A 203,909-nucleotide genomic window follows, 5' to 3' on the forward strand; every position below is an offset into this window, starting at 1 on the left:
AAGTTGACATCTATGGGCTTGCGCCTCGCCTGAGGAAAGCGAGAGAGAACAACACGTTTTTTGTATGGCCCCCAATCTAACAGCGCGTCAGAAAAAAACATTAAAATAATGAATGAATAGCCATTCATTATATGCTATACTCATATCAAATAATGGCTTTAGGGGGAAAGGGGTTTGTTTCATGGGGACATTTTTACTGATTAACTGGATTGCCTTCCTGCTCGTCGCAGGTTATGCAGGTTATTTGTTTGTGACACTCGTCAAAAGTCGGTATGACGCGATTCGCAGGGGGAAAAAAGCGGAATGGTCGCTGACGAACAAAGAACGGCTCAACGCTGTTCTCGTTAACGTCTTTGGACAAAAGAAACTGTTGAAGGATAAGAAAAGTGGCACGATTCATGTCATGATGTTTTATGGATTTTTACTTGTTCAATTCGGGGCAATTGATTTTATTTGGAAAGGGCTTGCAGTCGGACAACGTTTTCCGCATATTCCGCTCGGACCACTTTATCCGATCTTTACATTTTTCCAAGAAATCGTCATGCTCGTCATTTTGGTTGCGGTCGTTTGGGGATTCTACCGTCGCTATGTCGAAAAATTGGTTCGATTAAAACGAAACTTCATGGCGGGTCTCGCCTTGATCTTCATCGGTGGATTGATGGTCGCCGTTTTGTTCGGAAACGGGTTTTTCCTCGTCTACGAAAATCATTCGACGTTCGGGGAACCGGTGGCGTCAGCGATTGCCTTCTTATTCAGCTGGGTACCGCAGCAAGTGGCGTTTGGATTATTCGTCTTCTTCTGGTGGGCACACTTACTGTTCTTGCTGAGCTTCATGGTCTACATTCCGCAAGGCAAACACGCGCACTTGATTGCCGGAACAGCCAACGTCTGGCTCGGACGAACATCAAAGGTCGGACGGATCACACCGATTGATTTGTCCGTTATGGAAGAAGCAGAGGATGACGAAGCGGAGTTCAGCTTTGGTGTTAACCGGATCGAAGATTTTAATCAAAAGCAATTAGTTGATCTGTATGCCTGCGTTGAATGTGGGCGCTGTACGAATATGTGTCCGGCGAGTGGAACAGGGAAGATGTTATCACCGATGGACTTGATCGTTAAACTGCGTGATCACCTGAATATGAAAACGGCAGCCATCACACAAAAATCACCGTGGGGACCGGCGTTTGCTTTTGAAGGGTCACAGGGAAATCAGATTGCTTCGCTTGCCGCGGCGGGTCAAATGGATGTTGTACCGGATTCATTGATCGGCAACGTCATCACGGAAGAAGAAATTTGGGCGTGTACGACGTGCCGGAACTGTGAAGACCAATGTCCGGTCATGAACGAACACGTCGATAAAATCATCGATCTTCGTCGTCACCTCGTGATGATGGAAGGAAAGATGGATCCAGAGATGCAACGGACGATGGCCAACATCGAACGCCAAGGGAATCCATGGGGGATGAACCGGAAGGAACGTGAGAACTGGCGCAAGACGCGGGAAGAACTTGTTGTTCCGACAGCGAAGGAAAAGAAAAAAGCCGGCGAAGCGTTCGAATACCTCTTCTGGGTCGGAGCGATGGGCTCGTATGACAGCCGCAGCCAAAAAATCGCGATGGCGTTTGCACGAATCTTAAATGAAGCGGACATCTCGTTTGCGATTCTCGGCAACGATGAGAAAAACTCAGGCGATACACCACGCCGGATCGGGAACGAAGTCTTGTTCCAAGAACTCGCGGAAGCGAACATCAAATCGTTTGAGAAATACGACGTCAAAAAAATCGTCACGATTGATCCGCATGCCTACAATACGTTTAAAAACGAATACCCTGATTTTGGTCTCAGTCCGGACGTCGAAGTGTATCACCATACGGAACTGCTCGCCCGATTGATTGACGATCAACGGATTAAACCGACGCATGAAGTCAAGGAACGCGTTGTCTATCATGATTCGTGTTACCTCGGTCGTTACAACGACATTTATGACGCACCACGCTATATCTTAGAGAAGATTCCAGGCATCACGCTTGTCGAAACGGAACGTAACCGGGAAAAAGGAATGTGTTGCGGAGCCGGCGGCGGTATGATGTGGCAGGAAGAGAAGGTCGGAGCACGGGTCAACGTCGCCCGGACGGAACAACTGTTGACAGTTCAACCATCTGTCATCGGATCGGCTTGTCCGTACTGTCTGACGATGCTCAGCGATGGGACGAAAGCAAAAGAAGTCGACGAGCAAGTCGCAACATACGACGTCGTTGAACTATTAGAACGTTCGATCGTCGGAACACCGGCCAAAGAAACCGTCACGATGTAAGCAAACGTTTTAAACAATCAACAAAAGCAGAATCTCAAACGTATCCTTTCGTCATGAGGGTACGTTTTTCGTTTTTTCGAATAAGCATAACGTTGTTCTGTACGGTTTAAAAGTGCTATGATAAAAATATTATCTAATGGAGTGGGAGGTGAGGATCTTTGGGAAGGCGTTGCTTAAAATCGGTCAGGTCGCGGAGGCCACCGGCTTATCAAAACGGACAATCGACTACTATACATCGCTCGGTTTACTGACAACAGAGCGGACAGCATCCGGCTATCGTTTGTATACGGAAGATGTCATTCAGCATATTCAAAAGATTGAGTATTTAAAAACACAGCGTCTGTCCTTGCAAGAGATTCTTGCTTTCTTCACCGAGCGTGAAATGAAAACGAGTGACGTCATTTATCAGGAAGTAAAGCAGCTTCAAGAAACCGTCAACGGACTTGAACAACGTTTAATGTCAGCTACGGATTTTGAGAAACAGGAGATTCGGTTGGAATTGTCGCGGCGTTTAACGTTGATTGCTTCCTTGATTGCACAGCTGTAACTAAAAAATGGAGGTGACCCCTGTTTAGGGGATTTTGGATACTATATTATTTATCAATTTATTTTTAGTGGTGTTATTGATCGTGTTGACCGCGTTTTTCGTCGGATCGGAATTTGCCGTCGTTAAGGTACGGATGTCGCGTCTGGATCAAATGGTTCAGGAAGGAAACAAAAGTGCCATCTTAGCGAAAAAGATTGCCGGTGACCTGGATTATTACTTGTCTGCCTGTCAGCTTGGGATCACGGTAACGGCACTTGGTCTTGGTGCACTAGGTGAACCGACTGTCGAAAAAATCCTGCACCCTGTGTTTGATGAGTTCGGTATTTCAGCATCTGTTTCGACACTCTTGTCGTTTGGGATTGCCTTTGTTTCCGTGACGTTTTTACACGTCGTCATCGGGGAACTGGCACCGAAGACACTGGCGATTCAGTATGCGGAGAAGATGACCTTATTGTTTGCCCGTCCACTGTATATTTTCGGGAAAATCATGTACCCGTTCATTTGGTTACTTAATGGCTCTGCCCGACTGTTCCTTGGATTATTTGGGGTCAAACCGGCTGGACACGAACAAGCCCACTCAGAAGATGAGTTGAAAATCATCATGGCACAAAGTTTCCAAAGCGGTGAAATTAATCAGACGGAACTTGCACTCATGCAGAACGTGTTTGCGTTTGACGAGCATGTCGTTAAAGATTTGATGGTTCCACGGATGCGGATGGCGACGATTTCAGAACGGTTGTCAAAAGATGAACTGATGGAAATCTTCATGGACAATCCGTTTACGCGTTATCCGGTCACGGAAGAAAATGATAAAGACCGGATTCTTGGTTACATCAACGTCAAAGAAATGTTGACGGACTTCGCCAACGGGAATAACCATCCGGTCACACATTACGTGAAGGATTTACCAGTCGTATCGGAAGTCACATCACTTCAAGATACGTTACGGAAGATGAAAAAGACCCGGTCACATATCGTGCTGGTCGTTGACGAATATGGTGGAACAGCCGGAATCGTCGCGATGGAAGACTTACTCGAAGAAATCGTCGGTGAGATTCGTGACGAGTTTGACACGGATGAGGTCGAAGAGGTTCAAGAGTTGCCGAACAATGAATACTTGGTTGCGGGAACGGTATTGCTCGAAGATCTTGAAGCCCGGTTCGGTTTGACGTTTACGAACGATGAAGACGTTGATACGATCGGTGGTTGGATTCAAATGCATAATATCGATCTTCAACCAGGCGAACACATTGATACGGAAGCTTTTTCTGTTGAAGTAATGGAAATGGAAAACTATCAAATCAATCAAATTAAATTGTGGTTACATCCGCTCGAACGAGCGGAATGACAAACAGCGTCTTTCGTCTTATGCGAAAGACGTTTTTTTGTATAAGACGTCAGTTGAAAACTAAAAATCGATCAGAGTGTGCAAAGAATCAAAACAGGAGTAGGGAAATGGAGGGGCGAGCGGGAAAGAGTAAAGAGTAAAGAGTAAAGAGGCAAAAGATGATTTTTTAGACGAGAAGGGAGAAATCCAGTGCTTGAGCAGATCCCGTTTTTACTCAGCCGGTTAGGTATGTTAGCCTTATTGGCCTTTTTATTGTCCCAGTGGCGAACGTCACGCCACCTGTTCCAAACGTCTTCACGGCGTGCCCATCGTCTGATTTTATTGAGTCTGTTTGTCCTGTCCGGGATTCTGATGAACTATGCAGGCATCGGGATTTCATCCGATCAAACGATTGACCCGTTACTCGGCTTAGCCGTCGCACCGGATCAGTGGATCGTCGATACACGGTTGACGATCATCGTCACGAGTGGTCTGCTTGGCGGTCCGGTCATCGGTGGTTTGACGGGACTGCTTGTTGGGTTTCACCGATTTTGGCTCGGTTCGTTCGGCGCAGAGTCCGGTTGGATCATCGCGATCGGTACAGGACTGTTAAGTGGATTATACAGCCGTCAGTGGCGGGTCAAGGATGGCTATTCCTTGTTGCAACCGATTGGAATCGTCTTGAGTGCCGTTCTGCTCGATATTGGAGTGGCCTTGATACTTGCGACGAATCAAGCACTCGTGTTGGAGCTGACGCGTCAAGCGGTCTTTCCGATGCTCTTTGCCAATGTGGTCGGAGTCAGTGTCTTCATCGCGATCTTACGGACACAATTACGACTGGAGCAAGAACTATTCATTCGCGAATCGGCCCGTTCCTACCGTTTGCTAGACGCAATCCGTCCGTTGCGTAAAAGCGGGATGACGGTCGATGTCGCCCGTCAGATCGGAGCGACAATTCTGACGGAAACGAAAATCAATCGTGTCGTCTTGCTTGGAGCGGAGGGAATTCTGGCTGATGTCCGGACGGGGCAGGATACAGCGGATTTATTTCAGCATCAGACCATCCTCGACTGGGTCGAGGAAGGACAAATCTATCGGTCAGAAGACAAGTTGACCCATCAAGTCGTATCGTTTCATCCGTTACACATCGAAGGTAAAAAAGCCGGTATCGTCTGCTGGTTTCCGGCCGATTTATTTGACGATACGATGGAACGGACGATGGAACAGTTGGTCGACTTACTTGCCCGCGAACTCATCACCTATCAAGAGGAACAATCGGCACAGTTTCCGAGTGCAACGATCAAGCCGATCCTCAGTACGAACTACCTCCTTGGAATCATCGATGAGATTCATCAGACGGCTGATCCCGGTACACCGGTCAAACATCAACTGGGAGCGCTTCGCCAACTATTGATGACGGCCCGACGCCTCGACGCCTATCCCTTACGAGAAGAGCTGCTGACGCTCAAATCGTATCTATCCTTGGAAGGAATTCGGCGTCATCATCCATTGACACCTGCGGCCGTCACGATTGATTTGGATATCGAGACGGCCGTCGAGGAACATTTCGTGTTCCCGTTGTTTGTAACACAACTGGTCGATAATGCGTTACGGCACGCCTTTCCACAAAGTGGTCCGCATCATCGGATCGATGTCCGGGCCTTTCAACAGGGATTGCATTGGGTGGTAGAAGTCTCGGACAATGGGACCGGGATGCCACTTAAATTTTTGAAGCGATGGGAGCAGGACAAACGGACGGAAACAAGCAACTTATTTTTGTTGCGGCGGGCACTGCATCGGCGTTATGGAACTGCGGCACGCTGTATGATTCATTCACGACCGGGTAACGGGACACGGCTAGAGATATTCCTTCCCGTCGCCACCGATTGGTCCTGACAATCATTCGATTCTGCCCGGTAGAATCGAATGATTGTTTTTTTTTAGCCGATCCTGGGTAAAAATGAAAGCAAGAGCAGATTGACACAGGAGGATAAAGCGCATGATTACAACAAAAGAAGTCGGTCCTTCCGGCGAGCAACCGATCATCGCGTTTACATTGATGAATCGTAGCGGACACAGCGTAGAGCTACTCAATTTAGGCGGAAAAATCACGGCAATCCGTGTTCCGGATCAACAGGGAACGGTCGAAAATGTCGTCTTGGCCTTTGATGATATCGAAGAATATTTAGAAGATCCGCATCATTTAGGGGCAACGATTGGCCGGGTCGGTGGTCGGATCGCCAACGGAGCATTTGCGCTCGAAGGGATGAATTATATCCTCGAACAAAACGAAGGCGATCATCATCTGCATGGTGGCAGCGTCAACTGGTCGAACCGCTTTTTTGATTATGAAATCGACGGTGACACACTTCACCTGTTGCTGACGAGTCCGGACGGAGAAAACGGCTATCCCGGACAACTCAATGTCCGGCTGACGATCGACTGGACCGATGATGATGCGTTGATCTTGACGTATCACGCGACGACGACGGCTTCGACTCCGTTCAGCCCGACGAACCACACGTATTTTAATTTGACGGGAAATGCAAAAACGACGATTGAACAACACCGTCTACGGATGGATGCGCCTTTTTACATTCCGTTAGACGATGAATCGGTTCCGACGGGTGAGATTCTATCCGTCAACGAGACGGTCTTTGATTTCCGGACAGCTCGGTCGTTATACGAAGTAACACATGCAAGTGATGAAGCGTTACGACAAGCCGGTAGTGGTGTCGATCATCCCTTTTTATTAAAAGAAGGCGGAGAAATCGTTTTAGAAGAACCGGTCAGTGGCCGAATGTTGCGTGTCGAGACCGATCAACCGGGTGTCGTCGTCTATACCGGCAATCATTTAGCCGGTGACTTTACGATTGCCGGGCGTCGTGCGACACCGTATCTCGGGATTTGCCTCGAAACACAAGGTTTACCGGACGCCATCAACCAACCGGATTTTCCGTCTGTCGTCTTACGGGCAGGCGAAGTCTATGAAAAACGGACGACCTTCCAATTTAGTCAGATCCAGTAACGTTTTTTGCTAACAACCTAAGCGAGTATGGTAGGATAAAGCGAGAAGAATCTAACGGAGGCATAGGAAAATGACTAAAATAGCATGGGTGACCGATAGTATGGCCTATTTCAAAAAGGAAGAGGCAGAAGCAATCGGCGTCAATGTCGTACCGATTCAAATCATGCTCGGTGAGACAGCATACAACGAAGATACGATTACTGTCGAACGGTTATTCCGAGCGCTTGAGGCAGACAAGAAGTTAGTCGCCAAGACCTCACAACCGATTTTTGGGGAATTCGTCGGGACGTATGAACGCTTAAAAGAAGAAGGATACGACTGTGCGATTGCCGTTCACTGTACGAATGGCCTGTCGAGCACGGTCCAAAGTTCGGCATCGGCAGCGGAAGCAGCGAGCTTCTCAGTCCATATCATCGATTCGCATACGGCGTTTGAAAACCAACAGGAATTCATTCGTTACGGGATGGCGCTGGAAGCAGAAGGCAAGTCGGTCGAAGAGATCACGGCTGCTTTACATGCGTTGGCGAAAAAAACGCACTTTTATATGATCGTCGGGAACATGGAGACGATGCGCCGGGGTGGGCGTGTATCATCCGGAGATTTGTTCCTTGCGAACCTGCTCAGCATCAAACCGATCATCACGACGGATGAATCAGGAAAAATCGTCCCGTTCAAAAAGGCACGATCACTGAAAAAAGCCTACATCGAAATCATCAAACAGGTGGAAGAAGCGATGCGTCAGCATACGTTTTATAAAAACCGGATTTATGTCGCGACGACGATGGCACCAGAGATGGCAGCGGATTTGCGTGCACAAGTCGCAGCGAAGTTTCCGGAACTGACCGTCCTCGACGGAACGTTTGGTCCAGCGATTGGAACACATGCCGGAGCAGAAACGGTCGGCTTGTTCTGGCTGAATGACTAAAAAATAAGAACGAACAAGAACCAGGATTTGTTCCCATGTGTCGGGGCAAGTCCTGGTTCTTTTTAGATGTTCAATGAAACAATGATTCCTAAAAATGCGGCACTGATACCAAGAAGATAGCTGAGTCCAAGGTAAAGGGCCAACGTTTTTCTGTTTTGATTCTGAACGAGTTGCAGTGTCTCGAGTTTAAAAGTCGAAAACGTCGTAAAGGAGCCGAGAAAACCCGTTCCGAGCAATAACGTCCATGTCGAATCAAGATGCGAACCGATGACGAGACCGAGTAAAAAAGAACCGAGGGTGTTGATGACGAATGTCGCCAGCGGAAAATCTTTTTTCCAAATCGTTTTGGTCCACTGGCTGATGGCAAATCGGCTGATAGCGCCAAAAAAGGCACCGGTCGCAAGAGCAACAAGATTCATGAGGCGTCCTCCTTCTGAAACAGACGTAACCGTCTTGTCCCAAGGGCGTAGCCGAGATAAGACATCAACAATCCACCGAACAAACTGATGACGATATACACAAAGGCGTAACCATAAAAACCGGCCCGTAACAGTTCAACGGATTCGACACTGAACGTTGAAAAGGTTGTAAAGGAACCGACAAAACCGGTTCCGAGTGCTGTCATCGCGTATTGATGAAGCAACGCCGTCTTAAATAAAAAGTGCGTCGCATATCCTAAGACGAAACAGCCGATCAGGTTAATGCTTAACGTCGCCCATGGAAATGTTCCGACTGCAAAATGAGTGATGAGAAGGCTGAGACCATAACGGGCAGAAGCACCAAGGATACCAGCCAGCCCGACTAATACATATAACATCTGAAGCCGCCTTTCTGTCCATTTTGTATTCACCATACGCTTTTCAGAAATCAAGCGTCAAGCCATGAAAATTTTCATGGAGACTAAACGTCATTTCAAAATTGGACGATAAGAAAGTGTACGAATCCAACCGAAGGAGTTTTGCAGATGGTCTCACCCCTTGAACGACTGAGTACGAAAATTCTTTCTCGTCTCATTGCATCATTAATTACAATCGCACATCCCTTGATTTTTATTTTTGTTCAATTGGACTATGTCCCCATGAGTGTATTTTATCAATTTTTGGTCGGAGGTCTGTTACTTACGGTCGCTTTGCTGGGTGGAAATCGGTTTTTGGGCGATCAGCTCAGCGGAAAATATATTCAAATCGTATTGACCTATCTTGTACTGGCACTTGTCCTTGTGACCGTGCCAACTCAAAGTATTTGGACGATTGCTTATCTGTATTTAACGATTTCAGTCATCTACCTCATTCCCCATTTAGTCGTAGTGGCAGGTTTGCTCGGATTGCTGGAGCTGATCCTCTTTACAGTGTTTGGAACTATTACGTTTTCGAATCTGTTTGATATGATCGTCGCATTCGTCATCTATTTGATGGTCTTTTCGGCAGCCACGTTTGTTGCTGTCTTCGGACGAAATGTCATGCGGGAAGTGAAACGCCAACAAGAAAAAGCAGAGCATTACGCAGCAAGCTCTGAGCTGACGCTTGAGCAATCAGCCGCTACAGCAACCGATGTCACGACGTTCACGGAAGGAATGAGTGAAACCGTCGATACGGCGAAAGTGTCATTTGAGAAAATTGATCAGGCGATGCAGATGTTAGCCGCTAACTCGTCGGAAAATGCCCAATCCGTCCGTCAGATTAAACGGATGAACACGGATAACGTCGCGTTGATGACGGATGTCGCGACAGCCGTCAATCGGGCGCTTGCCCTCAGTTCATCATCGAAAGTCACGGCGGAGCAAAGTCAGGCTACCATCAGCGAAGCCGGAGAGTCGTTGCAGCAATTAACCGAAAGCATGGATGAATCGGTCACCGCCTTTGGACATCTCGCCGGACGCTTCAAAGAGATCGTCAGCATCACCTCGAGCATCAATGCGATTGCGACACAAACCAATCTATTGAGCTTAAATGCCTCAATCGAAGCGGCACGTGCCGGTGAGTTCGGGAAAGGGTTCACCGTCGTCGCCCAGGAAATCCGGAATTTGTCCGCGCAGACGGCAGCCGCCTCGACGGAAATCAATCAGATCATCGAGCGGGTTGATCGTGATGTCATGCAGACCGGTAATTCGATTGATGCCAGCACCAACTTACTGCGGGAGCAGGAAGCGCGGATGCAACGGAGTCAAACCGCCTTGCAGACGATTGCGACAGACTCCAATGATTCCGTTCAGGCGATCAGCGGTGCGCAGCAACAATTCGCGACGATTACAAATAGTCTTTCGAATATCGCACAGGCGACCGAACAACTCGACGCCTTCATGGATCTGTTACTCACGAGCAGTGATCAACTATCGGGACTGACACGGTCACAAGTCGAACAAATTGGTGATTTACAGCAAGCGATTCATACACTAAACGAAACCGCATTAACCCTTCAACAGACGGCCCATGCCTGACACCTGTGTACCGATTCTTAAGAGTCGGTGCACTTTTTTCGTTTGTCACAAGTCTTGATGGGGAACAACTAAGAGGTACAACAATCAGAGGAGGAAATGACATGAAAGCAGCCTATATTGAACAGTACGGTGGATCGGAACAATTTAAAGTGGGGGAACTGGACCGTCCGATTGTCGGAGCCGATGACGTGTTGATTGCGGTGCATGCAGCAAGTGTCAATCCGGTTGATTGGAAGTTGCGTGAAGGATACTTAAAAGAGATGCTCAGTTACGATATGCCGCTCGTCATCGGTTGGGACGTGTCCGGTGTCATCGAAGAAGTCGGAGAGAACGTGACAGACTTGAAGGTCGGCGACGAAGTCTTCAGTCGGCCGGACATCGCCCGCCAAGGCACATACGCCGAATATGTAGCGGTAGATGCTCATCTTGTCGTCAAGAAACCGGAAGCCCTGACGTTTGAAGAGGCAGCATCACTACCGCTCGTCGCCCACACGGCATGGCAGGTCATGTTTGAAGTGATGGATGCAAAAGCGGGAGATAAAATCTTTATCGGAGCAGGTTCAGGCGGTGTCGGAACAGTTGCAATTCAGCTCGCGAAAGCACACGGCTTACACGTCATCACGTCGACGAGTACGAAAAACGTCGATTGGGTCAAAGCACTCGGAGCAGACGAAGTCATCGACTATAAACAGCAAGACCCGGCAGAAACTGTCCATGATCTTGATTTTGTGTTTGATACGATAGGCGGCGATGGACAAGCGAAGCTGTACCAGATGCTCAAGCCAAACGGGATGCTTGTCTCGATCTCAACACCACCGGACGAGGAACAGGCGAAACAGGCGGATGCCCGTGTCGCCTATGTCTTCATGCAACCGACAGGCGAGCGGCTTCAACATATCGCCCAAGCAGTGGAACGGGGAGAGTTGAAACCAGTTGTCGATCGGATTTTTGATTTGGATCAAATCAAAGAAGCACATGACTACGGAGAAGAAGGTCATGCTAAAGGGAAAATTGTCATTAAAGTGAAGTAAGCGCATAAAAAGCCGGTTCCCTTAGGAGGAAGCCGGCTTTTCCTATGTTGTCTAACAGATTTGTTTTGATTCGAGCAAGCGGTCGAGTAACTGTAACGTGTCCGGTTGATTAATCAGCATCTGTTGCAAGTGCGGCCGTTCTTCCTGTAAGAATTCCCGGTAGAGACGTGCCGCCTCGGTATGCGTTGCCGGGACGAGGACGTTATAAATCGCTTCAAGACGTAGACGTGGAGATTCCGGTAAATAGTCAGGAACCGTTTTTAAACCGAGTTGCGCCCGGTCAGGAACATACCGGTGCAAAAGGACTTTGGCAAATTTGATCAGCGCGCTCCGCAACATTTCGACTGCCCATAGCGCGTTCCCGCGTCCGGCTGCTTTTTGGTACTGAAACAGGAACCAGACCGCATCGATCGCTTCATTCTCCGCTTCTTTTGTCGTAAGTGTCAAAGACGACATGTCGATGTAGGTCTCGAGTTGTCCTTTTGGATCATATAAGACACGAATCGTATCGGAATGATTCAACGATTCGCGGGTCACCGTAAACAGGTCGACATGCAAGAGATCATCGTACACGACGATCAGTTGCGGTGCGACAATGAAGATGTCGTCTTTCCAAATGATCGGACGATAAACAGACAGATGCGTCAGCCGACGGGTTAGAAATTTCGCCATCCGCTCTTCGGATACTAAACAGTAAAGGTCGATATCCGAATAGACATCTTCTTCACCGCGTCCAAATGAACCTTTCAAAAAAATCGCTTCGACAGCCGGATCTTGTCTTAAACGTGCTACTAACTGTTCAATCGCATGAAGTTGATGCATGGGGCTCGCTCCCTTATATAGTCTATTCCGTCAGTATACGTGAAATAAGGGATATTATTCCATAAAAAAGAGCGATTCCATTAAAATGAATCGCTTGTACTAGAAGTAAGTGTTGGTGTCGTATCTTGAAGCATGTCTTTCTGCGCCAAATGTTCTACGTGTTTTTCGCCCCAGGCGTTGATGGCGTTCAGAACAGGAATCAACGTTTTTCCGTAATCCGTCAGCGAGTATTCAACTCGCGGCGGGACGACCTGATAGATTTCCCGGTGAACGATATCGTTCAGCTCGAGTTCCCGGAGCTGGGCTGTCAGCATTTTTTGCGTGATGTTCGGGAGATTCCGTTTCAGTTCACTGAAGCGGAGCGTCCCGTGGGTAATCAGTTCGAGCAAAATCGACGGTTTCCATTTCCCGGTCAGGATTTCGAGCGCCGTCTCGACGCGGCAGCTTGGTGTCTCTTCCATCGGTAGACCTCCTTCATGGTATCGTTTAGGATACTATACCACCTTTTAGTGCCTACTTCCGTTCCGGTCGCTCCTGATGGATAATGAACACACGAAGCGAACCCATGAGGAGGAAACAAAATGAATATCGATCCAAACATTACACTCGGACCGGTCAGCTTACGAATTACCAATCTGGAACAATCGATTACGTTCTACCGGGATGCACTGGGATTAAACGTTTTAAAACAAGACGAACAGAAGGCAACACTTGGAGCCAAGACAACGCCGCTCGTTGTGCTCGAACAACATAGTACGGCGAAACTACTCCCGAAAAATTCGGTGGCGGGACTGTATCATTTCGCGATTTTATTGCCGAACCGAAAAGAGCTCGGATTCGTCATCCGCAACTTGATCGCCCAAGGGATTGAACTTGGACAAGGGGATCATCTCGTCAGCGAAGCGTTTTATTTATCGGATCCGGACGGAAACGGGATTGAAATTTATACCGACCGTCCGCGTGAGACGTGGACGTATGAAGCGAACGGTGACGTCAAGATGACGACGGATCCGGTTGACTGGAAAAGTATGCTCGTCGAAGCAGGCGAAGAAGACTGGTACGGTATGCCGGTGGAGACCGTCATGGGGCACGTCCATTTTCACGTCAAGTCACTGGAAGCAGCCCGTAAGTTTTATGTCGAGACGCTTGGTTTTGATGTTGCCGCAGACGCGTCACGCATGCGGGCATTGTTCCTGGCTGCCGGCGGCTATCATCACCATATCGGGACAAACGTCTGGGCAGGGGTGGATGCACCGAAAACACCGGGCGATGCAGTTGGCTTAAAATACTGGACGTTAATTTATCCGGACGCGGCTTCGCGTGAAACGGCAGTCGCAGCACTCGATCAATCACCGTATGAAGTCAACCGCCAAGAGGATGCGATTTACGTGACAGATGATGCCGGAATCACTGCCCGTTTAATGGCTCAAGCCTGATGACTCCATAGAAAAAAGCGATTTCGATGACGAAATCGCTTTTTTGACGTCTCTTAATTTTGACCGGACAAAGCTGACGGTGCATTGCCATCATAACGGCTGATCAATTCATAAGGACGGACTTTATAAAGGGCATGCGGGAAGTAATGCGGATCCATCGCATCAAGCGTCCGCAACTGGAAGTGTTCCCGTTTGATATAGGAATCGATGTTGTCGCGGGTAAGAGGGAAAAAGCCGACTTCCGCCGTTTCGCCTTCTTGAGGACGGAGTTCGCCGCCTGTATACGTACCGCGGAATGCAACACAGAGAACGTGACTCGAGATGTTTTGATAAATGCCTGTGATACCGTCAATCGTTACGTCAGCACCGGTCTCTTCTTTGACTTCGCGTTTGACGGCGTCAAGAATCGACTCATGATTTTCGACCTGGCCGCCCGGCATCTCGTACGTATCTCCGCGATGTAGATTGCGGACGAGCAAGACTTCCCCGGCTTCATTCGTAATATAGGCGGTGACGCTGACGATGGCACGCGGCGGGGCATAGACACCTGTCGCGGTCAAAAAGTCTTCCGTTGATTTAATATAAAGGTTTTTTCCGAGACGGGCGCGTTTTTTCATCGCTTCGCGGCGCAGTGTACTGCCACGGACGTCCCGGTCGACTTGTTCGTAATGTTCACGATCACGATATTCCCAGATCGCAATGACTTCATCTTCTGCTTCGTTCACCCAGCGACCGACAAGACGGGCACCGTGGCTGATTTGTAAAGGGTAGAGATACGTGTGAAAGAACTCGGTAAATTCCTGCAGTCGTTCCGGGCGAATCGTATAGGTCTTCCGGCGATGTAACATGGAAATTCCTCCTCTATCGTTTCAGCAGTTATGTTCTTAGACTACCTTCTCGTACTCCAAACGAAATTCCTTCTTTTCCCCTGAATCCGTTCACGAAAAAACGACTCCGCTTAGAGCAAAGTTGTTTGAGAAGATGCCGTTGGACGTCACGAAAGAACAGACGATCCAATCGAAGTGTTCGGTGACGAGACTACCTACTATAATTCCAATTAGTACAGCCGTTTCTAAGCCTGATGGTACATGAAAATCGAAAGCACTTTTTGGGCGGATGACCAAAAGATAAGAACTAGTTAAGAAAAGAAAAGGGCTCAACTACAGAAAAATCGGGCATACTTTAGTATAGAGAGAAAAAGAGGGAAGTGAGAAGGTAATGGATATTATGGCGTTGATTCGGTTGGCGGGCGGAATTATGTTTACCCCTTTATCGGATGATGTGTTGATGATGGGGCATGTCGCATTACGAATACGAGAAGGCATTCATCCGATTTTGATTTGGTTGACAGCATGGCCGGTCTTTTTCATTGCCTTTGCCTGGTTTTATCTGCTGGCCCGTTTTTTCCGTGAGATTCCGATCGTGAAACGTTTGATGAAATCAAAATTTTTAGAGCAGGCAGAGTCGATTTTGGAGCGCCGTGGTTTATGGGCGATTGGTTTATCGTTCTTTTTACCGGGTGTCCGTCATCCGATTCATTACGTCGCAGGATTACTTGGTTATCCGTTACCCCGTTATTTAGCGATGACATTCGCTGCGGCAGGTCTCTATACCGGTTTATGGACCTTTTTGATTGTTCGGATCGGAGAAGCTGTCACATGGTCGGAACTAGGGATATGGTTAAGTGAAAATCCAAGTATGGTACTTGTTATTATGGCGGCTTTATTGGCGATCATCATTTCAGGTGTCGTGCACGCAAAACGTCGCAATCGCCTAAAAAAAGAAGAGAAGTACATCACGGAATAACTTTATCGGATCCTGGTGAAACACCGCATTCGATGAAGTATTTTCTACATAAAAATGTCCCCCTCAGAAGTCGTTTCTGAGGGGGACATTTGTGATGATCCATTCTTATGCGTTTTGACGTTTACGTGCAAGCACGATTCCAGCTGCTCCGAGAGCAAGACCGAAGAGTGCGATTGCGCCAGTCGTTGCTGCTGTATTGTTGTCGCTCATGCCGCCGTTACCTGTGTTCGGCATTGATTCTGGTGTACCGTCCATGAACTTCTCTGGTGATTGTTTAACGATCGCTTCACCAAGGTTCGCACCGACGCCGTACATGTAAGCGTAAGACTCACGGAACGTATCAGCAGATCCTTTGTAGTCGCCTTCGACATACTGCATGAACGTATCTTGGACATATGTCTCATGACCAGAAACTGCTTCTTGTGCCGCTTTTGTCGGAAGGTTTTCTTCCGTTGCTGCGCCAAGGAAGGCACCGAAGTCATTTGAGAACATTTTGAGCATTTCTTGTGCGTCACCCATCAATTTCTTGTCGTCGTTGATCGCTGCTGTGACAAGGTTTGCTTGTGCTTCGATATGGTTTTTCGTCCAGACTTGCTCGAACTGATCCGCACCCGCTTGACCGTAAACGGATTTCATGGCCGCTTTGAAGTCCGCTGTGTGCATATCTTCCGCCCAGTTCGCTGCATCGTAGTCTTTCGCTTGATCGACGCCAGCCGTCATGCTGATGTTCGCAAGAGCGACGTGTTCAGCGGCGAGGCTGTTGAGTGTTGACCGGAGGTCAGCTGCTTTTGTGTCGGCTTTCGTGTTGTCAAACTTCTCAGGCATCTGTGTTGTGATTGCGACTGAGAGGGCTTTTGAGATATCATACATGCGGCTGTAGCCTTCGCGGAACGTGTTGTACGATCCTTCGTAGTCACCGGCTGCATATTGTTGGAATGTTTTGTAGACGTCTGCTTCATGCGTACGGAGGACTTCTTCCGCTGCTGCCTTCGGCAATTTACCTTCTGTTGCTGTATCTAAGAAACTCGAGAGGTCTTGGACGAACTCTTCCGTTTCCGCTTTTGACGCGTTGATGCCGTCTTGGTCGTCTGCTTTGACGGCCTTGACGAGATCTGTCGTGTATTTGTTATGGTCGACGAAGATTTTCTCGAACTGTTTCGCGCCTTCTTCACCGTAGACCGATGCGATCGCTGGTGTCATGTCGAGTGCGTTCTGTTTAAGTGCTGCTTCATAATACTTAGCATCTTTTGATCCGTCATATTGTTTTTTCATGTCCATGACGGCGAGCACGAAGTGCTCAGAAAGTAACTGGTCGAGTGTCGCACGAAGGTCAGCGGCTTTTGTGTTGACTGTGACGTTTTTCGCGCCGTCCTCATGTTTCATTTCATCTCCGCCACCAGAAGCGAATGCTGCCGTTCCTGGTAATACGAGTGCTGCTGCCATGGCTGTTGCTGCGAATTTTTTAGTATGTTTCATCTTGATATCATCCTCTCAAATTTGGGTGTATCTAACATGTATTTGGTAGTTGTTGTCTGTATCGTTCTGAACAGCATACGCCCCCGGATTCTAATTGGATTTAAAAAAGCTTAAAAAATATGAAATGATTTCAAAATCATTAAGTCGACTTGTAGGGAAAGTAAGTATTTTCCTATATAAGAGTGAAAAAACGATGTGGATTTTAATGGTGAAGTTACTTAATTAATACGTAGAGATATCACCAGATTGGCAAAAAATCGCCACAGTCCGAAGAATTTACAGATCTTGAAACCGCTTATACTTAATTGGTGTTCACGAGGTGGACATATTTTTGGGGGACAAAAGGGGGGATACGATGACAGAACGGAATCAAACTTCGAAAAAACAACGGAGTTGGTACCAGTCGATGTGGCGGTGGCATTTCTATGCAGGCATTATTTTTGCACCCATTTTTATCATACTTGCCGTCACGGGGTCGATTTACTTATTTAAACCACAAATTGAAGACAGGCTTTACAGCGAAATGGTATTTACAGAAGAGTCCGGAGAACGGGTTTCTTTAGAAAAACAAGTTCGGGCAGTCAACAAGAAGTATCCGGAAGCGACGGTCTCATCCATCGGACAATTCAAAGAAACCGATCGAACGACACGGATCGGTACGATGTTTGGTGAAGAAGCCGGATTTGTTTATGTCGATCCGTATACAGGGGAAGTCACCGGGAAACGGCTTGGTGAAGGTCCGCTTGGATTCATCAAGACAATCCATGGGGAATTGTTTGCCGGTAAAGTCGGGAACTTGCTCGTCGAACTTGCGGCAAGCTGGGCGATCATTCTATTGATTACCGGTACCTATCTGTTTTGGCCGCGTGGTGAACGAGGAAGTTTCAAACGGGTATTGTTCCCGTCCTTTCAAAAGAAAGACGGGAAACGGAACTTTTGGAAAGGACTTCATGGGTCGGTCGCGATCTGGTCGACGCTTGGACTTGTTCTGATCATTGGTTCCGGACTTGCCTGGTCGGGTGTCGCAGGAGAGTGGATCAATACAATCGCGACGAAAACGAATTCCAATTTCCCGCAATACGCGTATGGACCGGATGAGACTTTGACGTCGCAAGTAGTCACGAAAGACATCGCGGCGGATATTCCGTGGGCGACACAAAATGATGTCGTCCCAACTTCAGGTCCGGCTAAACCGATCCCGATAACCGTGTCAGAAGTGGACCGGGCAGCGACACAACGCGGCATCGTCAAGCCGTATCAAATCACACTCCCGCAAGGAGAACGGGGTGTCTATACGATCTCCTCCTTACATAGTAATCCGATGCAGGAGAAAACAATGCACTTTGATCAATATTCGGGTACAATCCTGTCGAGCGTGGCGTTTGCCGATTATGGATTGCTTGCGAAAATGATTTCGATGGGGATTGGTTTCCATGAAGGAAAACTGTTTGGTTTGTTGAATCAACTCGTTGGACTGGTGCTTTGTCTCGGTTTAATTTTCATCGTCTTCAGCTCAATTGTCTTATGGTGGAAACGCCGTAACGGAGCTGGCAAATTAACAGCACCGAAACGGACCGTCGACCGACGTGTTCAAAAAATCGTTGCCGGTTTGATTTTATTGATCAGTCTGACGATGCCGCTGGCCGCTCTATCGGTCATCATCATCATCGTGCTCGACTTCTTAATTTTTAATCGACGCCGTCATGACAAGGAGGAGCTTGCAGCATGAAACGACTGTTTATGACGAGTGTAGTAGTGAGTAGTGTTGTTTTCCTTGCCGGTTGCCAGTTTGAAACAAAAGCAGCATCTCCGATGATGAAGGTCGGACTTTATGCGCCAGAGAAAATTGCAGCCGATACGCGCACGACGGTCGCGGTTGAAGTTGAAAATCCGCAGGACATTGAGATCGTCCACGTGCAAGTCACGCCAATTGGAAGTGACGATACGGAGACGTTTGAAGCAGAAAACAAAGACGGTCATTATGTAAGTAGTATTCCGTTCAAAAAAGCAGGTGTGTATGTCGTCAACGGGATGGTCCATGTCGGCGATCAGGTCTATACGCCCAAGTCGCTGATTCAAGTCGGTGACGTCTCAGAAGCAGAACTGGAACAAGCACAAGCATACTATCACTCACAAGCACCAAAAACATCTGGTGGTCAGCATCATCATTAATCGCAAAACACCTCTTCCTGACGTGCGTCGGCAAGAGGTGTTTTTGGTAGGGTTCGCCCAAATATTTTCCTTATAAAAATATTTTAAATAAAAAATGTAAAAATCTAAAACTATTTGTGAACTGCTTACGTTATCTCTGTGTAGTCCAAAAAATCAAAGGGGTGTTCACAAGATGAAGATGAAAAAATCGTATCTCGCCGTTCCACTCAGTGCCGCATTATTGGTTCCAGCAGCAGGCGTCAGTGCCCATGGTCATGAAGATCACAGTAAGATGTCCCACAGTTCGGGTAAGGTTTCCCTTGATGTCTCGTCGCCGGCGTCGGATCTGCGAGCGACGCTTGATCAGCTTTTATCTGAACACGCGTATTTAGCGGTCGTCACGATGCAAAAAGGAATTGACGGAAAAGAAGATTTCGATCAGGCAGCAGGTGCCTTGAGTCAAAATACAGATGATCTTTCGGCCGCGGTCGGATCCGTTTACGGGGATGAAGCGGGCGAAGCGTTCAAGGAAATCTGGTCGAGCCATATCGGTTACTTCGTCGATTATGTCAAAGCGACGGGTGCCAAAGATGAGGACGCGAAACAAAAAGCCTTAAAAGAACTCGACGAATACCGCGTCGAACAAGCGGCCTTCCTCGACAAGGCAACAGAAGGCCGTCTGAAAGCAGCGGACTTAGAAGGTGGATTGAAAGTCCATATCACGCAACTGCTGACATCGTTTGACAGCTATGTCGCGGGCGACTATGACGCCACGTACAGCAACCTGCGTATCGCCATCGAGCATATGTATATGGTGGGTGAAGGATTGTCCGGTGCCATCGTCGATCAATACTCGGATAAATTCAAAAATACGAAAGTCGATACACCGGCAGCAGATCTCCGTGCCGGACTGAACCGAAACTTTTCAGAACACGCAGCGCTTGCGATTCTGACGATGCAAAAAGGAATTGACGGTGCGAAGGACTTTGACGCAGCGGCCGGTGCCTTGAACGAAAATACAGACGATCTGTCCGCTTCGATCGGGTCGGTGTACGGTAGCGAAGCCGCACAAGAGTTCAAGAAGATCTGGTCGAGCCACATCGGCTACTTCGTCGATTATGTCAAAGCAACAGGCGCGAAAGACGAGGAAGCACGCGACATGGCCGTTCAGGAACTGGATGAGTACCGCGTCGAACAAGCCGCCTTCCTCGATGCCGCAACGGAAGGACGCCTGAAGTCGAAAGACTTGGAAGAAGGACTCAAGGTCCACATCGATCAACTGTTACTGGCGTTCAACAGCTACAATGAAAAAGATTACGACAAAACGTACCCGGCGATCCGTGAAGCCTACGGTCACATGTACGGAGTCGGTGAAGGGACAGCGACAGCGATCGTCGATCAGTTCCCGGATAAATTCCAAGGCAGCCCGGCCGGAATGCCGAACACCGGTCTTGGTGGAGCAGCTGAAGCACAATCTTCAGCGGGAATCCTCTGGTCATTACTCGGAATCGCAGCCGCTTCGATCCTCGGATTCTTCGGACTTCGCGGACGTCGCTCACAACAATAATCGGACAACCGAACCCGCTGGAAACAGCGGGTCTTTTTCTACACATTTTGCTGAAATCAGGAGGAGATTGGCATGAAATGGTCCCTTGTATTCATCCTTGTTTTGTTATTCGTCCATCCCTTTTCAGTCGGAGCCCATACGACGCTGAAACAATCCAATCCGAAAGAAGGAGCGGTCCTGACCGAAAATCTGGAACGGATCCGCCTGACGTTTGATGCACCGATTGAAAAAACAAGCACACTCGAACTGAAAACGGCTCAAGGAGAAATCGTTACCCTGGAAAAACCGTTAATTATCGGCAACGAATTGAGTGCTGTCTTGAAACAGGAACTAGAAACTGGCACATATCGGATTGGCTGGAAATTGATTTCAGAAGACGGTCACCCGGTCGAAGGGACGATCCAATTTGAGATGACCCCGGAAACAGCGGTCACTGCGGAACCAAAAGTGGTCGAAGAAGCAGCAACAACAGTTGACACCGAACAGGCGAGCATTGTCCCGACGGAATCAGCGGAATCCTTTACACCGGGTGTGGTCCCGACTGTTTTACCGTGGTTGGTCGCAGGACTTGTACTGGCGATCATCGTGACGACGTTATTACTCCGCCGTCGTAAACGGTCATGATCGAAATCGTCAGCGAACTGCTCGTTTATCTGGGTGGGGCGTTTTGGGCGGGACGACTCGTTCTACTGTTTATCGCACCGGATAAAAAACCATCACTGGGTGCACTGGATGGACTGGCATTATTCGCATTGATCAGCATCGTCATCGGAACCAGTTTGCCGCTCGGACGGGTGTTCGTCTACTTCCGTCACGAACTGGACTTGCCGGTGCGAGACGCCTTACGGGCCAGTCTGTTTGACGTCCGGATTGGTCATTCTTTTTTGATTGTGTATTTTTCAGTACTGATGGCAACCATCATCTTATGTATAAAACGACTTGTCTTCACCAAACGGTGGCTGCTTGTTGGCTTGACGATTCCATTGTTTCTTGGAATTACGGGAACCAGTCATGCGGCAGCCAAACACGGCGTGCCGGGTCTGATGTTGCAAGCCGGTCATTTTAGTCTGATGGCGCTTTGGATTGGAGTGGTGTTCGTCGTCGGATGGGGTGCCCGGGATTTTAAAAACTGGTCTTCGTTTTTACGCTGGTTCAGTCCATTGGCGCAGGTGCTGTTTGTCGGTGTTGTCGTGACGGGCTTCTTTTTGATGCGTCCGAGTATACCAATCAGCGAATACCGAAATGTATGGAATCTGCCGTATGGGCAAGCGTTATTGCTGAAACACCTCTTGCTCATCCCGTTGCTCGGTTATGCCTTTATCAACGGAACGCTCGTCAAGCGACGTTTTCAGAAAACAGAACCGTTTGATCCGCGGCTGGGTCTGCGCTTCGAAAGTGTCATGATTTTTGGCGTATTTTTGGCCAGTGCGACACTCAGTAATTTAGAGCAGCCGGTCTTACCATTAATTGAAGCGGAAACGTTGTTGTGGTCAAACGGGCTTGTCCTTGCTCTTGGAATCAGTTCCGTCTTTCTGTTGGTGTTCACGTATCAAAAGCGATTGCCGCTGGTGCTCGGCTGCCTGTTCAGTCTGCTCGGTGTCAGCCTGCTCTACATCGGACTTGTTTATACGCTCTAAAACAGCCACTTTCTCGACTGACGGAGAATGGTGGCTGTGTTGTGTCATTTTGTTGTGGTCGCGCACCCGGTCGCTTTGGCGAGCAGTTTCGAGTAGGCACGGGCACCTTTGATGTTCAAGTGGACGCCGTCCTGTTCGAAGTACGACGGATGTTTGACGGCAACGGCATGCCAATCAATGAGCGACACCCGTTTGCGTTCAGCTGCTTGCTTCAGCATTGTGTTGACCTCTTGTTCCCACGGACGCGGCACCCGTGTCGTCACCAGGTACACCTGATCGGCATTGGCGAACCGGTCGAGTAATTCCTCTAACTGTTCGGGACGGAAACTGCCGTTTGTCCCGAGATGCAGGATGACTTGATGGTCGGTTTGATTGTACGCCGCATACTTCGTAATGAGCGGAATGGCGTCCCGAAGCTGGCGACCAAGCTTTGCATCAATCGTCACTTGTTGAAGCGTACTGCCGAGATAGTCCTCGACCCCGAGCAGAACCGAGTCACCGATGGCGAGCGTGGGGCGGCACATCGACCGTGTACGTTTCTCAGACACCGGGTTCGTCGGCTTTTTGACAAGTGCCGGTTTTGAATGCGGCGCCGCGACCTTCGGAATCGATTGTTGAGCCGGTTCATCCGACACGGCAAGAATCGATAAATTCCCGATGAAGCTGAGGAGAAGCAGACTGGCAAGGGAAACGGAAATCCACTTCGTCCGGGAAAACTGCCGGAAGGTCCGCGGGTGAATCTGAAATTGCCGGATGTATCCGAGGAGACCAAGCTGGCGGACCGGACGTTCGACGAATTGATAGGACAGTTCCGTCACGACGACCAGGATTAAGAGAATCCCGAGACTCCGGAGCCAGGAAAATGTTCCGATTTGTTCAATGGGCGTCATCAAGGTGATCAGTGGGAAATGCCATAAATAGAGTCCATACGACCGTTTACCGATGGCAATTAGCCACTGGGCTGCGAACAACCGGCTCCAAAAAGACGCCGGATGAGCAAGGACAGCAATCAGTAACGCCGCAAGGACAGCGACGAACACAAATCCGCCATAATACAGAAAACGACCGTACTCACTTGTCGCGAGCATCAGCAAAACAAGCACTGGGACAATCACGGCACCGGTCACGTTCAATAAGCGGACACCCCGTGACGGAATCTCTTTCTTAAACCGTTCCGGTCGCCAAGCAAAGGCAAGCAGACTGCCGATCAACAAGGCAAATAACCGGGTATCGGTCCCGTAGTAAACACGGCTTGGATCCGTACCCGGTGTAAACAGAATCGCCATCAGGAGTGCAGACAGTAGGGCAAGGAGTCCGATTCCCCGGAGCAACAGCCGTTTCGATGCGAACCCAAAACTGAGCACGATCGGGAATATGAAGTAAAACTGTTCTTCGATCGCAAGCGACCACAGGTTTTGAATCGGCGACGGTTTGCCGAACGATTCGAAATAAGAGACGTCATGGACGATATACCACCAGTTCGTCGTATACAACAGGGCAGCCACGCTATCCTGACGAAGCGAATGCAACAAGTCCCGTTCAAACAATGTGACATAACTGAGGACCAGAACAAGCAGGACGAACAGAGGCGGGAACAAGCGGCGGAACCGGTGCACCCAAAACCGTTTTAAGTCGATGCGACCGGTCTGTTGCCACTCACTGAGCAACAAGCCGGTAATCAAGTAACCCGACAGGACAAAAAACACATCGACGCCGAGGAATCCGCCGGTCAGCATGGGTACTGACAGATGGTACAAAATGACAGCAATGACAGCGAACGCGCGCAGACCATCGAGTCCGGGCATATATGTGGTCGAACGGTTTGATGATTTCATAAGTAAAAAAACTCCTTCATGACTGTGCCTAAAGAATGACATTCTCTAGTGTATCGAATTCCATTTCAAAAGGAGTGTCGAACCAGTAACAACCAAAAAGGATGAACTCATTTTTTTTGAGTCCATCCTGTACCGTCATCAATGTTTAAAAGCATCCGGCAAGACAATCGAGACGATAAACCGGTTTTGTTCCGACGTTAGTTGCATCGTCCCGTTGTGCCGGGCAACGATTTGTTCAATGATCGACAGACCAATGCCGGATCCACCATTGAACCGTGACATGTCGGACGTGACGAAAGGGGTTGCCAGTTCCGTGAGTTGATGAGGCGTCAAGGTCTCCGGGATGGCATTGGAGCAACGGAAGGTCAAGTGACCGCTTTCTTGGAGCACTTCAAACGACAAATCACCCGTTCCGTGAAGCGTCGCATTGCGCACAAGATTTTCGATTAAGCGCCGCAACAAGTTTGGATCAGCCTGAACAGTCAGATGAGCCGGTCCCGCGTATTGATAGGTCGTTTCCGGATGTTGTTCAGCGACCTGATGCAGGAGCGTCACGAAATCAAGTGACGTCACGTGCACCGGATAATCTTTATTCGACAGTTTCGCGAGCATGAACAGCTCTTCGATTCGTGAGGCAAGCGTCTCCGATTGCCGGCTGACGATTGCCAACACATCGGTCCGTTCCTGATCGGATAATGTCGTGTGGTGTTCAGACAACCACTGAACGAATCCTTGAATCGATGTCAACGGAGTCCGTAAGTCATGCGACAGACTGGTGATCAGGCGGAGTTGTTCCGTAAAACGTTCCCGCTCGTTTCGTCTGAGGACATCCAGTTCGTCGCCGACCCGTTCAATCGAATGGGCAAAGGCTTTAAACTCACGCGGACCTTTGACCGGACTCAGCGGACTGACGGCGTAGTCCGGTTCGACGAGCCGTTCGAGCCGTGTCTCGAGTTGGCGGAATAGACCGGCAATCCAGCGGGTCATGCCAAATAAAAATAAGATGAACAAGACCAATTGTAAAATGAAAAACGCCGTTGAATTACCGACCTGGTATTGATTCAGACGGGGCGTGACCGTTTCGATGGAAAGAAAATAACCGGGTGCACGTTCACCCAGGTTAATCGCCTGCATGTGGTGTAACGTCCGCACTTCCGATTCGTCAGACGGCTCCCGTTCATCCGGCGTTTGCACAGCTAATAATCGACTCGGGGTCATCGTCCGCGGAAAGTCGGGTGAGGCGTCGACCCGCGTCCCGTTGGACCGATAGACGGCCCACTCATAATCACCGTTCGGAGTCTGACCGGATTCGTACCGTTTGATATCGCGTTCGACCCGCTGCGTGATGTCCTGTTCCGTCGGATAATAATAACGGGGAACGTTTTTTGTTCCGAGCGGGAGTTGGCTTGCGATCAACCAGGCCAATACTGTACTCAGAAATGCTGCGGCCAACAACAGGACCGTCATCCAGGAGGTCAGTTTGAAGCGGAAACGTCTCATGGTTCGACCTTATAGCCGACGCCCCAAACGGTTTGGATGTGACGCGGCTCTTTCGGCACGTCCTCGATTTTTTCCCGTAATTTATGAATCAGGACCATGACGGCATTAGTCGCAGAACCGAGCGCTTCCTCCTGCCAAATCCGTTCGTACAATTCATCAGCTGAAAAAACGCGACGCGGATGATTCAATAAAAGCGCCAGGCAGTCAAACTCCCGGCGTGTCAATGCTAAGGGAGTCGTTTCTTTTAAGATGACCCGCTCTTCCTGACGTAAGGTGAAGGGACCGACTTGCAGGCTGCTTGCCGATAGCGGCACTTGATACTGGGCAACCCGGCGGAGCATCGCCTTGATCCGGGCGATGACTTCGAGCGGATTAAACGGTTTCCCGATGTAGTCATCGGCACCGAACGTCAACCCTTGGATTTTATCGAGATCCTCCTGTTTTGCCGTCAGCATCAGGACCGGGAAGGTATAGTTCGCTTGCCGGACGGCTTGGACGGTCGAAAAGCCGTCCCGGACCGGCATCATGACATCAAGGACCATCAGGTCGATCGACTGTTGCTGAACAAGCTCAAGGGCCTCTTCGCCGTTTGCGGCTTCGAGATCAGATAATTTTCGTTTTGGAGATACAGTCGCAACAATTGCCGGATATCGGCTTCATCATCGACGATTAAAATCGTGGGCACGGCAGTTCCTCCTTTTGGACACCTTCGAAGACATAGGCAGGCGGCATGTTTTGCAGTGTGTAGGAATAACTGTGCTCAAAGAAATACCGGCGGAATGTCTTGAAATGGAGTTTGGTATATTGAAAGGCGATGAAATGACCGCCTGGTTGCAACAGGGTCTGGAAGGTTTCGAGTAACTCATGGCGTAACGGCAGCGGGAACGATGCGAACGGTAAACCGCTGACCAGAACACCGGCCTGATGATGCCAGTCTTTGGGACAGTTTTGGATGTCGCCGATAAATAGTTCGACGTTCGTCTCATCAGCTAACAGCTTCACCAAGACTTCTTGAAACACCGGATTTTGTTCACAAATCAATAAAGTCGTTTCCGGGTGCCGCGCGCGCAATAAGGCTTGGGTAATCGCGCCGTCACCGGCACCGACTTCGACGATGACGGCTGGTCGATCAGCGACCGCCCGCTGCGCCATCATGTTCGCTAACCGGGAACTGCTTGGGGCAATCGCGCCAATCGTTTTCGGTGATTGGATGGCTTCTTTCAAAAAATCAAACATGCGAAACCTACTTTCTTCTTGAAGTATACCATCGATGATACAGGGCATATCTTTCACAAACAGGAGAGTTTTCTTAAGTTTGTCTTAAGAAAAGATCGATGCCTGATTTTCGGCGACATGCAGGGTGGTAAACTCGGTATACTGAGGAAAAGAAGGGGAGGGCATAAGATGAATACCTTACCGGAAACGGATTATTATGCAGCACTCGTCCGCCGCGACAGCTCGTACGAAGGGACGTTTTTTGTCGGGGTCAAGACGACGGGAATCTTTTGCCGGCCGACGTGCCCCGCACGGAAACCGAAGCAGGAGAACTGCGAATTTTTTGAGACGGCAAAAGAGGCGTTACTTGCCTCCTACCGTCCGTGTTTACGCTGTAAACCACTGGCTTATCCCGGTGACAGTGACGTCATCAGCCGATTGATTGCCGCCGTCGAGGCGAATCCGGAGAAACGGTTCAAAGATGCCGACTTCCGTGAACTGGGACTCGATGCCTCGACCGCCCGGCGTCAGTTCAAAAAACGGTTCGGGATGACGTTCGTCGAATATGCCCGGTCCCGTCGAATGGGACTGGCGATGAAAGAAATCCGGAAAGGGCAACCGGTCATCGAGGCCCAACTGGCGAGCGGCTACGAATCGAGCAGCGGCTTTCGGGATGCGTTTGCCCGCATCATGGGCGAGACACCGAAACGGTGGGATGGAACTTACCTTCAGGCGAAGTGGCTCGATACGCCACTCGGACCGATGCTTGCGATTGCCGATGAACAAGGACTGCACTTACTGGAGTTCGTGGACCGCCGGGGGCTGGAACGGGAAGTCGAACGCCTGCGGCTCGCAGCCCGCGCCGTCATCATTCCCGGTGAAACACCGGTGTTTGAGCAGGTGACGGCTGAACTGGAGGCGTACTTTGCGGGAACGCTTGACCGGTTCGAGGTCCCGCTCGTCCTGTACGGGACGCCGTTTCAGAGACAGGTCTGGGAACAGTTGCAACAAATTCCTGCGGGTGAGACGATTTCCTATCAGGAACTCGCCGTCCGCGTCGGGAATCCGGCAGCCGTCCGTGCTGTCGCCCGGGCAAACGGCGCCAACCAACTGGCACTGATCATTCCGTGTCACCGGGTCATCCGCTTGACGGGCGATCTCGGTGGATATGCCGGCGGCTTGGCACGAAAAGCGGCCTTATTAAAATTAGAACGGACGAAGAGAGGATTGAATCATGTATGAGTTTGATTAAAGATGTGTTTACACCAGACTGGTTGAATCGATTGGGGGAAGCGGTGCAGGCGCCGGACTTTAGAGACATCGTTCAACAAGGTGACTGGGAGGAGCTGGCGTTTAAGCAACGGGTCCGCCGGATTGCGACAGAACTCAACCGTTATTTACCGGCTGACTTTGAGCAAGCGGCAACGCACCTCGAAACGATTGCCCCGGAATTTCCGGGACTGCCGGGCATCGTTTTTCCGGACTACATCGAAGTTTATGCGCCGAGTGATGCCTGGGACCGGGCAATGTTAGCACTGGAACGGTTGACTCGGCACTCGACGTCGGAGTTTGCCGTCCGGCGGTTTCTGCTCGAAGATCAAGAGCGGTTTTTAGAGGTGGCGACGCGGTGGAGTCAGTCGAGTGACGAGCACGTCCGGCGCTTGGCATCAGAAGGAACCCGTCCGCGCCTACCGTGGGGACAACGGATTCCGGCGTTGATTGCTGATCCACGCCCGGTCCTGCCGATTTTAGATGACTTGTTGCAGGACGAGGCGCTTTACGTCCGCAAAAGTGTCGCCAATCAGTTAAACGATATCGCGAAGACCCATCCGGAACTCGTCATCGAACGGTTGGAACAACTCGGGACCCATCCGCATACGGACTGGATTTTACGGCATGCCTCACGGACACTCCTGAAACAAGGACATCCGGAAGTCTTGAAGGCGTTTGGTCTCGTCACGCGGGGGACGGTGACGGTCGACGAACTGACAGTGACACCCACATTGCCGATTGGCGGGGAACTGACGTTTACATTTACCCTCGCGACAACCGAACCGCAAATCCTCAGAATCGAATATGCGATCGACTATGTCAAACAGCGGGGGACGAGTCAAAAAGTTTTTCGGATCAGCGAACGGCAGGTCCGTGACAAGGAGACCTTTACGAAACGGCAGTCATTCCGGAATTTGACGACGCGGGTCCACTATTCGGGTACGCACCAATTAACGATTTTAATTAACGGAGAAGCCTATGCGACGGCGACATTTGTCGTTACGGAGGAGGAAACATGATGACCGGTCGACATCCTGACTTTACGACGTCCCGCTTGTATATTGAGGCAGCAGATACGACGGACGGTTGTGTCTGGACATTACAGACACGGGACAAACAACAGATTGCAACGATTCAGTTCAGCGGTCGGCAACTCAGCTATGACGCAATCGATCCGACCGACCGAGCCGGATACATCCAAGAAGCGTTGACGGTCATCCTTGCGTATCTCGCCCGGACGTTGTTATTGCCGTTCGTGACGGGACAGGACGGAGAAGCAGAGGTTTGGCTCCGAAATGGCTTTTATGCTGACGGATTGGTCTTTCGTCGTGACTTGACGCATTAAAGAACGCAAAAAAAGAATCGTCTTTTCTCCACTCGCTTTTCTCAGGCGGAACGCAAGCCGAGGTCGTCCGAGGATGACCGGGTCTCGAAGCACGCTTCCTTTTCCTGTAGAAGTCGAGTGGAGTCGACGATTCTTTTGAGTAGGAAAAAATAAAACCGTCTGTTCAGAAAACAAGCTTCTGAACAGACGGTTTTTCGTGTTTGGATTACGGTTCTGACATGCCGTTTGCGAGCAACAACAAAAAAGTGATGACCGATAACGACAGCAAAAAGGCAATGTTCGCAAGTAGGCTGAACCATTTGACGTAGTTATTGCTTGAGCGGAGACCAAGCACCAGCGAAACGATATACCCGAGTCCGACCAAGATGTTGAGACCGATCGGCACCCACAGGCTCAGATTCGGGAAAAACCGTCCACTCAGTAAATAGGACGTCAACATGTTAAACAGCAGCAAACCGAGCGTCAAGAAAACCGGAAAATACGTTTGCTTGGACCGCATCATCGTTCGACCAGATTCGTTGACCAGTTGAAGTGTCGGCAAATCGTCTCGGCACTTTCGCCGGCTGAACGGCCCTCGGTATCGAGCCGTAAATAATTCAGATACGGCAACTCTCCCGGGAGTGAGTGCGTCCGGTACTGTTCAGCGGTTTCAAGCAAGTTGGCTTCCGACGCAACGATGTCCCGTTTCGTGAACTTATGGAGTAAGCGGTTTTCCGTCTGATTCCGGGCAAGACGGGTGGACAGTTCAGCTTCCAGTTCAACGATGAAGACTTCGGCACCGGCCTCTTCAAACAATTGAACGGTCTCTTCGATGAATTCGATGCCGCCGTCTTCGACGCCAAACAGGCACAAAAATGTAAAGATCACTCCTTCGAGATCACTGACGGCCATTTCCTTGAACATCTCCCGCCGGATCAAGTCCTTCAGCTTATGATGTGCCGGTTTTGTAAAGTCAAAGTACGGATGCAACAAGTCGATCGTCTGATGGTTGTGGAATAATTTCATGCCCGTTTTTTGTTCGAGTTCCTGACCAATCGTCATTTTGCCGACAGCTTGCGGACCGAGTAGCATGACAAACTTCATCCCTGACACCTCTTCCTTTTTTTGTTAATACTAGCACAGAAAAACAGAGTGTTCATATTAGAACATTTGTTCGTTAAATGATATAATGACAGTAGGAAATGTTGTCGTTTTAGGACCGAATGGAGGTCATTGACTATATGGAACATTGGAAGTCGGTACAGGGCTATGAAGGCATGTATCAAGTCTCGACATCAGGAAATGTCCGGTCGCTCGACCGGATCATCGAGACGAGTCGTGGTGTTAAACAACGGCGGCAAGGTGTTGTATTGCGCCCACGGATCAATCAAGAAGGTTACCGAAAAGTGACGTTGTACAAACAAGGACGCGGGGAACGGTTTTATGTCGCCGAGCTCGTCGTCAAAGCGTTTCTCGATTCGGAGGCCACGCATGACCGGATTATTCGGGCGGACGGTGATCGCGTAAACGATCAGATTGATAATCTGACCGTTAAACCGTCAACGACTCAGGCGTATGCGTCGCTCCTCGACGAATTCGACCTGTTATTGACGCAACACATCGAATTGTCGCCGCGGCAGATCCGGGACATTCGGCGTCGCTATCAAACCGGGCTTTCGATTCGCCGGTTGGCGTTGACCTATCAGGTGACGGAAAATCGGATTCGCAACATCATCGATAAGAAGGAAGCCCAGTATATTAGTTGAATAATCAGTAAAGAGCAAACTCTAAATTGGAGTTTGCTCTTTATTGTATACACTGAGTGCAAATTAAATTTTAGACTTTCTATAGCCTGCACTACGAGCTGCACTCTCTGTGCAAAAAGTTTCTTCAGGTTCTGTCTTTTCATAAAATCTTTGATTTGGAAGGTGATAAATTTTTTCACCAGAACTAGAGACGTTTCCACGTATATTCAGGCATGCTGTAGCATCAGCTTTCGCTTTGGCATCAGCTTTCGCTTTGGCATCATCTTCATCTGCTTTCTCTTTGGCATCAGCTTTCGCTTTGGCGTCAGCTTTCGCTTTGGCGTCAGCTTTCGCTTTAGCGTCCGCTTTCGCTTTGGTGTCAGCATCATCTTTTGATTTAGATTCCGTATCAGCTTTTTCCTTATCATCTGCGTCTACTTTTTTTTCGATGCTAGACTTTGAACTTTCATTTTTGTACTCATTGTCTTTATCAGAATCAGTCCCTATGAAAGCTCCGCAAGCCCCTAACAAAATTAAAATAATAAAGATTAAGCATCCACACCCGCAACATCCACGTTTCTTCTTTTTCTCGTCTTTTGATGTAGTTTCATCCATTACATGAAAATCTCCTTAAATTTAAAATAATATCCAAAATATTATAAGGGATTTCATATTTGTAAGTAAATACAATTATTTTCAAAATAAAATCATTTTTCATTAGGATTATAAATCATATTTAGTTTAATCATTATGTCCGACAATCGTCCGGTTGAGGGACTCGATTTGTTCGCCGATGATATGACCATGCGACTTTAGTTCACGTTGTCGTTCGCTGTTCGCTTGAATATTGGTTTCAAGAGCCTGACTGTAGGTAGTCAATTCCAGCAAAATCGTCTGAATCAGCTGGAAATGTTCCCGGATTCGCGGTTGCAACGAATGGACCAGTGTCCGGTCCGTCTCGACCTGAACGAGTGAGGCTTCAATCAGTTGAGCATTATGCAGAACGGAAACCATCTGTCGAGTGCTTTGTTCAAGCTGTTTGTGGGTCGTCTCGATTTGTGTCGTCATCTGCAAGACATCTTGTTCGATCTGCCCGATGCTGGCCGTCAAATCGCGATTGGCTTGATTGATCTGATCGATGCTCCGTTTGATATCGAGCGCAAGCGATTCGACTTCTTTGGCGACGATGACGAAACCGCGGCCTTCTTCGCCGGCGCGGGTTGCTTCGATCAAGGCGTTGAGCGATAAGCGTCGTGTCGCTTCCGCTACTTGTTGGATGTAACGGATCGATGCGTTCATTTGCTGATTGCGTACCGTTGCGTCTTCAAGCGAGTGTGACGTCTTCGACGACAAAGTTTGCAGCAACGTCGTATCTTGTTGCAACGACTCAAGGATTTGATGACTGGACGTTGCTGCGTCATTAAAGGTGATGACCCGTTGGTGACTGGTCTGAATCGATTGATCCATCGTCGCGAGTGCATCGATCGAGGTCGTAAGGGATCGGCTCGATTCTTCGACAATCTGCTCCATCTGAGTCGACTGGTCCGTCAAAGACGTCGCCACCTGATGAACGGCAAGGACGGATGCATCAATCGAGTCGAGCTGTGCGGAAAAACCGGGTTGCGTCGCTTCGAGTCGTTCGCTCGCAATCGCGATTTCTTGCGTTAAGGTTCCGACTTGCTGCATCAGTTGATTGTATTGATGGGTCAGTTGCTGTAATTCAAAGGTCGTCGAGTGGATCTGGATCGGTTGATAGGTTCGTCTCGCATAGGCCTCCTCGATTTTTAACGAGAGGACGGACAAGGGCGCCAGTTGTTTTTTGATACGGGCGCGGATCAACAGGCTGACGAAACACAGGACGATGATTCCGAGCACACCGAGTTTCAAGGCGAGTGCCTTAGCAGGCGCGACCAATCGTGCTTGATCGACCGATAAAAACAACACATCATTGACTTCTGGAATCGACATGGCGAGAACGAATCGATCGTTACTCGTAAACGTCATCACGCGTGTTTTCTTCAATTGTTGCGTGACGTCTTTTTTCTGTTTCGTCGTCAACGCTAACGGCTGGATGGCTACGTTTTTTGTCGCTAACGACTGGATGGCCGCATCATAGTCGTCGCGTGCCATATCTGCGAGTTGCTGATTCTTCAAACGTTTGATGGCGCGTGTCCGCTCCTGTTCGTCTTCCGGATAGGCTAAGTAGATCGAACGGATATTGGCATCAAGCATCGTCATCTCCCGTTCGAGCCGTTCACTGACGGACTTCGTCGAGGTCCGGTATAACTCTTCGACACTTAGTGCGCTGATCACTAAGAGCCCCGCCGCGACGATCGGGATCAACCAGTTATTCAATTGTTGGGCGAGCAGTCTTTTTTTCTCTGTAGGTTGCTTCATCAGTCTCATCTCCTCCATTCTTCCTATCGGAAAGTGAAGGGGTAGATTGTATGAAGAAACCGTAGTGTTCTTGTAAAGGTTTGCTACACAAAAAAAGACATCCGAGGATGTCTGGTGTCAGCTTGCATGTGGTAAGTAAGACGAGACGAAACTTGTTGTCATCATCTGTAACACCTGCCGGGTTTCTTCTTTTGGCTCGGACGTGACATAGATGATCAAAGCGGCAACGACGATGACAAAAACTACAATGGCGAGAATAATAAAGAACGGCATCTTACTCTTACGTTTTTCTTCTTTCATGTCCATTATAATAATCCCCCTTATCCAAAATAGGCAAAGCCTGTATGGAATGTTTCCCTCATCAAAAAAATGGAAACCTCTGGCATGGTCAAAACAGGAAGTAAACGATCCGATAAAGAACTATACAGAGTAGGGAGTTTGTCAGACGAAGGGATGTCCGTATATCATGTTGAGTCAGTTTAATCAGTTTCTGTTGAATTTTTCATTGTTGATTACATCACTCTTGTTTGCCTTTTTACCGCTCCGGCACATCAAACGGATTTCACCGACGTCTCCGATTCGGATTCGGCTGATTGTTGGAGTGATTGCCGGTTTGATCAGTGTATTACTTGTCCTGAACAGCGTCACCTATGACGGGGCAAAAGTTGATTTACGACTCGTCGCCCTCGTGACCGCCTTTTATTACGGAGGGTGGGTCAGTGGTGGTATCACGATGGTCGCAATCATTGGGGCACGTTTCATCATCACACCACCGGGCGCTTATGAAGGGTTGATTTTAACGGCTCTGATTTGTAGCGCTTTACTCGTCACGGCGAGCGTTTACCGTCGCTTTGCGTCCCATACGCTCAAAGACTATTTGATTTTGATTGTGATTGGGATCGGTTATAGCCTACCGGCACTCTATTTATTAACAGAAACATTCACTCGGTTTCTCGAAATTTCACTCGTCTATATCATCTTCATTCTTCTTGGAGGCTATGTCACGTATCGTTTCCTACAGGAGCTACGGAAACATTTCCAGTTCGTTCAGATGCAACAGGAGCTTGCCTTGACGGACGGTCTGACGAATCTTGCGAACCGGCGTAAACTCGACGAGACCCTTGCGTCTTATGACAAAGATGGTTTTGCCTTTTCCGTCTTGATCGTCGACATCGACTTTTTTAAGTCGGTCAATGATACATATGGCCATGACGGGGGTGACGTCGTCTTACGTCAATTGAGTCATCTGCTCGAACACTGTTGTCCGGATCAGGCGATGGTCGGTCGTTACGGTGGAGAAGAGTTTGTCTTGTTATTGCCGGATATTACGCTCAAAGAAGCCGTCCGGCTCGGTGAAACGATTCGCTCGGCGTGTGCGGATCAACATTTCGTCTTCAGCACGTATCCGGCATTCCATGTCACGTTATCGATCGGGGCGGCCTCGTCGGATCAAGGCGAGACATCGTTTGAAGTCGTCCAAAAGGCAGATCAGTCCCTTTATCAAGCGAAACAGACGGGACGGAACAAGGTGGTCGGCTACAGCGAAGAATAATCCAACACAAACAGGCGGGCTCCTCGGAGTCCGCCTGTTTGTGTTGAGTCTATCAATTATTCGCCGACCATCCCATCCTGGTCATTGTCCCGCATGTGGGAGTACAGCCAATGGTCATCCGTAATCGGCATGCGGAAACCGGCGTCTTTTGCCTCTTGGATCGTGACTTGTCCGTTGCCGTTGGTGTCGACGGTCGAGACATCCCCCTCGCCGCTATTGACGTTTGGCTCAGTCTTCGGCTCGACTGCTTGTTTAGGTGTGCTGTCCTTTTCTTCTGTCAAACCGAGTGCCGCATTCACTTCATCCGGATTCACGTTGTCGAAGTCATCGGCGATGACGTTCCCTTTTAACGTATACGTATAGTGATAGTGCGACGGGATTTGTGTTTTCGTGTCGGGATAGGTGATGACAGCTTCAAAATCCGTCACGTCACCGGCTTGGCGAATACTGTTCTCCATGTAGGCTTGATCCCCGTGCCGGTTGAGCGTACTGTCTTGCGGGGTGATGTTATAGGCGTTCGAGACACCGCCAAGTGAATCGGCGATGATGTGTCCCTCGTCTAACTGAGCATCTTCAACACCCGGGACTTTTGCTTCGTCCGAATAGTAACGGCCGGATGGCGTCATTTTCTCTGAATCATGTTGTAAGGTGATTTCTTTGGCGACGACTTTGACGAGTTGGGCGTGTTCGTTCGTAAACGCCCAATACTTCCGGTCACCGAATCCGATATCAACGACGACGTTTGGCTCCCGGTTTCCCGACAGATCACCCCCGTCGACATTGATCTGTTTGTAACCGGAGAACAGGGCTTTATTAGAAAAAGGAGCTGTTGGTTCTGCGGATTTTGTGTCAGCCTTCTTTGAGGGAGCGGAGTCTTCCGGGTCCGTTTCTTTTTGAACAGGTTCAGCCTTTTCGGGTGCTTCCTTCTGGACAGTCTGTTGCTCGACTTTCGGCTCTTGCGAAGCTGATTCTTCCGTCGCGCATCCCGTTAACAGAAGAGCGGCCAGTGGTAAAGTGAAGTATGTAAGTGTGTGTTTCATTATTCGACTCCTTTTCCGTGACATACTCGTTCATTCTAGGAATCTTTGCGTTCGAATACAAGGTGATTTTAAATAATTAACCAAATTAAATATATGATGGGAGCCATTTCAACAAAAATACGACTTTTTAGAGTACCGTGGCAAAAGAAATAGTGCGTACACCAAAAAACACGCCACAAAAACGTGGCGTGTCCGAACAGATATCGTCCGGTGTTGGATTCATATAAGGCAGAAGTGTCTTTAAGATGAAACCAATTGCGGGAAAATCTGATGTCGTTCAAAGTCGGCTAAGATGCTTGGGGCAATCTGCTTACGGATCATCGATTCGTCAGCCCACAGATACGCGTCATGTTCGTCGGACAGTTCGACAGTGCCGGTCGCAGTTGTACAGAAGTAGACCAGCAGGATGACTTGGCGGTCAGGATGGGTCAACAGGCTCGAAGCGTAAGCAATGCGGTCGACGATGACCGTCAAACCTGTTTCTTCCTCGATTTCCCGAATCAGACTGTCTTCCGGCTGCTCACCGAAATCAATTTTCCCGCCCGGACATTCCCATGTCCCGCCACCGGAATCGGCGGCAGCACGCTGGACGATCAATATCCGGTTGTCGTATCGAACGATGCCTTTCACAGCGGTTACGATCGTCATCATGTCATCTCCTCCTTTTGTCTGAGAAGGACAGCTTCAGGTCCTTCCTGTTGCACGAGCTGACCATTCTGGAGATGAATGCCAGCTCGTTCCGGTAAGCCGTAGCCGAATCGACTCATTGTTGTCTCAAACGCCTGCAACAAGTTTGTCTCTTCTTGCCACGTATCATAATGGACGGAAATCACAGCGTCCACTAGACTCAGCCCTTCAAGGACTAACGCCTTGCCCTCGCGTTGATCAATTGCAGGAATCCGGCATTCGCTCGGTGTCAGTAAGGCACCGGCAGAAAATCCGACGACCGGGACGCCTTGCTGAAACCGTTCTTGAATGATAGCTCCGATTGGCGTGTGCACGATGAATTGTTGATACCGTTCCGTCTCGCCACCCGAGATGATGATGCCGGCACAGGCACTCAGCTGCTCGAGTTGGTCGGCTGTTGGACTTGCGGACAACGGCAAGTGGAAAAATGCTGTTGCGCCACAAGCTGTTAACGCTTCCGTATAGATTGGCGCATAGTCCGACCAGGACGAACCGGAACGCGGTACATATAGTAACGCGACGGGACCTGTCCCGTTCAAACACGAGACAAACGTTTTACACAAACCGGGCGTAAACGGGGGACAGCCGCCAAATAAAAAGAGGTGTTGATTGACCATGACTGCTGCCTCCTTGCTAAAAAATGCAGAGTATAAAATAGTGAGTAAGAAATTAATTACAATCTCAATACTTTCAGAAGGAATAATCTGTTCTGGAAAGGTTACATTCAAATTATACAAAAAGCCGTTTATTATAAAATTCAAGAAAACTATCTTTTCTTGCTTTTGACAAAGGATACGCCACCTTTTATTTTTAAGTCTTTATGTTTCATAGAAACTCCAGTATCCAAAATTACTATAGAGGATCCCTTTCCGGTTAAAGTCTCACGCCTTACTTTTAGTTGATTATCAATTTTTAGTTTTTAGAATCGTCTATTAAATGGGTACATAATTCTTTAAACATCTTTTGATTCTTCATAACTGTTAATATATAAAGATTTTCCATATCAGCAGGTAAATTTTTCGAAATGACAGCATCGAATTCTTTGAAAGTAGGAAGTTTGATCTCAAAAAACTGGTTGAAATCTATTCCTGTAAATTGATAGTCTTCTAAGAACTGATCAGTAACAGAATTATAGTAGTCATCAGTAGAATCTTTTACATAACTAAAACGATAATTGAGAATTTTCATGACATCAATGATCCATTTGTGCTGTTCCTTAGAGATATCATGATCAATCAAAAAATCGTTAAAAGGCATTTCATCAATATTTACCATCTGTTTTAATAAAGTGATTTGATATTTAAGTAGTTCTAGTTCTTTCTGCATCGTTAACACTCCTTTGGTTATATTGATTTCACTTTAATAACTATTGATTAAAGTACAAAGAAAAGAATGGCTTCAGCAATAACATCTGAGGTAGAGGGAAAAATTTCACATTTGTCTATCATCATATCCATTTTAAGTATTTTTTTGTAATTACATTATTGTAAGATAAAATAATTATGATGAGGTTTCCTAAATTCATTAGATTAATCAAAGTTGATGAAAAAGCAATCGCCGATTGGAAATAAGTCCATCAGCAAAACCTGATCATTTTTTGAGATAGGTAGAAAACGGAAAATGAATTATACTGGAAATAACAGGAGTGAACGAGGAAGGACAGATGAAAATGAGCGACAATCACATCCATCAATTCCGTTACCGGGAGTCCGGCATGGGAGAAGAACAACTATTTACATGGACGGCCGCGACTCAGGAATTACGACTAGAGGAGGGGACAGGAGAAGAAACGACCGTTCTCTTGTCCCAACGGCAACAGCAAGAGCTGACACGACGTTTAGAGAAAACCGGCGTTATCGACTGGCAACCGGAATATACGACGGAATGGCTGATTCTCGACGGGACCTATTGGGAAATCAGCTGGACTGGATCAGAGGGAGACGGATCGTCTCAGGGCAGTAACACCTATCCGGACGGCTGGGAACTGCTTCGGGATTGGCTGTACCGTCAGTTTGAAAAGGAGGAGTTTGGATGAAGAAGTGGTGGATCGGGTTAGCTGTCTTAGCCGGCTATTGTATTCCATTCGTCTACCTGGCGTTGCTCGAAGACTTCAAGACAGGGACATTACTTGGTTATCTACTGTTACTTGTCGGATTCACGGTTCTTGCTTTCACCGGTCAGCGATGGGGTCATCTGCTGTTTGTGATGGCCGGCAATGTTCTGTCTTACTTCATCTCTGTTTATTTTGCAGGTCAAACAGATGCCTATGGCTTTGACGGCTACTTCAAGCCGTTGACGGCGGAACAACTGATTTTGCTCGTCAGTCTCTTGATGCTCATTCCACAATTGATTGCGATAGTGGTGGCGATGTCACTGGAAGCGAAAAAACGGATGAAGGAACAGATAAAAGAATAAAGGGAGGTAGAGCCGAATGAATAAAATCAGTGAAGCACTTTTAGAAGCTATCATCGACATCTTAGGGACAGGACAACAACTGGATTTGACGGAGATTTATCGACGTGTTCGAGAGCGGAGTGATTTGGATCTTTCGCGTTTTTCGACGGAAGCAGGACTAGATGCACGAATCCGTAAATTAATTTATCTTCATGCGAGTGAGTGTGAATTATATGAAGGAACGCAGGATTTGTTCTACAGTGAGACAGGCAAAGGGACAGGGCGCTGGGGATTACGGAAATGAAAAAACACGCCACTACAAGTGACGTGTTTCAAGACATTAGACTAACCCTAAAATCTCAACCTCGACCAAAGCACCTTTCGGTAACTCTTTGACGGCGATACAAGACCGAGCCGGGAAGTGGTTATGCGGAGCAAAGTAATCCGAGTAGATATCATTAAACGCAGCGAAATGATCCATGCTCGTTAAGTAACAGGTCGTCTTCACTACACGGTCCGGTGTCAGACCAGCTTCTTTTAAGATGGCATCGACGTTTTTCATGACCTGTTCCGTCTGTTCCGTAATGCCACCGACGACCATTTCACCTGTTGCCGGATTGATCGGGATTTGACCGGATGCGTATAACGTACCCTTAGCAATGAAACCTTGTGAATAAGGACCAATCGCAGCCGGGGCGTTAGTTGTTTCGATTTTCTGGAATGAACTCATGAAAACTCCTCCTCTAATCTAAAATAAATCGTATGTAGAACGTGCTATCTACCTTGAACTATAGGATATTTTTTACAACACCATCACCATACTTACAAGGAGTGAATCCAATGCCTCTTTATCATAAATTAGTCCGGGATCAGATTCCAACTATCATTGCTCGGAACGGAAAAAATGCAACGTTCCGGACCCTTAACGAGGAAGAATTCTTAGTCGAAGCGAAACGGAAATTGCATGAAGAAGTAGCGGAATACGAAGCAGCAACGACGACCGAAGAAGCGGTCGAAGAACTTGCTGATTTATTGGAACTGATTCACACGTTGGCTCGGACGCACGGAACGACACCGGAACAACTGGAAGCAATCCGGCTTAAGAAACACGATAAGCGGGGCGGCTTTGATGACAAGCTGTATCTGATTGAGGTCGAAGATTGATTCCGGCAGCAAAACTGACGACACACGATTTGTATGCGTCGTTGGTCGATGCCATTGACCAAGCCGATGAAGTCTATATCGTCGCCGCCTTCGCGCAACGTTCTGGTGTCGAACTGTTGTTACCGGCGTTACGTCGCGCCGTCGAACGGGGCGCTGATGTGCATTTTTTGATTGGCGACTACTTACATATTACGGACCCGGAGGCGTTGGCAGAATTATTGAAACTGGATGGTCTGTCGATCCGGTTTTATCGCTCCGGTGGACGAGCGTTTCATCCGAAAGCCTATCTGTTCCGCAACGCAGAGACCGGTCTGTCGATTGTCGGCTCATCGAATATCTCTAAAAGCGCGTTCCGGACCGGTGTCGAGTGGAATCTCCATTTGCCGCAAGCCGTCGCACCGTATATTTTAGATGATGCGATTGAGGCATTCATGGATCTTTATTTAAGTGAAGCAGCTCAAGACCTGAATTTGATGGTCCTCGAAGCGTACCGGCAAGAACATGACGCACGGCAATATGTCGCAGAACCGGAAGTTGACTATGCGGAGCAACAGCTCGTCACGTCCGAGGAGATTTTGCCGCACCGGGTGCAGGAGGAAGCATTACGGGCACTCCAGGAAACGATGGAAGAAGGACGGACGCGTGCTCTGACTGTGCTTGCGACGGGTCTTGGGAAAACGTATCTCAGTGCATTTTTTGCGCGTGACTTTAAGCGGATACTGTTCCTCGCACATCAACGTGAGTTGCTGGAACAAGCGGAACGTTCGTTTCAAAAGGTCGAGCCCAATTGGCAGACGGCTTTTTATATCGGATCAGACCGCACGAACGATGAACAGACGGACGTGCTGTTTGGCTCAGTCCAGACGTTATCCCAAAATCGGCATCTCGACCGGTTTGCAAAAGACCATTTTGATTTGATCATCATCGATGAGTTTCACCACGCAGCAGCTAAAAGTTATCAAAAAGTGCTTGCGCATTTCGAACCCCAGTTTTTGCTGGGACTGACAGCGACGCCGGACCGGATGGACGGATCGGACGTCTATGCACTGTGCGACAATCACGTTGCGTTTCAAATGCACTTCACGTCAGCGATCAACGAAGGATTTCTGACTCCATTCCATTATTACGGGATTCATGACGTCATCGACTATTCGCAACTGCGGCGAATGGGACGGAAATATGATGCGATGGAACTGGAACAGGCGCAGATTGATCGGGCAGTCTCAGAAAACATCTATGCCGCCTGGTCGAAGCACCGGCAGACGAAGACGATCGGCTTTTGTTCGTCAATCCGCCAAGCCGAATACTTGGCACAAACGTTCCGGGAAATGGGACACCAAGCGATTGCCTTGACCGGACAGACCGTCAATCGACGGGAACAGATTCAGGAGTTTGAACAGGGAACGTTAGAGATCGTCTTTACGGTCGATTTGTTTAATGAAGGAATCGACATTCCAAAAGTTGATACGTTACTGTTTTGTCGTCCGACGGAATCGATTGCAATCTACACGCAACAAATCGGACGAGGCTTACGTTTAGCGAATGAGAAATCACATTGTGTCATCATCGATTTGATCGGCAATTACAAAAATGTCGAGACGAAGTTGATGTTGCTTGGAATAGTAAAAGACAAACTCAAGCGTGGCGATACGGAGCCGATTACCCCACCAAAGGGATGCATCATCGAGTTTGATACACAAGCATTGAATATCATTCATCGGATGCGTCAACCGAATCAGCGGAAACTACGTTTGATTGAGAGTTATGAACAATTAAAGCTTGATCTCGGGCGTCGTCCGACTTACGTTGAGGTTGGTCAACTTACAGCCGTGCCGACTGGCTATAAACAAGAGTGGGGCTCGTACATTGGTTTCCTGAAGGAACAAGGTGAATTGAGGGATGAAGAAGTAGAGACTTACGATGCTAACCGTGAATTGATTGAACAGGTCGAAAAAACGGTTATGAACCGGAGTTACAAGATGGTCGTGTTGCTGTCGATGCTCGAGCGCGGAGAAGAACGTTGGATGGAGCCGATTACGGCTGAAGAAGTAGCTCCGTTCTTTTATGAGTATTTGCATACGGAGAAGTATCGGAAGCTGAAAGATGCGCAAACAGTCGAACTAAAAGGACCGTTTGATGCTACTAAAGTAGAAAAACTGTTAAAAAAAATGCCGTTTCCAAAGATGGGAAAGCCGTTTGAGTTTGATGGTGACGCGTTATCAATCGAAGAGCAGACCTCGGGACGAGAACTATTTAACTTCATAAAAGACATTATTCATTCTCGACTTCACTTGTACTTTTCAAATTAATTGATTATATAAGTTTTAAGCTTAGGATGAAAAGAAGCAAGGGGGAAGAGTGTGATTGGCTACATATAAGTATTGTGCAGTACTAGAGAAAATGGAAGAAGATGAGGTGTTTTATACAGGGAGAATCGTAAAATAACACTGACATAAGACGAACAGAGATATAACTAATAGGTTCATAAATCAAATAAGAACTACAATTAGAAGAAAATAGTAACTGATTAATCTATAATGATAGTAGAAGAACATTTTTTAATAGAGCTACTATTGGTTGCTCATGGAATGGAGAGAAATACACATGTCAGTATTGAATCAACAGCTATTTAGCGCAGCGGATAGCCTGCGTAGCAAGATGGATGCCTCAGAATACAAAAACTACTTACTCGGATTGATTTTTTATAAATACTTATCAGACAGAGTCTTAGAAAGAGTAGTGACGCTAGCGGATAAGTCTTTTGAGGATTATGATACTCAAGCAAAACAAACGTTACTTTATATCGAATTACTCTCTGACGAGGATATTAAAGATGATTTGATAGAAACGCTTGTCGATATGCTGGGCTATGAAATTGCACCTGCTTACCTATTTAATGTACTAGCAGATCAAGCGCAACAAAATACGTTTCAATTGAATGATTTAGCGAAAGCGTTCAATGATCTTTCGACGAAGTATATTCAATTCAACGGCTTATTTGATGATGTCGACTTGCAGTCAAAGAAACTCGGATCCGATGAACAACAACGGAACATTACGATTACGGAAGTATTAAAGAAATTGAACCATGTCGAGTTACTCGGTCAAAGCAGAGATGTGATTGGTGATGCGTATGAGTACTTAATCAGTCAATTCGCTTCTGAAGCAGGTAAAAAAGCGGGAGAATTCTATACGCCGCATGAAGTATCAGACATGATGGCACGGATAGTGACGATTGATCATGAAGATAAAAAGTTATTCAGTGTATTCGATCCAACAATGGGATCAGGCTCCTTAATGTTGAATGTAAGGAATTACTTAAACCATCCAGAGACAGTCAAATATCATGGACAAGAGTTGAATACCACAACGTTTAACTTAGCGAAAATGAATTTGATCTTACATAGTGTTAAAAGTGAAGATATGCGTCTACGTAATGGGGACACGTTGAATAAGGATTGGCCAACAGATGAGCCCTATACATTTGATGCTGTATTGATGAATCCTCCGTATTCTGCTGAGTGGTCAGCAGATGCAACATTCCTCGATGATTCGCGCTTTAATCGATACGGAAGATTAGCACCAAGAACAAAAGCAGACTTTTCTTTCTTATTGCATGGTTTTTACCATTTAAAAGATACAGGAACCATGGCAATCGTCTTACCACATGGTATTCTGTTTCGTGGAGCTGCTGAAGGGGTTATTCGTAAAAAGTTATTAGAAGATGGTAGTATCGATGCAGTCATTGGGTTACCAGGAAATATGTTCTTCGGAACCTCTATTCCGACAACAGTTGTCATCTTGAAGAAGAACCGTGAGACAAGGGATGTACTTTTCATCGATACGAGTAAAGACTTTATCAAAGGAAAAAATCAAAATAAACTTTCAATCGCACATATTGATCGAATTGTTGAAACGTATAAAAAGCGAGAGACTGTAGAAAAATATTCTTATGTCGCAAGTTTTGAAGAAGTCCAAGAGAATGACTTTAACCTTAATATTCCGCGATATGTCGATACATTTGAAGAGGAAGAACAAATTGATTTGGCATCGATCGGTCAAGAACTAAAAGTAGTTCATGAAAAGAAAGCTAAATTGGAAACGAATCTTTTTGAGATGATTTCATCGCTTCAATATGATGAAAAAGAAGAAGAATGGATTCAAGGAGCGCTAGAGGTGTTTAATCTTGAGAAATAATTATCCTGAAATCAGATTGTCCGGCTACGACACTGAATGGTCTTTGAAAAAACTAGGAGATATTACGGATGTAAAAGATAGCTCACGAATTTCCAACACATTGTGGATATCTAATGGAGTTCCGTATCTCCGATCAAGTGATCTTTCTAACGATAATATCAAAGGAGAACTTTTCCTTTCCAAAAGAACTTATCAAGAATACAGTACCAAAACAGGCGCCCCGTCGCGAGGAGATTTATTATTTACAAGTGGTGGAAAAATTGGAGTAACTTATTACAAAGAGGATGACAGTGATGTATATGTACAAGGTGGTAGCATTTTGTATGCAAAAACTTCAGAATCAGAACACCTGGATGGAAGATTTTTGAAATCCTATTTTGATACTTCGATTTTGAAGAAGTATATTGAAAATGCTTCAACGGGGTTAACTATTAAACACTTTACTTTAAAGCCAGCAAAAGATACTCCTATTACCATTCCCGATTTAGAAGAACAAATTAAAATCGGCTTATTCTTTAAAAAATTAGACGATGTGATCTCTCTTCATCAGAAAGAACTCGATGCTTTTAAACAAACCAAAAAAGGTTTCTTGCATAAGATGTTTCCGAAAGATGAAGAAACTATTCCGGAGATTCGTTTCCCAGAATTTAAGGGAGATTGGAAACTTACTACTCTTGGAGAAATCGCAGAAATTGTTCGTGGTGCTAGTCCTAGACCAATTCAAAATCCGAAATGGTTTGATGATACATCGGAAGTAGGATGGCTCAGAATCGCGGATGTAACAGAACAGAATGGTCGCATTCATCGCTTAGAACAGAGGTTATCAGTTGATGGACAAAGTAAAACAAGAGTATTAACTAAGCCACATTTAATGCTAAGTATTGCTGCTACTGTAGGAAAACCAGTTATCAATTATGTTAGTACAGGGGTACACGATGGATTTTTAATTTTTAAAAATCCTCAATTTGATATTGAATTTATGTTTCAGTGGTTAGAAATGTTTAGGTTAAAATGGTCAAAATACGGTCAGCCAGGAAGTCAAGTAAACCTAAATTCTGAATTAGTACGTAACCAAATTCTTTATTTGCCAGATATAAAAGAGCAAATCAAAATCAGTAGATTTTTTGAACAAATTGATCAAGTTATTTCTTTGAAAGAAAAAGAACTTGAAGTATTAAAGAAAACAAGGCAAGGTTTCCTTCAAAAGATGTTTGTCTAATCAATTAAGTAAGAAAAGAGGAATCTCGGTGAAGTTGACGTATGATGATGAACTGACTGTTGAACGACGATTAATTGAGGTTCTTGGCGAAGGGCATAACCAATGGAACTATCGTCCAGACTTAAAATCAGAAGCGGATCTGTGGAACAATTTGCGTCACAAGATTACACAAAATAATTTAGCTGAGATTAAGGAATATCCAATCACGGACAAGGAGTTTGACACCATCAAGACGGAGCTCCTCTCGAAAACGCAGACACCATTCAACGCAGCACGCTGGTTAAAAGGAGAAAACGGTATTTCACGAATTACGATTGAGCGCGAAAACGCAGCACTCGGCTCGATGTCACTCATTCTCTATTCCAACCAAGATATTGGTGGCGGTATTTCGACGTATGAAGTCGTCCACCAAATTGCGAAACAGCGGTCGACGGAAGACGGACGTGATCGTCGTTTTGATGTCACGCTCTTGATTAACGGCTTACCAATTGTTCAAATCGAATTGAAGAAAGTCACGGCGAAAGACGGCGTCTTCCAAGCGCATCATCAAATCAAGAAATACGCAGAAGAGGGCTTGTTCCGGAACAATATTTTCTCGACGTTGCAGCTATTCGTCATCTCAAACGAACAGACGACACGTTACTTTGCCAATGCTTTACCGAAAGACATGCATCGGAAATTTATCTTCAGCTGGCGGACGACCAACAATCAGAAAGTCGACAATCTGTATGAGTTCGTCAAACAAGTCTTGAACATCCCCGATGCGCATCGTTTGATTGCGAACTACACAATCGTCAGTGAGGATCAAGATAACAAAGCCTTGATGGTACTCCATCCGTATCAGATTCATGCAATCGAAGCCCTGTTCACGGCAGCAATGCGTCATGAATCGGGCTTTGTCTGGCATGCGACAGGCTCCGGAAAGACGTTAACGAGTTTTGTATCGACGAAGTTATTGGCCCGTAAACCCGGTGTCGACCGGACGATAATGCTGATTGACCGAAAAGACCTGGATAATCAGACGACGAGTGAATTCACGAAGTTCGCTTCGGAGTTCAACACGGGGATCTCGACTGGGACAGGTTCCGCGAATAGCTTGATCATTGGCACATCGAGTTCGAAAAAATTTAGCGAGACCTTACTATCTGATACGAACTCTAACACCGTCATCATCACGACGCGTCAAAAGCTTGAGGCGGCACTACGTTATGCGCAAAAACAAGAAACTGAAAAAGGAACGCAACGGTTCCAGAAGTTGATTGGGCAGCATATCGTCTTTGTCGTCGATGAATGCCATCGTGCTTTGAGTGCGGAGGGAATGGAAGGCATCAAAGGCTTCTTCCCGAACTCGACCTGGTTTGGCTTCACCGGAACACCCATCTTCAACGAAAATAAGAAGCAGGGACAAGGACAATTGGCACGGACGACACGGGATCAATACGGTGAGGTTTTACATACGTATACGATCAAGAATGCACTTGAGGATGGATCCGTCCTCGGCTTCCAAGTCGAACACGAGGACACGATTGAGCCCGTTTCCCTCTACAACCATATCTTTTCGAATCTACGAGCAGACGCTAAGCATGCTGATCGGACCGACGAAGAAATTGGTACATTGATCGAAGAGATGGATGAGATGACGAAAGAGGCATATATCCCGAATGACTTGTATGAACGGGACGCGCATATCGAGAAGGTCTTGCAGAAGATGTTTCGCCCGGATAATGCCTACACGAAGTTTGACTTCAAGAACGGGCGACCACAAAAATCGGCCATCTTGACGACGAGTTCGATCGCGATGGCGAAGCGCTATTACCATGCCATCCAAGAGATGAAGCAGAATCCAAATTGGATAGAGGCACATTTTGCAGGGCATCCACTTCGAAAAGGACGTACGATCGATGATCCTGATTTCCCGCGGATTGCAATCACCTATTCGATGCAAGAGAACATTGAGAACGCAACGGAAGTCCAAGAAGAAATGCGCCAAGTCATTCGTGCTTACAACGACTACTATGGAACGGCTTGGTCAATCGAAGACATCGAGCGTTATAACGGCGATATCAATAATCGATTGGCACGGAAAAAAGCCGAGTTCAAGCAATTCGGAAAACAGATCGATCTCGTCATCGTCGTTGATCGATTGCTGACTGGCTTTGATGCGCCGACGATCCAGACATTGTTCGTCGACCGAAATCTCAGCTATGCGAACTTGATTCAAGCGTTCTCACGAACGAATCGAACCTATCCGGATAAGACAAAAGGATTAGTCGTCACATTCCGGCGTCCTGCGACGATGGAGGAGAACGTCCGCGCAGCGACGCGTCTCTACTCAAATGAAAATGAGGATTCAAGCCTGATCTATCCAACATACGATGAATCGAAGAAGCGATTTAAAAAAGGATACAAAGTACTAAAGGATATCGCCCTATCACCGGATGTCATCGATGAACATTCGCCGATTGACGAACGTGTAGAATTCGTTAAGGCGTATCAGGAATTCAATCGAGTATTCGAAGCGTTAGCCACATACGATGAATACAATGATGATATGGAGAGTTCCAAGGCATTAGTGGATCAAGTACAAGTACTTGAAGACTTTGCTGGTATCTATGAAACGGTAAAAGGATCTCTGATTGAAGATGAAGATGACAGTGATGAAGAACGAATTGATTATTCCGAAATCGAGTTTTATGCAGAGAATTCAATTAAGCTGTATGACATCGATTCGACCTATATTAATCAGTTATTAGGCACGTACTCTGCTAACAGTGAAGACATCCGCTCGGAGATTGAAAAGGCGCTACAAAAACTCGGGAAATCCGAAATCGTGAAGACGGTCTATCATACGATTCTAGACGCGATTGATAACGAAGTCGTCTCACCGGATGAAGATATCTTTGCCGTGAAGCGGCGCTACTTTAAACAAGCCTATCAAGAAAAAATTGAAACATTTGCTTTAGAATGGTGTGTAGATGAGCAAGAGCTATATACTTCAGCAGTCCAGTACCATATCGGTATGGAGAAGATTCCGAACGTGGGGCGGATTATTGAAAGTAAAGATTTTGCATCTTATAAAGAGACACATCCCGATGCGATTTTATTAAAATACGGACCAGGCATGAAACGTTCGTGGCGTACCGTGTTGGATGAAGAAATCATTCCACTTGATCAAGAACTGCGTTAACGAAAAATACCTTCCAAAGCTGATGTGAATCAGAAATGGAAGGTATTTTTTGTAGGGTATTTACTTAAACAAGTCGATTACATATTGTCGTTTCAATTGATCGTGTAAGAACTGATTTCGATAGGAACGTAAACACGTATAACAACTCGTATCCACATCACACGTGCAGTTTTGAATACTTGTTCGAACATGATCCATGATTTCTGATAGCTTATGACTAACTGCTTGAACGAATCCAGCTCCACCTGGAACGTCATCGTAGAGAATTAAATCGTATGTGCTAGTCGATGCTTCATAATGGATGACTCCCCCTAAGTTATCCTCATTAATTTGTAGGAGGAAACTTGCAGAACGAATCAAGGCAAATAGTAAAGAATAAGATTTATCTGCATCATAAAGAGGGGGACTACTCGAAAATCGGAACGACAATCGTAAGACATCCGTTGTAAAGTGATGACCGAGTGAAACTGGTGATTGATAAACGGTCATCCGATCATGCGAACGGCAGGTTCCGCCAAAAGGAGTTTTATGACTTTTTTTTCTCTCAGCTTGTGTACCACATGTCGAACAAATCAAGTACTGTTGGCCTTTATTGTCATTGACGACAGATAGCGTTCCATAGTGGGAATAGGTATAGTCGAGTTCATAGCGATTCCCTTCCAAGTGAATAGGTTCTGGTGTCTCACGCTCTCCATACTCTGCAAAGAAAACACGCGAACCAAATGATTTTTCTGGTCGTCGCTCCGTGCTAAGAGGTTTCGCTTTCCCGTAAAAGCCGAACTTCGGAATGGCATAATATCTAACTTGAAGCAACTCTCCACATTTTTCGCAGTCCGTCTCTCGTTCATTGTTAACGCCATACTTACCTACATAACTATATTTATTGCAGTGACGACAATATGTATAGTGATGTACTGGTAATTGCTTTCCTTCAATCAACTTTACACCTGTCGATTCGATTAGCATCCCATTAGCGACTACTTTACTACCTGGTGCATATTCTGAAATTGCTAGTTTTAAATCGCGCTGTAGCCGAAGTTTTGAACGATATTTTGGATCGAGCAGTTTCATTTCGACCGTATCGATAGGAAATCCGTACTTGGGTAAAAAACCTTTTGAAGAGAGATAACCGATTAATTGCTCTTCTTTGAGTGTCGTTATCATTCTTCCGTAAGAGTCAACTCCTTTACCTTGTTCATATTGTTCTTTGGAGATTGTACTAAGACTTTTAATATCTATTTCGTACTGTGAGGAAGCAGTTCGGAAGGCTTCCTCCTGACTGTCAACGATATCAATCCAATCCCAAGTGTCGATTCCTAGATGTTTTTGAAGAGCAACTGGAACGATAGAGAAAAGTTGTTGTTTCAATAATGCCGGATGTGTTTTTAACCACTCGATGAACGCTTCGTGTCCTTTATCACCCGATTCTTCTAATCGGTAAAAGCGTTCACAATTACCATAAAAGTGTGATTGCTCTTTAAAGAATAAAGATAGCGCGGTCGCATGAATATGACGACGAATGATTTTTTCGTTATCGATTGAGAAAATAGGAGCTTTGACGTCACCAGAAATCATGCTTTTCGGATTCTCGAAATAGGTCAAATCATGCGATTTCTTTTGAGCAAATGTTAAGGCAAATGCGGCGGCAGACGAACTTCGTCCGGCGCGACCAGCACGCTGGATATAGTTACTTGTCTTCGGAGGTACGTTTCGCATGAAGACGGATTCTAGACTCCCGACATCAATCCCCATCTCGAAGGTCGTCGAACAAGAAAGAACGTTGATTTCTTTTTTGATGAATTTATTCTGATAATCTTGTCCGAGACGATTTGACAGTTGAGCCGTGTGCTCTTTAACGACCATATCGATTGGCAATAACTTCTGATACATTTCTCGATAGTCTTTACCTTGATCAAATAATTCAATGTTAGTCTTTTTTAGATGTCCTTTACAATTGCGTGTTTTACAAATCCCAGCATCATGTGAATGAACTACTTTACAAAGTGTACAGACATAAATATAGTCTGGAATGTATGCTTTGAACTGATTTGCTTGTAAAAGCCAACGTTCAGACTGATTTTTTTCGGAGTCATAATGATCAAAAACATGACGAATTGGTGAGCGAGAACCAACAAGAACTTTGTTAAATAAATCTGTAAGTCTATCTTTAATTTTTTCAGATGTATAAGGAATATTATATCTATCATAATAACGTTCGAACCATTGGAAAAAGATGTTTGTTCGTTCAGGTACAAAGTTCTTTACATATTTCTTTGGAAAGCCACCTGTTGAGACGATGCCATAAGCTTGATCTTTCGGTGCAAGTAAAACATGTTTTCGGTCTAAGTCTTTTGAAATTCCAACGATGGCTTGAACACGTAAATAATAAAAAATAGTCATTAAGAAAGACCAGGTATGTTCAGGCTTAATTTCCATCTGTTTTGAGATGATAGCTTCAAGCTGTAGTTTATATTTAGATTCTAAAGGTAAATCAAATGCAATCATTCCGAGATTCTCTAATGAAAAATCATCATCACTTAAAATAAATTCTCGGAAGAGTCGAAGTTTAATTTCTTGATCGACTGTCAAATCATCAAAAAGATGGATTGAACGTGCACCATTTAAATGAAGTACAAGATTTTTCCATTCTTCAATAGTGATAGTAGTGGTTGAACCTTTAATTGCACGTGTGAAATAAGAACGCCATAGAGTATTACGGTACGTTCTGTCTAGAAAAGGAGCAAAAAAAGCAGCATCCTGTCGAGAATCGGAAAAAATAATCAAGTTCTGAGTTTCATATGTTTCTTTGTGTTCTTCTATCACGATAGGTTCATCACTGTCGAACCAATCATCTTCGATAGCATTGTTAGCTTGTTTAGTGGATGTTATTGGATTCCCATAGACAAGTTCTTGATACAATTGGGCTGCGAGTGCTGAAGTTACACCATCTGCTCCGGTATAAAAACGACGAATCGCATCAGTACGATTAGAAGGAAGACCACATGACATACAGGACGCAGAATGTTCAGAGATATCAATCGTTGAAATCTGACGAAGAGGAACATCACATTCGCAAGGTAAATAAGTTTCAGAAGCAAACCTTGTTTTACCACAAGATGGACACCAATCCTTTTGAGAAATGGCTGCAGTCGGTTCGTCTTCTAAATCAGAAGACATCTCATCAGTCGATTGAAAACAAAACATCATGTTCAAGACTTTTCCGTTCGAGCTTTGGGGTGCGAGTAGACCGGCATGAGGAGAATGTCCAAAGCAGTGTACTTCTCCACAACGTCGACAGACACCCATCTCATAAATAGGATGACCAGATTCGGATTTATACTTTGGGAATAGATGGAGCTTTTCTTGTGGATGAAATTCAAGATAAGCACCTTCGAGAGCTCGGAAAAAAGTATGATATTTAGCTGGTAGCAGTTTTGGACGTATTTCATCCTGTACTAACGTTGAGATATCGATTAATGCAATCAGGCGTTCGATTGCTTCTTGTTGAATCAATTCGGGAAAGATTTCATCAGCTAAATCAGTCAGTAGATGGACATCACTTAGTTTTTTACGCAAGCTGTGTAGACGTCTGTCATGTGCGAGCAAATCATAAATCATTTCTTTAGGTGAACCAGAATAGTCTTTTAGGTAACCATAACGATTTAAATCAGGTGAACGATTTTCGTTATAACACGCCTGTAATTCAAGATAAACGTTCGAATCAGGAAGCTCGATTGCTGCATAGAGTTCGTCATAGTCAATTCGTTCGGACACAACAAGTTGTCCCGTTTCTAAAGAGAAGGACTGTCCAAAAAGTTTGCTGGCAAAAGACATGACTTCTCGCTTAGCTTCCTCCGATGACCCAAGCGTCGCGGAAGTTGCGATGAACTGTAAAGGCGATTCATGCTCCACTTCGGTCTTTAATCGTCGAAGCAGCATAGCGACTTCAGCGCCTGTCGCACCATCGTACGTATGTGCCTCATCCAGAACGACGAAACGCCAATCTTTCTTAAATCGTCCTGAAAAAAGGGTGTTATCTTCTGGACGCATCATCAAGTACTCCAACATTGCATAGTTCGTAATCAAGATGTGTGGTGGATTACGACGTATTTCTTCACGTGACAATCGTTCATTCGGAAGTGGATTTTTTTTATACTGTGCCTTGTAAGATTGAAGAGCGTTTATTTTCTTTTCTTCTGTTTCACCAGTAAATCGACCAAATGTGATTTCTGGCGTATCTTTTAACAGTTCACGAAGACGATCAAGTTGGTCATTAGCAAGTGCGTTCATCGGATACAGCAGAAGCGCACGGACACCGTCTGTCAGAACGTTTGCTTCGTTCTGTTCGAGAAGGTGATTGAAAATCGGTAACATGAAACTCTCTGTCTTACCAGAACCAGTACCAGTAGCGACGACGAAAGATTTATTCGTCTTAGCCAAACGAATCGCACTTTCTTGATGACGATATAAACGAAACGTATCCCCGCCAGGCAAGAAACGTGCGATATCTGGATGAACGATATTCTCTTGAATTAGCTCTGTGATTGTTTTACCAGGTTTGTAAGGGAGCGTTGCTTCTAAATAGGGACCCTTTAAAAACTGATTGTTAAGACGAAGACTTTGTTTGAACTGTTCGTGTAGGGTTTGATTATTAATCTTAAAAAATGATGTCAAGTAATCCATGTATCGATTTTGGAGACGGGCAGTGGCATTTATCGGGTGAATACTCATGTTCGTTCCTCCCAAGCGGTTACAAGATGATAGCTGTCGTGACTCAAGTCTTTAATAGATACAGCTGGAAGCTCTCTTAGCTTTTGATTGATTCGTTGTTTGGCACGTGTGTTTAGACGAGGTGAGAGTCCTAAAGCCAATAGTTTTGTTCGTAAAGTAATATAAAAGAGTGTGGGAAATTGATTCATGTTGACACTTATCGGAAACTCTCGTTCATTGATTAATTTCTGTACCTTGAGCGGAAGCTTGTCCGCCTTAATCCATTTTTTAATTTGAGAGTTTGCCCATTGGAGCTCACTCTCAATATGCAGTTTATATGAGAAGACTTCGTTCGGATCTTGATAAAAACGATCATCAAGATAAGGATTGCAGCTATCAATGATGTTGAAATCAAGAGGATGTAGAATTTCAGGGTTAAATCGTTTAAATTGCTGACGTAGTGCATGTCGGTCAGATAAATTCAGTTGAGAAAATGTCCTTAAGTGACCAAACGCCTCATCAATGAGCCTTGTCGTTTCAGTTTTTGTATAGAATGATTGTTGGTGTTTTAATGGCCATAAATAAATACTGAATGCATCGACCCAATGCTCCCATGAAACATAATTCGTATCGATTGTAGCGATTGTTAATTCTGCTAGCTTTGGAGATTCTATAATTCGTTTTAATAGGAACGGTTGGATGTCGGTGAGCTGTTGAAAATAGGCTGTTCCATACGTATTCAATTTATGGATGAAAGATGCCCAATTTGTTTCGTCTAATGAATGAACTAACAAGATTAGTTTTTCGGTGGATAACGCTCTTTGCAGTTTCGGGAAGGTGATGACATCGTCATTGTCCCCGAACCAATCTGTCTCATCCTTGATTCCATTGACGATGACGTCGTGGTCAGAAAAGGGACTCAGGCAGAGATGATTAGAATCTCGAGGTAAAATAAAGATTTCTTCATTTTCGATTAAGCTATATGGATGAAAAACTTTGAATTTAATATCATATTCAAGTCGATGTTCCAGATGGACAGTGAATGATTCATCCATGTGGAGTAAAGGATGAAGCTCATCTGTAAAATGACAAATGAATTCGGATTGATTATTAATAACGAGTGTGATGCTGCCAGACTCGAAACGTTTTAGTACATGATGGCAAATGTTAAGGGAGATGATATTCGTATAATGATTACGTTTAATCGAAATTGGTATCTGTTCAGATTTTTTTGAGTTACTAACAAATAAATAAGCATGAAGAATTTCTTGTGATGGATAAAGTCTAGTGATTCGGATTAAGATATCATCTACTTCTTCTGGCGTATATACTTTACCGATCCCATTTTTAGAGAGGATTTCATATTCGAAAAATACTTTATTGAAGTCGACACTATAAAGAGGGTGATCAGCAATTGTGAAGGTCAAAGGTGTAGATGCCTTTAAGTAATTATTCGATATATCAATATTCTGTTCTTTTGAACTAAATGTCTTTGTCGAAATACGAATTTTTTGAAGATGTCGTGATGAAAAACGAATATGATTTTGATAACGTCGATAAAAAAAATCTCGTGGGAAAAGTACGAAATTTAAATTGTAAGTATGATCCTTATATTGATCTTTTAGACGTAAGGTAACTCGTTGTAGTAAATTCCGATTAAGATTTAATTTTTGCAAATCCAAAATTAAATCTTCTCCTTGTTGCATCAAGCCGTCTGAAAACTGTTCGAAGGTAAAGATTAAATCATTGACCTGTAAGGACCAACTTAATAAATCCTGAAAACTTTCGAGATCATGGAATCGCAATTTTGGAAATTCTGCATAATGATTTTCGGCCGAGTAAAAAAGTGGTGGTGTATCTAAAGTGACTTCTACTTTTGATGTTGTGACGAATTGTTTTTTGATGAAACCCTCTTCTGATTGGAAGTAAAGTTCGGTATCACTTTGAATCGAAAAACGTTTATACTCAAAACCACCCCAATACTTATGAGAAACAGGTCGATAGGATTCGTTCGTTGAAAAATTCGATGGTTTGACGATAACCACTTCTGTTCCAGCTTCAACGTAGTTTCCTCGTAACAAATCATAGTGACTTGTCTCTAACTTTTGCTTGAAGTAATAAGGATAAGTTGATGGTAATTCGTAGACTTCTTCCTCTGAGTCAATCATCAGTGTTAGTATTTTTTGACTTGGAGAATAATCAATTTCGGTATCAACAGGGTGAAAACGAACTGAATGCTCAGTAGCTTCACGTTGACAAGGAATCGTTTGATTTCCAATCATCCAATAAGCACGACGAGCATTTTCCCGTTCAACGATAGGCAGCTTAAGACGTGGACGGTGACGCACTTCGTCCCAAAAAATAAATTGTCGCCGAGAATGTTTTTTTCGTTCTACCTGAGCAATTTTTTGAATTGCCTTTAAATTTTTATGCATATAGGGTGGAAAAGAGCTAATCGTTCGCTTTTCCATGAAAAATTCTTTTAAGCGAAAAAGAGGTTCTGGATTCCGTAAACTTTGTTCGATATAAAGGAGGATTGGTTTTTTTAATTGATCTGACCATTGCCATTCTCCGTTCATGACTTGACGAATGGCACTGGGTAACTGTCTTCGCTGTTCAATCACTTGGCTAATAAAATAATTATATATATTTTCCAAAGCATAAATTGAAGTGACACCTGAATGGATTAAAGCCGTTAGATAGTAGCGTCGATGATTATCCACAGATCGATAGATTGAGTTTCGGAGTAGAGCGATATCCATCTCTTCTTTCCAATCATTCACGAAATTGCCGTTTACTGAATAAAAATTGGCAAATAATGTCCAAAATCCTGAATCTTCTTGATCTAGCGCGATAGTCGATGTAGCAAGTAAACAAGTGAAGGGGTAATGACTCCAAAGCCTGTTTACAATACGACGGCTTGAATCATGCCATCTACTTTGAAATTGTTTATTCATCCATTTCTGAAGTGCCACGATGTCTTCACTTTTTAAAGGAAGTTCATGCGCGAACTGGAGGTCATGCTCCTGCCAGTAAGAAGACCACTCCGCCTCCTTCTGAGAAACGTGAAATTCCATGATGAAATCCTCCTTCTCAATAAACTACATAATGTATATATATTTTCTATAAATATCTAAAAAGACCTCTTTATTTTCCATCCATAATTAAAAAACTGTTCACACTTAATATACCATTATAATTTAAATAATGTAATATTAAGGTATTTTAGAATGTGGATTTTCTAAAATAATTAAGTAGTAAAAAGCATTGACCTAAAGTTAGAAAATCATTTATTGGGAATTAATTGATAAAGTAATATTGAGTTGTAAATATCTTTGCTTTTGTAATGAAATCGAATTTCTAAAAAACTAAAAATATGTAAAGAAGAAGGTAGAAAGAAAAATGATGAAAAAATGGATTTCATATTTACTTTTAATAGTTCTATTAATCGGTTCTATTCTTGTGGAGAAAGTTGAAGCAGCGGTTGATGTAACGAAGCCTATTTTTGAAAGTCTGTCGATAGATAAAAAGGACGTGAAGGTCGGGGAAGAAGTGACGATAACGGTCAAGGCGAGTGATGCCGATAGTGGGATCAAGCGCATCATGATATTTTATAAGGTGCCCCAAACTGATAAATCGGAACTCTTAAACATGAGTTACGATAGTGAGAAGAAAGTCTATGTTGCGCGTCTTATGATGACGGAAGATAAACCGTCAGGTGTGTGGAAGCCAAGCTCTTTATACATCGAGGATAACGCTGGGAATGAAGCGTGGTTTTATTCCTCGAAGGATGTATTCGATGAATCGGGCGACTTTACGTTGTCTGGCACTTCTACCGATGTAACAAAGCCCGTTTTTGAAAGTCTGTCGGTAGATAAAAAGGACGTGAAGGTCGGGGAAGAAGTGACGATAACGGTCAAGGCGAGTGATGCCGATAGTGGGATCAAGCGTATCATGATATTTTATAAAGTGCCCCAGACTGATAAGTCGGAACTCTTAAACATGAGTTACGATAGTGAGAAGAAAGTCTATGTTGCGCGTCTTATGATGACGGAAGATAAACCGTCAGGTGTTTGGAAACCAAGCTCTTTATACATCGAGGATAACGCTGGGAATGAAGCGTGGTTTTATTCCTCGAAGGGAGTATTCGATGAATCGGGCGACTTTACGTTGTCAGGCACTTCTGCCGATGTAACAAAGCCCGTTTTTGAAAGCCTATCAGTAGATAAAAAGGACGTGAAGGTCGGGGAAGAAGTGACGATAACGGTCAAGGCGAGTGATGCTGAGAGTGGGATCAAGCGCATTATGATATTTTATAAGGTGCCCCAGACTGATAAATCGGAACTCTTAAACATGAGTTACGATAGTGAGAAGAAAGTCTATGTTGCGCGTCTTATGATGACGGAAGATAAACCGTCAGGTGTGTGGAAGCCAAGCTCTTTATATATCGAGGATAACGCTGAGAATGAAGCGTGGTTTTATTCCTCGAAGGGCGCGTTTAACAATTTAGGTGAGTTCAATCTAAATGATTATCAAAACGACAAAATACCGCCTGTATTCAAGTCAATATCACTCAGCCAATCGTTTCTTGACCAAGCACAGCCCCTAGAAATAAAAGTTAGTGCAGTGGATGACACGAAAGTAAAAGGTGTCAAGGTAACATATCAACATAGTCCTTCTCAGAAGGAGAAAATCGTTATGCTCTCCCCTTCGACAGAGCTAAATGAGTACCAAACGTCTCTTCAACTGACTGAAGACTTAGATGCTGGTGAATGGAAGATAAGCTCGGTTGAAGTGGAAGACATAAACGGGAATAAAACACTTGTTACCGAAGGATTAAATAGCTATACGTTTATCGTATTCGAACGAATCAAACCGCTGGGTAAAACATTTTATACTGAAAACAAATCTTTAACTTACAAAACGATTTCTGGGGATCTTTATATTGGACCGAAAGCTATTGTGACATTAAGCGGAACTACTATTAATGGAAACATTTACGTACTCGGGGCGATGCGGGTAACTGGTGGGGTACGTGTCAACGGGACAATTTATGCTAATAGCTTTAGCTATGGCTCAGGCTCACTTTATCAAGGCGGGGTTGTCATGAGTGGGAGCAATAACGTATCGAGTATGACGGCAAGTAATGACCCCTTTAATAAAAAGTTACCATTTGAAATCTATAATGAGCCGCTCGTCGAAACAGATGGGAAAGTCACTTTTTCTGGTGCTACTGTTCCCGTTGTTGATGTAACAGTGGAAGGTGAGAAATTAAATATTAATTCCGATGGAACATTCCGTGTCAAAGACTATCCAATTGGAACAAAGCGTCAATTGAATTTTGTATTCCGAGACATTTTCGGAAATACTTGGACTAAATCGTATAATGTCTTAGATCGTTCGAAGCCTGTTGTTACGTCTTCATTATCTAGTGGAATCTATGCTGAAGGAGAAAAGATTGTCTTAAGTGCAACGAAAGGTGCAAAAATCCACTATACGACAGATGGTACGCCGCCTACGGCTTCGAGTCCGGTATTCGTTGGTTCAATTCCGGTTAAGGATGATATGCAGGTTCGATATGTTGCGATTGACGCACTGGGAATCCATTCAGATATTGGGATGCAACAATTTTATGTTTACAGTATAGAGGCTTTCTTAGAGGACGTAAGCATACTTAAAGGAAGTGGTACTCCTGGAATGAGTATCAACGTGTTGAAAGATGGAACAACAAGCATCTCGGAAACTGTAATCAATGATTCAAAGCGATTTGAATTAAAACTAGACCAACAAAAAATTGGGACACGATTAACTGTAGTTGCTGAACTAAAGGGGCTAAGAAATAAAGAATATAGTTTCATTGTCGAAGATCATACACCACCCGCAATACCAGTGGTCGATCATGTGACGAATCGTTCAACCACTGTCACAGGTCAAGCTGAACATGGTGCTATGATTACGATGCTCATCGGGGAAACGAAAGTTGAGTTTATGACAGATGCATTGGGTCGCTTCTCACATCCGGTTTCGCAACTTTCGGCAGGGACGATGATTAGTTTCCATGCAAGCGATGCTTCGAATAATCAAAGTGAAGAAGTAGAGCAGCGAGTGAGTGATGTCATCAAACCAATTCTTTCAGGTGTGACGAATCAGACGATTGCCTTGGGACAAGTCTTTAATCCACTATACAAAGTCACTGCGAATGATGAAACGGACGGTAACTTAACAAGTAAAATCAAAACGACAGGAACCGTCGATTCAAAACGATCAGGTGTGTATACGATTACCTATGCTGTCGTTGACCGTGCAGGAAATCTGACAAAAGTAAATCGTCTGATTACGGTAAGAGATACGGTTAAACCAACGATTAGTGGAGTAAGTAACGTCACTATTGGATTAAATCAAAAATTTGATGTAAGAAAAAATGTATCCGCTAAAGATAATGTAGATGGAACACTAACAAAAGCGATTAAGATTACCGGCAGTATTAATGTCAATAAAGTCGGAACCTATAATCTAACTTATAGTGTCAGTGATAAAGCAGGTAATAAAACCACAATCATCCGTAAAGTCACGGTGAAAGATTTGACGAAACCGGTACTCAGTGGTGTCGCGGCTAAAACAGTCAAATACAAAACGTCCTTTAATCCTATGGCAGGAGTAAGTGCCAAGGATAACTTGGACGGGTTATTGACGAAAAAAATTAAAGTGAGTGGAACCGTCAACACGAAAAAGAAAGGTTCTTATTATCTGACTTATCGTGTAGAAGATAAGGCAGGAAATTTAACGATGGTGAAACGTAAGATTACCGTTAAATGAATGTAGACAAAGAAAAAAACACCTTTCCAAAGTCGCTTGAGTACTCAACTCAGTCGACAGAAGAAAGGTGTTTTTGTGATTGTTACGCATACTCAATCAATGCTGGTTTAATCTCCATCTCTTCAAGGGTTGTCCATAGTGATTCCATCGCACGATCTGCGTCTTGATAGAAATGACGACCACGGACACGCCAGAAGTTCCAGCCAGCCCGCTCCAAGACTTTTTGTCGGAACATGTCTGCTTCATACACATCTGGTCCGTGCCAACGTTCACCATCACATTCGACAGCAAGTCGGTTGTGTTCCCCTTCGACGACAAGGTCGATTCGGTAGCCATTGACTTGGACTTGAGGCGTGACGAGGTATCCGCGAGCGACCAGACGACGGTAGACGGCTTCTTCGAATGGTGAGTCAAAGCGATGTTTGACGCTCTCGAAGGAAGCTTGGTCACCAAGTGGATTTTGACAATAGCCGAGCAACTTATAACGCATACAGTTGCTATTGCCGATATCGTTTAAGGAGACCGAATGGAACAGAATCATTTGATCGCGGGCCCGGCTCGCTGCGACATTAAAGCGTTGACTATCGGTTTCTTTTGTCATCGCCATGAAGCGTTTGTTCGGAGCGACGACCATTGAAAGTAGCATGACGTCGCGCTCGTCTCCCTGGAAAGTGTAGGCATCCCCAAAACGGACTTGATGTTGCATCAACGTCTCGATTCCGATTTCGGCCGTCGCAATCCGTTCAATCTGATTAGCCTGGGCGTTACCGAGTAAGGAGACGACACCAAACGTCCGATTTTGATAAAGCGGATCTTGCATCATTCGTTTCAGTTCAGCGACGATGGCACGTGCTTCCGGTAAGTTCACCTTGTCCATCGTCGTCTCGTCGACATATCCATCACGAACAAAATGATTTTTGACGGCCGGATTTAGTCGTTCAGCACGTTGAGGCAAGCGGAGCGGGACGATTGTTCCGTCATAGACGTGGGCATTGCTGAAGCCAATGATTTCCGGCACACAGCGGAAGTGTTCCCGTAAGCCGACTTTCGTACTGAACTTGACGGAGGCTAGGGAATAGAGACTACTTGTTCCATCGAATAAAGTCATCGTCGAGTCATCTCCGAAATACGTTTTCCGTTTTTCTTCGACATTGTCCCGGTTATCGAAACTCGTTGGACTGATCTGTCGGTCATCCCCGACGATGATCGCTTTTCGAGCCCGCGACAGGAGCGAAATCGCATCCATCGTACTTTGTGAACTTTCATCAAAAATGATGACGTCAAAGAGATCGCTCGCTGCCTTGAAGGATTCAAGGACACGGTTGACCGGCATAATCCAGACCGGAATCGCGTCTTGGGCCTGCATCATTTGTTTGGCGGCTTCTTTCCGGTAACGTGGTGCATGTTTACCCGTTCCTTTTCCGACTTTTCGAATCAAGGTCGCCCAACTGTTGAGCTGTTCTTGTTTCGAAGGCGTCATCCGTTTGAGCTGTTCTTTCCAAGCGAGCGTCGCACAGAGACGAGCGACGGTCTGTCCTTCTTCTTGCTCAAGACGATGGAGCTGCTCGCGTTCGTCTGCATCACTCAAAGCTTCAAGTCGACTCTTGACGTAAGCGAGGTGCCACGCATCGCGGAGTTCGAGTGCATGAAACGTCGGAGCACTGTTCGTTCGTAATGCCGTGAGCCAGTTCGGGGCAGCTTGTTCTAGAGTCTTACTGAGTGCTTGTAGGCGACTCGCTCGGTGCTCATTCGTTTCCAAGAGTCGTAGTTCTTCATAAATCGCTGTATAGCGAGTAGCATTCCAATCACGAATCGCTTGCTGCAGCTGAATGGTGATGGGGTGGGTGAGTTCTGCTACGTCGAGTAAAGATAACCAGGTTTGTTGCTGCTCATGCAGTTCATCCAAACGTTTCAGTTCAAAGAGTGCCTCTAGGGCATTGGTTTGAAGTCCAAGCCACTCTGATTCATACGTGAAGTCATGATTTTCATAACTTTCGTGTAATGGACGGAGGACTTGCGTAAAGTGTTGCATGATACTGTCAAGTTGGCGGAAAACATCCAGCGCTTTTCGGTACGTCGTTAAAGGACCAATCGGGATTTCAATGGAATGATGTTCAAAGCGATGCTTAAACGTCCGTTCGAGTTTCCGAAGTGATTCCGTATACGTCAAATGTTGCAAGAGTAACGTAACATCTGCGGCATTAGCCATCTTCTTCCCGTCAATCGTCACTTCATCTAAAAGAAGGGCGTATTTTTTTCGTTTTGTCCATTTAAAGAACATCCCATCGACCTTGTTTGCTTCAAACAGTGGCAAGAGTTCCGTTGCGAGTACAGATAAATCTTGATCCGTTGTCGGAAGAGCGAAATCATGCAACGAAACGGACCGCTCGAGCTGCTCAATCTCAAGAAGTGTTTGTTCGAACGTCAATCGATCTTGCTCGAGCTCATCGAAATCAGAAGGATGCGCCAGCCAATGACGATATAAGGCAAGCGCCCAGTATTCAAGCTTTGTATATTGCCGAACGGATTGCTGGAGCCAGTCGCGCAGTTGATGTTTGGTCTCATCAGACGCAGATTTCATCCATGCAACTGATAAAGCAGTCGGTTCGATCAGTTGGAGTGCTGTTACTTCGGCGACGAGTTCTTCGAAGGTCAGGGGTTCCGCAAACGCCGTCCGTGTTGGTCGACGACCGAGAATCTTGAGTTCGGCAAGTGCTTCTTGATCCTGCATCAATTCATACAGTTCCTGAATATCGACGGCACTCATCGGTGCTTCTTCAGACAAAAGCGGCGTCGGAATCTGTGTCAAAATCGTGGATTGACTCATCCATTTTGCCCACTTGAGTGGCGTCTTCGTTTCTTGACCAATCGTAAGACCGTCGTGTTCGATAATGGCTTGATCAAGCATCATCCGACGCGTCGACGCAATTTCGCGACGGATCGTTTCAAGATGATTCCGAATCGTTGTGGCACTTGCTTCTAGTTCTTCAGCTGACGTCTTATTCAAATAGCTTGAGATACCATGTAAAGATGTTTCCGTTTGTTTAATCGTCTTGGAATCAGCGCCTAAAACAGAGACCGCCAGTTCACGGATTTCAGCAGGCAATTTATCGCGGAGGACCGTTAAGGCATGTTCTTTTTCACTTGTGACAAGCACACGTTTCCCGTGAGCGAGAAGATGCGAAATCAAGTTGGAAATCGTGTGGCTCTTTCCGGTACCCGGTGGTCCCTGAACGACGACACCTGCGTTGTTACTTAACTGCTGAAGAATTCGTTTTTGTTCCTCATTGTAAGGAAGCGGGAATAAAATCTCTTCACCGACAGCCTGCCACTCGGTACGATCTTGTTGATCAAGGGCAGCAATTGCTACATCGTCTGAAGTAAAGAACTGTTCGAGCGCAGGCGACAACGGTAAGTCTTGCTCGATCGCTTCCGCAAGATGTTCATGCTCTTCGACCCAACTGTGATTGGATTTCGGACGCCGATAAAGGCGGACACCTGGCATAACGTAAACATCAGCTTCTTGTGCATAAGCATGGTCCGCATGTAACAGCCGAAGTACTTGTTCGCTTCGTTCTTGGAGTTGCGTTTCGTCCCAAGGGTTAAAGTCGAAGGCGTGATCTTCCTTAAAATCGAGTTCGTATTCCGAAAGCTCTGCTTTCATCCAGACACTGTCCCAGTTCAACATATCCAACTCAAGTTTCGGAAGAGTCGGTGTCGTTTCAATACGGAACACACTTTTTTCAGTATCAAACTCAATGATAGCGGGTCGGACAAAAAGTGGTCGTTGAATAGATTGTGTCGGCCAGTGCAGGTGACCGAAGGACCAAACGATTTCATGGGTATCATTATCAGTCGTCTGGAACTGATACATCCGGTACATCAAATCATAGAGTGATTGTGCCTTTTCATGCTGACGTTTTTTCTCTTTCCAGTCACGAACAGCTAATTCGTAGGTTGTCCAAAGTGACGTTAATTCTTCTGGAAGAGAAGCCTTTGGTGTAACGTCGTCATCGGTCGTCACAGTCCATTCGCTTAATTTACTCGGGAGGGCAGGACGATCGATCGTGAAGGCAGGATGAAACTTTACTTCGACAATGGTTTGCTGACTGTCATCGCTTGTTGAAGTGACGTTCGGAAAGCGCATCGTCGTCTCATCTAAAATCGTTGTATACGTTTTGGTATCGCGTTGTGTTTTTAAACCAAGCTTCTTGACGGAAGCCATGAATTGAAAAAGGTTGATTGCTTTTGAACGGGTAGTGCTCATTACTAGGTAGCTCCTTATATGTAAATTTAAAAGTTAGGAAATTAGAGGTGGTTTATTGAAAAACGAGGCACTTAATTCCTAGTTTTTAGGACAGTATTAGTATACAAGGAAACAGGATGAAGAGAATAGTAGGGAGTAGAAAAAAGACTTTCCGAATTGGTCTTCGGAAAGTCAATCTAGAGGGATAGTGATTGCATTATTGGTAGAAGAATCGACAAGATTACCTGTAGCAGGATTGGTCGGTAAACCAATCAGAAAATCAAAGGAATCGAGAGTATCTGCAGATTCTTCCATGAAAACATAGTAGCTACCTCGATCTTTCGTACCTGAGCGAAGAAGTGGAAGGTCCGTGTTTGGATCGTAGCTTCGATTTAACGTAAACTTTCCGACGGGATTATACTCATTTGTTCCATTGTTAATAAAGGTACTAGCAAAAGAATAGTAGTAGTCTTGTGAGGTATCATTTTGAACGGTCACAGATACTTTCAACACAGAGATAGGTTCGGCATCAAACATGAATTTCTTCACAAATGGTTCATAGGCAGTGACTTCGCCAACTTCAATTTGATTGATTTCATAAAAGAAGTTTGGAGCAAGTTCGATTTTTTCATTAACATTTTGAAGATTTACCGGGGTATAGGAAGCGTAATACTTTTTAGTTTGATCATAGACCTTTTCTTCTGGGGCTTCTGCTACATCATCTGAAGTTTCTTGTACAGATTCATCTTCTGGCTCTTCTATGATAGGCTCTTCGACAGGTTCTTCAGAAATTGGTTCGTTTTCAGTGTCGGCATCAGTATCGGTAGAAGCGGGAGCTGCTGTTGATTCTGAATTCGTTGTGGGAGGAGCAGATGAAATGACTTCGTACGAAAGTAAGATAAATAAAATACCAAAGGGTAATGCGTACTTCCAGATACGGGGCATTGCCTGAAAGGACTGATACTTTAATAAAAACAGTCCGCTAACAAAAATGCTAAGGATACCAAGACAGAGTACGATATAGAACATATTTTCAAAATGAAACAGAGTCGCAAATGCGGTTAGTAAGTATAGAAGAAACAAAATGGCTGCAGGAATGACAATCTGAGGTGAGAGGCGGCGTTTCGAATATTTATAGAGACAGTAAAAAATCCATAAAAACAAAGAGAAAACCGTTAAAAATAAGAGCGGCAGCAGTATGATTTCGAATTGACCGTTTTGACGATAGAGGATGTAACCATTCAGGATAGAAGTCAGAAACAAAATGCTACTTAACCAGAGTAGAAGCGTCGCGTCAGTTAATTTTTCAGGAGGTCTCTCACCTTTGACGACTTGCAGGCGATAAATGATAGCGGCAACGAGGATGGCTAAAGATATGGAGTGCAAAATCTGAACTAGGTACTGCATGCTAATCTCCTTTCTATACGGAAAACAGCGAAGAACCATTAGTAATATTTCCCCGTATTTTACTAAAAACAATCAACTTACATATATTAAATTAAAATAGGAAGGGAAATTTATATTGAATTATTTATTTTTGTAGTTTATTGAAATCTAGTTGCTAAAGTCTAATGAATCTTTTTGAGTAATGGTATTTTACAATTTTTCAGTTTACTGTTCAGCGCGGTAATAAAAAAAGAAACGGATCAATTGACCCATTCCCGATATGAAAAGAAAATTACCTAATTGGAAGAAGAAACATGTCATCTTTCATTAAGAAAGTCATTTCGCTAATGCTTTTACTTTCACAAGGAGGTCGTCAGAATAAGCTCCTTTGGAGAGGGAATTGATTAACTCCAGAAATGATGCAGCTGCTTGTTGGAAAGCGCGAATAAACTCCGCTGTCTTATAGACGACTTCATCTTGATCGATTCTCAGTGACAAGCTGTGACTCGAGTGCTTTTTGAACGTAACCTATATGGGCGTGTTGGGATAATAGAAGGTGGCATAATCTTTTTTCAGGTAGCAATCTAGGGCTTCTGTATAGTACTGCCAAAGAGGTGCAAGTTCATCTGAAGCATCCATACCTTGCATTGATCCGTTTCGGTCGTTCGAGAAAGCAATGATACCTTCTAGATTCAAAAATCCGTCTTCGAGCCAATTTTCTTTTTTGTTTACATAAGATTGAATCCGTTCACGTTCCTCAATACTGAGATGATATTGTTCATTTTCTAAAAAAATAAGAGTTTGAATGTTCAAGCAGTATCCTCCTTTTAATTAGTAAGTGCAATCAATCTTGATATGGTCCTCCTTTTTGATTATAAAAGACATTGCATGAAATAATAGGTAAAATATTCCTTGAGTCGGATTAAAGAGAGGGTGGATACCTGTATATGTCCAAGGATATAGATTTGAAAACTTCTGCAACAGTGAATCGCCTTGAAGTCTGCATGGGCGAGTCTAAGTCCATTCAGACAAGTCGAGAAGAACAGGAACAGATTTTAGAGCGTCTTCAATCGCGAGAAAAACGGACGGGTTATCAGGAAATTCAGATTGATTTCCCGGGGAATCAATCATTGAATCTATCGGATATCGGATTTTGTTTTTTAGCGCTCGATTCCTATCCGCGACTAACGGTACAAGAGCAGTTGAAATTTTTTAAGCAACTCTATCAGAGTGAGAATTCGATTGAGGAGTTGCTTGAACGGCTCCATTTGACGGAACGTGCCCGGACAAAAGGAAAAGATTTAACCTACTCGGAACAAAAACGACTTGTACTTGGTCGTCTCCTATTACAAAATCCGAGTGTTTTCGTAATGGAAGAGCCGATTCAAAATGTCGATTGGCAGACCAAACAATTGATCCTTCGCTTCGTACAAGAAGCAGAACAAGAAGGGAAATCGATAATTCTTCTGACGGAAAGTTTAGAGAATGCGATGTTACTGTCACGGTCTGTGTACCAATGGCGAAACGGAAAACTGCAGTTTGTGGAATCAGAAACTACAGTTGAATCAGAGGAAGAAACAGCCGTTCCAACCGATATCTCTCCGGGACAACAGACACTTCGAAAAATTGCGACGAAAGTCGATAAAAATATCGTATTACTGGATATAGCGGAGCTAGATTATTTGGAGAGTGTTGCTGGCACGGTTCAAGTGAATAGCGATCACAAGCAGTATCCAGGTCTGTATACCTTGCAAGAATATGAGCAACGGTTGCAAGCCTATCCTTTCTTTCGGTGTCATCGCTCTTACTTGGTTAATCTCGAAAAAGTAGCAGAAGTGATGATGTGGACACGAAACAGTTATAGTCTGCTGTTGAAAAATGGCAAGGAAGTACCGTTATCGAAAAACCGGGTTGCCCTCTTAAAAGAGATATTGGGTCTTCAATGACGTTCCGTTAAGTGGTTGCCAGACGCCTGTCGACGGATCGGATGCTCCTGTCAGCTACTTTTTAAGGTATTCACGTTCTCTAGGTTCTATGCTGAGCGTAGAACAGATGAAGGGAGTTTATAGGATGCCGATTATTGAAGTGGATCAGATTACGAAAGAGTTTTCAGGTCAGGTTGCCTTAAACAAGATTAGTTTTTCGATACAGCAAGGGGAAGTGTTTGGGTTAGTTGGACCGAGTGGAGCTGGCAAGACAACATTACTTCAATTACTGACAGGGCAAGTCAAAGCCGACACAGGTCAGGCCAAAGTGCTCGGACATACGACGAATCGGTTGCGGGGAGAACAGTTACAAGAAATCGGAATCATGACAGACAATAGCGGTCTGTATGATCGTTTAAGTATTTACGATAATCTTAAGCTCTATTGCCGGTTATATGGTTGTTCTTTAAAACGGATCGAAGAAGTTCTCATGATTGTCCATCTCGGTGCAGAACAAAAGAAGAAAGTGCAGCATTTATCGAAAGGGATGCGCCAACGCGTGTTGTTGGCTCGGGCCTTGTTACATGAACCTTTGCTTCTTTTTTTAGATGAACCGACATCGGCTCTTGATCCGATGAATACCTACTATATTCATCAAGGATTACGCACGTTAAATCAAAAGGGAACGACTATTTTTTTGACTACACACGATATGCGGGAAGCAGAGGCGCTCTGTCACCGGGTAGCATTTTTACATGAAGGGAAGTTGCCGTTAATGGGTTCACCAACTGAGTTACGTGAACGGTTTTCTGACGCAACCGTAACAGTACGTTTGACAGGGAGGGAACCAATGATTTTGCAAAATGGACCGGAGGATGCCAAAAAGATGTATGACTACTTTTGTTCAAATCAAATCGTTACGATTCATTCAAACGAACCGACACTGGACGAAATCTTTATTCATGTCACGGGGAGGGGACTCGTATGAATCTGTCCATCCAGCGAACACTTGCGATCTTTTTGAAGGATGTCAAAGATGTGACTCGGAATCTCTTTGTCACGACCACATTATTGGTTCCGATTCTGTTAGCCATTGCCTACCGAAATCTTGGTGACATCACACTTGAGATTCATTACACCGTGATCAATCTGACGTTTTCTTCTGTCACAGCGTTTGTTCAGTGCACACTGATTGCAGAAGAAAAAGAAAAAAATACGTTACGGACACTCATGTTGTCGCCTGCGACTACAAGTGAAATCTTACTCGGGAAAAGTCTTTTGAGTTTGTTGATCACACTCATAACAATTCTGCTGTGCATTCAAATTACAGGATACGTTCCGGAACACGTTGGACTGTTTGCTCTTGCGATAATTGGATCCTGTTTGTTTTATCTCGCACTCGGAACAGTACTTGGTTTAATCACAAAATCAGTCATGGAAGCATCGGTTGTTGTCCTCCCGATCATGTTTTTATTTGGTTTTGGTACGATGCTTGAGACATTGGCATCAAATAACACCTATTTGAAGCTGCTTGAATATCTACCGAACTTACAACTGTTACGATTCGCTGAGCTTTTGGAACAACAAAAGTTCACATCACTCGGACTGCCACTTTTAGTGATCGGAATCTGGAGTATACTAGGTGCTTTGCTGGCCGTGATGGTCTATCGGAAACAACTGAATAGTCGATAAAATGAAGTCGAGTAATTAATCAAGTCCTCTTCATTCTCAGGTGTATCTATCAAAGACTAACGAAAAAGCGATTCCATCATTTGGAGTCGCCTTTTTAATGGAAATATTGCAGATAGTTAATCTTCTAGTTGAATGACGATTCGCGTGAACTTCAGAAAGTCGTTGAGATGTTGATCTAAAATCGCTTGAAGGATGTCTAAATTAAGTGATTGATAATCATGAACGGCAATATTACGAAAACCGACCATGTTCATGAGACTAGTTGAGAGTGATGAGTCGATGAGGTGTGCTTCCTCAAGTAGCTGGAAGCCATCACGGCTTGATTTGGGTAATCCGAGTTTTCGTGTTCGTACCAGATGCATAGCGATATCGATACTTGCTTCACATGCTCGTTGAATGTTTAAAATGATACTATCTTGTTTTGTATAATCTTTTATATTACCTGGTTCATTCTCGTAGACATCGTGTATTCTTCGCAGGCATCGTTCAATCGTTGTTATTTTGTTCAACAACACATCATTCATACTAAAAAACACTCCCTTGATCTTTGATGGCTTGCACGATTGGAGCACGTTCTTCGGCAAATGCTGCGTACATACTATATGCTCGTATTTGTTGTCGCGTCAGTTCATTTTGATTTTGACAGTCGATGACCTGACCCTCTGTGAAAATCTGCATTGTAAAAATCGTATCGATTTGTTTGATATCCACAAGATCAACTTCACGTCCAGCTATCCTTGCCAATTTACCTGCTAAGAGAAAACGATCGTATGCTGAAAGTATTTGATCACTCAAATAAGCGATATCTAAATCGCTGTCCTCTGTCATATTGTCTGTAGCACCGGAGCCAAACAAGATAATGAAATGAGCATTGACATGTGCATTAATCGTTTGAACGAGTTGTTGTTTCAACGTCATTGATATCATGAATGTTCGCTCCTTTGAGTCCTTTTGATATCATTGTACCATGAAGAAAACAGACTAAAAATGAACTCCCTGAGGTCTCGGGGAGTTCATTGTTTTAAGCCGTTACTTCACTCACTTCATGATTCAACTGCCACTGCACACCAAACGGATCTTCGACGATGCCATAGGCTTCACTCCAAAACGTTTTTTGGATCGGCATGATGACGTTGCCATCTTGCGCCAACTTATCGAATGTCTCATGAATGAGTGGAACGTCTGACAGATGCAGAGCAAGCGTGACATTTTGTCCGATCGCCACCGGATCATGCGGCATCGCGTCGGAAAACATGACACGTGTCCCATGAACAATCAATTGCGAATGCAGGACAAGCGACTGGACGTCTTTTTCAAACGGTTGACCGTCCGGACCGTTGCCGGGACCAAACTCCATGATCTCGGGAATGTCTTGCCCAAAGACTTTGGCATAATAATGGATGGCCTCGCGGGTATTGCCGTTGAAGACCAGATAGGGGGTAATCGGCATGATAATGCTCCTCTCCATTTGAACACGGCTGACTGATGCTTATAGTATACCAAACGTTTGTTCTTATTTAAAGGGCTTTCCGATTAAAAATGAAAGCGATATCATTTATTTTTTAAAATCCAAAAAAATTCGCAAATAATGGTTGCGTCTTTCCAGATTCCGACCTATAATAAATTTATCGAAAGCGCTTTCGGTGAAATGGAGTGGTTATATGGGTACAATTTATGATTTAGCGAAAATAACCGGTTTTTCGATCACGACGGTCTCAAAAGCCTTAAATAATTATTCCGACGTCAGTGAGAAGACAAAAGCGAAAATCGTTCAGGCGGCAGCCGATATGGGCTACTTACCGAACGCACACGCCCAGTCGCTCTCGACGAAACGCTCATGGACGATTGGGGTCATGTTCTCGGAAGCAAACGAAGTCGGGATGATGCATCCATTCTTCAACGCGATTATCGAAAGTTTCCGGAAAGCAACGGAGCAGCAAGGCTATGACTTGATCTTCGTTTCGCGGAATCTCCGCAATCGGGACATGAGTTACCTCGAGCATTTCCAGCATCGGGCGGTCGACGGCATCGTCGTCATCTGTTCTGATCAAATGGACAAGCACGTCCAGGAACTGATTCAAAGTTCGATTCCAATCGTTGTCGTCGACATGGACAGCACCGATTGTAGTGTCGTCTTCTCGGATAACTTATCCGGCGGGACACTCGCCGTCAACCATCTCTACGAACTGGGACATCGTTTGATTGCCCACATCGCAGGTGATATGACGATTGATGCGGGACTGGCACGAATCGAAGGGTACAAACAAGCGATGGATCGACTCGCGTTACCGATTCCGGACGGCTATCTGATCAACGGCGGATTTTTCTCGGTCGAAGAAGGAAAACAGGCGATGCAGACGTTGCTTGCCTTACCGAAACGTCCGACCGCTGTCTTCGTCGCCGGTGACCAAATGGCAATCGGGGCGATGGAAGCGATTCATGAAGCGGGTCTTCAGGTACCGCACGACATTTCTGTCGTCGGTTACGATGATATCGACATGTCGAAATACGTGACACCAAAGCTGACGACGGTCCGGCAAGATACGGAACGAATCGGGCAGCATGCAGCAGAACTGTTAATTGAACAAATCGTCAACAAACGACGTGTCATGACGACGGATATCATTCCAGTCGACTTGATCGTCCGTCAGTCGACAGGACCCGTAAAACCATAATCCTTTTCGGAATCGCTCTCGCAGGTTGTCTTCGAGAAAACGCGAGAGCGGTTTCGAAATCCATACTATTTTTTTGTACGTTTCCGAAAGGGCTTTCGGAACTTTTTTCAGACCATTTACGAAAGCGCTTTCGATATTTTTGAATAATAAATGAGACCGCTTACTTAGGGGACTACCAAAACAAGACAAGGATGGGATGACATGAAGAAGAAATTAGTCAGCGTATTAACAGTCGGCGCGTTAACAGCAAGCGTTTTAGCAGGATGTTCAGGTGGCGAAGAGGAAAAAACGAGCGGCGGCAAGGAAGTCCTGAAAATCTGGTCGTTCACGGATGAGTTAAAAGAGCCAATCAAAAAGTTCGAAGAGAAAAACGGCGTCAAAGTCGAATTGACGATCGTCCCGATCGCTGACTACCCGACGAAATTGAAGCCGGCACTTGAGAGTGGCGTCGGCGCACCGGATATCTTCACAGGTGAGATCGCCTTCTTGAAACAATGGGTCGACGCTGGCTATTGGGCGAACCTGTCGGAAAAACCGTTTAACGCAGGCGACGTCAAAGACGACTATATCCCGTACGTCTATGACATGGGGAAAGACAAAGATGGTAACGTCCGTGCCCTTTCATGGCAAACGACACCGGGTGGCGTCTACTACAAACGGAGCATTGCGAAAAAAGTTCTCGGCACAGATGATCCAAAAGAAATCGGTGCGATGATGAACTCGATGGACGGCGTCTTCGAAGTCGCTGAGAAGATGAAAGGCAAAGGCTACAAAATGTTCCCGGATGAAGGATCAATCCGTTGGTTCGCACAAGGCAATGAGCCACAAGCTTGGGTCAACGACAAACAGGAACTCGTCGTGACAGAAGACAAGAAAAACTACATGGATTACGCAAAAGAACTCCGAACAAAACAATACACAGCACTTGCACCGGAGTGGTCACCATCATGGTTCGCCGGGATGGACAAGCCGGTCAAAGTCAAAGAAAACGGCAAAGAAACCGAAACAGAAATCTTCTCGTATGTCCTTCCGACATGGGGCTTACACAGTGTCTTAAAAGAAAATGCGAAGAAATCAGCCGGTGACTGGGCTGTCACAAGCGGACCGAGCCCATACTTCTGGGGCGGTACATGGTTAGGTGTCTACAAAGATTCGAAGAAACAAAAACTTGCGTATGATTTCGTCAAGATGATGACGCAAGACGAAGAATTCCTGACAGACTGGGCGAAAGAAACAGGCGACGTCCTCGCTTACAAACCAGTTACCGACAAAATCAAAACCGACTTCAAAGATGAGTTCCTCGGCGGACAGAACAACTACGAGTTCTTCCTCGATCAAGCAGACAAGATCACACCGGGAATCGTGACGAAGTACGACCAGCAGCTTGATACGTTATACGGTGCGTCAGTCATGGAATATGTCCAAGGCAAAAAGTCGAAAGACGAAGCACTTGCTGAATTCTACAAAAAAGTCAAAAATGCGTATCCGGACGTAAAAGTACCGGAATAAGGAGTCTAGGTGGGGCGATCCTCGCTTCACCTTTTCTTATTTAAGAAAGGGGTTTGACCTGTGAAAAAACTTGATCGCCATGGTTATCTGTTCATCGCACCGTTTTGGATCGTCTTCTTGATCTTCAGCATCTATCCGGTCGCCTTGACGTTCTATTACAGTTTCACCAACTACACAGGCGCAGAAGGCGAACAACTCGTCGGACTCGCGAACTATACGCGTTTGCTCGGAGATACGTACTTCATTGAAGCATTCTTCAATACGATCAAGATTTGGGGACTGAACTTCATCCTGCAAATCGGTGGAGCTTTGATGCTCGCCTTATTGTTCTCAGATTTACAGCTCAAGATGAAAGGACTCGCATTTTTCCGCGCGACGTTCTACTTACCGAACTTGATCACGATCAGCTCGGTTGCCTTATTGTTCGGGATTTTGCTCGACTGGCAGCACGGTTCACTCAACATGATGTTGCTGAAAATCGGCATTATTTCTGAACCAATCAACTGGTTGACGCAACCGGTCACAGCACAGATTTCTGTCTCCCTCATCCTGACCTGGATGTGGCTCGGTCACTCGTTCATCGTCGTCATGGCCGGCGTATCCGGAATATCGAAGGATTATTTCGAAGCGGCACTGATTGACGGTGCAACACGTTGGCAAATCTTCTCGCGGATCACGTTGCCGCTCTTAAAACCAATCTTGCTCTACATCATGATCACGTCACTGATCGGTGGACTCCAATTGTTCGATTTACCGATGTTGATCACGGATGGTGTCGGTGCGCCGGATGGTGCTCTGAACACGATGGTGCTTTATCTCTACAACCAAGCCTTTAAATACAACAACTATGGCTACGCCGCTGCTGTCGCATACGGATTGTTTGCCATCACGCTCGTCTTTTCAATCATCGTCTTCAAAGGGATGTTCCGAAAAGAACGTTCAGCGAAAGGAGCCTGACCGATGGAACGAAATGCAGAAGCACGTCGGATCGTGCCACAAACGGAAGATCAACCGGAGCGTTCAGAACGTCCGCTGAAGGTGACACCACCTCCGAAACAGAAAAAAGCGTGGTTCGGGAAAAGTCTCATCTACGTCGGACTGATTGCCTTGACGATCGCCTGTATCATTCCGTTTTTGATGATGATCATCAACGCGACCCGCTCGAACGAAGAAGTGTTATCCGGTTTCTCATTGATTCCAGGGAACTCGCTCGCTGAAAACTATGCCGCCTTAAGCTCATACGTCAACATCTGGTCCGGCTTCAAGAACAGTCTGATCATCGCCGTCCTCGTCACCGTCCTATCGGGTTACTTCTCGGCGATGACAGCATTCGGATTTGCTTTCTACCAGTTCAAAGGAAAAAACGTCCTGTTCGTCTTCATGCTCGTCATGATGATGATTCCGGGACAACTCGGATTGATCGGATTCTACGAACTCAGTAAGAATCTTGGTCTGCTCGACAGCTTCATCCCGTTGATCGTTCCGGCGATTGCCAGTCCGTTCACGGTGTTCTTCGTCCGTCAGTACCTGCAGACGGTCATGCACCCAAGTTTGCTGGAAGCGGCACGGATGGATGGCGCCAGTGAATGGCGCATCTTCCATACGATTGCTTTACCGATGATGATGCCGGCGATCGCCACGATGTCGATCTTTACGTTCATCGGTTCATGGAACAACTACATCATGCCGCTCGTCCTGCTTTTCTCACCGGAAAAGTATACGTTACCGGTCTTGATGGGCTTCTTAAAAGGATCACAAGTCGCCGAAAACCTCGGCTCGCTTTATCTTGGAATCGCGATTTCCGTCGTACCGATCATGATCGCCTTCTTGTTCCTCTCGAAATACATCGTCAGCAGCATCTCCGCTGGTGCCGTCAAAGAATAAACTGTTAAAGGGGCTTACACCTATGAAATTTACACCGAACTTCGTCTTCGGGACGGCGACGTCCTCGTACCAAATCGAAGGCGCACACGACGAGGGTGGTCGTACGCCGTCAATCTGGGATACGTTCTGCGATACGGACGGAAAAGTTTTTGAAAAACACAACGGGGATGTCGCCTGCGACCATTACCACCGTTTTGAAGAAGACATTCAGCACATTAAAAAGTTAGGCGTCGACACGTACCGTTTCTCGATTGCCTGGCCACGGATCTTCCCGAGTAAAGGACAATTCAATCCGGAAGGGATGGCCTTCTATAAGACACTCGCCACACGTCTCCAGGAAGAAGGCATCAAACCGGCCGTCACGCTCTACCACTGGGATCTCCCGATGTGGGCCCATGAAGAAGGCGGTTGGGTCAACCGTGACTCGGTCGACTGGTTCCTCGACTTCGCTCGTGTCTGCTTTAAAGAGCTCGACGGCATCGTCGACTCATGGATCACGCACAACGAACCATGGTGTGCCGGCTTCTTGAGTTACCACCTCGGTCAGCACGCACCGGGACATACGGACATGAACGAAGCCGTTCGGGCCGTTCACCATATGCTGTTGTCACACGGTAAAGCCGTTGAACTGCTGAAAGGGGAATTCAAGTCCAAGACGCCGATCGGCATCACGCTGAACTTGGCACCAAAATACGCGAAGACGGATTCCGTCAACGATCAGATCGCGATGAACAATGCCGACGGGTACGCGAATCGCTGGTTCCTTGATCCGATCTTCAAAGGACAGTATCCGGTCGACATGATGAACCTGTTCTCGAAATACGTCCATACGTATGATTTCATCCAGGCGGGAGACCTCGCGACGATTTCGGTCGCCTGTGATTTCTTCGGGATCAACTTCTACAGCCGGAACTTGGTTGAGTTCAGTGCTGCGAGTGATTTCTTACACAAAGATGCCTACTCGGACTACGACAAAACCGGCATGGGCTGGGATATCGCTCCAAGTGAGTTCAAAGACTTGATCCGTCGCCTGCGGGCTGAGTATACGGACTTGCCGATTTTCATCACGGAAAACGGTGCCGCCTTTGACGACCAGCTCGTCGACGGCAAAATTCACGATCAAAACCGGATCGATTACGTTGCGCAGCATCTGCAAGCCGTGTCTGATCTGAATGAGGAAGGCATGAACATCGCCGGTTATTACCTCTGGTCGTTACTCGACAACTTCGAGTGGAGCTTTGGGTACGACAAACGATTCGGGATCATCTATGTCGATTTCGATACACAGGAACGAATCTGGAAAGACAGCGCGCATTGGTATGCGAATGTCATCCAGACGCATAAGGCAGCACTTCCGCAAGAAGCGTAACGTCGTCGAACAGGCAAGGTCGAATTCATCGCCCTTGCCTGTTGTTCATTCAAAGGAGGAATTACAGATGAAGAAATGGCTCGCAGTTGCCCTCGGAACAGGACTTGTCCTGTCCTATGCCGGGACCGGTCATGCTGAGAAAGCAGACAAAAAAGACAAGACGAAATGGAAGATGGTCTGGTCCGATGAATTCACGAAACAACAGCTTGACCGGACGAAGTGGACGTATGATACCGGGAACTGGATTGTAGATGAAAATGGAAGCGCTATCACACCGGGTTGGGGCAATAATGAAAAACAATATTATACGACCAAAAAAGACAATTCCTTTATCCGTGACGGCAAACTGGTCATCCGGGCGAAAGAAGAAAAAACGACCGACTCGCTCGGTTCGTACGACTATACATCAGCTAAATTGAAAACCAAAGGCTTATTCAGCAAGACATACGGCCGTTATGAAATCAAAGCAAAACTGCCGACCGGCAAAGGTTTATGGCCGGCATTCTGGATGTTGCCGGAGCAGGACAAGTACGGGGCATGGGCCTCGTCCGGTGAGATTGATGTCATGGAAGCATGGGGCAGTCAACCGGACAAAGTCGCCGGAACAATTCACTACGGCGAGAACTGGCCAAACAATAAATATACCGGCAAGGACTATCACTTCCCGGACGGCGGACGGATTGACCAATGGCATACGTATGCCGTCGAGTGGGAGCCGGGCGAACTCCGCTGGTACGTGGACGGCAACCTCTATCAAACGCAAAACGACTGGTACAGCAAAGGCAAAAACACGGCAACGAACTACAGTTATCCGGCACCTTTCGACCAAAACTTTTATCTTGTGATGAACCTCGCGGTCGGCGGCTGGTTTGACGGCGAAGTCGACGAAACGACGAAGTTCCCGGCTGAGATGGAAGTCGATTATGTCCGGGTCTATGATTTGAAGAACCGTGACTACCGCGAACCGGTCGAGCCGGTTTATGAAGATGTGACGTTACCGGACGGGGCAAAACAACCTTTAGAAGACGGCAATCTCGTGTATGACCAAGCGTACGAAAAAGCAATTAAGACGATCACAGACGGCGCGCAGACACTTGACCCGACATACTGGAACTATGTGACGTTGCCTGACTTCGGCGGCAAGGGATCGGTCGACGTGACAGAGCAGGACGGAACCCGTTTCGCCAGCGTCACGATCGACCAACCGGGGGCTCAAAACTATGCCCACCAGTTGATTCAAAAGATTTCCCTCGCCCAAGGCGGACGGTACGAAGTCAGCTTTGACGCCAGCAGTGAAGAAGCACGGACGATCGTTGCCAAAGTCGGCGGCGGGGCAGAACGGGGCTACACCAAATATTCGAATGAAGAAGTCATCGATTTGACGCCAACCGTCAAACGACATACGTTCACATTCGATATGGCAGCAGAAACGGATCTCGCGGCACGACTCGAATTCAATTTAGGTCTGGCGCAAGCCGGCGTTAAAATCGGGAACGTCCGTGTCGAACAGGTTCCACGCGGCGAAATCGATGAAACGGCAACCAAACCGGCTTTACCGGACGGCAATCAGATCTACAACGGCACGTTTGACCAGGGCGCAATGGATCGCCTGACGTACTGGCAGTTTGATGCCGGTCAGACAAAAGGAACCGGATCGGTCGACTCGGTGACACGTGACTTTACATTCAAAACAAAAGCACAGATGAAAAAGGGACAACCGGCAACGCTGACGCAACGTGGTGTCCAGTTGCAGGAAAACCATCAGTATGTGCTTCGCTTCAAGGCGGACAGCAAGCGGATCAAACAGATTCAAGTCAAGGCAACAAATGCGGACGGAACAACAGCGTACTTGCCGACGCGTGACGTACCGTTGACAAAACAGACAACGACCGTTGACATTCCGTTCACGATGACACAAGCGACGGATTTGAACAGTCAACTCCAGTTCAACTTCGGATTGGCAAAAGGTGAAGTGACACTGGATGACGTCGAGTTGATCGATGTCACACCGGTTGAAGTCGACCGTTCACCGCTAAAAAACGGTTCGTTTTCGGACGGACTGAACTTCTGGAGTTCGTACGTCCATTATGATGCGCAAGCTGTCGTCTCAACGGTCAATGACGCCGCGAAACTCGCCATCGCATCAGAAGGACAGGAACCATGGAGCGTTCTGCTGGAGCAAGGCAACTTACAACTCGTCAAAGGGCAGACATATCAGCTGACGTTTAAGGCATCGTCAACGGTCGCGCGACCACTCGAAGTCACCGTCGAGAATGCGGCATATACGCGTTACTTCAGTCAGATCGTCGAACTTGGCACAGAAGCGAAAACGTATCAGTTTGACTTTACGCTCGGACAAGACGATACGGCCGGGTTGAAGTTCTTACTCGGTAAGGCAGCCGGTTCCCCGTTTGCGGCGCATGACGTAACGATTGATGATGTGAAGCTAGAAGTGAAATAACACGACTCAAATTGTTTTATACAAAACGTCCAGAATGACTTCCTCGCTTGTCGAAGGGGAAGAGACTTCTGGACGTTTTTATTATTCATGTAAAAAAAGGAATTTAAATCCAATTCGAAGAAAGGGTATACCATGCAATTTTAGAGGAGGAACACCATCATGGTTCGTTCGACGAAACAGTATGTGGCTTTGTTTGCCGTGCTTTTGCTCGCGACGATCAGTATGAATGCCTGGCCGGCGAGCATCCATCCCGACGGTACAATCGGCCTGCTTCAAATCACCGCATCGCTTGTCTGGTTGGTCTTTTTGACGGCTTCCGTTGTTCTTGTTCGGGAAGAAAAGACGCTTTTGTTTGTCTTCTACTATCTAAGCTTCGGGTTTGTTGCCGGCACCGTGGTCTATTTAGTCACGTTTTTTGAGCGGTATTGGTTAGGAGAACTTTGGTTTGATATCGTATCAAGCATTCAATTCCCGTTTTATTATCTGTTCACCGTCCCGCTGTTTGGGTTTAATGCATGGTTTAACGTCTCATACGGACAGTTTGCAATGTTTGCCGGGTTTGCCTACATCCTGCTAGCGATTGGTATAAGCGTCCGGTATAAAAAGCTCGAAGCAAAGCGACTGCGGTACTGACAAGTGGATTTTCCTAAACCATCGTTTTCTTCTGACAGCGCGCCTTGGCGCGCTTTTTCATGCCGAAGAGGTGTATGAAGTTTAAGAACGAAGCGGAATGAGCTGATGGTGGAGAACCGATTCAATCAAGGCGACAGTCTCGAACGTCGCTGCGTAATCGACTGTTTCGTGCTCCGTATGTTCGTGTCTATAGCCGACCGACAGATTGACGGAAGGAATTCCGAAGCCGGCAAATACGTTCGTGTCGCTTGATCCGCCGTTTGTCGTCGTCTGCCAATCGGGCATTCCGGCGAGACGTCCGGCTTCCTCGAACAGCTGACCAAACTCTTGTGTGCAGAACGGTATTTGATTTCGGCAGGCCGTGACAATATCCCGTGTTCCGCGGCGGTCGACGACGATGGCGGCATCCACATCATGGAGGAACTCAGGATCAATTCCTTCCGCGCCGCGGCATCCGATTTCTTCCTGAACGGTAAAAGCGAGTTTCAGGGTTCCAGAAAAGTTTGTATTTTGGACACGATCGAGTACTTCAAGGATTGCTGTGATTCCGGCACGATCGTCAGCTCCAAGGATGCCGCTGGAACTGCGGAGTGTCGTGCCGTCCTCGAGAATGACCCGACCTTCCTCGATCAGTTCGATCGTATCCATATGAGCGGACAGCAGGATGGTCGGACCGACGCCACATGTAATGGTCGCCAGGACATTTCCCCGTTTGTCGGTATAGAGGAAATCAGTCTGTGGTTTCAGTTCATTCCGAAGACGCATCGCGACCAATCGTTCCCGTCGGCTGACGCCGGGTACATCGAGCCAGGTCATCAAACGCTGTTTGAATCGTTCCAGTCGTAAAGTCTTGAGGTAGTGTTGATCTGCGGTCAACCGGTAGAGACGTTCCGCAAACAGCAAGAGGGAGGCGAACCCACTTCTGCGATAGTTCAGTTGCAATGTCAGATGAATCAGTTGCATCGTCATCTGTTGCGGCAAGGCAAGCTCGAGAAGTTGCCATTGCTCCAAAGAGGGTGCTTGCTGGAGGGTGATTGAAGCTTGACCGCGGGCATGTCCGTCACAACAAGACAATGTCGGGATATCGAGGGCGTTCAGCCAACGGACGATTCCCCGGATGTATGGATCAAAAGATTGATAAGGTAAGTCATTCGTCAATGGATTTACAATCGCTTCTCGCCCGGGCAGATCCTGAAAAGGAACCTGCTGGATCCATTCGATCAGCCGGAGATCGCTCCAGTCATTAGTTGGATATTGTAAAATGGATTTAGTCAGACGGGACACATGCGTTTTGCTGAACCGGTCGTCCTGGCTCAGACCGTGTCGCGCTAAAAGAATCGTTGCGTTTGTCATAAAAAAACAGCTCCTTGTCAGATAAGTTGTTTTCAGTGTAGCAAGGGAGCCGTGACAGGCTGTCACACGTCAAAAACGAAGGAGGCGGAAAAAATGGAACTATCAGGATACCTAGAAGAGGGGCGGATCAACCGGGAGCTACCGAGAGGAACTGTCGAGGAGCGGGCAATCCATCGTCAAGCAAGACTCGACTTATATGTGCGTCAGGCAGAGTTTTATAAGTTATCGGATACACCGGACTATTACCAAGCAAAACGGTGGTTGCTGGAAGCCATTAAAATCGAAAAACATCATCCAATCGCGAACTATCGATTGGGTTATATCTTGTATCGTGAACGTGAATATGAACAAGCCGCCTATCATTTAAAAACGGCACTTGATGGTACACGGACGGACGTTTTAAGTGACACACAACTGATTTTAGCGAATACGTTTCTCGTCAATTGTGGCGTGGCGATTACGCGGGAAGCGTTGCGGAAGCTTGAAGATTTGGAACTTCAAATCGAGGGCGACATCGATCAAGAACGGATCGACTGTTATCGGGCCGAGATGGTCGTTCAGGATGAGTACGTACTGGACCGGATCTATTACCGGAAAATCACGGCAGGGCATGAAACGATTATCAACGAAGAAACGTTTCACGAGACGCAACCGGGTAAAACGGAACTATTGCTGAAAAGTTCAGATGCCGGAAAAACGTTACATATTGCCGGGCGACCAAGTGATTTGCTGAATCAACATATGTTTTTGACAATCGTGTTATTAAATCAAGCAACATTTCAAACGTATCCGGTCTTGCAGAGTGCTTTGTCCGAGCTGAGTGGACAAGACATCACGTACGATCATATGCGGCAGTTGATTCGAAGAATCCGCGATCGTTTTACCCTGCTGGATCTGATTGAGGCGACACCAATAATCGTCCCGGGTTCTGCACGTCCTGTCCAAGGATTTCGGATTCACCCGAACTGGTCGGTGACAATTCTTTGTCGGGCAGATGATTTCATTCATCCGCTTCAAAAGGAGAGAAGCGATGTTTAGTCCAGTCAGTGAACGTGAGGAAAAAAGCGGGAAACGAAAAGCAAAGTCCCGGAAGACAATTCGATTACGCGATTCGGGTGCTTTTGCATTAGGATTATGGTTGACGCTTTTGATCCTCTTGGTAACCCCGTTAATCTTGATGTTTGTCGTCATGTATTTGGCGGGAACACAATAATTTAATTGGGTGTTCAAGAAAGGTCTGTCGCGAAGCGATGGATCTTTTTTGGGGGTTCATAAAAACTTTCTGACAAATCATCCCTGTAAAAATCAAAAAATAAAAACACGTTCTAATAAAGTCCTTTATAATCAAATTATCACTAAAATTTGGAATTTTAGAATTGAGGAGGAATTGACATGAATAAAGCAGTAAAACTCATCATGACAGGTGTACTTAGTCTCTCATTGATCAGTGTGACATCGGGAGAAAGCCATGCAGCGACTAAAGCAAAAGCCTTTAAAAACTGTACGGAGATGCAGAAAACCTACAAAGGTGGAGTTTCTAAGAAAGCTGGACTCAAAAATCGGACCGGCTACGACAAAAACGGTAAAGCCATCTACAAAGAGACGAAATATAAAGCATATGTCAGCTTAGCGACGTATAACCTCAATACAAAAAGTGACCGTGACAAAGACGGCATCGCCTGCGAACGTTAAAAAAGACCCACTTCCCTTTTGGAAAGTGGGTCTTCGTCTGTTTAGTTGAAGTTTTTCTTGAGGAAGTCTGTGACTTCGTCCGGTGTTTTAGCGTTGGCACTGTGCAAGTGACCCAGTTTCTCGTTGTTTTGGAAGACAAGCAGGCTCGGAATCCCCATGACGACGTTGTCCGATGCGATTTCCGGGAACTCGTCTTTGTCGATCGTATAGATCGGAAGTTCGCTGAAGTGTGCTTCGACATCCGGCATGAAATAATCCATTCGTTTGCAGTCCGGGCACCAATCGGCTTCGAACTTGATGATGACCGGTGTCTCGCTTGCGATGAGTTCTTTAAATGTATCTTCACTCTTAATGTAGTTACTCATGTGTTAGTTCCCCCTGTTGATGTGTATAGTTTTAGTGTACTGATTCTAAGGGCAAGATGCACGAATTATGATCGAACGATACCCATTTTTCGCAAAAATGTTGCGGAGTGAAACACCGTTCAGTATGCGCAAATTGCACAAGAAGCGCCATGCAACAACAAAAGATGAATTGCCTTTAGGAAACACTATTGGTCTTTTGTTAATTAACTAGTTTCAAGCAAAATGATTTCTATAGACCCACTTGATTTCGACCTGTTACGATGAGGTTTGCTAATCGACAGAGCGAGTGGGGGCGACTACAAATGGATCAACAAAAATACGATAATTTAAAGCTTGGCGAGCGCGGTGCCATCATCAGCATCGTTGCCTATATTGTGTTATCGATCATTAAATTGATTGTCGGCTACACAGCGGATTCCGCTGCCTTACGGGCAGATGGCTTGAACAATACGACAGATATCATCGCGTCGATCGCCGTCTTGGTCGGGTTACGGATCTCAAGACGTCCGGCAGATGATGACCATAAATACGGACACTGGAAAAGTGAGACGATTGCCTCGATGGTCGCTTCCTTCATTATGATGGCAGTCGGGCTGCAGGTGTTGATCGATACGATTTCGACATTATTCGAAGGAAAACAGGAGTCACCGGATATCGTCGCGGCGTATGTCGGGATGGGTTCCGCCATCGTGATGTACTTCGTTTATCGTTACAACCGGAACTTGTCACGGAAAATCGACAGCAAGGCGGTCATGGCAGCCGCCAAGGACAACTTATCCGATGCTTGGGTCAGTATCGGGACGACAGTCGGAATCATCGGTTCCCAGTTCGGGATGCCGTGGCTCGATGTCGTGACGGCGATCATCGTCGGCTTCTTGATCTGTAAGACCGCGTGGGATATTTTCTCAGAAGCGTCCCATGAGCTGTCGGACGGGTTTGATGAACACAAACTCAAGATGTACGAAGATGTGATTTATGATCTCGACGGCGTCAAAGGGATCAAGTCAATCAAAGGCCGAAATTATGGCAACAATGAAGTCGTTGATGTTGTGATTCTCGTCAACTCCCAGTTAAACGTCCATCAAGCACACGATATCGCGACGAAGGTCGAGGATACGTTGACCGATGAGTACGGCGTCTACGACATTCATGTCCATATCGAGCCGGAATGAAGCAGATAAAAGGAACGATCGTTTTCTGACGATCGTTCCTTTTTGTTAATTAAGGGGTTTATATCCGATGACTGCAACGGTATGGAATTGCCTTGAGACGAGACCTTCAACAAATGTAACATCGGAAAATCCATACTTTTTTGCCGCAGGAAGGAGTTCAACTTGGACTAAGTCCCTCACACCGGTCCAAATGACGTCATTTTTACCATCGCAGAACGTGATGACGAAATGACCACCCGGTTTTAACACTTTATAGAGATCTGCTAAAGTGCCGGAAATGTTTTCCCAAAAATAAAGCGTGTGTATGGTAAATACCTTATCAAATTGTTCGTTTTGAAAAGCTAATTTGTTTAAATCCCCATACAGAATATCGACCCGGTTTGAACGGATCGCTTCTTTGTTTCTTTTTTGTACAGAACGGAGCATGGCGGAAGAAGAATCGACACCAACAATTTGTTTCGCTGCTGTTTGATGTACAAGTCGTTCGATGGCATAGCCTGCCCCGCAACCTAATTCTAAAATGATATCATCTTTTTGGACGTTCAGCAGATTTATAGTCCACTCAGTCTCAGGTTGATGTTGTCTCACCATTTTTTCCCCGATGTATGTGCCAAACCGTCCTGTAGGATGTGCATATTGCTGATCAATGAAACGTTTAATGGTTGCAATGATGGTGATCCGCTCCTTCCGCTTAAAGATTCCGTTCGATTGTTAATGCCAGTGCGCCAAATTGTTTCTCTGATTCTCTTGAGTATATCGTATAGGTTGCCTTTAACAAGTCATTCATCGTCCAACCGATACAATCGATTTGTTCGAGAGAGACGTTTTCGTAAAGCGATTGAAAATCGTTGAATGCTTGCCGTTCAAGGACTCTGACAATCACTTGTTCATCGGTTGAGAGGTTCGTGAACTCAATCAAATCATCAACTTGGACAGCTTGCCGCTTTTCATCATTCAAACGGATTTCAATCACTTTTTTTCCGGCAACGATTGACTGAAACGGTTCTTCGTATAATCCCATCTTATGTAGCATTTCAGTTTCTCCTTCCTGACAATTTCCTTGATTTTGCAGATCCTTCATTATACTTGAAACGACCAATCGCCCGATGATGAATATGTGCATTTTCACACGAATTATTAATTGACATTCTGAACTAATCGGCGTAATTTAATTTATATAGATAATCGTTCTATATGGAACGATTCAAAATGGAACATGGAGGTGGAAGGATGGAAACGGAACAACGCGAGCCGGTGCGTTCGACGGCAATGATGCAATCTTTTTGGAATGTCCAGCGGCATCTCGTTCGGGCAGCCCATCAGACGGCACAGGAAAATGGACTGAGTTTACCGCAATTTCACAGCTTGATGACGATGGCGCCAAGACGTCCGATTACTCAAAAGGAACTTGCTGCGTATACGCATTTACCGAAAAGCACGCTCAGTCAATCGATTGAAGGGCTTGTTCAGTCAGGTTGGGTGATCCGGGAAACGAATCCGGACAACCGGCGCGAGGTCGTCCTGAATTTGAGTGATCACGGACGACAGTTCGTTGATGCAATCAAGCGGCAGGAGGCGGGGATGCAACAACGGCTCGAACAGGTTCTCGATCAGATTGATCCTGCTGCCTTTGAACAGATGCTCAAGACGCACGAACAAATTGCAGACGGATTAAAAGACATCTTGTCACCAGGAAACGGAGGCTGTGCAGATGATTAAGTTACTCAAAAATCTGACGACCTATAAATGGGCCGTCTTTGCTGTCTTGATTCTGGTCTTCGCCCAATCGATGTCCGATTTATATTTACCGACCTTGATGGCGGACATCATCGATAAAGGGGTTGTGACGGGCGATACGGCGTACATTTGGAAAATCGGTGCCGTCATGCTCGGGATTACCGGACTTGGTGCACTCGCAGCGATTGCCGCCAGTTATTATTCCTCCAAAGCCGCGATGGGACTTGGACGCGACATCCGCCGAAAAGTCTTTAACCACGTCGAACGGTTTACGTTACAAGAGTTTGATCAAGTCGGAACGGCTTCCTTGATTACGCGGACGACGAACGATATCACGCAAGTTCAGCAAGTCGTCATCATGATGCTGCGGATGGTCGTCAGTGCCCCGATCATGTTTGTCGGCGGATTGATCATGGCCGTCTCAAAAGACGCCAAGCTGTCACTCGTCATCGTCGCCGCGATGCCGGTTTTGGTCGTGTCGATTCTGTTGATCCTCTGGAAAGGGGTTCCGCTATTTGGACAAGTCCAAAAACGACTCGACCGTCTGAATCTCGTCTTACGGGAAAACCTGACCGGAATTCGGGTCATCCGGGCTTTTAATCGTGAATCGGAAGAAAAGATTCGGTTAACGAAAGCGAATGCCGATTTGACGGACGTCTCGATTAAAGTCAATAAAATCATGGCCTTTTTGATGCCGGTCATGATGCTCGTCATGAACTTGACGGTTGTTGGTGTCATTTGGTTCGGGGGGGTCCGGATCAATAATGGCGGGATGCAGATCGGGGATTTGATGGCCTTTATTCAATATGTCATGCAAATCATGTTTGCCCTCGTCATGGCATCTGTCATGTTTGTTATGATTCCCCGGGCAGCGGTCTCCGCGAAACGGATCAATGAAGTGCTCGAGATGGAACCGACGATGGTCGACGCTGGAACGGCTTCCGCTGACCATGAACGCGGCACATTGGTCTTTGATCATGTGACATTCAGTTATCCGGGGGCAGAAACTCCGGTCTTATCGGACATCAGCTTTACAGCGCGTCCGGGTGAAATCACGGCCGTGATTGGCGGGACCGGCTCTGGGAAATCAACGCTCGTCAATCTGATTCCCCGGTTTTATGACGTGACGAACGGCAGTATTCAGGTCAACGGTGTCGACAGCCAAGCTGTCCCGCAAGAAGAATTACGCTCAAAAATCGGCTTTGTGCCGCAAAAAGCGTTGTTGTTCACGGGAACGATCGCTGACAACATCCGCTTCGGCAAAGAGGACGCGACAGACGAAGAAATCCAGCATGCAGCGCGTGTCGCCCAAGCGACGGATTTTATTGAACGAATGCCGAATCAGTATGATTCAATCATCGAACAAGGAGGATCCAACGTCTCCGGTGGTCAAAAACAACGTCTGTCGATCGCCCGGGCACTCGTCCGTAAACCCGATATCTATGTCTTTGACGACAGTTTCTCAGCGCTTGATTTTAAAACGGACGCGACGTTACGCAAAGCCTTGAAGCAGGAAACGGGCGAGGCCACCGTCTTGATCGTTGCGCAACGTGTCAGTACGGTCATGGATGCCGATCAAATCATTGTCCTTGAAGAAGGACGCATTGCCGGAATCGGTACGCATGACGAGTTATATGAAACAAATGAGGTTTATCAAGAAATCGTCAAATCCCAACTATCAGAGGAGGAAATCGCATGAGTACAAGTACAACAAAACGTCCTGTCGGCGGTCCTCCAGGTGGACCGGGTGGTGGTCCCGGTGGCGGGAACATGATGATGATGGGCGAAAAACCAAAAAACTTCAAAGCGACATTCCGCCGGTTGCTTGGTTATCTGAAACCACGCCGGACGGCATTAATTGCCGTCTTCATCGCCGCGATTCTCAGTACGGTCTTCATGATTGCTGGACCGAAAATCATGGGAACGGCGATTACGGAACTGTTTGAAGGGGCCTATGCCAAGTTCCAGGGAGTACCTGGTGCGGAAATCGACTTTACGAAAATCGGACAGATTTTGTTAGTGCTCGCCGGACTGTACGTCATCAGCAGTCTGTTCAGCTACATCCAGCAATACATCATGTCGAGTGTCGCCCAAAAAACGGTCTATGATTTGCGTGAAGACGTCAATCAGAAGCTCGAGCGGTTACCACTCAAGTATTATGACGGCCGTCCGAACGGGGAGACGCTCAGTCGGGTCACGAATGACATCGATACGATCGGCAGTACGTTGCAACAAAGTGTGACGTCGTTCATCACCTCAATCGTGACGATTGTCGGGATTTTGATCATGATGCTGACGATCAGTCCATTGCTAACATTGATTTCACTCGTCTCCTTGCCACTTTCGATTTTTGCGATTCGTCCGATTTTAAAACGGTCACAAAAATACTTTGCCGATCAACAACGGACCCTCGGACAATTAAACGGACACGTCGAAGAGATGTATACCGGTCATCCCGTCGTCAAAGCGTTTGGGCATGAGCGAAGAGCGGTTGAACAGTTTGATGCCGTCAACGACGAGTTATATGAAGCGGGACGAAAAGCCCAGTTCATCTCCGGGATCATCATGCCGATGATGATGTTCATCGGGAATATCAGTTATGTCTTGATCAGTGTCGTCGGTGGGATTCTCGTCACCCAGCGCAGCATTTCGATTGGTGACATTCAAGCGTTCATCACCTATACACGCCAGTTCACGCAACCGATCACCCAGACGGCGAACATTGCGAACATCGTCCAGTCGACGGTCGCGGCAGCAGAACGTGTTTTTGAACTGTTGGATGAAGAAGAGGAAGTCAAAGAAGTGACGACGCATCAGTTGGCGAAAGCTGACGGAGCAGTTGCGTTTGAACACGTCGACTTTGGTTACGGCGAGCAACTGTTGATCGAAGATATGAATATCGATGTCCAACCGGGTCAAACGGTTGCAATCGTCGGTCCGACCGGTGCCGGGAAAACAACGTTGATCAACCTGTTGATGCGGTTTTATGAACTCAATCGCGGTGTCATCCGCATCGACGGGATCGATACGCGGAAGATGTCACGGGAAGATTTACGGACAACGTTCGGGATGGTGTTGCAAGATACGTGGCTCTTTAACGGAACGATTCGTGACAATCTTGCCTACGGGAAAATCGGCGCGACGGAAGATGAAATCATCGAAGCGGCAAAAACCGCTCATGCCGATCACTTCATCCGGACGTTACCGGACGGATACGATACGGTCTTAAATGAAGAAGCGTCGAACATCTCACAAGGACAAAAACAGTTGTTAACGATTGGCCGGGCAGTTCTCGCCGACCCGCCAATCATGATTCTCGATGAAGCGACGTCAAGCGTCGATACGCGGACGGAAATCTTCATTCAAAAAGCGATGAAACGGTTGATGGAAGGACGGACAAGTTTCGTCATCGCCCACCGTCTGTCGACGATTAAAGATGCCGATTTGATTTTGGTCATGGACCAAGGACGTGTCATTGAACAAGGAACACATGAAGCGTTGCTTGAAGCAAACGGCTTTTATGCCGATCTCTACAACAGTCAGTTCTCGGAAAAAGAAGTGGTCTAAAGTAAGCTCAAACTTCTGATTCGTCACGAAATCATGACGCTGAAACACTAAAAAAGAATAGTTTGTTGTAAATGGATGGTTCTGACTAGAATCATCCATTTTTTTTAATACTATTCACAAACTACTACTTTCAGGTTGAAATTGGTTTAGCAATTCCTTTAGTCGGGGAAATTAAAGAAGTGTCGGAAATATATTAATTCATTTTAGAGATGAAGGAGCGTGGCAGGATGAACAACTTTTGGAACACGACGTCATTTGACGTCAACGGGATCCTTGGGACTCTCGGTAACATTTTAGGAGCACTTATCGTATTCCTGATCGGATGGCTGATTGCGAAACTGATCGCAAACGGCATTCAAAAAGCATTGGAAAAATCGGGTGTCGTCAACAAGTTGTCACCACAAAAAGAAGGTACGCCACCACAAAAGAAAAAGTGGACACCGGAAAAAATTATCGGGACTGTCATCTTCTGGCTCTTGATGGTGTTTGTCTTAATCTTAGTCTTCAACATCTTGAACCTTAACATCATTGCAGGACCACTCGCGGCTACGATGAGCACCTTGCTCGCGGCAATCCCGAACATCTTGCAAGCAGCCTTGATTCTTCTTCTTGCGTATGTCATCGCGGTTGTTCTCCGCATGGTCATCGTCAAAGGTGGAACGAAGTTGATGTCGAATGAAAAAGTTCGTTCGAACAAAATGCTTCAAGGTCAGACGGATCTATCGAACTATCCGAAGATTGCAGGCGAAATCGTCTTCTATCTTGTCTTGTTACTGTTCTTACCAGGTGTACTTGGTGCTCTTAACATCGAAAGTGTTTCGGAACCGTTCAGTCAATTGTTGTCATCGTTCCTTGGGTTCATCCCACGTCTGATCGCTGCAGCAGCCATCTTCTTCGTCGGATTCCTCGTTGCGAAAATCGTTCGCGATATCGTCACGAACTTCCTGCATGCAGTCGGTACAGACAAATTTGCTTCGCGCTTCAACATTGGTACAAACGAACCAAAAGACACAAAATCACTTTCTTCAATCCTTGGTACAGTCGTCTTCATCTTGATCTTAATTCCGATCACGATTTCGGCACTTGATCAGCTCAACATCAAAGGAATCACAGGACCAGCCATCAACATGTTGAATGATGTCCTTGGTATGATTCCAAACATCATCATCGGTGTTGTCTTGATCCTTGTGGGTCTCTATATCGGTCGTTTTGTTAAAAAATTCGTTGCCGACCTCTTATCGCGCCTCGGTTTCAACAACTTGACGCGTCACTTGAAAGTCGGTAGCTGGGATGCAAACAATGCATCGACATCACCATCATCAATCGTTGGATCACTTGTTGAGATCGTCATCGTCGTCTTGTTCGTCGTCGAAGCCTTCAACTTGATTGGTCTTGAGTTCATGGTTGACCTGGGTCGCGCAGTTCTTGCTTTCCTTCCGAGTGTCTTGACTGCGATCATTATCTTGGCCATCGGTATCATCATCAGTAACTTGGTGAAACGTACGATGGACAGCCTGTTCGCCAACTCAGATTTAAAAGTTCTGTCGAGCGTCGCAAAATACGCCATTCTTGCTCTTGCGGTCTTCATGGCACTTGATCAACTTGGTGTGGCAGCTACAATCGTCAACTCAGCGTTCATCTTGATCCTCGGTGCGGTTGCTCTTGCTTTCGGACTTGCATTTGGTTTAGGTGGTCGTGATAACGCATCACGTTACCTCGATCGTTTACAGAAAAAAGCCGAAAACGCAGACATCGACACATCGAACCTGCCGTCAAACAACACACCGTCTGCTTCAACGAAGCCAAGCTTAAAAGAAGCAGCAAAAGGTGCAGCATCTAAAGCAGCAGATGATGTAACACCTGATCAAGCACCAAAAGCTTCTAAACCATCATCTTCAACGAATGTGAACCCGACACATGGTACGCCAAAGGGTGCACTTCCTGAAAATGATTTAGCACAACAGGACGATTACCCAATCGATCCGGACACGAACAGTGGTCCGAACTTAGATCACCCAAATGATCGTCCGTAATAAAAATAAAACTCCTTCGCCAATCGGTGGAGGAGTTTTTTAGTGCGTTAACGCATATTTACATATCCGTGTTGTAGTGAAATAACAAAGTTGGCTTGACCAATTTGTGAAAAAATACAGAAACTTATGCTTATAAAAGCTGACATCGTTTGTTATGATAAAAAGGTCAATTAATAAAATGATTTGAATATTCAGAAAAAAAGAGAGAGTTCGGAGGGTGTTTTATGAGTTTGCTTCGTAAGAAAGACGTCAGTGTCATGATGGATCAAAAAAGTCATTCCAAACTGGCACGGCATTTATCGGGTTTTGATCTTGTCTTACTCGGGATTGGTGCCATTATCGGGACAGGAATCTTTGTCCTAACAGGAACAGGGGCGCTGTATGCAGGACCTGCTTTACCGGTTGCCTTTATTATTTCTGCTATTGTCTGTGCATTAGCTGCTCTCTGTTATGCGGAATTTTCATCGATGATTCCTGTATCGGGTAGTGTCTATACCTACACGTATGCGACGATCGGAGAACTCGTTGCCTGGATCATCGGTTGGTGTCTCATATTAGAATATGGTTTAGCGTCGAGTGCGGTCGCCACAGGGTGGTCCGGTTACTTCCAATCCTTGTTATCCGGATTCGGTGTCAATCTTCCGACCGCAATAACGGCAGCACCAGGGGCTGTACCCGGAAGCGAAACATTCTTCAATTTACCGGCGTTCTTGATTTTGATGGTCATCACGTTCTTATTATCGTTAGGTATCAAAGAAACAAAACGTGTCAACAATATCATGGTTCTTGTCAAAGTGGCCGTCGTCATCTTGTTCATCGTCGTCGGCATCTGGTACGTCGAGCCAGGCAACTACACACCGTTCGCTCCGTTCGGTATCAGTGGTGTCTTGCAGGCGTCAGCGATTGCCTTCTTCGCTTACCTCGGTTTTGATGCTGTTACATCAGCAGCAGAAGAGGTCAAAGATCCAGGCCGTAACTTACCGATTGGGATCTTAGGATCACTTGCAATCGTTACTGTTTTATACGTCATCGTATCCGCTATCATGGTCGGAATCGTCCCGTTCAAACAATTTGAAGGTGTCGATAGCCCGGTTTCTTTAGCATTAAAAGTCGCTGGTCAGGACTGGGTCGCAGGTTTCGTCGACTTAGGTGCCATCGTCGGTATGACGACAGTTATCCTCGTCATGACATTTGGTCTTGTTCGTCTCTTGTTCGCCATGAGCCGTGATGGATTATTGCCGAAAATCTTCTCGGACGTTAATGAAAAATCACACACGCCTGTCAAAGCGACGTGGATTCTCGGAACGACGGCCGGTTTGATCGCTGGATTCGTCCCGCTCGGTACACTGGCAGAATTGATTAATATCGGAACACTCGCAGCGTTTGCTCTGATTTCAATTGCCGTCGTCATCTTACGGAAAACACGTCCGGATTTGAAACGGGCGTTCAAAGTTCCACTCGTACCGTTTTTACCGATTCTTTCAGTGCTTTCGTGTATCATGTTGATGTTGAACTTACAGACGTTCACATGGATTGCGTTCTTTATCTGGACTGGAATCGGACTTGCTGTCTACTTCTTGTATGGAAGAACACGCTCGAAACTACATCAATAAGACGCAGCCATTCAGAAGTTTTTCTGAATGGCTTTTTGTTTGACTGTCAGCAGGAATGGCGAGGTGAAAAGGCGAACGATTATAAAGAAAGGGGCGATCCGAGATGATTCATATTAAACGGGCACCTGATACAGAAACGGCATTTTCAGTGATGCAAGAGGGATTCAGCGATTACATGATTCCATTAGGTCTTTCACGTGAGGTGTTTCAAGAACGAATTCTGGAACGCGACGGCAATCAACTCGAACATTCGTTTATTGCCTACCACGGCGAACGACCGGTCGCCATTTGGTTGAATGGATTAAAAAACATCAAAAAACAAACTGTCATGCGCTGTGGTGGATTGGCCGTCGATCCCCAGTACCGACGGCTTGGGATTGCGAAAGCCTTATATGACGCGCAATTGAGTTATGCCAAATCGATTCACATCAACCGACTGACACTTGAGGTCATTCAAGGTAATCAGCCGGCCATTTCCCTCTACCAAAAATTCGGCTACCAAACAGTCGACGAACTCGGCTATTTTCTTCGGGAAGAACCCGACCAGACGGAGCCGCTTATCGAGATTGATGCTGTTGCATTTGAACGCCGTTACATACAGCAAGGGGAATACATCTGGCAACAGGATCAGACGGTGATGAAGCAGGCGCAAGCGCAGTATTATGAACTTGACGGTGCGTTCATTGCGACCGCCAATGAGTCGATTTTTGCGATTGTGACGGAAGAGGAAGACGTAGCGCGGGTCGCGACGGAAGCGACACGTCGTTTGACGGGAACTCGTTATCAGTTGCAGTCGACCAATCAACAAGTGTGGGAAGACTTACGGCAAGCCGGCTGGCAGCAGCGGGAATTGAAGCAATTCGTCATGAGTCAAACCATCTGATACAAAAAAGCCATGATGTGTGGAAGTCCCACGGAGGGAACGCCACACATCACGGCTTTTTGTCAGGTCCATAAACTGATCATGACGATAATAGCAAAAATCACAAACAGGATTCCGGTGCCACCAAGCATGATCAGCATGATTTTGTTCATCATAAGATTCCTCAATTCTCTAAAAACTGTTACTTCACGAAATAACCTAATGAACCTTGATACTTTTTCATTTCACTAACACCGTTTTTATAACGTTTACTGCTTGGATCCTGGGAAATATAATCGTGAGAACGTTCGTCAATCCACTTTGTGTTACTTAATGTAAAGTCATTAAAAATATAGCCGAACCCGTAACCTCCATTATCATAAACAGGTACTTGTACTAAATTACCGTTCATTTTAGGCTTCATTCCATATGAAGTTAATGTATTACTTTGTTTCACTAATTTTTTATTCAGAATCGTATACGTTTTTAAGTTAAGGAAAGAATATGTGTCCCTATCTGTAAGTGAAAAAACAGTAGAATAACCGGTTTTGTTTTTTAGTACAGCACTTGTTTTAGAATCACTAGTACTGAAAGCATACGGGTTTGATTTTGTATATGTGTACGTATAACTGCTTGCTTTCCCATTTAGGTAAAGTGTGAATTTACCACTACATAACTCATCTTTTCCTTTAATCCACCAAATATCATTTGAAGTAGCTTTATGACAACTCGCCTTCGGTGAGCGAACTGATACTGTGTACTTTTTTATCGATTGATCGTAAATCGTGAAATCTTGCGTGATTTTTTTTGAATAAGAGGCAGCTTCAGAGTAAGAAGGATGGACAGTAATTAATAATAGTAAAAAAATTAATAAAATTATTTTTTTCATAAGACATCTCCCTTTTTTGTTGTTAATTCCATTTTATAACATTTGGAAGGATGTCAGTTAAAAAGATAAAAAAATAAAACCAAAAACGCCTTTCTTTCGTTTACTGAAGAAGGCGTATGGTCATTCACTTTATAGCGACGCAGGTCAACTTTGGTTTAGATAGTCTTCAATCATCACACGATGCGATCCGACGATATTGTCCGGTAATTCCGTTAGCGGGACATAGGTCAACGCAAAACTTTCTTCGCTGATCCGTAACGTACCGGACGTTTCAGTTGTCACGTAAGCGAGGGTCACGCTTTGAAAGACATCACCGTTTGCAAGCGTCGTGACGTAATTTTTTCCGGAATAGACACCAAGCAACGTCAGCTGTTCAGCGACGAGACCTGTCTCTTCCAACAGCTCACGACGGGCCGTTTCTTCGGTGGACTCGGCCCATTCCATCAGACCACCGGGCAGTCCGAACCGTGCCTGCGATTCATTCCGTTGTTCGAGCAGGATGTGCCCATCAGTGATGACAAGCACGACGGCACCGACCAAGATCAACGGGGTTTGTCCGACTTGATCCCGCAGCGTCTTGACGTAATTCATCGGGAGACCTCCTGATGGAACGGACAACCGGTCGGAACGCTTGGTTCTTCCACCGGAGCAGTACCCGTAAAGAAGTTGGGTCGTTTGATGTCCAGATCAAAGTCTTTATGAAACAGGTGTGTCGCGGCACCGCTCATCGGCGGTACAAGCCAGGACCAGTCGCCGGTGACATCCCGTTCACACGCGGCTTCATTTTTTTCAAATCGAGCAAACTGTTTGGCAGCCGTATGGTGATCGACGATTGTCACGCCGGCTTGTTCAAACGAATCGAGAACGGCGAGATTCAGTTCAACGAGGGCGCGGTCTTTCCATAAGGAACGTTCCCGTGACGTATTGAGCCCCAGTTGTCTTGCGACGAGCGGCAAGAGGTCATAACGATCGGTATCCGCTAAATTACGGGCGCCGATTTCCGTTCCCATATACCAGCCGTTAAACGGCGCACACGGATAGGAGATACCACCGATTTCGAGCCGCATATCGGAAATCATCGGCACAGCGTACCATTTGATGGTTTGATCGCCAAATAAGTCGTAGTCAGGATGGGTGATCGTCACTTCGAGCACCAGATCGTCCGGAAGCGGATGCAGACTGACTTGACCATCGAGCTCGATCAACAACGGCAACACATCAAAGGCGGTTCCTTGACCGGACCAGCCGAGTGATTGACATTGTTTGGTGAAGGCAAGCGAACTTGGATCACCAATGATGCCGTCCGGCGTGTCGTAACCGGCGTAACGAATCAGTTGATGGTTCAAGACGCGGACGCGGTCCGGATGAAAAATCGTGATCGTCGAACGGACACGACCATCATTCGTCGCATACTCGATATGCTCAAATAAGGCATCGCGAATCGTCTCGATGGTTAAAGCATCCCGTGCGTCGATGACGTGGAGCTGGTCCCAAAAGAGGCGGCCGATACAGCGATTACTGTTGCGCCAAGCGAGTTTTGCTCCGTATGCTAACTCTTGGGACGTTTGTTCATATGTCCCTGTCCGTGAAACTTCTTCACGGACTTCATGCAGGCGATTGCTTTCCTGCGGGTATTGTTCTATATAGTCAGTTAAGAAGCGTTCGGCTTCGGCAAGTAAAGTAGGCACGGCGTAGAATCCTTTCTTTTTTCCAACACGACGATTGTTCTTGTTTCAGTGTACCGCCTGCTTCAGCTTTCTGCCAATTGATAATCGTTAAACGCTTACTTATGAGTTCGAAAGACCGTAAAAGTTTAAAAGTAGTGTCGAAAGGGGGATAGAGAAAGGAATCATTCGAAAGTGAGGAAAAATGTATGTCATTAATAAAACCTGTATTCGCCCGTTTTTTCGGAGAAGCCTTCTTTGATAAGTCGGCCCAACTCGCCTATTATCTGATGTTGTCCTTATTCCCATTTTTATTATTTGTGGTTGGTCTTGTCTCGTTTTTACCGTTTACGTCAGGAGACGTCCTCGATTTGATCCGTCCGTTTGCTCCGGCAGAAACATACGATTTGATTCGAAAAAATGTCGTCGGCATCTTTGACGATGGCGGACTGAAGCTTGCCTCAATCAGTTTCCTGGCAGCCTTTTGGCTCGCCTCGATGTCGGTCCAGTCGCTTGTTCGTTCATTAAACGATGCGTTAGAAGTGACACGGAAAGTCCCGTTTTGGAGAGGCTTATTACAGGATTTTGGATTTACGATTGGTATGATGATCATCTTACCGACGTCTCTTCTTGTTCCAGTCGCGGAAAAGTTGACGAGACGCTTCATCAACCATTTTACGATCGTCGCTGATTTCGTGATGGACTATTCATGGATTTGGTTTTTATTCCGTTGGGGACTCGGGTCGTTATTCCTGTTGATGTTCTTCATCTTGTTGTACCGGATGCTGCCGAGTGTCCGACTGACAACTCGTCAAGTATTGCCGGGTGCCTTATTTGCAACGATTGCCTGGCAGGCGGTATCGGAATTCTTCTCCTACTACGCAGAATTCGGCAGTTATGACCGTCTGTACGGACAACTTGCCGGGATCATCGTTTTGATGACATGGTTTTACCTCTCGTCGGTCGTCTTGATGCTCGGCGGCTTGATGAATGCCGAACGGATGCGTCAAAAGAAGGAAGCCAAAGTTTTAAAACCCGAAAAAATCAAACAAGAGACTGTCCGTTAAGGGCAGTCTTTTGTTTGATGTTGAATTGTTTTTTGATAAAAGAACAGACCAATCAATCCGGCCGTAAACAAAGCGAGCAGAAATAAAGAAAGTTGTTCATGGTGTGTCGTTTTCAAGAAAACACTCGTGGCGATGGCTGCATAAAAACTCCCCAAACTCTTTTTGACAAAGTGTGTACTGAAGAGGTTGAGAAAGGAAGCGCCGAGCGGTGAGCCGATCAGTGCTCCGATAATTAACACAACTCCTAAACCAAGCGGAGCCTGCGTCCCCGAGATGAAGTAACTGGTGAGCCCGCCGAGGACAATTAACGTAGCCGCGGCGATGCTTGTTCCGATGGCTTGTTTGAGCGGGAAACGCACCCATCCCATCAGAAGCGGGGTGAGTAAAAAGCCACCGCTGACGCCCATCAAAGACGACAGAATTCCAGCGGCTCCGCCGATTGCTACCAATTTATAAAACGAAGCGTGCGGAACAGGCGTCTCGCGAATAATTTTTTTTGCCGGTTTTAAGAATTGAATCGCAAATAGAAGCAACAGGACGATGTACAGCGTGGAAATGACGATGTCTGCACCGCTGTGTTGTTCCATCCAAAAGACGATAGGCGTAACGGCAGCGGATCCGATGATCCCTGCCAACCCAATCGTACCCGCATCCCGAAGATGAAAGTTGTTCTGGCGGAGGTGGGCAAAGGTGCCGGTCACCGTCGAACCAAGCGTCAACAGTAAACTTAAGACGATTGCTGTGCTGGGGGCGTACCCTAAGATCAATAAAAGAGGGGTAAGAATGATGCCTCCACCGATTCCGAAAAAGCCGGAAAGAATGCCGATTGCGGCGCCGAGTAAAAGAAAAAGTAATAGTTCCAATAGGTGTTCCTTCTTTCTGTGAAGTGATACAGATGACTCTACGGGGAAAGTCATGATTAGGAAAATGAATTATACTGATGCTAAGGATCAGAAAAATAAATGAGGTGAAGGTATGAACTTTAATGAATTAAAGACATTTGTCACGTTAGTTGAAACAAAACACTTTACGAAAACAGCTGAACGGCTGTATATTTCACAGCCGACGGTTAGTCTTCATTTAAAGCATCTCGAAGAACATTTCAGGCAAAGCCTGATTCATCGGCATACATTTAACAAGACGATTGAAATCTCAGAAGCCGGACGGATTGTGTACCGACATGCCAAAGAAATCCTGCACCAGACGGTACGGTTGGAACAAGAAATGGATGATTTAGAAGGAGTCACCCGAGGGACGTTAAGAATCGCCGCGACGCATACCATCTATGAGGCGATGTTAGAACAGATGATCCACGACTTTCTTGTCGCTTATCCGGATGTGTCAGTTGATGCCCGGGTGATGAACCAAGAACAAGTCGAGCAGGCATTACTCCATCACGAAATCGATTTAGGGATGGTGGAAGGACCGCATCATTCCCAGCAAATCGAGGCGATTCCTTTTGCGACCGACCGATTACGGATCATTGGTCACGAAAGCCTTGTTTTGGAGCAGGCGACGTGGATTTACCGGGAAGAAGGGTCAGCTGCCCGGTTCGCACTGGAAACATGGTTAGTCACGCAGGCGATTGTCCCAAGACGGATCATTACCGTGTATTCCAATCGGCTGATTAAACAATTGATTACGAACGGGACGGGGATCTCGATTCTCTCGGAACGTTTGGCGGGTACTTTACTCGATTCGGATAGATTTAAGACACATGATGATTCCCGAATTGATCAACGGATGTTTCAATTCATTACGTTAAAAGGGGAGACGACCCGTCTGTCCTACAAGTGGATGAAGGAACACTCCGGATTAGATTAAAAACTTTTTCGTTGACTTATACCCCTGTAGGTATTATTGTATGGAATGTAGCCAATGGATCTGACGCAGGTCACACGAAAAAAGGAGCGTGTTCTTCACATGGAAAAAACATACGAGAATAAAATCATTCACCGGATGAACCGGATTGAAGGGCAACTGCACGCCATCACCCGGATGATGAGAGAAGAAGCATCCTGCAAAGATGTTGTCACTCAACTGAGTGCGACACGCAGTGCGATTGATCGTGTCATTGGACTGGTCGTGAGTGAAAATCTCATCGACTGTGTCACGAACGATGACACGGCAGACAATCATGAACAAGCGGTAGCAGAAGCGGTTCAACTGTTATTGAAGAGCAGATAAAAAATTTTTAAAATAAAATATACCCCTTAGGGTAAAATGGATGGAGGAATTATTTAGATGTCAGAGATTAAAAAAACAACGATTGTATTATTCAGTGGAGATTACGATAAGGTCATGGCAGCGTATATCATTGCTAATGGTGCAGCCGCATACGACCATGAAGTGACGATTTTCCATACGTTCTGGGGATTAAACGCGATGCGCAAGGACGAACCGATCCAGCCCGATAAAACGTTGCTTGAAAAAATGTTCGGGAAATTCATGCCGCGTGGAGCAGACAAGATGCCGCTCTCGAAGATGAACTTTGGTGGTGCCGGTCAGAAGATGATCAAAAATGTCATGAAAAAACACAACGCGATGCCGCTTCCCGATCTAATTGAACTGGCGAAAGAGCAAGACGTAAAACTGGTCGCTTGTACGATGACGATGGACTTGCTCGGATTAAAACAAGAAGAACTGCATGACGGAATCGAATATGCCGGCGTCGCCGCATATCTTGCTGATGCCGAAGACGGAAACGTCAACCTGTTCATCTAATCTCGAGGAGGGATGATGTAAGTGGATATCTTGAACATTGTATTTCTAATCATCGTTGCGTTTCTAGCTTATCGGATGTTCGCCCCAACAAAAGGTGTCAACAAATGGTCGACGTCGGACTTAAAACAGAAGTTAGGTGACCGCAACCGATTTTATTTGGATGTCCGGACACCGGGCGAATTCAAAGGAAATCACATTAAAGGCTTTAAGAATATTCCGCTTCAAGTATTGCCGTCACAACTCGACAAGATTCCGAAAGACAAAGAAGTCATCGTCATCTGTCAGAGCGGCATGCGCAGTAAACAGGCGGTCAAACAATTAAAAAAAGCGGGTTATGCCCACATCACAGAAGTGTCAGGCGGAATGAACGCTTGGCGTAAAAACTAGGAGGAGGAATCACAGATGAAACGATTCACAGCAAAAGAAGTACAGGAAAAGCTTGAAAACGGGGAACAACTCAATATCATTGATGTCCGCGAAGTGGATGAAGTCAAAGAAGGCAAGATTCCGGAAGCGATTCATATTCCACTTGGTCTCGTCGAGTTTAAAATGAACGAACTCGATAAGAAAAAACAATATGTCATGGTCTGCCGTTCTGGTGCGCGCAGTGGCCAGGCAACGAATTATCTCGAAGGACAAGGCTTTGATGTCATCAACATGGATGGTGGAATGATGTCGTACGAAGGTAAAACCAACTAAAAAATTTAACTTTCAATATACCCCTACAGGTAAAAGGAGCGAATACTTTTGCAGACAATCAAAACAGATATCGTACTCGACGCACGTGGCTTAGCTTGCCCGATGCCAATCGTCCGGACAAAAAAGACGATGAAGACGCTTGAACCGGGTCAAGTCGTGGAAGTCCAGGCAACTGACAAAGGATCAACAGCCGATCTTCGTGCCTGGGCCAACAGTACCGGGAATCAATATCTTGGAACAATCGAAGAAGGAGACGTCTTGCGGCATTACGTCCGCAAATCTTCCGGTGACGAGCAAGAAGCACCGGCATTTAAATCGATTGTTACGAACGAGACCGTTGAAACGGTTCGCAACAATCCGGATACGCTCATCTTGGACGTCCGGGAAACTGCTGAATATGCGTTCTCCCATATCCCGAATGCAGTCAACATTCCGCTCGGAGAACTGGAGACGCGAATCGGAGAACTCGACACATCGAAAACGATTTATGTCGTTTGCCGGACCGGCAGTCGGAGTGATTTAGCCTGCCAACAGCTGGATGCGAAAGGATTCAACGTTCAAAACGTGATCCCTGGTATGAGTGACTGGACGTACGAGACAAATCAAACCGTTTAATCCGTAAATTACGATCAGGAGGAATCAAGCAGATGACACACGCAATGACAACAAAAGAAGTCACGCAAAAAATCATTCACCGGGAAAAAATGTTTATCTTGGATGTCCGAAATGAAGAGGCGTTTCAAGATTGGAAAATTGAAGGCGAACAGTTTTCATATCTCAATGTTCCGTATTTTGATTTACTCGACGGTGTCGAAGATATTTTAGATCAACTGCCGACTGACCAAGCTGTTCTTGTCGTCTGTGCAAAAGAAGGATCATCGATTTTTGTAGCAGAGTTATTGGAAGAAGCAGGACGGACCGTCTCGTATCTTTCAGGAGGTATGAAAGCTTGGAGCGAACACTTGGAGCCAATCTCACTCGGATCATTAAATGAAACCGGAGCAGATCGTGGAGAAGTCGTTCAATTCGTCCGGATCGGGAAAGGCTGTTTATCGTACATGATCATCTCAGAAGGCGAAGCTGTCCTCGTCGATGCCGCGCGGATGACCGATGTCTATCTCGATTACGCAAACGAACGTCAACTTACCATCACGCATGTCTTTGATACACATCTTCACGCCGATCACATTTCCGGCGGACGTGAGATTGCTGAAAAAACGGGAGCGACTTACTGGTTGCCACCAAAAGACGCGACAGACGTCACGTTTGAGTATGCGGCGCTCGAAGACGGAAGCCGCGTTCAAATAGGCGATACAAAAATCGATGTCCGGGCACTTTATTCCCCGGGACATACAATCGGCTCGACGTCGTTTATTGTCGACGAGCGTTATCTCTTAACGGGTGATATCTTGTTCATCGATTCGATTGGCCGTCCGGATTTAGCTGGTCTTGCAGAAGACTGGGTCGGCGACTTGCGGGAGTCGCTTTACAAGACGTATCGCGAACTCGCGAAAGACCTTGTCGTCTTACCGGCCCATTTCATGCTGATTGAAGAATTAAATGAAGACGGCAGTGTCGCAGAAAAACTTGATATTTTACTCGTAAACAATCACGGCTTGAACATCGAAGATGAAGAAACATTCCGGAAGATGGTGACCGAAAATCTGCCACCGCAACCAAATGCCTATCAAGAAATTCGCGAAACAAACATGGGGAAACAGACGCCTGATCTCGAAGCACAACGTGAAATGGAAGTTGGACCAAACCGTTGCGCCGTTCGTTAAACTAAAAAACAACTTACCTCAGGAGGAATCACAATCATGAAATCAGAACTCGTACTCGACGCCAAAGGGCTTGCCTGCCCAATGCCAATCGTCAAAACAAAAAAAGCCATCGCAGGACTTGAATCAGGACAGATTCTTGAAATCCATGCAACGGATAAAGGGGCAAAAAACGATTTACAAGCGTGGGCAAGATCAGGTGGTCATGAGCTTGTGAAACACGAAGAAGACGCCAGTGTTTTAAAATTCTGGATCCAAAAAGGATAATTCAAGTGGAAGGAGGGCTGGCGACAGTCCTCTTTTTTTAAAGGAGTGAATCAAATGGAACTCGGTTTTATCATAACAATTTTTTTGATTGGATTCGTCGGATCATATATTTCAGGAATGCTCGGAATTGGCGGCTCGATCATCAAATATCCGATGTTGTTATACATTCCGCCACTACTCGGATTTGCCGCATTTTCTGCCCATGAAGTCGCCGGAATCAGTGCCATTCAAGTCTTTTTTGCGACCATCGGTGGCGTATGGGCCTATCGAAAAGGTGGCTATCTCAATAAGTCACTGATTGTGAGTATGGGTGGTGCGATTTTGATTGGGAGTTTCCTTGGCGCCTATGGTTCAAACGTCTTAGCAGAAGATACCATCAACCTCGTCTACGGAATACTCGCTTTAACGGCAGCTGTCATGATGTTCGTACCGAAAAAAGGACTGGATGACATTCCACTGGATCAAGTCCGCTTTAATAAAGGCATTGCTGCCAGTACGGCGTTCGTCGTCGGAGTGGGGGCTGGAATCGTTGGTGCAGCGGGTGCTTTCTTACTCGTGCCCATCATGCTCGTCGTCTTGAAAATTCCGACCCGGATGACGATTGCTTCTTCGCTCGCCATCACGTTCATCTCGTCGATTGGCGCTACTGTCGGAAAGATTACGACGGGGCAAGTTGATTGGGGACCGGCAACGATCATGGTCGTCGCCAGCCTGATTGCGGCACCACTCGGCGCAATTGCCGGGAAAAAGATGAATACAAAAGTCCTGCAAATCATTCTTGCGGTTTTAATCTTAGCGACAGCGATCAAAATTTGGATTGATATCTTGTAAAAGAACATCAAAGGGCTGACTCAAAAAAGAATCACTCGTTCTTTCACGCCCTTTCCTCAGGCGAGACACAAGCCAGTTTTCCTGCCTCGTTCAGGCAGGAAAGCGGGTCTCGTTTGTCTCTGACAGCGCAAGTCGTCTTGCGCTTTTTGCTGTAGGAGTAGCGTAAAAAGAGTGATTCTTTTCTTTAGAGAGACTGACTTTTGAGTCAGGCTCTTTTTTTGAGGAGTTACAAACGACTCTTTTCAATGACGTCGACGAGTTGCTGTTCGACATCCTGTGCGACTTGTTTTAACTCGTCTTCTTCAACTAGACCAATCAGTGCCGTTGGACGCGGCATTCCGATCTTCGTTTGTCCGTTTTCCGTATACACAGCAAGCTTACACGGTAAAAAGTAACCGGCACGCCGTTCAGCCGACAGGACACGGTGGGCTTCTTTCGGATTGCAGACTTCAAGGATATGATACTGGTCGTCAAACGGTAACTCTTTTTCGGCAAACTTCTTCGCTAAATCAAACTCCCATAAGACGCCAAATGACACCTGACTGAGTTCTGCTTTTAAGCGTTCGATTGTTTCTTCTGTTGAGTAGTTAGACGTGACGGTATAATCAAACATAAATACCCCTCCTGGTTTTTTAGTGTCTTAGATGTATTTCCCTCTTTCAATAGGATGAATCGTATTTTTTGAATGTGCCAAACGAAGACGGACCGGGCGACAAACTGTGTGAAATCAAGGTACATTAGAAAAAAGACATCTGCCCGCGGGTGAACGTCGTAAGCTTAAAAAAGGAGGCGGAGGGAGATGAAGAAACGGATGTTGACGATTCTTTCGGTCGTAGCATTGATTGCGATTATGATTGGTGGCTACTTTATCTTTCAGCAGCAACAGGCAAAATCGAGCGGAAGCAAAGAGTTATCGTATACAAAAGAAGAAACGGCAATTCTTGCCGGAGGATGTTTCTGGTGCATGGAGCCGCCGTTTGAAGAGTTAAAAGGGGTCAAATCGGTCATTTCCGGTTACACCGGTGGAGATCTTGAAAATCCGACGTACAACCAGGTATCGGCGGAGACGACCGGTCATCGGGAAGCCGTCCTGATCACGTTTGATCCATCGGTCATCTCATACAAACAATTGCTCGATGTTTACTGGCGTCAAGTCGACCCGACAGATCCGAACGGTCAATTCGTTGACCAGGGCGAATCGTATACAACGGCGATTTTTTATACGGATGCGGAGCAAAAACGGATTGCAGAACAATCGAAGAAAGATTTGGCAGCAAGCGGCATCTTTGATCAAAAAATCGTCACGCCGTTGATTGAAGCAGGACCGTTTTATGAGGCGGAAGACTACCATCAAGATTATTACCTGAAAAGCGAAAAGAAGTATAAATTTTATCGTGCCGCTTCCGGACGGGACGAATTCATTAACAGATATTGGAACGATCAACCAAAACTTGATTTACCGAAATATACGAAGTTAACCGACGATCAGATTAAAGCAAAGCTGACGGATATTCAATATAAGGTCACCCAAGAAGATGGAACGGAACCAGCTTTTGATAATCCGTACCATGATTTGAAGGCCGACGGAATCTACGTTGATTTGATTTCTGGTGAGCCGTTATTTTCTTCAAACGATAAATTTGACTCGAAAACCGGATGGCCAAGCTTCATTCGACCGTTAGAAAAAGGAAATATCATTGAGAAAAGCGATTTTGCATTAGGGATGAAGCGGATGGAAGTCAGAAGCCGGCACGGGAATGCGCACCTCGGTCATGTCTTTAACGATGGGCCGGAACCAACCGGCTTACGTTATTGCATGAACTCGGCTGCTCTACGATTTATTCCAAAAGAGGAGTTAAAGAAAGAAGGGTACGAACAATATATTTCTGAATTTAAATAATCAACCAAACAAACAGACACTTTTCACTTTTGTGGAAGGTGTCTTTTCTTTCGAAACTGTAAGGTAAATCGTCTGAAAAATAACTATCCATTTTATCCAAATATTGTTTATACTATAAACAATGTATGATCATATCTTGAGGAGGAACGTTGTGAAAAAACTAACGATTTGGCTCATGCTGAGCTGTTTGATTCTGACACTTGGAATTGGACCTTCAGCGACAAAAACGGCAGCAGCAAGTGCATTGTCGGAAGCGGTACTATTGAAAGCGGGACAGGAAACCGTCCTTGAGACAGGAACAGCAGAAAAGAATACATACTGGTACAAGGTCGAACATCAAGCAGGAATCGAAAAAACAGCGACTCATTTTGAATTGTCGTTTGATACGGATCAGCCGATTGAAGTCACGGCCTATCCAAGTCAGGAAATGGCATCAAAAGATGAGACATTTGATCGTTACCGCGGATACGTGGAACCAAACGACAAAGACGTGACAAAACTTGCCGTCCCGTATGCATGGGACGGTCCATACTACGTCAAAGTCGACTATTATCCAGAAACTGAAGAAGGTAAAACGACAAAAGCGGCTCACGTCAAGTTGACGTATAACGATGTTACATTGCCTGTCGAATATGAGCCGATCAGCGATATGAGCTGCATGGCAGAAGAAGCACTCAAACAAACGACGGACGAAAAACCATTGCTTGCATTGATGCACGCGATTCAAAAACAAGTCTTAAGTCAGTCGGAAGAAGGACGAAGCTTGACGTCGTTGTACTATAAAGCATCGCCATACGTCGTCAAAACACTTTTATTCAATAAAGATAAGCGCACACAAACGTACGAAGATTTAAAAACGCTGAAACCGGCGATGACAGCACTCGTCAACGGAACAGCATACACGTTAACGAAAACGGATCAAACGGCCATCAATCGATTACATGCACTGACGCGTGACGCATCACCAGAAGTCATCGCAACCGAAATCAATCAAGTCGCGAAAAAAGCGAGTATCGAAACCATCAGTGGTTCTGATTTGAGTGAAGCCTTCAAACCGTTTGGCATCAGTGTCAAATCAGAGGCGAAAACACGTTTCATCGTTAAGTTGAAACCGGGTCAGACACAACGGACGATGAAAATCAACGGTACGCAAGCGGCAGATGTCGAGAAATTATCACTTGGTAGAACAGGTCAGTTTGTCATCGTCACAGAAGATCCGACGGTCAAAAACCAATCGGCAGCTGTGCTGAAACAATCATTGAAGAAATCAAGTGCCGTTGAATATGTCGAGGAAATCCAGACATACCGGGCAACGGGCGACATCAACTACAACTACCAATGGTCACTCAACCAAAAATCAAATGTCGAACAGTTCCCGAACGCCGGAATCGGCTTTGAGCAATTCGAGAAGTACCGTGCGGGTAAAACATTAGCACCAGTCACGATTGCAGTCATCGATACCGGGGTCGATTACCGCCTTAAAGACTTGCAAGGAAAAGTCGATATTGCCCAGGAAAAGAACTATGTCGATGTCAACGGTAACGGAAATGCGTTGGACGATCACGGTCACGGAACACATGTCTCAGGTGTCATCGCAGCAGCTCTTGAAAATGATTACGGCATTCGTGGAATTCACCAGTCAGCGAAGATCCTTCCGATCAAAGTCTTGAATGCCAACGGTGAAGGAGAGACTGATGCAATCGCACTCGGAATCAAATATGCAGTCGATCATGGTGCTAAAATCATCAATATGAGTCTTGGCGGCGGCGAGAGCCGGACGATGGCTTACATGATGAAATACGCAGCGGATCACGGCGTGACGGTCGTTGCGGCTTCAGGGAACGAATATGATATGTCTGTCGGTTTCCCAGCCAGCTCGGAGTATGCGATTTCTGTCGGCGCAACAAATCCGCTCGGCATGGTCGCCGACTATTCGAACTATGGCATTGGACTCGACGTCGTCGCACCAGGTTCGAAAATCGCAAGTCTTGTTCCGGACGGCAACACGGTCTACATGGACGGAACAAGTATGGCTTCCCCGCACGTTGCGGCAGTCGCGGGAATTCTCGCGTCACTTGATTCGAAGTTGACACCAAAACAAATCGAAACCATCTTACGGACAAGCGCAGAACCACTTGCCTTTGAAAATCCAAACGATTGGTACGATGAAGACGAAGATATGGAAGATGAGTACCCACCAGGATACGAGAAGGAAAGTACACCGGAATTCCCGGCATTCGTCAGTCCAGTATCCGGATACGGAAAAGTGAATATCACGCGTGCCATTTCACAATTACACTTAAACGGTAAAGTAAATCCGGTTTATGACAACCAACTTGTCGTCAGCGGTCAAGTCAAATCGGGTACAACAGTAGAAGTCTGGTCGACGAAGAAATTGACTGATACAAAAGATACGTCTAAACGACTAGCGAAGACAACAGCAAAATCCGGTAAATACAGTTTGACGATTCCCCGTCAGGAAAAAACAACGGTCTTGACGATCCGTTACGCAAACGGACTTGATGTCACGTCAGAACGGACGGAAGTCTTACCAGGAAAAGCGCCAGCTGCTCCGAAAGTCGATCGTGTCCTTGCCGGCGCGACAAAAGTGACGGGAACAGCGATCGTGAATGGTAAAATCATAGTCAAAGACGCAAAAAATAAGGTTGTTGGAACAGGAACAGTTGACAGTAAAGGGAAGTTTACCGTTAAAGTCGCAAAACAAGTAGCGAATGCACGTCTTGCGGTCACGGTCAAAGATATCGCGAACCGTTCGAGTAAAGCGACCGTCATCACGGTTCTTGCTCCACCAACGGCACCAAAAGTCAATCCGGTGACAGCCGGTGCGACAAAGGTAACCGGAACGGGTGAAAAGAAAGCACGTGTCTATGTCCAAAACGCAAAGAAAAAAATAATTGGTAAAGGAACGGTCACGTCAAAAGGGACGTTCACAGTCAAGATTGCCAAACAAAAAGCAGGAGCAAAGCTCTCTGTGTATGTTGAAAACAGCTTCAAACAAAAAAGTACGAGCACGGTAGTCGTCGTCAAAAAAGCTAAAAAATAAGTCTTCAAACAAGCCTTTTTCGGGTAAAACGAAAAAGGCTTGTTTTTTTTAGTTAATTATCTTACTTTTAAAGTATTTTTTTTGAAAATATGCTATTTTTAATTGATTAGACTAATTTTAAAGCAGGCATCATTCGAATCGAATGATGAGGAGGATATTTGATGACTAAATGGATTCGGAGACGGATCGGACGGCAACTGTTGGCAGTGTTTTATGTAGTATTGGTTTTGGTCTCGGTTACTTCTTTTTTCGTCTATGATTACATGGAAGAGCGGATCGAATTGTCACGAGGAGATCTAGAAGTCATCAGTGAACAAAATCGACGGGCGGATACGTTATGGGACAACTGGCAAACGGTCCAATTTGGTTTACGAGGATTCGTCATCTTTGGTAATCAGGAACGTTTTGATGAAATCCAGGAACTTCGAACCGAAATCAAAAGTGAGACGGATTGGTTTGTACGTAATGCCAAAACCGATGAAGAGGAAGAATTCGCCGCTCAAATGACGAATTTGTATGACTTGTACTACAGTGCGTTATTCCCACTGACTCAGTCATATGTCAATGAAAAAAAAGCGGGGACAATCCGGGAAGACTTTCTAGAAGGTGACAGCTTATTTTCGTTACCAATCGCCGAACGATTAGTCGAGCAGGGACAGCTCAAACAAACGGCAGATGGTTCAATCGACATCACACCTGACATCGAGAAGGCTTCTTCGGCACTGAATGAGTACCGGAATAATCTGCAACAACAACAAAACGATGCCGTCATGAAACTGCGGAGTGAAGTCGCCAAAACACAATGGATTTGGATTTCGAGTATTCTTGTGCTGGTCGCGTTCATTTTATTGTTTGTCCATCCGTTCTTGAAGCGAATGACCAAACAGTTGTTACGTTTGATCGACGATAACCAAAAACTCTCACGCAACGAACCGATTGAGATAGATTTTTCGGAACAGCGGACAGATGAGGTAGGTATGTTACGTTCGTCCTTTAATCAGATGGCGATCACGACGAACGCGCATTCAGAAGAGATGCAAGGAAAAAACGAAGAGTTGCAGGCGCAGAGCGAGGAACTACTCGCCCAGCAGGAAGAACTGCAATCGCAACAGGAAGAACTGGAAGAAGCCTATCAGGCAACTAAACAAAATGAAGAAAAGTTGAAGATGCGCAGTGAACTGACGGAAGCACTTGCTGTCCGGGAAACGGTCGAGTCCTATCCAGCAATCGTCCAAAAAATGTTGGATATTACGTCGTCTGAATATGGCGCGTTGTTATTGTATGACGACGGCACGTATATCGGGACAACGACGAATGGGATGAAGATTCAGCAGGTTCAAGCGTTGCTGGAAGATGATACGTCTGTATTAAGTCGCATGCGCTTGGGAACACAAGTCGTCCAATCTGAAAAACGTGTCTCGCGAACGGATGATACGCCGTATAGCTTCAGTACGTATGAGGTGGCACTGCCGATTTATGATCCGACAACGAACCAGTTGATGGCAGCGATTTATATGGTCCGTTATCAGTCACCGTATCAGTCTCAACAATTAGCCGATATGCGCGATTTCTCGCAACAGATGACGTTATCGCTACTCCGGACACGATCGTATGACGAGATGAAGCAGGAGAAGCAAAAAACAGAGCAAGTACTGGATTCGATTCGGGAAGCAATCATTTATCTCGAAGATGGAAATGATGAATTGTATGTCAACCGTCCCTTGTTTGAACTCGTGCCGGAACTCCAGTCAGAGTTCACGAAGGATCGTACCTTGTCGTCTGCAAGTTATGTGATTGAAGTGATGCGAAACATCGTGGATGACACGGATCGCTTTAACGACTACCTGACATTAATTCGTTCGGGTGACGTCTCACCGGATAAAGTCCAGTTTGATGTCCGGAACAACGCTGCTCATTTAGAAGTGTATGCAGAGCGGATTGATATCGAAGGAGGATGGAAAGGTGTCATCCTCGTGATTCGTGATATTACCCGGGAAACAGAGGCGGATCGATTAAAAACCGAGCTGGTTTCGACGGTCTCTCATGAACTACGCACACCGCTGTCTTCGATTTATGGATTTACGGAACTGATGTTGAATCGTGAGATCGATACGATGAAACAACGAAAGTATTTAGCGACGATTCATACGGAAACGGAACGGTTGTCGAATTTGGTGACCGATTTCTTGGATGTTCAGCGGATGCAGTCCGGAGGACAACTGTACCAAATGGCTCATCTTGATTTATATACGATCGTTCAACAAGTCGTTGGCTTATACGATGTATCGAATGGACAACATGAGATTCACGTGCAAATGTTAGGTACGGAACGCCCGACAATCATTGGCGACGAAGCGCGCATTAAACAATTGCTGAACAATTTAGTGAATAACGCAATCAAGTATTCACCAGACGGTGGATTGATTGAAGTCAGCATCGGTACCGATGAGAACGATGCAACGATTCGGATCACGGATCATGGCATCGGGATTCCGCATTATGCGTTCTCCCAACTGTTTGATAAGTTTTACCGGGTCGATAACTCCGATACACGACGTATCGGTGGGACAGGGCTTGGGTTATCCATCTGTAAGGAAATCGTCAAAGAACATGACGGTGTGATTCATGTCGAGTCAAAAGAAGGACAAGGCAGCACCTTCACCGTACAGTTACCGTTACACGTCATGGAAAATGCTTAATCCAAACAGGTATCGGCTTGCTACGGCAAACGGTATCTGTTTTTGCCGTTGGATGCTTGATTTCGGATGTGATCATCAAGGAAGCGAAAAGCAGGACATGTAAAGAATATTCAAATATAATGAAAAGATAGTAAAAAAACAGAGTGACTTGCCGATAAACATATAGGACAAACGAACTAGACAAAAAAAGGAGAGGGTGTGAACGGTGTATAAACTAATCTATGCAGTCATCGGTGGATGGATTCTGTCGCACACGTTGTGGTTAGGCATCGTTGGTACATCCTCCGACCTTTCAAAAATAGGAAACAGTCTTTTTATGATTGTTGGAACCCTTTTATCGATCGGCCTGTTGATTTTGGCGATTCGTCGTCATCCAAATCGTCCGTTTACACGGCGGTTATTTTTATTGCTGCTGTTCGGAAACATCTCACTGGCAATTGGAGAAATGGCTCAATTGATCCTGGATACCTTGCAATTAAAACGAGTCGGACCGTTTGACGGAATTGATTTGGTTTTCAGCATGCAAATTGGATTTTATTTGCTGGCGTTTTGTTATTTCTTAATCAGTCGCCGGGCACACGTCAATCTTCGGTTCTTTTTATTTGATGAGTTGATCATTTTGATTGTCACAGGGGCAATCTCTTGGCATTATCTCGTCACCCCGTACCTGGAGCAGGCAAGTTTATTCAGTTTCGAGACATTGTTATTGTTACGTTATCCCCTTGGAGATTTATTATTGCTCGGCGGGATGCTGATCTTATTTTTTGGGGTCATGAAGCGTGGGAATAGTATTCCTCTGTTGATGATTTTAATAGGATTTCATCTGCAGCTTTTCGCCGATCTGTTATATGTTGCGCTTTACCGAGCTGATTTTCCGGTTTCGGTCATGTGGCTTGATCCGATTTGGTTAGCCACGGTCTTGTTGATTGGAGGCGCAGCGATTTTATTTGATGTGGATGAACGGCCACTCGACTTGAAAATCAACCGCCAGATTCTTGATGGGATCCGCTTGGTCACACCCTACATCTTTTTATTGATTTTATTTGTGACGATGGCACGGCAAGCCGTCAGTTGGAATGGCTTGACGATTGGTCTGATGATTGCGATTCCGCTGTTGATTTCACGGCAAATCCGGATCGTGATGGAGAACCAACGGCTGCGTGAGAATCTTGAGGCGAAGGTCGATGAGCGGACGGCGGCGCTTGAACAAGCGCTTGAAGAGATGGAGCATATGGCCTACCATGATGCCTTGACCAATCTGCCAAATCGTTATTTGTTTGCACGTCTGTTTAAAGAAGAATTGCGCCGAGCAGAAATTCATCAACGGTTCGTCGGTTTGTATTTTATTGATATTGATCACTTTAAACAAGTAAACGATACGTACGGTCACCAAATCGGCGATCAGCTGATCATCGATATTGCAAATCGTCTAGAAAAAAGGTTACCCCATAATACGGTCATCTCCCGACAAGGTGGGGATGAGTTCGTTGTCTTGTTATTTGATGTCAAAGACGAGTCGGACATTGAAGACTGTGGACAACAGCTGATTGATTTGTTTGAACGTCCGTTTATTCTTCACGCGACACCGGTTTTCATGACGGCGAGTATCGGGGGAGCGATTTATCCGACACATGCAACGTCACGCAGTGCATTGATTGAACGTGCAGATATCGCGATGTACGAAGCAAAACGGCGTGGGAAAAATCAGTTTCATGTCGAAGTTTGAAGGGTGATGAAATGAAAGAGGAGCTGCGCCGTAAATAGGCATGCTCCTCTTTTTTTGAGATCATTTCATTTTCGCTAATAATTTTTCAAGCGACGACGGATCGGTCACTTGTTCGTTACACTGGTCGCTGTCGATACACATGTAGTTGCCGACTGCTCGGTAGTGGTCAGATTGATGGGTACGAGCAGAGACGAGTGTGACATCGCTGTATTGATGACAGATCGTACAAATCCCTTTTTGAATCGTAGGCAGATACGTACTTTCGATGCCGACCCATTCACCATCAAGCCGGTAGACAAAAAATTTCTTTTTATTGCCCGTGTCGTTCCAACTCACATACGTGGTTTTGAGGAAGTCGATGGACTGGATAGGTGGGATCCGTAATTTTTTAGTCTTTTTAAATAACTGCCGCAACTGCGATTCGCTGAGTGCCGGAAACGGTTGAACATACGATCGAAGCTGTTCGAGATAATGGATCAAATCGGATTCGGTCTGAACGGTACGAATGTGCATCAAAAGTTCTTCTTGATCAGGCGTCAGAACAGGAAGTAAATCAAAGATTTTTTGGGCGGCACTATAGATGACAGCATCCAGTACATCGGCGTCATGAACGGTGGTTAATTGGCGGGTCAACAAATCAACTTGCCCCCGAATGAAATTATAATGAAAAGGCTTGATGAAAGGTTCCATATCGAATCGCTCCTTTGTAGTCCTCTATTCACTAAAACACTTTTCTCAAAACAGTATTTTTTTGTTTTCGTCATCTGTCCTGCGGGAAATAAATACTTGAGGAGGTGTACAGTCATGCAACAGTTAACCGGACTCCGCATATTGAACTTGATCAGTTTTATATTTGTCCTCTTGGCACGTGTGGTCTGGTATGAAGCACCGGTGGGAGAACGTCTTGGCATCATGCCGGCACCGTTCATTGATGCGATTTTCGGTGTCGTGTATACAACTTTATTGATCTGGTGTATTCGACCGGTTAAAGCGTACCCGGCAGACCGTACATTGATTCTCGATATGAGCGGGTGGTTCATGCTGACGATGATTGGCTATGGTGCCAGCAGCATCATCGGTCCGCCATGGGAGCTTGTCTTGACGACGATTTCTTTTATTGCTTTATGCATCATTTATATGAAAATTCAACATCATCCGAACCGTTCCCCCTGGATGCGTTCACCGTTTTCGGTATTTCTTGCCTGGTCGAGTATTCAGATTTTAATTCTACCTTTTCGGATCTTACGGGACTTTCGATTTGACGATCTATTTGGACTGACGACGTCGGAATGGGTCACAGTGATGCTGATTCTTTTTGCGCTTGGAGCCGCATTTTTTATTTTCGTCCATACCGATTGGGTATTCGGACTCGTCATGATTTGGTATTACATCGGTCTGTTCTTTAATGGGCAGTTGACGGATTTTCAACAGGGCATCACGGTCTTCAGTGTCATCATTGTCACCGCAGCGGTGATTGTCGTCTTTCGAAAACGGGAGAAACTGTTTGCGAAAGAAAAAAGACCGGTTTCCCAAGAAAACAACAGTTAATGACGTTGCTTTTCAGTTTTTGGGGTATATCCCTTATAGAAGTATAAAAGGGGGAAATGACCAATGGGGAAAAAACAGTTGATCGGTACGTATGAAAATGAGACGGATTTGATTCGTCAGATTGAGGATTTACATTTCGCTGGTTATCTAGAGGAAGACCTATACGTCGTCTTACAAGATAAAACGGACATGGCGATGCTGCGCGGACAATCGGCCGCACAACTCGTTTCCGGGAAACGGACGTTGTTTGAACGGTTTACAGGAAAAGGTGTCACGGATGACGAGACACGTAACGCATTTCATTCGCTCGGGCTCAAAGAAGGCGAACTGGAACGACATGTCGCGAGTGTGAGAAGTGGTGCTTACGTGCTGCTTGCCGACGAAGAAGGGGCAAAACGTCCAGCGCCAGAACCAAAAAGTATTTTAGCGAGCGAACCGGAAGGCATCGAGGCAGAACGGAAGCTTGATCATGAGAACCGCGCGCTTGAAAATGAAAACGATCGGATGTTGTAATCGTGCCTGAGTGGAAAGGGTGAACAACGATGGATAGCCATTATCATACGATTTTAGTAGCGGTCGACGGATCAAAGACGGCGGATTTAGCTTTTGAAAAAGCCGTCCAGTTCGCGAAACTCGATCAAGCCAAGCTTGTCATCGCACATGTCATTGATATTCAGACCTTTGCGAACGTCCGGGCCAATCAACGGTTCATTGATCAAAATGTAACTGAGTATGCGCAGGAGTTACTCGATAAATATGAGAAACGGGCGAAGGAAGCCGGTTTGGAAGCGGTCGAACTCGTCATCGAAACAGGATCACCCAAAACGTTGATTCCGAAAGTCATCGCGCCACGGGTCGGAGCCGGATTGATCGTCTGTGGTGCCGTCGGGATGAACGCGATGGAACGGATCATGATCGGAAGTGTCTCTGAAAACATCTCCCGGTATGCGAAGTGTGACATCTATATCGTTCGTCCCAAAACACTCAAATAAAGGAAGATACAAAAAGCTGTTTCGATTTCATCGAAACAGCTTTTTTGTCTGCTGATCTAAGTCAGGTTAACAAATAATAAAAGATTCCGAGAATGATCAAGATGACGGGTAATAAGACCAAATACATCCAGGACATGCTTTTCGCCGTTTGACTATTGCTGTAGGTGTCCTCATTCCGACTCTGTCCGACCATCACTGTAAAAATAAGTCCAAGTACACAGATCACTAATGCAATCCAGAATAATGCGGTCATTTGTAGTCCTCCTTTACCTCTGATGATGCTCACTCTCATCATAACGAAAATTGGATTTAGATGTCAGGATAATTGTGACAGTTTGGAGTTGACGCTATCTGGTTTAGGGGCTAAACTACTTATATGAGTTTAGGGGGTAAACTAATTATGAAAGAGAATCTTCGAGAAGCCGTACTGTTGTTTGAAGAGGTGATGATTCACGGGACAGAACGGGTCCTGAAATCTGTTGACTCGCCGGTCTGGCGTCTCTACTCGCCGGAGCAACTCCATTTGTTGAAACTGGTCGATAAATACGGTCCGGTCGCGTCAGGTCGGATTGCCGTCATGCAAGGAGTGCATAAAAGTGCGATTTCGAATCGGTTAAAAAAACTGAACGAACATGGTTTAGTCGAAGTCGAACGTTCAGAAGATGATCATCGGACAAAACGAATCGTCTTGACGGAAGCCGGACGAGAAGTCGTCGAGGCTTCGAACCAGGCGATTTACAGTTATTTGGAGCAATTGATTGACGGCAAAGTCGATGATGAAGAAATCAAACAATTCATCGAAACGTTCCGGAAAGTCAAAGCGATTTTGAAGATTGAAGATTAATTCAGAAAAATAGAGACAGAAGAGGTGGAACAGGAATGCGACAAATCGTCAAATGGCGTTGGCCGATCGTAATCGTCTTGTTGCTTGCAACAGTCGGATTATTTTTAGCAGCACCGAACTTATCGAAACAAGCAGAAGAGGCTGGGGCAATCCAGTTAGCAAGTGATGCAGATTCACAACGGGCAGCCGATATTTTAAAAGCGGCTGGTGCAAGTGAAGAAACCATTTCACTCGTCATCCCCTTAAAAGAAGCGGTCACAAAAGAAGACCGGACAGAGATTGGTCAAATCGTCAAGGATTTAGAACAACTGGATGAGCCGGTCACAGGCGTCTTGGATCCATTTGAAAGCAAGGAAACAGAAGGCCAGCTGATCTCAAAAGATAAAAAAACGGTCCTCGTTCCGATCACAGTCGATGGTTCACAAGAAGAGATCACGACACTCGCTGAACAGATTCGGACCGATCTATTACCGGACGACCGGACGATTTATCTGACGGGTGAATCGCTCATCAATGCGGACGTCAATACGAGTTCACAAGAAGGGTTAAAACGAACGGAATTAATCACGGTTGGACTGATTTTTGGTCTGTTGCTGATTGTCTTCCGGTCAATCGTCACACCATTTGTTCCGTTATTCGCAGTCGGCGTGACGTATTTGATGAGTCAGTCGTTTGTCGCCTTTTTCGTCGATTGGTTCGGATTCCCCGTCTCGAACTTTACGCAAATTTTCCTTGTTGCGATTCTGTTTGGGATTGGGACTGATTACTGTATCTTACTCCTCAGTCGGTATAAAGAGGAATTAACAGCAGGACACGATGTGGAAACCGCAATCGTCAACACGTACCAAACGGCGGGGCGGACATTACTCATCAGTGGTCTAGCCGTTCTCGTCGGTTTCTCAGCGATTGGGTTTGCCGATTTCCCTATCTTTAAATCATCCGTCGCCGTTGCGGTCGGAATCGCTGTTCTCTTACTTGTTCTGTTCACACTCGTTCCATTCTTCATGGCGACGCTCAAAGAAAAGTTATTCTGGCCGTCGAAAAATGCCGCGAGTCATAAAGACAGCCGATTATGGGCACGGTATGGTGGATTGTCGATTCGCCGCCCGCTCCTTGCGATGGCAATCGTCGCCGTCATCACAATTCCGACACTGTTTACGTATGACGATGATCTGTCATTCAATACGGTCGATGAGATCGGTGCGAAGTATGAGACGGTCAAAGGGTTAAATGCAATTTCAGACGGCTTTGGTGCCGGCGAATCATTGCCGGTCAATATCATTCTAAAAGACGATCAGAAACTCGTGACGGAAGAAACGGTCCCGTATGCGGAGCAATTGAGCCGTGAACTTGTTAAACTCGACGGGGTCAAAGCCGTTCGTTCGATTTCACGTCCGACTGGTGACGTCATCGATGATCTGTATGTCGACCAACAACTGAAACAAGTCGCAGATGGTCTGACGGACGCGAAAGACGGACTCGGTGAAGTCGGTCAAGGACTTCAGACGGTCGAAGAAAACCTGAACACGATCAGTGGTCAGATTCCAGCAGGTGACCAAGCGACAGCAGGTGCCGCACAGTTGCAGCAAGCAGCAAACGGTCTCGGTCAAATCAATCAGCAGTTGGCACTTGTTGGTCAAGGTTTACAATCTGCCGAAAACATCCCTCAAACAGTTGGGACGTTGACAGCATTATCCGGTCAATTAACACAAATTCAAACGGGTATCGCGCAAGCGGCAACCGGAATTGAAACGCAAGGCGCACAAGCCGGTCAACTCGGGGGCGGATTATCACAACTCGCGGATGGAGTCGGTTCTGCCAACGAAGGACTCGGCAAGATTGAAGCCGGATTGACCGACGCCACCGATTTCCTCAAAGAGATGGGTGAATCCGAAACGATTCGTGGCACGGGGATGTTTATCCCGAAAGATACCCTGTCGAGCAAAGACTTTGAACCCGTCATCGAACGATATACGATTGATGACGAAACCGGATTGAAGTTCGAAGTCATCTTAAACGATGATCCGTATTCACCGGAAGCGATTGAAACGGTCGCTGCCATCAAGAAAACAACAGCCAGCACGTTAAAAGATACACCACTCGAGCAAGCGCAAGTGGCTTACGGTGGTATTTCAAGTATCAACAGTGATTTAAATGATACGTCAAAAGCCGACTTTACCCGGACGGTCGTCATCATGATCGTCAGCTTGTTCGTCATCCTTGCGGTCATGTTCCGTTCGTTGATCATGCCACTGTTTATGATCGGTTCCTTGTTATTGACGTACTATACGTCGGTCTCGATTGCTGAATTGATTTTCGTCAATGGACTTGGTTACGATGGGATCAGCTGGGCCGTTCCATTCTTCGGATTCGTCATGCTCGTTGCGCTTGGGATTGACTATTCCATCTTCCTCCTTGATCGCTTCCGAGAAGAGACGATCAACGGATTGGATACTAAAGAAGCCATGTATGTCTCGATGAAGAAAATGGGCTCGGTCATCATTACGGCGGCGATCATTCTGGCCGGAACGTTTGGTGCCATGATGCCATCCGGTGTTCTCAGTCTGGTCCAGATTGCGACCATCGTCATCACGGGTCTCCTGTTGTACGGATTGATTGTCTTACCACTTCTGATTCCAGCGATTACGGTTTCGTTTGGACCAGGTGTCTGGTGGCCATTCCGTCAAAAACAGAATAAGAAGTAAGTGAATGAAACTGATCCATCCGGACATCATCCGGATGGACTTTTTCGGTATACTGAACAAGGAGGCGATAACCATGCAACAATTTAAACAGTTAACCCATCGAATTTGGTACCAGACACCGGTCAGTGAGACGGATCGGCCCATCGTCGCGGTGATTGCGGGGGACGACCGGAGTCTCGTCATCGATGCCGGAAATTCGAGTCAACATGCTGCACTATTTTTAGACGAGATGAAAAAACAAGGGCTGAAACAACCGGACCTCGTTGCATTGACGCATTGGCACTGGGATCATATCTTCGGAATGAAACAGATGGCCGTGCCGACGATTGCGACAAAACGGACGGTTGAAGAGATGCAAAAGATGATGGATTACGAATGGTCGGATGAGGCACTTGAGGAACGGATTCAGCAAGGGATTGAAATTCCGTTTTGTGCCGATGCGATCAAATTGGAGTTCGGAGCAAACCGGGACATCGAGATCGTCTTGCCGACGATTCAATTCGAAGGGCAACTTCAAGTGGATCTTGGTGGTGTTCAGTGTCTCCTGCGGCAAGTTGAAAATGATCATTCGCCTGGGAGTGCGTTGATCTATATTCCACAAGAACGGGTCCTGTTTTTAGGGGATACGATGTATGCGGATATCTTTTCTGCCAAGTGGAACTATACGACTGACCAAACAACCGGGTTACTGGATGTCATCGCGGAATATGACGCCGACTATTACGTCTGGTCACATGGAGAAGCGATGCCAAAAAACGAATTTAAACAAGAAGTCAGCCTGTTGCGCCGGGTGATTGAGGTGACGAAGCAAGCTTCGGGACAGGTGTCCGACATGCGCCGGTTGTATCGTGAGATGGTCGGACGGGACTTGACGACGGATGAGGAAGAAACACTCGTATTTTTTGCAAACGGAGCTAAAAAATAATTCAAGCGAATCGGCAGGTTTTGTGCGGTCCAAACGAGAATTGCTTACTATATAGAAAAAATTGGATTTTAGTGAGGGAGTTCTAACGATGGAGCACAGACCGAAAGATCGGAATGAAGCAGCGAATCGTGTCTTTTTTGGAACAGGTAACATCTTTACGGTCATTTTAGTCATTGGATTTGCTTTGTATCTGTTGTATCAATTTTACGTTCGATGACGTGATCACCCTGTCCTTCAAGGGTGATTTTTTTCGTTTTAGGGGAGTGCAGGCGAACCAGATATTGGGTAATCCTTAACAGAGGACAAAAAGAAAACTCATTAGAAGGAGGCACCCCTATGAAACGCATCCAGATTGCCGACTTTGATCGTCGCATGCCACCACTTGAACTGCAGGAAATGGATGATTATTACGAAACGGTATTTGTCTTAAACTACGATGAACTGTATCCGTCAACACAAGTACGGACGATTCAGTTAGCTGATATTTATGTCAATCTTGTCATTACGCCAGAAGGTACCAAGCTCGTCTCGGCACTGTTCTTAAAACCGGTCGAAGTCTCGGACATCGTCTCGTGGATGCAACTGTATACGATTAGTTTTGCGACAGCTGATGCGTCCGGGTATTACGCGGAAGAGGCTGATGAAATTTTAGAAATCGTTTTATACCAGGGAAATCCGATTGTCATTGCGACGAGAGGAACGGACCGCTTGTATTATGAGACAGAAGGAGCGATTGAGATGCGGCGAGAATCCAGTGAAGTCATTGGAAAAAAACCATTACTGTATCTAAACGGAGAGGCCTGGTTTGGGGTTCCCCACCTTGAATTCAATTCAAGTCAGGATGAAATTCATGTCAACGGAACATTTTTGTTCGCAGACTACATGGATACGTACCAAGGCCGTGTCGGTTTTTTTCGTAAAGCAAATCCCGATTTACCGGTCGTCCTATTAGTTGGGGAAGCGATCATTGAAGTGGAATTGACTGAAAACCCAGATGGGAGCCGGGTCCTCGTCATCGAACAACCATATGATGAAGCATGATTGCAACTAAAAATAGATTCGAAAAATGATTTTGAACACAGGTGGCAACCAGACCATGTTTCCCTCACAAAAGTTCGTCAGGAAAAAGTCAGAGACAGAGAATCCGGACGGAATCATGAAATCCCTTACAAAATATGCGAGAATAAGAAAAGAGACATGAATGGAAGGGATGCGGGGCGAACATGGTCAAAGAGATGCCACGAAATTCAAAGTGGATGCGATCCTACAATCGAGCACTCGTGTTACGTTTGATTCGGATGCATCAACCGATTTCACGAGTCGAACTGGCACAACAAACAAAATTGACAAAACCAACCGTGTCGAATATCGTAGGCGAATTGATCGCGGATCAGCTCGTGACGGAACGTGAACTGGGTGTCTCGAACGGGGGACGAAAACCCATCTTACTCGAACTGGTTGCGACGGAACAATACGTCATCGGAATTGACGCGACGAGTCACCGATTCATTGGAGTTATTGCTGACCTCAGTGGTAATACGATTCATGAAGTGGAAGCGGTTGGTCAATTCGATACGAATGAAGAGATGATTGAAGCGGTCAGCCGACTGTGTGACGAACTGATTCAAGCGACGAATCAGGTCGGGACCATTCATGGAATCGGGATTTCCGTCCACGGAATGGTGAATCCGGAAACGGGAGTCATCTTATTTGCACCACGTTTTCATCTGCATGACGTGGCGTTAAAAAAACATCTGGAAGCCCATTTTTCCTACCCGGTCTTCATTGAAAATGATGTGCGGGCACTAGCTTCCTTTGAACTTTTGTTTGGCGAAGGCGTCGGCGTCGATCAATTTTTCTACCTATATGCAGGGGAAGGGATCGGGGGAGCATATGTCCTCGATGGAAAGCTGATTGACGGAGAAAATCATATCACGGGTGAAGTGGGGCATATGCGGCTTGATTTGGATGGACCAATCTGTTCGTGTGGAAATCGGGGATGTCTTGAAGCCTTGGCCGGTGAGAAGGCATTGCTGCGCGATTTTGAAGCGATCGACCCGCAAGTCAAGACGTTGACCGATCTTCGGCGACGTCTGACGGAAGGGGATTCCCATGCGAAAGCGGCTTACCACCGGGCAGGCGAATACATCGGCATCGGTGTCTTGAATACGATTCACTTGATTAATCCCAAACGTATTTTACTGGGGGGACCGACGTTTGAACTGGCCCCCTCGATCGTCGACCAGATTAAGGAGCGGGTCGCCCATACGGCATTGACGACGGCTTCACGTGAAACCGATGTCAAGATGGTTCCGTGGAGCGAAAAACAAGGGGCGCTCAGTGCGGCTGCCTTGGCGACGAATAGTATTTTCCAAACGATTTGATGCAAGCTTGTGAGGACACGGTGAAATCACCGAGTGCTCATAAGCTTTTTTGTCGTCCATTTGGCCTGAAAAAATATTTTTATGAAAACGTTTACAAAATGAAACGGCATGTGCTATAGTTTTCTTAAAGTTAGATAATAAATTTAATTTACTAAGTTTTCATCAACTAGTGGAGGTGGATGCAGACCGGCAGGGACCGGTTAAGCTGAAACAGAAAGAAGGGGGCGTCGCGCAGATGGAAACAGAGAATTTATGGGTTTCCTACCGTGAAGCTTTCGGGCGTTACGGAGCAATCCGTGGCTTTTATATGAACCGTTTGACAGGGCAGATGACGGAACAACAACCGGGAGATGAGCGGTCTGCGGATCAAGATGGCGTTCTCGTTCGTCCACGGCAAGATGGAGTCTTTCAATTTCGGATGTCGTCCGTACAAGGGGTACTGACGATTCGGTCTTCAGAGCTTCACCTTCGAAAAAATGAGAACGGATACATTGAATTACGGGTGTTGATGCAACAGATGCGAGCAGCCGGTTGTTTGACGCTCGGCGGTGAATTTTATCTGTTCGTCGCACGGGAAGTCGATACACTCGACTATCGCCTCCGACTGATCGCGCGGGTTTTGATTCAACTGCAACGGATGCCGATTGGTACGGAAATCATCGAACAATGGTGTCAACAGGCAATGAATGAAGGACATCAGCTTAAAAAATACGCTTGACCACTCACATACAAAGGGGATCACTCACATGAAATTCAAAAAATCAAAAGTTATCGCAGCCGCTTCAGTCTTAACATTATCAGCACTTCTCGCTGCGTGTGGCGGCGAAGATGAAAAACAAGCAACAACAAAAGACGGCAAAACAATCATTTCCTGGTGGGGTTGGGCACCTCAGCCGGAAGCTGGTAAGGAAGTCGTCGATGCGTTCAACAAATCGCAGGATAAATACGTCGTCGAGTTCAAACGGTACAGCGAAGACTATGAAAAACAACTTCAAGTCGCGATGTTGTCAGGTAAGGGACCAGACATCATCGGTCTAAAAGAACCAATGATTCAGCAATATAAAGACCGTGTCGTACCGGTTGATTCGTACATGGACAAAGCAGCCGGCAAAGGCTGGAAAGATAAATTCGTCGAGCTCGGAATCGAACAGACGACGATCGACGGCAAACAATATGCGGTCCCAATCGGATTTACAGGTCAAGCCTACTTGATGTACAACAAGACGATGCTCGACAAATACGGCGTAACGCCACCAAAAAACTACAAAGAAACAGTTGATGCCGTCAAAAAAATCAAAGCATCCGGTGATAAAGTCATCCCATTGATGTTAGGTGCAAAAGACGCCTGGATCGATATCGATGTCTACAACGTCTTAAGCCATCAGGTCGCACCAGGTTACATCCAAAAAGTCTTATCGGGTGAAGCAAAATGGACGGATGACGAGATGGTCAAGACAGCACAAGTCTGGCAAGACCTGTTCGAAGATAAAGTCTTCCAAGAAGGAGCACTTGGCCTTGCGACATACAATGACGGGATGAATCAATTCTTCGATAAAAAAGCAGCGATGTGGGTCATCGGTTCATGGGAAGCCCATTCGATGACAACAGCAGAGAAAAAAGACAAATGGAAAATCAAAGATGAGCTTGGATTCACACCACTTCCGAACTTAGCAGGTGGAACAGAACAACCAATCATCGCATCAATCGACATGGCGCTTGCCGTCAATAAAGAATCAAAACAACAAGAAGGTGCAGCAGAATTTGTTGCCTTCATGAGCCAAGGTGAAGGACAAGAAGTCTACATGGGCGAGTTCGAAATGGCACCGGGCATCAAGGAAGTCAAAATTGATTCAGATGCGGCCTTCACATCTGAAGGGGAAAAAGAGTCATACAAAATGCTGAACGAAACACTTTCTAAAGCTGTAGCAAGCCGTGGTATCCGTGATACAAAACTTAACGATATCCTCGGTAAGGAACTTCAAAATATCGCGACGGGTCAAAATCCGAAAGAAGCACTCCAACGTGTGCAGGATGCAGCCGATCAATCGAAAAAATAAGAACGATACAGTGAAGTGGTGCGCCCTGCGTGCCACTTCCTGATTTTTAAAGATCAAGAAAGTGGGGAAATCGTTATGCAGACAGAGCAACAAGAATTACCGATCAAACCAAAAGTCGAAACGCTGAAACCAGCACCACGTTCAAACGTTCCCAAAAAGAAAAGAAAAGGCAAAATGAAGCAAAACATGGTCGGTTGGGCGTTCGTCGCACCCATCGTCCTGTTTGTCGTCGCGTTTATCTACTACGGGATTTTCTATAACGCCTATAACTCCTTCTTCTCATGGGATGGGATTTCGTTTGATAAAGTCTTCGTCGGGTTTGAAAACTACGCGGAAATGTTCCGTGATCCGGATTTCTACCTCTCACTTAAAAATACGTTCATCTTCACGATATTAACCGTCACGATTCAAGCCTTTATCGGTCTTGTTCTCGCGTACTTCCTGCACACACAGGGACCGTTACGGACGGCGATGAAATCGGTCTTTTTCTTCCCGGTCGTCTTGAGTCCGGTTGTACTCGGTGCCGCTTTCTCACAAATTTACGACTTCCAATTTGGTTACATCAACGAGTTTCTCCGGGCAATTGGTCTCGGCAGCTTGGAACAAAACTGGCTCGGTGATCCGGATATCGCACTTTATTCGGTCATCGCCATCAACATCTTCCAGTGGACAGGTTCATCGATGGTCATGTATTACATGGCGATGCTGACGATTGAAAAAGAAATTTTTGAAGCCGCTAAAATCGATGGGGCCGGATTCTTCCGGACACTTTGGAGCATCGTCTTCCCGAACTTAAAAGGAACGACGTTCACGTTATCGATTCTCGGCGTCATCGGTGGTCTGAAGACGTTTGACCTGGTCTGGATCACGACAGCCGGCGGACCCGGTTCTTCAACAGAGTTCATCTCGACTTACCTGTTCCGTAAATCGATGCTGCAACAAGAAGTCGGCTTTTCAAGTGCCGTCGCCATCATCTTGCTTACAATCGCCTTGCTGATCACGTATATCCAGTTACGTGTTCAAAAGAAAATGGATAACTAAGGAGGAACGTCCCATGAATGTAGAATCTAAAAAAAGCCGCTGGATAATTAACCTCGTTCTCATGCTCGCTTCCATCGTCTGGCTGTTCCCGATCTTCGTCATGTTCAAGGAAAGCTTACGTGTCAACGGGTTTGAAAACTATATCGCGACGCTGCAAAATCCGAATTTCCCGACATTCGTCTTCAACAGTTTCTTCGTCGCCTTCTTCATGATCATCATCTCGATCACGATCCTGGCGTTTGCGGCATTTGCGTTCTCAAAACTCGAATTCGCCGGAAAACGTCTGTTGTTCAACATGATTTTAGCCGGCCTGATGTTACCGGTCGCTTCGATGATTGTTCCACTGTTCTTTACGTTACGGTCATTTGACGGACTCAATAATCATTGGGGCTTGATCGGAGCGGAAGTCGCCTTTTTCCTCCCGTTTGGCTTGATGCTGATCAAAGGATATTTTGATGAATTACCAAACGAATTAATGGAAGCGGCGTATATTGACGGTGCGACAATCTTGGAGGTCTTCTTCAAAGTCATGTTGCCGCTGGCTAAACCGGCTCTTGCGACAGCATTGATCTATGCTTTCCTCAACTCATGGAATGAGTATTTGATGGTCCTGACGTTCATGACGGATCCGGCCTATCAAACGGTCACGATGGCACCAAGCTTCTTCAAAGATGCACTCGGTGGTGACCCGGGGAAAATCTATGCGTCACTCGTCTTAATCAGTTTACCGACGATGGTCTTCTATATCTTCTTCCAACGTTTCTTCCAAAAAGGAATGACGGCAGGTGCAGTAAAATAATTTGTTTTGAGTGAGGGGGAGCACCATGTATTTAGGCGTTGATTATTACCCGGAACAAACTCCACGTGCGTTATGGGAGGAAGATTTCCGCTTGATGAAAGAACTCGGTGTCAACGTCGTCCGGCTGGCGGAATTTGCTTGGACGATGATGGAGCCGGAAGAAGGAGTCTATGATTTCCGGTTTTGGGACGAGATCATCGAACGCTTGAGTGCCGCCGATTTTGATATCGTCCTCGGGACGCCGACCGCGACACCACCGGCCTGGATGTGCCACAAGTATCCGGAGATTCTTCCGGCAGACGAGCATGGCGTGACCATCAGCTTTGGAGCACGTCGTCACTACACGGTTCACAGTGAGACGTACCAACGCTTTTCCGTTGCCATTACGACTGAAATGGCGAAGCGGTACGGGAAACATCCGCGTGTCATCGGTTGGCAGACGGACAATGAATACGGACATGAAAAGTCAGATCGTTCGTACAGTGACATCGACCGGGTCGCGTTCCAGATTTGGCTGAAAAACCGTTATGGGACGCTTGACGCGTTAAATGAAACATGGGGAACCGTCTTCTGGAGTCAGACGTACACGGCGTGGGAGCAAATCCCGGTGCCACGGAAAGTCTATCAGGAACATAACCCGTCGTTACTCGTCGACTTCGACCGCTTCTGTGCTGATGGTTATAACCATTACAACAAACTGCAAGTCGATGCACTCCGGGAACATATTCATCCGGACGCGTTCATTACGCATAACCTCGTTTACAGTGATATGGCCGTCAATCAACAACAGATGGCACAGGATCTCGATTACGTCGCTTTTGATAACTATCCGGTCTGGGGTGGTTTGCCGGAACCGAACCGTTTCGAGAAAATGGCGAGCGATCATGACCTTTGCCGCTCATCGAAACAAGGGAAAGGTTTTTGGGTGATGGAGCAACTCAGCGGCGCGCAAGGCTGGAGTAAAATCGGTTACCTGCCGCGTCCCGGCCATATCCGTTTGTGGACGTATCAAGCGGTCGCACGTGGTGCGGAAGCGATCGTCTATTTCCGCTTCCGGGCGGCGTTGTTTGGAACGGAAGAGTTTTGCCACGGCATCATCGATCACGATGGAAAACCGAAGCGTAAATTCAACGAAGTCAAACAAATTATGACCGAACTCAACACGTTTGGTGACGAGATTAATGCAAGCAGCTATCAAGCGGAAGTCGGTGTCTATTTCGACCAAGAAAATGTCTGGGCGTGGACGCATCAACCGCACAGTGACGCGTTTGATTTCCGGACGGAGTTCGTCCGGTTCTACGGAGGCGCTGTCCGTCGTCAAGCGTCGACGGATATCGTCTTCCCAGGTGACCGGCTCGATCAATACAAATTGATTATCGTTCCCCTGTACTTCTTGACGAATCCGACATTTGACCAAGCGCTGATTGATTACATGGAGCAGGGTGGACACGTCATCTTCACGTACCGTACCGGCGTCAAGGATCCGCATAACAATGTCTTGCCACTGACGTTGCCAGGGAAGTTCGCCCCATACGCAGGAATCGAAATCGATGAGTACGAATCGTTGCAGGCCGTGCAGGAAAATCGGGTGGAAGGCATTGGTGCCTCTGAAGGCCAAGCTTCACCGGCCCGTATCTGGTGTGATTTGATTACACCGACGACAGCTGAACCGCTTGCTGTCTATCGCGATACGTTTTATGACGGAGTCGCTGCCGTGACACGCAATGAATATAAAGGAACAATCACCTACATTGGTGCATCGATTGATGATGCGATGATCGATACGATCTACCGGCAAGCGTTTCTCGATGCCGGTGTTCAAACGTTTGAAGCACCGGATCAAGTCGAGGTCGTCCGCCGTCATGGTGAAACACGTGATTTCCTCTTCTTCATGAACCACGATACAAAAGCAAGCCGGGACGTTGTGCTCGATGCTGCCTATAAAGAGTTGAATACGAACGAGACATATAGTGGAACAGTGACGCTCGCCCCACTCGAGACGCTGATTCTGACAACGTAAGGAGGAGAACGACCATGGCCATTCTTGAACTGCCGAATCAGCGGTTCGTCCTCGAAGGACAACACGTCGCGCATGTCGTGACGATCGGACAGCAGGGGAAAGTGTTGCATACGTATTTTGGCGCCCGTCTGCCGTATCCATCCGACTATGAAGCCTTACCGAATCCGGTCCTTGCTCACAGCTCATTTGAGTCACCGGATGGTGTCGCGGTTTATGACTTCATTCCATTTGGTGAGATGGTCTACACAGAACCGACTTTAAAATCAGAGCGCCAGGACGGACAACGGGTCAGCCAGTTTACGTTTGAACGTGCCGAGACATCGGAGAACGGATTGGCGTTATGGTTATATGATGCGTTACAAGAACTCCGGGTCGGCATCAAATACGATCTGTACGAAGCTTACGATATGATCGGACGGTCGCTCGTGATTGAAAATACCGGAACACAATCGGTCCGGTTGACGACAGCCCAATCATTTGCGATGGGCATTCTGCAACGGCCGAACTTGAACTTACATCACTTCACCGGAACATGGACAGGCGAATTCCAAAAACAAGTGACGCCACTAACGCCGGGGCGTAAAACGATTGACAGCCGACGGGGTGTGACGAGTCACCAAGCAAATCCCTGGTTTGCTTTGGAGCAAGGTGCGACCGAATCGACCGGCGAAGTCATTTACGGACATTTCGCGTATTCGGGCAACTGGTCGATGCATTTTGAACAGGATGCGTTTGGATTCGTTCAACTGTCAGGTGGCATGAATGCGTTTGATTTCAGCTGGACGCTCGAAGCCGGACAACAACTTGTCACACCGGACTTTTATATCGGCTATGCCTATGACGGCTTTGCCGGGATGAGTGCCCGGGCCCACGATTTTCAGCGTGATCTCATCATGCCGAAATCAGATCGGAACAAAGTCCGGCCCGTTCTCTACAATTCCTGGGAAGCAACATATTTTGACGTGACGGAACACGGACAACGGGAGCTTGTTGATCAAGCTGCTGCAATCGGTTGTGAACTGTTCGTCGTTGATGACGGCTGGTTCGGCGAACGAAACTCCGATCAAGCCGGTCTTGGCGACTGGGTCGTCAATCCGGAGAAGTTTCCGAACGGATTAACACCGTTGATCGAGTATGTGAAACAACAAAATATGTCGTTTGGTCTGTGGGTCGAACCGGAGATGGTCAATCCGGATTCGAATCTTTACCGGACCCACCCCGACTGGATTTATCATAGTCCCGGTGCACGCCGGACGACCTCACGCAATCAGTTTGTCCTGAACCTCGGTTTACCGGAAGTCGAACAATTCGTGTTCGAGATGATGGATGAGTTGCTCGGGACTCATGCGATTGATTACATCAAATGGGACATGAACCGTGCCTTTTCAGAACCGGGCGTTCCGGGTGCTACACCGGCAGCACAACAAGAACTGTGGAAACGGCATGTCGATGCGTTGTACCGGATCTTTGACGGCTTACGGATACGTCATCCGGAAGTCGATTTTGAAGCCTGTGCCGGAGGTGGCGGACGGATTGATCTCGGGATTCTCAAACGGACGGAACAAGTCTGGACGAGTGACAACACGGATCCGATTGATCGACTGGCGATTCAACATGATTTCTCGTTTGCCTACAATGCGAAGATGATGAGTTGTTGGGTGACGGATGGTCCAAACTGGCTGAATGGACGGAACCTGCCGCTTGCGACACGCTTTGTCTCTTCCATGCAAGGGACGCTTGGCATCGGCGGCAACTTAAGCGAATGGACGACGGAAGAATTAACAGAAGCGGCCGAGTGGATTGCGACGTACAAGACGATTCGGGAAACCGTTCAATTCGGACGTCAACACCGGATTCAAGCGGACGATCAAGGCGCATCGATTATGCAATATACGGCGAGTGAACAAACGGTCATCCTGGCCGTTGCCCCGATGCGCAAGCATGGAATTGGACAATACAGCTTCCGATTAAGAGGACTTGAGGAAACAATGCTGTATCAGGTTGAAGGACGTACGCTCAGTGGTGCCTACTTGATGCAACAAGGAATTAGCATGACGTACACAAACGATTATGAAGCACGTTGCCTGCAGGTCCAACCGGTTCGTCGCGGCGTGACAACAAGACAGTCAAAGGAGCCGATCGTATGACAGACCAGACACTCGAACAGACTTTTGAACAACAATTCGGTCAACCGTCGACCCACCGCTTTTTTGCACCGGGCCGGATCAATTTGATCGGAGAACATACAGACTACAACGGTGGACATGTCTTTCCGTGTGCTTTGACGCTTGGAACGCATGCGGTTGCCCGCAAGCGGGACGATGCGGTGTTCCGGTTTTATTCGCTGAACTTTGAAAACGACGGCATCATCGAAGTCGCAGGTGATGACTTGACGCATCGATCTGCCGATGGCTGGGCCAACTATGCCAAAGGGATGATTCATGTCTTACGGGAAGCCGGTTACCGGATGGATACAGGATGCGACATCTTGATCAAAGGTGATATCCCGAATGGTGCCGGACTGTCTTCGTCCGCTTCGCTTGAACTGGTCATCGGTGTTTTGCTCGACAAACTGTACGATTTGAATGTCGACCGGATCGAACTCGTCAAATATGGTCAACAGGTCGAAAACCAGTACATCGGTGTCAACAGCGGCATCATGGATCAATTCGCAATCGGGATGGGCAAAGCGGGATCCGGTCTGTTGCTTGACTGCGAGACACTGGAGTATACGTATGCCCCGCTCGATTTATCGGGCTATACGATCATCATCATGAATACGAATAAACGGCGTGAACTGGCAGATTCGAAATACAACGAACGCCGCTCGGAATGTGAAGCAGCACTGGCTTACCTGCAACAGTACCGTCCGTATGCGTCACTCGGTCAATGGTCGATGGATGAATTCGAAACGGTTTCTTTTGAGGACGAACGATTGCAACGCCGGGCGCGTCACGCGATTTCTGAAAACGAGCGGACGTTGCAGGCACTTGATGCCCTAAAAGAAGAGAGACTAGAAGCATTCGGTCAACTGATGAATGCCTCACATCGTTCTTTGCGAGTGGATTACGAAGTGACGGGGAAAGAACTGGATACATTGGTCGAAGCGGCTTGGGTACAACCGGGAGTCCTTGGTGCCCGGATGACAGGTGCCGGTTTTGGCGGCTGTGCGATTGCCATCGTCGAAGACGAGACAGTCGAGACATTCATGACGGCAGTTGGTCGACAATATGAGGCAGCAATCGGTTACCCGGCATCGTTCTACACGGCAACGGTTGGTGATGGAGCACGAGAAATCGAACAGGAGGTCATCTAAATGGCAGTACTGGTAGTAGGTGGAGCAGGGTATATCGGATCGCATGCAGTCTATCAATTGATTGATGCCGGTCAGGACGTTGTCGTCATCGATCATTTAAAATCCGGTCACCGGGAAGCCGTTCATCCGGAAGCCCGTTTTTACGAAGGGGATATCCGGGATCGGGCCTTCCTTGATACGGTGTTTGAGACGGAAACAATCGATCAGGTCGTTCATTTCGCAGCCTTTTCGTTAGTCGGTGAATCGATGGAGCATCCGCTCGCCTACTTCGACAACAACGTTTACGGCACACAAGTGTTGCTCGAAGCGATGATGGCGCATGATGTCAAACAGATTGTCTTCTCATCGACCGCCGCGACCTACGGGGAGCAGGAACAGATGCCGATTCTTGAGACGGCAACGACGAATCCGACGAATGCCTACGGTGAAACAAAGTTGATGATGGAGAAGATGATGCGCTGGTGTGAGACGGCTTACGGTCTCCAGTATGTGGCGCTCCGGTACTTTAACGTTGCCGGGGCTCGTGCAACAGGTGAAATCGGAGAAGATCATACACCGGAAACGCATTTGGTTCCGCTCGTCCTCGAAGTCGCCAATGGTCAACGCCCGATGATTTCCATTTACGGCGACGATTATGCGACAGAAGACGGCACATGTATCCGCGACTATATCCATGTCGAGGATTTAATTGATGCCCATCTGCTTGCGCTGGAGTATTTAAAACAGGGCAATCCGAGTGATGTCTTTAATCTCGGTTCAAGCCGCGGTTTTTCAGTCCGGGAAATCATTGAAGCCGCACGCCGTGTGACGGGACATGCGATTCCGGAACAAGTCGTCGCACGACGCGCCGGAGACCCGAGTACCTTGATTGCCGGATCGGATAAGGCGAAAACAGTCTTAGGCTGGAAGCCAAGCCGGACGGACATCGAAACGATCATTCAAGATGCGTGGCGCTGGCATGAAAAACGTCCGCAAGGCTACAAGACACCAGTACGATAAAGAGAGAATGGATTTAGGGGAGTGAAGGCGATGAACGAACTCATCAAACAATTAGTAGAGCAGGCAATCCGTCACCAGTTGATTCAACCGGAAGACGCGGTGTATGCACGAAACCGATTATTGGCGTTGCTAAGCGAAGCAGCTTACACGGATCCGGGTACTGTCGACACCGCGTCGATTCCTGATCTTTTGGACGAGATGATTGAACAACAGATCACTGCCGGGAAACTTGCGCCGCGTCTGGATGAAAAAGAACGGTTGGCGGCAGAATTGATGGATGTGTTCGTCGATCGCCCGTCTCAGATCACTTCGACTTTCCGTCAGCTGTACGCTGAAAATCCGCAACAGGCGACTGACTATTTTTATCAGCTCAGTCAAGCGAATAATTACATTCAAACGAAACGTATCGCAAAAAATATCCAGTATCAAGCGGACACGGTCTATGGTGAAATCGATATTACGATCAATCTCTCAAAACCGGAAAAAGATCCGCGTGAAATTGCTGCGGCGCAAACAGAAACTGTCGAATCGACGTATCCAACCTGTCTCTTGTGTGTTGAAAACGTAGGGTATGCCGGACGGAGCAATCATCCGGCCCGTGCGAATCACCGGATTGTGCCACTGTCACTCGGCGGCGAATCTTGGGCGTTACAATATTCGCCGTACGTCTATTACAACGAACACAGCATCATCTTGTCGCAGGAGCACCGAGATATGGTGATCAACCGTCAAGCCTTTGCGCGGTTGCTTGAATTCGTTGCTCAGTTTCCGCATTATTTTGCCGGGTCGAATGCCGACCTGCCGATCGTTGGCGGATCAATTTTGACGCATGACCATTATCAAGGCGGTCGTTATGAATTTGCGATGGACCGGGCACAGGCGTTGCACCAGTTTGTTTTACCGGATCATCCGGACGTCATCGGCGAAACGCTGCACTGGCCGCTGACGGTCTTGCGCTTGAGCAGTCCCGATGCGTCATCCTTACTCGATGCAGCAGACGAGGTGTATCAGACTTGGTTGACGTACGAAGATGCCGAGCATGAGATTCTTGCGGCGACGGATAGTGTCCGCCATAACACGGTGACACCGATTGCCCGGATGCGCGGCGAACGATTTGAACTGGATCTCGTCTTGCGCAACAACCGGACGTCGACAGACCATCCGGACGGTATCTTCCATACCCATGCCGACATTCACCACATTAAACGCGAAAACATCGGTTTGATTGAAGTGATGGGACTCGCCGTTCTGCCGGCCCGTTTGCTCAGTGAACTCGAAGAAGTCGAGCAGTTCGTCGCGGGAACGGCCACTTCGACGGATCCTTCCCATCAAAAATGGGCTACAGAATTGAAAGCAGCATACAACGGACAAGACGTGACGGAGTATGTCCGACAAGCTGTCGCGGCGAAATTTGTCCGTGGTCTCGAAGACTGTGGTGTCTTTAAACAAACTCCGGACGGGCAGGCGGGACTTGACCGCTTCCTTGAAACGGTCAGCCGCCAAGTGGCAGGTGATCGGCGATGACGAAACAGACGCAGTTGATTCAGGAAACGGATCTCGTTCGTCATACGCTGACGCAACCGGGAATTGAAGTCGAGATTTGGAACTATGGTGGTATTATCAATGATCTCCGTGTTGCGGATCGGGACGGACGAACCGAGAGTGTGGTCTTAGGTTTTGATACATTAAAGGAATACCAAGAACACTCTCCGTACTTCGGGGCAATCGTCGGACGGGTCGCCGGACGTATCGGACAAGCGCAAATGGAAGTCGAAGGAACCGTCTATCCGCTCGCAGCAAATGATAGAACGCATCATCTGCACGGAGGAATCAAAGGTTTTGATCAAGCACTTTTTGAAATCGTCGAAGCCACAACGGATCGGCTCCATCTCCGGTTGTTCAGTCCGGACGGGACGGAAGGCTACCCTGGTAACGTCACACTCGACGCCGTCTATCAGCTTGACGGTCTCGCCTTGACGTTGACGATGGACGCCACGACGGATCAGGCGACACCGTTGAATCTGACGAATCATACGTATTGGAACCTGTCGGGGAACTTACAACGGGATATACTCGATCATCACTTGACGATCCCGAGTAAAACGTACTTACCTGTCGGACCGGATTTACTGCCAACCGGTCAGTTGCAGGACGTGACAGGAACACCTCTTGATTTTCAAACCGGGCGGTTGATTCGAAGCGGAGCAGAATCCGATCATCCAGAAACGGTAGCCGCTGGAAATGGATATGATCATCCGTTCCTCTTATCGGGACAGCCGATCCGACTGGAAGACTTGTCAAATGGCCGGTATGTAGAAGTGACGACGAATCAACCGGTCGTCATCCTCTATACGGGGACGCAACTCGAGACGAATTACGAGATTCGTGGTGTCGGTGCCCGTCCTTCACTCGGTCTGTGTCTTGAAACACAAGTCCATCCGAATGCGGTGAACGAACCAAACTTCCCGGACATTCTGATTCAGCCGGACAAGATCTACCACTGGGAAACGACGTATCGGTTTGGCGTAAAATCGGTGTAAAAAAAGAGAACGGATTCGATTTACATCGAGTTCGTTCTCTTTTGCTATGTTAGTGCGGTTGAGAAGAGGAAGTCTGTTCGATCGCGAGAAGTTGTCGCTTCATGTTGAGACCACCCCAGTATCCCGTCAAATCTCCTTTTTTTCCGATGATTCGATGACAAGGGACGACGATCAAGACACGATTTTTACTGATGGCGGTTCCGACGGCGCGCGTCGCACTCGGTCTGTAAATCCGTTGGGCAATATCTGAATAAGTCACCGTCACACCGTATGGAATATGACATAAGGCCTGCCAGACTTCCAACTGGAACGGTGTACCGATCAAATGAAGCGGGAGGGAAAACCGGGTGCGTGTCCCGTTTAAGTATTCGATGAGTTGTTCCTGGTACGGTTGCATGATCTGTGGATGCTCGATCAAGTCAGCCCGGGGAAATTGTTTTCGAACCCAGTCGTCAAATAAGTCCAATGGTTCATTTAACGCACCGACATAACAGAGTCCGGTGTCCGTTGCCGCAATCGGAAAGGATGTATCGCTCCAGTTCAGCCTCGTAAAGTAAACTTCCATCGTATGACCTCCTTCACACTAAAAATCCAGACAACAAACCGGCCGTTGCTCAAGAAAAGGAACGGTCCGGTTTGATCTTACGACTTCGTTAACACATCTTGTTGACGAGGCGGTAAATGAATCGCCTGCCCAATCAAGGATTCGACGGCTTCTATAAAGGCCTCATTCCGACTTGGATGCGGCATGACCGGAAAGCGGACGTCTTCTTCTTTCGCATGCAGTTCCAGGGTTTGAGAAAAGACGCCGGCCAGTTCGATGGATCCTTCTCCAATCATATGAATACCGAGAATGAGGCTCGTCGTCGCATCGGAAATGACTTTGATGAAACCGCTGCCTCCTTCAATCATCGTTGCCCCATTGGCATTAAGGGCAAATTGGCCGGTCCGGATCGAATGACCGGCGTCCGTTGCCGCTTGTTCCGTCAAGCCGATGGAGACGATTGGTGGAAGGGACCGGATGATGGTCGGGTAATAGGGTATTGTTGCATCGGCCAGTTGCCCGGCTAAATGTTCGGCTGTCCGTTTCGCCTCATGGATGGCCCGTGTCGCAATCGCAGGACCAGGCGTTACATCTCCGATGGCATAGATATGTGGACGGTTCGTCTGTCCGAATGGATCGACGGGAATCGTTCCGTCTTCTGCTAACGTCACACCAATCCGCTCGAGTCCCAGTTCCAACGTGTGTGGGACACGGGGCAACGATTGAAACAAAAAAGGAGCGGACCAGGTCGTTTCCTGTCCTTGTTTTACGACCGTAACGGTCACTTTGTCGTCTGCTTCGATGGCGGTCACGGTACCTGTGACCAATTGGATTTTTTGTTTTTTCAAGAGACGCCGCAGTTCTTTGTCGAGACTCGGATCCAACCCGAAGTCGTCAGCAATCAACGTGACCGACGTACCGAGGGCTTGAAAACTCATCGCTGCTTCGAGAGCGATATAGTCTTGTCCGATGATGACAAGGCGTTCAGGTAATTTGGTCAGTTGGTATAACTGTTCGGCATTCAATACAGAGGGATGGTCCTGTTCGATGCTGTGGCTTCCGGTCGCAATCACGACATCGTTAAACCGGTACGTATCAAACTGATGTCCGAGTTCCACACCAATCCGGTCGTCTGCTAAAAATGAAGACGCTCCTTGGATGATTTCAATCGAGTTTGCCTGGCAGAGCGCTTCCACTCCCGTTCGTAATTGACGGATGGTCCGTTCCCGGTACTCGACCAATTGACTGAAATCATGTGTCGGATTAAAAGAAAAACCAAGAGCCGTCATATGTTTCATCTGCAGTTTGACATCTGCGGCATGAGCGACGACCTTGGACGGGATACATCCTTTGTTCAAACAAAGTCCCCCGAGCTGTGCTTGCTCAATCAAGGTGACGTTGCGACCCAATTGACTGGCGCGGATCGCAGCGGTATAACCGGCTGGACCACCACCAAGAATCACTAAATCACGTTCTTGTGTCAGTTCACCTACGACCATTTAAATCAGCTCCATCAATAAAGTAGTGGGGTGTTCGATTAATCCGGCGAACCGATTCGTAAAAGCAACGGCCGTCGCGCCGTCAGCGACACGGTGATCGAACGACATCGATAGATTCATCATCGAGCGGATGACGATTTGGTCTTGGTCATCGACGCAGACCCGTTTTTTTGTTTTGTGGAATGCAATCAAAGCAGTTTCCGGATAATTGATGATTGGGGTCGCTCCCGTACTTCCAAGAGGACCGACATTACTCATCGTAAAGGTACTCGGTTTCAGATCCGCAGCGCGCAAGTCTCCCATCTTAGCGCGGGAAGACAGTTCCGCGACACGCGTATGCAACTGTTGCATCGTCAGCTTATCTGCATCTCGAACGACGGGAACAATCAGTCCGTCCGTCGTCTCGGTCGCGACACCGATATGATACTGTTGCTCGAGGATGATTTGTTCGTTGGCTTCATCCAGTTTTGCGTTAAAGACAGGGAAGTCTTGGAGTGCGACGATCAAGGCTTTGATGAAAAAGGCGTTGACACTGATCGGTTTACCGGCCGCCTTTAATTCTTCGCGCAAGGCGAGCAATCGAGTCATATCTACTTCTTCGAAATGCGTGACGTGCGGAATCGTAAAGAGGGATTGCGTCATTTTTTTCGCAATCTGTTTCCGGATTCCCCGGAACGGGATCGTCTCGACCGGTGTAGCAGAAGGAGAACATGTTTGTTCAACGACATCTGCCTCTTTGAGTGAGGAATTTGTATCGTGGAACCGCCGGACATCCTCCTCCGTGACGCGACCTGACGGATCGGAAGGCGGAACTTGTTCCAAATCAATCCCATGTTCGCGCGCGATTTTTCGAGTGTAAGGGGTAGCCAAGACACGTCGACTATTTGATGGAACAGATGGTGTTAGGACAGGCTGCTGTACTTCAATCCGTTCAGTCGTCTGTTGGATTACTTGTTCAACCGTCACCGTTTCGATGGCTTCGATCAACAATAAAACCGTACCAACGGAGACCGTCTGACCGACAGGGACGACGAGATCCGTGACGACACCGGACACCGGAGCCGGTAATTCAGCGACCATTTTATCGGTCGACACTTCGACGACAGGCTGATCGATCGTGACACGATCGCCGACCTGGACCAGATAGTTCGCGATTTCACCTTCCGTCATCCCTTCACCGACGTCATGCAACTTTACTTCAATCATCACGTTCACTCCTTAAAAATCAACCGTACGCTGGATCGCTTCAAGCACACGCGTCGGCGTCGGGATGTAATGGTCCTCCAGGGCGAATAATGGAACAGGCACGTCAAACCCGGTGACGCGGGCAACTGGTGCCCGTAAATATAAGAACGAGGTATCGTTGATCAGCGCAAGCAAATCGTTTCCAAGACCACCCATGGCTTGTGCTTCATGGACGATAACAGCCCGTCCGGTTTTTTGGACGGAGGCCGCAATCGTTGCACGATCAAGCGGATAGAGGGTCCGTAAATCAATCACTTCACAGGAGATGCCGCGGGTCGCAGCTTCCGTCGCGGCTTTTTGTGCGACTTGGACCATCGCGCCCCAAGCAATCAGCGTCACGTCTTGGCCTTCGGTGACACATTTCGCTTTACCGATTTCAATCGTATATGCTTCACTCGGAACCGGTTCCTTAAAGGCCCGGTAGCTTCGCATCGACTCGAGGAATAAGACCGGATCCGGATCTTCAATCGCCGCAATCAATAAACCCTTGGCGTCATACGGCGTGGAGGGGCAGACGACTTTCAGGCCTGGCATCGAAGTGAAGAGGGCTTCCGTGCTGTCGGAATGAATCTCCGGTGCCCGGATGCCGGCCCCATAAGGTGCCCGAATGACCATCGGCACGCCGTAACGCCCCAGCGTCCGCATCCGGATGCGGGAGACATGGGTCATGATTTGCTCGTAAGCAGGGTAGATGAAACCGAGAAATTGGATTTCGACGATCGGCTTAAACCCGTTGACCGCGAGACCGATCGACGTTCCGACGATTCCTGCTTCGCTCAGTGGCGTATCGATAATCCGGTCTTCACCGAACTCTTCCTGCAGACCGTCCGTCGCCCGGAAGACACCGCCGTTTTTCCCGACATCTTCACCTAGTACAAGCGTCGTCTCATCGTCCGTCAGTTTTGTCCGTAAGGCATCGGTGACAGCCTGGACAAGCGTCATCTCCGTTTGTCGATTGATTGGTGTCGCCATGTCAATTCCCCCTCGCTGTCAGGTAATCCGCTTTTTGACGGATTAAATCGTCCGGTAGTGTCGCAAACGTATGGTCAAACAAATCGTTGACGTCAGGAGGCGGAAAGGCTTCCATCGTCTTGACGGCCGTTTCGACCTCTTCTTGATGGCGGATTCGAATCGCTTCGATTTCCTGCTCGTCGTAGAAGCCTTGTTCTTTCATGAAATCTTCCAATCGGGTGAGGGGATCAATCCGGTCCCGGGAACGGTCTTGATCCCGGTATTTCGACGGATCATCTGCTGTCGTGTGGGCACCGAATCGCCACGTGACCGCTTCGATTAAGGTCGGACCACCGCCGGATCGAGCCCGTTCCAGTGCAGTCTGCATCGTGAAATAAACGGCGAAGACATCATTGCCGTCAATCCGAACGCTTGGCATACCATAAGCTAATGCTTTTTGAGCAATCGTTTCCGAATGCATTTGTTTTTGAATCGGGACGGAAATCGCATACCCGTTGTTTTGATTAAACAAGATGACCGGAGCCTGAAAGACGCTGGCGAAGTTCATCCCTTCATGAAAATCACCTTCCGACGTTGCCCCGTCGCCAAAATAGGCGACGGCGACTTGGGTCGTCCCTTTTCGTTTTTCCGCCCAGGCCGCACCGACCGCATGCGGGATTTGTGTGGCAATCGGAACAGCGGGTGGGAAGATATGCAGCTCATCGGTCGGGACACAGCCTTCGACGCGGCCATTCCAATACAAAAACGTCCGGACCATGTCGGCGCCAAACGTCAGCGTCGCCCCGTGATCCCGGTAGGTCGGGAAGACCCAGTCTTTGTCCTGCAGCGCATACGCACTGCCAACCTGTGCCGCTTCCTGTCCTTCGAACGGAGCATAGGTGCCGAGCCGTCCTTGACGTTGCAGATTGATTGCCTTCCGGTCAAACGTCCGGATCCGGTTCATATGTGTAAAAAGGGCGAGGCTTAGGTCCTTGGTCAGCAAATCGCGTTTCGATGTATCAATCACGTGTCCGGCATCATCGAGGATGCGGTAAATCGGAAATTGCTTTTGCATACGTGTCACCTCCCATTAGTCATTACGGATGTTCCATTTTGGTTTGATCGTATTCGTAAAGATGTTGTTATGACGGGCACGAATTTGAATCCGTTTGTTGCACATCCGGTTAGCCGCCTCGAGTGTCGTGATCGATTCCGCATGAGACTCGTGGAACACTTCGAGGACGGCATCGTAAATGTGTTTAGTTTTTAATAAGACGCGTTCATGATTCGCACCGTATAATTCGTCGGCAACTTGAATCAAACCACCGCCATTGACGATGTAATCGGGCGCATACAAAATACCGCGCTGTTTCAAGTCCGCTGCTAGGGAGTCATCTGCTAACTGATTATTGGCCGATCCGCAAATCGCTTTACATTGCAACTGTCCGATGTTCGTCGATTGGATGACACCACCATAGGCACAAGGGACAAAGATGTCGGCATCCGTCAGATGAATTTCATGAGCGGCAATGACACGAACCGTTCCAGGTGTTTTTTCCGCTTGCTCGACGAGAGAAGCGAGAACGGATTCGCTCAAATCGGACACGTACAGGTTGGCACCGGCAGACAATAACTGTTCCGCGACTTTATAGCCGACCTTTCCCAGTCCTTGGACAGCGTAACTGGCCCGGCTTAAATCATCCGATCCGTATAACGTTTCGACCGTTGCCCGTAATCCGTAAATGACGCCTTCCGCCGTCGGGATCGACGAATCCCCGCTGCCGCCAAAGGCTTCCGGAATGCCGACGATCCGTGCCGTTTCCCGACTGGCATGGACGAAGTCGTCCATCGTCGTTCCCATGTCCGTTCCGGTATAGAAACGACCGCCGAGCGAGTCGACGAATCGTCCAAAGGCCCGGAATAGTTCCGGCGTCTTATCGGTTGCGGGATCACCGATGATGACCGCCTTGCCGCCGCCAAAATCAACGTCAGCCGCTGCACATTTATACGTCATGCCACGCGACAGGCGTAAGACATCATCGAGTGCTTCATCGACGGTCGAATACGGCGCCATCCGGCAACCCCCGAGCGCGGGTCCGAGTGTCGTATCGTGAATGGCGATGATGGCTTGCAGACCGGACACGGGATCGTTGCAAAAAACGACCTGTTCGTGACCAGAGATTTTTTCCATGATGGAAGGCGAGGGATTCGTAGATGGGTTCAACATATGCATAAAAACATCCTCCTTTATATTTAGTAAGCGCTTTCATTTTAATTGTTAAAAAACACGTGGAATCAATTTTTCTTGAATCAATTGTTTATTTAAGATCATCTGTTTGACTTCACCAAGACCGATGACACGATCGCCGTGTCTGACTTCGACTTTTGCCAAGACGCGGCCGGGTGTAAGTTCGATGACGGTGGCTTCGATGCGGATATTTGATCCAAGTGTCGCCATTCCTAAATGTTTCAAGGAAACGGCACCACCGACTCCTTCTTCCTGTTCTTCAAGGTAAGGGAGGATGAGTTTTCGAGCCGCCCATTCCATATGATAGACCATCGAGACAGTTGAGTAAGCCGGATGGACAACCACACCTTCAAACTGAGCGAACATTTCTTCTGTTACGATCGCTTCGATGACAGCAGAATCTCCGAGCGATAAACCGTTTTTCACACCAATTCCCCCTTGCCTGTGACCACAGCTGGTCTTACCAAAAATAGTATAACACTTGTCACACGATATTTTATCAATCAGTTACGAAATGAGCAAACATTTTCAGTAATATTTTCCAAAAAGAAATATCAATTTTACGTTTTCTCTATAGGAAACGCCTTTGCTGGTGATTTTGATTTAAACAGCGTCAGAAAAAGTTGATTTGGGAGCTTTTAAAAAAATGGAGGATTGACAATAATGTGAACGTATCGTAGTTTTATGGTATAACCATTTTAAAACGAACGTTTATTTATTGTGTTACAAAAGCGCGAGGGGGTGCAATTTGTATAACAAGATTCTCGAAACGATGACGGCGGAAGTCAGGACAAGCTTACAGTTGGAACGCTTGCGCGAGACCGTACGTTATGTGACAGCGCATGTACCCTTCTACAGAACAAAGTTCGCGGACCGCGGACTCGATGTGGACTCCTTGGAGACGTTGACGGATCTGCAAAAATTGCCGTTCACCTGGAAACGTGATCTGCGTGAACACTATCCATTCGGTTTATTCGCTGTTCCTCCGCAGGCAGCAGCCCGGATTCATGCTTCCTCCGGTACGAGTGGAAAACCGACTGTCGTCGGTTATACCGAAGAAGATCTTGCGGACTGGTCGACTGCCGTGGCGCGTGGTCTGATTGCCATCGGGGCGGACAAAACCGACCTGTTGCACAATGCCTACGGGTACGGATTGTTCACAGGCGGACTGGGGTTGCACGCAGGAGCAGAACAGCTCGGAATGGCGGTCGTTCCTGTATCTGGAGGAAATACGGATCGGCAGATTACCTTGATTGAAGATTTTCAGCCACGCGGAATTTGCGGAACACCTTCTTATATGTTGCATCTCTCGGAACGTATGGAAGAAAAGGGTCTAAATCCGAAGACGAGCAGCCTGCAGTACGGGATTTTCGGAGCCGAGCCGTGGTCGGAAGAATTACGGCAAACCCTCGAAAATAAGTGGGGGATCCGGGCTTTTGACATCTACGGTCTCAGCGAAATCATGGGGCCCGGTGTCGCGATGGAGTGTCAGGAACAGGACGGATTGCATCTGATGGATGACATGATGATCATCCGTGGTGTCAATGTCTTTCCGTCTGAGATTGAGCGGGTCCTGCTTCAACAACCGGGTGTCACACCGCACTACCAAATTCACCGGATTCAACGGGCCGGTCTCGAAGCACTGGAATTGCACATCGAGCTCGAAGTGGGGACAGCTGCTGAAGATATTAAGCGGGTCATCTGCCATGCCATGAAAACAGAATGTCTGATTTCGGTTGATCTCGTTTGTCATCCGCCATACGGTCTTCCGCGATCGGAAGGAAAAGCTGTCCGGATTATCGACCGTCGCACAGTGTCTGAGAAGAAGTTTGTTTAAGCAGAGGAGGAACTGACATGTACGATGCAACGCATCTTTTTGAACCACCGGTCATGACCGAAGAAGAAAAATTGGAACGATTTAAAGAACGAATCGAAAACGGGGAAAAAATCGAAGCTGACGACTGGATGCCTGATTTTTATCGCGACACGCTGATCAAGTTGATTTCGATGCACGGCATCAGTGAAATCATGGGCGCTTTACCGGAAAAAGAATGGGTACCAAAAGCACCGTCGTTACGCCGGAAGCTCGGCATCATGGCAAAAGTCCAGGATGAGATGGGGCACGGCCAACTCCTGCTGCGGGTCGTCGAGGACTTGATGAAACCGTACGGAAAAACGCGGGCAGACTTGATGGACGATTTGTTTACGGGACGTCTCAAATTCCATAACGTCTTCCACATGCCGACCCGTTCATGGGCAGATGCCGGGACGATCGGCTGGCTCGTCGATGGAGCAGCAATCATTACCCAGACGAACATGCTCGGGGCTTCCTACGGACCATATGCACGGGCGTTGCAACGGATTTGTGCGGAAGAAGTGTTCCATGCCCAGCACGGCGAATCCATCATCATGGCACTGGCCGAAGGGACACCGGAACAAAAAGCGATGATTCAGGAATCACTTGACGAGTGGTGGGAATCTCTGTTGATGTTCTTCGGACCGGCGTCAAAAGAGACGACAGGGACGTCCAAACAAGACGTGACAATCGCTTATAAAATCCGGACGAAGACGAACGAAGAACTTCGTCAAAACTTCTTTACGAAATACGTGCCCCGGATCCGCTCGCTTGGTCTTGTCATTCCGGATCCGACATTACGGTTTGATGAGGAAACAGGACAATGGATTTACGCCCAGCCGGACTGGACGGAATTCAAGAAAATCATTCAAGGCGGCGGTCCCCGTTCGAAAGAACGACTCGCCTTACGTCAAACTTCGTATCAAAACAATGCGTGGGTGCGCGAGGCACTTGCTGAGACGATCGGCTGAAGGAGGAACCACCATGACGGAAACGTTTTATCAAGAGTTCGAGGTGTTCAGTAAACGGACGCCGAATGCTGCCTTTACACATCAGTTCAGTCTACTGGCACCGAATAAAGAGATGGCCTTAATGATGGCGCAGGAAAACTTCATGCGCCGCGAGCCGGTCGTCGATATCTGGGTCGTCAAGCGGGACGATATCCGGGGAATGACGCCGGACGAAAAACAAATGTTGCAACGGCTCGACAACAAGGATTACCGGACGACAAAAGGGTACGGCTACCTGAAGAAAAAATGGCGTCATTATGAGCAACAAATGCTCGACGAAAAAGAAATCATGTCCTGGCAAGGAGGCGATTCCAAATGACGGAACAGGAACGTTTAGCGTTGGCCTCACTGCTCTATCAATTGGCGGATGATGACTTTTTGTACGCGTACCGGGGATCGGAATGGTTAGGGCTCGCACCGCATATCGAAGAAGATGTCGCTTCGTCCTCGATCGCTCAGGATTCGATGGGACATGCAGCGATGTACTATCAGCTGCTCGAAGAAATCGGTGAAGGAAAGGCCGATGCTCTGGCTCACGTACGACTCGCGCATGAACGGAAAAATTCCGTTCTCGTCGAGCGGATCAACGGACCGGGATACTACATGGAGAACCCCGAATATGACTGGGCGTATGCCGTCGTGCGCAATTATTGTTATACACTCGCGAAAAAGGTGCGGATCGATTCGTTGAAAAAAAGTAGTTATGCGCCGCTCGCAGCACTCGCCGTAAAGGTCAACATGGAGTTGTACTATCATTTGTTACACTGGCAAACATGGTTTACCCAGCTGTATCAATCAACAGAAACTGCCCGTCAGAAAATGGATGCCGCGCTGGAACGTGTATTGGCTGACTTCGGTGATCTGTTTGATTACGGCGAAGCAACACAGCTGATTGACGAGATGCAGCTCATTGAAGATCAGGGAGTATTGCTTGATCGCTGGTATCAAGCCTTAACGCCGGTCCTCGTCGATTTGGATGTCACGTTGCCGGAAATGAACATGGCCTACAACGGACGAAACGGGGAGCATTCGCCTGATTTGAACGATGCCTTATCGACGCTCGGGGAAGTCTATCTGCTCGATCAGTCAGCGGTATGGTGAAGGAGGAACGGCAGATGACGACAAGATTGGAACAGGACATCCGGCAAGCACTTGATACAGTCAAGGATCCGGAAATTGATGCCGTCAGCATTCTCGATCTCGGGATGGTCGAAGCGACGGAATGGACGGAGACACCGTTCGGATACGATGTCCGGATTACGCTGCTCCCGACATTTTTAGGATGTCCGGCACTTGATATCATTCAAAAAAATACGGAATCCGCTTTGTTACAAGTCCCGCAGGTCAATACGGTCGACGTCGTCTTCCTGTTTGATCCGCCTTGGACATCGGACCGGATTACGGAACAAGGAATTGTCGGTCTGAAGTCCTTTGGAATCGCCCCGCCGCGCGTCGTTGACGGTCGTTGGGAAATCGACTGCCCATACTGCGGATCGACATTCGTCTCGATTGAAAATTTATTTGGTCCGACGGCTTGCCGAAGCATTTTATATTGTAAATCATGCAAAAATCCATTCGAGGCGATGAAACCCGTCTCTACTCTCATGTGAAGGAAGGTAATCATTATGGTAAAACTAATCGCGCTTTATACACATCCGGAGAACAAGGAACAGTTTGACGAGCATTACTTCAACGTCCATGGTCCACTGACAGCTAAAATTCCAGGATTGCAACAGATGACGGTCACGAAAATCGTCGGCTCACCGATGGGCGGAGACGGTAAATATTATCTGATGTGTGAAATGGTCTACGAAAGCCATGAAACGATGAAAGCCGGCATGCGTTCGCTTGAAGGAAAAGCGTCCGGTAAAGACTTGATGGGCTTTGCGGGTGATCTCGTAACATTGATGATCGGCGAAGAAGTCCATGCTGACACGACAGTACGTTAAGGCGGAAGTCGACGGTCGGGTCGGCCGGATTCGACTGAATCGGCCGGAACGTTACAATGCCCTGAACCGGGCGATGATTCGGGAAATCGTTGAAGCGATGGAACAATTCGATCAGGACGATGCGGTCGCTGTCATCGTCCTGAGTGGGGAAGGGAAGTCCTTTTCAGCCGGAGCCGACATCGATGAGATGGTCGACGCGACACCGATTTCGATGGAATTACTCGATCCGTTTGCCGATTGGGACCGGATCAGCCGGCTGCATAAACCGCTGATTGCGGCTGTCCATGGATTTGTACTCGGCGGCGGTTTTGAACTGGCACTGGCCTGCGACTTGATCTATGCGACACCCGAGACGCAGTTCGCGTTTCCAGAGGTCGGGCTCGGTGTCATGCCGGGCGCCGGCGGGACCCAACGATTGACGAAACGGATCGGGCGGACCCGGGCACTCGAGTGGTTGTGGACGGGAGACCGGATGCCGGCGTCGGAAGCCCATCATCTCGGAATCATCAACCGGATCGTGGAAGCGGACCAACTCGAAGCAGACGTTTTGGCGGTTGCCGGACGGATCGCGGCACAACCCGTGATGTCCGTGCGACTGATCAAAGATGCTGTCGATAAGGCGGGCGATCTGTCATTGCAAGACGGCATGGATCATGAACGAAGAAATTTCTACTTATTATTCGGTACGAGTGATCAGACGGAAGGCATGCAAGCCTTCCTCGACAAACGTCAACCGACATTCAAAGGAAACTAAAAGGAGTGGGAGCTATGTCAACGGTACATGAAAAAACAATCGAGATGAAACGTTCCGTTTATCATCTGGTCATCAACGGCGAGCAAGTCGAAGGGGCATCAGGGGAGACATTCAAGACCTATAATCCGGCAACGGGCGAAGTCATCGCGGAAGTCGCGAAAGCGTCAAAAGAAGATGCCGATCGTGCGGTACAGGCGGCACGGGAAGCGTTTGATCACGGGAAGTGGAAAATGTGGCCGGTCGGTCGCCGGTCGCAAGTCCTGAATAAAATTGCCGGCATCATGCGTTCACGATTCAATGAACTCGTAGAACTCGAGATTCTCGATACGGGAAAATCACTTGCTGCAGCACAAGGGCAAATCACGCAAGCGATTGAAGACTTTGAATTTTATGCCGGAGCGATCGTCGGTCACCGTGGTGCCGTCAATAACGTGCCAGGCCAGTTCCATAACTACACAGAAAAAGAACCGGTCGGCGTCTGCGCCCAAATCATTCCGTGGAACTATCCGTTGATGATGGCTGCCTGGAAAGTCGCACCAGCGATTGCGGTCGGCTGTTCGGTCGTCGTGAAACCGGCGACCCTGACACCCCTGACAGCAATCATCCTCGGCGAGATTTGCCTCGAAGCCGGTGTACCAGCGGGTGTCGTCAACGTCATTCCGGGCTCGGGCCGTGAAATCGGCAACCACTTGGTGGAACACCCGAATGTCGATAAAGTCGCCTTTACCGGTTCGACACCAGTCGGAAAAGACATCATGGGTCGGGCATCGGAAAGCTTAAAACGCGTCACACTGGAACTCGGCGGCAAATCACCGAATCTCGTGTTTGAGGATGCCGATATCACGGCAGCTGTCGACGGTTCGCTGTTTGGGATTTTCTACAACAGCGGTCAGTCGTGTGAAGCACGGTCCCGCCTGTACGTCCATGAAGATATTTACGAAACGTTCATGGAACAGTTCGTCGCGAAGACGAAACAACTCGTTCTCGGTAACCCGTTTGACAAAGGAACACATGTCGGGGCAATCATCGACCAACAACAGCTCGATGTCATTGATGGATACGTCCAGTCGGCGAAAGCAGACGGAGCAACGATTTTGACTGGGGGTCAAGTCGAGAAGGTGGCTGGTTTTGAAGAAGGTTTCTGGTATGCACCGACGATCATTGCGGATGTCACACACGAGATGAAAGTCGTTCAGGAAGAAATCTTCGGACCGGTCGTCGTCGTGATGAAGTTCAAGGATGAAAAAGAAGCCGTCCGTCTCGCAAACGATACGGAATTTGGACTCGGATCAGCGATTTGGACGAAGGACGGGGCACGGGCAACGCGGATTGCCAATCAAATCAAAGCCGGTATCGTCATGATCAACTGTCCGTTCTCTGCCTTCCCGGGAACACCATTTGGCGGATACAAACAATCTGGTTTCGGTCGTGAACTGTGTATCGAAACACTTGATTTATATACGGAAACGAAAAGTATTTTGTCGTATTACGGCAGTCGTCCACTTAATCCGTTCGGACTGTAAAACCAAGCGTGCGGACGTTCGTCCGGACGCTTTTTTAAAGGGGGAAATCAGATGATGGTTCAACAGATGGTTGTCGTAGGGTCGGGTGTTATGGGAAGAGGAATTGCGTACGTGGCAGCGGCCAGCGGATTTGATGTGACGTTAGTCGATGTCGAACAAAAGCTGTTGACGTCCGCGCAACAGGAATTAGAAACGATTGCCGATAAAGCCATCATCCGCGGGAAAATGACGACGGAAGAAGTCGAGCAGTTGTTCCGACGTTTGAGTTATGCAACGGATTTAAAGGAGTCTGTCAAAGAAGCGGATCTTGTGATTGAGGCCGTTCCGGAACGACTCGAGATCAAACGGACGGTGTTTGAGACACTTGACCGCTATGCGCCGGCCGGTTGTGTTTTTGCAACCAATACGTCGACGATGAGTCCGACGGAGATTGCTTCGTTTACCCGTCGACCGGAACGTATCATGGCGATGCACTTCTTTAATCCGGTTCACCGGATGCCGCTTGTCGAACTGGCCCGGGGTCTTGAAACGTCAGAAGAGACCGTGTCGATTTGTGAGGATGTCGCACGCCGTATGGGCAAAGAGACGGTCGTCATTCAAGAGTTTCCGGGGTTCGTCACGTCACGAATCAGTGCACTCGTCGGAAACGAAGCCTTTTATATGCTGCAAGAAGGACTCGGAACACCGGAAGAAATCGATAAGGCGATTAAGCTGGGGTTAAACTATCCGATGGGTCCGTTTGAACTTGGAGATTTGGTCGGACTCGACACCCGATTAAACAATTTACGGTATCTCCACGAAAAATTAGGCGAAAAATACCGTCCGGCACCACTGCTTGAACAATATGTCAAAGCAGGACGCCTTGGACGGAAAACCGGGCGCGGTGTCTATGAGTATTCCGACAGCGGGGTGAAGACACGATGAGACGTGTGGCCATCATTGATGCCGTCCGTACACCGATTGGCCGGTATAACGGAGCACTGAAAGACGTTCGGCCGGATGATTTAGGCGCCTGTGTCATTCAAGCACTCGTTGACCGGAATCCAAAGGTGGATCCGAGTCAAATCGAAGAAGTGATTTTTGGAAATGCCAATCAGGCAGGAGAAGACAATCGGAATGTCGCCCGGATGTCCGGTTTGCTTGCCGGTCTACCGGTCGAAGTCGCCGGGACGACCGTCAACCGGCTGTGTGGATCCGGACTCGATGCCGTCATCGCAGCAGCCCGGGCGATTGCGATGAACGAAGGAGAAATCTATATTGCCGGCGGGACAGAAAGCATGACCCGGGCACCGCTCGTCATGGGAAAGACGGAAACGGGTTTCGCCCGCGGGAATACAACGATCTATGACACGACGATCGGCTGGCGGTTCGTCAATGAAAAACTGGATGCTAAATACGGAACAGACTCAATGCCGGAGACGGCGGAACATGTGGCAGTCCGTTACGGGATTTCACGCGAAGTGCAGGATGATTTTGCCTTTTTAAGTCAGCAACGGGCTAAACAGGCGATGGAGACACATCGTTTTCAAACAGAACTTGTTCCGGTGCAGTATACGACACGTAAAGGACAGATCATCGAAGTGGATACGGATGAACATCCACGGCCCGGCACGAGCCGTGAAAAACTCGGAACACTCAAAAGTCTGTTTCCAAATGGCACGGTCACGGCGGGAAATGCTTCCGGTGTCAACGACGGGGCAGCCGCCTTATTGCTCATGAGTGAAGAAACGGCAGATCGTCTTGGATTGACGCCGCTCGCCTATTACCGGGCCAGTGCCGTCGCCGGCGTCGAACCCGCTGTCATGGGAATCGGACCGGTCGATGCGACCCGTAAAGCGTTGAACCGGGCAAAATTGACGGTCGAACAGCTGGATTTGATTGAATTGAACGAAGCCTTTGCAGCACAAAGTGTGGCCTGTATGCAAGAGCTTGGATTACCGCCGGAAAAAGTCAATGTCAACGGAGGGGCAATCGCGTTCGGCCATCCACTGGGCGCAAGCGGGGCACGGATTTTAACGACGCTTTTACACGAGATGTGCCGCACGAATCAGACATATGGTCTCGCGACGATGTGTGTCGGCGTTGGTCAGGGCATCGCTTTAGTTGTCGAACGGGAGGGACTCACATGATTCATTTGGAAAGATTGGACCACGTCGCGGTTATTCGGATTGACCGGCCGGAACGGATGAACTGCTTTGATTATCCGACGCTGGTCGAGCTGCAACAGCTTGTCACGACTGTCCGTCATGATCCGACTATTCGGGTCGTCCTCTTTACGGGAACGGGTAAGGCGTTCAGCGCCGGTGCTGACTTGAAGGAACGGATGACGTTAAACGAAACGGAAGTACGGCGCAACGTCGAGGCGATTCGTGACGTTTTCACCGACATCGCCAATTTGCCGCAACCGACGATTGCTGCCGTTAACGGTCATGCGCTCGGTGGTGGCTTCGAATGGATGCTCGCCTGCGATTTCCGGATTATCGTCAAAGGGGCACTGGTCGGATTGACAGAAACCAGTTTCGGTATCATTCCGGGTGCCGGCGGGACGCAACGGTTGCCGCGGTTGATTGGAGAGACACGGGCGAAGGAATTGATTTTCACGGCTAAGAAGATTGATGCGGAGACCGCAGAACGGTACGGGATCGTCTCGCGTGTCGTCTCGACGGTTGAAGAACTGATGGAAGTCTGTCTCGCCTTCGCTAACGAAATGTTGAAAAACGGACCGGTCGCGATCCGGCAGGCGAAACAGGCGATTGATCAAGGGCGGGATGGATCACTTGCGGAAGGACTAGTACTTGAGACCGCTGCGTATGAAGTCGTCATCCCGACGGAAGACCGACTGGAGGCCTTACAAGCCTTTGCCGAAAAGCGGACCCCACAGTTTCAAGGGAAATGAGGATGGTCGTCTTCTGAAATAACACGTATACTAACGGTAGACAAAAAAACGTTATATTAAAGAGAGAGTGAATGACATGAGTGCGAATACACAATCGATGATTTTTACCGTATACGGGGACTACATTCGACACTACGGTAATCAGATTTGGATCGGGAGTCTGATTCGTCTGCTGAAAGAGTTTGGTCATAATGAACAGGCCGTCCGGGTGGCTGTCTCACGGATGGTCAAACAAGGCTGGTTGACGTCACAAAAACAAGGAAATAAAAGTTTTTATTCGTTGACACCACGCGGGGTCGAGCGAATGGAAGAAGCCGCGCGACGGATTTATAAATCGACGCCTCACGTCTGGGACGGAAAGTGGCGGACGTTGATGTATACGATCCCGGAAGACAAACGACAAATTCGGGATGAGTTACGAAAAGAATTGTCCTGGAGCGGTTTTGGTAATTTATCAAACGGGGTCTGGATTTCCCCCAATCCGCTCGAAAAAGAAGCGGAACGTCTGATTGAGGCATACGGCATCACCGAGTATGTCGATTTTTTTGTCGGCGAATACCATGGTCCACAACAGGATCAATCCCTTGTCGAACGTGCTTTTCCGCTTGACGAACTCCAACAACGGTATGAGATGTTCATCGCCGAATACAGCCGGCGCTATATCGTCCATCAAAGCCGGATCCAGCTCGGTGAGATGGATGACGAACAATGTTTTGTGGAACGGACGACACTTGTCCACGAATACCGGAAGTTTTTGTTTAGTGATCCCGGACTGCCGCAGGAATTATTGCCGGACGCTTGGAGTGGTCAGCACGCTGCCTTATTGTTTGAGCAGTATTACCGATTACTCGCAAAACCGGCAAGTCGATTCTTTGAAACGATTTTTCAGGAAACGCATGACGTGTCACAAAAAAGCGCCGATTATGATGCATCGGAACATCCGTTATTTGCCGAGCGGTAATCAAAAAAATGCTCATCCCGAGGATTCGAGATGAGCATTTTCTGGATGAAAATTAGTCCTGTGCAAACTGTTTCCGGAAGGCATATCCTTTATCGACATAAGAATCAATCGATTCTTGAATCATCTCCAGATCTGCTGCCGTGAGTTCACGCACGACTTTACCGGGGGATCCGATGATCAACGAACGAGGCGGGAATTTTTTGCCGGATGGAATTAATGTGTTGGCGCCGATGATACATTCTTCTCCGATTTCAGCATGATCGAGAACAGTCGCACCCATCCCGACGATCGAGCGACGTCCGATCTTACAGCCATGAAGAATCGCATTATGTCCAACGGTCACTTCATCCTCAACGATGACCGGTGCTCCTTCGTAGAGATGGATGGTCGCATTGTCCTGAATGCTGCACCGTTGTCCGATCGTAATCGGACCTTCATCACCACGCAGGACGGCATTGAACCAAATCGTCGATTCTTCGCCGACGGTCACGTCACCAATCAAAAAAGCACCGGGAGCGACAAAAACATTTGCTGCTAAGCTTGGAGAAACATCGCGGTACGGAATATTCATCAGAACGCCTCTTTTCTAAAAATGAATTAAAATTCAGTCTTACTTAGTATACCATTCTTGGCAACGGAAACGGAGGGAGACCATGTCTCGTCTATGTACCAAATTACAGATCGATGTGCCGATCATTCAAGGTGGCATGGGAAACATCAGCCATGCCGAACTGACGGCAGCGGTCTCAAATGCCGGGGGACTCGGAACGATTGGATGCGGGACGATGACGCCTGCTGAAGTCAAACGATTGATTGAAGCGACACGCCGGTTGACGTCGCGTCCTTTTGCCTTGAATATCGCCATCCGGGTCTCGCCTCATGCGGAGCAGTTGATTGAGTTAGCGATTGAAGAACGGATTTCGGTCGTATCCCTGTCGGCCGGCAACCCAGCTCCTTTTTTGTCGAAGTTACGGGAGGCGGGAATCCAGACGATTGGTGTGGTCGCTTCCGTCAAACAGGCGATTAAAGCCGAACAGGCAGGAGTGGATGTGCTGGTAGCGGAAGGAGTCGAAGCCGCGGGTATCAATTCGCCGCTTGAGTTGACGACGATGACCTTGATTCCGCAAATCATGGATCATGTCACGATTCCCGTCCTTGCCGCCGGTGGCATCGGCGACGGGCGTGGTCTTGCTGCTGCCTGGATGCTCGGAGCAGAAGGGGTGCAACTCGGAACCCGGTTGATTGCGACACAAGAATCCCGTGTGCACGAGCATTATAAAAGACATCTTGTGCAGGCGGATGATCTCGAGACGCGGATCATTGGTCGTGAAGTCGGACAAGTCCGGCGGGTGTTGAACGGACCGTATGTCGCTGCGTTGCAGCCGACGTCACTCGCTGCCTTTCAAGAACAGACGAACGAATCATTTCATATCAAAGGAGCACTCGAGGGCGACGAGACAGAAGGATACGTCAACGCCGGTCTCGTTTCCGGTTTGATTGATGATGTTCCGACCGTTGCGGAACTGTTTAACCGAATGATGGACGACGCCTTTGGACGGATTGAACGGATGTATCGGACACTCCAGTAGCATGAATTCAAGAGAAGCAGACCTTACTTGGTCGGCTTCTTTTTTTATTTTTAGGACATTTGTCCTTTTCAAAGGATGACAGAATGGTGTCTACTCGTAACTAGAGAAAAAGGAGGATGAAGATGCAAGGAATCATTTTTGCGTTATTCAGCGGATTGTTCATCGCGCTGCAAGGCATCTTTAATGCCCGGCTTGGTGACGCGGTAGGTCCATGGTTATCCGTGACCATCGTCCACTTCGTTGGTTTAATCGGTTGTTTGTTGATTTATGGATTCGTCCGGGACCGAAAAATCGGCGGTTTTCGTACGTTGCCGCTTATTTATGCGAGCGGTGGATTACTCGGCGTCTTAGTCGTCGTCACGGAACTGACGTCGATTCAATTGCTTGGGATGACATGGGCGATGTCGCTGTTGCTCGTCGCACAGATTCTTTGTGCTTTTGTGATTGATTTGAACGGCTGGTTTGGGGTCATTAAAAAAAGCAGTAACAAAGGGCAATGGATGGGTGTCGGCTTGATGTTGGCCGGCGTTTTGATTTTTTCATTGGCCTGACGGGAACTTGTGAGGAGGAAATAGAATGGGATTAGGAATGTTTTGTGCCATCGTCGCCGGAATGATGATCAGTTTACAAACTGTCTTGAATGCACGGATGAGTCATGCCTTTGGTGCCTGGGCGACAACGACGTTAGTCTTCTTTGTCGGACTGCTCGGTTCGTTGCTTGCATTGGTCTTCTTTCGCGGAGGAACGCTTGCGGCAGTCCGTGAAGTCGAACCGCTTTATCTATTTGGCGGTTTCGTCGGAGTCGGGGTCGTGTTTTGTGTCATGCGGGGCATTCAACTGCTGGGTCCGTCAATCGCGATTTCCGTCGTCTTGATTTCGCAACTCAGTTTTGCGCTGTGTGTCGACGTCTTTGGCTGGTTCGGTTTACCGAAAGTCGACTTGTCGTTTGGACAGATCATCGGCTTGGCCGTCATGCTGAGCGGAATGTTCGTCTTGAAACGGTATCAAGTCGTGGATGAGGCGAAACAAACAGACGACGTCCAAGCGATTTCTTAAGAAAATCGTCAACAACTCAGAAGATGTATCAAAAAAAGAGATCATTTCTTTCACGCCACTTCTACTAGTAAAGTGCGTGAAAGGAATGATCTCTTTTTGAAGCTGAATCAGACGGTTACTTCTTCTTTCCAGGCAACATCGATAAAGGTATCGCGACCGGAAGCTTTCCGGTCTTTTTTGTAGTGCGCCGGATTTTTTTTGTGGAAGTCTTGATGATATTCTTCCGCCGGGTAAAAAGCATGCGCCGGTTCAATCCGTGTGACGATCGGTTGTTTGAAACGGTTTGTCGCGGCTAGCGCGTCGCGTGACGCGATGGCTGCAAGTCGCTGTTCTTCCGTATGGTAAAAAATTGCGGGAGCATACTGCGTGCCGCGGTCTTGGAATTGTCCGCCTGCATCGGTCGGATCCGTTTGCGGCCAGTACAGTTCCAGTAACCGTTCGTATGAAAACAGTGCCGGATCAAATGTAATCTCGACGACTTCCGAATGTCCAGTCGTTCCTGTTTTGACTTGCTCATATGTCGGGTTGTCGACATGTCCTCCTGTATAACCGGACACGATACTGTGAATACCCGGTAATTCCTCAAATGGTGTCACCATGCACCAGAAACATCCTCCTGCAAATGTTGCTTTTTCCATGTCATCTCTCCCTTTCCCTTGGTTCCTTGAACCGTAATGCTCTCATTTCTGACAGCGAGAAAACGAAAACGACTCCTTTGCTTGGTTGCAAAAGGAGTCGCCGCTTTTTATCAACCAAAGCTTTCGCTTTGCTGGTCGTAGCACCTTGCTGTACGCAGGTTGCTGGGACGTCATCGATCCAGATCTCTCGGTCCACTCTTGATAAGTGTTATATGAAGTTGATGTAAGTTCGTTATCATTGGGATGATAATACCATTCACAAAAGCGGAAAGTCAATCCTTATGTTTGTAAGGCGCGCAGAACCGTCGCACCTAACGTCTTTGCTCCAATCAGCAAGGCCTGCTCGTCGATTTCATACTTCGGATGGTGCTGCGGATAAATCGTTCGACCGTCCGTCTTCGCAGAACCGGTAAAGAAGTAACTGCCCGGGACCTGCTCGAGGTAATAGGCGAAATCGTCGGCGGCCATCATCGGTTTGACTTCACGGACTTGTCCTTCCGGTAAAAAGCTGGCCGCTTCCCGGACGAGCTTCGTTTCATTCGGATGATTCCAAAGAGACGGATAACCGGTCGTGAAATCGATGGAATACGTAGCGCCAATTCCGGCACACGTCGTCCGGGCGATCAGATCAACCTGCTGGCGCAACTGATGCCGGAGTTGCTCGTTGAACGTCCGGATTTCTCCGACGATCCGGGCTTCGCCGGTCACGATGTTCGGAGCCGTTCCCGCGTGAAACGAACCGATGGCGACAATCGCCGGTTCGAACGGGTCAACACGTCGGCTGACGAGGTGCTGAAGATTGCAGACAAGCTGTGCACCGGCGACGAGCGCGTCCTGCGTCCGGTGCGGGGCTTGGGCATGACCGCCTTGACCATGAACGACGATTTCAAATTCATCGATCGCACATAACGTATGACCGCTGTGATAACCGATTGTCCCAACCGGAAGATCGTTTTCGAGGTGGGTACCGAAAATCGCATCGACTCCGTCGAGACAGCCGTCTTCGATCATTTGAATGGCACCGCCCGGAAACACTTCTTCGGCGTGTTGATGGATAAAGACGACAGTTCCTGTTAATTCATCTTGAATGTCCTGAAAAGCAGCGGCGAGTCCAAGAACGATGGCGGTATGCCCGTCGTGTCCGCAGGCATGCATGACACCGGGATGGATTGAACGAAACGACAGTTCGGTTTCTTCCTGTAACGGCAACGCGTCAAAATCGGCCCGGACAGCAATCGTTTTTCCGGGACGTGTCCCTTTGAGTGTCGCGACGATGCCGCTCCCTCCGACTTGTTCGCGGTAGGGGATACCAAGTGCTTCATAATGTTCGATAATTTTAGTCGGTGTCCGGACTTCTTGGAACGATAATTCCGGGTGACGGTGAAAATCACGCCGTAAACGAATCATCTCGGCTTCGTATTGATCGAGAGCAGCAAATAAATTTTCTTGCATTGAAATCATCCTTTGCGGTATGTCTTTAGGAAAAACGGGTACAGATAGAGGTAATCAAATCAGAGGAGGAATCAACACATGGGTGAAATCATCGTCAATGCCGTTCTTACAGTCAAAGCAGGATTAGCGGATCAAGTCTTTCCCATTTTAAGTACGGTTTACAAAGCAACACAAAACGAGCCGGGCTGCTTACGCTATACGTTACATCAATCGATTGAAAATGAACATCAGTTCATGCTGTATGAAGTCTACCAAGATGAGGCTGCACTCGAAGCGCATATCGCATCGGACCACTATAAAGCATACCGCGAACAAATCGAGTTGTACCTTGAAGACCGTCAAGTGACGAAATACGTCGAGATGACGTTCTGAACTATAAGCGAAGAGGGCTGACTTTAAAGTCAGACCCTCTTTTTTGTTTGTGATTTTACATCGATTTAAAGCCAAGGAAATGTTCGCGCCAACGCGGCTCATAGATGGAATTGATTTGCAGTTGCGAGCCGCCGGCATGGATGAAATATTCATTGTCGAGCATGATACCGATGTGCGACGGACCATCGGTATACGTATTCTCGAAAAAGACGATATCCGAGCGTTTTCCACTGCTGATCGTCGTCCGACGGTTCGTAAAGAAGGCGCCGTACCAATAGCCGCTGACGTTTGTCCGTCCACCGTATTTCCCGGCTTGGTTCGTTGCGTAATGAATCAAACCAGAACAGTCAAAGCCACCGTTGGCTGACGTTTGTGATCCCCATGTATACGGTGTCCCTAAATGTTTGGCGGCTGCCTGAATCAACTTTTCACCGCGCGATGTATTTTTCTGTACAATCCGTGTGTCGCCTGTAACGGTAACCGCACTTACCGGTAGATAAACAGGTGACCAGCCGGACTGAATGACATAAAAGTTGCCGACCCGATACCGGGGATAGACGCGTTTTCCTTGTTCGATCAATCCAGCACTTTTCGGACTGACAGGTGTAGCAAAATAAGACGTCGTTGTTTTGACCGTATAGATTTTTTGACGGTTGATCGTTTGTTGGGTGTAGCGCATATCCGGCTTTGTCGTTCCGATATAGGGATTGATGACGTAACCGGTCGTCCCGTTCGGTAAGCGGACCTTCCAGAAATCATCGTCAATCGCCTTCAGCCCAACCAGCTTCGTCCCTTTACTTAAATAACCGGCAGGACGGCTGTACGCGACATCAGCCGAAAAGAGCGGCGTCTGATCAAAGTGCACATAAAAGACGGTTCCGACTTTCGGACTGGCGACCGGTTTGTTTAAGCCGAGTTTACTCGAGTCGACGAAACCAAACATCGTCCCGACTTTGACCCGGGTGTAGTAGCCGCTCTTGCCGTAAATCGACAGGGTGGTATTTTTTTTAAGCGTCCCGATTTTTCCCGTCAGACTGGCTTTTGGATGAACGACCAGTTTATCCTCGAGCACATAACGGGTTCCGGTGATATCATATAAATCCGGTTTTTTCGTCACGAGATCCGTTGTCTTGACGTAGCCATAGACCGATCCGACCTTGACCCGGGTGAACGAACCGCTTGTCCCGTAAATATCAATCTGTTCCGCCCGTTTCATCGAGCGGAGAACGGTTTTCGCTGTCGTGTCTTTGAAGATCGACGTGTTTTTACCCGCATACTGAAGTCCCGTCTTCGCAAAGACTTTTGTTTTCGCGAGGGCACTCGTCAAGACGAAGGCATACTGACCACGGAATAGAATCCGGCTGTAGGCCCCACTTGTGCCATAGACGGTTAATAACGTATTCGTTTGATGATTTTTCAAAATCGGACTGGAACTGCTTGCCGCCTGACGAATCGGTGTTGATGCCTGGACATAAAGGCGGTCTGTTTTGGCATACACTTGTAAAGGTGCCAATGCACTCGTCAAGACGAATGCATGCTGACCGCGGAATAAAATTCGGCTGTAGGCGCCACTCGTCCCGTAGACCGTCAGCAACGTGTTCGTCGGATGCTGTGCGAATATCGGGCTCGTACTGTTCGCAGCTTGACGGACCGGCGTCGGACTTTGCACGTAGAGGCGGGCAGTCTGCTCAAAAAATGCAAGATCCCCAAGGTGTGCCGTCAAGACAAAACCATACGTATCATTCAACCGGACACGCGTGTAGTTACCGGAGACGCCGTAGATGTCGATGCGTTGGTTTTGTGCCAGTGTGCCAAGTGGTTTTCCGGTTGCGGAAGCGGTCGGATAGATAGTTGTGAGGTGTTGGCTGTATTTTTTGCCGGTCACCGAGTACGAGGTGACTTTTGTTGTTCCGAGATGGGCTGTCAAAATGAAAGCATAACGATCGTTCAACTTGATCCGGGTAAACGTGCCGGACGTTCCGAATGTTTCGACGGGTTGATTGACGGCGTATTCTGCAAGAGCGGTTCCATTGGCATCAGCCGTCGGATAGACCATCGTTTTCTGTTGGACGAAGCGTTCCCCGGTCGCCGCATAGACAGGGGTTGCACTGAGATCAGCCGTCAAAACGAACTGATACACCGCGCCCTGTTTGATGCGTGTGAAAAGACCTTCTTGACCATATGTATCGACTGCTGTATTTTGAGCCAACGAATCGGTTGTCACCGTTTCTGAAGCAGCTGCTGTATAAAGTGGCGTCGATTTATTCGTATAGCGACTGTCGATTTTTGAGTAGGTTGGAGCAGCGGCCAATTGTTCGGCCTTAACGAAACGATAGACGCCGTCGAGCAGGATGCGTGTAAACAGACCTTCTGTCCCGAACGTCTCGACTTCCGTCGCAGCAGGTAAGGTACTGAGGGAATCAGGACTTTCCGGTGTTTCAAATACAGGGGTGACCGTTTGGGTGAACTGTTTGCCGGTCGCAACGTCCGTCTGTTCGTCGACGACTGCCGGAGCAACGTCACCTTCTGCAAGGCCGTTGACCGGAAATGAACTAAACAACATGACGGAAGCAGCCAGTGAGGTGAACCATTTTTTTGATAAAGGCATCGTATGTAAAACTCCATTTCTTGAAAAATTAATTTTGAACCAATTAAAACTAAGTTTACCATGTTCATTTTTCATGAAGTAGAAAGATATCAAAAAAAGTCAAATTCAGACTAAAAATTGGGAACAAAGGAAAAGGTGCTCTCCTGTTGTGGAGAAACACCTCTTTCATCATTTCGTATCGTCTTCATGGTCGACTTGCCATTCCCAATCGAGCATGCCGTAAATCAGTGAATCGCGCCAATGATCTTCCAAGTAGACAGTCTCACGCAATTGTCCTTCCTTTGTCATCCCGACTTTTTGAAGGACACGTTCTGAGGCAAGGTTTCGCGGATCACACGTCGCCGTAATGCGATGTAACTCTAATTTTTCGAAGCCGAATTCGAGTAAAAAGCTGGCGATGGACGTCGCATACCCATTACCCCATTCGTCAGGAGACAGGATATAACCAATCTCAGCACTTTTATGTTCGGCATCGGTGATGACAAGTTCGCCAGCACCGATGACATGGTCGTTTGAGAAGGTGACAGCAAAGACATAACGGCGTCTCGGATTTTCAAGCTCACTTTCGAGCGCATCATGGATGAACTGTTTACTATCACTTTCGGAGTTTGGTCCCCATGACTGATACTGGCTGACGATCGGTTGAGAAGCATAGGCATGGACGGCTTCTAAATCCTCTGGCGTGAAACGACGAATACGTAGTTGCTCGTTGATTTTATAGCGCATGATGGACTCCTCCTCTGTAGTTGACTCTCTCTATATATTGGCCATTCGGTCTGCTTTTCCTGTTTGACAGGCAAAATCAAGCGTGCTAAAGTCGGTGTATCGAATGAAATGAATAGTAATCCTCTAGGGTTCCGTTCGGCTGGACCAAGGGAGGAACGTAAGGGAAACCTTATGCAACGGAGGGATAAAAGCCCGGGAGTAAAGCGTTTTGGCGCTTGCTCCCGGGCTTTTTTGTTGGAGATATAAGGAGGAAATCATATGACTAAGTATTGGTTGATTATCGTTTTAGCGGCATTTTTTGAAGTCGGCTGGGTCATCGGATTAAAACACGCGGCAACACCACTCGAATGGGGTGCGACGATCATCAGTATCATCGTCAGTTTCACGGTCTTGATCAAAGTCAGTAATCATTTACCGGTCGGAACGGTGTACGCAGTGTTCGTCGGGCTTGGAACGGCTGGAACTGTCCTGACAGACATCCTGTTATTTGGCCAATCCGCGTCGATTGTCAAACTGATGCTGATTGTTGTTTTACTCGTCGGCGTCATCGGATTGAAGTTGGTCAGTGGGGAGGGTGAAACACAATGAGTTGGGTTTATTTGATTCTCGCAGGACTATTTGAGATGGTCGGTGTCGTCTTGATCAACACGTTTAATCAACAAAAAAATGCAAAAAATCTTCTGTTGATGTTCGCTGGTTTTGGATTCAGTTTTTTATTCCTGACTTTGGCGATGAACGAACTTCCGATGGGAACGGCATATGCAGTCTGGACCGGAATCGGTGCAGCAGGTGGCGCGGTTCTCAGTATGATTTTTTATAAGGAAGCAAAGGATTGGAAACGACTGGTCTGTATCGGTTTGATCATCAGTGCGACCATCGGTTTGAAACTGATCGGAGAATAAACATATCATTTAGATTACTTTTCTGATCGGAGCCGATTTAGTGGCATATTTTAGTGAAAAAAAGGAAATACTCCTTATAAGACAAGTGCGTCATTAAAATCGTGCATAAGGGGATGGATCGGTATGAAAACGAAACAGTATATTGGAACATTTTATAAAGAAGAAGAATTAATCTCGAAAATGGATGAGTTGCATCAGCAAGGTCATCGCGAAGAAGATTTTTATATCATCGTCAAAGAGAAATCGAATCTGCAACTCGTTCGGAGCCAAATGGACGCGGAGATCGCAACGACAAAACCATCATGGCTTGACCGGATTCGGGGCAATCAGGGACGCGATCAGGAAGTAGATGGTCTGTTTGGTTCACTGGATTTACCGGCCGATCAAGTCGAAGTCCATAAAACAGAAGTCGAAGGCGGCGGATTCGTGTTATTACTTGAAGTCCAGGACATCCAGTTCGATCCCCATCTGAATACGGACAATACCCATCCGGATGTCAAAGTCCGTTACGGCAGTTACGAAGAAACACGTACGTCAGAGGATGCCAATTCCAACGCACAGCTCGGATCAGGGAATCCGCTTGATGTCGACAAGGATTCAGAAGAAGAGCATGCAAAAATCGACTTACATCGAGCGGGTACAGATAAAATGCCGCAAGATGAACAAGCCATTAATCACGCAAAGCTTGATGGAGACCGCGAACCGAACATTGCGATGCGGCGTGATGATGATTTCAAACGTCCCGAGTGGGAAGAACAAAAAGCACGTCACGAGGACGAGAAGACAGATGACAAAGAGGATCTTCATCGTCCAACCCGTTCAGTGGATCGTTCAGATGATCTGGCAAAACAAGACCATGGAAATGATTTGGACCGCTAAACAATAACAAAAAAAGGCTGACAGTCGTGTCAGCCCTTCACATAAGACGATGTTCACCATTACGTGAGCATCGTCTTATTTTTTATGCATCTCGTCCGGATTCGATCCGGTCCGTTCATCCCGGTTCAGCTGATCGATTTGCTTCATGTCATCAGACGATAAAACAAAATCAAAGACATCTAAATTTTCTTGAATCCGGCTTGGTGTGACGGACTTTGGAATCGCAATGATGTTGTGTTGCAGATGCCATCGTAAAATGACTTGAGCCGGTGTTTTGGCGTGACGTGTCGCGATGTCCGTGATGACGGGCTCCGTTAAGGCGTCGCGTCCTTTCATCAAAGGACTCCATGCTTCGACGACAATTCCGTTTTTCTGACAAAAATCACGAATCGCTTTCTGGCTCAAGAACGGATGCAGTTCGATTTGATTGACGGCAGGGACGACGGTTCCTTCTTCCAACACCCGTGTTAAATGCGGAATGTGGAAGTTGGATACACCGATGGCTTTGGTTTTGCCGTCTTGATACAGCTGTTCTAAAGCACGCCATGTCTCCATGTACAAATCTTCGTCCGGCATCGGCCAGTGTATCAAGTACAAATCGACATAATCGACACCGAGTTTTTGCAGACTTGTTTCAAAAGCGGCAAGTGTCTGCTCGTAGCCTTGATCTTTATTCCAAACCTTTGTCGTCAAAAAGATGTCTTCCCGCGGAATCCCAGAATCCTTTAAGGCACGCCCGACACCGGCCTCATTTTCATAAATCATCGCGGTATCAATCGAACGGTAACCTGCCCGTAAAGCTTCGAGCACGGCCTCGTAGACGTCTTGTTCAGGAACTTTAAAAACACCATAACCCAGTTGTGGCATGACAAGTCCATTGTTTAATGTGATGTAATCCATCAAATTTCCCCCTTTGGATAACAAATCTGTACTCATTTCAGTGTACGCCTTCCGTTACGGAAAATCGAATCAAACGAAGGGTTGAACCAGGGGACGGATTTCCGTACACTGAGCGTTAACAAATAATGGAATGAGGATAAGGATGATTCGTCAAGCGGTCTTACAATACATACACGAAGAACACGCAATGGACCGTCTAACGACATTGTTAGCGGGAAGAAAAGCCGTCATGATTCACAGGGAGAAGACGTTACAAGCTGCATCACCGTGAACTCCCAACACTTGGTCAAGACAATCATTCCACTAGCCGGTAGTGTCGGTGGATTTGGAGACGAGGCGACACGAGGGGCAATTGGTCATGGTGTCCACAATGCCTTGTCTCCGTTTCCTTCGATGCACCAGATTCTGCATGGAGGTAAAGTGGGGTATGGGCTGTTGATTCAAGAGCTGTTGCTCGGACAGGCGGAGTCCTATGTAGAATTGCAGCACTATTTAGTAACTAATCAGCAACCAACAACAAGTACAGAATTCGGCTTGACGGAGGATGAACGGGAAAAATTGGCGAAACGGATTGGTCAAGAAACACTTTGTCTCCCCGTACGATTCTGGCAACCTTAATGAAAAACAATCAACAAGCTGTCCACTCACGCTGATCCTGACAGCTCAAAACGTTAAAAAACAGATCCTGAACCCGGTTATTTGGGAGCAGGATCTGTTTTTCTTATTGTGCTTTAGCGAGTTGTTGATACGGGGCAGGGCGACCAAGAAGGTATCCCTGTCCGAAGTCAAATCCGAGTTCCCGGCAGAGATCCAGTTCTTCTTGACGCTCTATGCCTTCCGCAAGAATTTGAATACCCATCTCTTTTGTCAGATGACGTGCTTTTCGTAAGAAGGTTTCATTTTCCGCAATCGTATCGCAATGTGAAATGAAAGCACGATCGATTTTGATATAGTCCGGTTGCAGAAGCGACAACATATCAAGCGTCGAGAAACCGGCACCGACATCGTCAAGTGCCACTTGAATCCCTTGTTTTTTATATTGTTCGAAGACGTGTTTCAAATGGTTGACGTCTTCGATTTTTTCCGTTTCGACAACTTCGAACACGAGCCGGCTTGGGTCGACATTATACCGTTCGACGATCTCGAACGTATGGCGAAGACAGTACTCCGGATTGTAGATCGTTGAAGGAAGGAAGTTGATAAATGTCTTCTCCGTTCCGCCGACTAAATGGGTGGCACGAATGGCTTCCTCGCGAGCCCGTTGATCGAGTCGGGAATGAAGTCCCATCTTCGAAGCCGTTGAGAAGAGCAGGCCAGGTGACATCGAGACATTTTCATCAGCTGCCCGAAGCAAGGCTTCGTTGGCAAACAGGGTGTTGTCCTGAATGTTGAAGATCGGTTGCAAGTGACTTGTCATGATTCCATTTTGAATGAAATCGATTGTCTGCCGGTTGTGTAACTGCTCGAGTAAAGTAGAAGCAGCGAGAACCGGTGTGGCGAGTCGTGATCCGATTGCTCGACATGAGACCGGGAAGTCAGCAATACGTAAAGTGGCTGTCAGTAATTGTTCCAGCTCTTCAAAGGAAGCATAGGAAAATACTTCGGTTACAGGTGACTGGATATGTAGGGAACCAGTCTCGATAAAACGGATTGTTGTTGTACATTCGGCGCAAGGATGCCACATGAATAGGTGTCCACCTCTCTTATTTCAAATACACGGGATAAAGATGTATTTATTAAATTAGTTAAACTCTTTACCCGAAGATAATCTATATACAAACCTGATATCAAACATTTAGGTCTCCATTGACCAAACTAAAAAAAGAGACAGATGGATTCGTGGGATAACGAATCCATCTGTCTCTTTTATCGGCTGTTTGTTACATATTCTAAAGCATTACGACCGGAGCCATAATATCCAAATCGTCGCATGGAGTAAAATCGCGAGCGGGACGAACAATTGAAACTTCGCTGTCCGCGTTTTATGGCGGACAAGTTGCATCGCAAATAACGTACCAAGCGCCCCACCAAGGAAAGCAATCGTTAATAAAGTCGCTTCCGGTGTCCGCCATGCCCGTTGTTTCGCCTGACGTTTATCCCGCCACATCGAAACAAATCCGATCACTGTCATCACGCTGTAAAATAGAATGATACTCGAGAAAACTGTCATGCCAAGTCCTTACCTTTCTGCGCCGCCGCCGCCGGAACTACCCCCGCCGCCACGACTGCCTCCACCGCCCCCGCCACCACGCATGATGGCGGAGAAGATGTTGATGATCGCAAAGAAGAACATCCCGCCGGTGAACTTCATGTCAAGAAGCAGCAACAGGACAAGCCCGGCGCCAATCAAGACTTTTGCCCACGTACTTAAGCCACTGTCGTCACTTTTTTTGACGGGATCTTGTGATTCCAGCGATTGTTCTTTTGAGATGACGCTGACGACGGCTTTGTAGGTTTCGGAAGCCGCCTTACCATAGTCCCCTTGGTCGCGGTAGGGAACCGCATACTGGTCAAGAATTCGTCCGGCAGTGATATCCGTTAAGATTCCTTCTAGTTTATACCCGACTTCGATGCGGAAATTCCGGTCTTTTTCGTTTGGAGCGACGACGACTAAAATTCCGTTATCTTTTCCGGCTTGTCCGATGCCTTGTGCCCGGAATGTTTCGTTGGCGTAAGTGCTTAAATCTTGTCCTTTTAAATCAGGAACGGTCTTGAGGACGACTTGCGCCGTCGTATATTGTTCGAGTTCTTGACCGAGACGAGCGAGTTCGGCTTCTTCCGACGCGGTCAGCAGCTGGGCATCATCTTGGATGAAGAATGCTGCGCCCGTGCGTTCTGACACGGCTTCGGCAGTCGGAGTCAGAAGGAAGAAAACGAGGAACGCGGTAAAAATCAAGCGCGTTCTTCGCCAAATCATTTCGATTCACTATTGAAGTCGACCGTTGGGTTTTCACGGTCACTATCTGAGATTTCATAATATGGTTTTTTCTCAAAACCAAACGCCGAAGCATAAAGAGAAGTAGGGAAACTACGACGTTTTTTATTGTAGACGGTCACGGCATCATTGTAATCCTTCCGTGCAATGCCAAGACGGTTTTCAGTTCCTTCCAGTGTATCCATCAATGATTGGAACCGTTCACTTGATTTGAGTTCCGGGTATGTCGTTTGTAAGGCAATCAACCCACGCAGCGAAGTGGTGACTTGCTGATCGGCTTCAATCCGTTGTTCCGTCGAAGCAGCGCGGGCAAGACCGGCTTGGGCTTCCGCGATATCGCCATAAACTTTTTGTTCCTGACCGGCGACGCCTTTGACGGTTTCGACCAGGTTCGGAATTAAATCTGCCCGTCGTTTAATCTGATTGTCAACTTGCGACCATTTGTTCGAAACGTCTTCTTCGACGTTAACGAGGCTGTTGTATTGTCCGATTGCTAAAAAGGCAATGAGGACAACCACTGCAATCCCGATGATGAGAGGTAATTTGGATCCTCCACGATTTCTACGTGCCATAAATTCGTTCACTCCTTTTTCTGTATCTCCTCTATCTATACCCTAATCACTTTCAATTAGTTTCATAAAAATGAAAAAAACCATCAGCGTCTGCTGACAGTTTTCAGGATTACATGTAGACGATGACGGCGAGAATCGTTGCTAAGACCAGACGATAGATCGCAAACGGGACCAACTTGATTTTGTTGATCAGTTTCAAGAAGAAACGAATCGACAGTAAGGCGAATACAAATGAGGCGATGAAGCCGACGATATAGAAGCTAAGGTGATCGATTTCGATATATTGCCAGTTCTTGACGAGTGATAATGCACTTGCGCCAAACATGATCGGAACGGCCATGATGAACGTAAAGTCAGCCGCTGTCCGGTGATTCATCCCGAGGAACACCCCTCCGGAAATCGTCGAACCGGACCGCGAGAACCCTGGCCAAAGGGAGATACATTGGAAGAGACCAATCAGAGCCGCTTGGCGGTATGAAATCTGATCGAGTGTCGTTGTTTTTGGTTCTTTCGGTCCAAGTTTATCCGCTGCGATCATCAGGATCGCACCGGCTGCGAGACCGATGATGACGGTATCGATCGAGAACAGGTTCTCGTCGATGAAGTCTTCAAATAATAAACCAAGGACGGCTGCTGGCAGTAAACCAATCAGGACGTGACGTAATTTTAATTTGTGTGTCCCAGACGCATCGTGTTCGCCTTCGATCTTATAAAGTCCAATCAAACTGAACAACCGTTTCCAGAAGACGACGATGACAGCTAAAATCGATCCAAGCTGAATGACGATTTTAAACGTATTCGCAGAATACTGACCTAAGAATTCTGACGTTTGGAGCCACATGTCATCGACGATGATCATATGTCCGGTTGAGGAAACAGGCGCGAATTCCGTCATCCCTTCGACGAAACCGAGTAAAAGTGCTTTAAGTAATTCAATGATAGTCATGTTATTCTCCTTCTATATTTTACTATCTAAAAACATATCACGTTTTATTCTTCTGAGATAGAACTAATCGAAATATCGGGCGCAAGTCTGAGAGAAATATCACTTGTTGAAGGGGCAAAAAGGGAGTACACTAAATCTATAATCAAACAATCGTTTGAATGAGGTGGAAAGATGGAATTAAAAACAGAACGTCTTCATATTACAGGAATTGATTGTGCCAACTGTGCCGCTAAAGTCGAACGTGGTGTCGCAAACGTCAATGGAGTCGAACAAGCCGATTTAGATTTCGCTGGTCAAAAACTTTATCTGACGTACGAAAAAGAAGCGGCGTTAGACGAAACCTATCAAGCCGTCGTTAATCGAATTCAAGAACTGGAACCGGATGTGTTAGTCATTCGGCCTGATGAATCGGAGGGAGAGGATGCACCTGGTCATCATCACGACCACGGACCATTCTTGAATCGGACGAAAAAAATCCAATATGGTCTTGGTCTGCTCTCCTTTGCGAGTGCATATCTTGTCCCAGGATCAATTGACCTTCTCTTTTTTGCGATCGCGTACTTCTTAATCGGGTGGGATGTTCTTCGAACAGCCGTTAGGAATATCCGGCACGGACAAGTGTTTGACGAGAACTTCCTGATGGTCATTGCGACGGTCGGCGCCTTTTTGATTGGCGAATATCCGGAAGCGGTCGCTGTCATGTTGTTTTATCAAGTCGGTGAATTTTTCCAGCATCGTGCCGTCGATCAATCTCGGAAATCGATTGCCGAACTGATGGATATCCGACCGGACATTGCGACGCTCGAAGATGGACGACAAGTCCGGCCTGATCAGGTCGCGATCGGTCAACGGATTCTGGTACGGGCAGGTGAGAAGATTCCGCTCGATGGAACCGTTCTTGAAGGGGAGGCCTTCATCGATACGATGGCATTGACCGGAGAATCGGTCCCGCGACGTGTCCGACCGTCCGATCCGATTCTAGCCGGGACGATCAATACGGACGGCCATCTGTTGATTCAGGTCGATCGACGGTACAGTGAGTCGACGGTCGCTAAAATTCTCGATTTAGTTGAAAATGCGTCACGTCATAAAGCACCGACGGAAAAGTTCATTACACGATTTGCACGGGTCTACACACCGATTGTCGTCGTGATTGCAACACTTCTTGCCATCGTGCCGCCACTCGTCATGAACGGAGCAACGTGGAACGACTGGATTTACCGGGCGCTTGTCTTCCTGGTCATCAGTTGTCCGTGTGCGCTCGTCATTTCGATTCCGCTGGGCTTCTTTAGCGGGATCGGTGCCGCTTCAAAACGCGGTATTCTTGTCAAAGGCGGAAATCATCTCGAAGCGTTACAACAACTGGATACGGTCGTCTTCGATAAAACGGGAACATTGACGGAAGGTGTTTTTGAAGTCGTCGAACTGCATGCGGTTGGTGGGTCGGACGAAGAACTGTTGCAGGCGGCTGCGACGGTCGAACAACACTCGAATCATCCGATTGCGAAATCCATCCAACGCCTGTACGCGACACGTGGTGTCGTCACGGTGATGGGACAAGATTACCGGGAAGTAGCCGGATCCGGTGTCGTCGGACGGTTCGGCACGGATCAGATTCAGGCGGGAAATGCCCGGTGGTTCAAAGAAATCGGCTTGACGCCACTCGATCAGACCGAAGACGGGACCTATGTGCATGTTGCCCGAAACGACAGCTATCTTGGATATATCCGGATTGCCGACCGTATTAAAAATACGACGATAGAAGCCTTACGCGAACTAAAAACACTCGGGATTCGCCAAACAATCATGTTGACCGGGGACCGGCGGGAAACGGCGGAACGGATCGGACAGCAAATCGGGATAACGCAAGTAAAGGCAGAACTGTTGCCGGATCAAAAAGTCGAACAACTCGAAGCAATCTTAGATCAAGCAAAAGGACGGGTCGCGTTTGTCGGTGACGGAATCAATGACGCACCGGTATTGACGCGGGCGGATGTCGGGATTGCGATGGGTGGACTTGGAAGTGACGTCGCGATTGAAGCAGCGGATGTCGTCTTGATGACGGATGAACCGAAACAACTGGTCGAAGCGATTCGGATTGCCCGGGCGACACGCCGGATCGTCTATCAGAACATCACGTTTGCACTGGGTGTCAAAGGAATTTTCTTATTGCTTGGTGCCTTTGGTGTTGCGACGATGTGGGAAGCCGTTTTTGCCGATGTCGGTGTGACGGTCCTTGCGGTCTTAAATGCAATGCGGATTTTACGGAAATAAGAATGGATGGGCTGACTCAAATAGGAATCACTCATCTTTTCATGCCCGTTCCTCAGGCGAGACACAAGCCAGTTTTCCCGCCTCATTCAGGCAGGAAAGCGGGTCTTGTTTGTCTCTGACAGCGCAAAAATGCGCTTTTTCCTGTAGGAGTAGCATGAAGAGAGTGATTTTTATTTAAATTCAAACGAGAAAAGGGTGGCAGAATTATAATCTGTCACCTTTTTCTTTGTAGAGACTGACTTTAGAGTCGTCCCATTCTATATTGGATTATCCGAGTGCCACATCGAGAATCATCATGACCGTGAAACCGACCATCAGACCAAGTGTTGCCAAGTCTGAGCCGTTTTCAGCCTGCGATTCGGGAATCAATTCTTCGACGACGACGAAAATCATCGCGCCGGCAGCAAATGCCAAGGCATACGGCAAGAGCGGCTGAATGAAGAAGACGGCAGCAGCACCGACCATGGCAGCAATCGGTTCGACGATCGCCGACAATTGTCCGTAGTTAAAGGCACGCCGGCGTGACATGCCTTCTCCACGGAGCGGAATCGACAAGGCAGCCCCTTCCGGCATGTTTTGAATCCCGATCCCAAGTGCGAGTGTCAAGGCACCGGCAACGGTCGCACCGTCCATGTTCAAGGCGGCGGCACCGAAAGCGACCCCGATTGCGAGTCCTTCCGGAATATTGTGGAGCGTAATCGCGAGAAACAGCAATGTCGTCTTTTTCAGACCGGTCGAAGGACCTTCGGCTGTTTCGAGTGGAGCGGATAAGTGCAGGTGAGGGGTCACAAAATCGAGAAGGCGGACAAAGAAACCGCCTGCCAGGAAGCCGATTGCGGCCGGCAACCAGGCAATCCCGCCGTCTTTTTCCGTAAATTCAATTGCCGGAGCAAGCAATGACCAAAACGAAGCCGCAATCATAACACCGGCTGCAAAGCCGAGCATCATATTCATGACCCGTTTTTCAATCGTTGTAAAGACGAAGACAAGTGCGGCTCCGAGTGCCGTTAATCCCCAAGTCATCATGCCGGCAAGCAAGGCTTGCACGACGACCGGAAGTCCGGTAAACCATTCCATCATACAGATCATTCCTTCTTTCAATCCCAATTCGTAAGATAAGTGCGTGAGGCATAACAGCTTCTGTCTCTTCTACCCGTTTTCAATCCGAATGATTCGCCCGAACGGAATTTCAATCAATGATGATCCGCGCAGCACGAGATAGGCTCGTTCACGATGAACCTGCTCGATGAAACCGGATGTCGTGACATAGCCTCTTTCACTATAATACTTGATTTCAAGCTCTGTTCCTTCTATTAATGCCTGTTCGAGTAAGAACTGCCAGGGATATTGCAATTGTTCATCGATTGCAGGAAGGTCGATTTGATGTTTTTCGAGATAATAGGCTTTGAGCAGTTGAATGTGTTCCGGCATCAAAAAGGGAAGCCATTTAAGGTTTCCACGGTCACGATAACGTGTCATGCTGCTCACCTCCGGGATGGCCGCCGACGAACCGGAGCCGGCGTTTGGCGACACTTGTATCGAGGAAGGACACAGCGAGCCGGATCGTTCCTTTTCCGTAACGTAAATTGACATGGTCGATGGCTTTTAATAACCGTTTTCTGCGCCAGACCTTTGTATTGTCTTCAAATAAGGACAATTGAAGTGTTCCCTGATCCGGGGTGAGTTGCCCGAGGGCGACCGATAAAAAGCGGACCGGTTCACCGTCGAGCCAATTCGGTTCGAACAATTGGAGGACGTAACGCAACAACAGCCGTTCATCAGCGGTCGGATAAGGCAGGCGGAGCTGTTTCGAAAAGCCATCCCGGGTGACATAGCGGGAGTAGCGAACGCCGAGATGCACCGTCCAACCGACTTGATTAGAAAAACGGACCCGTGCCGCGACATTGCCTGCTAATTCGGCCAGAACTAAACGAATCTGTTCGTACTGGTAATAATCGCGCATTAAAGTAACCCTATGTCCGATCGTTCTTGTGGCATCCGGCGCAGTCTGAAATAAGGCCATCGGATCAATGATGGTCGGAGAACTGTCGATTCCCCAGGCATGATGCCAAAGTTCTGCCCCAAGGACTCCGAACCGTTCATGCAGATCTTCGACCCGGGCTGCGGCAAGGTCGCCAATGGTGTTGATGCCCATTACTGACAAGTGTTGTTCCATCATCCGTCCGACGCCCCACATTTTGCGAATCGGAAAATCGTGCAGCAACCGGGAAATATCGGCGTAGCCGCATCGGGCAATGCCTTCGCGTTTTCCACGTAAATCGAGGACAAGTTTTGCGATGACATTGTTCGGACCAATCCCGATCCGGACCGGAATGCCGGTCTGATACCAAATCGCCGTCTGGATTTTCCGGGCCGTTTCAGTGTCCGATCCGAAAAGTCGTTCCGTTCCGGTCATATCGATAAAGTTTTCGTCAATCGAATAGATCCGGATCGCGTCGGGAGGTGCAAACTGATGCAAGACATCCAGTACTTCGATTGATGTTTTCATATATGCGAGCATCCGCGGTTCGACGAGCATAATCTGTTTCCGTTCACGATAAGGCAACTGCTCAATTTGATAAAGACGACTAGCTGTCTTAATACCAAGTTGTTTTAAGGCGGGACTGGCCGCAAGAACAACGGATCCGGACCGATGAAGGTCGGATACGACAGCAAGTTTTGTCGTCAAGGGAGGCAAATTTCGATAACGGCATTCACAACTGGCGTAAAATGAGACACTGTCGATGCAGAAAATGCGTCGATCCGGAAAGGGGCTGGCAGGATACACGGCAAACACTCCTCTTTAATTAAAAGAACGTTTGTTCTTATTTTTGATTTGACTATACCATGGTCTCAATCGGTCTCAAATTTAAAATCCAAAAAAGAGTCAATCCAGTTCATGGTGGGAAGAAGGAGATGGACGGCAACCGATTGTCTGCCAATCTTTGATACACTAGTGAAGGCAGAATTAGTGCAAAGGGAAGAAGGGGAAGTAAATGAAAAAGCAATTGATGATTCAGTTACCGGAGTTACCCGGTCGGTTAACGGAGGAAACGTTTGCGGACGTCGAGATCGACGACCCGTATCTGTATCAAACACTTTACGAAAAAGAGACGCTCCCAATCGAGTTGACGGAACGTTTGGATGCCAATCAAGTCTGTTTTCGGAATGTCTCGTTCGCGGGTCTCGTTTTTGAACGGGCGACGTTTGAAAACGTTCGGTTTGAACAGTGTGATTTGACGGGCTGTCAATTTCAGGACAGCCGTTTCCACCGGGTCGTCTTTGAGGACTGTCGTTTAACCGGCGTCCAATTTGAAACGAACACGGTCGATCATGTGACGGTAAAAGGCTGTCAGGCGAATTATATGCAAATCGTTCGAACAGCGTTACGTCATGTCTCGATTGAACAGACGGCGATGCGGGAGAGTCATTTTTTCGAGATGAAACCAACCGATTTGCGACTGAACGATGTGGAGTTGACGGAAAGTCAATGGGTCGAGACGGCATTAAAAGGACTGGATCTGCGGCAAGCCGATTTATCCGGAATCACGATTGATCCGCGTTTCTTACCAGGTGCTATCGTCACGGAAAGCCAGGCCATCACGTTTGCCCGGTTACTCGGACTCGTCATTCCAAGTCACGATTAACGGTCAACAAAACGAAGTCCACTATCCCAAGTATTACCGGGACAGTGGACTTCGTTTCGTTTAGAAGGAAATGGTTTCGCCGTCATCCGGAATGAGGAAATGAGCGGACAGATGATGGGCAGCCAAGAAATCAGCAATCATGTCACGACGCAGAAGACAATGATTGACGGATTCGAGGTGAGAGACAATGATCGTCGACTCAGCGGCTGCTTGATGAACGGCGAGTAAATCACGCTGGGACATCGTAATCGGTTCCCCGGTCAAGAATTGTGCAGCACCGCTGTTGACGATAATGATATCGGGCGCATGTTGTTCGATCGCAGTCGCGACGTCATCACACCAAATCGTATCACCGGTGATATAGAGTGTCGGCTCGTCGGGGTGCGTCAAGACGAGACCGGAGACGGTGCCCATCCGTTGACCGATTTCGCCGACTCCGTGTTGACCCGATGTATGAGAGACGCGGATATCACCGAGCGTCAGTCCGTTTTCAAACGAAGAAACGTTTGTGAATCCGGCTTCGCGGATTGTTTCTGCGTCGGACTCATTTTGAGCATAAAGCGGGATTTGTTTCGGCAACACTTCTTTTGCTGTCTCATCAAAGTGGTCAGCATGCAGATGCGTCACGAAAATTGCATCGGGATCAAGTAACGTTGAGACGTCGACCGGCAAGTCGACGAGCGGATTTGGGACGGCGTTTGGCGTTTGACCAAACGGCGGTAAGGTTCCTTTTTCACCGAGAAACGGGTCAATTAAAAATACTTGATTGGCATAGGTGACGACGAGTGTTGCATTACGAATCTGTTGAATATCCACGGGCAGTCTTCCTTTCGGGTTGGGAATGTTTCACTGTTCGTTCATTTCCCATTCGAAAGCCGGACTAATCATATCTGATCGTCAATCGTTTTCGGAAGCAACTTCTCCATCGCCAAAACATCGACATAATATCCGTTGAGCATCCCTTGTTCCTTAAATGTCCCGACAATCCGGAATCCCGACCGGATATAGAGTTTTTGACCCAGCTTATTAAATGGAAACGTAAACAGGATCAATTTGTGGAATCCGTGCGTAATCGCATGTTCTTCGATGACCTGTAACAGCTGACGGCCGATGCCTTGTCCGCGGTGGGTCCTTGTGATGTAGACCGATAATTCACCGACCGATTGATAGACGGGGCGCGGGTTATAGGGGTCAAGTGAGATGAAGCCAAGAATCGTTGTTTCTTCATACGCCACAAATCCGGCATACCGCGTTGTCCGTTCCTGATACCAGTCTTCCATGAAGGATAATTCCTTTGTATCCGTTTCAAGCGTTGCGATTCGGTCTTCGATGCCTTCGTTGTAGATGGCGAGGATGTCTTCCAAATCAGCTTTTTGGACAGGGCGAATCATCATACACGTGACCTCCAGTTCAAATGAGTCTTTTCTTCATTATATAGGAGGAAACGAAAACAAGCGGTATGTTTGTAGGATAGGAATGGAGCAGAAAAAAACAGACAGCCGGATGGTCCGGACCGTCTGTCTTCAGGATGTTTCCTCAGTTCGTAGTTTCAAGCGGATCTTTTTCATAAATCGGCACCCACCCATCCGTCGTCACGAAAATCCGGACGGCAACGACTTTGCGATCGTCCTGGAGCGTGAAGTAATGACGTGTATTGACGGGAACGGAAATCAAATCTCCGGGGTTCAGTTCAATGTTGTAATAGCCGACTTCGTCATCCTGGATTGCAAACACACCGTGACCGCTGACGATGAACCGGACTTCGTCATCCGTATGGTGATGCTCCTTTTGGAAGTTGACGAGCAATTCATCCAAGTTCGGTGTTGCATCGGACAGCGAGATGATATCAGCCGTTTGATAGCCGCGACGTTCCGAGACGTCCGTGATTTCCGGTTGGAACGTATCGAGAATCGTTTGTTTGTCCGCGTCCGTCAACGTATAGGTATCGACCAGTTCTGCGGGAAGCTTCGACACATCCCATTGTTCATACAAGACACCACGTGAAGAAAGAAAAGCAGATACCTCGTTTTGATCCGTATACCGTTCGTTTGTCTTTTGGAAAAGTACTGTTGCCATTTTAAATTCCTCCTTTTAATGAATCGCCTGTCGGCACGTTTGTAGTTTTAACGTGTAGCTGAACAAAAATTCAAAGGCTTCCAACTGTTTTTTCGCTTCAAAGGCAGTCTGTGCCCAGACGGTGATACCGTGATTGCGAATCAGGACGGCGCCGCTTTCCGTTTTTACATGCTTGGCAAACACTGCGGTAAGAGTCGGGATATCCGCATGGTTCGCAATGATTGGCACACGGACTTCCGCATCTTCTTCCCAGCGGCCAAGCGCCTTGATGATTTCCTGACCGGTAAACCGGATTTCGCCACGGTCTCCGTAGAGTTCCGAAATGACATTGTTGTCGACGGTATGGACGTGAAGCGAGCAGCCGGCCGTCGTCCGGTTAAACACTTCGACATGAAGCAAAGTCTCGGCAGACGGGCGTCCGTTTTGTTCGCCGATCAATTGACCGGTCGCATCAACATGGACGAAATCGTCCGGCGTGTCCTGCCGTTTATCTTTGCCGCTTGCCGTCACAAGAAATTCTGTCGGACTGCTGTTCGTCCGAATGGCGAGGTTACCGCTCGTACCGGGAAACCAGTCGCGTGCAGCGAACTCCTGCTTGATCGCTCGGAGTTCTTCGTATCGTTTCAAAAATGTCATGCATGCACCCCCGTTGTCTGCAGATGATCCACAATGTCGTAAAACGTTTCAAACGGCATGTACGGAATACCGTGCTGTTCGCACAGCGTAATCAGATAATCACGGGCGTAGACATGATCCGCCTGCTTTGCCAGTTCGAAATCCGTCACGGAGTCACCGATTGCGATGATCGTGTCACCGTCCTGCTTCAGCTTCCGGGCGATTGACGTTTTACAACAGCCGCATTGATTTGTACAGGCCGCATCGCAAGCGTGTGGCCACACGATTCGAACCGTTTCCTGGCTGAAGTCACTGCCGTTGCAGTAAATCGCTTCATCTGTCAGTAAATCGGCAAGAATCGGCTGGACAAAAAAGTCGATCCCGCCGCTGACGATGGAAAAGTCAATCTCGTTTGATTTGGCAAAGGCGAGTAAGGTGTCGAAGCCGGGACGAATAACCGCCCGTTTCGTTAAGAAATCAATGTAGTCTTGTTTTTGACTGGACGGAAGCAGCTGAAACATCTGTCCGACGCCGGACTGGATCGAGAGCGACCGGTCGAGCACACCTCGTTTTAACGGTTCAAATTTTTCCGGCGGAGCGAACTCCTGCATCAAGGCGATGATATTATCGTGCTCCGTTACCGTTCCGTCAAAGTCACATAAAATCCGGATCGTCATTTCGTGATTCCCCAAGCATCGAGGGCGACACGTAATTCTTCCTGACGGGTTGCAGCATTCGTCAAGGATTCACCAGTGAGTGCCGCATTGAGCGCTTGACGGAAAGCTATTACTCCGGCAGCAGCACCTTGCGGATGACCGTGAACACCACCACCGGCGTTGATGACGGAATCGGTACCGAAATCACGAACGAGCTGAGCGACGAGACCGGGATGGATTCCGGCCGACGGAACCGGCAGAATCGTTTTTGTTTCACCGATTCGGGTCGCTTCGACGGCGATTCCACGGGCTAAGTCTTTGGCGAGCGCCACATTCCCGTAAGGCGACGGGAACAACGTCAAATCGGCACCAGCGAGTCGCGGTAACGTCCCGAGTAACACGGGAGCGGAAATCCCGTAATCAGGACTTGCGATCAAGGCACCGCTTAAGGCCGGGTGATTAAAGATTGGAACGGAAATGTCCGGATCAGCAGCTAACTCGCGCAGGACATCGAGTCCGTATGTAAACGTGTTGAGCAGGAAGGCCGTCGCACCTGCTTCAATCAAACGTTTTGCCTGCTCTTTCAAGCGGAAGACCGGACCGCTCAACGTAATCGCATAAAGAGCCCGTTTACCGGTCTGTTCATAATGTGCATCGAGAACTTCTCGTCCAATCCGTGCCCGGTCGAGTGCCGGTGTCAACGGATTGTCGTATAAAATCTCATCATCTTTGACGAGATCAATCCCACCGGCAAGCTGGGCTTCAAGTTGTTCCCGTAAAAAAACGAGGTCCCGTCCGATGACGCCTTTAAATATGCTCATCAACAGGGGCCGGTCATGGACTTGGATCAATTGTCGGACCCCCTCGACGCCGAATTTAGCGCCGGGAAAATCCGATGTGAACGTAGCGGGAAGCTGAAGATCCGTCAGTTTGATTTGACCGTCGAGCGACAGCTTGCCGAAGACGGTCGTCAAAATCGCCGAAAAGTCCCGTGAGACGTTGTGTTCCGGATAACGGATCGTGATATAACCTTTTCCGTCGTGCTCTTCCGTATGGACGACTTGTCCTTTAAAGGATTCAAGCTGTTGTTGTTCCAAATGATTCAAATCGGTCCATGAGCCGACCGTCAGACCGAGGGCGATTTGCTCTGCCCGTTTTGGTAACTGATCGGTCACGCCGAGTTGGTACGTTGCGGTAATGTACGCCATGATCGTCGTCTCTCCCTTGTTAAAAAATACAAAAATGGTCCCTCGTCAATGACAAGAGACCATGAAGAATTACGCGTGGACTCTTATCTGTCAGCGTGTTAGCTGCAAGAATTAGCACCGTGCCAAGTGGTCGGTTGCTGCGACATCGTAGGGCTCGTCCCTCCGTCTGCTCTTGATAAGAATTGGATGAAATTGTGAAATCTAATTGCAATTTTTACATGAGATGACGGACTTGTCAAACTAAATTTTGAAAATTTATTTTTTTGAAAATACTTCTTCTATAGACGGTTCCGTTTTTTAAGCCGTTTCACTAAAAATTGGAATTGACAGACAACCAACCGCGCACGTAGTATTCAAATCAACATCAACCACACGACAACTACATATGACTCTTATCGTGAGTTGGCAGAGGGAATTGGCCCGAAGACGCCGCAGCAACCGACCATCCGGCACGGTGCTACATCCAACAGACATTCGTCTGAGAGATAAGAGGACGGAGTATTCTACTGCGCCTCTTTTCTTTGACGAAAAGGGGCGTTTTTTCGTGTGATCATCAAGGGGGAAATCATAATGGGATATCAAGCATTTACAGTACAGGACGCGATTGAACGGGTTCGGACACTCGGTCTGATCGGCAATGAACTGGTGACGGCAGAAGAAATCGGGGACGGCAATTTAAACCTGGTCTTTCGGATTCATGCGGGGGACCAGCACCTGATTTTAAAACAAGCGTTACCGTATGCGAAGGTCGTCGGTGAAAGCTGGCCGCTGTCGCTCGAGCGGGCATGGATCGAACAGTCAGCGTTAAAAGAATTCGCGAAAGTCGCGATTCCGTTCGTCCCGCGTGTTTATCATGCCAGCAAAGAAGAAGCCTTTACGGTGATGGAAGACTTGTCTCATCTGACAATCGTCCGGGCTGGATTGCTTGAGGGAGAGAAGTATCCGTTGCTCGCGGAACACATCGGTTCGTATTTGGCACGGACGCTCTTTTATACGTCGGATTTTGCCCTCGGCCCGGTCGCGAAAAAACAGATCGCCCGTCAGTACTACAATCCGGATCTGTGCGACATCACGGAGAAACTGATCTTCACGGATCCGTTTTATGACGCGGAAACGAATGCGATTGAAGCAGGACTGGAAGCGGAAGTCGACCGGGTCTGGAACGACGCGGAGCTGAAACGGGAAGTCGCGAAGCTCGAAGCACTTTTCATCACGAAAGGTGATGCCTTGCTGCATGGCGACTTACATACCGGAAGTATTTTTGCTTCAGCCGATGAAACGAAAGTCATCGATCCCGAGTTCGCGTTTTACGGACCGTTTGGGTTTGATGTTGGTCAGTTCATCGCGCATCTGTTTTTTGCCGCTTATCCGAACTATGACCAGTTGCGCGAGGAACGGATCAAGGACATCGATACGTTTTGGCTGACGTTTGCGTCGACGTTCAAGGCGTTGTGGGAGCGGGAAGCAGTGGAACCGTTCCGTTCAGCGGACGGTCTCGTCGAGGATGTTCTCAGTACGATTTTACAAGACGCGCTTGGATTTGCCGGATGTGAATTGATCCGCCGGACGATTGGACTGGCACTGATCGCGGACTTGGAACAGATTGCCGATCCGACCGTTCGTCTCGAACGGAAACGCCATGCGTTACGCCTCGGTGCTGCGTTGATCAAACGCCGGACGGAATGCAAGACGTTTACGGATCTGCGGAACTTTGACGTGACGGAGGAACTCAGCCGATGAGTCAATTCGTTCAGAGCATCATCTATGAAAATGGGACGGTGACGATTTTGGACCAAACCCGTCTGCCGCAAGAAGAACGGTATGAAGTGATCCAGGACTTGGCGCAAGCGATTGACGCCATTAAACAACTTCGTGTCCGTGGGGCACCGGCAATCAGTTTATTTGGTGGTTTTATCCTGGTCCAAGAAGCGTTCCGTCGGACGACAGGACCGCTTGACGAGGTGAAACAGGAACTGTTGACGGTATCGGCACAATTACTGGCAACCCGGCCGACCGCCGTCAATTTGCGGAATGTACTCGACGAACTGAATCAGCTCATCGTTTCGGCAACGACGCTTGCGGAACTGGCGAAACGTCTGGAACAAAAAGCACTGGCGCTTTATGAAGCGGATGCCAAGACATCCCGGCAAATCGGTATTCATGCGCTAGAATTGTTCCAGTCCGGTGACCGGGTGTTGACGATTTGTAATGCCGGATCGATTGCGACAGCGGCTTACGGGACGGCACTTGCTCCGTTTTATCTAGCGAAAGAACAGGGGATTCCGCTCGCCGTTTATGCGTCGGAAACCCGTCCGTTACTGCAAGGGGCACGTTTGACGACATGGGAACTGCAACGAGCAGGGATTGACGTGACATTAATTACCGACAACATGGTCGCCCATACGATCAAAGAAAAGAACATCACTGCCATCATCGTCGGTGCTGACCGTATTACGCGAAACGGCGATACGGCGAACAAAATCGGCACGTTCCAACTGGCGTTACTGGCCCGTGCTTTCGGGATTCCGTTTTATGTCGCCGCACCACTTTCGACCTTTGATTTTACGAGCTTGTCGGGAGACGAAATCGAAATCGAAGAGCGGGCAACGACGGAAGTGACGCAGTTTGCCGGACAAGTGACGGCGCCTGCAGGTGTACCGGTCTTCAATCCTGCTTTTGACGTGACACCACACGAATTGATCACGGCAATCATCACAGAACTTGGGGTCATCGAACAACCATCTGTGGAAACGATTGAACAAACGCTTGGATTAAACACGATTTAAAACAGACAGGGATTCGTGTTAATTGATGTCGAATCGCGTGTTAGCTTACGTCCTTGCCGGATGTTTGCAACACATATTACCGGTTCCGAAAAAAATAATCAAAAAAACAGGTTTAACTTAGAATAGAATCGGTAATATTCAGTATATGAAAGGATGGTGATGCACATGAATGATTATCAATGTATAGGGAACGATCGCATGTCGCTTCGAAAAGAAGAGGATCACCGGACTTAACGGACGCAACATGACAATCGACACGAAGTGATTCGTGTTTTACGTGCAAATTGCACGGCGCAAGAACGGTTTACGATATGTGATCGTTCCTGAAAGCAGGAAGGGGGAGTCGCGAACAGCGACCCCCCTTTTGTGCGTATTCAGCTACCCTATGCCTTTAAAAGCAGACATGGATATGAGATGATATAAGAAGTCAGAAAATTCAACTACTAAATAGCAAGGGGCCAGACAATGCGAACCTATACAAAGGAGATTCAAGCGATCATCGACAACGTAGAAAAAGTAATCATCGGTAAAGAAGGTGTGATTACACAATCTTTAGCAGCGTTACTTGCCGGAGGGCACGTCTTGCTCGAAGACGTACCAGGTGTCGGGAAAACGATGCTCGTCCGTGCATTTAGCCGTTCAATTGGTTTGACATTTAAACGTGTTCAGTTCACACCCGACCTGCTGCCGTCTGATTTGACGGGAGTTTCCATGTATAACCAAAAGACGAGCCAGTTCGAATACCGACCGGGTCCTTTGATGGGAAACATTGTCCTGGCGGATGAAATCAATCGGACGTCACCGAAAACGCAATCGGCCTTACTCGAAGGGATGGCGGAAGCCAATGTCACGGTAGATGGAGAAATTCACACGTTACCGAATCCCTTTTTTGTCATGGCGACCCAAAATCCGATTGAACACGAAGGCACGTATCCACTTCCGGAAGCGCAACTCGATCGCTTTTTGATCAAGGTCAAGATGGGATATCCCGACTTCCAACAAGAGATGAAATTGCTGACACGCTTTGAACGGGATGAACCAATCGATACACTGCAGTCTGTCATCACGCGGGATGAATTGTTACGGATGAAAGAAGCCGTCAAGGACGTCCATGTCTCCCAGCCCGTCAAAAAATATATCGTCCATCTCGTACAAGCGACACGAACTCACGGATCTCTGTATCTTGGAGCAAGTCCTCGTTCATCGATTGCCTTGATGAAAGTAGCGCAAGCGTGGGCGTACATGGAAGGACGATCATTCGTCTTACCGGATGATGTCAAAGAATTATTGACTCCCGTCCTTTCACACCGTCTGATCTTAACAGCGGATGCCCGGTATCACGGGCAGACAGCCGATCGTATCCTGGAACAAGTGAAAAAAGAAGTCGCCGTACCGATTCAACAAGACGTGGAGTCTTTATGACACGATGGCAAATCGGTTGGCGTTACGCCGTCTTGCTGTTCACAGTCCTCTCCCTCTGGGTCTATGCCCGAATTGACGGTGGGAATGTCGCTTCCTTGTTAGTGTATGTCATGGGAGGATTGACGATCTATTGGACGTTATTTTTAATCTGGCCGGTCACACAAGCGATTGCGACGCGTGAAGTGTCGAATAAGATGTTGGTTGCTGGGACCGATATTCCGGTCTCGCTCAAAGTCCGGCGGAAGTTTCCATTTCTTGTCGGATCTGTCGAGGTCAAAGAGGTCGTTCCAGCGGAGTTAAGTGAAGAACAACTGGACATTCGACATCCGCTCCGGGCCCATTACCGAAAAATCGAACACATTGAATACCTGATTCCGTCGATTCGCCGTGGGCTGTATCAAATTCCCGGTTGTGTGATCGAGATTCGAGATCCCTTTGGGTTGTTCATGCGTAAAAAACTGTATCCGGTTGAGACGTATCTGGCGGTTGAACCCGCTCGTTTAGCAGTTCAACTCCCACATGAAGACGACCGGGGAGACGGTGGGATTTCACCCGTCTCGCTTGATTTACGCCAGTCATCGTTTACCGTCGTCGGCGTAAGAGAATACGTCAGCGGGGACCGGATGAATCAGATTGATTGGAAAGCGACCGCAAAACGTCAAGGATTGATGACAAAAACGTTTGAACGGGAACAGGAACGGGAGACGACGATTGTGTTTGATGAAGGAACCGTCAGTGATGATGATTTTGAACGCAGCATCTCGATGCTGGCTGCCGCGACGGATCAACTCAACAAACGGCGCTTGAATTACCGGATTCATTTGGTCGGACATGGTGTCCAGTCGTTATCCTTACCACTCGAAGGCGCGAAACTGACCCATTATCTGATGACGGCTCAACCGAGTCGGACACGGTCGTTCATCGAGTCGTGGGAATACTCTTCGAAAGCGCTCCGACTAAACGGAAACGTCCTCTTCATCACACCTGACCTCGAATCCAACAATGAAATATGGATTTCAAAAGTCCGGCAGGAAGCGACCGTTCATGTCTACACACCAGAGAGGAGGGGCGATCAATGATACGAAGATTGATCTGGAATTTACTTGCCGGTCTCCTGTTCGCCAGTTTCATGCCACCGCTGCTTGAGTTGACGACGTTCGAAAGTGTCGTCCCGTTTCTTCCGCTCTTGCTGACGCCGCTTTTGTTATCACATGTCCGCCGAAGTTGGTTTTTACTTGGGAGTCTACTGGCGTTACTCATCTCTTTTTATTTCATCTTGATCCCGGGCGAAGCACCGTGGAATCTGTTTCGTGAAATCGCAAGGGACATCAATCGAGTCATCAATGGTGAACTTCCGGGGCGAGCGGCCTTTGCCTTCTCGATCGGACTGATCAGTTTTCTGATCGGGTATCTTGCACGACGGACCTTTCCGAATCGTGGGTTCGTGTTTGGTCTTGCCCTTGGTGTGATTGGTTTCATTGCCTATTGTGATACGTGGACCGACTATTCGGGTGAACAGTTTATCCTTTATCCGATTGTCCTTGCCATGCTGCTGTTATATGCAACAGAGGTCAGTGAGCGACCAACCGCATCTTACGTCCGACCGCTGAGTGCGTTATTGATCATCGGAGCCACCGTGGTGGCGGCCGTTCAAAGTCCCGTCATCACCGCGACATGGCAGGATAGTTGGTATGACTGGACAGACGGATTTGAAGGTGAAGGGACATCGTCGAGTGCGATTCAAAAAGTAGGGTACGGCAACAATGACGAACAGTTGGGCGGTCCGTTTCAGATGGACGACCGGGAAGTGTTCCAAGTCGAAAGCGAAGGCAGTCGTTACTGGCGGGTCGAGACAAAAGACATCTATACCGGAAAAGGCTGGGTGTCATCCAAATCAGAACCGGAAATTGATTCACGAGGATTTTTCTCGAATTTCGGTGACGAAGTCGAGACGCGACAAGAACGGGCGACCTTCGAGTTATCTCGCGAACTTCCCTTTGTGCCGTACAACGGTGACAATGTCCGGTTGAGGGTGGATGAGCAACGACAAAATCTGTTGATCGATCCGGAAAACCAAAAGGTGTCTTACCTGGATGACGCGGAACGGCAACAAAACTATCAAATTCAATATACGTATCCGTTGTTTACAGAAGAAATTCTTCAAACGGACGAACCGATCACGTTGTCCGAGATGGAGCAAGACCGTTACTTGCAATTACCGGATAACCTGCCGGACCGGGTCCGTGATCTTGCGACAGAGATCGTCGCGGATGAGGACCGTCCGTGGGATAAAGCAAAAGCGATCGAAAATTATTTTGAACAGGAGAATTTTGAATACAATACGGAAGAAGTCGCCGTACCGAAAGAAAATCAAGATTACGTCGATCAATTTTTGTTCGAGACCAAACTTGGCTACTGTGACAACTTCTCGACGTCAGCGACAGTCCTACTCCGTGCCGCCGGTCTACCGGCCCGCTGGGTAAAAGGATTCACCGGAGGCGATTCGGATGTCATCGGGGCTGCTGTGACGAGTTACACGGTCCGCAATAAAAATGCCCATTCATGGGTCGAAGTGTATATCGAAGGTCCGGGTTGGGTTCCACTTGAGCCGACGGTCAGCTTCGACGGTGCGGGACAGTATACGATCAACCAGGAAACAAATAACGAAACCGATCAAGCGAATCCGCAGCGTGACACGGAAACGGACACCGAGACGGCGACGCCAGAGCGACCGCAAGAAAATCTGTTGGACGAAGAACAAACGACGACAACGACGCAAAGCGAACAACAATCGATTCCTGTTTGGCCGATTGTCGGTCTGCTTGTTGGTCTTCTGTTCCTTTATCTGTTCCGGAAACCGTTGATCCGGATGGCCGCGATTGTATTCTTCCGGAATCAACTCAATCGTCCGGAAGGGTTTAAACGGATGTACCGGTTCTTGTTACGCCGTCTCGATAAACAAGGATTTCACTATAAAGACGGGCGAACGCTTGCTGAGCTGGCGCATGAGGTCGACGGTTACTATGAGACCTATGCGATGCGACCACTGACCGATGCCTATGAACGAATGGTCTACGGCGGCGAATCGTTATCAACCGATAAAAAACGCGAATATTTCGAAAATATCATTCGGCGGATAGAGGGTTGATATTTTCGAATTGATACAGGTACAATGGGAACAACGTAAATCATACATGCATCTCCTTTGTATATACTCGCGAATATGGCGTGAGAGTCTCTACCGGGTCACCTTAAACGACCTGACTATGAAGGAGCAGACCCTTCGTATACACTTTTTGTGAAGCGGCCTGCTCTTTTTCCATTTTCTTATGGGGGAAGAGTGGGCTTTTTTCATCGGGTTACGCATGAAATTGGAAAGGCGGGAATAGATTTGGAAGCACATTTGGACCAAGAAATGATCCTCGTCCTCGACTTTGGAGGTCAGTACAATCAATTGATCACACGCCGCATCCGTGATCTCGGAGTTTACAGTGAACTGCATTCGCATAAGATCACTGCAGCAGAAGTGAAAGACATCGCACCAGCCGGTATCATCTTCTCAGGTGGACCACGAAGTGTCTACGCAGAAGACGCCTACCGCTGTGATCCAGCAATCTTTGACCTCGGCATTCCGATTTTCGGAATCTGTTACGGTATGCAATTGATGTCGCAACACTTTGGTGGAACGGTCGAACGTGCCGGACACCGTGAGTATGGGAAAGCGACATTGACACTCAATGATCCATCACCTATGTATGCGAACCTTCCACTCGAACAAACGGTTTGGATGAGCCACAGTGACCTCGTCACATCGGTACCAAACGGATTTGTCGTCGATGGAACAAACGTCTCATGTCCAATTGCTTCGATCAAGAATGAAGAATTGAAAATGTACGGCGTCCAGTACCACCCGGAAGTCAACCACACGATGTTCGGAAAAGAATTGTTGAAAAACTTCTTGTTCGAAGTCTGTAACTGTACAGGCGACTGGTCGATGGGGAACTTCATCGAAGTCGAAATCGCGAAGATTAAAGAAGAAGTCGGGGACAAAAAAGTCCTTTGTGCCCTTTCCGGCGGCGTCGACTCGTCAGTCGTCGCAGCACTCATTCACGCCGCAATCGGGGATCAATTGACATGTATGTTCGTCGACCACGGTCTCTTGCGTAAAGGGGAAGCCGAAAGTGTCATGAAGACATTTGCGGATCACTTCCACATGAACGTCATCAAAATCGACGCGCAAGACCGCTTCTTGAATAAGTTAAAAGGCATCTCGGATCCGGAGCAAAAACGCAAAATCATCGGAAACGAATTCGTTTACGTCTTCGACGAAGAAGCGTCGAAATTGACGGATATGGACTTCCTTGCGCAAGGAACGCTCTACACGGATATCATCGAAAGTGGAACGGATACGGCGCAAACGATTAAATCACACCACAATGTCGGTGGATTACCGGAAGACATGCAGTTCAAGTTGATTGAACCGATCAACACGTTGTTCAAGGATGAAGTCCGTGCACTCGGAAAAGAACTGGGTTTGTCTGACGAAATCGTTTGGCGTCAACCGTTCCCGGGACCAGGTCTCGGTATCCGTGTCCTCGGTGAGATCACAGACGAGAAACTCGAAATCGTCCGTGAATCAGATTTCATCCTCCGCGATGAGATTAAAAAAGCCGGTCTTGAACGCGAGATTTGGCAGTACTTCACGGTCTTGCCACCACTTCGTTCAGTTGGTGTCATGGGTGATGAGCGGACATATGACTATGCAGTCGGAATCCGTGCTGTTACGTCGATTGACGGCATGACGTCGGATTGGGCACGCATCCCGTGGGACGTGCTCGAGAAGATTTCAGTCCGGATCGTCAACGAAGTCCAGAACGTTAACCGCGTCCTGTACGATGTGACGTCGAAACCACCTTCAACGATTGAGTGGGAATAAGTACTGATTTGCTGAGGGGAATCGTCTCATGAAGCCTGTCGTACCAACGCTTTAAAGGGGATAGGTGAAATGAATTCCGTTTCACCTTCAACAATTATATTTAAAAATGAAGCTCTCTTTTGTTCGCATTATTTGTGAATGAAAGGGGGCTTTTTTCGTGACTAAAATCATGGAACTGTTGGATGACTTTAAACTAAACCAACAAATTCAAGGGAGGAGACCACGATATATCGAGATGTGCATCTGGCGATTGATGAGATGGAAGGACTTTATACAAGGAGATTTTGGAGTGGAGGAAGTCGAGGATATACGAGCTATACACGTGAAACGGTATATTCAGTATCGTCAGCAACTTGGACAAGAAAAAGCGATTACAATCAATAACAATATCGCAACGTTAAGGGTTTTCTTTAACTATTTGGTAGAGGAAGAGTTCATCGAGGATCTCGCTAATCCGATGCGACGAATCAAAAGTTTGAAAGAGGAAAAGCGAGTAATCATAACGTTCAATGACGACGAAGTAAAACGAATCATTACTGATGTCGAAGAAGAAACTTATTTTAATGTCCGAGATAAGCTTATTCTCATCATGCTGTTTGATACAGGTGTCCGAGTTTCAGAGTTGGTTGGCATTAAAAACAAGGATGTCTCATCCAAAGCGATACTAATCCATGGCAAGGGATCGCAGCAGCGTCTTGTGTACATCAGCAAAACGATGCGCAAGTATATGCGTCGCTACGAAGTGTTAAAAAAAGAGCGATTTCGATGTAAAGAATCAGATGAGATGGAAGAGTACTACTTGTTAGATCAATCCGCTACACAGTTACATCGCTCCAGTATAAACAAAATCTTGAAAGCTCACTGTAAGAATGCTGGAGTACGTAAGGAAGTACGTTGTTCACCACATGATTGCCGTCACTACTTTGCTCAAAAGCAATTGCGTAATGGAATAGATATCTATAGCTTAAGTCGTTTGATGGGGCACTTTGATACGCAGATGACGTCTAAATACTTGAGAGGACTGGAACAGGACAGCATTTTAGAAATTGGTAGGATGTACAGTCCACTTAATGATTTCAAAATCAAATAAGTTTAGTTAGTAACTTGCATATATTTGAAAAACAAATAAAAGAAATGAGAAGGGAAGATCATTACATGGGCAAAAAGCAGACACATACATTTGGCTTTGAGCTAAGTTCGCTAAGGGGGCTTTCTGGTGTATATGTATTTCGGAATGCTAATGGCAATATTGAGTACGTAGGAACATGTAAAGACATAGATGATACAAAAGAGAACTGGAAGTCAAGAATGCAGTCACATCATTCATACAGCGGCAAAAAGTTAACGGATGAAGTCACTTTCATGGACGTATTCATACCAGATCAATCTATTAACAATCGAGGCTTATTAATTTTAGAGTATCTTTTGATTTGGTATCTGAGACCTCCGAAAAACCTTCCTGACGGGCTGGGGACGCACTGGAGATACTTTTACTGGTCTTGGTCAGAAGAAACTGTTAAAGCGGTAGCAAGGGATAAATATGACTCAATAATTACTACAAGTGTTGAAGAGTATTTACGTTCTTTCCGAATCAAGCGAATTCATCGAGCCTATGAATCAGACGGAAGCTTTACAAAATACGGTTCTATTAGAGAAGTTGGTTTCATCGATGAGTCGTGTCTCAATAACTCGGTTTGTACTTGTTTCCATTGCATAGCAAGAGAACGGCATAATGTAATCTTTAATGACGATTGATTCAAATCAAACGAAATAGTCCACGAAAACGATAAAAGTCACTGAGGCAAAGATGCTTTAGTGGCTTTTCAATAATACAATTTGCCCTGCGTAAATACTAAATGAATTTAGGTAGCACTTAGAAGTGCACGAAATGAATATTGAAAAATTTCGAGACGAGACGTTTAAACTAATGATTTTGATGGAGTAAATCATAACATGAGTCAGTAATTGTCTTCATTTCCACGAAAAAGCTTCCAATACATGCCTTGTAAAAGAAGTTACCAATCACTTTAACTATCCATTGATTGATCGAAGTCTTAGGCAGAGTGCTTATGATAGTTTTTGGCTCTCGTCTTGCGAGGGCAAAAACGGCGAGGAGGAACAGAGCGGAGCGAGTGACGGGCTGCCTGCCTATCTTTTTGTATTCGAAAAATAAAAATTGTACCGAATCGACTTACTATAATAATAAATAATATAGTGTATCAATTCGGTACAGTTTTTGATTGTGAAATTTAAATTGAAATAATATATATTGAAAAGGTACCACATCAATTCACTAAACCATGTGAGGGGGGATTATAAAATGGCTGCTTATACAAGCGAAACTTAGTCATTAGAAAAGGTTAGATAAATGGAACAAGTATTCACTTTAATTGAAATTGTAGAAAAATACGGGAGCGAGGCGATAAAAAAATCACTTAATAAAAATAATAATATCTCGGGTAAAGAAAAAATCACTCTTCTTAAAACAGTTAATCAGTATTGGGAATCGTGTGAGGTAGAAGGCAGAGGCTCTAAACGACTATTCAAATGCAGTGGGAAACGAAAAAAGAAAATTGATCGTGTTGATAATAGAATAAACAATGGTCAAGGTCAGCTAGTAGGAGAACTCGAATTAAAGACTCTGGTTATGAATTACTTAATTCACAATGACCAAGCTATTCATAAAATGAGCGCTACTAAATGGATTAAAGCACTTGATATTGCCAATGAAAACATTTTTGCTGCATTGTATGATCAGAGAAAATATCATTTAGATAAAATTGAAAAGTTGTTTGCGGATAATATTTCAAATTACGAAATTGGTGATTCAGCCAGTGATATGCTAAATGAGTTTTTGAATCTGTTTACACGAAGCATGAAAAATAGTTTGGTATCAGTGTTTAAGAAATTAGAAAAAGAAAATCTAGTTTTCTATGACGTAGAAAAATGGGGCTTTACATTTGATCATGAGTCCAAGGAACTTGATATGAATGATCTTAAGGAAATCGAGAAAATTCGTAGACATCTTTTTGAGCTATACAATATTTCTCCAAAGGATTTACGGATGGAATATAAAAAAGAAAGTATAGCGTTTAAAAAGGATCTTAAACAAGAGTTAAAAGATAAGCTGAATTTAAAGAACTACTACGACGTTCATTATTGTGAACTTACTAGTAGTTCAGATAGTTCAAAAATTGCTGCGGATGAATTAGCTTTAATACGTAATAAATTTAAAGAACTGTTCAAAGCCAATTCTTTAGAACTTGCGACAAAAAGAGAACTATCTACTACAGAATATCGTTATGAATTTAATAAAATCAACTCTTTAAAGCGTGCTAAACATTACTCTTTGATGTGGAAATTATTACTGGAGTATTTTTAAGTTGTAAAAATGTACTATATGTTTTGCGTAAGTAAAAAAAGACTAACTAATAAAACAAAAGTTTTATTAGTTAGTCTTTTTAATTATCATCTTTCTATCCCATTCTTTATGGCAATCTGGACACTGCCATTTACGTATACTATCAACATCAATACTAGTAATTCCGATTTTTCTTGTAAAGTGAGTGGCTCCATAAAATTGTTGAGACTCTTTAGGAATCGGTTCCCCTTGAAGATTCGCATTGCAATAAGGGCAGTATTCTTTGCTGTTATCCATAAAATCATCACTCCTTATCTTTGTTATTTTTTGTAACTCTAACATGAATAAATAAACGTTCTTAACATATAATGATAATTAGAAAGACAAAAGGTAAAAACAATATCTTTTAATAAAAATAAAGAAATAGAGGGATGTTAGTTGAATAGACGTAGGGTCAGTGGTTCTAGAAATATAAGAACAATTGGATTTCAAGATGAAGAGTCAGAAGAAAAAAGTTCACTAAGCGATAGTGCTCTCTTAATAGCTTTTATTACAGTGTTAGGATACTACTTGGCTTACTCCTATAAAAAAGGATATCTTTCGTATTATGGAGTATCAAAAAATATGATAAGCCAAGTTGATGTAATTAACATAATTATAGCTTCTTCGGCTTTATTCTCAATTATTTTCGTGCCATATTTACTTTACGTAAACACGAATACAGTACTGTATGGAGTAAATAATCCTATTGCTGTTATTTTTAAAAATAAAATAATTCCCTTGATAATTTTAGGGGCTGTATTATTGTTTGCGGTGAGCAGTTTCGTCTGGATATGGTGGGGTGCGATCGGATTATTAGCATCGTTTGCTTGGGTATACATAAGCCCACTTTTCATACATTCTAAAATAAGTGGTTACAAAAATAAATTAGAAGAAGTAATTAGAAGAGATACACTGAATGAGCCTTTTATAAAAAAAGTAATTCGAACTTTAAAATCGAAATCATTAGCTAAGTATGTACTCATACTCTTTGGAACTTTTTATTTAGGAAATATAGTGTATTTTATAGGAGTAGAAAATGCAAAAAAAGAGCGGGAGTATATTAAGCTTGAGGTTGATAATACTACATATCTTGTAGTAGATGTAATTGGAGAAAACTATATAATAACTCCTTATGATAAAAAAACAAACAGCATTAAATCTAAATTTTCAATAATTGAAATTAAAACTAATTTTGATGACTTATTAGAGTTTGAAAATATAGTATTAAAAGATAGTCTAAAGGTGAAAATAAAAAAGTGATTATTAAATCTTTACTACCTGTTAATAACTTCACTCTTTAAAAAAATAGTCTGTAGATTTATTAATACTGTATGAATTCTTATATCCTTATCTTATTAAATATAAAGTAATAAGAAGTCTCTAAAATCGTCGCTTTTGATAAAAAAATATTTAAAAAAATTATCTCTAATACTTCGTAAGAATCAGAAAGTATATTTATATCATATTTTCATGGAGTATTCTAAACCTGTTGAATTTTAGACAATTGTAATACAAAACGACCCCTTAGTAACCCAAGAGGTCGTTCAACATAAATAGCTTATTAATTTCTTGGATTTGAAGCAATAACTGATGCAATATTTAAAGATTCGGCTGCTTCACTACCTATAACAAAGTTAAAATACCTTATTAATCCTTCGTGATATTCATGGAAACTTTGGGTAATTAGATTCGTTGCTTTCCATGGTTTATCATTTGACCATGATTGCCCAAAAATATATTCTTCAAAGTTTGGGTTGTGGTAAAGTCTTCTACTTTCATCCAAGCTTATCGATTCTAACATTCTCAGATTATTCCCTACGTTATGTGCTTCTCCATCTAAATCGTGAATGAGGACAGGCTCAATCCCGAAATGAGAAAGAACTTCACAGTATGTTCTTTGGGTGAGTTTTCCTTTGCAGGAAATAATATTTATATCTTTACAACAATCTTCTATAGCTTCTTTTATGCTTGGATATTCAGAAATAAGAACATCTTTAATTGCTTTAAAGCTAGCAATTTCACAGTCTCCTTCAACTAAAACCACTCTTCTTGCGAAAAAAGATTCCAAAGTCGATGAATTAAAATTTAAAAGCATTCGCATTGCATTGCGTTTTTCTGACGCACTTTCCCCATTATAAAGATCTTCTTCTACTTGAGAAAACTTTGTTGATCCAGTAGTATTACAACGTTTAGCTATCACAATTCCTTGGTGACGGTCTGCTAAGTCAATGAAATGTTCAGAATGCGATGTGCAAATAACTTGCGAAAGCCCGGATTCAGATATTTTTAATAAAGAGTCCCTCATTTTTCTTTGTAATTGGGGGTGTAGATATATCTCAGGTTCTTCGACTAAAAATAAATAGCTTCTTTGCCATGTACTTACTTCTTCATCAGTTTCATCCAGTTCCTGAGACATTAATTCCAGTAAGGATAATATCAATAACCTTTGAGCACCACTACCTTGATGTTCTGTAGTAGTTTCTATCTCATTATATATTAGTGAAAACGTTGTGTTCTCATGTAGTTTTTCAATTACAGGCGGGTTAAAGTTAACCTTCGCTTCTATGTCCATTAAACGTTTCAATTTAAGGTTTAAAGAGCTTTCTAAATCGTTTAGAGACTCATGACGATCTTCTCCAACGAAAGCATTTCTTAAATTAGTTGCTGCTGTTTCAAAGTCCACGAATTTTTGTGAGTCTCGCATTTTCTTTTCTATTAAAGACGAAATAATATTTTTAGCTGCAGAATTAGCTTTTGTAGTGTTAGTTTCGTCTTGTAACAACTTCATAGCAGGTATGTAAATCACTTTAGGCATTATTGATCTTAGCACACTACTTAGTCCATTAGGATTTGGCATCCATTCTGGATCACGAAAATGAATTAACGACCTATTCTCATCTAAAACGAACTGCAAAAACGCCTCTTTTTTAGCTGCTGTAATTGTTCCTATAAAATCTTGCTCAGTACAAAATCTCTCATATAATTCCTTAAGAGGTTCTGAAACCCTTCGAAATACAGCATTACTCCAAGTTCTTTCATCTTCCAATTCATATATATATCCTTCTTCAATATAAGCATAATAAGGTACTTCCTTATCTGTTAAATCAGGAGCTTTCCAAGATCTTTTAATTTTTAATTCGTCATTATATATGTATCTACGTATTTCTTTTTTCTCTAAATCTTGATCATTAAAATTGGAGAAAATTACACAAATCTCCATGTGTTGATTCTCATCAAGTGAATCAGGTTCAATTTTCCTTGGAAAACGATCTAAGTCTGGACAATGGGGTTTTTCATAAGGAAAAAACATTCTTAAAGCTTCTAAAATTGTTGACTTCCCTACATTGTTTTCTCCAATAATTGTTAGCATATCGGAATGCCCATCAGACGTATTCGGAAATTTGATTGTACACAATTCACCTATTCCAACATTCTTATAATTTTTAATAGTTAATTCTTTTATTTTCATATATATTACCTCCTTTTCTAGATATTATTACATTTTTATAGTAATAATTATACTAATAATTTGAAATAATCGAGAAAATCAGATTGGTTTATTTTTATTTGTAATCTATCTTAATCAAAAAACCATATCTTACAAATGGCGAAGAATAGAAGAGTATAAGGAATTTAGTTTTAACTTGACTTGCCCTGAAGATCAACTGAAAATTGTTAAAATAATGCCAAAATTAGATGTCAAAACTTATTTATTTTCTTTTAAGTAATTTTATATAAAACCGTCGTTTTATAGACGAAATACCGAGGGAGTATAAATTAACATTTATGCTCTCTCTTTTTTGTTGTTTTTGTCTATAAACTCGTCTAATATAATTTGTATATAAAACGTATGAGAAAAAAGAATGGAGGTTAAATGAATGCATCGAATTATCGGGTATTGTCGTGTGAGTACGGAAGATCAGAACTTAGATATGCAAGAAAGAGCTATTAAGAAGTATGCGGAGGAAAAAGGGCAACTGTTGTTAATGTATGTTGAGAAAGTATCGAGTCGAAAGAGTGAGAGGGTCGAGCTACTGAATGCAATGAAAGCTTCTACTAAAGGAGATCTTTTCGTTGTCTATAAACTAGATCGGCTAGCCAGAAGCACTAAAGAGTTATACGAATTAACTGAGCAACTAAAAGAGAAACAAGTTGATTTTGTATCAATTAGTGATGCATTTGATACATCCACTCCAACTGGGAAAGCGATGTTTGGCATGTTGGCTGTCTTTGCTGAGTTTGAGCGTGATATTATTCAGCAACGTACAAAAGCTGGACTAGCTGCAGCTCGTAAGCGAGGTAGAATTGGAGGTAGACCTACTATAGATGAAAAAGTGAAGAAGCGTGTACGTACCCTCTTTGAAGCTGGAGAAAGTGCGAGCGATATTGCGAAAGAATATAAAATCGGAAGAGCGACCGTCTATAAAATCATTAAAGAAAGTGCAGAGGAGAATTAGTAATCATTAAGCGTGAGAATAGGATATCTTGCTAAATTTAAAGGTATTAAAATCAACACTTTAAAGAATAGTATAGATATTTATTTGTAATAGAGACTAGTGGGGGGTTATTTTCACTAACAATATAGTGATTTGACCTTATTAATGCATAGGTGGGTACATCTACACATCACAGTAATTTTGTATGGTAAGGAAAGGAGATTAGAAAATGAAAAACGAAATGTTGAAAAAATTTATAGAGAACTCTACAGGTAATTCTATTAGCGGACGAAAATACTATCATTTTGAATATGAAGAAAGTGAGGGTAAAGGGAAAGCAAGATTAATAGATGATCGTGGCTATGAAGTAAGTATTCCGGAAGCGGCATTAATTATTGAGGGTTTGAATAATGCTTATATGATTCCTGATGAGGAAGAGGTAAATGACTATTTAAATGAACGTAACGCAAAAAATGCTTTACAAGACGATTTGGGATTCGAAGATTTAAGAATTAGAGGCAAGTTATTTAGAATCGACCGTAAAAGAAACTGGGGATTTACTTGTGCCTCATGTAAAAAGAAGGTAATAAGTGAAGATAATAAAATATGGTGGGTTATTGAAGGTTATAATTACAATTCTGATGATAAGTACTGTTCGGAGGAGTGCGCTTATCCTTTGTATAATGAGATGTTAGAAAACATAAAAAAAAGTGTCTATAAACGTTACAACATTGATTATTGAAAAACTAAAAGGAGGCTTAATATGTATCAGGAAATTTTTGATGATGTTATGTGTTTACAAAATATAATGCTTTCACATGCGACAGGAGAAAAAGCTAGCGACTATGAATATCGAGCTTTAAGGGAAAAATTAATGAGTAACATCTATATAAATAGTGAACTACCTAGTTTGGTAAAAAATCATCGTAATTTGCCCGAATTTTGGAATTTCATTTCACAACACTCAGAGAAGTATAAAAGTAGACGGACTTATATATATGAAGCATTTAAAAATTTATTAGCATCAATGGAAGAAAAGAAAGCCTTTGCTTCGCCAATGGATGCAATTGTCTCTGATATTATAGAAAAAGTTACTGATTATGAGTCTGTTCAACGAACTTGGCAAAAAGCTCTTGATAGACGTAATACAGATCCAGATGGAGCGATTACTATAGCTAGAACTTTGCTTGAATTAACTTGTAAGCATATTATGGATGAAGCTAAATACGAATATAATGATAAAGCTGAACTACCACTGCTCTATAAAGGAGTTCAAGAGGTACTTAATCTGGCACCTAGCGAGCATACAGAACAAGTATTTAAAGAAATTCTATCTGGATGTATATCTGTAGTGAAAGGTCTCGGATCATTAAGAAATAAACTGAGTGACGCACATGGTAGAAGTCGTAAAGTCCCATCTCCTTCGCCTAGGCATGCTCAGTTTGCAGTTAATATAGCTGGGTCTACAGCTGGATTTTTAATCTCTTCATGGGAAGAAAAGAAAGGACGAGAAAATAAATAGTTACTAGCCGGTAAAATTGTAGTGGATTTTTTCGTGATTTCGTTGGAAAAAACGTTCTTCACCTGCTACAATTATATAAATAAATAATGCGATAAATTCAGTTGATTCATAACTTAAATAGATTGATAAGTCCTTTAATACCAACGTTTTTTGAAGCGTCCTGTACGATGTGACGTCGAAACCACCTTCAACGATTGAGTGGGAATAAGAATTAGATTTGCTGAGGGGAATCGTCTCATGAAGCCTGTCATACCAACATTTTAAAGGAGACAGGTGAAAAGAAGTCTGTTTCACCTTCAACAATTATATTTAAAAATGAAGCTCTCTTTTGTTCACATGATTTGTGAATGAAAGGGGGCTTTTTTTATCGGAATCATGGAGCTGTTAAACGACTTTAAACTGAACTCACAAACTCAAGTAGATCGAGATTGCATCCGGCGCTTGCTATAATATGAAGTGAATAATTAAACGGAGTGGGTAGGTGCAATTATGATTGATTGGACATGGACTGAAGTCGACAAATTAGAGAAACAGGAGAAATGGAATGAAGCAAAAGCATATCTACTAAACTCTTGGCGGCAAAATCCCGCGGACTTAAAAACTGTGATTCGATTGGGCTTTTTTTGTTGGTATGTCGTAGTCGAACAAGGACCGCTAGGAATTGCAGATGCAGATGTAGATATGGATGAATTAGAGACGTTACTGGAGGAAGTTACACATTTCGGCTTAACCCATTTTATGACGAATGAGGATTTTCTCTGGTGTTTTGGATATATGATTTCAATGTTTCCCTATTATTTTGGCGACTATGAACAGTGGGAAGAAAAAGGCATCTCCATGCTAAAACGTGCTTCTGAACTACGCCCGGACGAACCCATATATACATATTCATATTTAAGATCATTTTCCAATACTTATGACAAACATAAAGAGGTATTTCAACAGGTGCAAATTGTTTTAGAAGATCGATTTAAAGGAGAAGGCTTATTATCCGATTACTTTAAAAATGCATTCAATTAACAGGACAGTTAATTTTCAATTTTTCAATAATAAAAAAGCTTTGTATGAACAAATTGGTGACTCGATTTATAAAAAGAAAAATATAAAACAGAAAATATAAAACAGAATAGAAGATTAAAGCAAAATATTAGTTTTTTTAAAATTGATGAATAGCGAACGTAGAATATCATTGGAATATTTAGAGAAAGTCTGTCGCTAAATTAGCGTTGACTTTTTTTTACGAAAACATGTATAAATAATGTTTAATTAAAAAAGAAGTAGGGGAAATTCAAAATGTTGGCATTTAAAATTATTTGTAAGCGTTTGATATTTGATTTTAACATTAAATTTTAAACGCTGTTAATCCAAAAGGAGGAAGAGATCATGAGTAGAAAAGAGAATACATTTATCGACGTGTTTAATACCCAAGCGGAAGTATTAAGCAAGGTGAATGAATTAAAGGCACAGGGTTATAATGAAAGAGATATGTATGTCGTCGCACAAGATAAAGATTCGTTTTCTATGTTGAAAGACCAGACAGACGTGAATGTGGATACTACGGGTGAAGAGCAGCATCAAGGGTTCATGGGGAAATTCATGGCTGCCTTCTCTGATGATTCTTCTACGGAAGCATTCAATGGTATGGGGCTAGATCGTACTGAATCAGAAGAGTACCGTCGTCAAGTACAGAATGGAAAATTGGTATTGTACGTAGACAGTGATTATGGGGATTCTTACGAAAAACACAATCAGAGTTATGGTCAAGGATACGGTACGACTTCAGAAGTGGACCGGAATCAGGATTATGATAACTCTTCAGAAATGGATCGGACATCTACTACTGCATCAGATGTTGGGACAGAGGAAGAACGTATTCGCCTACATGAAGAACGTTTGAACGTTGATAAAGAAAGAGTTCAAACTGGAGAAGTAAACGTTAGCAAACGTGTTGTCGAAGATCAACAATCCATTGAAGTCCCTGTTGAGCGTGAAGAAGTATATGTAGAACGTCGCCCAGTCAACGAGAGCGAAACGAGAACAGAGGCGTTTGTAGACGAAAATGACTCCATCCATGTCCCGCTTTCTGAAGAACGCGTTGTAGTTTCAAAACAAGATGTCGTTACTGAAGAAATTGTGGTCGGGAAACGGAAAGTTCAAGATACTGAAATCGTCTCAGAAACAGTTCGTCGTGAAGAAGCGGATATCGATGATGGTACGAGTACAACGAATAATCTTGATCGAGATAACAGACTTGATCGAGATAATGATCTTGATCGAAACAACGGACTTGATCGAGATGATAGAAGATAATTTTATAGTTAATTGTTAAAAGAGAGTAGCTCATCAGCTACTCTCTTTTTTGTGAAAGGTCTGGTCGCATCCTCTTACTTCGAAGAATTGCCTGAACTGAAAGTTTTAGTTATGCCCGTATTCGCTGTAGTTATGGTGATCGCGTTCGGAAAACGACGGATTCAGTTGCAAGTTCATCAATTGTTATTCAAGAAGCGTCCTGAAGAACATATTCAAGCCAAAGCAAATAAAGAAAAACGCTTCCAAAACCGAACGTTCGGATTAATTAAAGAACTAAATTTCGCTTTTATGGTTGACCGTCTATTTTGTGCGTGCTACGATGTGTCTGTTCTTATTTTAATCATCCACTAAAAAAACAAAAAATAATGCCGTATAATTCTGGGGATATGGCCCGGAAGTCTCTACAGGAACACCCTAAAGGTTCCTACTACGGCGTGCACTGATTCTGGTGTGCGCTTAAAGAAACGGCTTTTACCGCTTAGGTAACTGCCGTTTTTTTCGTTTCTTGAGACGGCTTATTTGGAAAGAGGGCAACCATGAGCACACAGATGAAACCGCAACAACCAAAACAAAAGGAGAACGCGATTGCGCGTTACTTCGACTTCAACGGACTCGGTACGAATATGCGCACAGAGTTCATCGCCGGTATGACGACCTTCTTCGCGATGGCCTACATCTTGTTCGTCAATCCGAACACGCTTGCTGAAGCCGGGATGGATGCAGGAGCAGTCTTCGGAGCAACGGCACTCGTTGCGATCATCGGTTCGGTGACGATGGGCTTACTCGCCAATTACCCAATCGCCCTGGCGCCCGGTATGGGACTTAACGCATTCTTCGCTTACAGCGTCGTCATCGGAATGGGCATTCCATGGGAGACAGCCTTATCCGGTGTCTTGGTATCCGGACTTGTCTTCATGGTCTTGACGGCGTCCGGTATTCGCGAAACGATCATCAATGCGATTCCTGAACCCCTTAAAATGGCAGTTGCTGCCGGAATCGGTTTATTCATTGCTTTCATCGGTTTGAAAACAGGTGGTATCGTCGTCGCCAATGAAGCAACACTCGTCTCACTTGGTAATCTTGGTCAAGGAACAACATTACTTGCCGTCTTCGGATTAGTCATTTCAGCGATCTTAATGACACGTGGTATTAAAGGCGCCATCTTCTTCGGAATGATCATTACAGCGATTGCGGGGATGATCTTCGGCTTGATTCCCGTACCATCCGGTCTAGGTGAGATCGTCTCGGCGCCACCAAGCATCGCACCGACATTCGGACAAGCGTTCTTACACTTTAACGAAATCTTTACGGTACAGATGGCAGTCGTCATTTTAACATTCTTCTTCGTTGATTTCTTTGATACAGCAGGAACACTCGTTGCTGTAGCGAACCAAGCCGGTTTGATTAAAGATAATAAAGTCCCGCGTGCCGGTCGTGCCTTGATCGCGGACTCGACAGCAACGGTCGCTGGTTCGATTCTCGGAACGTCGACAACGGTGTCCTACATTGAATCGAGTGCCGGGGTCGCAGCCGGTGGACGTTCAGGGATGACGGCGATTGTCACAGGATTATTCTTCGGACTTGCCTTGTTCTTCTCACCACTACTTGCGGTGATTACGGCGCCGGTTACAGCACCGGCATTGATTATCGTGGGCGTCTTGATGGCTTCTTCGCTTCTCCAGATTGATTGGAAGAAGTTCGAATATGCAGTTCCGGCATTCTTGACGGTCATCATGATGCCACTGACGTACTCGATTGCAACCGGGATCGCGTTCGGATTCTTATTTTATCCAATCACGATGATCGCAAAAGGTCGCGCGAAAGAGGTCCATCCAATCATGTATGCGATGTCCCTCGGATTCCTGGCGTACTTCATCTGGTTACACTAAGTGTTCTTGTACGTTTGACGTCTTTCTTCTATATAGAAGAAAGGCGTTTTTTTTGTTGATCAGGGAAAGGAAAGAAAGAGGAGGTGTTTTGGATGATTGAAAAAATTACAGGCCCTGTATTTGAATACTTAGCGGAAGACAAACGATTGATCAAGCTGGCCCGAAAAATCGGTTTGCCGCTAGGTGGCACATTTTTTGTTGGTGGACAGACGTTGGATGAAACCGTTGGAACCGTCCAAACGTTAAATCAAGATGGGCGGGCGGCGACCATCGATTGTTTAGGTGAGTTCATCGAATCAGAAAAAGACGCCATCGATATCGCGGATGAATGCATAAAAGTCATTCACCGTATTTCAGAAGATCAACTGAATGCCCAAGTGTCCTTGAAGCTTACATCAGTTGGTTTACGGTTAAATCCAGAAATCACTTTTGCACAAATGACGCGCATTTTAGAAACGGCAGAACGTTTTGATATGCGCGTGACGATTAACATGGAAGAAGAGGCGGTATGTGAATCGATCATACATGTATTTGAACAGCTGCGAACAAGATTTTCAAACGTCGGCATTGCCTTGCAAGCGAATCTGTATCGCAGTCGCTTCGATCTTGAACGTTTGCAATCCACCGTTCGTGTTGTTAAAGGAGCGTACACAGGTCCAGCTGATATTTATATCGAACGGAAAGAAACCGTCGATGCGACATATTTACAGCTAGTCAAACAAAACCTTTTGCAAGGGTGTTATACGCAGGTGGCGACACATGACGAAGACATGATTCAAGAAGTCATCCGTTTCGTGCATCAACAGGGAATCGGATTCGAACAATTTGAATTCCAGATGCTGCAAGGGATGCGACCGAATCGGCAAAAGGAATTGGTAGAGGAAGGATTCCGTGTCGTGATCTATGTTCCGCATGGCGTCGACTGGTACACATATTTGATGAAACGTTTGGCCGAACGACCAGCGAACATCGTCTTTACTGCAATCAGTATGTTAAGGCTGTAACTACTTTGCAAAGGGTTCTTAAACTCTTTGTAAAGTTTTTTTGAAATAATGCTTGTGTTTGTCGAATTTTGTTGGTATATTAATAAATGTTCCAGCGAGACGCCTTTTATAAACGGTTTGTTGGGGCTGAAAAATCTTTTCTAAAACGTGGTTGACATAATCGAAAGAACCTGTTAATCTATTAAAGTCGCTAACACGACTTAAACGAAACGACGAACTTTGAAAACTGAACGATGAGGCAAAAAACGTATCTTCGGATACAAACAATGAATGAAACACAAGATTAACAAAAAGCAAATCAA

192 protein-coding genes and 5 riboswitches are annotated in these 203,909 nt (G+C 46.5%); of the genes, 123 read left to right on the forward strand and 69 right to left on the reverse strand.

Annotated features, from left to right (window positions below; genetic code table 11):
* Positions 1–181: 181 nt before the first annotated feature.
* The 6 genes from BLD48_RS06045 (at position 182) to BLD48_RS06070 (ending at position 8,141) form a co-directional block, all read left to right on the forward strand.
* Positions 182–2,314, forward strand: a complete 2,133-nt coding sequence (locus BLD48_RS06045) for a (Fe-S)-binding protein (protein ID WP_071499397.1) — start codon at positions 182–184, stop codon at positions 2,312–2,314.
* A 148-nt stretch (positions 2,315–2,462) separates the two neighbouring features.
* Entirely contained in the window at positions 2,463–2,861 is a 399-nt protein-coding gene (locus tag BLD48_RS06050) for a MerR family transcriptional regulator (RefSeq protein WP_071499398.1), read from the forward strand.
* A gap of 34 nt (positions 2,862–2,895) precedes the next feature.
* The gene (locus BLD48_RS06055) at positions 2,896–4,209 is read left to right on the forward strand and encodes a hemolysin family protein (RefSeq protein WP_071499399.1); all 1,314 of its coding nucleotides are present in this window, start codon (positions 2,896–2,898) and stop codon (positions 4,207–4,209) included.
* Positions 4,210–4,398: 189 nt separating this feature from the next.
* Entirely contained in the window at positions 4,399–6,084 is a 1,686-nt protein-coding gene (locus tag BLD48_RS06060) for a LytS/YhcK type 5TM receptor domain-containing protein (RefSeq protein WP_071499400.1), read from the forward strand.
* 103 nt (positions 6,085–6,187) lie between these two features.
* Positions 6,188–7,216, forward strand: a complete 1,029-nt coding sequence (locus BLD48_RS06065) for an aldose epimerase family protein (RefSeq protein WP_071499401.1) — start codon at positions 6,188–6,190, stop codon at positions 7,214–7,216.
* A gap of 70 nt (positions 7,217–7,286) precedes the next feature.
* Entirely contained in the window at positions 7,287–8,141 is an 855-nt protein-coding gene (locus tag BLD48_RS06070) for a DegV family protein (RefSeq protein WP_071499402.1), read from the forward strand.
* A gap of 62 nt (positions 8,142–8,203) precedes the next feature.
* On the opposite strand, the gene crcB (BLD48_RS06075) is transcribed toward BLD48_RS06070, so the two are convergent.
* Both crcB (BLD48_RS06075) and crcB (BLD48_RS06080) read right to left on the reverse strand, forming a co-directional pair.
* On the reverse strand, positions 8,204–8,560 hold the full coding sequence (gene crcB / locus BLD48_RS06075; RefSeq protein WP_071499403.1) for a fluoride efflux transporter CrcB: 357 nt from the start codon (positions 8,558–8,560) through the stop codon (positions 8,204–8,206).
* Entirely contained in the window at positions 8,557–8,958 is a 402-nt protein-coding gene (gene crcB / locus BLD48_RS06080; RefSeq protein ID WP_071499404.1) for a fluoride efflux transporter CrcB, read from the reverse strand. The genes crcB (BLD48_RS06075) and crcB (BLD48_RS06080) overlap by 4 nt, the downstream gene beginning before the upstream one ends.
* Positions 8,959–9,219: 261 nt before the next feature.
* On the opposite strand from crcB (BLD48_RS06080), the gene BLD48_RS06085 reads away from it, so the two are divergent.
* Positions 9,220–10,578, forward strand: coding sequence for a methyl-accepting chemotaxis protein (locus tag BLD48_RS06085; protein WP_236629953.1), 1,359 nt, complete (start codon positions 9,220–9,222; stop codon positions 10,576–10,578).
* Between the two features lie 101 nt (positions 10,579–10,679).
* Positions 10,680–11,609 carry an NADP-dependent oxidoreductase gene (locus BLD48_RS06090; protein WP_071499406.1) on the forward strand — a complete coding sequence of 310 codons (930 nt, stop codon included), beginning with the start codon at positions 10,680–10,682 and terminating at the stop codon, positions 11,607–11,609.
* Between the two features lie 51 nt (positions 11,610–11,660).
* Here BLD48_RS06090 and BLD48_RS06095 read toward each other — a convergent pair whose 3' ends face one another.
* The gene (locus BLD48_RS06095) at positions 11,661–12,431 is read right to left on the reverse strand and encodes a nucleotidyltransferase domain-containing protein (RefSeq protein ID WP_071499407.1); all 771 of its coding nucleotides are present in this window, start codon (positions 12,429–12,431) and stop codon (positions 11,661–11,663) included.
* Between the two features lie 80 nt (positions 12,432–12,511).
* On the reverse strand, positions 12,512–12,892 hold the full coding sequence (locus tag BLD48_RS06100; protein WP_071499408.1) for a winged helix-turn-helix transcriptional regulator: 381 nt from the start codon (positions 12,890–12,892) through the stop codon (positions 12,512–12,514).
* A gap of 120 nt (positions 12,893–13,012) precedes the next feature.
* On the opposite strand from BLD48_RS06100, the gene BLD48_RS06105 reads away from it, so the two are divergent.
* The gene (locus tag BLD48_RS06105) at positions 13,013–13,867 is read left to right on the forward strand and encodes a VOC family protein (protein ID WP_071499409.1); all 855 of its coding nucleotides are present in this window, start codon (positions 13,013–13,015) and stop codon (positions 13,865–13,867) included.
* 53 nt (positions 13,868–13,920) lie between these two features.
* Here BLD48_RS06105 and BLD48_RS16040 read toward each other — a convergent pair whose 3' ends face one another.
* Positions 13,921–14,715 (reverse strand): NUDIX domain-containing protein, encoded by a 795-nt coding sequence (locus BLD48_RS16040; protein WP_083412252.1) that lies wholly within the window; start codon positions 14,713–14,715, stop codon positions 13,921–13,923.
* Between the two features lie 370 nt (positions 14,716–15,085).
* On the opposite strand from BLD48_RS16040, the gene BLD48_RS06115 reads away from it, so the two are divergent.
* Entirely contained in the window at positions 15,086–15,673 is a 588-nt protein-coding gene (locus BLD48_RS06115; protein WP_071499410.1) for a DedA family protein, read from the forward strand.
* Between the two features lie 105 nt (positions 15,674–15,778).
* On the opposite strand, the gene BLD48_RS06120 is transcribed toward BLD48_RS06115, so the two are convergent.
* The gene (locus BLD48_RS06120) at positions 15,779–17,149 is read right to left on the reverse strand and encodes a copper amine oxidase (RefSeq protein WP_071499411.1); all 1,371 of its coding nucleotides are present in this window, start codon (positions 17,147–17,149) and stop codon (positions 15,779–15,781) included.
* Positions 17,150–17,504: 355 nt separating this feature from the next.
* Between BLD48_RS06120 and BLD48_RS06125 the strand changes: the two genes are divergently transcribed.
* From BLD48_RS06125 to BLD48_RS06145, 5 genes are all read left to right on the forward strand, one after another.
* On the forward strand, positions 17,505–18,878 hold the full coding sequence (locus BLD48_RS06125; protein WP_071499412.1) for a PepSY-associated TM helix domain-containing protein: 1,374 nt from the start codon (positions 17,505–17,507) through the stop codon (positions 18,876–18,878).
* Entirely contained in the window at positions 18,875–19,321 is a 447-nt protein-coding gene (locus BLD48_RS06130; protein WP_071499413.1) for a hypothetical protein, read from the forward strand. Before BLD48_RS06125 ends, BLD48_RS06130 begins: the two co-directional genes overlap by 4 nt.
* A 172-nt stretch (positions 19,322–19,493) precedes the next feature.
* Positions 19,494–20,867 (forward strand): copper amine oxidase, encoded by a 1,374-nt coding sequence (locus BLD48_RS06135; protein WP_071499414.1) that lies wholly within the window; start codon positions 19,494–19,496, stop codon positions 20,865–20,867.
* Between the two features lie 72 nt (positions 20,868–20,939).
* Entirely contained in the window at positions 20,940–21,491 is a 552-nt protein-coding gene (locus BLD48_RS06140) for a copper resistance CopC family protein (RefSeq protein WP_071499415.1), read from the forward strand.
* Positions 21,488–22,504 (forward strand): copper resistance D family protein, encoded by a 1,017-nt coding sequence (locus tag BLD48_RS06145; RefSeq protein WP_071499416.1) that lies wholly within the window; start codon positions 21,488–21,490, stop codon positions 22,502–22,504. The genes BLD48_RS06140 and BLD48_RS06145 overlap by 4 nt, the downstream gene beginning before the upstream one ends.
* Positions 22,505–22,548: 44 nt before the next feature.
* Here BLD48_RS06145 and BLD48_RS06150 read toward each other — a convergent pair whose 3' ends face one another.
* The 4 genes from BLD48_RS06150 to BLD48_RS06165 all read right to left on the reverse strand — a co-directional run bounded on the left by BLD48_RS06150 (position 22,549) and on the right by BLD48_RS06165 (position 27,075).
* Positions 22,549–24,339, reverse strand: a complete 1,791-nt coding sequence (locus tag BLD48_RS06150) for an acyltransferase family protein (RefSeq protein WP_071499417.1) — start codon at positions 24,337–24,339, stop codon at positions 22,549–22,551.
* 138 nt (positions 24,340–24,477) lie between these two features.
* The gene (locus tag BLD48_RS06155; protein ID WP_071499418.1) at positions 24,478–25,839 is read right to left on the reverse strand and encodes a sensor histidine kinase; all 1,362 of its coding nucleotides are present in this window, start codon (positions 25,837–25,839) and stop codon (positions 24,478–24,480) included.
* Positions 25,836–26,480, reverse strand: coding sequence for a response regulator transcription factor (locus tag BLD48_RS06160; protein WP_369825749.1), 645 nt, complete (start codon positions 26,478–26,480; stop codon positions 25,836–25,838). Before BLD48_RS06160 ends, BLD48_RS06155 begins: the two co-directional genes overlap by 4 nt.
* 28 nt (positions 26,481–26,508) lie before the next feature.
* Positions 26,509–27,075 (reverse strand): class I SAM-dependent methyltransferase, encoded by a 567-nt coding sequence (locus BLD48_RS06165; RefSeq protein WP_071499419.1) that lies wholly within the window; start codon positions 27,073–27,075, stop codon positions 26,509–26,511.
* Positions 27,076–27,243: 168 nt separating this feature from the next.
* On the opposite strand from BLD48_RS06165, the gene BLD48_RS06170 reads away from it, so the two are divergent.
* From BLD48_RS06170 to BLD48_RS06180, 3 genes are read left to right on the forward strand one after another with little or no spacing between them, the layout of a single operon-like run.
* Positions 27,244–28,296 carry a bifunctional transcriptional activator/DNA repair enzyme AdaA gene (locus tag BLD48_RS06170; protein ID WP_071499420.1) on the forward strand — a complete coding sequence of 351 codons (1,053 nt, stop codon included), beginning with the start codon at positions 27,244–27,246 and terminating at the stop codon, positions 28,294–28,296.
* Entirely contained in the window at positions 28,293–29,345 is a 1,053-nt protein-coding gene (locus tag BLD48_RS06175; protein WP_071499421.1) for a DNA alkylation repair protein, read from the forward strand. Before BLD48_RS06170 ends, BLD48_RS06175 begins: the two co-directional genes overlap by 4 nt.
* Positions 29,345–29,671 (forward strand): hypothetical protein, encoded by a 327-nt coding sequence (locus BLD48_RS06180; RefSeq protein WP_071499422.1) that lies wholly within the window; start codon positions 29,345–29,347, stop codon positions 29,669–29,671. Before BLD48_RS06175 ends, BLD48_RS06180 begins: the two co-directional genes overlap by 1 nt.
* A 205-nt stretch (positions 29,672–29,876) precedes the next feature.
* On the opposite strand, the gene BLD48_RS06185 is transcribed toward BLD48_RS06180, so the two are convergent.
* Entirely contained in the window at positions 29,877–30,173 is a 297-nt protein-coding gene (locus tag BLD48_RS06185; RefSeq protein WP_071499423.1) for a hypothetical protein, read from the reverse strand.
* A complete protein-coding gene (locus BLD48_RS06190) occupies positions 30,170–30,754 on the reverse strand; it encodes a DEAD/DEAH box helicase family protein (protein WP_071499424.1) in 585 nt (194 codons plus the stop codon). The genes BLD48_RS06185 and BLD48_RS06190 overlap by 4 nt, the downstream gene beginning before the upstream one ends.
* A gap of 137 nt (positions 30,755–30,891) precedes the next feature.
* On the opposite strand from BLD48_RS06190, the gene BLD48_RS06195 reads away from it, so the two are divergent.
* Complete coding sequence (locus tag BLD48_RS06195; RefSeq protein ID WP_071499425.1) at positions 30,892–31,416, forward strand: NUMOD4 domain-containing protein; 525 nt, start codon at positions 30,892–30,894, stop codon at positions 31,414–31,416.
* Between the two features lie 63 nt (positions 31,417–31,479).
* Here the strand turns inward: BLD48_RS06195 and BLD48_RS16375 are convergent, their stop codons facing one another.
* The 3 genes from BLD48_RS16375 to BLD48_RS06210 all read right to left on the reverse strand — a co-directional run bounded on the left by BLD48_RS16375 (position 31,480) and on the right by BLD48_RS06210 (position 34,098).
* Positions 31,480–32,010: a sunset domain-containing protein gene (locus BLD48_RS16375; RefSeq protein WP_071499426.1), complete on the reverse strand. Its 531-nt coding sequence runs from the start codon at positions 32,008–32,010 to the stop codon at positions 31,480–31,482.
* Between the two features lie 126 nt (positions 32,011–32,136).
* Positions 32,137–33,792: a methyl-accepting chemotaxis protein gene (locus BLD48_RS06205; RefSeq protein ID WP_071499427.1), complete on the reverse strand. Its 1,656-nt coding sequence runs from the start codon at positions 33,790–33,792 to the stop codon at positions 32,137–32,139.
* 117 nt (positions 33,793–33,909) lie between these two features.
* A complete protein-coding gene (locus tag BLD48_RS06210) occupies positions 33,910–34,098 on the reverse strand; it encodes a hypothetical protein (protein ID WP_071499428.1) in 189 nt (62 codons plus the stop codon).
* 160 nt (positions 34,099–34,258) lie between these two features.
* Between BLD48_RS06210 and BLD48_RS06215 the strand changes: the two genes are divergently transcribed.
* Positions 34,259–35,344 (forward strand): GGDEF domain-containing protein, encoded by a 1,086-nt coding sequence (locus BLD48_RS06215; protein WP_071499429.1) that lies wholly within the window; start codon positions 34,259–34,261, stop codon positions 35,342–35,344.
* Positions 35,345–35,400: 56 nt separating this feature from the next.
* Here BLD48_RS06215 and BLD48_RS06220 read toward each other — a convergent pair whose 3' ends face one another.
* From BLD48_RS06220 to BLD48_RS06235, 4 genes are all read right to left on the reverse strand, one after another.
* Positions 35,401–36,384 (reverse strand): DNA/RNA non-specific endonuclease, encoded by a 984-nt coding sequence (locus BLD48_RS06220; RefSeq protein WP_071499430.1) that lies wholly within the window; start codon positions 36,382–36,384, stop codon positions 35,401–35,403.
* A 240-nt stretch (positions 36,385–36,624) separates the two neighbouring features.
* Entirely contained in the window at positions 36,625–37,035 is a 411-nt protein-coding gene (locus tag BLD48_RS06225) for an NUDIX hydrolase (protein ID WP_083412257.1), read from the reverse strand.
* On the reverse strand, positions 37,032–37,688 hold the full coding sequence (locus BLD48_RS06230; RefSeq protein WP_071499431.1) for a Type 1 glutamine amidotransferase-like domain-containing protein: 657 nt from the start codon (positions 37,686–37,688) through the stop codon (positions 37,032–37,034). The genes BLD48_RS06225 and BLD48_RS06230 overlap by 4 nt, the downstream gene beginning before the upstream one ends.
* Before the next feature lie 295 nt (positions 37,689–37,983).
* Positions 37,984–38,397 (reverse strand): hypothetical protein, encoded by a 414-nt coding sequence (locus tag BLD48_RS06235; RefSeq protein WP_071499432.1) that lies wholly within the window; start codon positions 38,395–38,397, stop codon positions 37,984–37,986.
* A gap of 337 nt (positions 38,398–38,734) precedes the next feature.
* Here BLD48_RS06235 and BLD48_RS06240 point away from each other — a divergent pair, with 337 nt between their 5' ends.
* The 3 genes from BLD48_RS06240 to BLD48_RS06250 are packed head-to-tail and all read left to right on the forward strand — an operon-like array spanning position 38,735 to position 39,769.
* A complete protein-coding gene (locus tag BLD48_RS06240) occupies positions 38,735–39,106 on the forward strand; it encodes a hypothetical protein (RefSeq protein WP_071499433.1) in 372 nt (123 codons plus the stop codon).
* Entirely contained in the window at positions 39,103–39,486 is a 384-nt protein-coding gene (locus tag BLD48_RS06245; protein WP_071499434.1) for a hypothetical protein, read from the forward strand. Before BLD48_RS06240 ends, BLD48_RS06245 begins: the two co-directional genes overlap by 4 nt.
* Positions 39,487–39,502: 16 nt before the next feature.
* A complete protein-coding gene (locus BLD48_RS06250; RefSeq protein WP_071499435.1) occupies positions 39,503–39,769 on the forward strand; it encodes a hypothetical protein in 267 nt (88 codons plus the stop codon).
* 36 nt (positions 39,770–39,805) lie between these two features.
* On the opposite strand, the gene BLD48_RS06255 is transcribed toward BLD48_RS06250, so the two are convergent.
* On the reverse strand, positions 39,806–40,195 hold the full coding sequence (locus BLD48_RS06255; RefSeq protein WP_071499436.1) for a RidA family protein: 390 nt from the start codon (positions 40,193–40,195) through the stop codon (positions 39,806–39,808).
* Positions 40,196–40,305: 110 nt separating this feature from the next.
* On the opposite strand from BLD48_RS06255, the gene BLD48_RS06260 reads away from it, so the two are divergent.
* The 5 genes from BLD48_RS06260 (at position 40,306) to BLD48_RS06280 (ending at position 49,232) form a co-directional block, all read left to right on the forward strand.
* Positions 40,306–40,629: a nucleoside triphosphate pyrophosphohydrolase gene (locus BLD48_RS06260; RefSeq protein WP_071499437.1), complete on the forward strand. Its 324-nt coding sequence runs from the start codon at positions 40,306–40,308 to the stop codon at positions 40,627–40,629.
* Complete coding sequence (locus tag BLD48_RS06265; RefSeq protein WP_071499438.1) at positions 40,626–42,938, forward strand: DEAD/DEAH box helicase family protein; 2,313 nt, start codon at positions 40,626–40,628, stop codon at positions 42,936–42,938. The genes BLD48_RS06260 and BLD48_RS06265 overlap by 4 nt, the downstream gene beginning before the upstream one ends.
* Before the next feature lie 295 nt (positions 42,939–43,233).
* The gene (locus BLD48_RS06270; protein WP_071499439.1) at positions 43,234–44,826 is read left to right on the forward strand and encodes a type I restriction-modification system subunit M; all 1,593 of its coding nucleotides are present in this window, start codon (positions 43,234–43,236) and stop codon (positions 44,824–44,826) included.
* Positions 44,816–46,045, forward strand: coding sequence for a restriction endonuclease subunit S (locus tag BLD48_RS06275; RefSeq protein ID WP_201723139.1), 1,230 nt, complete (start codon positions 44,816–44,818; stop codon positions 46,043–46,045). Before BLD48_RS06270 ends, BLD48_RS06275 begins: the two co-directional genes overlap by 11 nt.
* A 28-nt stretch (positions 46,046–46,073) precedes the next feature.
* Positions 46,074–49,232, forward strand: coding sequence for a type I restriction endonuclease subunit R (locus BLD48_RS06280; RefSeq protein WP_071499441.1), 3,159 nt, complete (start codon positions 46,074–46,076; stop codon positions 49,230–49,232).
* A 60-nt stretch (positions 49,233–49,292) separates the two neighbouring features.
* Here BLD48_RS06280 and BLD48_RS06285 read toward each other — a convergent pair whose 3' ends face one another.
* Entirely contained in the window at positions 49,293–53,963 is a 4,671-nt protein-coding gene (locus BLD48_RS06285) for a DEAD/DEAH box helicase (protein WP_071499442.1), read from the reverse strand.
* Positions 53,960–57,019: a hypothetical protein gene (locus BLD48_RS06290; RefSeq protein WP_071499443.1), complete on the reverse strand. Its 3,060-nt coding sequence runs from the start codon at positions 57,017–57,019 to the stop codon at positions 53,960–53,962. The genes BLD48_RS06285 and BLD48_RS06290 overlap by 4 nt, the downstream gene beginning before the upstream one ends.
* A 325-nt stretch (positions 57,020–57,344) precedes the next feature.
* Here BLD48_RS06290 and BLD48_RS06295 point away from each other — a divergent pair, with 325 nt between their 5' ends.
* Entirely contained in the window at positions 57,345–60,758 is a 3,414-nt protein-coding gene (locus tag BLD48_RS06295) for an immunoglobulin-like domain-containing protein (RefSeq protein WP_071499444.1), read from the forward strand.
* Between the two features lie 82 nt (positions 60,759–60,840).
* Here the strand turns inward: BLD48_RS06295 and BLD48_RS06300 are convergent, their stop codons facing one another.
* The 3 genes from BLD48_RS06300 to BLD48_RS06310 form a co-directional block, all read right to left on the reverse strand.
* A complete protein-coding gene (locus BLD48_RS06300; protein WP_071499445.1) occupies positions 60,841–65,025 on the reverse strand; it encodes an AAA domain-containing protein in 4,185 nt (1,394 codons plus the stop codon).
* Positions 65,026–65,196: 171 nt separating this feature from the next.
* Positions 65,197–66,411 carry a hypothetical protein gene (locus BLD48_RS06305; protein ID WP_071499446.1) on the reverse strand — a complete coding sequence of 405 codons (1,215 nt, stop codon included), beginning with the start codon at positions 66,409–66,411 and terminating at the stop codon, positions 65,197–65,199.
* A gap of 507 nt (positions 66,412–66,918) precedes the next feature.
* A complete protein-coding gene (locus tag BLD48_RS06310) occupies positions 66,919–67,203 on the reverse strand; it encodes a hypothetical protein (protein WP_071499447.1) in 285 nt (94 codons plus the stop codon).
* Between the two features lie 191 nt (positions 67,204–67,394).
* Here BLD48_RS06310 and BLD48_RS06315 point away from each other — a divergent pair, with 191 nt between their 5' ends.
* The 3 genes from BLD48_RS06315 to BLD48_RS06325 all read left to right on the forward strand — a co-directional run bounded on the left by BLD48_RS06315 (position 67,395) and on the right by BLD48_RS06325 (position 70,007).
* Positions 67,395–68,336, forward strand: coding sequence for a LytTR family transcriptional regulator DNA-binding domain-containing protein (locus BLD48_RS06315; protein WP_071499448.1), 942 nt, complete (start codon positions 67,395–67,397; stop codon positions 68,334–68,336).
* 124 nt (positions 68,337–68,460) lie between these two features.
* Positions 68,461–69,303, forward strand: a complete 843-nt coding sequence (locus BLD48_RS06320) for an ABC transporter ATP-binding protein (RefSeq protein ID WP_071499449.1) — start codon at positions 68,461–68,463, stop codon at positions 69,301–69,303.
* The gene (locus BLD48_RS06325; protein ID WP_071499450.1) at positions 69,300–70,007 is read left to right on the forward strand and encodes an ABC transporter permease; all 708 of its coding nucleotides are present in this window, start codon (positions 69,300–69,302) and stop codon (positions 70,005–70,007) included. Before BLD48_RS06320 ends, BLD48_RS06325 begins: the two co-directional genes overlap by 4 nt.
* Positions 70,008–70,123: 116 nt before the next feature.
* Here the strand turns inward: BLD48_RS06325 and hepT are convergent, their stop codons facing one another.
* From hepT to BLD48_RS06340, 3 genes are all read right to left on the reverse strand, one after another.
* Positions 70,124–70,531 (reverse strand): type VII toxin-antitoxin system HepT family RNase toxin, encoded by a 408-nt coding sequence (hepT, locus tag BLD48_RS06330; protein ID WP_071499451.1) that lies wholly within the window; start codon positions 70,529–70,531, stop codon positions 70,124–70,126.
* Position 70,532: 1 nt separating this feature from the next.
* On the reverse strand, positions 70,533–70,934 hold the full coding sequence (gene mntA, locus BLD48_RS06335; RefSeq protein WP_071499452.1) for a type VII toxin-antitoxin system MntA family adenylyltransferase antitoxin: 402 nt from the start codon (positions 70,932–70,934) through the stop codon (positions 70,533–70,535).
* A gap of 94 nt (positions 70,935–71,028) precedes the next feature.
* Positions 71,029–71,457 (reverse strand): VOC family protein, encoded by a 429-nt coding sequence (locus BLD48_RS06340; RefSeq protein WP_071499453.1) that lies wholly within the window; start codon positions 71,455–71,457, stop codon positions 71,029–71,031.
* A 211-nt stretch (positions 71,458–71,668) separates the two neighbouring features.
* Here BLD48_RS06340 and BLD48_RS06345 point away from each other — a divergent pair, with 211 nt between their 5' ends.
* From BLD48_RS06345 to BLD48_RS06375, 7 genes are all read left to right on the forward strand, one after another.
* Positions 71,669–72,682, forward strand: a complete 1,014-nt coding sequence (locus BLD48_RS06345) for a LacI family DNA-binding transcriptional regulator (protein WP_071499454.1) — start codon at positions 71,669–71,671, stop codon at positions 72,680–72,682.
* A gap of 201 nt (positions 72,683–72,883) precedes the next feature.
* Positions 72,884–74,191, forward strand: coding sequence for an ABC transporter substrate-binding protein (locus tag BLD48_RS06350; RefSeq protein WP_071499455.1), 1,308 nt, complete (start codon positions 72,884–72,886; stop codon positions 74,189–74,191).
* 60 nt (positions 74,192–74,251) lie between these two features.
* Entirely contained in the window at positions 74,252–75,148 is an 897-nt protein-coding gene (locus tag BLD48_RS06355; RefSeq protein WP_026834090.1) for a carbohydrate ABC transporter permease, read from the forward strand.
* A gap of 3 nt (positions 75,149–75,151) precedes the next feature.
* Positions 75,152–76,075, forward strand: a complete 924-nt coding sequence (locus BLD48_RS06360) for a carbohydrate ABC transporter permease (RefSeq protein WP_083412259.1) — start codon at positions 75,152–75,154, stop codon at positions 76,073–76,075.
* A 22-nt stretch (positions 76,076–76,097) separates the two neighbouring features.
* Positions 76,098–77,444: a GH1 family beta-glucosidase gene (locus BLD48_RS06365; protein WP_071499456.1), complete on the forward strand. Its 1,347-nt coding sequence runs from the start codon at positions 76,098–76,100 to the stop codon at positions 77,442–77,444.
* 67 nt (positions 77,445–77,511) lie between these two features.
* A complete protein-coding gene (locus tag BLD48_RS06370) occupies positions 77,512–79,905 on the forward strand; it encodes a carbohydrate binding domain-containing protein (RefSeq protein WP_071499457.1) in 2,394 nt (797 codons plus the stop codon).
* 159 nt (positions 79,906–80,064) lie between these two features.
* Positions 80,065–80,538 (forward strand): hypothetical protein, encoded by a 474-nt coding sequence (locus BLD48_RS06375; RefSeq protein ID WP_071499458.1) that lies wholly within the window; start codon positions 80,065–80,067, stop codon positions 80,536–80,538.
* Between the two features lie 81 nt (positions 80,539–80,619).
* On the opposite strand, the gene BLD48_RS06380 is transcribed toward BLD48_RS06375, so the two are convergent.
* Positions 80,620–81,891, reverse strand: coding sequence for a M20/M25/M40 family metallo-hydrolase (locus tag BLD48_RS06380; protein ID WP_071499459.1), 1,272 nt, complete (start codon positions 81,889–81,891; stop codon positions 80,620–80,622).
* Positions 81,892–81,984: 93 nt separating this feature from the next.
* On the opposite strand from BLD48_RS06380, the gene BLD48_RS06385 reads away from it, so the two are divergent.
* The 3 genes from BLD48_RS06385 to BLD48_RS06395 all read left to right on the forward strand — a co-directional run bounded on the left by BLD48_RS06385 (position 81,985) and on the right by BLD48_RS06395 (position 83,583).
* A complete protein-coding gene (locus BLD48_RS06385) occupies positions 81,985–82,929 on the forward strand; it encodes a tetratricopeptide repeat protein (RefSeq protein ID WP_071499460.1) in 945 nt (314 codons plus the stop codon).
* Complete coding sequence (locus tag BLD48_RS06390; protein WP_071499461.1) at positions 82,922–83,104, forward strand: hypothetical protein; 183 nt, start codon at positions 82,922–82,924, stop codon at positions 83,102–83,104. The genes BLD48_RS06385 and BLD48_RS06390 overlap by 8 nt, the downstream gene beginning before the upstream one ends.
* Before the next feature lie 179 nt (positions 83,105–83,283).
* A complete protein-coding gene (locus BLD48_RS06395) occupies positions 83,284–83,583 on the forward strand; it encodes an excalibur calcium-binding domain-containing protein (protein WP_071499462.1) in 300 nt (99 codons plus the stop codon).
* A 41-nt stretch (positions 83,584–83,624) separates the two neighbouring features.
* Here BLD48_RS06395 and BLD48_RS06400 read toward each other — a convergent pair whose 3' ends face one another.
* Complete coding sequence (locus tag BLD48_RS06400; RefSeq protein WP_071499463.1) at positions 83,625–83,948, reverse strand: thioredoxin family protein; 324 nt, start codon at positions 83,946–83,948, stop codon at positions 83,625–83,627.
* 302 nt (positions 83,949–84,250) lie between these two features.
* On the opposite strand from BLD48_RS06400, the gene BLD48_RS06405 reads away from it, so the two are divergent.
* Complete coding sequence (locus BLD48_RS06405) at positions 84,251–85,120, forward strand: cation diffusion facilitator family transporter (RefSeq protein ID WP_071499464.1); 870 nt, start codon at positions 84,251–84,253, stop codon at positions 85,118–85,120.
* Positions 85,121–85,165: 45 nt separating this feature from the next.
* Here BLD48_RS06405 and BLD48_RS06410 read toward each other — a convergent pair whose 3' ends face one another.
* Both BLD48_RS06410 and BLD48_RS06415 read right to left on the reverse strand, forming a co-directional pair.
* Positions 85,166–85,708 carry a class I SAM-dependent methyltransferase gene (locus BLD48_RS06410; protein ID WP_161487702.1) on the reverse strand — a complete coding sequence of 181 codons (543 nt, stop codon included), beginning with the start codon at positions 85,706–85,708 and terminating at the stop codon, positions 85,166–85,168.
* Between the two features lie 103 nt (positions 85,709–85,811).
* Positions 85,812–86,153: an ASCH domain-containing protein gene (locus tag BLD48_RS06415; protein ID WP_071499466.1), complete on the reverse strand. Its 342-nt coding sequence runs from the start codon at positions 86,151–86,153 to the stop codon at positions 85,812–85,814.
* 197 nt (positions 86,154–86,350) lie between these two features.
* Here BLD48_RS06415 and BLD48_RS06420 point away from each other — a divergent pair, with 197 nt between their 5' ends.
* The 6 genes from BLD48_RS06420 (at position 86,351) to BLD48_RS06445 (ending at position 94,953) form a co-directional block, all read left to right on the forward strand.
* Positions 86,351–86,839, forward strand: a complete 489-nt coding sequence (locus BLD48_RS06420) for a MarR family winged helix-turn-helix transcriptional regulator (protein WP_071499467.1) — start codon at positions 86,351–86,353, stop codon at positions 86,837–86,839.
* Positions 86,832–88,556, forward strand: a complete 1,725-nt coding sequence (locus tag BLD48_RS06425) for an ABC transporter ATP-binding protein (protein ID WP_071499468.1) — start codon at positions 86,832–86,834, stop codon at positions 88,554–88,556. Before BLD48_RS06420 ends, BLD48_RS06425 begins: the two co-directional genes overlap by 8 nt.
* Positions 88,553–90,424 carry an ABC transporter ATP-binding protein gene (locus tag BLD48_RS06430; protein WP_071499469.1) on the forward strand — a complete coding sequence of 624 codons (1,872 nt, stop codon included), beginning with the start codon at positions 88,553–88,555 and terminating at the stop codon, positions 90,422–90,424. The genes BLD48_RS06425 and BLD48_RS06430 overlap by 4 nt, the downstream gene beginning before the upstream one ends.
* 227 nt (positions 90,425–90,651) lie before the next feature.
* Positions 90,652–92,457: a mechanosensitive ion channel gene (locus BLD48_RS06435; protein WP_071499470.1), complete on the forward strand. Its 1,806-nt coding sequence runs from the start codon at positions 90,652–90,654 to the stop codon at positions 92,455–92,457.
* Between the two features lie 224 nt (positions 92,458–92,681).
* A complete protein-coding gene (bcaP, locus tag BLD48_RS06440) occupies positions 92,682–94,070 on the forward strand; it encodes a branched-chain amino acid transporter BcaP (protein ID WP_071499471.1) in 1,389 nt (462 codons plus the stop codon).
* Positions 94,071–94,173: 103 nt separating this feature from the next.
* Positions 94,174–94,953: a GNAT family N-acetyltransferase gene (locus BLD48_RS06445; protein WP_071499472.1), complete on the forward strand. Its 780-nt coding sequence runs from the start codon at positions 94,174–94,176 to the stop codon at positions 94,951–94,953.
* 181 nt (positions 94,954–95,134) lie between these two features.
* On the opposite strand, the gene BLD48_RS06450 is transcribed toward BLD48_RS06445, so the two are convergent.
* From BLD48_RS06450 to BLD48_RS06460, 3 genes are all read right to left on the reverse strand, one after another.
* A complete protein-coding gene (locus tag BLD48_RS06450) occupies positions 95,135–95,821 on the reverse strand; it encodes a hypothetical protein (RefSeq protein WP_071499473.1) in 687 nt (228 codons plus the stop codon).
* Positions 95,822–95,965: 144 nt separating this feature from the next.
* Complete coding sequence (locus BLD48_RS06455) at positions 95,966–96,412, reverse strand: NUDIX hydrolase (RefSeq protein ID WP_071499474.1); 447 nt, start codon at positions 96,410–96,412, stop codon at positions 95,966–95,968.
* Positions 96,409–97,509 (reverse strand): nitric oxide synthase oxygenase, encoded by a 1,101-nt coding sequence (locus BLD48_RS06460; protein WP_071499475.1) that lies wholly within the window; start codon positions 97,507–97,509, stop codon positions 96,409–96,411. Before BLD48_RS06460 ends, BLD48_RS06455 begins: the two co-directional genes overlap by 4 nt.
* 185 nt (positions 97,510–97,694) lie before the next feature.
* Here BLD48_RS06460 and BLD48_RS06465 point away from each other — a divergent pair, with 185 nt between their 5' ends.
* Positions 97,695–98,552, forward strand: coding sequence for a YihY/virulence factor BrkB family protein (locus BLD48_RS06465; protein WP_071499476.1), 858 nt, complete (start codon positions 97,695–97,697; stop codon positions 98,550–98,552).
* On the opposite strand, the gene BLD48_RS06470 is transcribed toward BLD48_RS06465, so the two are convergent.
* Positions 98,549–99,415 (reverse strand): sulfite exporter TauE/SafE family protein, encoded by an 867-nt coding sequence (locus BLD48_RS06470; RefSeq protein ID WP_071499477.1) that lies wholly within the window; start codon positions 99,413–99,415, stop codon positions 98,549–98,551. The genes BLD48_RS06465 and BLD48_RS06470 overlap by 4 nt on opposite strands.
* A 112-nt stretch (positions 99,416–99,527) precedes the next feature.
* Between BLD48_RS06470 and BLD48_RS06475 the strand changes: the two genes are divergently transcribed.
* The 9 genes from BLD48_RS06475 to BLD48_RS06515 all read left to right on the forward strand — a co-directional run bounded on the left by BLD48_RS06475 (position 99,528) and on the right by BLD48_RS06515 (position 104,854).
* Positions 99,528–100,376 carry a LysR family transcriptional regulator gene (locus BLD48_RS06475; protein WP_071499478.1) on the forward strand — a complete coding sequence of 283 codons (849 nt, stop codon included), beginning with the start codon at positions 99,528–99,530 and terminating at the stop codon, positions 100,374–100,376.
* A 99-nt stretch (positions 100,377–100,475) separates the two neighbouring features.
* Complete coding sequence (locus BLD48_RS06480; RefSeq protein ID WP_026829402.1) at positions 100,476–100,739, forward strand: metal-sensitive transcriptional regulator; 264 nt, start codon at positions 100,476–100,478, stop codon at positions 100,737–100,739.
* 57 nt (positions 100,740–100,796) lie between these two features.
* On the forward strand, positions 100,797–101,276 hold the full coding sequence (locus BLD48_RS06485) for a DsrE/DsrF/DrsH-like family protein (protein ID WP_014969361.1): 480 nt from the start codon (positions 100,797–100,799) through the stop codon (positions 101,274–101,276).
* A gap of 21 nt (positions 101,277–101,297) precedes the next feature.
* Positions 101,298–101,663, forward strand: coding sequence for a rhodanese-like domain-containing protein (locus BLD48_RS06490; protein WP_083412261.1), 366 nt, complete (start codon positions 101,298–101,300; stop codon positions 101,661–101,663).
* A gap of 15 nt (positions 101,664–101,678) precedes the next feature.
* Complete coding sequence (locus tag BLD48_RS06495; protein WP_071499479.1) at positions 101,679–101,975, forward strand: rhodanese-like domain-containing protein; 297 nt, start codon at positions 101,679–101,681, stop codon at positions 101,973–101,975.
* A 48-nt stretch (positions 101,976–102,023) separates the two neighbouring features.
* The gene (locus tag BLD48_RS06500) at positions 102,024–102,590 is read left to right on the forward strand and encodes a sulfurtransferase TusA family protein (protein WP_071499480.1); all 567 of its coding nucleotides are present in this window, start codon (positions 102,024–102,026) and stop codon (positions 102,588–102,590) included.
* A gap of 32 nt (positions 102,591–102,622) precedes the next feature.
* Positions 102,623–103,759, forward strand: a complete 1,137-nt coding sequence (locus BLD48_RS06505) for an MBL fold metallo-hydrolase (RefSeq protein WP_071499481.1) — start codon at positions 102,623–102,625, stop codon at positions 103,757–103,759.
* A 36-nt stretch (positions 103,760–103,795) separates the two neighbouring features.
* Positions 103,796–104,023 (forward strand): sulfurtransferase TusA family protein, encoded by a 228-nt coding sequence (locus tag BLD48_RS06510; RefSeq protein WP_071499482.1) that lies wholly within the window; start codon positions 103,796–103,798, stop codon positions 104,021–104,023.
* A 54-nt stretch (positions 104,024–104,077) separates the two neighbouring features.
* A complete protein-coding gene (locus BLD48_RS06515) occupies positions 104,078–104,854 on the forward strand; it encodes a sulfite exporter TauE/SafE family protein (protein WP_071499483.1) in 777 nt (258 codons plus the stop codon).
* A 226-nt stretch (positions 104,855–105,080) separates the two neighbouring features.
* Here BLD48_RS06515 and BLD48_RS06520 read toward each other — a convergent pair whose 3' ends face one another.
* The gene (locus tag BLD48_RS06520; RefSeq protein ID WP_071499484.1) at positions 105,081–105,467 is read right to left on the reverse strand and encodes a DUF302 domain-containing protein; all 387 of its coding nucleotides are present in this window, start codon (positions 105,465–105,467) and stop codon (positions 105,081–105,083) included.
* Positions 105,468–105,653: 186 nt separating this feature from the next.
* Here BLD48_RS06520 and msrB point away from each other — a divergent pair, with 186 nt between their 5' ends.
* From msrB to BLD48_RS06540, 4 genes are all read left to right on the forward strand, one after another.
* The gene (gene msrB / locus BLD48_RS06525; protein ID WP_071499485.1) at positions 105,654–106,754 is read left to right on the forward strand and encodes a peptide-methionine (R)-S-oxide reductase MsrB; all 1,101 of its coding nucleotides are present in this window, start codon (positions 105,654–105,656) and stop codon (positions 106,752–106,754) included.
* 151 nt (positions 106,755–106,905) lie between these two features.
* Positions 106,906–109,818: a S8 family peptidase gene (locus BLD48_RS06530; RefSeq protein WP_071499486.1), complete on the forward strand. Its 2,913-nt coding sequence runs from the start codon at positions 106,906–106,908 to the stop codon at positions 109,816–109,818.
* A 161-nt stretch (positions 109,819–109,979) separates the two neighbouring features.
* Positions 109,980–112,517, forward strand: coding sequence for an ATP-binding protein (locus tag BLD48_RS06535; protein WP_071499487.1), 2,538 nt, complete (start codon positions 109,980–109,982; stop codon positions 112,515–112,517).
* Between the two features lie 205 nt (positions 112,518–112,722).
* Positions 112,723–114,243, forward strand: coding sequence for a GGDEF domain-containing protein (locus tag BLD48_RS06540; RefSeq protein ID WP_236629954.1), 1,521 nt, complete (start codon positions 112,723–112,725; stop codon positions 114,241–114,243).
* Positions 114,244–114,303: 60 nt separating this feature from the next.
* Here BLD48_RS06540 and BLD48_RS06545 read toward each other — a convergent pair whose 3' ends face one another.
* On the reverse strand, positions 114,304–114,933 hold the full coding sequence (locus BLD48_RS06545; RefSeq protein ID WP_071499488.1) for a FusB/FusC family EF-G-binding protein: 630 nt from the start codon (positions 114,931–114,933) through the stop codon (positions 114,304–114,306).
* 114 nt (positions 114,934–115,047) lie between these two features.
* On the opposite strand from BLD48_RS06545, the gene BLD48_RS06550 reads away from it, so the two are divergent.
* From BLD48_RS06550 to BLD48_RS06560, 3 genes are all read left to right on the forward strand, one after another.
* A complete protein-coding gene (locus BLD48_RS06550; protein WP_071499489.1) occupies positions 115,048–115,791 on the forward strand; it encodes a hypothetical protein in 744 nt (247 codons plus the stop codon).
* Positions 115,792–115,854: 63 nt separating this feature from the next.
* A complete protein-coding gene (locus BLD48_RS06555) occupies positions 115,855–116,304 on the forward strand; it encodes a general stress protein (RefSeq protein ID WP_071499490.1) in 450 nt (149 codons plus the stop codon).
* Between the two features lie 29 nt (positions 116,305–116,333).
* A complete protein-coding gene (locus BLD48_RS06560) occupies positions 116,334–116,783 on the forward strand; it encodes a universal stress protein (protein WP_014969373.1) in 450 nt (149 codons plus the stop codon).
* Positions 116,784–116,844: 61 nt separating this feature from the next.
* Here BLD48_RS06560 and BLD48_RS06565 read toward each other — a convergent pair whose 3' ends face one another.
* Positions 116,845–117,036 (reverse strand): hypothetical protein, encoded by a 192-nt coding sequence (locus tag BLD48_RS06565; protein WP_071499491.1) that lies wholly within the window; start codon positions 117,034–117,036, stop codon positions 116,845–116,847.
* 147 nt (positions 117,037–117,183) lie between these two features.
* On the opposite strand from BLD48_RS06565, the gene BLD48_RS06570 reads away from it, so the two are divergent.
* The 16 genes from BLD48_RS06570 (at position 117,184) to BLD48_RS06640 (ending at position 136,413) form a co-directional block, all read left to right on the forward strand.
* Positions 117,184–117,627, forward strand: coding sequence for a MarR family winged helix-turn-helix transcriptional regulator (locus tag BLD48_RS06570; RefSeq protein WP_071499492.1), 444 nt, complete (start codon positions 117,184–117,186; stop codon positions 117,625–117,627).
* 35 nt (positions 117,628–117,662) lie between these two features.
* Positions 117,663–120,332 (forward strand): MMPL family transporter, encoded by a 2,670-nt coding sequence (locus BLD48_RS06575; protein ID WP_071499493.1) that lies wholly within the window; start codon positions 117,663–117,665, stop codon positions 120,330–120,332.
* A 73-nt stretch (positions 120,333–120,405) separates the two neighbouring features.
* On the forward strand, positions 120,406–121,257 hold the full coding sequence (locus BLD48_RS06580; RefSeq protein WP_071499494.1) for an MBL fold metallo-hydrolase: 852 nt from the start codon (positions 120,406–120,408) through the stop codon (positions 121,255–121,257).
* 88 nt (positions 121,258–121,345) lie between these two features.
* On the forward strand, positions 121,346–121,474 hold the full coding sequence (locus tag BLD48_RS16580) for a hypothetical protein (RefSeq protein WP_255366248.1): 129 nt from the start codon (positions 121,346–121,348) through the stop codon (positions 121,472–121,474).
* 119 nt (positions 121,475–121,593) lie between these two features.
* Complete coding sequence (locus BLD48_RS06585) at positions 121,594–122,298, forward strand: hypothetical protein (RefSeq protein ID WP_071499495.1); 705 nt, start codon at positions 121,594–121,596, stop codon at positions 122,296–122,298.
* Between the two features lie 182 nt (positions 122,299–122,480).
* The gene (locus BLD48_RS06590) at positions 122,481–123,641 is read left to right on the forward strand and encodes an ROK family transcriptional regulator (RefSeq protein WP_071499496.1); all 1,161 of its coding nucleotides are present in this window, start codon (positions 122,481–122,483) and stop codon (positions 123,639–123,641) included.
* 235 nt (positions 123,642–123,876) lie between these two features.
* On the forward strand, positions 123,877–124,359 hold the full coding sequence (locus BLD48_RS06595) for a hypothetical protein (RefSeq protein WP_071499497.1): 483 nt from the start codon (positions 123,877–123,879) through the stop codon (positions 124,357–124,359).
* 28 nt (positions 124,360–124,387) lie between these two features.
* Positions 124,388–125,698: an ABC transporter substrate-binding protein gene (locus BLD48_RS06600; protein WP_071499498.1), complete on the forward strand. Its 1,311-nt coding sequence runs from the start codon at positions 124,388–124,390 to the stop codon at positions 125,696–125,698.
* 75 nt (positions 125,699–125,773) lie between these two features.
* Positions 125,774–126,739 carry a carbohydrate ABC transporter permease gene (locus BLD48_RS06605; RefSeq protein WP_071499499.1) on the forward strand — a complete coding sequence of 322 codons (966 nt, stop codon included), beginning with the start codon at positions 125,774–125,776 and terminating at the stop codon, positions 126,737–126,739.
* Positions 126,740–126,752: 13 nt separating this feature from the next.
* Positions 126,753–127,538 (forward strand): carbohydrate ABC transporter permease, encoded by a 786-nt coding sequence (locus tag BLD48_RS06610; protein WP_071499500.1) that lies wholly within the window; start codon positions 126,753–126,755, stop codon positions 127,536–127,538.
* Between the two features lie 25 nt (positions 127,539–127,563).
* Positions 127,564–129,558 carry a beta-galactosidase gene (locus BLD48_RS06615; RefSeq protein ID WP_071499501.1) on the forward strand — a complete coding sequence of 665 codons (1,995 nt, stop codon included), beginning with the start codon at positions 127,564–127,566 and terminating at the stop codon, positions 129,556–129,558.
* Positions 129,559–129,572: 14 nt separating this feature from the next.
* Positions 129,573–131,705, forward strand: a complete 2,133-nt coding sequence (locus tag BLD48_RS06620; RefSeq protein WP_071499502.1) for an alpha-galactosidase — start codon at positions 129,573–129,575, stop codon at positions 131,703–131,705.
* Positions 131,702–132,874, forward strand: coding sequence for a galactokinase (locus tag BLD48_RS06625; RefSeq protein WP_071499503.1), 1,173 nt, complete (start codon positions 131,702–131,704; stop codon positions 132,872–132,874). The genes BLD48_RS06620 and BLD48_RS06625 overlap by 4 nt, the downstream gene beginning before the upstream one ends.
* Positions 132,875–133,873, forward strand: coding sequence for a UDP-glucose 4-epimerase GalE (galE, locus tag BLD48_RS06630; RefSeq protein WP_071499504.1), 999 nt, complete (start codon positions 132,875–132,877; stop codon positions 133,871–133,873).
* Between the two features lie 30 nt (positions 133,874–133,903).
* Entirely contained in the window at positions 133,904–135,397 is a 1,494-nt protein-coding gene (locus tag BLD48_RS06635; RefSeq protein WP_071499505.1) for a UDP-glucose--hexose-1-phosphate uridylyltransferase, read from the forward strand.
* Positions 135,394–136,413, forward strand: a complete 1,020-nt coding sequence (locus BLD48_RS06640; RefSeq protein WP_071499506.1) for an aldose epimerase family protein — start codon at positions 135,394–135,396, stop codon at positions 136,411–136,413. Before BLD48_RS06635 ends, BLD48_RS06640 begins: the two co-directional genes overlap by 4 nt.
* A 49-nt stretch (positions 136,414–136,462) precedes the next feature.
* On the opposite strand, the gene BLD48_RS06645 is transcribed toward BLD48_RS06640, so the two are convergent.
* The 7 genes from BLD48_RS06645 to BLD48_RS06675 all read right to left on the reverse strand — a co-directional run bounded on the left by BLD48_RS06645 (position 136,463) and on the right by BLD48_RS06675 (position 143,326).
* Positions 136,463–136,978, reverse strand: coding sequence for a methylated-DNA--[protein]-cysteine S-methyltransferase (locus BLD48_RS06645; protein ID WP_071499507.1), 516 nt, complete (start codon positions 136,976–136,978; stop codon positions 136,463–136,465).
* A gap of 77 nt (positions 136,979–137,055) precedes the next feature.
* Complete coding sequence (locus BLD48_RS06650; RefSeq protein ID WP_071499508.1) at positions 137,056–138,456, reverse strand: dihydrolipoyl dehydrogenase family protein; 1,401 nt, start codon at positions 138,454–138,456, stop codon at positions 137,056–137,058.
* The gene (locus BLD48_RS06655; RefSeq protein ID WP_083412262.1) at positions 138,457–139,662 is read right to left on the reverse strand and encodes a dihydrolipoamide acetyltransferase family protein; all 1,206 of its coding nucleotides are present in this window, start codon (positions 139,660–139,662) and stop codon (positions 138,457–138,459) included. It abuts the gene before it with no gap.
* Between the two features lie 12 nt (positions 139,663–139,674).
* Entirely contained in the window at positions 139,675–140,673 is a 999-nt protein-coding gene (locus BLD48_RS06660) for an alpha-ketoacid dehydrogenase subunit beta (protein WP_071499509.1), read from the reverse strand.
* Between the two features lies 1 nt (position 140,674).
* Positions 140,675–141,727 (reverse strand): pyruvate dehydrogenase (acetyl-transferring) E1 component subunit alpha, encoded by a 1,053-nt coding sequence (pdhA, locus tag BLD48_RS06665; protein ID WP_071499510.1) that lies wholly within the window; start codon positions 141,725–141,727, stop codon positions 140,675–140,677.
* 15 nt (positions 141,728–141,742) lie between these two features.
* Complete coding sequence (locus BLD48_RS06670) at positions 141,743–142,885, reverse strand: Glu/Leu/Phe/Val family dehydrogenase (RefSeq protein ID WP_071499511.1); 1,143 nt, start codon at positions 142,883–142,885, stop codon at positions 141,743–141,745.
* Between the two features lie 45 nt (positions 142,886–142,930).
* Complete coding sequence (locus BLD48_RS06675) at positions 142,931–143,326, reverse strand: thioesterase family protein (protein WP_071499512.1); 396 nt, start codon at positions 143,324–143,326, stop codon at positions 142,931–142,933.
* 346 nt (positions 143,327–143,672) lie between these two features.
* On the opposite strand from BLD48_RS06675, the gene BLD48_RS06680 reads away from it, so the two are divergent.
* The 12 genes from BLD48_RS06680 (at position 143,673) to paaX (ending at position 153,848) form a co-directional block, all read left to right on the forward strand.
* Positions 143,673–144,737 carry a phenylacetate--CoA ligase family protein gene (locus BLD48_RS06680; RefSeq protein ID WP_071499572.1) on the forward strand — a complete coding sequence of 355 codons (1,065 nt, stop codon included), beginning with the start codon at positions 143,673–143,675 and terminating at the stop codon, positions 144,735–144,737.
* Positions 144,738–144,754: 17 nt separating this feature from the next.
* On the forward strand, positions 144,755–145,726 hold the full coding sequence (gene paaA / locus BLD48_RS06685; RefSeq protein WP_071499513.1) for a 1,2-phenylacetyl-CoA epoxidase subunit PaaA: 972 nt from the start codon (positions 144,755–144,757) through the stop codon (positions 145,724–145,726).
* A 13-nt stretch (positions 145,727–145,739) separates the two neighbouring features.
* Complete coding sequence (gene paaB, locus BLD48_RS06690; RefSeq protein WP_071499514.1) at positions 145,740–146,084, forward strand: 1,2-phenylacetyl-CoA epoxidase subunit PaaB; 345 nt, start codon at positions 145,740–145,742, stop codon at positions 146,082–146,084.
* A complete protein-coding gene (gene paaC, locus BLD48_RS06695) occupies positions 146,081–146,866 on the forward strand; it encodes a 1,2-phenylacetyl-CoA epoxidase subunit PaaC (RefSeq protein ID WP_071499515.1) in 786 nt (261 codons plus the stop codon). The genes paaB and paaC overlap by 4 nt, the downstream gene beginning before the upstream one ends.
* A 14-nt stretch (positions 146,867–146,880) precedes the next feature.
* On the forward strand, positions 146,881–147,375 hold the full coding sequence (gene paaD / locus BLD48_RS06700) for a 1,2-phenylacetyl-CoA epoxidase subunit PaaD (RefSeq protein WP_071499516.1): 495 nt from the start codon (positions 146,881–146,883) through the stop codon (positions 147,373–147,375).
* 15 nt (positions 147,376–147,390) lie between these two features.
* The gene (locus BLD48_RS06705) at positions 147,391–147,714 is read left to right on the forward strand and encodes an EthD family reductase (RefSeq protein ID WP_071499517.1); all 324 of its coding nucleotides are present in this window, start codon (positions 147,391–147,393) and stop codon (positions 147,712–147,714) included.
* Positions 147,692–148,468: an enoyl-CoA hydratase/isomerase family protein gene (locus BLD48_RS06710; protein ID WP_071499518.1), complete on the forward strand. Its 777-nt coding sequence runs from the start codon at positions 147,692–147,694 to the stop codon at positions 148,466–148,468. Before BLD48_RS06705 ends, BLD48_RS06710 begins: the two co-directional genes overlap by 23 nt.
* 14 nt (positions 148,469–148,482) lie before the next feature.
* Entirely contained in the window at positions 148,483–149,991 is a 1,509-nt protein-coding gene (locus BLD48_RS06715) for an aldehyde dehydrogenase family protein (RefSeq protein WP_071499519.1), read from the forward strand.
* A 54-nt stretch (positions 149,992–150,045) separates the two neighbouring features.
* A complete protein-coding gene (locus tag BLD48_RS06720) occupies positions 150,046–150,915 on the forward strand; it encodes a 3-hydroxyacyl-CoA dehydrogenase (protein WP_071499573.1) in 870 nt (289 codons plus the stop codon).
* Complete coding sequence (locus BLD48_RS06725; protein WP_071499520.1) at positions 150,912–152,120, forward strand: acetyl-CoA C-acyltransferase; 1,209 nt, start codon at positions 150,912–150,914, stop codon at positions 152,118–152,120. Before BLD48_RS06720 ends, BLD48_RS06725 begins: the two co-directional genes overlap by 4 nt.
* Positions 152,117–152,887 (forward strand): enoyl-CoA hydratase-related protein, encoded by a 771-nt coding sequence (locus BLD48_RS06730; protein ID WP_071499521.1) that lies wholly within the window; start codon positions 152,117–152,119, stop codon positions 152,885–152,887. Before BLD48_RS06725 ends, BLD48_RS06730 begins: the two co-directional genes overlap by 4 nt.
* 76 nt (positions 152,888–152,963) lie before the next feature.
* Positions 152,964–153,848, forward strand: a complete 885-nt coding sequence (paaX, locus tag BLD48_RS06735) for a phenylacetic acid degradation operon negative regulatory protein PaaX (RefSeq protein WP_071499522.1) — start codon at positions 152,964–152,966, stop codon at positions 153,846–153,848.
* Positions 153,849–153,900: 52 nt separating this feature from the next.
* On the opposite strand, the gene BLD48_RS06740 is transcribed toward paaX, so the two are convergent.
* Complete coding sequence (locus BLD48_RS06740; RefSeq protein WP_071499523.1) at positions 153,901–154,419, reverse strand: gamma carbonic anhydrase family protein; 519 nt, start codon at positions 154,417–154,419, stop codon at positions 153,901–153,903.
* A 31-nt stretch (positions 154,420–154,450) separates the two neighbouring features.
* Between BLD48_RS06740 and BLD48_RS06745 the strand changes: the two genes are divergently transcribed.
* The 3 genes from BLD48_RS06745 (at position 154,451) to BLD48_RS06755 (ending at position 156,493) form a co-directional block, all read left to right on the forward strand.
* Complete coding sequence (locus tag BLD48_RS06745; protein ID WP_255366249.1) at positions 154,451–155,437, forward strand: NAD(P)H-dependent flavin oxidoreductase; 987 nt, start codon at positions 154,451–154,453, stop codon at positions 155,435–155,437.
* A 122-nt stretch (positions 155,438–155,559) separates the two neighbouring features.
* Complete coding sequence (locus BLD48_RS06750; RefSeq protein ID WP_071499525.1) at positions 155,560–155,988, forward strand: DMT family transporter; 429 nt, start codon at positions 155,560–155,562, stop codon at positions 155,986–155,988.
* 25 nt (positions 155,989–156,013) lie between these two features.
* Positions 156,014–156,493, forward strand: a complete 480-nt coding sequence (locus BLD48_RS06755) for a DMT family transporter (RefSeq protein WP_071499526.1) — start codon at positions 156,014–156,016, stop codon at positions 156,491–156,493.
* Between the two features lie 107 nt (positions 156,494–156,600).
* Here the strand turns inward: BLD48_RS06755 and msrA are convergent, their stop codons facing one another.
* Positions 156,601–157,131: a peptide-methionine (S)-S-oxide reductase MsrA gene (msrA, locus tag BLD48_RS06760; RefSeq protein ID WP_071499527.1), complete on the reverse strand. Its 531-nt coding sequence runs from the start codon at positions 157,129–157,131 to the stop codon at positions 156,601–156,603.
* A 104-nt stretch (positions 157,132–157,235) separates the two neighbouring features.
* A riboswitch (SAM riboswitch) is annotated at positions 157,236–157,339 on the reverse strand.
* A 71-nt stretch (positions 157,340–157,410) separates the two neighbouring features.
* Complete coding sequence (locus tag BLD48_RS06765) at positions 157,411–158,583, reverse strand: M20 metallopeptidase family protein (RefSeq protein ID WP_071499528.1); 1,173 nt, start codon at positions 158,581–158,583, stop codon at positions 157,411–157,413.
* A 78-nt stretch (positions 158,584–158,661) separates the two neighbouring features.
* On the opposite strand from BLD48_RS06765, the gene BLD48_RS06770 reads away from it, so the two are divergent.
* On the forward strand, positions 158,662–158,955 hold the full coding sequence (locus tag BLD48_RS06770; protein ID WP_071499529.1) for a putative quinol monooxygenase: 294 nt from the start codon (positions 158,662–158,664) through the stop codon (positions 158,953–158,955).
* Positions 158,956–159,010: 55 nt separating this feature from the next.
* On the opposite strand, the gene BLD48_RS06775 is transcribed toward BLD48_RS06770, so the two are convergent.
* Complete coding sequence (locus tag BLD48_RS06775) at positions 159,011–161,563, reverse strand: SH3 domain-containing C40 family peptidase (RefSeq protein ID WP_236629955.1); 2,553 nt, start codon at positions 161,561–161,563, stop codon at positions 159,011–159,013.
* A 168-nt stretch (positions 161,564–161,731) separates the two neighbouring features.
* Complete coding sequence (locus BLD48_RS06780) at positions 161,732–162,289, reverse strand: GNAT family N-acetyltransferase (protein ID WP_014969419.1); 558 nt, start codon at positions 162,287–162,289, stop codon at positions 161,732–161,734.
* A 258-nt stretch (positions 162,290–162,547) separates the two neighbouring features.
* Here BLD48_RS06780 and BLD48_RS06785 point away from each other — a divergent pair, with 258 nt between their 5' ends.
* From BLD48_RS06785 to BLD48_RS06795, 3 genes are all read left to right on the forward strand, one after another.
* Positions 162,548–162,877 (forward strand): DMT family transporter, encoded by a 330-nt coding sequence (locus tag BLD48_RS06785; RefSeq protein WP_071499530.1) that lies wholly within the window; start codon positions 162,548–162,550, stop codon positions 162,875–162,877.
* Positions 162,874–163,191, forward strand: a complete 318-nt coding sequence (locus BLD48_RS06790) for a DMT family transporter (RefSeq protein WP_071499531.1) — start codon at positions 162,874–162,876, stop codon at positions 163,189–163,191. The genes BLD48_RS06785 and BLD48_RS06790 overlap by 4 nt, the downstream gene beginning before the upstream one ends.
* A 123-nt stretch (positions 163,192–163,314) precedes the next feature.
* The gene (locus BLD48_RS06795) at positions 163,315–164,070 is read left to right on the forward strand and encodes a general stress protein (RefSeq protein WP_071499532.1); all 756 of its coding nucleotides are present in this window, start codon (positions 163,315–163,317) and stop codon (positions 164,068–164,070) included.
* Between the two features lie 75 nt (positions 164,071–164,145).
* Here the strand turns inward: BLD48_RS06795 and BLD48_RS06800 are convergent, their stop codons facing one another.
* The gene (locus BLD48_RS06800) at positions 164,146–164,970 is read right to left on the reverse strand and encodes an aldo/keto reductase (protein WP_071499533.1); all 825 of its coding nucleotides are present in this window, start codon (positions 164,968–164,970) and stop codon (positions 164,146–164,148) included.
* A 142-nt stretch (positions 164,971–165,112) separates the two neighbouring features.
* On the opposite strand from BLD48_RS06800, the gene BLD48_RS16585 reads away from it, so the two are divergent.
* Both BLD48_RS16585 and BLD48_RS06805 read left to right on the forward strand, forming a co-directional pair.
* Positions 165,113–165,241: an iron-containing alcohol dehydrogenase family protein gene (locus BLD48_RS16585; RefSeq protein ID WP_143082924.1), complete on the forward strand. Its 129-nt coding sequence runs from the start codon at positions 165,113–165,115 to the stop codon at positions 165,239–165,241.
* An 11-nt stretch (positions 165,242–165,252) separates the two neighbouring features.
* A complete protein-coding gene (locus BLD48_RS06805) occupies positions 165,253–165,588 on the forward strand; it encodes a dehydroquinate synthase/iron-containing alcohol dehydrogenase family protein (protein WP_201723140.1) in 336 nt (111 codons plus the stop codon).
* A 103-nt stretch (positions 165,589–165,691) separates the two neighbouring features.
* Here BLD48_RS06805 and BLD48_RS06810 read toward each other — a convergent pair whose 3' ends face one another.
* The 5 genes from BLD48_RS06810 to BLD48_RS06830 all read right to left on the reverse strand — a co-directional run bounded on the left by BLD48_RS06810 (position 165,692) and on the right by BLD48_RS06830 (position 169,423).
* Entirely contained in the window at positions 165,692–166,654 is a 963-nt protein-coding gene (locus tag BLD48_RS06810; protein ID WP_071499535.1) for an EAL domain-containing protein, read from the reverse strand.
* Positions 166,655–166,867: 213 nt separating this feature from the next.
* Positions 166,868–167,101 carry a DUF1294 domain-containing protein gene (locus tag BLD48_RS06815; RefSeq protein ID WP_236629962.1) on the reverse strand — a complete coding sequence of 78 codons (234 nt, stop codon included), beginning with the start codon at positions 167,099–167,101 and terminating at the stop codon, positions 166,868–166,870.
* 48 nt (positions 167,102–167,149) lie between these two features.
* Positions 167,150–167,812: a TPM domain-containing protein gene (locus tag BLD48_RS06820; protein WP_236629956.1), complete on the reverse strand. Its 663-nt coding sequence runs from the start codon at positions 167,810–167,812 to the stop codon at positions 167,150–167,152.
* A 71-nt stretch (positions 167,813–167,883) separates the two neighbouring features.
* On the reverse strand, positions 167,884–168,477 hold the full coding sequence (locus BLD48_RS06825; RefSeq protein ID WP_071499538.1) for a LemA family protein: 594 nt from the start codon (positions 168,475–168,477) through the stop codon (positions 167,884–167,886).
* A 109-nt stretch (positions 168,478–168,586) separates the two neighbouring features.
* Entirely contained in the window at positions 168,587–169,423 is an 837-nt protein-coding gene (locus tag BLD48_RS06830; RefSeq protein ID WP_071499539.1) for an undecaprenyl-diphosphate phosphatase, read from the reverse strand.
* A gap of 171 nt (positions 169,424–169,594) precedes the next feature.
* Between BLD48_RS06830 and BLD48_RS06835 the strand changes: the two genes are divergently transcribed.
* Positions 169,595–171,697 carry a heavy metal translocating P-type ATPase gene (locus BLD48_RS06835; protein ID WP_071499540.1) on the forward strand — a complete coding sequence of 701 codons (2,103 nt, stop codon included), beginning with the start codon at positions 169,595–169,597 and terminating at the stop codon, positions 171,695–171,697.
* Positions 171,698–171,964: 267 nt separating this feature from the next.
* Here the strand turns inward: BLD48_RS06835 and BLD48_RS06840 are convergent, their stop codons facing one another.
* The 3 genes from BLD48_RS06840 to BLD48_RS06850 all read right to left on the reverse strand — a co-directional run bounded on the left by BLD48_RS06840 (position 171,965) and on the right by BLD48_RS06850 (position 174,494).
* Positions 171,965–172,777 (reverse strand): ZIP family metal transporter, encoded by an 813-nt coding sequence (locus tag BLD48_RS06840; RefSeq protein ID WP_034770070.1) that lies wholly within the window; start codon positions 172,775–172,777, stop codon positions 171,965–171,967.
* Positions 172,778–172,846: 69 nt separating this feature from the next.
* On the reverse strand, positions 172,847–173,176 hold the full coding sequence (locus tag BLD48_RS06845) for a YolD-like family protein (RefSeq protein ID WP_026829334.1): 330 nt from the start codon (positions 173,174–173,176) through the stop codon (positions 172,847–172,849).
* Positions 173,160–174,494, reverse strand: coding sequence for a Y-family DNA polymerase (locus BLD48_RS06850; RefSeq protein WP_369825748.1), 1,335 nt, complete (start codon positions 174,492–174,494; stop codon positions 173,160–173,162). The genes BLD48_RS06845 and BLD48_RS06850 overlap by 17 nt, the downstream gene beginning before the upstream one ends.
* A gap of 199 nt (positions 174,495–174,693) precedes the next feature.
* On the opposite strand from BLD48_RS06850, the gene BLD48_RS06855 reads away from it, so the two are divergent.
* The gene (locus tag BLD48_RS06855) at positions 174,694–175,344 is read left to right on the forward strand and encodes a pentapeptide repeat-containing protein (RefSeq protein ID WP_071499542.1); all 651 of its coding nucleotides are present in this window, start codon (positions 174,694–174,696) and stop codon (positions 175,342–175,344) included.
* A 60-nt stretch (positions 175,345–175,404) separates the two neighbouring features.
* On the opposite strand, the gene BLD48_RS06860 is transcribed toward BLD48_RS06855, so the two are convergent.
* The 6 genes from BLD48_RS06860 to BLD48_RS06885 form a co-directional block, all read right to left on the reverse strand.
* A complete protein-coding gene (locus BLD48_RS06860; protein ID WP_071499543.1) occupies positions 175,405–176,160 on the reverse strand; it encodes an MBL fold metallo-hydrolase in 756 nt (251 codons plus the stop codon).
* A 68-nt stretch (positions 176,161–176,228) separates the two neighbouring features.
* Entirely contained in the window at positions 176,229–176,738 is a 510-nt protein-coding gene (locus BLD48_RS06865; protein WP_071499544.1) for an arsinothricin resistance N-acetyltransferase ArsN1 family A, read from the reverse strand.
* Between the two features lie 142 nt (positions 176,739–176,880).
* A complete protein-coding gene (locus BLD48_RS06870; protein WP_071499545.1) occupies positions 176,881–177,420 on the reverse strand; it encodes a 1,2-dihydroxy-3-keto-5-methylthiopentene dioxygenase in 540 nt (179 codons plus the stop codon).
* Between the two features lie 15 nt (positions 177,421–177,435).
* Positions 177,436–178,056, reverse strand: a complete 621-nt coding sequence (locus BLD48_RS06875) for a methylthioribulose 1-phosphate dehydratase (RefSeq protein ID WP_071499546.1) — start codon at positions 178,054–178,056, stop codon at positions 177,436–177,438.
* Complete coding sequence (locus BLD48_RS06880) at positions 178,053–178,712, reverse strand: 2-hydroxy-3-keto-5-methylthiopentenyl-1-phosphate phosphatase (RefSeq protein ID WP_071499547.1); 660 nt, start codon at positions 178,710–178,712, stop codon at positions 178,053–178,055. Before BLD48_RS06880 ends, BLD48_RS06875 begins: the two co-directional genes overlap by 4 nt.
* Complete coding sequence (locus BLD48_RS06885) at positions 178,709–179,899, reverse strand: 2,3-diketo-5-methylthiopentyl-1-phosphate enolase (RefSeq protein WP_071499548.1); 1,191 nt, start codon at positions 179,897–179,899, stop codon at positions 178,709–178,711. Before BLD48_RS06885 ends, BLD48_RS06880 begins: the two co-directional genes overlap by 4 nt.
* 80 nt (positions 179,900–179,979) lie before the next feature.
* A riboswitch (SAM riboswitch) is annotated at positions 179,980–180,081 on the reverse strand.
* 207 nt (positions 180,082–180,288) lie between these two features.
* Positions 180,289–180,391, forward strand: a riboswitch (SAM riboswitch).
* Between the two features lie 78 nt (positions 180,392–180,469).
* Between BLD48_RS06885 and mtnK the strand changes: the two genes are divergently transcribed.
* The 9 genes from mtnK to BLD48_RS06930 all read left to right on the forward strand — a co-directional run bounded on the left by mtnK (position 180,470) and on the right by BLD48_RS06930 (position 192,425).
* Positions 180,470–181,639 (forward strand): S-methyl-5-thioribose kinase, encoded by a 1,170-nt coding sequence (mtnK, locus tag BLD48_RS06890; protein WP_071499549.1) that lies wholly within the window; start codon positions 180,470–180,472, stop codon positions 181,637–181,639.
* Positions 181,636–182,685 (forward strand): S-methyl-5-thioribose-1-phosphate isomerase, encoded by a 1,050-nt coding sequence (gene mtnA / locus BLD48_RS06895; protein ID WP_071499550.1) that lies wholly within the window; start codon positions 181,636–181,638, stop codon positions 182,683–182,685. The genes mtnK and mtnA overlap by 4 nt, the downstream gene beginning before the upstream one ends.
* A 465-nt stretch (positions 182,686–183,150) precedes the next feature.
* Entirely contained in the window at positions 183,151–184,107 is a 957-nt protein-coding gene (locus tag BLD48_RS06900; protein ID WP_071499551.1) for an AAA family ATPase, read from the forward strand.
* The gene (locus BLD48_RS06905; RefSeq protein WP_026830730.1) at positions 184,104–185,186 is read left to right on the forward strand and encodes a DUF58 domain-containing protein; all 1,083 of its coding nucleotides are present in this window, start codon (positions 184,104–184,106) and stop codon (positions 185,184–185,186) included. Before BLD48_RS06900 ends, BLD48_RS06905 begins: the two co-directional genes overlap by 4 nt.
* Entirely contained in the window at positions 185,183–187,255 is a 2,073-nt protein-coding gene (locus BLD48_RS06910) for a transglutaminase TgpA family protein (protein WP_071499552.1), read from the forward strand. The genes BLD48_RS06905 and BLD48_RS06910 overlap by 4 nt, the downstream gene beginning before the upstream one ends.
* Positions 187,256–187,292: 37 nt before the next feature.
* Positions 187,293–187,394, forward strand: a riboswitch (purine riboswitch).
* Positions 187,395–187,522: 128 nt separating this feature from the next.
* Positions 187,523–189,043, forward strand: a complete 1,521-nt coding sequence (gene guaA / locus BLD48_RS06915) for a glutamine-hydrolyzing GMP synthase (RefSeq protein WP_034774346.1) — start codon at positions 187,523–187,525, stop codon at positions 189,041–189,043.
* 157 nt (positions 189,044–189,200) lie between these two features.
* Complete coding sequence (locus BLD48_RS06920; RefSeq protein ID WP_071499553.1) at positions 189,201–190,133, forward strand: tyrosine-type recombinase/integrase; 933 nt, start codon at positions 189,201–189,203, stop codon at positions 190,131–190,133.
* Positions 190,134–190,198: 65 nt separating this feature from the next.
* Complete coding sequence (locus BLD48_RS06925; RefSeq protein WP_071499554.1) at positions 190,199–190,798, forward strand: GIY-YIG nuclease family protein; 600 nt, start codon at positions 190,199–190,201, stop codon at positions 190,796–190,798.
* Between the two features lie 613 nt (positions 190,799–191,411).
* Entirely contained in the window at positions 191,412–192,425 is a 1,014-nt protein-coding gene (locus tag BLD48_RS06930; RefSeq protein ID WP_071499555.1) for a hypothetical protein, read from the forward strand.
* 66 nt (positions 192,426–192,491) lie between these two features.
* Here the strand turns inward: BLD48_RS06930 and BLD48_RS06935 are convergent, their stop codons facing one another.
* On the reverse strand, positions 192,492–192,746 hold the full coding sequence (locus BLD48_RS06935) for a hypothetical protein (RefSeq protein ID WP_236629958.1): 255 nt from the start codon (positions 192,744–192,746) through the stop codon (positions 192,492–192,494).
* Between the two features lie 96 nt (positions 192,747–192,842).
* On the opposite strand from BLD48_RS06935, the gene BLD48_RS06940 reads away from it, so the two are divergent.
* The gene (locus BLD48_RS06940; protein ID WP_143082925.1) at positions 192,843–193,706 is read left to right on the forward strand and encodes a hypothetical protein; all 864 of its coding nucleotides are present in this window, start codon (positions 192,843–192,845) and stop codon (positions 193,704–193,706) included.
* Between the two features lie 301 nt (positions 193,707–194,007).
* Here BLD48_RS06940 and BLD48_RS06945 read toward each other — a convergent pair whose 3' ends face one another.
* Entirely contained in the window at positions 194,008–195,915 is a 1,908-nt protein-coding gene (locus tag BLD48_RS06945; RefSeq protein WP_071499558.1) for an AAA family ATPase, read from the reverse strand.
* Positions 195,916–196,324: 409 nt separating this feature from the next.
* Between BLD48_RS06945 and BLD48_RS06950 the strand changes: the two genes are divergently transcribed.
* From BLD48_RS06950 to BLD48_RS06985, 8 genes are all read left to right on the forward strand, one after another.
* Positions 196,325–196,903 (forward strand): recombinase family protein, encoded by a 579-nt coding sequence (locus BLD48_RS06950; protein ID WP_071499559.1) that lies wholly within the window; start codon positions 196,325–196,327, stop codon positions 196,901–196,903.
* 208 nt (positions 196,904–197,111) lie between these two features.
* Positions 197,112–197,624: a hypothetical protein gene (locus BLD48_RS06955; RefSeq protein ID WP_071499560.1), complete on the forward strand. Its 513-nt coding sequence runs from the start codon at positions 197,112–197,114 to the stop codon at positions 197,622–197,624.
* A 21-nt stretch (positions 197,625–197,645) separates the two neighbouring features.
* Positions 197,646–198,404: an abortive infection family protein gene (locus tag BLD48_RS06960; protein WP_071499561.1), complete on the forward strand. Its 759-nt coding sequence runs from the start codon at positions 197,646–197,648 to the stop codon at positions 198,402–198,404.
* A 489-nt stretch (positions 198,405–198,893) separates the two neighbouring features.
* Positions 198,894–199,424 (forward strand): hypothetical protein, encoded by a 531-nt coding sequence (locus tag BLD48_RS06965; protein ID WP_071499562.1) that lies wholly within the window; start codon positions 198,894–198,896, stop codon positions 199,422–199,424.
* Positions 199,425–199,787: 363 nt separating this feature from the next.
* The gene (locus BLD48_RS06970) at positions 199,788–200,714 is read left to right on the forward strand and encodes a YsnF/AvaK domain-containing protein (protein WP_071499563.1); all 927 of its coding nucleotides are present in this window, start codon (positions 199,788–199,790) and stop codon (positions 200,712–200,714) included.
* 51 nt (positions 200,715–200,765) lie between these two features.
* Positions 200,766–201,065: a hypothetical protein gene (locus BLD48_RS16275; RefSeq protein ID WP_071499564.1), complete on the forward strand. Its 300-nt coding sequence runs from the start codon at positions 200,766–200,768 to the stop codon at positions 201,063–201,065.
* Positions 201,063–201,164: riboswitch (purine riboswitch) on the forward strand. (Overlaps the previous gene by 3 nt.)
* Before the next feature lie 86 nt (positions 201,165–201,250).
* Positions 201,251–202,603, forward strand: a complete 1,353-nt coding sequence (locus BLD48_RS06980) for an NCS2 family permease (protein ID WP_014969453.1) — start codon at positions 201,251–201,253, stop codon at positions 202,601–202,603.
* A gap of 92 nt (positions 202,604–202,695) precedes the next feature.
* A complete protein-coding gene (locus BLD48_RS06985) occupies positions 202,696–203,607 on the forward strand; it encodes a proline dehydrogenase family protein (protein ID WP_071499565.1) in 912 nt (303 codons plus the stop codon).
* Between the two features lie 18 nt (positions 203,608–203,625).
* On the opposite strand, the gene BLD48_RS16460 is transcribed toward BLD48_RS06985, so the two are convergent.
* On the reverse strand, positions 203,626–203,909 hold a 284-nt coding region (locus tag BLD48_RS16460; RefSeq protein WP_236629959.1), incomplete at its 5' end, for a hypothetical protein.

The sequence above is a fragment of the Exiguobacterium sp. KRL4 genome (assembly GCF_001870785.1).
Classification (GTDB): domain Bacteria; phylum Bacillota; class Bacilli; order Exiguobacteriales; family Exiguobacteriaceae; genus Exiguobacterium_A.

What these genes read in the sequence shown, in the direction of transcription:
- BLD48_RS06980 (WP_014969453.1), top strand. Translation starts at nt 201,251, where the DNA reads ATGAGCACACAGATGAAACCGCAACAACCAAAACAAAAGGAGAACGCG.
- BLD48_RS06485 (WP_014969361.1), top strand. Translation starts at nt 100,797, where the DNA reads ATGTCAGAGATTAAAAAAACAACGATTGTATTATTCAGTGGAGATTAC.
- paaC (WP_071499515.1), top strand. Translation starts at nt 146,081, where the DNA reads ATGACGGAACAGGAACGTTTAGCGTTGGCCTCACTGCTCTATCAATTG.
- BLD48_RS06535 (WP_071499487.1), top strand. Translation starts at nt 109,980, where the DNA reads ATGACTAAATGGATTCGGAGACGGATCGGACGGCAACTGTTGGCAGTG.
- BLD48_RS06215 (WP_071499429.1), top strand. Translation starts at nt 34,259, where the DNA reads ATGTTGAGTCAGTTTAATCAGTTTCTGTTGAATTTTTCATTGTTGATT.
- BLD48_RS06180 (WP_071499422.1), top strand. Translation starts at nt 29,345, where the DNA reads ATGACCGGTCGACATCCTGACTTTACGACGTCCCGCTTGTATATTGAG.
- BLD48_RS06570 (WP_071499492.1), top strand. Translation starts at nt 117,184, where the DNA reads ATGAAAGAGAATCTTCGAGAAGCCGTACTGTTGTTTGAAGAGGTGATG.
- BLD48_RS16585 (WP_143082924.1), top strand. Translation starts at nt 165,113, where the DNA reads ATGATTCGTCAAGCGGTCTTACAATACATACACGAAGAACACGCAATG.
- BLD48_RS06150 (WP_071499417.1), bottom strand. Translation starts at nt 24,339, where the DNA reads ATGAAATCATCAAACCGTTCGACCACATATATGCCCGGACTCGATGGT.
- BLD48_RS06580 (WP_071499494.1), top strand. Translation starts at nt 120,406, where the DNA reads ATGCAACAATTTAAACAGTTAACCCATCGAATTTGGTACCAGACACCG.
- BLD48_RS06770 (WP_071499529.1), top strand. Translation starts at nt 158,662, where the DNA reads ATGGGTGAAATCATCGTCAATGCCGTTCTTACAGTCAAAGCAGGATTA.
- BLD48_RS06800 (WP_071499533.1), bottom strand. Translation starts at nt 164,970, where the DNA reads ATGGATTACATCACATTAAACAATGGACTTGTCATGCCACAACTGGGT.
- BLD48_RS06970 (WP_071499563.1), top strand. Translation starts at nt 199,788, where the DNA reads ATGAGTAGAAAAGAGAATACATTTATCGACGTGTTTAATACCCAAGCG.
- crcB (WP_071499404.1), bottom strand. Translation starts at nt 8,958, where the DNA reads ATGTTATATGTATTAGTCGGGCTGGCTGGTATCCTTGGTGCTTCTGCC.
- BLD48_RS06420 (WP_071499467.1), top strand. Translation starts at nt 86,351, where the DNA reads ATGGAAACGGAACAACGCGAGCCGGTGCGTTCGACGGCAATGATGCAA.
- BLD48_RS06305 (WP_071499446.1), bottom strand. Translation starts at nt 66,411, where the DNA reads ATGCAGTACCTAGTTCAGATTTTGCACTCCATATCTTTAGCCATCCTC.
- mntA (WP_071499452.1), bottom strand. Translation starts at nt 70,934, where the DNA reads ATGATATCAATGACGTTGAAACAACAACTCGTTCAAACGATTAATGCA.
- crcB (WP_071499403.1), bottom strand. Translation starts at nt 8,560, where the DNA reads ATGAATCTTGTTGCTCTTGCGACCGGTGCCTTTTTTGGCGCTATCAGC.
- msrA (WP_071499527.1), bottom strand. Translation starts at nt 157,131, where the DNA reads ATGGAAAAAGCAACATTTGCAGGAGGATGTTTCTGGTGCATGGTGACA.
- BLD48_RS06930 (WP_071499555.1), top strand. Translation starts at nt 191,412, where the DNA reads ATGGAACAAGTATTCACTTTAATTGAAATTGTAGAAAAATACGGGAGC.
- BLD48_RS06775 (WP_236629955.1), bottom strand. Translation starts at nt 161,563, where the DNA reads ATGCCTTTATCAAAAAAATGGTTCACCTCACTGGCTGCTTCCGTCATG.
- BLD48_RS06405 (WP_071499464.1), top strand. Translation starts at nt 84,251, where the DNA reads ATGGATCAACAAAAATACGATAATTTAAAGCTTGGCGAGCGCGGTGCC.
- BLD48_RS06450 (WP_071499473.1), bottom strand. Translation starts at nt 95,821, where the DNA reads ATGAAAAAAATAATTTTATTAATTTTTTTACTATTATTAATTACTGTC.
- BLD48_RS06385 (WP_071499460.1), top strand. Translation starts at nt 81,985, where the DNA reads ATGGAACTATCAGGATACCTAGAAGAGGGGCGGATCAACCGGGAGCTA.
- BLD48_RS06290 (WP_071499443.1), bottom strand. Translation starts at nt 57,019, where the DNA reads ATGGAATTTCACGTTTCTCAGAAGGAGGCGGAGTGGTCTTCTTACTGG.
- BLD48_RS06610 (WP_071499500.1), top strand. Translation starts at nt 126,753, where the DNA reads ATGAATGTAGAATCTAAAAAAAGCCGCTGGATAATTAACCTCGTTCTC.
- BLD48_RS06780 (WP_014969419.1), bottom strand. Translation starts at nt 162,289, where the DNA reads ATGCGCTATAAAATCAACGAGCAACTACGTATTCGTCGTTTCACGCCA.
- BLD48_RS06615 (WP_071499501.1), top strand. Translation starts at nt 127,564, where the DNA reads ATGTATTTAGGCGTTGATTATTACCCGGAACAAACTCCACGTGCGTTA.
- BLD48_RS06190 (WP_071499424.1), bottom strand. Translation starts at nt 30,754, where the DNA reads ATGAAGTTTGTCATGCTACTCGGTCCGCAAGCTGTCGGCAAAATGACG.
- BLD48_RS06415 (WP_071499466.1), bottom strand. Translation starts at nt 86,153, where the DNA reads ATGCTACATAAGATGGGATTATACGAAGAACCGTTTCAGTCAATCGTT.
- BLD48_RS06840 (WP_034770070.1), bottom strand. Translation starts at nt 172,777, where the DNA reads ATGATGGAATGGTTTACCGGACTTCCGGTCGTCGTGCAAGCCTTGCTT.
- BLD48_RS06105 (WP_071499409.1), top strand. Translation starts at nt 13,013, where the DNA reads ATGAATATCGATCCAAACATTACACTCGGACCGGTCAGCTTACGAATT.
- BLD48_RS06255 (WP_071499436.1), bottom strand. Translation starts at nt 40,195, where the DNA reads ATGAGTTCATTCCAGAAAATCGAAACAACTAACGCCCCGGCTGCGATT.
- BLD48_RS06765 (WP_071499528.1), bottom strand. Translation starts at nt 158,583, where the DNA reads ATGCAAGAAAATTTATTTGCTGCTCTCGATCAATACGAAGCCGAGATG.
- BLD48_RS06235 (WP_071499432.1), bottom strand. Translation starts at nt 38,397, where the DNA reads ATGCAGAAAGAACTAGAACTACTTAAATATCAAATCACTTTATTAAAA.
- BLD48_RS06565 (WP_071499491.1), bottom strand. Translation starts at nt 117,036, where the DNA reads ATGACCGCATTATTCTGGATTGCATTAGTGATCTGTGTACTTGGACTT.
- BLD48_RS06400 (WP_071499463.1), bottom strand. Translation starts at nt 83,948, where the DNA reads ATGAGTAACTACATTAAGAGTGAAGATACATTTAAAGAACTCATCGCA.
- BLD48_RS06600 (WP_071499498.1), top strand. Translation starts at nt 124,388, where the DNA reads ATGAAATTCAAAAAATCAAAAGTTATCGCAGCCGCTTCAGTCTTAACA.
- BLD48_RS06070 (WP_071499402.1), top strand. Translation starts at nt 7,287, where the DNA reads ATGACTAAAATAGCATGGGTGACCGATAGTATGGCCTATTTCAAAAAG.
- BLD48_RS06210 (WP_071499428.1), bottom strand. Translation starts at nt 34,098, where the DNA reads ATGGACATGAAAGAAGAAAAACGTAAGAGTAAGATGCCGTTCTTTATT.
- mtnK (WP_071499549.1), top strand. Translation starts at nt 180,470, where the DNA reads ATGGGATATCAAGCATTTACAGTACAGGACGCGATTGAACGGGTTCGG.
- BLD48_RS06250 (WP_071499435.1), top strand. Translation starts at nt 39,503, where the DNA reads ATGAATAAAATCAGTGAAGCACTTTTAGAAGCTATCATCGACATCTTA.
- BLD48_RS06645 (WP_071499507.1), bottom strand. Translation starts at nt 136,978, where the DNA reads ATGGAAGTTTACTTTACGAGGCTGAACTGGAGCGATACATCCTTTCCG.
- paaD (WP_071499516.1), top strand. Translation starts at nt 146,881, where the DNA reads ATGACGACAAGATTGGAACAGGACATCCGGCAAGCACTTGATACAGTC.
- BLD48_RS06295 (WP_071499444.1), top strand. Translation starts at nt 57,345, where the DNA reads ATGATGAAAAAATGGATTTCATATTTACTTTTAATAGTTCTATTAATC.
- BLD48_RS06740 (WP_071499523.1), bottom strand. Translation starts at nt 154,419, where the DNA reads ATGAATATTCCGTACCGCGATGTTTCTCCAAGCTTAGCAGCAAATGTT.
- BLD48_RS06560 (WP_014969373.1), top strand. Translation starts at nt 116,334, where the DNA reads ATGGATAGCCATTATCATACGATTTTAGTAGCGGTCGACGGATCAAAG.
- BLD48_RS06270 (WP_071499439.1), top strand. Translation starts at nt 43,234, where the DNA reads ATGTCAGTATTGAATCAACAGCTATTTAGCGCAGCGGATAGCCTGCGT.
- BLD48_RS06260 (WP_071499437.1), top strand. Translation starts at nt 40,306, where the DNA reads ATGCCTCTTTATCATAAATTAGTCCGGGATCAGATTCCAACTATCATT.
- BLD48_RS06090 (WP_071499406.1), top strand. Translation starts at nt 10,680, where the DNA reads ATGAAAGCAGCCTATATTGAACAGTACGGTGGATCGGAACAATTTAAA.
- paaX (WP_071499522.1), top strand. Translation starts at nt 152,964, where the DNA reads ATGAGTGCGAATACACAATCGATGATTTTTACCGTATACGGGGACTAC.
- BLD48_RS06455 (WP_071499474.1), bottom strand. Translation starts at nt 96,412, where the DNA reads ATGAATTACGTCAAGACGCTGCGGGATCAAGTCGGACAAACCCCGTTG.
- BLD48_RS06340 (WP_071499453.1), bottom strand. Translation starts at nt 71,457, where the DNA reads ATGCCGATTACCCCCTATCTGGTCTTCAACGGCAATACCCGCGAGGCC.
- BLD48_RS06960 (WP_071499561.1), top strand. Translation starts at nt 197,646, where the DNA reads ATGTATCAGGAAATTTTTGATGATGTTATGTGTTTACAAAATATAATG.
- BLD48_RS06655 (WP_083412262.1), bottom strand. Translation starts at nt 139,662, where the DNA reads ATGATTGAAGTAAAGTTGCATGACGTCGGTGAAGGGATGACGGAAGGT.
- BLD48_RS06045 (WP_071499397.1), top strand. Translation starts at nt 182, where the DNA reads ATGGGGACATTTTTACTGATTAACTGGATTGCCTTCCTGCTCGTCGCA.
- BLD48_RS06965 (WP_071499562.1), top strand. Translation starts at nt 198,894, where the DNA reads ATGATTGATTGGACATGGACTGAAGTCGACAAATTAGAGAAACAGGAG.
- BLD48_RS06825 (WP_071499538.1), bottom strand. Translation starts at nt 168,477, where the DNA reads ATGGCACGTAGAAATCGTGGAGGATCCAAATTACCTCTCATCATCGGG.
- BLD48_RS06925 (WP_071499554.1), top strand. Translation starts at nt 190,199, where the DNA reads ATGGGCAAAAAGCAGACACATACATTTGGCTTTGAGCTAAGTTCGCTA.
- BLD48_RS06315 (WP_071499448.1), top strand. Translation starts at nt 67,395, where the DNA reads ATGGGCGAGTCTAAGTCCATTCAGACAAGTCGAGAAGAACAGGAACAG.
- BLD48_RS06555 (WP_071499490.1), top strand. Translation starts at nt 115,855, where the DNA reads ATGGGGAAAAAACAGTTGATCGGTACGTATGAAAATGAGACGGATTTG.
- BLD48_RS06705 (WP_071499517.1), top strand. Translation starts at nt 147,391, where the DNA reads ATGGTAAAACTAATCGCGCTTTATACACATCCGGAGAACAAGGAACAG.
- BLD48_RS06845 (WP_026829334.1), bottom strand. Translation starts at nt 173,176, where the DNA reads ATGACACGTTATCGTGACCGTGGAAACCTTAAATGGCTTCCCTTTTTG.
- galE (WP_071499504.1), top strand. Translation starts at nt 132,875, where the DNA reads ATGGCAGTACTGGTAGTAGGTGGAGCAGGGTATATCGGATCGCATGCA.
- BLD48_RS06790 (WP_071499531.1), top strand. Translation starts at nt 162,874, where the DNA reads ATGAGTTGGGTTTATTTGATTCTCGCAGGACTATTTGAGATGGTCGGT.
- BLD48_RS06135 (WP_071499414.1), top strand. Translation starts at nt 19,494, where the DNA reads ATGAAGATGAAAAAATCGTATCTCGCCGTTCCACTCAGTGCCGCATTA.
- BLD48_RS06795 (WP_071499532.1), top strand. Translation starts at nt 163,315, where the DNA reads ATGAAAACGAAACAGTATATTGGAACATTTTATAAAGAAGAAGAATTA.
- BLD48_RS06300 (WP_071499445.1), bottom strand. Translation starts at nt 65,025, where the DNA reads ATGAGCACTACCCGTTCAAAAGCAATCAACCTTTTTCAATTCATGGCT.
- BLD48_RS06725 (WP_071499520.1), top strand. Translation starts at nt 150,912, where the DNA reads ATGAGACGTGTGGCCATCATTGATGCCGTCCGTACACCGATTGGCCGG.
- BLD48_RS06230 (WP_071499431.1), bottom strand. Translation starts at nt 37,688, where the DNA reads ATGGTCAATCAACACCTCTTTTTATTTGGCGGCTGTCCCCCGTTTACG.
- pdhA (WP_071499510.1), bottom strand. Translation starts at nt 141,727, where the DNA reads ATGCAAAAGCAATTTCCGATTTACCGCATCCTCGATGATGCCGGACAC.
- BLD48_RS06720 (WP_071499573.1), top strand. Translation starts at nt 150,046, where the DNA reads ATGGTTCAACAGATGGTTGTCGTAGGGTCGGGTGTTATGGGAAGAGGA.
- BLD48_RS06750 (WP_071499525.1), top strand. Translation starts at nt 155,560, where the DNA reads ATGCAAGGAATCATTTTTGCGTTATTCAGCGGATTGTTCATCGCGCTG.
- BLD48_RS06670 (WP_071499511.1), bottom strand. Translation starts at nt 142,885, where the DNA reads ATGCATATGTTGAACCCATCTACGAATCCCTCGCCTTCCATCATGGAA.
- BLD48_RS06465 (WP_071499476.1), top strand. Translation starts at nt 97,695, where the DNA reads ATGTCATTAATAAAACCTGTATTCGCCCGTTTTTTCGGAGAAGCCTTC.
- BLD48_RS06855 (WP_071499542.1), top strand. Translation starts at nt 174,694, where the DNA reads ATGAAAAAGCAATTGATGATTCAGTTACCGGAGTTACCCGGTCGGTTA.
- BLD48_RS06905 (WP_026830730.1), top strand. Translation starts at nt 184,104, where the DNA reads ATGACACGATGGCAAATCGGTTGGCGTTACGCCGTCTTGCTGTTCACA.
- BLD48_RS06375 (WP_071499458.1), top strand. Translation starts at nt 80,065, where the DNA reads ATGGTTCGTTCGACGAAACAGTATGTGGCTTTGTTTGCCGTGCTTTTG.
- BLD48_RS06585 (WP_071499495.1), top strand. Translation starts at nt 121,594, where the DNA reads ATGAAACGCATCCAGATTGCCGACTTTGATCGTCGCATGCCACCACTT.
- BLD48_RS06545 (WP_071499488.1), bottom strand. Translation starts at nt 114,933, where the DNA reads ATGGAACCTTTCATCAAGCCTTTTCATTATAATTTCATTCGGGGGCAA.
- BLD48_RS06880 (WP_071499547.1), bottom strand. Translation starts at nt 178,712, where the DNA reads ATGACGATCCGGATTTTATGTGACTTTGACGGAACGGTAACGGAGCAC.
- BLD48_RS06475 (WP_071499478.1), top strand. Translation starts at nt 99,528, where the DNA reads ATGAACTTTAATGAATTAAAGACATTTGTCACGTTAGTTGAAACAAAA.
- BLD48_RS06425 (WP_071499468.1), top strand. Translation starts at nt 86,832, where the DNA reads ATGATTAAGTTACTCAAAAATCTGACGACCTATAAATGGGCCGTCTTT.
- BLD48_RS06640 (WP_071499506.1), top strand. Translation starts at nt 135,394, where the DNA reads ATGACGAAACAGACGCAGTTGATTCAGGAAACGGATCTCGTTCGTCAT.
- BLD48_RS06625 (WP_071499503.1), top strand. Translation starts at nt 131,702, where the DNA reads ATGACAGACCAGACACTCGAACAGACTTTTGAACAACAATTCGGTCAA.
- BLD48_RS06575 (WP_071499493.1), top strand. Translation starts at nt 117,663, where the DNA reads ATGCGACAAATCGTCAAATGGCGTTGGCCGATCGTAATCGTCTTGTTG.
- BLD48_RS06430 (WP_071499469.1), top strand. Translation starts at nt 88,553, where the DNA reads ATGAGTACAAGTACAACAAAACGTCCTGTCGGCGGTCCTCCAGGTGGA.
- bcaP (WP_071499471.1), top strand. Translation starts at nt 92,682, where the DNA reads ATGAGTTTGCTTCGTAAGAAAGACGTCAGTGTCATGATGGATCAAAAA.
- BLD48_RS06505 (WP_071499481.1), top strand. Translation starts at nt 102,623, where the DNA reads ATGACACACGCAATGACAACAAAAGAAGTCACGCAAAAAATCATTCAC.
- msrB (WP_071499485.1), top strand. Translation starts at nt 105,654, where the DNA reads ATGAAGAAACGGATGTTGACGATTCTTTCGGTCGTAGCATTGATTGCG.
- BLD48_RS06730 (WP_071499521.1), top strand. Translation starts at nt 152,117, where the DNA reads ATGATTCATTTGGAAAGATTGGACCACGTCGCGGTTATTCGGATTGAC.
- BLD48_RS06950 (WP_071499559.1), top strand. Translation starts at nt 196,325, where the DNA reads ATGCATCGAATTATCGGGTATTGTCGTGTGAGTACGGAAGATCAGAAC.
- BLD48_RS06910 (WP_071499552.1), top strand. Translation starts at nt 185,183, where the DNA reads ATGATACGAAGATTGATCTGGAATTTACTTGCCGGTCTCCTGTTCGCC.
- BLD48_RS06635 (WP_071499505.1), top strand. Translation starts at nt 133,904, where the DNA reads ATGAACGAACTCATCAAACAATTAGTAGAGCAGGCAATCCGTCACCAG.
- BLD48_RS06935 (WP_236629958.1), bottom strand. Translation starts at nt 192,746, where the DNA reads ATGTTAGAGTTACAAAAAATAACAAAGATAAGGAGTGATGATTTTATG.
- BLD48_RS06390 (WP_071499461.1), top strand. Translation starts at nt 82,922, where the DNA reads ATGTTTAGTCCAGTCAGTGAACGTGAGGAAAAAAGCGGGAAACGAAAA.
- BLD48_RS06085 (WP_236629953.1), top strand. Translation starts at nt 9,220, where the DNA reads ATGAGTGTATTTTATCAATTTTTGGTCGGAGGTCTGTTACTTACGGTC.
- BLD48_RS06755 (WP_071499526.1), top strand. Translation starts at nt 156,014, where the DNA reads ATGGGATTAGGAATGTTTTGTGCCATCGTCGCCGGAATGATGATCAGT.
- BLD48_RS06240 (WP_071499433.1), top strand. Translation starts at nt 38,735, where the DNA reads ATGAAAATGAGCGACAATCACATCCATCAATTCCGTTACCGGGAGTCC.
- BLD48_RS06365 (WP_071499456.1), top strand. Translation starts at nt 76,098, where the DNA reads ATGAAATTTACACCGAACTTCGTCTTCGGGACGGCGACGTCCTCGTAC.
- BLD48_RS06370 (WP_071499457.1), top strand. Translation starts at nt 77,512, where the DNA reads ATGAAGAAATGGCTCGCAGTTGCCCTCGGAACAGGACTTGTCCTGTCC.
- guaA (WP_034774346.1), top strand. Translation starts at nt 187,523, where the DNA reads ATGATCCTCGTCCTCGACTTTGGAGGTCAGTACAATCAATTGATCACA.
- BLD48_RS06245 (WP_071499434.1), top strand. Translation starts at nt 39,103, where the DNA reads ATGAAGAAGTGGTGGATCGGGTTAGCTGTCTTAGCCGGCTATTGTATT.
- BLD48_RS06620 (WP_071499502.1), top strand. Translation starts at nt 129,573, where the DNA reads ATGGCCATTCTTGAACTGCCGAATCAGCGGTTCGTCCTCGAAGGACAA.
- BLD48_RS06175 (WP_071499421.1), top strand. Translation starts at nt 28,293, where the DNA reads ATGAGTTTGATTAAAGATGTGTTTACACCAGACTGGTTGAATCGATTG.
- BLD48_RS06380 (WP_071499459.1), bottom strand. Translation starts at nt 81,891, where the DNA reads ATGACAAACGCAACGATTCTTTTAGCGCGACACGGTCTGAGCCAGGAC.
- BLD48_RS06195 (WP_071499425.1), top strand. Translation starts at nt 30,892, where the DNA reads ATGGAACATTGGAAGTCGGTACAGGGCTATGAAGGCATGTATCAAGTC.
- BLD48_RS06785 (WP_071499530.1), top strand. Translation starts at nt 162,548, where the DNA reads ATGACTAAGTATTGGTTGATTATCGTTTTAGCGGCATTTTTTGAAGTC.
- BLD48_RS06865 (WP_071499544.1), bottom strand. Translation starts at nt 176,738, where the DNA reads ATGATGATTCGCCCTGTCCAAAAAGCTGATTTGGAAGACATCCTCGCC.
- BLD48_RS06595 (WP_071499497.1), top strand. Translation starts at nt 123,877, where the DNA reads ATGGAAACAGAGAATTTATGGGTTTCCTACCGTGAAGCTTTCGGGCGT.
- BLD48_RS06345 (WP_071499454.1), top strand. Translation starts at nt 71,669, where the DNA reads ATGGGTACAATTTATGATTTAGCGAAAATAACCGGTTTTTCGATCACG.
- BLD48_RS06870 (WP_071499545.1), bottom strand. Translation starts at nt 177,420, where the DNA reads ATGGCAACAGTACTTTTCCAAAAGACAAACGAACGGTATACGGATCAA.
- BLD48_RS06120 (WP_071499411.1), bottom strand. Translation starts at nt 17,149, where the DNA reads ATGAAACATACTAAAAAATTCGCAGCAACAGCCATGGCAGCAGCACTC.
- BLD48_RS06945 (WP_071499558.1), bottom strand. Translation starts at nt 195,915, where the DNA reads ATGAAAATAAAAGAATTAACTATTAAAAATTATAAGAATGTTGGAATA.
- BLD48_RS16375 (WP_071499426.1), bottom strand. Translation starts at nt 32,010, where the DNA reads ATGGATGAAACTACATCAAAAGACGAGAAAAAGAAGAAACGTGGATGT.
- BLD48_RS06145 (WP_071499416.1), top strand. Translation starts at nt 21,488, where the DNA reads ATGATCGAAATCGTCAGCGAACTGCTCGTTTATCTGGGTGGGGCGTTT.
- BLD48_RS06220 (WP_071499430.1), bottom strand. Translation starts at nt 36,384, where the DNA reads ATGAAACACACACTTACATACTTCACTTTACCACTGGCCGCTCTTCTG.
- BLD48_RS06125 (WP_071499412.1), top strand. Translation starts at nt 17,505, where the DNA reads ATGACAGAACGGAATCAAACTTCGAAAAAACAACGGAGTTGGTACCAG.
- BLD48_RS06815 (WP_236629962.1), bottom strand. Translation starts at nt 167,101, where the DNA reads ATGACAGTGATCGGATTTGTTTCGATGTGGCGGGATAAACGTCAGGCG.
- BLD48_RS06140 (WP_071499415.1), top strand. Translation starts at nt 20,940, where the DNA reads ATGAAATGGTCCCTTGTATTCATCCTTGTTTTGTTATTCGTCCATCCC.
- BLD48_RS06885 (WP_071499548.1), bottom strand. Translation starts at nt 179,899, where the DNA reads ATGGCGTACATTACCGCAACGTACCAACTCGGCGTGACCGATCAGTTA.
- paaA (WP_071499513.1), top strand. Translation starts at nt 144,755, where the DNA reads ATGTACGATGCAACGCATCTTTTTGAACCACCGGTCATGACCGAAGAA.
- mtnA (WP_071499550.1), top strand. Translation starts at nt 181,636, where the DNA reads ATGAGTCAATTCGTTCAGAGCATCATCTATGAAAATGGGACGGTGACG.
- BLD48_RS06095 (WP_071499407.1), bottom strand. Translation starts at nt 12,431, where the DNA reads ATGCATCAACTTCATGCGATTGAACAGTTAGTAGCACGTTTAAGACAA.
- BLD48_RS06185 (WP_071499423.1), bottom strand. Translation starts at nt 30,173, where the DNA reads ATGATGCGGTCCAAGCAAACGTATTTTCCGGTTTTCTTGACGCTCGGT.
- BLD48_RS06480 (WP_026829402.1), top strand. Translation starts at nt 100,476, where the DNA reads ATGGAAAAAACATACGAGAATAAAATCATTCACCGGATGAACCGGATT.
- BLD48_RS06100 (WP_071499408.1), bottom strand. Translation starts at nt 12,892, where the DNA reads ATGGAAGAGACACCAAGCTGCCGCGTCGAGACGGCGCTCGAAATCCTG.
- hepT (WP_071499451.1), bottom strand. Translation starts at nt 70,531, where the DNA reads ATGAATGATGTGTTGTTGAACAAAATAACAACGATTGAACGATGCCTG.
- BLD48_RS06605 (WP_071499499.1), top strand. Translation starts at nt 125,774, where the DNA reads ATGCAGACAGAGCAACAAGAATTACCGATCAAACCAAAAGTCGAAACG.
- BLD48_RS06875 (WP_071499546.1), bottom strand. Translation starts at nt 178,056, where the DNA reads ATGACATTTTTGAAACGATACGAAGAACTCCGAGCGATCAAGCAGGAG.
- BLD48_RS06550 (WP_071499489.1), top strand. Translation starts at nt 115,048, where the DNA reads ATGCAACAGTTAACCGGACTCCGCATATTGAACTTGATCAGTTTTATA.
- BLD48_RS06680 (WP_071499572.1), top strand. Translation starts at nt 143,673, where the DNA reads ATGACGGCGGAAGTCAGGACAAGCTTACAGTTGGAACGCTTGCGCGAG.
- BLD48_RS06660 (WP_071499509.1), bottom strand. Translation starts at nt 140,673, where the DNA reads ATGGCGACACCAATCAATCGACAAACGGAGATGACGCTTGTCCAGGCT.
- BLD48_RS06155 (WP_071499418.1), bottom strand. Translation starts at nt 25,839, where the DNA reads ATGAGACGTTTCCGCTTCAAACTGACCTCCTGGATGACGGTCCTGTTG.
- BLD48_RS06510 (WP_071499482.1), top strand. Translation starts at nt 103,796, where the DNA reads ATGAAATCAGAACTCGTACTCGACGCCAAAGGGCTTGCCTGCCCAATG.
- BLD48_RS06205 (WP_071499427.1), bottom strand. Translation starts at nt 33,792, where the DNA reads ATGAAGCAACCTACAGAGAAAAAAAGACTGCTCGCCCAACAATTGAAT.
- BLD48_RS06435 (WP_071499470.1), top strand. Translation starts at nt 90,652, where the DNA reads ATGAACAACTTTTGGAACACGACGTCATTTGACGTCAACGGGATCCTT.
- BLD48_RS06710 (WP_071499518.1), top strand. Translation starts at nt 147,692, where the DNA reads ATGCTGACACGACAGTACGTTAAGGCGGAAGTCGACGGTCGGGTCGGC.
- BLD48_RS06395 (WP_071499462.1), top strand. Translation starts at nt 83,284, where the DNA reads ATGAATAAAGCAGTAAAACTCATCATGACAGGTGTACTTAGTCTCTCA.
- BLD48_RS06325 (WP_071499450.1), top strand. Translation starts at nt 69,300, where the DNA reads ATGAATCTGTCCATCCAGCGAACACTTGCGATCTTTTTGAAGGATGTC.
- BLD48_RS06495 (WP_071499479.1), top strand. Translation starts at nt 101,679, where the DNA reads ATGAAACGATTCACAGCAAAAGAAGTACAGGAAAAGCTTGAAAACGGG.
- BLD48_RS06590 (WP_071499496.1), top strand. Translation starts at nt 122,481, where the DNA reads ATGGTCAAAGAGATGCCACGAAATTCAAAGTGGATGCGATCCTACAAT.
- BLD48_RS06360 (WP_083412259.1), top strand. Translation starts at nt 75,152, where the DNA reads ATGGAACGAAATGCAGAAGCACGTCGGATCGTGCCACAAACGGAAGAT.
- BLD48_RS06955 (WP_071499560.1), top strand. Translation starts at nt 197,112, where the DNA reads ATGAAAAACGAAATGTTGAAAAAATTTATAGAGAACTCTACAGGTAAT.
- paaB (WP_071499514.1), top strand. Translation starts at nt 145,740, where the DNA reads ATGACGGAAACGTTTTATCAAGAGTTCGAGGTGTTCAGTAAACGGACG.
- BLD48_RS06165 (WP_071499419.1), bottom strand. Translation starts at nt 27,075, where the DNA reads ATGTTTGATTTTTTGAAAGAAGCCATCCAATCACCGAAAACGATTGGC.
- BLD48_RS06520 (WP_071499484.1), bottom strand. Translation starts at nt 105,467, where the DNA reads ATGTTTGATTATACCGTCACGTCTAACTACTCAACAGAAGAAACAATC.
- BLD48_RS06515 (WP_071499483.1), top strand. Translation starts at nt 104,078, where the DNA reads ATGGAACTCGGTTTTATCATAACAATTTTTTTGATTGGATTCGTCGGA.
- BLD48_RS06810 (WP_071499535.1), bottom strand. Translation starts at nt 166,654, where the DNA reads ATGTGGCATCCTTGCGCCGAATGTACAACAACAATCCGTTTTATCGAG.
- BLD48_RS06065 (WP_071499401.1), top strand. Translation starts at nt 6,188, where the DNA reads ATGATTACAACAAAAGAAGTCGGTCCTTCCGGCGAGCAACCGATCATC.
- BLD48_RS06285 (WP_071499442.1), bottom strand. Translation starts at nt 53,963, where the DNA reads ATGAGTATTCACCCGATAAATGCCACTGCCCGTCTCCAAAATCGATAC.
- BLD48_RS06320 (WP_071499449.1), top strand. Translation starts at nt 68,461, where the DNA reads ATGCCGATTATTGAAGTGGATCAGATTACGAAAGAGTTTTCAGGTCAG.
- BLD48_RS06130 (WP_071499413.1), top strand. Translation starts at nt 18,875, where the DNA reads ATGAAACGACTGTTTATGACGAGTGTAGTAGTGAGTAGTGTTGTTTTC.
- BLD48_RS16580 (WP_255366248.1), top strand. Translation starts at nt 121,346, where the DNA reads ATGGAGCACAGACCGAAAGATCGGAATGAAGCAGCGAATCGTGTCTTT.
- BLD48_RS06115 (WP_071499410.1), top strand. Translation starts at nt 15,086, where the DNA reads ATGGATATTATGGCGTTGATTCGGTTGGCGGGCGGAATTATGTTTACC.
- BLD48_RS06350 (WP_071499455.1), top strand. Translation starts at nt 72,884, where the DNA reads ATGAAGAAGAAATTAGTCAGCGTATTAACAGTCGGCGCGTTAACAGCA.
- BLD48_RS16040 (WP_083412252.1), bottom strand. Translation starts at nt 14,715, where the DNA reads ATGTTACATCGCCGGAAGACCTATACGATTCGCCCGGAACGACTGCAG.
- BLD48_RS06225 (WP_083412257.1), bottom strand. Translation starts at nt 37,035, where the DNA reads ATGATGACGATCGTAACCGCTGTGAAAGGCATCGTTCGATACGACAAC.
- BLD48_RS06170 (WP_071499420.1), top strand. Translation starts at nt 27,244, where the DNA reads ATGAATACCTTACCGGAAACGGATTATTATGCAGCACTCGTCCGCCGC.
- BLD48_RS06650 (WP_071499508.1), bottom strand. Translation starts at nt 138,456, where the DNA reads ATGGTCGTAGGTGAACTGACACAAGAACGTGATTTAGTGATTCTTGGT.
- BLD48_RS06985 (WP_071499565.1), top strand. Translation starts at nt 202,696, where the DNA reads ATGATTGAAAAAATTACAGGCCCTGTATTTGAATACTTAGCGGAAGAC.
- BLD48_RS06445 (WP_071499472.1), top strand. Translation starts at nt 94,174, where the DNA reads ATGATTCATATTAAACGGGCACCTGATACAGAAACGGCATTTTCAGTG.
- BLD48_RS06900 (WP_071499551.1), top strand. Translation starts at nt 183,151, where the DNA reads ATGCGAACCTATACAAAGGAGATTCAAGCGATCATCGACAACGTAGAA.
- BLD48_RS06715 (WP_071499519.1), top strand. Translation starts at nt 148,483, where the DNA reads ATGTCAACGGTACATGAAAAAACAATCGAGATGAAACGTTCCGTTTAT.
- BLD48_RS06835 (WP_071499540.1), top strand. Translation starts at nt 169,595, where the DNA reads ATGGAATTAAAAACAGAACGTCTTCATATTACAGGAATTGATTGTGCC.
- BLD48_RS06830 (WP_071499539.1), bottom strand. Translation starts at nt 169,423, where the DNA reads ATGACTATCATTGAATTACTTAAAGCACTTTTACTCGGTTTCGTCGAA.